The organism is Faecalibacterium sp. I4-1-79, assembly GCF_023347235.1.
In the GTDB taxonomy this organism is placed as follows: Bacteria; Bacillota; Clostridia; order Oscillospirales; family Ruminococcaceae; genus Faecalibacterium; species Faecalibacterium tardum.
In genome coordinates, this window is sequence record NZ_CP094467.1 from 2,575,534 (window position 1) to 2,800,472 (window position 224,939).

At 56.7% G+C, this 224,939-nt stretch carries 215 protein-coding genes, 8 tRNA genes, 2 pseudogenes, 1 riboswitch and 2 other annotated features (2 of these 228 only partly in view); of the genes and pseudogenes, 82 read left to right on the forward strand and 143 right to left on the reverse strand.

The features are described 5' to 3' along the window. On the reverse strand, positions 1–120 hold the 5' end (the start) of the coding sequence (locus MTP36_RS12645) for an FtsW/RodA/SpoVE family cell cycle protein (RefSeq protein ID WP_249254436.1). Its footprint begins 963 nt before the window's first position; only the first 120 of its 1,083 coding nucleotides appear in the window; the start codon lies at positions 118–120; its stop codon lies off the left edge, out of view. A 149-nt stretch (positions 121–269) separates the two neighbouring features. Here MTP36_RS12645 and MTP36_RS12650 point away from each other — a divergent pair, with 149 nt between their 5' ends. Beyond that, positions 270–2,153: a peptidoglycan D,D-transpeptidase FtsI family protein gene (locus MTP36_RS12650; protein WP_249251170.1), complete on the forward strand. Its 1,884-nt coding sequence runs from the start codon at positions 270–272 to the stop codon at positions 2,151–2,153. Positions 2,154–2,530: 377 nt separating this feature from the next. On the opposite strand, the gene MTP36_RS12655 is transcribed toward MTP36_RS12650, so the two are convergent. Further along, positions 2,531–3,124 carry a xanthine phosphoribosyltransferase gene (locus MTP36_RS12655; RefSeq protein ID WP_249251171.1) on the reverse strand — a complete coding sequence of 198 codons (594 nt, stop codon included), beginning with the start codon at positions 3,122–3,124 and terminating at the stop codon, positions 2,531–2,533. Positions 3,125–3,490: 366 nt separating this feature from the next. On the opposite strand from MTP36_RS12655, the gene MTP36_RS12660 reads away from it, so the two are divergent. Further along, positions 3,491–4,360, forward strand: coding sequence for a patatin-like phospholipase family protein (locus MTP36_RS12660; protein ID WP_249251172.1), 870 nt, complete (start codon positions 3,491–3,493; stop codon positions 4,358–4,360). A 127-nt stretch (positions 4,361–4,487) separates the two neighbouring features. Here the strand turns inward: MTP36_RS12660 and rplL are convergent, their stop codons facing one another. The 8 genes from rplL to MTP36_RS12700 all read right to left on the reverse strand — a co-directional run bounded on the left by rplL (position 4,488) and on the right by MTP36_RS12700 (position 8,225). After that, a complete protein-coding gene (rplL, locus tag MTP36_RS12665; RefSeq protein WP_055187009.1) occupies positions 4,488–4,862 on the reverse strand; it encodes a 50S ribosomal protein L7/L12 in 375 nt (124 codons plus the stop codon). A gap of 70 nt (positions 4,863–4,932) precedes the next feature. Beyond that, on the reverse strand, positions 4,933–5,448 hold the full coding sequence (gene rplJ, locus MTP36_RS12670; RefSeq protein ID WP_055187010.1) for a 50S ribosomal protein L10: 516 nt from the start codon (positions 5,446–5,448) through the stop codon (positions 4,933–4,935). A 277-nt stretch (positions 5,449–5,725) separates the two neighbouring features. Further along, entirely contained in the window at positions 5,726–6,418 is a 693-nt protein-coding gene (rplA, locus tag MTP36_RS12675; RefSeq protein ID WP_005920494.1) for a 50S ribosomal protein L1, read from the reverse strand. 57 nt (positions 6,419–6,475) lie between these two features. Next, positions 6,476–6,901 (reverse strand): 50S ribosomal protein L11, encoded by a 426-nt coding sequence (gene rplK / locus MTP36_RS12680; RefSeq protein ID WP_005920496.1) that lies wholly within the window; start codon positions 6,899–6,901, stop codon positions 6,476–6,478. A gap of 136 nt (positions 6,902–7,037) precedes the next feature. After that, on the reverse strand, positions 7,038–7,589 hold the full coding sequence (gene nusG / locus MTP36_RS12685) for a transcription termination/antitermination protein NusG (RefSeq protein ID WP_005920497.1): 552 nt from the start codon (positions 7,587–7,589) through the stop codon (positions 7,038–7,040). 30 nt (positions 7,590–7,619) lie between these two features. Further along, positions 7,620–7,871: a preprotein translocase subunit SecE gene (secE, locus tag MTP36_RS12690; protein ID WP_005920499.1), complete on the reverse strand. Its 252-nt coding sequence runs from the start codon at positions 7,869–7,871 to the stop codon at positions 7,620–7,622. Positions 7,872–7,888: 17 nt separating this feature from the next. After that, entirely contained in the window at positions 7,889–8,038 is a 150-nt protein-coding gene (rpmG, locus tag MTP36_RS12695) for a 50S ribosomal protein L33 (RefSeq protein WP_005920501.1), read from the reverse strand. Beyond that, positions 8,028–8,225 carry a hypothetical protein gene (locus tag MTP36_RS12700; RefSeq protein WP_249251173.1) on the reverse strand — a complete coding sequence of 66 codons (198 nt, stop codon included), beginning with the start codon at positions 8,223–8,225 and terminating at the stop codon, positions 8,028–8,030. The genes rpmG and MTP36_RS12700 overlap by 11 nt, the downstream gene beginning before the upstream one ends. Before the next feature lie 121 nt (positions 8,226–8,346). On the opposite strand from MTP36_RS12700, the gene MTP36_RS12705 reads away from it, so the two are divergent. From MTP36_RS12705 to dusB, 5 genes are all read left to right on the forward strand, one after another. Continuing rightward, entirely contained in the window at positions 8,347–9,441 is a 1,095-nt protein-coding gene (locus tag MTP36_RS12705) for a D-alanine--D-alanine ligase family protein (protein WP_055187012.1), read from the forward strand. After that, complete coding sequence (murI, locus tag MTP36_RS12710; protein ID WP_249251174.1) at positions 9,434–10,258, forward strand: glutamate racemase; 825 nt, start codon at positions 9,434–9,436, stop codon at positions 10,256–10,258. Before MTP36_RS12705 ends, murI begins: the two co-directional genes overlap by 8 nt. A 14-nt stretch (positions 10,259–10,272) precedes the next feature. Next, the gene (locus tag MTP36_RS12715; RefSeq protein ID WP_236131825.1) at positions 10,273–10,749 is read left to right on the forward strand and encodes a DUF1934 domain-containing protein; all 477 of its coding nucleotides are present in this window, start codon (positions 10,273–10,275) and stop codon (positions 10,747–10,749) included. Between the two features lie 35 nt (positions 10,750–10,784). After that, positions 10,785–12,608 carry an arginine--tRNA ligase gene (argS, locus tag MTP36_RS12720; RefSeq protein WP_249251175.1) on the forward strand — a complete coding sequence of 608 codons (1,824 nt, stop codon included), beginning with the start codon at positions 10,785–10,787 and terminating at the stop codon, positions 12,606–12,608. Positions 12,609–12,943: 335 nt separating this feature from the next. Continuing rightward, the gene (dusB, locus tag MTP36_RS12725; protein ID WP_112090436.1) at positions 12,944–13,963 is read left to right on the forward strand and encodes a tRNA dihydrouridine synthase DusB; all 1,020 of its coding nucleotides are present in this window, start codon (positions 12,944–12,946) and stop codon (positions 13,961–13,963) included. Between the two features lie 647 nt (positions 13,964–14,610). Here dusB and yfbR read toward each other — a convergent pair. Next, positions 14,611–15,198: a 5'-deoxynucleotidase gene (yfbR, locus tag MTP36_RS12730; protein ID WP_249251176.1), complete on the reverse strand. Its 588-nt coding sequence runs from the start codon at positions 15,196–15,198 to the stop codon at positions 14,611–14,613. A gap of 138 nt (positions 15,199–15,336) precedes the next feature. On the opposite strand from yfbR, the gene MTP36_RS12735 reads away from it, so the two are divergent. The 5 genes from MTP36_RS12735 to MTP36_RS12755 all read left to right on the forward strand — a co-directional run bounded on the left by MTP36_RS12735 (position 15,337) and on the right by MTP36_RS12755 (position 21,987). Then, a complete protein-coding gene (locus MTP36_RS12735; protein WP_249251177.1) occupies positions 15,337–17,739 on the forward strand; it encodes a YfhO family protein in 2,403 nt (800 codons plus the stop codon). Positions 17,740–18,164: 425 nt separating this feature from the next. Beyond that, entirely contained in the window at positions 18,165–19,265 is a 1,101-nt protein-coding gene (locus MTP36_RS12740) for an ABC transporter substrate-binding protein (RefSeq protein ID WP_249251178.1), read from the forward strand. Between the two features lie 162 nt (positions 19,266–19,427). Next, on the forward strand, positions 19,428–20,372 hold the full coding sequence (locus tag MTP36_RS12745) for an ABC transporter permease (RefSeq protein ID WP_055186384.1): 945 nt from the start codon (positions 19,428–19,430) through the stop codon (positions 20,370–20,372). Between the two features lie 7 nt (positions 20,373–20,379). After that, the gene (locus tag MTP36_RS12750) at positions 20,380–21,192 is read left to right on the forward strand and encodes an ABC transporter ATP-binding protein (protein WP_330220887.1); all 813 of its coding nucleotides are present in this window, start codon (positions 20,380–20,382) and stop codon (positions 21,190–21,192) included. 24 nt (positions 21,193–21,216) lie between these two features. Further along, positions 21,217–21,987, forward strand: coding sequence for an HAD family hydrolase (locus MTP36_RS12755; protein ID WP_249251180.1), 771 nt, complete (start codon positions 21,217–21,219; stop codon positions 21,985–21,987). A gap of 94 nt (positions 21,988–22,081) precedes the next feature. Here MTP36_RS12755 and MTP36_RS12760 read toward each other — a convergent pair whose 3' ends face one another. After that, on the reverse strand, positions 22,082–22,741 hold the full coding sequence (locus MTP36_RS12760) for a GntR family transcriptional regulator (protein WP_055186383.1): 660 nt from the start codon (positions 22,739–22,741) through the stop codon (positions 22,082–22,084). 372 nt (positions 22,742–23,113) lie between these two features. Here MTP36_RS12760 and MTP36_RS12765 point away from each other — a divergent pair, with 372 nt between their 5' ends. Together MTP36_RS12765 and asnB are read left to right on the forward strand one after the other, a co-directional pair. Beyond that, positions 23,114–23,599: a Fur family transcriptional regulator gene (locus MTP36_RS12765; protein WP_249251181.1), complete on the forward strand. Its 486-nt coding sequence runs from the start codon at positions 23,114–23,116 to the stop codon at positions 23,597–23,599. Between the two features lie 13 nt (positions 23,600–23,612). Continuing rightward, positions 23,613–23,875: a binding site (T-box leader), on the forward strand. Positions 23,876–23,936: 61 nt separating this feature from the next. Continuing rightward, on the forward strand, positions 23,937–25,523 hold the full coding sequence (gene asnB, locus MTP36_RS12770) for an asparagine synthase B (RefSeq protein ID WP_249251182.1): 1,587 nt from the start codon (positions 23,937–23,939) through the stop codon (positions 25,521–25,523). Positions 25,524–25,683: 160 nt separating this feature from the next. Here asnB and MTP36_RS12775 read toward each other — a convergent pair whose 3' ends face one another. After that, a complete protein-coding gene (locus MTP36_RS12775; RefSeq protein WP_249251183.1) occupies positions 25,684–27,768 on the reverse strand; it encodes an elongation factor G in 2,085 nt (694 codons plus the stop codon). A gap of 657 nt (positions 27,769–28,425) precedes the next feature. Here MTP36_RS12775 and MTP36_RS12780 point away from each other — a divergent pair. From MTP36_RS12780 to argF, 3 genes are all read left to right on the forward strand, one after another. Next, entirely contained in the window at positions 28,426–28,905 is a 480-nt protein-coding gene (locus tag MTP36_RS12780; protein WP_112091154.1) for a deoxycytidylate deaminase, read from the forward strand. A 195-nt stretch (positions 28,906–29,100) separates the two neighbouring features. Beyond that, a complete protein-coding gene (locus MTP36_RS12785; protein WP_179859753.1) occupies positions 29,101–29,238 on the forward strand; it encodes a hypothetical protein in 138 nt (45 codons plus the stop codon). Positions 29,239–29,462: 224 nt separating this feature from the next. Continuing rightward, on the forward strand, positions 29,463–30,458 hold the full coding sequence (gene argF / locus MTP36_RS12790) for an ornithine carbamoyltransferase (RefSeq protein WP_117929603.1): 996 nt from the start codon (positions 29,463–29,465) through the stop codon (positions 30,456–30,458). 70 nt (positions 30,459–30,528) lie between these two features. Here argF and MTP36_RS12795 read toward each other — a convergent pair whose 3' ends face one another. Next, complete coding sequence (locus MTP36_RS12795; protein WP_055186378.1) at positions 30,529–31,098, reverse strand: biotin transporter BioY; 570 nt, start codon at positions 31,096–31,098, stop codon at positions 30,529–30,531. Between the two features lie 294 nt (positions 31,099–31,392). Between MTP36_RS12795 and MTP36_RS12800 the strand changes: the two genes are divergently transcribed. The 3 genes from MTP36_RS12800 (at position 31,393) to MTP36_RS12810 (ending at position 34,028) form a co-directional block, all read left to right on the forward strand. Continuing rightward, entirely contained in the window at positions 31,393–31,965 is a 573-nt protein-coding gene (locus tag MTP36_RS12800; protein ID WP_249251184.1) for a hypothetical protein, read from the forward strand. Between the two features lie 418 nt (positions 31,966–32,383). Further along, complete coding sequence (locus MTP36_RS12805) at positions 32,384–32,878, forward strand: RNA polymerase sigma factor (protein WP_055186376.1); 495 nt, start codon at positions 32,384–32,386, stop codon at positions 32,876–32,878. Beyond that, positions 32,865–34,028 (forward strand): DUF4349 domain-containing protein, encoded by a 1,164-nt coding sequence (locus MTP36_RS12810; protein ID WP_249251185.1) that lies wholly within the window; start codon positions 32,865–32,867, stop codon positions 34,026–34,028. The genes MTP36_RS12805 and MTP36_RS12810 overlap by 14 nt, the downstream gene beginning before the upstream one ends. 144 nt (positions 34,029–34,172) lie before the next feature. Here the strand turns inward: MTP36_RS12810 and MTP36_RS12815 are convergent, their stop codons facing one another. The 3 genes from MTP36_RS12815 to MTP36_RS12825 all read right to left on the reverse strand — a co-directional run bounded on the left by MTP36_RS12815 (position 34,173) and on the right by MTP36_RS12825 (position 36,665). Continuing rightward, a complete protein-coding gene (locus MTP36_RS12815; protein WP_249251186.1) occupies positions 34,173–35,027 on the reverse strand; it encodes an SDR family oxidoreductase in 855 nt (284 codons plus the stop codon). Positions 35,028–35,581: 554 nt separating this feature from the next. Beyond that, positions 35,582–35,658 (reverse strand) — tRNA-Met (locus MTP36_RS12820). 116 nt (positions 35,659–35,774) lie between these two features. Continuing rightward, positions 35,775–36,665 (reverse strand): AraC family transcriptional regulator, encoded by an 891-nt coding sequence (locus MTP36_RS12825; protein WP_249251187.1) that lies wholly within the window; start codon positions 36,663–36,665, stop codon positions 35,775–35,777. 249 nt (positions 36,666–36,914) lie between these two features. Between MTP36_RS12825 and MTP36_RS12830 the strand changes: the two genes are divergently transcribed. From MTP36_RS12830 to MTP36_RS12860, 7 genes are all read left to right on the forward strand, one after another. After that, positions 36,915–37,490, forward strand: coding sequence for a YcxB family protein (locus MTP36_RS12830; protein ID WP_249251188.1), 576 nt, complete (start codon positions 36,915–36,917; stop codon positions 37,488–37,490). Between the two features lie 85 nt (positions 37,491–37,575). Then, positions 37,576–38,610, forward strand: a complete 1,035-nt coding sequence (dctP, locus tag MTP36_RS12835; RefSeq protein WP_249251189.1) for a TRAP transporter substrate-binding protein DctP — start codon at positions 37,576–37,578, stop codon at positions 38,608–38,610. A gap of 101 nt (positions 38,611–38,711) precedes the next feature. Next, positions 38,712–38,873: a hypothetical protein gene (locus MTP36_RS12840; RefSeq protein WP_249251190.1), complete on the forward strand. Its 162-nt coding sequence runs from the start codon at positions 38,712–38,714 to the stop codon at positions 38,871–38,873. 6 nt (positions 38,874–38,879) lie between these two features. Next, a complete protein-coding gene (locus tag MTP36_RS12845) occupies positions 38,880–39,200 on the forward strand; it encodes a TRAP transporter small permease (protein WP_249251191.1) in 321 nt (106 codons plus the stop codon). Beyond that, positions 39,200–40,519, forward strand: coding sequence for a TRAP transporter large permease (locus tag MTP36_RS12850; RefSeq protein ID WP_081028459.1), 1,320 nt, complete (start codon positions 39,200–39,202; stop codon positions 40,517–40,519). Before MTP36_RS12845 ends, MTP36_RS12850 begins: the two co-directional genes overlap by 1 nt. A 116-nt stretch (positions 40,520–40,635) precedes the next feature. Beyond that, positions 40,636–43,131, forward strand: coding sequence for a glycoside hydrolase family 31 protein (locus MTP36_RS12855; RefSeq protein ID WP_249251192.1), 2,496 nt, complete (start codon positions 40,636–40,638; stop codon positions 43,129–43,131). Between the two features lie 21 nt (positions 43,132–43,152). Further along, complete coding sequence (locus MTP36_RS12860; RefSeq protein ID WP_249251193.1) at positions 43,153–45,669, forward strand: glycoside hydrolase family 31 protein; 2,517 nt, start codon at positions 43,153–43,155, stop codon at positions 45,667–45,669. Between the two features lie 90 nt (positions 45,670–45,759). Here MTP36_RS12860 and MTP36_RS12865 read toward each other — a convergent pair whose 3' ends face one another. Next, positions 45,760–47,136, reverse strand: coding sequence for an MATE family efflux transporter (locus MTP36_RS12865; RefSeq protein WP_249251194.1), 1,377 nt, complete (start codon positions 47,134–47,136; stop codon positions 45,760–45,762). 37 nt (positions 47,137–47,173) lie between these two features. Then, positions 47,174–47,467 (reverse strand): hypothetical protein, encoded by a 294-nt coding sequence (locus MTP36_RS12870; RefSeq protein ID WP_249251195.1) that lies wholly within the window; start codon positions 47,465–47,467, stop codon positions 47,174–47,176. Between the two features lie 21 nt (positions 47,468–47,488). Here MTP36_RS12870 and MTP36_RS12875 point away from each other — a divergent pair, with 21 nt between their 5' ends. From MTP36_RS12875 to MTP36_RS12890, 4 genes are read left to right on the forward strand one after another with little or no spacing between them, the layout of a single operon-like run. Then, positions 47,489–48,079 (forward strand): RNA polymerase sigma factor, encoded by a 591-nt coding sequence (locus MTP36_RS12875; RefSeq protein ID WP_249251196.1) that lies wholly within the window; start codon positions 47,489–47,491, stop codon positions 48,077–48,079. Then, a complete protein-coding gene (locus MTP36_RS12880) occupies positions 48,076–48,807 on the forward strand; it encodes a hypothetical protein (RefSeq protein WP_249251197.1) in 732 nt (243 codons plus the stop codon). Before MTP36_RS12875 ends, MTP36_RS12880 begins: the two co-directional genes overlap by 4 nt. A gap of 12 nt (positions 48,808–48,819) precedes the next feature. Next, the gene (locus tag MTP36_RS12885; protein WP_112090847.1) at positions 48,820–49,701 is read left to right on the forward strand and encodes an ABC transporter ATP-binding protein; all 882 of its coding nucleotides are present in this window, start codon (positions 48,820–48,822) and stop codon (positions 49,699–49,701) included. A gap of 41 nt (positions 49,702–49,742) precedes the next feature. Next, positions 49,743–50,951: a hypothetical protein gene (locus MTP36_RS12890; protein WP_249251198.1), complete on the forward strand. Its 1,209-nt coding sequence runs from the start codon at positions 49,743–49,745 to the stop codon at positions 50,949–50,951. A gap of 569 nt (positions 50,952–51,520) precedes the next feature. On the opposite strand, the gene MTP36_RS12895 is transcribed toward MTP36_RS12890, so the two are convergent. From MTP36_RS12895 to MTP36_RS12925, 7 genes are all read right to left on the reverse strand, one after another. Next, positions 51,521–52,567, reverse strand: a complete 1,047-nt coding sequence (locus MTP36_RS12895) for a PDDEXK nuclease domain-containing protein (protein ID WP_249251199.1) — start codon at positions 52,565–52,567, stop codon at positions 51,521–51,523. Next, positions 52,567–53,835, reverse strand: coding sequence for a site-specific integrase (locus MTP36_RS12900; RefSeq protein WP_207697800.1), 1,269 nt, complete (start codon positions 53,833–53,835; stop codon positions 52,567–52,569). The genes MTP36_RS12895 and MTP36_RS12900 overlap by 1 nt, the downstream gene beginning before the upstream one ends. 92 nt (positions 53,836–53,927) lie before the next feature. Further along, positions 53,928–54,296: an excisionase gene (locus MTP36_RS16095; protein WP_442900210.1), complete on the reverse strand. Its 369-nt coding sequence runs from the start codon at positions 54,294–54,296 to the stop codon at positions 53,928–53,930. Between the two features lie 131 nt (positions 54,297–54,427). Beyond that, complete coding sequence (locus MTP36_RS12910; RefSeq protein ID WP_249254437.1) at positions 54,428–55,720, reverse strand: virulence-associated E family protein; 1,293 nt, start codon at positions 55,718–55,720, stop codon at positions 54,428–54,430. Continuing rightward, entirely contained in the window at positions 55,704–56,300 is a 597-nt protein-coding gene (locus MTP36_RS12915; protein ID WP_249251200.1) for a CHC2 zinc finger domain-containing protein, read from the reverse strand. Before MTP36_RS12915 ends, MTP36_RS12910 begins: the two co-directional genes overlap by 17 nt. Before the next feature lie 82 nt (positions 56,301–56,382). Further along, positions 56,383–57,990, reverse strand: coding sequence for a relaxase/mobilization nuclease domain-containing protein (locus MTP36_RS12920; protein WP_249251201.1), 1,608 nt, complete (start codon positions 57,988–57,990; stop codon positions 56,383–56,385). Beyond that, positions 57,962–58,357: a plasmid mobilization protein gene (locus tag MTP36_RS12925; RefSeq protein ID WP_249251202.1), complete on the reverse strand. Its 396-nt coding sequence runs from the start codon at positions 58,355–58,357 to the stop codon at positions 57,962–57,964. Before MTP36_RS12925 ends, MTP36_RS12920 begins: the two co-directional genes overlap by 29 nt. 781 nt (positions 58,358–59,138) lie before the next feature. On the opposite strand from MTP36_RS12925, the gene MTP36_RS12930 reads away from it, so the two are divergent. After that, a complete protein-coding gene (locus MTP36_RS12930; RefSeq protein ID WP_249251203.1) occupies positions 59,139–59,810 on the forward strand; it encodes a restriction endonuclease subunit S in 672 nt (223 codons plus the stop codon). A gap of 460 nt (positions 59,811–60,270) precedes the next feature. Here MTP36_RS12930 and MTP36_RS12935 read toward each other — a convergent pair whose 3' ends face one another. From MTP36_RS12935 to MTP36_RS12960, 6 genes are read right to left on the reverse strand one after another with little or no spacing between them, the layout of a single operon-like run. Further along, complete coding sequence (locus MTP36_RS12935; protein WP_118286031.1) at positions 60,271–61,635, reverse strand: sensor histidine kinase; 1,365 nt, start codon at positions 61,633–61,635, stop codon at positions 60,271–60,273. Further along, positions 61,626–62,288, reverse strand: a complete 663-nt coding sequence (locus MTP36_RS12940; protein ID WP_249251204.1) for a response regulator transcription factor — start codon at positions 62,286–62,288, stop codon at positions 61,626–61,628. The genes MTP36_RS12935 and MTP36_RS12940 overlap by 10 nt, the downstream gene beginning before the upstream one ends. Before the next feature lie 38 nt (positions 62,289–62,326). Next, entirely contained in the window at positions 62,327–62,704 is a 378-nt protein-coding gene (locus MTP36_RS12945; RefSeq protein WP_242983280.1) for a NisI/SpaI family lantibiotic immunity lipoprotein, read from the reverse strand. Continuing rightward, complete coding sequence (locus MTP36_RS12950) at positions 62,697–63,440, reverse strand: lantibiotic immunity ABC transporter MutG family permease subunit (RefSeq protein WP_249251205.1); 744 nt, start codon at positions 63,438–63,440, stop codon at positions 62,697–62,699. The genes MTP36_RS12945 and MTP36_RS12950 overlap by 8 nt, the downstream gene beginning before the upstream one ends. Positions 63,441–63,442: 2 nt before the next feature. Continuing rightward, a complete protein-coding gene (locus tag MTP36_RS12955; protein ID WP_008705323.1) occupies positions 63,443–64,189 on the reverse strand; it encodes a lantibiotic immunity ABC transporter MutE/EpiE family permease subunit in 747 nt (248 codons plus the stop codon). Continuing rightward, complete coding sequence (locus tag MTP36_RS12960; RefSeq protein WP_249251206.1) at positions 64,190–64,894, reverse strand: lantibiotic protection ABC transporter ATP-binding protein; 705 nt, start codon at positions 64,892–64,894, stop codon at positions 64,190–64,192. It abuts the gene before it with no gap. 331 nt (positions 64,895–65,225) lie between these two features. On the opposite strand from MTP36_RS12960, the gene MTP36_RS12965 reads away from it, so the two are divergent. Beyond that, positions 65,226–65,462: a helix-turn-helix domain-containing protein gene (locus tag MTP36_RS12965; RefSeq protein ID WP_118064609.1), complete on the forward strand. Its 237-nt coding sequence runs from the start codon at positions 65,226–65,228 to the stop codon at positions 65,460–65,462. A 297-nt stretch (positions 65,463–65,759) separates the two neighbouring features. Here MTP36_RS12965 and MTP36_RS12970 read toward each other — a convergent pair whose 3' ends face one another. Then, complete coding sequence (locus MTP36_RS12970; protein ID WP_173680961.1) at positions 65,760–65,966, reverse strand: transposon-transfer assisting family protein; 207 nt, start codon at positions 65,964–65,966, stop codon at positions 65,760–65,762. Continuing rightward, a complete protein-coding gene (locus MTP36_RS12975) occupies positions 65,966–66,292 on the reverse strand; it encodes a hypothetical protein (RefSeq protein ID WP_442900211.1) in 327 nt (108 codons plus the stop codon). Before MTP36_RS12975 ends, MTP36_RS12970 begins: the two co-directional genes overlap by 1 nt. Before the next feature lie 114 nt (positions 66,293–66,406). On the opposite strand from MTP36_RS12975, the pseudogene MTP36_RS12980 reads away from it, so the two are divergent. Together MTP36_RS12980 and MTP36_RS12985 are read left to right on the forward strand one after the other, a co-directional pair. After that, positions 66,407–67,093 (forward strand): annotated as a pseudogene (locus MTP36_RS12980) (ABC transporter ATP-binding protein); the annotation flags it as partial. Positions 67,094–67,104: 11 nt separating this feature from the next. Beyond that, a pseudogene (locus MTP36_RS12985) lies at positions 67,105–67,476 on the forward strand (metal-dependent transcriptional regulator). 1,046 nt (positions 67,477–68,522) lie between these two features. Here the strand turns inward: MTP36_RS12985 and MTP36_RS12990 are convergent. The 4 genes from MTP36_RS12990 to MTP36_RS13005 form a co-directional block, all read right to left on the reverse strand. Beyond that, positions 68,523–69,755, reverse strand: coding sequence for a tyrosine-type recombinase/integrase (locus MTP36_RS12990; RefSeq protein WP_249251207.1), 1,233 nt, complete (start codon positions 69,753–69,755; stop codon positions 68,523–68,525). Between the two features lie 106 nt (positions 69,756–69,861). After that, positions 69,862–70,056, reverse strand: a complete 195-nt coding sequence (locus MTP36_RS12995; protein ID WP_249251208.1) for an excisionase — start codon at positions 70,054–70,056, stop codon at positions 69,862–69,864. A gap of 84 nt (positions 70,057–70,140) precedes the next feature. Beyond that, entirely contained in the window at positions 70,141–71,481 is a 1,341-nt protein-coding gene (locus tag MTP36_RS13000; protein WP_249251209.1) for a hypothetical protein, read from the reverse strand. 249 nt (positions 71,482–71,730) lie between these two features. Then, positions 71,731–73,053, reverse strand: a complete 1,323-nt coding sequence (locus MTP36_RS13005; RefSeq protein ID WP_249251210.1) for a DNA primase family protein — start codon at positions 73,051–73,053, stop codon at positions 71,731–71,733. 904 nt (positions 73,054–73,957) lie between these two features. Between MTP36_RS13005 and MTP36_RS13010 the strand changes: the two genes are divergently transcribed. Next, positions 73,958–74,566, forward strand: a complete 609-nt coding sequence (locus MTP36_RS13010) for a TetR/AcrR family transcriptional regulator (RefSeq protein ID WP_249251211.1) — start codon at positions 73,958–73,960, stop codon at positions 74,564–74,566. A 3-nt stretch (positions 74,567–74,569) separates the two neighbouring features. Then, complete coding sequence (locus MTP36_RS13015) at positions 74,570–75,535, forward strand: NAD(P)-dependent alcohol dehydrogenase (RefSeq protein WP_256466520.1); 966 nt, start codon at positions 74,570–74,572, stop codon at positions 75,533–75,535. Positions 75,536–75,773: 238 nt separating this feature from the next. On the opposite strand, the gene lysS is transcribed toward MTP36_RS13015, so the two are convergent. The 10 genes from lysS to MTP36_RS13065 form a co-directional block, all read right to left on the reverse strand. Beyond that, a complete protein-coding gene (gene lysS / locus MTP36_RS13020) occupies positions 75,774–77,285 on the reverse strand; it encodes a lysine--tRNA ligase (RefSeq protein ID WP_249251213.1) in 1,512 nt (503 codons plus the stop codon). Between the two features lie 12 nt (positions 77,286–77,297). Continuing rightward, positions 77,298–77,783 (reverse strand): transcription elongation factor GreA, encoded by a 486-nt coding sequence (gene greA / locus MTP36_RS13025; RefSeq protein WP_055186361.1) that lies wholly within the window; start codon positions 77,781–77,783, stop codon positions 77,298–77,300. A 260-nt stretch (positions 77,784–78,043) separates the two neighbouring features. Continuing rightward, complete coding sequence (locus tag MTP36_RS13030) at positions 78,044–78,682, reverse strand: GDSL-type esterase/lipase family protein (protein WP_097779270.1); 639 nt, start codon at positions 78,680–78,682, stop codon at positions 78,044–78,046. A 7-nt stretch (positions 78,683–78,689) separates the two neighbouring features. Next, entirely contained in the window at positions 78,690–79,619 is a 930-nt protein-coding gene (locus MTP36_RS13035; RefSeq protein ID WP_249251214.1) for an ROK family protein, read from the reverse strand. Positions 79,620–79,637: 18 nt separating this feature from the next. Next, a complete protein-coding gene (locus tag MTP36_RS13040) occupies positions 79,638–80,342 on the reverse strand; it encodes an N-acetylmannosamine-6-phosphate 2-epimerase (RefSeq protein ID WP_249251218.1) in 705 nt (234 codons plus the stop codon). A 4-nt stretch (positions 80,343–80,346) separates the two neighbouring features. Next, complete coding sequence (locus MTP36_RS13045; RefSeq protein ID WP_249251220.1) at positions 80,347–80,796, reverse strand: YhcH/YjgK/YiaL family protein; 450 nt, start codon at positions 80,794–80,796, stop codon at positions 80,347–80,349. A 73-nt stretch (positions 80,797–80,869) separates the two neighbouring features. After that, positions 80,870–81,799: a dihydrodipicolinate synthase family protein gene (locus MTP36_RS13050; protein WP_249251225.1), complete on the reverse strand. Its 930-nt coding sequence runs from the start codon at positions 81,797–81,799 to the stop codon at positions 80,870–80,872. A gap of 27 nt (positions 81,800–81,826) precedes the next feature. Continuing rightward, positions 81,827–82,798, reverse strand: coding sequence for a carbohydrate ABC transporter permease (locus MTP36_RS13055; RefSeq protein ID WP_249251226.1), 972 nt, complete (start codon positions 82,796–82,798; stop codon positions 81,827–81,829). Between the two features lie 14 nt (positions 82,799–82,812). Continuing rightward, positions 82,813–83,709, reverse strand: a complete 897-nt coding sequence (locus tag MTP36_RS13060; protein WP_249251227.1) for a carbohydrate ABC transporter permease — start codon at positions 83,707–83,709, stop codon at positions 82,813–82,815. A gap of 131 nt (positions 83,710–83,840) precedes the next feature. Then, positions 83,841–85,196, reverse strand: coding sequence for an extracellular solute-binding protein (locus MTP36_RS13065; protein WP_249251229.1), 1,356 nt, complete (start codon positions 85,194–85,196; stop codon positions 83,841–83,843). Between the two features lie 486 nt (positions 85,197–85,682). Between MTP36_RS13065 and MTP36_RS13070 the strand changes: the two genes are divergently transcribed. Continuing rightward, a complete protein-coding gene (locus tag MTP36_RS13070) occupies positions 85,683–86,528 on the forward strand; it encodes a MurR/RpiR family transcriptional regulator (RefSeq protein ID WP_249251230.1) in 846 nt (281 codons plus the stop codon). Positions 86,529–86,707: 179 nt separating this feature from the next. On the opposite strand, the gene tnpA is transcribed toward MTP36_RS13070, so the two are convergent. Further along, a complete protein-coding gene (tnpA, locus tag MTP36_RS13075) occupies positions 86,708–87,214 on the reverse strand; it encodes an IS200/IS605 family transposase (protein WP_249251157.1) in 507 nt (168 codons plus the stop codon). Between the two features lie 204 nt (positions 87,215–87,418). Then, positions 87,419–88,123 carry a Bax inhibitor-1/YccA family protein gene (locus MTP36_RS13080; protein ID WP_097779264.1) on the reverse strand — a complete coding sequence of 235 codons (705 nt, stop codon included), beginning with the start codon at positions 88,121–88,123 and terminating at the stop codon, positions 87,419–87,421. A 109-nt stretch (positions 88,124–88,232) separates the two neighbouring features. On the opposite strand from MTP36_RS13080, the gene hemW reads away from it, so the two are divergent. Continuing rightward, the gene (gene hemW, locus MTP36_RS13085) at positions 88,233–89,315 is read left to right on the forward strand and encodes a radical SAM family heme chaperone HemW (protein ID WP_249251232.1); all 1,083 of its coding nucleotides are present in this window, start codon (positions 88,233–88,235) and stop codon (positions 89,313–89,315) included. Positions 89,316–89,456: 141 nt separating this feature from the next. On the opposite strand, the gene MTP36_RS13090 is transcribed toward hemW, so the two are convergent. The 3 genes from MTP36_RS13090 to MTP36_RS13100 form a co-directional block, all read right to left on the reverse strand. Further along, positions 89,457–90,980, reverse strand: coding sequence for a recombinase family protein (locus MTP36_RS13090; RefSeq protein WP_249251234.1), 1,524 nt, complete (start codon positions 90,978–90,980; stop codon positions 89,457–89,459). Positions 90,981–90,996: 16 nt separating this feature from the next. Continuing rightward, a complete protein-coding gene (locus MTP36_RS13095) occupies positions 90,997–91,269 on the reverse strand; it encodes a type II toxin-antitoxin system RelB/DinJ family antitoxin (protein WP_117505255.1) in 273 nt (90 codons plus the stop codon). Between the two features lie 155 nt (positions 91,270–91,424). Next, positions 91,425–91,688, reverse strand: a complete 264-nt coding sequence (locus MTP36_RS13100; RefSeq protein ID WP_117535048.1) for a hypothetical protein — start codon at positions 91,686–91,688, stop codon at positions 91,425–91,427. Between the two features lie 177 nt (positions 91,689–91,865). Between MTP36_RS13100 and MTP36_RS13105 the strand changes: the two genes are divergently transcribed. Then, a complete protein-coding gene (locus MTP36_RS13105) occupies positions 91,866–92,771 on the forward strand; it encodes a peptidoglycan-binding domain-containing protein (protein WP_249251236.1) in 906 nt (301 codons plus the stop codon). A gap of 144 nt (positions 92,772–92,915) precedes the next feature. Here MTP36_RS13105 and MTP36_RS13110 read toward each other — a convergent pair whose 3' ends face one another. Then, the gene (locus tag MTP36_RS13110; RefSeq protein ID WP_207657950.1) at positions 92,916–93,668 is read right to left on the reverse strand and encodes a hypothetical protein; all 753 of its coding nucleotides are present in this window, start codon (positions 93,666–93,668) and stop codon (positions 92,916–92,918) included. 171 nt (positions 93,669–93,839) lie between these two features. Here MTP36_RS13110 and MTP36_RS13115 point away from each other — a divergent pair, with 171 nt between their 5' ends. Next, positions 93,840–94,388, forward strand: a complete 549-nt coding sequence (locus MTP36_RS13115) for a sigma-70 family RNA polymerase sigma factor (protein WP_117534687.1) — start codon at positions 93,840–93,842, stop codon at positions 94,386–94,388. Between the two features lie 58 nt (positions 94,389–94,446). On the opposite strand, the gene MTP36_RS13120 is transcribed toward MTP36_RS13115, so the two are convergent. The 3 genes from MTP36_RS13120 to MTP36_RS13130 are packed head-to-tail and all read right to left on the reverse strand — an operon-like array spanning position 94,447 to position 96,315. Further along, positions 94,447–95,112, reverse strand: a complete 666-nt coding sequence (locus MTP36_RS13120; protein ID WP_242915081.1) for a sigma-70 family RNA polymerase sigma factor — start codon at positions 95,110–95,112, stop codon at positions 94,447–94,449. Next, positions 95,096–95,926: a helix-turn-helix domain-containing protein gene (locus tag MTP36_RS13125; RefSeq protein WP_249251240.1), complete on the reverse strand. Its 831-nt coding sequence runs from the start codon at positions 95,924–95,926 to the stop codon at positions 95,096–95,098. Before MTP36_RS13125 ends, MTP36_RS13120 begins: the two co-directional genes overlap by 17 nt. 56 nt (positions 95,927–95,982) lie before the next feature. Continuing rightward, positions 95,983–96,315 (reverse strand): hypothetical protein, encoded by a 333-nt coding sequence (locus MTP36_RS13130; RefSeq protein WP_249251242.1) that lies wholly within the window; start codon positions 96,313–96,315, stop codon positions 95,983–95,985. A gap of 294 nt (positions 96,316–96,609) precedes the next feature. On the opposite strand from MTP36_RS13130, the gene MTP36_RS13135 reads away from it, so the two are divergent. Both MTP36_RS13135 and MTP36_RS13140 read left to right on the forward strand, forming a co-directional pair. Next, positions 96,610–97,875: a plasmid recombination protein gene (locus tag MTP36_RS13135; RefSeq protein WP_249251244.1), complete on the forward strand. Its 1,266-nt coding sequence runs from the start codon at positions 96,610–96,612 to the stop codon at positions 97,873–97,875. A gap of 17 nt (positions 97,876–97,892) precedes the next feature. Beyond that, the gene (locus MTP36_RS13140; protein ID WP_223387700.1) at positions 97,893–98,069 is read left to right on the forward strand and encodes a hypothetical protein; all 177 of its coding nucleotides are present in this window, start codon (positions 97,893–97,895) and stop codon (positions 98,067–98,069) included. A gap of 98 nt (positions 98,070–98,167) precedes the next feature. Here the strand turns inward: MTP36_RS13140 and MTP36_RS13145 are convergent, their stop codons facing one another. Next, complete coding sequence (locus MTP36_RS13145; RefSeq protein WP_249251247.1) at positions 98,168–98,419, reverse strand: DUF6061 family protein; 252 nt, start codon at positions 98,417–98,419, stop codon at positions 98,168–98,170. Between the two features lie 152 nt (positions 98,420–98,571). Further along, positions 98,572–98,656 (reverse strand) — tRNA-Tyr (locus tag MTP36_RS13150). A 195-nt stretch (positions 98,657–98,851) separates the two neighbouring features. Here MTP36_RS13150 and MTP36_RS13155 point away from each other — a divergent pair. Beyond that, positions 98,852–99,523, forward strand: a complete 672-nt coding sequence (locus tag MTP36_RS13155; protein ID WP_249251249.1) for a sugar transferase — start codon at positions 98,852–98,854, stop codon at positions 99,521–99,523. Between the two features lie 46 nt (positions 99,524–99,569). Here the strand turns inward: MTP36_RS13155 and ilvD are convergent, their stop codons facing one another. The 4 genes from ilvD to ilvB form a co-directional block, all read right to left on the reverse strand. Then, complete coding sequence (gene ilvD, locus MTP36_RS13160; protein WP_249251252.1) at positions 99,570–101,228, reverse strand: dihydroxy-acid dehydratase; 1,659 nt, start codon at positions 101,226–101,228, stop codon at positions 99,570–99,572. 204 nt (positions 101,229–101,432) lie between these two features. Continuing rightward, positions 101,433–102,452 (reverse strand): ketol-acid reductoisomerase, encoded by a 1,020-nt coding sequence (gene ilvC, locus MTP36_RS13165; protein ID WP_005920728.1) that lies wholly within the window; start codon positions 102,450–102,452, stop codon positions 101,433–101,435. A gap of 103 nt (positions 102,453–102,555) precedes the next feature. Next, positions 102,556–103,119 carry an acetolactate synthase small subunit gene (gene ilvN, locus MTP36_RS13170; protein ID WP_005920730.1) on the reverse strand — a complete coding sequence of 188 codons (564 nt, stop codon included), beginning with the start codon at positions 103,117–103,119 and terminating at the stop codon, positions 102,556–102,558. A 15-nt stretch (positions 103,120–103,134) separates the two neighbouring features. Beyond that, entirely contained in the window at positions 103,135–104,799 is a 1,665-nt protein-coding gene (gene ilvB / locus MTP36_RS13175) for a biosynthetic-type acetolactate synthase large subunit (protein WP_112121381.1), read from the reverse strand. Between the two features lie 87 nt (positions 104,800–104,886). Beyond that, positions 104,887–105,144: a binding site (T-box leader), on the reverse strand. 181 nt (positions 105,145–105,325) lie between these two features. On the opposite strand from ilvB, the gene MTP36_RS13180 reads away from it, so the two are divergent. Further along, complete coding sequence (locus tag MTP36_RS13180; RefSeq protein WP_129872699.1) at positions 105,326–106,543, forward strand: ATP-binding protein; 1,218 nt, start codon at positions 105,326–105,328, stop codon at positions 106,541–106,543. Between the two features lie 92 nt (positions 106,544–106,635). On the opposite strand, the gene MTP36_RS13185 is transcribed toward MTP36_RS13180, so the two are convergent. From MTP36_RS13185 to MTP36_RS13245, 13 genes are all read right to left on the reverse strand, one after another. Continuing rightward, the gene (locus MTP36_RS13185; RefSeq protein ID WP_117553830.1) at positions 106,636–107,010 is read right to left on the reverse strand and encodes a RidA family protein; all 375 of its coding nucleotides are present in this window, start codon (positions 107,008–107,010) and stop codon (positions 106,636–106,638) included. A 316-nt stretch (positions 107,011–107,326) separates the two neighbouring features. Next, complete coding sequence (gene ilvA / locus MTP36_RS13190) at positions 107,327–108,532, reverse strand: threonine ammonia-lyase (RefSeq protein WP_249240646.1); 1,206 nt, start codon at positions 108,530–108,532, stop codon at positions 107,327–107,329. A gap of 144 nt (positions 108,533–108,676) precedes the next feature. After that, positions 108,677–109,633 carry a TPM domain-containing protein gene (locus MTP36_RS13195; protein WP_249251254.1) on the reverse strand — a complete coding sequence of 319 codons (957 nt, stop codon included), beginning with the start codon at positions 109,631–109,633 and terminating at the stop codon, positions 108,677–108,679. Next, on the reverse strand, positions 109,630–110,349 hold the full coding sequence (locus tag MTP36_RS13200) for a LemA (RefSeq protein ID WP_249251255.1): 720 nt from the start codon (positions 110,347–110,349) through the stop codon (positions 109,630–109,632). The genes MTP36_RS13195 and MTP36_RS13200 overlap by 4 nt, the downstream gene beginning before the upstream one ends. Before the next feature lies 1 nt (position 110,350). After that, positions 110,351–111,502: a toxic anion resistance protein gene (locus tag MTP36_RS13205; protein ID WP_249251256.1), complete on the reverse strand. Its 1,152-nt coding sequence runs from the start codon at positions 111,500–111,502 to the stop codon at positions 110,351–110,353. Positions 111,503–111,544: 42 nt separating this feature from the next. Then, positions 111,545–112,174, reverse strand: coding sequence for a 5-bromo-4-chloroindolyl phosphate hydrolysis family protein (locus tag MTP36_RS13210; RefSeq protein ID WP_015537494.1), 630 nt, complete (start codon positions 112,172–112,174; stop codon positions 111,545–111,547). Between the two features lie 103 nt (positions 112,175–112,277). Beyond that, on the reverse strand, positions 112,278–112,766 hold the full coding sequence (locus tag MTP36_RS13215; RefSeq protein WP_249251258.1) for a DNA-deoxyinosine glycosylase: 489 nt from the start codon (positions 112,764–112,766) through the stop codon (positions 112,278–112,280). Further along, positions 112,763–113,656 carry an HAD family hydrolase gene (locus MTP36_RS13220; RefSeq protein ID WP_249251260.1) on the reverse strand — a complete coding sequence of 298 codons (894 nt, stop codon included), beginning with the start codon at positions 113,654–113,656 and terminating at the stop codon, positions 112,763–112,765. Before MTP36_RS13220 ends, MTP36_RS13215 begins: the two co-directional genes overlap by 4 nt. A 138-nt stretch (positions 113,657–113,794) precedes the next feature. Beyond that, positions 113,795–114,682 (reverse strand): putative manganese transporter, encoded by an 888-nt coding sequence (locus MTP36_RS13225; RefSeq protein ID WP_249251262.1) that lies wholly within the window; start codon positions 114,680–114,682, stop codon positions 113,795–113,797. Positions 114,683–115,385: 703 nt separating this feature from the next. Then, a complete protein-coding gene (locus MTP36_RS13230; RefSeq protein WP_097783186.1) occupies positions 115,386–116,156 on the reverse strand; it encodes a tRNA threonylcarbamoyladenosine dehydratase in 771 nt (256 codons plus the stop codon). Positions 116,157–116,166: 10 nt separating this feature from the next. Further along, the gene (gene mnmA / locus MTP36_RS13235; protein WP_249251267.1) at positions 116,167–117,270 is read right to left on the reverse strand and encodes a tRNA 2-thiouridine(34) synthase MnmA; all 1,104 of its coding nucleotides are present in this window, start codon (positions 117,268–117,270) and stop codon (positions 116,167–116,169) included. Positions 117,271–117,338: 68 nt separating this feature from the next. Further along, positions 117,339–118,673, reverse strand: coding sequence for a CCA tRNA nucleotidyltransferase (locus MTP36_RS13240; protein WP_249251268.1), 1,335 nt, complete (start codon positions 118,671–118,673; stop codon positions 117,339–117,341). Further along, a complete protein-coding gene (locus tag MTP36_RS13245) occupies positions 118,670–119,608 on the reverse strand; it encodes a ribonuclease Z (RefSeq protein WP_249251270.1) in 939 nt (312 codons plus the stop codon). Before MTP36_RS13245 ends, MTP36_RS13240 begins: the two co-directional genes overlap by 4 nt. Before the next feature lie 113 nt (positions 119,609–119,721). Between MTP36_RS13245 and MTP36_RS13250 the strand changes: the two genes are divergently transcribed. After that, complete coding sequence (locus tag MTP36_RS13250; RefSeq protein WP_249251273.1) at positions 119,722–119,904, forward strand: hypothetical protein; 183 nt, start codon at positions 119,722–119,724, stop codon at positions 119,902–119,904. 392 nt (positions 119,905–120,296) lie between these two features. On the opposite strand, the gene pyrB is transcribed toward MTP36_RS13250, so the two are convergent. Both pyrB and MTP36_RS13260 read right to left on the reverse strand, forming a co-directional pair. Beyond that, complete coding sequence (pyrB, locus tag MTP36_RS13255; protein ID WP_249251276.1) at positions 120,297–121,253, reverse strand: aspartate carbamoyltransferase; 957 nt, start codon at positions 121,251–121,253, stop codon at positions 120,297–120,299. Next, the gene (locus tag MTP36_RS13260; RefSeq protein ID WP_431733004.1) at positions 121,244–122,554 is read right to left on the reverse strand and encodes an adenylosuccinate synthase; all 1,311 of its coding nucleotides are present in this window, start codon (positions 122,552–122,554) and stop codon (positions 121,244–121,246) included. Before MTP36_RS13260 ends, pyrB begins: the two co-directional genes overlap by 10 nt. 252 nt (positions 122,555–122,806) lie before the next feature. Here MTP36_RS13260 and MTP36_RS13265 point away from each other — a divergent pair, with 252 nt between their 5' ends. Then, complete coding sequence (locus tag MTP36_RS13265; protein WP_249251278.1) at positions 122,807–123,718, forward strand: LysR family transcriptional regulator; 912 nt, start codon at positions 122,807–122,809, stop codon at positions 123,716–123,718. A gap of 53 nt (positions 123,719–123,771) precedes the next feature. Here MTP36_RS13265 and MTP36_RS13270 read toward each other — a convergent pair whose 3' ends face one another. Continuing rightward, entirely contained in the window at positions 123,772–124,563 is a 792-nt protein-coding gene (locus MTP36_RS13270) for a YoaK family protein (protein ID WP_249251280.1), read from the reverse strand. 182 nt (positions 124,564–124,745) lie between these two features. Here MTP36_RS13270 and MTP36_RS13275 point away from each other — a divergent pair, with 182 nt between their 5' ends. Further along, positions 124,746–125,156, forward strand: a complete 411-nt coding sequence (locus MTP36_RS13275) for a NifB/NifX family molybdenum-iron cluster-binding protein (RefSeq protein ID WP_055186765.1) — start codon at positions 124,746–124,748, stop codon at positions 125,154–125,156. 140 nt (positions 125,157–125,296) lie between these two features. On the opposite strand, the gene MTP36_RS13280 is transcribed toward MTP36_RS13275, so the two are convergent. The 4 genes from MTP36_RS13280 to MTP36_RS13295 form a co-directional block, all read right to left on the reverse strand. Then, complete coding sequence (locus MTP36_RS13280) at positions 125,297–126,178, reverse strand: aldose epimerase family protein (RefSeq protein WP_249251282.1); 882 nt, start codon at positions 126,176–126,178, stop codon at positions 125,297–125,299. A gap of 43 nt (positions 126,179–126,221) precedes the next feature. Further along, on the reverse strand, positions 126,222–126,374 hold the full coding sequence (locus MTP36_RS13285; RefSeq protein ID WP_199680603.1) for a hypothetical protein: 153 nt from the start codon (positions 126,372–126,374) through the stop codon (positions 126,222–126,224). Positions 126,375–126,453: 79 nt separating this feature from the next. Beyond that, the gene (locus MTP36_RS13290; RefSeq protein ID WP_118658762.1) at positions 126,454–127,944 is read right to left on the reverse strand and encodes a UxaA family hydrolase; all 1,491 of its coding nucleotides are present in this window, start codon (positions 127,942–127,944) and stop codon (positions 126,454–126,456) included. Between the two features lie 84 nt (positions 127,945–128,028). After that, positions 128,029–129,543: a tagaturonate reductase gene (locus tag MTP36_RS13295; RefSeq protein WP_208936304.1), complete on the reverse strand. Its 1,515-nt coding sequence runs from the start codon at positions 129,541–129,543 to the stop codon at positions 128,029–128,031. Positions 129,544–129,863: 320 nt separating this feature from the next. On the opposite strand from MTP36_RS13295, the gene uxaC reads away from it, so the two are divergent. From uxaC to MTP36_RS13315, 4 genes are all read left to right on the forward strand, one after another. Continuing rightward, positions 129,864–131,297, forward strand: a complete 1,434-nt coding sequence (uxaC, locus tag MTP36_RS13300; protein WP_055186762.1) for a glucuronate isomerase — start codon at positions 129,864–129,866, stop codon at positions 131,295–131,297. A gap of 246 nt (positions 131,298–131,543) precedes the next feature. Beyond that, positions 131,544–132,428, forward strand: a complete 885-nt coding sequence (locus MTP36_RS13305) for a YitT family protein (RefSeq protein ID WP_055186761.1) — start codon at positions 131,544–131,546, stop codon at positions 132,426–132,428. 183 nt (positions 132,429–132,611) lie between these two features. Further along, complete coding sequence (locus MTP36_RS13310; protein WP_249251284.1) at positions 132,612–134,270, forward strand: glutamine--tRNA ligase/YqeY domain fusion protein; 1,659 nt, start codon at positions 132,612–132,614, stop codon at positions 134,268–134,270. A 27-nt stretch (positions 134,271–134,297) separates the two neighbouring features. Next, a complete protein-coding gene (locus MTP36_RS13315) occupies positions 134,298–134,687 on the forward strand; it encodes an FMN-binding protein (protein ID WP_055186760.1) in 390 nt (129 codons plus the stop codon). Between the two features lie 657 nt (positions 134,688–135,344). Here MTP36_RS13315 and MTP36_RS13320 read toward each other — a convergent pair. Both MTP36_RS13320 and MTP36_RS13325 read right to left on the reverse strand, forming a co-directional pair. Further along, complete coding sequence (locus tag MTP36_RS13320) at positions 135,345–136,337, reverse strand: D-2-hydroxyacid dehydrogenase (RefSeq protein WP_249251286.1); 993 nt, start codon at positions 136,335–136,337, stop codon at positions 135,345–135,347. A gap of 140 nt (positions 136,338–136,477) precedes the next feature. Beyond that, entirely contained in the window at positions 136,478–136,825 is a 348-nt protein-coding gene (locus MTP36_RS13325; protein ID WP_249251288.1) for an Hpt domain-containing protein, read from the reverse strand. Positions 136,826–137,182: 357 nt separating this feature from the next. Between MTP36_RS13325 and MTP36_RS13330 the strand changes: the two genes are divergently transcribed. From MTP36_RS13330 to MTP36_RS13340, 3 genes are all read left to right on the forward strand, one after another. Then, positions 137,183–137,255, forward strand: a tRNA-Pro gene (locus MTP36_RS13330). A 230-nt stretch (positions 137,256–137,485) separates the two neighbouring features. Then, entirely contained in the window at positions 137,486–138,175 is a 690-nt protein-coding gene (locus tag MTP36_RS13335; RefSeq protein ID WP_249251289.1) for a methionine synthase, read from the forward strand. Then, on the forward strand, positions 138,162–140,585 hold the full coding sequence (locus MTP36_RS13340) for a homocysteine S-methyltransferase family protein (protein ID WP_249251291.1): 2,424 nt from the start codon (positions 138,162–138,164) through the stop codon (positions 140,583–140,585). Before MTP36_RS13335 ends, MTP36_RS13340 begins: the two co-directional genes overlap by 14 nt. A gap of 725 nt (positions 140,586–141,310) precedes the next feature. Here the strand turns inward: MTP36_RS13340 and MTP36_RS13345 are convergent. From MTP36_RS13345 to MTP36_RS13375, 8 genes are all read right to left on the reverse strand, one after another. Continuing rightward, positions 141,311–141,556: a hypothetical protein gene (locus MTP36_RS13345; RefSeq protein ID WP_249251293.1), complete on the reverse strand. Its 246-nt coding sequence runs from the start codon at positions 141,554–141,556 to the stop codon at positions 141,311–141,313. A gap of 112 nt (positions 141,557–141,668) precedes the next feature. Further along, positions 141,669–141,794: a hypothetical protein gene (locus MTP36_RS15985; protein WP_256466525.1), complete on the reverse strand. Its 126-nt coding sequence runs from the start codon at positions 141,792–141,794 to the stop codon at positions 141,669–141,671. Between the two features lie 290 nt (positions 141,795–142,084). Next, entirely contained in the window at positions 142,085–142,258 is a 174-nt protein-coding gene (locus MTP36_RS13350; protein ID WP_249251294.1) for a hypothetical protein, read from the reverse strand. Then, positions 142,233–144,944 carry an AAA domain-containing protein gene (locus MTP36_RS13355; RefSeq protein WP_249251297.1) on the reverse strand — a complete coding sequence of 904 codons (2,712 nt, stop codon included), beginning with the start codon at positions 144,942–144,944 and terminating at the stop codon, positions 142,233–142,235. Before MTP36_RS13355 ends, MTP36_RS13350 begins: the two co-directional genes overlap by 26 nt. A 124-nt stretch (positions 144,945–145,068) precedes the next feature. Further along, complete coding sequence (locus MTP36_RS13360) at positions 145,069–146,607, reverse strand: recombinase family protein (protein ID WP_249251299.1); 1,539 nt, start codon at positions 146,605–146,607, stop codon at positions 145,069–145,071. 278 nt (positions 146,608–146,885) lie between these two features. After that, positions 146,886–147,071 carry a hypothetical protein gene (locus tag MTP36_RS13365; RefSeq protein ID WP_118596638.1) on the reverse strand — a complete coding sequence of 62 codons (186 nt, stop codon included), beginning with the start codon at positions 147,069–147,071 and terminating at the stop codon, positions 146,886–146,888. A gap of 32 nt (positions 147,072–147,103) precedes the next feature. Beyond that, positions 147,104–147,760, reverse strand: coding sequence for a hypothetical protein (locus MTP36_RS13370; protein ID WP_004851532.1), 657 nt, complete (start codon positions 147,758–147,760; stop codon positions 147,104–147,106). 438 nt (positions 147,761–148,198) lie between these two features. Continuing rightward, positions 148,199–148,275: transfer RNA gene (locus MTP36_RS13375), tRNA-Val, on the reverse strand. A gap of 128 nt (positions 148,276–148,403) precedes the next feature. Here MTP36_RS13375 and MTP36_RS13380 point away from each other — a divergent pair. Next, positions 148,404–148,712 carry a FeoB-associated Cys-rich membrane protein gene (locus MTP36_RS13380; protein ID WP_249251301.1) on the forward strand — a complete coding sequence of 103 codons (309 nt, stop codon included), beginning with the start codon at positions 148,404–148,406 and terminating at the stop codon, positions 148,710–148,712. Between the two features lie 106 nt (positions 148,713–148,818). On the opposite strand, the gene MTP36_RS13385 is transcribed toward MTP36_RS13380, so the two are convergent. Beyond that, positions 148,819–149,112: a hypothetical protein gene (locus MTP36_RS13385; protein ID WP_055186265.1), complete on the reverse strand. Its 294-nt coding sequence runs from the start codon at positions 149,110–149,112 to the stop codon at positions 148,819–148,821. Continuing rightward, positions 149,109–149,372 (reverse strand): XRE family transcriptional regulator, encoded by a 264-nt coding sequence (locus MTP36_RS13390; RefSeq protein WP_249241334.1) that lies wholly within the window; start codon positions 149,370–149,372, stop codon positions 149,109–149,111. Before MTP36_RS13390 ends, MTP36_RS13385 begins: the two co-directional genes overlap by 4 nt. A 192-nt stretch (positions 149,373–149,564) precedes the next feature. Between MTP36_RS13390 and MTP36_RS13395 the strand changes: the two genes are divergently transcribed. From MTP36_RS13395 to MTP36_RS13410, 4 genes are read left to right on the forward strand one after another with little or no spacing between them, the layout of a single operon-like run. Then, positions 149,565–150,185, forward strand: coding sequence for a LexA family protein (locus MTP36_RS13395; RefSeq protein ID WP_055186264.1), 621 nt, complete (start codon positions 149,565–149,567; stop codon positions 150,183–150,185). Between the two features lie 24 nt (positions 150,186–150,209). Then, the gene (locus MTP36_RS13400) at positions 150,210–150,425 is read left to right on the forward strand and encodes a hypothetical protein (RefSeq protein ID WP_055186263.1); all 216 of its coding nucleotides are present in this window, start codon (positions 150,210–150,212) and stop codon (positions 150,423–150,425) included. A gap of 14 nt (positions 150,426–150,439) precedes the next feature. Then, positions 150,440–151,138, forward strand: a complete 699-nt coding sequence (tsaA, locus tag MTP36_RS13405; RefSeq protein ID WP_112090831.1) for a tRNA (N6-threonylcarbamoyladenosine(37)-N6)-methyltransferase TrmO — start codon at positions 150,440–150,442, stop codon at positions 151,136–151,138. Positions 151,139–151,150: 12 nt separating this feature from the next. After that, positions 151,151–152,041 (forward strand): LysR family transcriptional regulator, encoded by an 891-nt coding sequence (locus MTP36_RS13410; RefSeq protein WP_249251303.1) that lies wholly within the window; start codon positions 151,151–151,153, stop codon positions 152,039–152,041. Positions 152,042–152,177: 136 nt separating this feature from the next. On the opposite strand, the gene MTP36_RS13415 is transcribed toward MTP36_RS13410, so the two are convergent. Further along, positions 152,178–153,293 carry an ABC transporter ATP-binding protein gene (locus MTP36_RS13415; RefSeq protein WP_249251305.1) on the reverse strand — a complete coding sequence of 372 codons (1,116 nt, stop codon included), beginning with the start codon at positions 153,291–153,293 and terminating at the stop codon, positions 152,178–152,180. 125 nt (positions 153,294–153,418) lie between these two features. On the opposite strand from MTP36_RS13415, the gene MTP36_RS13420 reads away from it, so the two are divergent. Beyond that, positions 153,419–154,264 (forward strand): helix-turn-helix domain-containing protein, encoded by an 846-nt coding sequence (locus tag MTP36_RS13420; RefSeq protein WP_055186259.1) that lies wholly within the window; start codon positions 153,419–153,421, stop codon positions 154,262–154,264. Here the strand turns inward: MTP36_RS13420 and MTP36_RS13425 are convergent. Next, complete coding sequence (locus tag MTP36_RS13425) at positions 154,261–155,562, reverse strand: MATE family efflux transporter (protein WP_249251307.1); 1,302 nt, start codon at positions 155,560–155,562, stop codon at positions 154,261–154,263. The two genes, MTP36_RS13420 and MTP36_RS13425, sit on opposite strands and share 4 nt — an antisense overlap. A 186-nt stretch (positions 155,563–155,748) precedes the next feature. Here MTP36_RS13425 and MTP36_RS13430 point away from each other — a divergent pair, with 186 nt between their 5' ends. Together MTP36_RS13430 and MTP36_RS13435 are read left to right on the forward strand one after the other, a co-directional pair. Beyond that, complete coding sequence (locus MTP36_RS13430) at positions 155,749–156,732, forward strand: carbohydrate kinase family protein (RefSeq protein WP_249251308.1); 984 nt, start codon at positions 155,749–155,751, stop codon at positions 156,730–156,732. 85 nt (positions 156,733–156,817) lie between these two features. Further along, a complete protein-coding gene (locus MTP36_RS13435; RefSeq protein ID WP_249251310.1) occupies positions 156,818–157,354 on the forward strand; it encodes a phosphatase PAP2 family protein in 537 nt (178 codons plus the stop codon). 45 nt (positions 157,355–157,399) lie between these two features. On the opposite strand, the gene MTP36_RS13440 is transcribed toward MTP36_RS13435, so the two are convergent. The 3 genes from MTP36_RS13440 to rlmD all read right to left on the reverse strand — a co-directional run bounded on the left by MTP36_RS13440 (position 157,400) and on the right by rlmD (position 160,263). Then, entirely contained in the window at positions 157,400–157,915 is a 516-nt protein-coding gene (locus MTP36_RS13440; RefSeq protein ID WP_249251313.1) for a hypothetical protein, read from the reverse strand. 56 nt (positions 157,916–157,971) lie between these two features. After that, positions 157,972–159,003 carry a GGDEF domain-containing protein gene (locus tag MTP36_RS13445; RefSeq protein WP_249251314.1) on the reverse strand — a complete coding sequence of 344 codons (1,032 nt, stop codon included), beginning with the start codon at positions 159,001–159,003 and terminating at the stop codon, positions 157,972–157,974. A 90-nt stretch (positions 159,004–159,093) separates the two neighbouring features. Next, the gene (gene rlmD / locus MTP36_RS13450) at positions 159,094–160,263 is read right to left on the reverse strand and encodes a 23S rRNA (uracil(1939)-C(5))-methyltransferase RlmD (protein WP_249251316.1); all 1,170 of its coding nucleotides are present in this window, start codon (positions 160,261–160,263) and stop codon (positions 159,094–159,096) included. Positions 160,264–160,443: 180 nt separating this feature from the next. Here rlmD and MTP36_RS13455 point away from each other — a divergent pair, with 180 nt between their 5' ends. Further along, the gene (locus tag MTP36_RS13455) at positions 160,444–161,364 is read left to right on the forward strand and encodes an ROK family protein (protein ID WP_249251319.1); all 921 of its coding nucleotides are present in this window, start codon (positions 160,444–160,446) and stop codon (positions 161,362–161,364) included. 153 nt (positions 161,365–161,517) lie between these two features. Here MTP36_RS13455 and MTP36_RS13460 read toward each other — a convergent pair whose 3' ends face one another. Further along, complete coding sequence (locus MTP36_RS13460; RefSeq protein ID WP_249251322.1) at positions 161,518–162,789, reverse strand: bifunctional folylpolyglutamate synthase/dihydrofolate synthase; 1,272 nt, start codon at positions 162,787–162,789, stop codon at positions 161,518–161,520. A gap of 506 nt (positions 162,790–163,295) precedes the next feature. Next, positions 163,296–163,808: a folate family ECF transporter S component gene (locus MTP36_RS13465; protein ID WP_005923065.1), complete on the reverse strand. Its 513-nt coding sequence runs from the start codon at positions 163,806–163,808 to the stop codon at positions 163,296–163,298. 149 nt (positions 163,809–163,957) lie between these two features. Beyond that, positions 163,958–164,054, reverse strand: a riboswitch (THF riboswitch). A 202-nt stretch (positions 164,055–164,256) separates the two neighbouring features. Here MTP36_RS13465 and MTP36_RS13470 point away from each other — a divergent pair. From MTP36_RS13470 to MTP36_RS13480, 3 genes are all read left to right on the forward strand, one after another. After that, complete coding sequence (locus MTP36_RS13470) at positions 164,257–165,951, forward strand: M3 family oligoendopeptidase (protein ID WP_249251330.1); 1,695 nt, start codon at positions 164,257–164,259, stop codon at positions 165,949–165,951. Positions 165,952–166,077: 126 nt separating this feature from the next. After that, positions 166,078–166,746 (forward strand): hypothetical protein, encoded by a 669-nt coding sequence (locus MTP36_RS13475; RefSeq protein ID WP_249251333.1) that lies wholly within the window; start codon positions 166,078–166,080, stop codon positions 166,744–166,746. Between the two features lie 126 nt (positions 166,747–166,872). Then, positions 166,873–166,948, forward strand: a tRNA-Thr gene (locus tag MTP36_RS13480). Positions 166,949–167,048: 100 nt separating this feature from the next. Here the strand turns inward: MTP36_RS13480 and MTP36_RS13485 are convergent. Genes MTP36_RS13485 through MTP36_RS13500 form a run of 4 tightly spaced genes read right to left on the reverse strand, consistent with a single transcriptional unit; the run spans position 167,049 to position 169,650 of the window. Continuing rightward, positions 167,049–167,900, reverse strand: a complete 852-nt coding sequence (locus MTP36_RS13485; RefSeq protein ID WP_249251335.1) for a hypothetical protein — start codon at positions 167,898–167,900, stop codon at positions 167,049–167,051. Then, positions 167,884–168,609 carry a hypothetical protein gene (locus tag MTP36_RS13490; RefSeq protein WP_249251337.1) on the reverse strand — a complete coding sequence of 242 codons (726 nt, stop codon included), beginning with the start codon at positions 168,607–168,609 and terminating at the stop codon, positions 167,884–167,886. The genes MTP36_RS13485 and MTP36_RS13490 overlap by 17 nt, the downstream gene beginning before the upstream one ends. Before the next feature lie 11 nt (positions 168,610–168,620). Continuing rightward, on the reverse strand, positions 168,621–169,142 hold the full coding sequence (locus tag MTP36_RS13495; protein ID WP_055186237.1) for a hypothetical protein: 522 nt from the start codon (positions 169,140–169,142) through the stop codon (positions 168,621–168,623). Continuing rightward, positions 169,129–169,650 (reverse strand): RNA polymerase sigma factor, encoded by a 522-nt coding sequence (locus MTP36_RS13500; RefSeq protein WP_249254438.1) that lies wholly within the window; start codon positions 169,648–169,650, stop codon positions 169,129–169,131. The genes MTP36_RS13495 and MTP36_RS13500 overlap by 14 nt, the downstream gene beginning before the upstream one ends. A 196-nt stretch (positions 169,651–169,846) precedes the next feature. Here MTP36_RS13500 and MTP36_RS13505 point away from each other — a divergent pair, with 196 nt between their 5' ends. After that, positions 169,847–170,809, forward strand: a complete 963-nt coding sequence (locus MTP36_RS13505; protein ID WP_249251339.1) for a biotin--[acetyl-CoA-carboxylase] ligase — start codon at positions 169,847–169,849, stop codon at positions 170,807–170,809. Between the two features lie 383 nt (positions 170,810–171,192). Here MTP36_RS13505 and MTP36_RS13510 read toward each other — a convergent pair whose 3' ends face one another. From MTP36_RS13510 to rsxC, 6 genes are read right to left on the reverse strand one after another with little or no spacing between them, the layout of a single operon-like run. Next, positions 171,193–172,092: an RnfABCDGE type electron transport complex subunit B gene (locus MTP36_RS13510; protein ID WP_118658443.1), complete on the reverse strand. Its 900-nt coding sequence runs from the start codon at positions 172,090–172,092 to the stop codon at positions 171,193–171,195. Positions 172,093–172,107: 15 nt separating this feature from the next. Then, positions 172,108–172,740, reverse strand: coding sequence for an electron transport complex protein RnfA (locus MTP36_RS13515; RefSeq protein ID WP_112090889.1), 633 nt, complete (start codon positions 172,738–172,740; stop codon positions 172,108–172,110). 1 nt (position 172,741) lies between these two features. Next, the gene (gene rsxE, locus MTP36_RS13520; RefSeq protein ID WP_055186231.1) at positions 172,742–173,407 is read right to left on the reverse strand and encodes an electron transport complex subunit RsxE; all 666 of its coding nucleotides are present in this window, start codon (positions 173,405–173,407) and stop codon (positions 172,742–172,744) included. Positions 173,408–173,424: 17 nt separating this feature from the next. After that, positions 173,425–173,979, reverse strand: coding sequence for an FMN-binding protein (locus tag MTP36_RS13525; protein WP_005923037.1), 555 nt, complete (start codon positions 173,977–173,979; stop codon positions 173,425–173,427). Continuing rightward, positions 173,976–174,935, reverse strand: coding sequence for an RnfABCDGE type electron transport complex subunit D (locus MTP36_RS13530; protein ID WP_097779195.1), 960 nt, complete (start codon positions 174,933–174,935; stop codon positions 173,976–173,978). Before MTP36_RS13530 ends, MTP36_RS13525 begins: the two co-directional genes overlap by 4 nt. Continuing rightward, entirely contained in the window at positions 174,935–176,251 is a 1,317-nt protein-coding gene (gene rsxC, locus MTP36_RS13535) for an electron transport complex subunit RsxC (protein WP_243111104.1), read from the reverse strand. Before rsxC ends, MTP36_RS13530 begins: the two co-directional genes overlap by 1 nt. A gap of 477 nt (positions 176,252–176,728) precedes the next feature. Here rsxC and MTP36_RS15990 point away from each other — a divergent pair, with 477 nt between their 5' ends. Continuing rightward, positions 176,729–176,854, forward strand: coding sequence for a hypothetical protein (locus MTP36_RS15990; RefSeq protein WP_256466526.1), 126 nt, complete (start codon positions 176,729–176,731; stop codon positions 176,852–176,854). Between the two features lie 86 nt (positions 176,855–176,940). Here the strand turns inward: MTP36_RS15990 and MTP36_RS13540 are convergent, their stop codons facing one another. From MTP36_RS13540 to MTP36_RS13600, 13 genes are all read right to left on the reverse strand, one after another. After that, positions 176,941–177,483 (reverse strand): hypothetical protein, encoded by a 543-nt coding sequence (locus MTP36_RS13540; protein WP_249251340.1) that lies wholly within the window; start codon positions 177,481–177,483, stop codon positions 176,941–176,943. 146 nt (positions 177,484–177,629) lie between these two features. Next, positions 177,630–178,223, reverse strand: a complete 594-nt coding sequence (locus MTP36_RS13545; RefSeq protein WP_249251342.1) for a hypothetical protein — start codon at positions 178,221–178,223, stop codon at positions 177,630–177,632. Between the two features lie 301 nt (positions 178,224–178,524). After that, positions 178,525–179,070 carry a hypothetical protein gene (locus MTP36_RS13550; RefSeq protein ID WP_249251343.1) on the reverse strand — a complete coding sequence of 182 codons (546 nt, stop codon included), beginning with the start codon at positions 179,068–179,070 and terminating at the stop codon, positions 178,525–178,527. A 119-nt stretch (positions 179,071–179,189) separates the two neighbouring features. Next, positions 179,190–179,693 carry a hypothetical protein gene (locus tag MTP36_RS13555; protein ID WP_249251344.1) on the reverse strand — a complete coding sequence of 168 codons (504 nt, stop codon included), beginning with the start codon at positions 179,691–179,693 and terminating at the stop codon, positions 179,190–179,192. Between the two features lie 188 nt (positions 179,694–179,881). Then, positions 179,882–180,418, reverse strand: a complete 537-nt coding sequence (locus MTP36_RS13560; protein WP_055186226.1) for a DUF5662 family protein — start codon at positions 180,416–180,418, stop codon at positions 179,882–179,884. Between the two features lie 4 nt (positions 180,419–180,422). Continuing rightward, positions 180,423–182,300 carry a glycosyltransferase family 2 protein gene (locus tag MTP36_RS13565; RefSeq protein WP_249251346.1) on the reverse strand — a complete coding sequence of 626 codons (1,878 nt, stop codon included), beginning with the start codon at positions 182,298–182,300 and terminating at the stop codon, positions 180,423–180,425. 1 nt (position 182,301) lies between these two features. Continuing rightward, on the reverse strand, positions 182,302–183,045 hold the full coding sequence (locus MTP36_RS13570; RefSeq protein ID WP_097782992.1) for an ABC transporter ATP-binding protein: 744 nt from the start codon (positions 183,043–183,045) through the stop codon (positions 182,302–182,304). A 12-nt stretch (positions 183,046–183,057) separates the two neighbouring features. Next, complete coding sequence (locus tag MTP36_RS13575) at positions 183,058–183,867, reverse strand: ABC transporter permease (RefSeq protein ID WP_249251348.1); 810 nt, start codon at positions 183,865–183,867, stop codon at positions 183,058–183,060. Positions 183,868–183,873: 6 nt separating this feature from the next. Continuing rightward, complete coding sequence (gene rfbC, locus MTP36_RS13580) at positions 183,874–184,440, reverse strand: dTDP-4-dehydrorhamnose 3,5-epimerase (RefSeq protein WP_005923016.1); 567 nt, start codon at positions 184,438–184,440, stop codon at positions 183,874–183,876. A 69-nt stretch (positions 184,441–184,509) separates the two neighbouring features. Then, positions 184,510–185,841: a D-alanyl-D-alanine carboxypeptidase family protein gene (locus tag MTP36_RS13585; RefSeq protein ID WP_249251350.1), complete on the reverse strand. Its 1,332-nt coding sequence runs from the start codon at positions 185,839–185,841 to the stop codon at positions 184,510–184,512. An 81-nt stretch (positions 185,842–185,922) separates the two neighbouring features. Further along, on the reverse strand, positions 185,923–186,516 hold the full coding sequence (locus MTP36_RS13590) for a dipicolinate synthase subunit B (RefSeq protein WP_249251351.1): 594 nt from the start codon (positions 186,514–186,516) through the stop codon (positions 185,923–185,925). Further along, the gene (locus MTP36_RS13595) at positions 186,513–187,307 is read right to left on the reverse strand and encodes an NAD(P)-dependent oxidoreductase (RefSeq protein ID WP_249251352.1); all 795 of its coding nucleotides are present in this window, start codon (positions 187,305–187,307) and stop codon (positions 186,513–186,515) included. The genes MTP36_RS13590 and MTP36_RS13595 overlap by 4 nt, the downstream gene beginning before the upstream one ends. 149 nt (positions 187,308–187,456) lie before the next feature. Continuing rightward, positions 187,457–187,681 (reverse strand): DUF896 domain-containing protein, encoded by a 225-nt coding sequence (locus MTP36_RS13600; RefSeq protein ID WP_097785386.1) that lies wholly within the window; start codon positions 187,679–187,681, stop codon positions 187,457–187,459. A gap of 65 nt (positions 187,682–187,746) precedes the next feature. Between MTP36_RS13600 and MTP36_RS13605 the strand changes: the two genes are divergently transcribed. Continuing rightward, positions 187,747–188,376: an epoxyqueuosine reductase QueH gene (locus MTP36_RS13605; RefSeq protein WP_249251355.1), complete on the forward strand. Its 630-nt coding sequence runs from the start codon at positions 187,747–187,749 to the stop codon at positions 188,374–188,376. Between the two features lie 556 nt (positions 188,377–188,932). On the opposite strand, the gene MTP36_RS13610 is transcribed toward MTP36_RS13605, so the two are convergent. The 5 genes from MTP36_RS13610 to MTP36_RS13630 all read right to left on the reverse strand — a co-directional run bounded on the left by MTP36_RS13610 (position 188,933) and on the right by MTP36_RS13630 (position 194,657). Further along, positions 188,933–190,072, reverse strand: a complete 1,140-nt coding sequence (locus tag MTP36_RS13610) for an MFS transporter (protein WP_249251357.1) — start codon at positions 190,070–190,072, stop codon at positions 188,933–188,935. 143 nt (positions 190,073–190,215) lie between these two features. Further along, positions 190,216–191,379, reverse strand: a complete 1,164-nt coding sequence (locus tag MTP36_RS13615; RefSeq protein ID WP_249251358.1) for a hypothetical protein — start codon at positions 191,377–191,379, stop codon at positions 190,216–190,218. A gap of 51 nt (positions 191,380–191,430) precedes the next feature. Next, on the reverse strand, positions 191,431–191,673 hold the full coding sequence (locus MTP36_RS13620; RefSeq protein WP_005922973.1) for an acyl carrier protein: 243 nt from the start codon (positions 191,671–191,673) through the stop codon (positions 191,431–191,433). Between the two features lie 27 nt (positions 191,674–191,700). Then, positions 191,701–193,167: a class I adenylate-forming enzyme family protein gene (locus tag MTP36_RS13625; protein ID WP_249251360.1), complete on the reverse strand. Its 1,467-nt coding sequence runs from the start codon at positions 193,165–193,167 to the stop codon at positions 191,701–191,703. A gap of 38 nt (positions 193,168–193,205) precedes the next feature. Next, positions 193,206–194,657, reverse strand: coding sequence for a class I adenylate-forming enzyme family protein (locus MTP36_RS13630; protein WP_249251363.1), 1,452 nt, complete (start codon positions 194,655–194,657; stop codon positions 193,206–193,208). Positions 194,658–195,059: 402 nt separating this feature from the next. Between MTP36_RS13630 and MTP36_RS13635 the strand changes: the two genes are divergently transcribed. The 8 genes from MTP36_RS13635 to cysS all read left to right on the forward strand — a co-directional run bounded on the left by MTP36_RS13635 (position 195,060) and on the right by cysS (position 205,749). Further along, positions 195,060–196,175: an acyltransferase family protein gene (locus MTP36_RS13635; protein WP_249251365.1), complete on the forward strand. Its 1,116-nt coding sequence runs from the start codon at positions 195,060–195,062 to the stop codon at positions 196,173–196,175. Between the two features lie 65 nt (positions 196,176–196,240). Further along, positions 196,241–197,035, forward strand: coding sequence for a hypothetical protein (locus tag MTP36_RS13640; RefSeq protein WP_249251367.1), 795 nt, complete (start codon positions 196,241–196,243; stop codon positions 197,033–197,035). A gap of 34 nt (positions 197,036–197,069) precedes the next feature. Then, positions 197,070–198,674, forward strand: a complete 1,605-nt coding sequence (locus MTP36_RS13645; protein ID WP_249251370.1) for a glycosyltransferase family 4 protein — start codon at positions 197,070–197,072, stop codon at positions 198,672–198,674. A gap of 187 nt (positions 198,675–198,861) precedes the next feature. After that, complete coding sequence (locus MTP36_RS13650; RefSeq protein ID WP_249251372.1) at positions 198,862–199,899, forward strand: lysylphosphatidylglycerol synthase transmembrane domain-containing protein; 1,038 nt, start codon at positions 198,862–198,864, stop codon at positions 199,897–199,899. A gap of 4 nt (positions 199,900–199,903) precedes the next feature. Beyond that, positions 199,904–200,362 (forward strand): hypothetical protein, encoded by a 459-nt coding sequence (locus MTP36_RS13655; protein WP_249251374.1) that lies wholly within the window; start codon positions 199,904–199,906, stop codon positions 200,360–200,362. Between the two features lie 579 nt (positions 200,363–200,941). Beyond that, the gene (gene pflB, locus MTP36_RS13660; protein ID WP_249251376.1) at positions 200,942–203,194 is read left to right on the forward strand and encodes a formate C-acetyltransferase; all 2,253 of its coding nucleotides are present in this window, start codon (positions 200,942–200,944) and stop codon (positions 203,192–203,194) included. Continuing rightward, the gene (gene pflA / locus MTP36_RS13665; RefSeq protein ID WP_249251378.1) at positions 203,181–203,933 is read left to right on the forward strand and encodes a pyruvate formate-lyase-activating protein; all 753 of its coding nucleotides are present in this window, start codon (positions 203,181–203,183) and stop codon (positions 203,931–203,933) included. The genes pflB and pflA overlap by 14 nt, the downstream gene beginning before the upstream one ends. Positions 203,934–204,351: 418 nt before the next feature. After that, positions 204,352–205,749, forward strand: coding sequence for a cysteine--tRNA ligase (gene cysS, locus MTP36_RS13670; RefSeq protein ID WP_005922944.1), 1,398 nt, complete (start codon positions 204,352–204,354; stop codon positions 205,747–205,749). Between the two features lie 196 nt (positions 205,750–205,945). Here cysS and MTP36_RS13675 read toward each other — a convergent pair whose 3' ends face one another. The 5 genes from MTP36_RS13675 to MTP36_RS13695 all read right to left on the reverse strand — a co-directional run bounded on the left by MTP36_RS13675 (position 205,946) and on the right by MTP36_RS13695 (position 208,370). Continuing rightward, on the reverse strand, positions 205,946–207,163 hold the full coding sequence (locus tag MTP36_RS13675; RefSeq protein ID WP_055186841.1) for an iron-containing alcohol dehydrogenase: 1,218 nt from the start codon (positions 207,161–207,163) through the stop codon (positions 205,946–205,948). Positions 207,164–207,388: 225 nt separating this feature from the next. Beyond that, positions 207,389–207,464, reverse strand: a tRNA-Thr gene (locus MTP36_RS13680). A gap of 3 nt (positions 207,465–207,467) precedes the next feature. After that, positions 207,468–207,544, reverse strand: a tRNA-Asp gene (locus MTP36_RS13685). A gap of 212 nt (positions 207,545–207,756) precedes the next feature. Beyond that, positions 207,757–207,832: transfer RNA gene (locus MTP36_RS13690), tRNA-Trp, on the reverse strand. Positions 207,833–207,899: 67 nt separating this feature from the next. Continuing rightward, positions 207,900–208,370 carry an RrF2 family transcriptional regulator gene (locus MTP36_RS13695; RefSeq protein WP_055186842.1) on the reverse strand — a complete coding sequence of 157 codons (471 nt, stop codon included), beginning with the start codon at positions 208,368–208,370 and terminating at the stop codon, positions 207,900–207,902. A gap of 132 nt (positions 208,371–208,502) precedes the next feature. Here MTP36_RS13695 and MTP36_RS13700 point away from each other — a divergent pair, with 132 nt between their 5' ends. From MTP36_RS13700 to nifU, 4 genes are all read left to right on the forward strand, one after another. Continuing rightward, positions 208,503–208,826 (forward strand): rhodanese-like domain-containing protein, encoded by a 324-nt coding sequence (locus MTP36_RS13700; RefSeq protein WP_055186843.1) that lies wholly within the window; start codon positions 208,503–208,505, stop codon positions 208,824–208,826. A 51-nt stretch (positions 208,827–208,877) separates the two neighbouring features. Beyond that, positions 208,878–209,318: a hypothetical protein gene (locus tag MTP36_RS13705; protein ID WP_055186844.1), complete on the forward strand. Its 441-nt coding sequence runs from the start codon at positions 208,878–208,880 to the stop codon at positions 209,316–209,318. Positions 209,319–209,451: 133 nt separating this feature from the next. After that, positions 209,452–210,669, forward strand: a complete 1,218-nt coding sequence (locus tag MTP36_RS13710) for a cysteine desulfurase family protein (RefSeq protein WP_117554861.1) — start codon at positions 209,452–209,454, stop codon at positions 210,667–210,669. A 2-nt stretch (positions 210,670–210,671) separates the two neighbouring features. After that, on the forward strand, positions 210,672–211,115 hold the full coding sequence (gene nifU, locus MTP36_RS13715; RefSeq protein ID WP_015537288.1) for a Fe-S cluster assembly scaffold protein NifU: 444 nt from the start codon (positions 210,672–210,674) through the stop codon (positions 211,113–211,115). A gap of 136 nt (positions 211,116–211,251) precedes the next feature. Here the strand turns inward: nifU and MTP36_RS13720 are convergent, their stop codons facing one another. From MTP36_RS13720 to uidA, 8 genes are all read right to left on the reverse strand, one after another. Further along, positions 211,252–212,790: an ATP-binding protein gene (locus MTP36_RS13720; RefSeq protein WP_249251381.1), complete on the reverse strand. Its 1,539-nt coding sequence runs from the start codon at positions 212,788–212,790 to the stop codon at positions 211,252–211,254. 17 nt (positions 212,791–212,807) lie between these two features. After that, positions 212,808–214,238, reverse strand: a complete 1,431-nt coding sequence (locus MTP36_RS13725) for a vWA domain-containing protein (RefSeq protein WP_330220862.1) — start codon at positions 214,236–214,238, stop codon at positions 212,808–212,810. Between the two features lie 14 nt (positions 214,239–214,252). Then, positions 214,253–215,353: a leucine-rich repeat protein gene (locus tag MTP36_RS13730; RefSeq protein ID WP_249251386.1), complete on the reverse strand. Its 1,101-nt coding sequence runs from the start codon at positions 215,351–215,353 to the stop codon at positions 214,253–214,255. 154 nt (positions 215,354–215,507) lie between these two features. Further along, the gene (locus MTP36_RS13735; protein ID WP_249251388.1) at positions 215,508–217,067 is read right to left on the reverse strand and encodes a recombinase family protein; all 1,560 of its coding nucleotides are present in this window, start codon (positions 217,065–217,067) and stop codon (positions 215,508–215,510) included. Between the two features lie 648 nt (positions 217,068–217,715). Then, a complete protein-coding gene (locus MTP36_RS13740) occupies positions 217,716–220,730 on the reverse strand; it encodes a glycoside hydrolase family 2 TIM barrel-domain containing protein (protein WP_249251390.1) in 3,015 nt (1,004 codons plus the stop codon). 95 nt (positions 220,731–220,825) lie between these two features. Further along, complete coding sequence (locus MTP36_RS13745) at positions 220,826–222,514, reverse strand: DUF2264 domain-containing protein (protein ID WP_097774995.1); 1,689 nt, start codon at positions 222,512–222,514, stop codon at positions 220,826–220,828. Then, positions 222,514–223,674: a glycoside hydrolase family 88 protein gene (locus MTP36_RS13750; RefSeq protein ID WP_154255878.1), complete on the reverse strand. Its 1,161-nt coding sequence runs from the start codon at positions 223,672–223,674 to the stop codon at positions 222,514–222,516. Before MTP36_RS13750 ends, MTP36_RS13745 begins: the two co-directional genes overlap by 1 nt. A gap of 5 nt (positions 223,675–223,679) precedes the next feature. Then, positions 223,680–224,939, reverse strand: partial view of a beta-glucuronidase gene (gene uidA, locus MTP36_RS13755; RefSeq protein ID WP_249251392.1) — the 3' portion only. Its footprint extends 537 nt past the window's final position; the window shows 1,260 of its 1,797 coding nt (coding positions 538–1,797); the start codon falls outside the window, past its right edge; the stop codon is at positions 223,680–223,682.

A 224,939-nucleotide genomic window follows, 5' to 3' on the forward strand; every position in this document is an offset into this window, starting at 1 on the left:
CCGCACATAGGCAAAGGCGTCCTGCCGCCGGTACAGTGCCACCGCGCTGCTGGCGCTGCACAGCATCACCAGCCCAAAGGCTACCAGCGTGAGCACCAGCACCAGAAAGGGCAGGTCCATGGGCGGCAGCGGCCGCAGCATCCCTTTGCGGGCAGCAGTTCTGTGCAATCCCGGTCACCTCCGTTTCTGTTATTGTACGCGGGTGCGGGGGCGGTTAGTCATACGCGCCGCCGTCGGGCGCATAAACTGCCCGCAAAGGGGGTGCTGCCATGCGCGGCTCAAAACCCACGGACGCCCTGCGCACTTTGCCGGAGCGGGCGTTCCGTCTGCGGGCACGGCTTATTGCGGTGGGACTGTGCGCCGTCTGCTTTGCAGGGCTCATCGGGCGGTTGTTCTGGCTGCAATTATGCACCGGCGGCTGGTACACCCAGCGGGCGCTGGGGCAGCAGCTGCGGGACACCGTTGTGCCCGCCGACCGTGGCAAGATATACAGCGCCGACGGCGCGCTGCTTGCCGCCAACAGCAGCTGCTGGACCCTGCGTGCCAGCCCCCGGGAGATGCCGGAGGATAAGCTTGCCCTTGCCGCCAAGGGGCTTGCCGAGATCCTGGAGCTGGACGAGGCAAAATTGCTGGAAAAGTTCAGCGACCGACGTTCCAACGACTGCCTTTTGCGCTACCGGGTGGAGCGGGAAACCGCCGATGCCGTGCGGGATTTCTGCGTGGAGAACGACATTACCGGCGTGCGCATCAATCAGGACTCCAAGCGCTGGTACCCGCAGGGGGAGCTGCTGGCCTCGGTGCTGGGGTTCACCAATGTAGACAACGCCGGGGTCAGCGGGCTGGAGCTGAAATACAACGACACCCTTACCGGGCAGAACGGGGTGGTGCTGACCGCCGTGAACGCTTGGGGCTACACGCTGGCGCAGAGCTACGAGACCGAGCTTGCCCCCGTGGAGGGCAGCGGGCTGCGGCTGACCATCGATGCAAATATTCAACATTATCTTGAAAATGCGTTGAATTATGCGGTGCAGGAGCACCATGTAGCTGCCCGCAGCGTGGGCATCGTGATGGAGGTGAACACCGGGGCAGTGCTGGCCATGGCTACCACCCCGGCCTATGACCCCAACCAGCCCCGGGTCATCGCCGATAAGGCCGCACGCACCGCCGTGGATACCCTTTCCGGCAAAGAGCGCGCCGCCGCCCTGCAGCTGGCGCAGCAGACCCAGTGGCGCAACAAGGCAGTGAGCGACTTATACGAGCCGGGTAGCGTGTTTAAGCTCATCACCTGCGCGGCGGCGCTGGACGCCGGTGCCATCACCCGGCACTCCACCTTTTACTGTGGGGACTCTATCTCGGTGGCGGGCACGCGGTTCCACTGCGCCAATCACAAGCGCCACGGCAGCCAGACCGTGACCCAAGCGCTGGAAAACTCCTGTAACCAGAGCTTTATCCAGATCGGGGCGCGGCTGGGCAAGCAGGCCTTCTGCGATTATTTTGCCGCCTTTGGTCTGCGGGAACCCACCGGCATCGACCTGCCCGCCGAGCCGAAAAAGAGCCTGTACTACACCGCCGACCGTATGGGGCCGGTGGAGCTGGCTTCCTGTGCCTTCGGGCAGAGCAGCAAGATCTCGTATCTGGAAATGGCTGCCGCCGTCTGCGCGGTGGTGAACGGCGGCAAGCTGATGCAGCCGTATCTGGTCTCGGACATTCTTGCGCCGGACGGCAGCATTTTGCAGCACAACGCCCCTGTGTGCAAACGGCAGGTGATCCAGCCCGCCACCTCTGCCACCATGCGGGAGATGATGGAGGCAGTTGTGCTGTACGGCGGCGGGCGCAACGCGCAGATCGCGGGCTACCGGGTGGGCGGCAAAAGCGGCACCAGCCAAAAGCTGGACAGCGCCGACGAGAAGGCCCGCATTGCCAGCTTTGTGGCAGTGGCCCCCATCGATGACCCGCAGTTTTTGTGTCTGGTCTGTCTGGATGAGCCCCACAGCTGGACCACCGCCGGCGGCAGTCTCTCGGCACCGGTCTGTGCCGAGGTGCTGGAGCAGACGCTGGTATACAAAGGCGTCCCCCGGGCAGCAGACAGCGGCAGCGCAGACGCGCAAGCCGCCGCCCTGCCCGCCGATGGGGACAGCTTTGACGGGGCATGACGATTTGGAATGCGCGCCGCGTTCGCTTTGCGCATAAACGGCGGAAGAATGATTTTTAATTTGCAATTCTGGAAAATCTGCGGATTTTCCAGAATTGCCTTTTCACGGGAGGGGTCGTGGTAGCAAACGGTAGTTGCAGCGCCGCTTTCTGCGAAAGCGCGGCGCTGCGGGGTCACCCCTTCCGTCATCGCCTGCGGCGATGCCACCTTCCCCAAGGGGACGGCTTCAGCACTGCCAGAAATTTCCTCATTGCACCTAACGCTTTAGCAACGAACGTAACGGCTTGGCTCTCCCTTCGGGAGAGCTGGCGCGGGAGCGCCTGAGAGGGTTAAAAAATAACGGAACGTCCGCAGACATTCCGTTACGCTGAAATTCTATTAGTTCTGGTTCGGCTGGGGACGGAAGGTGATCTCGCCGGTGGTGCTGTCCATGGCGTCCACGATGGCAAGGCTCTCCAGCTGGATGCCCTTGCTGCGGATCAGCTCGCCGCCCTGCTGGAAGCCCTTTTCCACGGCGATGCCGATGCCCTCTACGGTGGCACCGGCTTCCTCGGCCAGTTCCAGCAGACCCATCAGGGCGCAGCCGTTGGCCAGAAAATCGTCGATGATCAGCACATGATCCTCCGGGGTGAGGAACTTTTTGGAGACGATGACGTTGTAGATCTTTTTGTGGGTGAAGGACTGGATCTGGGTCTTGTAGTTGTCGTAGTCCAGATTGATGCTCATGGATTTTTTGGCAAACACCACCGGCACGTTCAGCTCGCTGGCTACCACAGCCGCAATGCCAATGCCGCTGGCCTCGATGGTCAGCACCTTATTGATAGGCTTGCCCGCAAACAGGCGCTTCCACTCCCGTGCCATCTCGCGGAACAACGGAATGTCCATCTGGTGGTTGATAAAGCTGTCCACCTTAAGCACGTTGCCCTCGCGCACAATGCCGTCCCTGCGGATACGATCTTCCAGCATCTTCATAAAATATATCCTCCAACCCTTGCAGGCGCGTTTTCTGCCTCCGGCTCGCCCGCCGCGAAAAGTGCCCGCCTGTTTTCCATTCCCGGGCGCGCGCCACACGCACCCATGATATAATGTTTCACCTAGTATACCGGAAGCATCCCGCTTTGACAAGGGGTTTTCATGCCAAAATTCGTAAAAATACGACACCAAACCTCTTCGTTTTTTCTAAAAGTATGACCTTGTCCAAAAATACCGAAACTTCGTGAGGTTGTCGGGTCATTTTTGGTTTATCCTCCCTTGTTCTTTCGCGGTTTTCGAGTATACTATTCTTAATAGGAGAAGGGTCATATCCGGGATTTTTGACCGGACGAGGAGGAAAATGGTATGAAAACAGGACTTGTGCTGGAAGGCGGCGCTATGCGCGGAATGTTCACCGCTGGCGTACTGGATGTGCTGATGGAGCACAACATCCAGCTGGACGGTGCCATTGGCGTGTCGGCGGGGGCAGTGTTCGGCTGCAACTACAAGTCGCACCAAATCGGGCGCACCATCCGCTACAACACGGAATACTGCACCGACAAGCGCTACGCCAGCTTTGGCAACCTGCTGCGCACCGGCAACCTGTACAGCGAGCAGTTCTGCTACCATACCGTGCCGGAAAAGCTGGACCCTTTTGACACCAAGGCTTTCCGGGAGAACCCCATGGACTTTTTTGTGGTGTGCACCGATGTGCGCACCGGTGAGCCTATCTACCACAAGTGCCGCACCGGCGACGCCGAGGATATCCAGTGGATGCAGGCTTCGGCATCCATGCCGCTGGCGGCCAAGATTGTGAAGATCGGCCACTATCAGCTGCTGGACGGCGGTGTGGCAGATTCCATTCCTGTGCGCTTTTTCGAGTCTATCGGCTACAAGCGCAACCTGATCATCCTGACCCAGCCCAAGGGTTTTGTAAAGCAGAAAAACAAGATGCTGCCCCTTATCCGGGCAAGGTATGTGCGCTATCCCGCTTTTGTGGAGGCCGTGGCAGACCGGCACCAGCGCTACAATGAGACGCTGGCCTATATTTCCATGCTGGAGCAGTCCGGGCGGGCATTCGTCATCCACCCGCCCATCCCGCTGGAAATTCCCTCTATGGAGCGTGATCCCGCCCAGCTGCGCCGCGTATACGAGACCGGTCGTGCCGTGGCACAGATCCAGATCGACAAGATTGCAGCCTATGTGGAGGAGTCCAAGGCTGCACCGGAAGAATAACACGAAAGGCTGCTGCACAGGTTTGTGCAGCAGCCTTTTTTTCACGGAGAGATACAAAAAAGAGGTCTGCACCTCGCGGTGCAGACCTCTTGATGTTCAAGAAAGAACGGTAAGAGAAGGGGTTAAATTACTTAACCTCAACCTTAGCGCCAGCCTCTTCCAGCTTCTTCTTGATGTCGTCAGCCTCAGCCTGGGAGACCTTCTCCTTGACAGCCTTGGGAGCGCCATCAACGATAGCCTTAGCCTCCTTCAGGCCCAGACCGGTGATCTCCTTAACGGCCTTGATGACCTGCATCTTGGTAGCGCCAGCCTCAGCCAGGATGACGTCGAACTCGGTCTTCTCTTCCTCAGCGGCAGCAGCAGCGCCAGCAGCAGCGGGAGCAGCAGCAGCAACAGCAGAAACACCGAACTCCTCGCAATAGGTGTCGATCAGTTCCTTCAGCTCCAGAACGGTCAGGCCCTTGACGGACTCGATGATGGCAGTAATCTTCTCAGAAGCCATGGTAATAACCCTCCAATATCAATGGTTTTTGTTTGTTTCAGTTTTTTGTTAAGCGGCGGTCACGCGGCCATTAGGCAGCGGGCTCCTCCTGCTTGTCGGCATAAGCCTGCATTGCAACGGCCAGACCAGACAGAGTGCTGGTGAGGGCGCCTGCAAACATGGACAGCATACCTTCGCGGTTGGGCAGCTTTGCGATAGCGTTGGTCTCGGCGGCGTTCATAGCCTTGCCTTCCATGAAGCCAGCCTTCACGACGAACTTCTTGGACTTATCGCCATCCTGATACTTGCACAGGATGCGGGCAGCAGCCATGGGGTCAGCCTCGTGAGCAAAAGCGACAGCGGTGTCGCCCTTGAAGTTCTCAGCCAGACCCTCCAGAGCGGTACCCTTAACTGCCAGACGCAGCATGGTGTTCTTCACGACCATGTAATCAACGCCTGCCTCACGCAGCTCCTTACGGAGCTTGGTGTCGTTCTCGACGTTAATGCCGCCGTAAGCGACGACGCAGCCGGAAACCGCACTCTCAAACTTTGCCTTCAGATCAGCGACGTAAGCCTGCTTTTCAGAAAGAATCTTTGCACTGGGCATTCGGTTTCACCTCGTTTCAAAAACTTGTATCGAAAGCCGGAGCAATGAAAAAAGCCTCTCTCCCGCGCACTGCGCCGAGAGAGAGGCATAAAGCAACTTTACGCACGTTTCTCGGCAGGCGGTAAAACTTTACACTGGACTCCAGCGCCTGCTGTCTTAAAAACAGCATGATTATAATACCGCAAACGTGCGGCGTTGTCAAGTGCTTTTTTGAATTTTCTGGCAAAATTTTTCTGCCACCCGTAAACAGGCAGCAGAAAAATATCAGAAATTCAAATTAGACACCGTACTTCAGGGTGTTCAGACGGATGCCAGGGCCCATAGTGGTGGCGATGGTAGCGCTCTTGAAGTAGGTACCCTTTGCTGCAGCGGGCTTTGCCTTGGCAATAGCCTCCATCACAGTGTCCAGGTTGGTGTACAGCTTCTCTGCACCGAAAGAAGCCTTGCCCACGGGCACATGGATGATGTTCTGCTTGTCCAGACGGTACTCGATCTTACCAGCCTTAGCCTCGCTGACAGCCTTGCCCAGATCAGGAGCCACAGTGCCGGCCTTGGGGTTGGGCATCAGGCCACGGGGGCCCAGAACCTTACCCAGACGGCCAACGCGGCCCATCATATCGGGGGTGGTCACGACGACGTCAAAATCCATGAAGCCGCCGGCGATCTTTGCGATCAGCTCGTCATCGCCAACGATATCAGCGCCAGCAGCCTCAGCAGCAGCTGCTGCGGGGCCCTTAGCAATAGCGCAGACGCGGACGGTCTTGCCGGTGCCGTTGGGCAGAACGACAGCGCCGCGGACCTGCTGGTCAGCGTGACGGCCATCAACGCCCAGACGGACGTGCAGCTCGACGGTCTCATCGAACTTGGCGGAAGCGGTCTTGCAAGCCAGCTCCAGAGCCTCGTTCACATCGTATGCCTTAGTAGAATCGACCAGCTTTGCAGCGTCGACATAGTGCTTGCCATGTTTCATTGTATATCCTCCTGTGTGGTCATGCGGGCAGTGTTATGCCCTCCCACTGTTTATGTCTCAGCCCTCGACGGTGACGCCCATGGAACGGCAGGTGCCGCGAACCATGCTGCAGGCAGCTTCCAGAGAAGCAGCGTTCAGGTCGGGCATCTTGGTCTTGGCGATCTCCTCCACCTGAGCGGCGGTCAGAGAAGCAACCTTTTCCTTGTTGGGCTTGCCGGAAGCGGTGTTGATGCCAGCGGCCTTCTTGATCAGAACAGCTGCCGGAGGAGTCTTGGTGATGAAGCTGAAGGAGCGGTCAGCGTACACGGTGATGACGACGGGGATCACATAACCCATCTGGTTCTTGGTACGCTCGTTGAACTCCTTGGTGAACGCCATGATGTTGACGCCCTTCTGACCCAGAGCAGGGCCAACAGGGGGAGCCGGAGTCGCCTTGCCGGCCTCGATCTGCAGCTTAATGTAGCCAGTAACTTTCTGTGCCATGATAAATGCACCTCCAAAAATCTGTGGTGAGTTGCGGCGCAGTGTCTCTGCGCCTCCCACGAGCGCGTGCACGCTGCACACGCTCTATAAGAACCGCACTGCGGTCTTACCTTGGTAAACGGAACTTGCCGGTTGGTTACGGCAGCTCGACCTGACCGATCTCCACCTCTGCGGGGGTCTCGCGGCCGAACATATTGACCTTGAGCTTCACCTTGAAGTTCTCGGTATCAATGGCCTCCACAAGGCCCATAAAGCCTTCCAGAGGACCGGCGGTGATCTGCACGGTATCGCCGACAGCAAAATCGACGCTGAGCGGTGCAGCCTTTTCCACGCCCATCTTCTCCACTTCCTCAGCGGTCAGCGGAACGGGCTTGGAGGCAGGGCCGACAAAGCCGGTGCAGCCGCGCGTATTGCGCACGACATACCAGGTATCGTCGTTCATCACCATTTTGACCAGAACGTAGCCGGGGAACAGCTTGTGCTCCACCATCTTCTGCTTGCCGTTCTTGTCGATCTCAGGAACCATCTCGACGGGAACCTTGATGTCGCAGATCAGCTCCTGCAGGTGGCGGTTCTCCACCATGGTCTGCAGGTCGTTGGCGACCTTGTTCTCGTAACCGGAATAGGTATGCACAACATACCAAAGAGCCTCAGTGGACTCATCTACCAGCTTGGTTGATTCTTCCATTTTGGTTGACCCTCCGTTTCAAGATGATTCTCAGGCGCCGATGATCAGGCCCAGAATACCACCAAAGATGGCATCCAGCAGGATCATCACAACCGCTGCAATAGCGACGGTCACGAGCACGACGATGGTGTTGGTCTTGACGTCCTGCTTGGACGGCCAGACCACCTTCTTCAGCTCGCTCTTGGTATCGCGGAAGAACTTTGCGACCCGTGCGCAGAAGCCCTTGACAGCGGCTTTAGCTTTGGCCACAAAGCCCGGCTTTTTCTCGGTTTTGTCTGCCATTATGCTCCGCCTTTCTTTTACTTGGTTTCGCGATGAACGGTGTGCTTCTTGCAGAAACGGCAATACTTCTTCATCTCGAGACGATCGGGGTTGTTCTTCTTGTTCTTCGTGGTGTTGTAGTTGCGCTGCTTGCACTCGGTGCAGGCCAGAGTGATTTTAACGGTCATTTGTTGACACCTCCATTATAACGGTTGTTTTGAACCTCCCTCGGGTGCGGGTGGCAGCTGTAAAAACAGGCGCACTTAATAACCCCGCAAAAGAGGTGATATCATTGTACCACGCGTTTTTCAATCCGTCAAGCAGAAAAAAGCGATTTTGAGAAACTTTTTTGCAGCCGGCGTCTTTTTGTCCCAAGGCAGCTTTTTTGCATTCTGCTTGCATCGCGGGCGTAGATATTGTATAATGAATCGAAACGGCATTTTACCGGTTTGAAGCCGCCCCTTTACCGGGGCTTTATAAATAGGAGTGAGATATCATGCAGTCTGCAAATAAAATGTGCGTGGCTCTGTTGTTTGGCGGTATGTCCAGCGAACATGAGGTCAGCTGTGTCTCTGTGGGCAACTTTGTCCGCAACATCGACCGCAGCAAATACGAGGTGCTCACCGTGGGCATCACCAAGGAGGGCCGCTGGCTCTACACCGAGGCCACGGCGGAGCAGATGGCCGACGGCAGCTGGGAAGAGCTGCCCGGCAATATGCCCTGCGTGATCAGCCCGGACCGCGCCGACCACGGCATGATCCTGTTCACCCCGGACGGCCGGGTGGAAAAGATGCACCTTGACGTGGTGATCCCGGTGCTGCACGGCCTGTGGGGCGAGGACGGCACGGTGCAGGGCCTGCTGGAGCTGGCAGGCATCGCCTATGTGGGCTGCGGCGTGCTGGCAAGCTCTGTGTGCATGGATAAGGCTGTAGCCAACGCCCTGTTCGAGGCCAACGGTGTGCCCCATACCAAGTGGGTAGCCGCCAACCGCTGGGAGATCGAGAAGGATCTGGAGGGCGTTTGCGCCGGTGTGGAGCAAAAGCTGGGCTGGCCGGTGTTCGTCAAGCCTGCCAACGCAGGCTCCAGCGTGGGCATCTCCAAGGTGTCCAGTCAGGAGGAGCTGAAGGCCGCCATCGCCCTTGCGCTGGAAAACGACCGCAAGGTGGTGTTTGAGGCCTTTGTGGACGGACAGGAAGTGGAGTGCGCCGTCATCGGCTCCGATCCCGCTGTTGCCACCCGTCCCGGTGAAATCCTTGCCGGTGCAGAGTTCTACACCTATGATGATAAGTACAAGAACGGCGTGAGCCAGACCGTCATCCCGGCACATCTGCCGGAGGCCAAGCTGGACGAGGTAAAGACCTATGCCGCCATGGCCTACACCGCACTGAACTGCGAGGGTCTGGCACGGTGCGATTTCTTTGTGGAAAAGAACACCGGCCGGGTGCTCATCAACGAGATCAACACCTTCCCCGGCTTTACCGCCATCAGCATGTACCCCAAGCTCATGGAGCACGAGGGTCTGCCGGTGCCGCAGCTCATCGACCGTCTGATCGCACTGGCGGTGGAAAGGACGGAAAAGCAGCATGGATAATCGCCCCATCGGTGTGTTCGACAGCGGTCTGGGCGGTCTGACCGGCGTGCGGGAGCTGCGCAAGCGCCTGCCCCATGAGGATATCATCTACTTCGGCGATACCGGCCGGGTGCCCTACGGCAGCCGCAGCCCGGAGACCATTCTGCAGTACGCCCGGCAGGATGTGGCCTTTCTGCTTTCCAAAAACGTCAAGTGCATCATGGCGGCCTGCGGCACGGTGAGCAGCACCTACCCGGCTGCGGAAGCAGCCCAGCTGCCGGTGCCCTACCTTGGCGTAGTGGATGCCGCCGCCCGGGAAGCAGCCTTTGTCACCCGCAACCGCCGCATCGGCGTCATTGGCACAGCCGCCACCATCCGCTCCCACAGCTACGAAAAGCTGCTGCGGCAGCTGGTGCCCGGGGTGGAGATCACTGCCCGCGCCTGCCCGCTGTTTGTACCGCTGGTGGAGGCCGGGTATGTGGATCACAGCGAGGCCGGAAAGCAGCAGATCACGAAGCTGGTCATTGCCCAATACCTGACCGAGGTGCGCGAAGCCGGGGTGGATACCCTGATCTTGGGCTGCACCCACTACCCGCTGCTGAAAAGCATGATCGGGGAGTTTATGGGGCCGGGCGTCACGCTGGTGGACCCCGCCATGACCGCCGCCCACCATCTGGAGCGGATGCTTGCCGAACGCGGGCTGCGCGCCAGCCATGAAAGCGGGCAGGCACACTTTTACGTCAGCGATGTGCCGGACAGCTTTGTGCAGACGGCAGACCTGTTTCTGGGCGAGTACAAGGGCGGCCCGGTGGAGCAGATCGCCATTGATAAATATTGATAAGGAAATACAACGTGAGCAAGCCACTGAAGGAAGACTATATCATCCGCATCAAAAGCCGCATTGAGCAGCGGCTGGACGAACCGGCTGCGGAGGAAGAAAAAGAAGAATTTGTGGAGCTGATGACCCGGGGCAGCTTTGTGCTGAAGGGCGGCAGCTACTATGTGACCTACCGCGAGACCGAGACCACCGGCTACGAGGGCTGCACCACCACCCTGAAGATCGCCGCAGACGGCAGCCGGGTGGCGATGCTGCGGTTCGGCAAGGGCGGCGGGGCTGGTACCCAGCTGCTGATCGAAAAAGGCCGCCGCAACCTGTGCCACTACGAGACCGGCTTCGGCTCTATGACCCTGGGCGTGACTGCGGACGAGATCGACTGTCAGCTGACCGAAAAGGGCGGCACCGCCAGGTTTGCCTACCTGCTGGATGCCGACAGCGCCGAGCTGGTGAGCCGCAACCGGCTGGAAGTTACCGTGACCCATGTGAATTGATGAAGTTCCCTGAGACTGTGAAAGGAATCCGACCCATGACTGATTTTGAAAAGACCTACCAGACCTACCAGAACTACAACCCCCGGCAGGCTGCACTGGACGAGGCACGCGCTCTGCTGACCGCAGCCGCCAAGGCTGCTATGGCAGACGGCACCCTGCCAGAGGCAGAACTGCCCGCCTTTATCGTGGAGATCCCCGCCGACGTGAAAAACGGCGATATCGCCTCCAACCTCGCCATGGCCGGTGCACGCACCTGGCGCAAGGCTCCCAAGATGATCGCAGACGCCCTGCTGGCACATCTGCCTTCCATCGAAAACAGTGTGTTCTCCAAGGTGGAGGTTGCCGGTCCCGGCTTCATCAACCTGTTCCTAGCCCAGAGCTTCTGGGCAGGTGTGGTGCTGGGTGCCTGCGCCAACAAGGAGTATGGCCGCACCGACCACGGCAAGGGCGCAAAGTACAATGTGGAGTTCGTTTCTGCCAACCCCACCGGCCCCATGCACATGGGCAACGCCCGCGGCGGCGCACTGGGCGACTGTCTGGCCGCTGTGCTGGACTGGTCCGGCTACGATGTGACCCGCGAGTTCTATATCAACGACGCCGGCAACCAGATCCAGAAGTTCGGCAAAAGTCTGGCGGTGCGCTACCTGCAGCAGTTCTGCGGCGAGGAAGCCTATCCCCTGCCCAAGGAGTGCTATCAGGGCGGCGATATCAAGGTGCTGGCCGGTGAGTTTGCCGAGCTGAACGGCGACAAGTACGTTGCCGCCTGCTCTGGGCTGAGCGAGGAGGCTCTGTTTGAGAGCGAGGCCTTTGCCGCCCTGAAGGACGCATTGGTGGCCTACGCCCTGCCCAAGAACATCGCCGCGCTGAAGCGCGATCTTGGCAAGTACCGCATTGATTATGATGTCTGGTTCCACGAGAGCACCCTGCACGAGTCCGGCGCAGTGCTGGCTGTGGTGGACAAGCTGCTGGAGCTGGGTGCCTGCTACAAGGCCGAGGACGGCGCCATCATGTACCGCAGCGCCCAGTACGCGGCCAAGTACGGCACCGTGAACAAGAAAAAGACCGAGGACGGCACCGAGGAAGAGGCGAAGGACGAGGTGCTCGTCCGCGCCAACGGCATCCCCACCTATTTTGCCGCCGATATCGCCTACCACTACAACAAGCTGGCCACCCGCGGCTTTGCCAAGGCCATTGACGTGTGGGGCGCAGACCACCACGGCCATGTGGCCCGCATGAAGGGTGCCATGGATGCAATCGGCCTGAATGGCGAGGATCTGGATGTTGTGCTGATGCAGATGGTCAACCTGATGCGGGACGGCCAGCCTGTCCGTATGTCCAAGCGCACCGGCAATGCCATCACCCTGACCGACCTGCTGGAAGAGGTGCCCATCGACAGCGCACGCTTCCTGTTCAATATGCACGACGCAGGCAGCGGCATCGACTTTGATCTGGATCAGGCCGTCAAGACCGACAACGATAACCCGGTGTACTATGTGCAGTACGCCCATGCCCGCATCTGCTCCATCCTGAAGAAGATGGAGAGCGAGGGTGTGCAGTTTGCCGGTGCGGAGCACATCGACGCCACCCTGCTCACCGAGCCCTCCGAGATGGATCTGATCCGTATGCTGGCTGCCTTCCCGCAGGAGATCGTGATGGCTGCCGAGAAATACGACCCCAGCCGCATCAACCGCTTTGTCATCGACCTTGCAAGCGCCTTCCACCGCTTCTACGGCAACTGCCGCATTCAGGGCGCAGACCCCGCCGTGCAGCAGGCACGCCTTGCCCTGTGCATCGGCGTGAAGAACGCCATCTTCAACGTGCTTACCATGTTCAAGATCAACGTGCCCGAGAAGATGTAACATAAAACCACAGGGGCTGTTGCACAGCATTTGGCGCAACAGCCCCTTTTTACGGTGTATGGAGAGAAAGCAGCTGTCGCTTCCGTCACGACCCCTCCCGTGAAAATGCGTTTGTCGCGCTCCGCAGAGCTTGTCGGGGCAAAGCCCCTCCATCTGCTAACGCAGACCGCTCTGCCGCTTAAAAGCCCCACTGGGGCTTTCATTGCTGCGCTGCGCTCCGCAAACGCGGTCGCTCCAAACGCGAAATTAAAAATAATTTTTCCGCTGAATATGTGCAAAGCAACGCGGAGCGCATTCCAAATCGTCTACCCCCAAAACAGATACAAGGAGAACCCATGGAACCTTTGAAGATCGGCAATATCACCCTGCCCCACCGGGCGGTGTTCGGCCCTATGGCAGGCTTTACGGATGCCCCCTGCCGCCGCCTGATGGCGCAGCACGGCGCGGGCTTTACGGTCAGCGAGATGGTGTCCAGCCGGGCGCTGGTGTACGGCGACCACAAGACCGTCAGCCTGCTGAAGGCAGAGCCTAACGGCGCACCCTACGGGGTGCAGATCTTTGGCGAGGTGCCGGAGATCATGGGCGAAGCCACCGCCGCCATCGAGCAGTACGAATTTGACTTTGTGGATATCAACATGGGCTGCCCTGCCCCCAAGATCGTTTCCGGTGGGGCGGGCAGCAAGCTGATGCTGGACCCCGACCGCTGCGGGCGCATCGTGGAGCAGGTGGTGGCGCACACTAAGCGCCCCGTCACCGTAAAAATGCGCAAGGGCTGGGATGCCGACCACATTACCGCCGTGGAGTGCGCCAAAGCCTGCGAGCAGGCGGGCGCGGCGTTGGTGGCAGTGCACGCCCGCACCCGGGAGCAGATGTACACCCCGGGCATCGACCCGGAGATCATCGCCCGGGTAAAGGATGCAGTAAAGGTGCCTGTGCTGGGCAACGGCGATATCCACTGCGCCGAGGACGCGCTGCGCATGGTGCGGCAGACGCACTGCGACGGCGTGATGATCGCCCGGGGCGCACTGGGCGACCCGTGGCTGTTTGAGCGGGTGAACGCCGCGCTGGAGGGTCTGCCCGCCCCCAAGGAGCCGAACCTGCAGGCGCGGATGAACGCGCTGCGCCGTCAGGTGGAGGAGATGGTGGAGCAGAAGGGCGAGTTTGTGGCTATGCCGCAGGCGCGTGCCCAGACCATGCACTACATGAAGGGGCTGAAGGGCGCTGCCGCCCTGCGCCGCTACTGCTGCACCCTGACCCACTTGGAAGATCTGGACGAACTGATCGCTGCCGTGTTTGAAGAGCAGCGCAAAGCCGGGCTGGACCCCGACGATGTGCGGGAAGTACCGTTTCCGTAAGCCCGTAGCTCGAACAACGATTTAAAATGCGCTCCGCTTTGCTATGCGCATCATCAGCGGAAAAAATATTTTAAATAGAGCAATGCCGGAGCGTCTGCGGACGCTCCGGCATTGCATTTTCACGGGAAGGGTCGTAGAGAGAAACGGCATTTGCAGCGCCGCTTCCTACGGAAGCGCAGCGCTTGCGGCGGGCATCCTTGCTCCCCGGGGAGCTGTCGCGCAGCGACTGAGGGGCTATAAATGGAGAAGCGAAAAAAGCGTTAAAGCGATAGCGCCGACTGGCGCAGCGCTAGCTTTTTTGTGCTTCGACTTCTTCTTTAGGATTGTCAAGGGCGAGCAGCCCTTGACGACGGGTTGCGGCACCCAGCATCCGCTTCGTGCCTTGGGCGACACTCGCGTCTTGCTGGCCGCTGCCCCAACAACTGCTCTCTGTTTCCGCCGCTGGCGGTGGTCGCAGTTGTTGCATTGCGGGGTGGGTGGAGTCCAGAGGTAGGGAGGGGGGAGTCGGAACACCCCTCCCTGCCTCTGGCCCAGCGGAGCGTCCCTGCGCGCTTGCGGCAAGCAATTACTTTCCCCGCGGAGCATGGCAGCTCTTTTTTAGTTTTTGCCACCAAAAGAGAACATTCCCCCGGCGGCAAGCCGTATGGTTACTGCTTCGTCAGCTCGTCCAGATTCTGAGTATAGCAGGGCAGGCAGTGCTCCAGAAACCAGTCGGCCTCCGGGCATTGCATGGCTTGCAGCGCGGCGCGCTGCTGCGTGAGTGCGGCGTCAAATTCGTGGTTGCCGCTGCGCTGCTCCTCGGTGCATTTGATCAGCGCACTCAGCCGGTCGGCAGCCTTGAGCAGACGATGCTCCTCTGCGGTGAGTGCCGTGCCATCCATGCAGGGGGTCAGCTCTGCAGCCAGCTCTGTGGGTAAAAGCGCCGCCATGGAGCGCACGCTCTCGGTCTCCAGCGCCTTGTAGGCGTCCCGCAGCGCTGGGGAGTGGTACTTGACCGGCGTTGGCATATCCCCGGTGATGATCTCCGGCGCGTCGTGGTACAGCGCCGCCACTGCCACCACCTCGGGGCGGCAGGGCGTGCCGGTGTAGTGCTTGGCAATGAGGCACAGCAGGTGCGCCAGCAGTGCGGTGTCACAGGTGTGCTCGCTGAGGGATTCCGCCCGGGTGGAGTGCATCAGGCTCCATCGGGTAATATACTTCATGCGCGCCAGTAAGGCACTGAAGGGATACAGCATGGCAATACGCCTCCTTTTCTTCACCATACCCGCCGGGCGCTTGGTTGTCAAGCCCTTTTTTCTTGCGCGCCGCCGTGCTATACTACAAGGTGACATCAAATCCACTTCCGCGCCGGTGCGCGGAGAAAGAGGAACACTATGGAAAAGTTTATAAAACCACGGCTGCTCACACCAAGGGAGCAGAGCCATAAAAAATTCTGGCAGGCGGTAGGGCTGTGCGCCCTGACGGCGGCCATCTTCTTTTTGCCGTTCTACATCCTTGACGGCGGCTTTTTCCACTATGCAGGCGATTTTAACAGCCAGCAGATCAGCTTTTACCGGTATATGAACGGCTTTGTCAAGGGTGCGGGCTACCCGGACAGCGCCTTTGCCGGTGCGCCGCGCAATACCTTTTCGTGGGCGACCGACCTTGGCAGCGGAGTGATGAACGCCTACTCCTTCTACCTGTACGGCTCGCCGTTTTTTTGGCTGTCGGTGCTGCTGCCGCAAAGCTGGCTGCCCTATATGATGGTGCCGCTGCTGGTGCTCAAGTTCGGCGTGGCGGGCGGCGGTGCGTATCTGTACCTGCGTCGCTACGTCAAAAACGAGAACTACGCGGTGCTGGGTGCCTGCCTGTACGCGCTTTCCGGCTTTGCGGTGTACAACGTGTTCTTTAACCACTTTGTGGATGTGGTGGCACTGTTCCCCTATCTGCTCTGGGCACTGGACGAGGCCATTTATGAGGATCGTCACGGCCTGTTCGCCTTCTGGGTGGCGGTAAACCTGCTCAACAACTATTTCTTCTTTGTGGGACAGGTAATTTTCCTGTGCATCTACTTCGTGTGCAAACTGACCACCAAGGACTTCCGGCTGACCGGGCGCAAGTTCGGGCATCTGTTGTGGGAGAGCGTGCTGGGCGTTGCCATGGGCTGTCTGCTGTTGTTCCCGGCGGTGCTCAGCCTGCTGCAGAACCCGCGCACCATCGATCTTTCCTCCGGCTGGGGCTTTTTGACCTACGCCAAGGTGCAGCAGTATCTGGCCATCCTGCTCAGCTGGATCCTGCCGCCGGACTCCCCCTACCTCACCTCGGTCTGGTCGGAGGGCGTCATCAAGTGGACGAGCATGACGGCCTATCTGCCGCTGTGCAGTCTGGCCGGTGCCATGGCCTACTGGCGCAGCCGGAAGGCCGACAGTAAAAAGCGCATCGTGGCGGTGTGCGCCGTGTGCGCGCTGGTGCCGGTGCTGAACAGCGCCTTCTACGCGCTCAATTCCAGCTACTACGCCCGCTGGTACTATATGCCCACCCTCATCCTTGCCGCCATGACCGTGAACGCGCTGGAGGACCCGGACATCGATCTGGACGCACCTGCCCGGGGCATCGGCTGGATCATGCTGGCTACGCTGGTCTTTGCCGTAGTGCCCGTGCGGGACGATACCACCGAGACATGGTCTTTCGGCGTGCTGAAGAACCCGGGGCAGTTCTTTGTCGTGCTGGGCTTTGGTCTGCTGGGGCTTATGCTGTACCGCGTTCTTTGCAGCAAGTGGCGGCAGGACAGCCGCTTTGCCCAGCGCATGACGGCGGCGGTGCTGGTGTTTGCCTGCGCATTCACCATGGTGCACATCGGCATTGGCAAGTTTGGCCAGTGGCACACCGACAGCGACCTTGTGGAGCAGGACACGAACGCCCTGCTGCTGAAAAATGACCTGCCGGAGGGCGACTATCGCATCGACACCTACAAGATCCACGATAACATCGGGATGTGGCTGGATAAGAGCTGCCTGCAATACTTCGGCAGCACGGCGGCTCCCAGCATCCTCAGCTTCTACCCGGGGCTGGGGGTCAAGCGGGACGTGCGCAGCGAGCCGGAGATCACAAACTACGCTTTGCGCGGCCTGCTGAGCGTGGAGTACCTCATTACCACCCCGGAAAAGCGCGAAAGCTTTGAGGACGAGGCAGACGCAGGCTGGACCTATCTTGCCGATGTGGACGGCTACACGCTGTACCACAACGATAACTACGTTCCCATGGGCTTTACCTACGACTACTATGTGACCGATGCCACCTACCAGACTTCGATCAAGACCCTGCGTTCCAACCTGCTGATGCGGGCGCTGGTGCTGGAGGACGAGGACGTAAAGGCATACGGTCAGTACCTGACCGAACTTTCGGAGGACATGCTAAATGATCTGCACTACGACAGCTACACGCAGGACTGCGCCGACCGCCGCGCCCACAGCTGCTCTGTGTTCCAGATGAACAATGCAGGCTTCCATGCCGAGATCACGTTGGACAAGCCAAACCTCGTCTTTTTCTCCGTGCCCTACGATGACGGCTTTACCGCCTATGTCAACGGCGAAAAGACCGATATCCTGCAAGTGGACGAGGGACTGATGGCGGTGCTCTGCCCGGCGGGCGCAAGCAGCATCGACTTTGTGTATCAGGCCGCCGGGCTTTCCGCAAGCCGGGTGGTGACCGCAGTGGCCATTCCTGTGTGGGTGGTGTACGTTGCCTGCTTTGTGCGCCGCAAGCGCCGCAGCACCGGTGCCCCGGCAGAAGAATGACTTTGACCGGGCCAAAAAACAAAAATTTAAAAATCCCTCTTGACTTTACGAAGATAAAGTGTATAATGCAATCAAACCGATGAGGCGGAAGAGAACCTGCACAGCGCATCTGCAGTGAGCCCGGACAGTGCAAACGGGCGAAAGCGGGGCAGAGTTTCGTGGGCCGCCGAGGGCCGGGCAAACGGGCACAAACCCCAGTAGCTTTGGACGGAAGTCTCCGTTACAGGACAGGGGAGTGTTGGCTCTCCGTGAGTGGCTCTGCTGTATTGGATGCAGAGCAAGCAAGGTGGCACCGCAGAATCGTATTTACCGATCCTGTCCTTGTGGATAACACACAGGGACAGGGTCGTTTTGTTTTAAGACCCGTCCCGCAAAGGGAGCGGGTCTTTTGATTTGCCGCCCGCTCCGGGAAAGGAGTTACCACTATGAAAAACCTGAACATGATCTCCCGCCGCAGCTTCCTGAAGGCCGCTCTGGCCGCCTCCGCTGTTTCTGCTATGGCACTGACCGGCTGCGGCAGCGCTGCTTCCAGCACCGCCTCCAGTGCAGCGGTCTCCTCCTCCGCAGCTGCTTCCGGCAGCGCCACTGCCGCTGGCGAGACCTTCAAGGTGGGCATCGTCAACTATGTGGATCACGCCTCCCTCAACCAGATCGTGGAATCTGTGGAGAGCCGTCTGGACGCCATCGGCAAAGAGAAGGGTGTCACCTTTGACTATACCGATTACTACGCCAACGCACAGGCCGACCAGTCCAACCTGAACCAGATCGGCGCAGACCTTGTGGCTGACGGCGTAGACGTGATCGTGGCCGTGGCCACCCCCACCGCCGCTACCATGCTGGCCGCTGTGGAGGACACCGACATCCCGGTGGTCTACTCCGCTGTGACCGATCCCGCCGCCGCAGGCTTTGACGGTGAGGAGAATATCACCGGCACCTCCGATGCCCTGAACACCGACGCCATCATGAACCTGATCGTGGCGGCAAACCCCGGCATCGATACCATCGGTCTGCTGTATGACCTGAGTCAGGATGCCTCCACCCAGGCCATTGCAGACGCCAAGGCCTTCTGCGAGAAGAACGGCATCAAGGTGGTGGAAAAGAACGGCACCACCACCGCCGAGGTGCAGATGGCTGCCGAGGCACTGGTCGCCGCCGGGGTCAAGGCCGTGTTCACCCCCACCGACAACACCATCATGACCGCCGAGCTGTCCATCTACGAGAGCTTCATCGAGGCCGGTGTGCAGCACTACACCGGTGCCGACAGCTTTGCGCTGAACGGCGCACTGGTGGGCTACGGTGTGGACTACGTCCAGCTGGGCGAAGCCACCGCCGATATGGTCAGCCAGCTGCTGTGCGACAGCAAGACCCCCGCAGACCTGCCCTACCAGACCTTTGATAACGGCATCGTTACCATCAACACCGAGACCGCCGAGGCGCTGGGGCTGGATCTGGCAGCCCTGAAGGAAGCCTTCAAGCCCTACTGCACCGAGATCACCGAGGTGACCACCGCCGAGAGCTTCTCCTGAACCCCGCTCCGTCAAAACCTGACGGCTTTTCTGGCTCTCCCGCAAGGGAGAGCTTTTGGCGGTTCTGGGGAAAGTGGTTTTCCTCTCCCGTGAAAATACGTTTGTCGCACTCCGCAGAGCAATGCGGCACGCATTCAAAATAACATAAAAGGAGCATACACCATGCTGGCGAGTATCTTTTCCCTCAACGTCTTGCAGACAGCGCTGGAGCTGGGCTGCATCTACGGACTGGTGGCGTTGGCACTGTTTCTGAGCTACTCCATCCTGAATATTGCCGACCTTTCCACCGACGGCTGCTTTACGCTGGGCTGCGCGGTAGCCTGTCAAGTGGCGTTGACCGGCCACCCCATCCTTGCGCTGGCGGCAGCTATGGCCGCGGGGGTGTGCTCCGGCTTTGTCACCGCCTTTTTGCAGACAAGGCTCGGGGTGGAAAGCATCATGGCCGGTATCATCGTCAACACCGGCCTGTACACCATCAATCTGGCGGTGATGGGCTTTTCTTCCACCATGTCACTGGTCAAGACCCCTACCATCTTCTCCATGGCAAAAAGCGCACTGGGCTTTCTGGGCAGCTGGTATAAGCTGGCGCTGGCGGCTGTCATTATTGCCGTAGCCTGCGCGGCGATGCTGGGCTTTCTGGGCACGCGGCTGGGGCTTTCCATCCGCGCCACCGGCGATAACGCCGCCATGGTGCGGGCTTCCAGCATCAACCCTGCCTTTACCATCACGGTGGGTCTGTGCGTTTCCGGTGCGCTGTGTGCGCTGTCCGGCGGGCTGCTGGCGCAGTACCAGAAAAGCTGCGATATCAACGTGGGCACCGGCATGGTGACCATTGCACTGGCTTCCCTGATCATCGGCGAGACGCTGGTGGGCAAGCGTACCATGCTGCGCCGCATTCTGGGCGTGGTGTTCGGCAGCTGCCTGTACCGTTTTATCGTAGCGGTGGCGCTGCGGTTCAATGTGCCCGCCGCCGCCATGAAGCTGGTTTCCGCCATCATTGTGGCAGTGGCCATCTCCATGCCCGCCATCCGGGAGCACTTCGCCTTTGAAAAGCGCCGGCACGCCGCCCGCGCCCGCCGCACCGTGACCAACAGGGAGGGACAGTAACATGGAAATGCTGCAGCTGAACGACCTGCACAAGACCTTTAACCCCGGCACCGTCAACGAAAAGGTGGCGCTTGCCGGAGTGAGCCTGCAGATGGAAGCCGGAGATTTTGCCACCATCGTGGGCTCCAACGGCGCGGGCAAATCCACTCTGTTCAACGCCATTACCGGCGGCTTTATCGCCGACGAGGGCAGCATTCTGCTGGGCGGGCAGGACATCACCTTTGCGCCGGAGCACCAGCGCAGCAAGGTCATCGGGCATCTGTTCCAGGACCCGCTCAAGGGCACCGCGCCCAACATGACCATCGAGGAAAATCTGGCGCTGGCTTACCTGCGGGCAGGCACTGCGCCCAACGCCATCTTCTCCCGCATTTCCCGCAAGGACAAGGCGCTTTTCCGCGAAAAGCTGGCTTTGCTGGACATGGGTCTGGAGGACCGCATGAAGCAGCCGGTGGGGCTGCTCTCCGGCGGTCAGCGGCAGGCGCTTACCCTGCTCATGGCTACCCTTGTCACCCCAAAGCTGCTGCTGCTGGACGAGCACACCGCCGCGCTGGACCCCGCCACCGCCGAAAAGGTGCTGGCGCTGACCAAGAGTATCGTGGCCGAGAAAAAGATCACCTGCCTGATGGTGACCCACAATATGCATCAGGCGCTGGAGCTGGGCAACCGCACCCTGATGATGGACGCCGGGCGCATCGTGTTTGACGTAAAGGGCGCAGCGCGCAGCAAGATGACCGTGGACGATCTGCTGGAAAAGTTCCGCGAGAACGCCGGCAAAAATCTGGATAATGACCGCATCCTGCTGAGCAAGATGGAGAAATAAAAATATTTTTACCAGAGGTGTCGTATGATAAAAATTGCTTTTTTTGATGTAGACGGAACCTTGCTCAAGCTGGGCAGCAAGGAGCCATCCCCAAAAACTGTGCAGGCTTTACAGCAGCTGCAAGCAAACGGGGTCTTGTTGTGCATGGCGACCGGCAGAGGCTATCTCTCCATCCCGCATTTTGAAGGTGTCGATTTTGATATCTGGCTGACCTTCAACGGCTCCTATGTCCGCAGCAAGGATACTGTGCTCTTCAAAAATCCGCTGGACGCTGACGACAAACACAAGATTCTGCAAAACCTGAAGCAGATGCACCGGGCAGCTGCTATCAGCAATGAGCACTTTATCGTAACAAACGGGACAGACCCCGATCTGGCACAATACTTTTCCTTTGGCAGCGAAAAGCTGGTGATTTCCGAGCATTTTGATGCGCTGTGCGAGGAGGAGATCTATCAGATCATGTGCTCCTGCAACAGCGCCGAATACACACAGATCTTACAGGGGACGCACGCCACACAGATCACCGCATGGTGGGACAAGGCAGTAGATATTATTCCGCTCTCCTGCGGCAAGGGAAACGCTGTAAGGGCGGTCTTGGCGCATTATGGATTTTCAAAGTCCGAAGCCGTTGCCTTTGGGGACGGACGGAACGACATTGAAATGCTGGAAGCAGTCGGTACAGGCGTTGCTATGGGAAACGCGCTCGAAGAGGTCAAGGCCAGAGCTGCCGTCCGCTGCCGCTCTGTGGAAGAGGACGGGGTCTATCATTACTGCCTTGAAAACCACCTTATCTGAGGGAGACTCCCTTCTATGCTGTGTTCCTTCTCGTAAAAGCGAAAAAGGTCTGCTGCACCGGCACGGTGCAGCAGACCTTTTAATTTTTATTCTTTTACCACAGGCGGATGACCTTGATGACGCCCTCGGCTTTATCGCGGGCCAGCTCCAGATGGTGCTGCAGCGCCATGGCTGCGCCGTCCCAGTCCCCTGCCAGAGCAGCATCCAGAATCTGCAGATGCTCCTCACAGGTCTGCTCCTGATTGATCATGCTCACCTTGCCGGTCATGATGCGGAACCGGGTGTTCAGGCCGGTAATACGGTCGTAGGCAGAGCGCAGATACTTGTTGGGCAGGGTGCTCATCAGCAGCTCGTGGAAGTCGTCGTCCGACTTGCAGAAATCCTCGATGCGCTCGCTGTGGTGCATCAGCTCGGCGTAGGCCTCCAGCTGCTCCCGGGGGATGGCATTGCCGTAAGTACGCAGGGCGTAGGGCTCCACCAGCAGACGCATTTCAAACATGCTGTGCACGTCCTCTTCGGTGATGCCGGAGACCATCAGACCCTTTTTGGGCAGAATGGTGATCAGCCCCTCCTGCTCCAGACGCCCCAGTGCATCCCGCATGGGGGTGCGGCTGATGTTGCCCATCTCGGCGCAGAGCTTCTGCTCGTTCAGAAACTCGTTGGGGCGGTACTCGCAGTTCAGGATCTTGGTTTTGAGGTACTGGTACGCCTGCAGCTTCAGGCTGAGCTTTGCCTGTGCTTCCTGCTCTTTCATAAGCACACTCTCCTATTCTTCTTTGTCTTCTTCTCCAAAAACGTTCCAAAACGTCCGAACCGGCAGCGCAAACCCACCGCTGCCGGTTTCTTCTTCATGTTCAGCCAGCTTGTATCCCGGCTGCAATCCAACCACTTTATCTAATACATTATTTCACATCAGGGCATTTTTTACAAGACTTTTTACTTAACTTTGGCGTGTTTTCCGTTTTATACAAAGATTACGCCTTGATTTTGCTACTTTTTACAATGTTTTTTGTGCTTGTCGCCAAACAGACCCACTTTCCGCCCGCTTCTTTTGCATCCAAGGGCAAACTGTGCTACAATAGAGCCAAAAAACAACACATCTACACCGGAAAGGACCGAAACTCTCATGGCACGAAGCGATGGCTACAACACCCGCACCCGGCAGCTCATCTTAGATTACCTCATCAACAACCGCCAGCACGCGGTAAGCGCCTCCAACATTCTGGAGCATCTGGAGGCACAGGGCGCAAGCCCCAACCCCACCACCGTGTACCGCTATCTGGATAAGCTGGCGGGCGAGCAGCGCATTATGAAATATGTGGCCGACAAAGGCGAGCGGGCGGTGTTCCAGTATGTGGACGAGGGACGCCACTGCCGGGAGCATCTGCACCTCAAGTGCGTGCAGTGCGGGCGCATCTATCATCTGGACTGCCATTTTATGGACGAGGTGCGCGCCCACCTGATGGCAGAGCACGGCTTTACCCTGCAATGCGAGGGCAGTGTGCTGTACGGGCTGTGCCGTCATTGCGCGCAGAACGCGGCACCGTCCACAGCAGAAGAACAGCCTGCAAAAAAATGCGCCTGCTGTGTTGACACGGACAAAAACCCGTGATACAATGCAGACAATAAAAGCGTTGACCGGGAAAAGTAAGGTTTCAGGTTTTTCTTGCAGAGAGCGCGGGACGGTGGAAACCGCGCAGAAAACGAAGCCCGAAGAACACCCGTGAGCCGCTCCCTGAACCTGCGTGTGCAGCAGTAGGGGCAGACGTGCGCCGCTCGTTATCGCGGCAGTGCTTTCAACGGGGAGAGCGCACAAAAGTGACCGGCGTATTGCGTATGCCGGTAATTTAGGTGGCACCACGGATACGGCAGCATATTCGTCCTAGGACTATGGGATGAATGGCTGCCGTATTTTTATTTTTATCGTTTTTACAAGAGGGGTAAGAAGTATGTGTTGTGTTATGGGTTATACGGGGCACGACCTGAGTGCCGAAAAATTCAAAGAGTATCTGCTGCGCACCGTGGACCGCGGGCCGGACGACCAGCGGGTGGTGGAGGGTCCCTACGGCCTGATGGGCTTTGGGCGGCTTGCCATCATGGGACTGACCCCGGAGGGGATGCAGCCCTTTTACCGGGGCGCCGACTGCGTGGTGTGCAACGGCGAACTGTACGGTTTCCGGTTCGAAAAAGAGATCTTAAAGCGCCGGGGCTATAAGTTCTGCTCTGACTGCGACTGCGAGATCCTGCTGCCGCTGTACTACGAGTACGGGCTGGATATGTTCCGCCACATGGACGCGGAGTTTGCACTTATTCTGTATGATTCCCGCAAGGATCGGCTCATCGCCGCCCGCGACCCCATCGGCATCCGTCCGCTGTTCTACGGCTACTCCAAGTCCAGCCACAAGATCGCCTTTTCCTCCGAGATGCGCAACCTCATCGGCTGGTGCGATGATATCCGTCCCTTCCCCATTGGCAGCTACTACTGCGACGGCCGCTTTGTGCGCTACGAGGACATTGCGGACGTGCCCGCCCCCATGCAGGACGATATGCCCACCATCCTGAAGAACATCCGCGAGAAGCTGATCGCCGGTGTGGAAAAGCGGCTGGATGCCGATGCACCCGTGGGCTTTCTGCTTTCCGGCGGGCTCGACTCCTCCTTGGTGTGCTCCATTGCCGCCAAAAAGCTGGGCAAGCCCATCCGCACCTTTGCCATCGGCATGGACACCGATGCCATCGACCTGAAATACGCCCGGCAGACTGCGGACTATCTTGGCAGCGAGCACCACGAGATTATCATCAACCGCGAGATGGTGCTCAGCAGCTTGGAAGAGGTCATCCGGCTGCTGGGCACATGGGATATCACCACCATCCGCGCCAGCATGGGTATGTACCTGCTGTGCAAGGCCATTCACGAGCAGACCGATGTACGTGTGCTGCTGACCGGCGAGATCTCGGACGAGCTGTTCGGCTACAAATACACCGACTACGCCCCCACCGCCGATGCTTTCCAGCAGGAGAGCCAGAAGCGCATCCGGGAGCTGTACATGTACGATGTGCTGCGGGCAGACCGCTGCATCTCCTCCAACAGCATCGAGGCGCGGGTGCCCTTTGGCGACTTGGATTTTGTGCGCTACGTCATGGCCATCGACCCGGAAAAGAAGCTGAACCGCTACGGCAAGGGCAAGTACCTGCTGCGCAAGGCCTTTGAGGGCGACTGGCTGCCGCCGGAGATCCTGTGGCGTGAAAAGGCCGCCTTCTCGGACGCCGTAGGCCACAGCATGGTGGACGACATCAAAGAGTACGCCGAAAGCCTGTACACCGAGGAGGAGTTCCAGATGCGCCGGGCAAACTACTCGGCACACTGCATGCCCTTTACCAAGGAGAGTTTGCTGTACCGGGAGATCTTCGAGAAATACTACTACGACCAGAGCCGCACCATCGTGGGCTTCTGGATGCCCAACAAAGCATGGCCGGGCTGCAACGTCAACGATCCCTCTGCCCGCGTGCTGGCAAACTACGGTGCCTCCGGCGTGTAACGCCAGAGCATTTTTCAGCAGAAAACTTTTTATGATTTCGGAACACCGGAGCATCTGCGGACGCTCCGGTGTTCCATTTTTACGCAAAAAAGCCCCCGCCGACAGAGGGAAAAAAGTGTCGGCGGGGGCTCAGGAAAATGTCAAATCAGGGGTTCAGGGCTCAGTCGTCTGCGGCCTCGTCCAGATTACCCAGCTTCTTGGCCTGCTCCACAACGGCAGGCACCAACATCTCGGGCAGAGTCTCGTAACGGGCGAACTCGGTGGTGAACCAGCCGCGGCCCTGCGTGGTCTGACGGATAAAGGTGGTAAAGTTTGCAAGCTCTGCCAGCGGCACCTCGGCAATGATGGTCTGCAAGCCGTCCTCGTCCGGCTCCATGCCCAGCACACGGCCGCGGCGCTTGGTCACATCGCCCATGATATCGCCGGTGTTGTCGTTGGGCACATGGGCTTTCAGGGTGTGGATGGGCTCCAGAATGACGGGGCCGGCCTCCGGCATAGCGGCTTTATAGGCCAACTTTGCAGCCATGATAAAGGCCATTTCAGAGCTATCCACCGGGTGGTAGCTGCCGTCCAGCAGGGTGGCCTTCAGGCCGACCACGGGGTAACCGGCCAACACGCCCTTTTCGGCAGCCAGACGCACGCCCTTTTCCACGGCGGGGAAGAAGTTCTTGGGCACGCTGCCGCCGAACACCTTCTCCTCGAACACCACCTGCTCGCTGTCGCAGGGCTCGAAGTTGATGATAACATCACCGAACTGGCCGTGACCGCCGGTCTGCTTCTTATGGCGCCCCTGCTTCTGGCAGGCCTTGCGGATGGACTCGCGGTAGGCGATGCGGGGAGCTTCCAGACCGATCTCCACGCCGAACTTGTTCTTCAGCTTGGCCTTGACCACGTCCAGATGCTGCTCACCCAAGCCGCCGATGACCTGCTGATGGGTCTCGGCGTTATTGATGTAGCACAGGGTGGGATCTTCTTCCATCAGGCGTGCCAGTGCGCTGGAGATCTTGCCCTCGTCGCCCTTCTTGGCCACGGTAACAGCCATAAACAGGCTGGGCTTGGGGAACACAGGCGCGGGCAGCTTGACCACGCGGTCTGCATCGCACAGGGTATCGCCGGTCTTTGCGCTCACCAGCTTTGCCACTGCGCCGATATCACCGGCACCGATGCCGTCGTTCTCGATCTGCTTCTTGCCAATGATGGTCAGGGGTTTAGTGATCTTTTCCACCTCGCCGGTGCGGGCGTTGGTCAGCGGTTCGCCTGCGGTCACCTTGCCGCTGATAACACGCAGATAGCTCAGCTTGCCCACGAACGGGTCAGCCACGGTCTTAAAGACGTAGGCGGCAGTGGGTTCGTCCTCGGTGCAGTGCAGCTCCACCGGCTCGCCGTTGGCGTCCTCGGCCAGCGTGCTGGCCTCGTGCTCCGGGCTGGGCAGCAGCTTGTGCATATTGAACAGCAGCATATCCAGTGCCTGCATATTCACGGCGCTGCCGCAGAACACGGGGGTGATCAGGCCATCCTTAACGCCCTTTCGCATACCCTCCACGATCTCCTCGGTGGTAAAGGGCTCGCCGCCGAAGAACTTTTCCATCAGCTCATCGTCGGTTTCCGCAATGGCCTCGCTCATGGCCTCGATCAGGCCCTGGAAACGGTGACCGATGTCCGGCAGGTCCACCTGGATCTGCTTGCCGCCCTCGTACTTGAAGGCCTTCTGGCTGAACAGGTTGATGTACACGGGGGTGCCGTCGTCCAGCTTTGCGGGCACGACACAGGGGCAGACGGTGGAGCCGAAGCGGATCTTCATATCCTCAAGGATCTTGAAGTAGTTGGCGTTTTCCAGATCGCACTTGGAGACGAACACCATGGTGGCCTTGCCGTTCTTGCGCGCCAGCTGGAACGCCTTTTCTGCGCCCACAGTAACGCCGCTGCGGCCGGACACGCACACCAGCACGCTCTCGGCGGCGCGGATGCCCTCGTACTCGCCTGCTTCAAAGTCGAACAGACCCGGTGCATCGATCAGGTTGTACTTGATGCCCTCGTACTCCACCGGCACAACGGACGCCGACAGGCTGGCCTTGCGCTTTGCTTCCTCGGGATCAAAGTCCGAAATCGTGGTACCGTCCTCAACCCGGCCCATACGCTCGGCAGCGCCCGAAAAATAGACCAGTGCTTCGGTCAGCGTGGTCTTGCCGCTGCCGGCATGGCCGGCAATCAGAATATTGCGGATGTTGTTGCTTGCGTATTTCATATCGGTTTTTCCCTCATTTCCGCCGCACGGAGCATTCTCTCCGTTTTTGTGGCATATTTTACAAAGATAATACCACACTTGAAATGATTTTTAAATATATCGTTTCAAATTTTAGCAAAAACGCCTGCCAAACTTCCGGGCACTGTTTTGTGCAAGTTGACATTGGGGTGTAAAACAGACGGGCAGAAAAAGCAGAACTCCCGGCAGCGCGTACAGGCGCAGAACCGGGAGTTTTCGTTGCAAATATGCGGGTTTTATGGTATGCTGTAAGTGCCGCTTCGGCGGTAAGGGCGCTGATTGCATAATCGGTGGTCTAGCTCCTTCCGGCTGCGCGCCAGAGGGGACGAAAAACTTTTTGCTTCCCCTGACGCGAAAGCGGAAAGGGGGGATGCTTCATGACGTTTGAACAGGTCGTGCTGCTGCTCACGCTGCTTGGCGGAGCAATCTACATTACCTTCGAGATCACATGGACGATTTCCAACGGCAAAAAGAAATGACCGCTCATGCCCTCAGAAAGCAAGCGGTCATTCTTTACGACTGATTAGCCGGATGAGGAGCTGACCATTGCAGTCAGCGCTCTTTCTATTCGTAGTATAGTCTATTTTTCCGGGTTTGTCAAGCCGCAGACCCGTTGGAAAAGGCAGGAGGTTTTACGCGATGAAACGCGAGGATTATATCAACTGGGACGAATATTTTATGGGTATTGCGCTGCTTACCGCCATGCGCTCCAAGGACCCCAACAGTCAGGTGGGCGCGTGCATCGTAAGCCCGGAAAACAAGATCCTTTCCCTAGGCTACAACGGGATGCCCATGGGCTGCAGCGATGACGAGATGCCTTGGGAGCGGGAGGGCGCCCCCCTGCAGACCAAGTATATGTACGTCTGCCACGCCGAGCTGAACGCCATTCTCAACAGCGCCCACAACAACCTGAAGGGTGCCCGGGTGTATGTGACTCTGTTCCCCTGCAACGAGTGCACCAAGGCCATCATCCAGTCCGGCATTGCCGAGGTGGTGTACTACGGCGACAAGTACCACGACAGCGATTCCAGCATTGCGGCGCGGTTCATGTTCGAGCACGCCGGTGTCCGGCTGACCCCCTATAAGCCCACCGGACGCCGGGCAGAGCTGGAGTTGTAAGCATAACCTTTTTATTGCAATTCGCAATAATTTATGTTATTCTACCCATAAGACGCTGATTGCATCATTGGTGGTCATGCTTTCTGTCCCGTATCGCTGATTCTTCCTGTACATGGAACGAAGCAGAGGTTCAGGGAGGGAAACTTTTTTGAAGAAAACTTCCCTGCGCCTTGAAGGCGAAGGGAGGGATATCGTTTGAATCTGACAGAAGTTTTGAATCTTCTCATGGTCATTCTCACCCTGTTGGGACTGATTTTGGAAGTAGTCCGTCTGACCGTCGAGGTCATGGATAAGAACTCGCAGAAGAAAAATGACGACAACAAAAAAGATTGACCGCCTCCAGAGTTCCAGCCTGAGCGGTCAATCTTTTGACTAATACGGGACGGAAAGCTGACCTGTGCAGTCAGCGTCCTTCTGTTTATAGTATAACCTTTGCCGTGTTCTTTGTCAAGGCAGGCACGAATGTTCCCTCTTGACCTTCCCGATGCAACGTATTATAATAGAATCACAGCTTGAATAAATATTCAGCGGTTATTGCATAGAGAGGGAAATATACAATGGAACTGAAAAATCGCAGCTTTTTGAAGCTATTGGACTACACCCCCGCCGAGATCGGGCAGCTGCTGGAGCTGGCCGCTGACCTGAAAGCCAAAAAGAAGGCCGGTATCCGTCACGACCAGCTGCGGGGCAAAAATATTGCCCTGATCTTTGAAAAGACCTCCACCCGCACCCGCTGCAGCTTTGAGGTAGCCGCCCACGATCTGGGCATGGAAGTGACCTATCTGGACCCCTCCGGCAGCCAGATCGGCAAAAAGGAGTCCATCGCCGATACCGCCCGGGTGCTGGGACGGATGTTTGACGGCATCGAGTACCGTGGCTACGGTCAGCAGATCGTGGAAGAGCTGGCGCACTACGCCGGCGTGCCGGTGTGGAACGGCCTGACCAACGAGTTCCACCCCACCCAGATCTTGGCCGATTTCCTTACCATTCAGGAACATTTCGGTCATTTGAAGGGCATCCACTTTGTTTACTTTGGGGACGCCCGCTACAACATGGGCAACAGCCTGATGGTGGGCTGTGCCAAGATGGGCCTGCACTTTACCGCCTGCGCACCCAAAAAGTACCAGCCGGACCCCGCGCTGGTGGAGCAGTGTCAGGCCATTGCAGCCCAGACCGGTGCCACCCTCTCCTTTGAAGAGGACCCCGTCAAGGCCGCAAAGGGCGCAGACGTGCTGTACACCGATGTGTGGGTGTCCATGGGCGAGCCGGTTGAGGTGTGGGCAGAGCGCATCCACGATCTGGCCCCCTACCAGATCAATCAGGATCTGATGAATATTGCAGGCCCGGATGCAGTATTTATGCATTGCCTGCCCGCCTACCACGACCACAAGACCACCGTGGGCAAGGAGATGGGCGAGCGCTTTGGCCGCGATGCCATGGAGGTGACCGACGAGGTGTTCGAAGGCCCCCAGAGCATCGTGTTTGACGAAGCCGAGAACCGGATGCACACCATCAAGGCGGTCATGGCAGCCACCTTGGGATATCAGGAATAAAGAGATAAGCCCGGAAGGCTCGCAGACCTTCCGGGCTTATTCTATCTAAAAATAATTTTCCGCTCAGCAATCATTCCGAAACTGCATTCTGCAGTTTCAGCACGCCTGCCTGCGTCAGGCGCTTACGCAGCAGCGCACCCACGATGCAGGACACCACGATCTTGCCCAGATCCAGCGCAATAAAGGGGTAGACGCAGACGGTCAACGCGTAGCCCAGCTCGCACTGCATCTGGAACACGAACCATGCCGTGCCCAGCACATAGCAGGCGGCATCGCCCAGCACCAGACCCACAGCGGAAACCACCGGGTTGCCCTTGCTTTTTTCAATGAACATGCCGCCGATGAAGGCCAGCAGCAGATAGCCCACCAGATAGCCGCCGGTAGGGCCTGCCAGCTTGGCAAGGCCGGCACCATAGCCGGAGAACACCGGAATGCCGATGGCGCCCAGCGCCAGATAGATGACCACGCTCAGGGTACCGAACTTCGGCCCCAGCAGCCATGCGGTCAGGCAGATAACAAAGTTTGCCAGCGAGATGGGCACGGCTCCGATGGGCACGGTCAGCGGGCCCAGCACGCACAGCACGGCAGCCATCACAGCGGTGACAGCCATCTGATAGGTAGTCAGTTTTTTGTCTTTCATAGTCAGTTTTCCCCTCTGTTTTTTCGTTTTGCAAGGCATCTGTGCCCGAGTATACCGCACCGGTGCGCCGCAGGTCAACGGAAAAGTTTGCAAAGGGTTTACAATCAGAATTTTGATTGTAATACTGTGGAAAGTATGTTAAAATAAAAATGACCGCCCACAGTCTCGCAAACACTGAGCGGTCATTCTTATTGACTACTTAGCCGAAGGAAACTGACCCTTGCAGCCAGCACCCTTTCTATTTGCAGTATAGCCCATTTTGCACGAAATGTCAAGAAAAACACGGAGGTTCCCATGGGTGGAGGTCATGTATCGCGGCCGGATTTCGGGATGCCGCAGCCGGATGCGGCGTACCCGCTGACCGAGTTCTATCTGCTGGCGCAGCAGGCGTTGGAAAAAAGCGGCAGCTTTATGCTGCCCGCCCTGTACGCAGGACTGCAAGCCCCTGCCCGGCGCATCTACCGGGAGGAGGCCGCCGACTATTTACAGCTTGCGGCAGCTCCGGCAGAGGGCCTGACCCGGCTGCTCTCCCCTGCCCGGATGCAGCTTTTATACAGCAGCTTGCAGGTGCAGCAGGACGGCACCCCTGCCGCCCTACTGCTGACCGAGGAGTGCACCCGCCTGACCGTGGCGGTGCAGCTGCTGCCGCCCTTTGTTTGGGAGGACCCGCTGCCGCCGCTGCCGGATGTTCCGGCGGCGCTCACCCTGCAGCTGACCATGCAGGATGTAATGGCCATTGACACCGCCCCCGCCGCACTGGCGCACAAGCTGGTGCACAGCGCCGACGGTAAATGCTGGCTGCACCACCCCAAGGCCGAGACCTTTCTCTCCGAGCGGCTGGCGCTGCTGCAAAGGGTCTATAAATAATGAAGGAACCGCCGTACATCCCCGTGTGCAGCAATTCCTTGTCCATGAGACGATTTAAATAGCCTCCGCGTTGCTCTGGCCATATTCAGCGGAAAGACTATTATTTATATTCGTGTTTGTCGCACTCTGCGGAGTGCGACAAACACATTCTTAGTTTTTTACGCGGGGTCTTCTCTTTTACTTTTTTGCAATTCCGTGGTATACTGACCGGTAAACCGGCAGGATATCCAACCTCTGTCGGAGAACGTGGACGTGCCTTGCGGTCCGGTGCGTCCGGCACACAAAAAATGGAAGGAACCGGGTTTTGTTCTGCAATAATCGGGGATGCTGAGCCGTATATTGAGTGAACGTCCCCGTGAGAACCACAAACATTCCATCGAGAAGCCCGCTTCCGGGCATCCAAGGAGAGTTTATAACAATGGGACAGCTGACCAGAAACGAAGTATTTACCTTGGCGGTGCAGCGTTACAGCGACACCGTCTACCGCACTGCGGTGCATAATTGCCGCTGCACAGCCGATGCTGAGGATGTGGTGCAGGATGTGTTTGAAAAACTGCTGCACTACAACGGCATCTTTGAGAGTGAGGAGCATCTCAAAGCATGGCTGCTGCGGGTGGCCATCAACCGCTGCCGGGACCTGACCCGCGCCGCCCACCAAAAGGACACCGAACTGGACGAGAACCTGCCCGCCCCCGATGTCCTTGCGGAGGACGGCAGCGTGCTGGATGCCATCCGCACCCTGCCGGAAAACTACCGCAACGCCATCTATCTGCACTACTACGAAGGATACACTGCGGCAGAGATCGGGCGGATGATGGCGGTGCCCACAAACACGGTACTAAGCTGGCTGCGGCGCGCACGGGCACAGTTACATACGATGCTGAAGGAGGAGATCGAAGATGAGGTGGTATGAATATAAGATGGAGGTCGATGACCTGACTGCCCCGGACGATCTGAAGGCAAAACTGCTGGCCATGACCGACACCCTGACTGCGGAGGAAAAGGCCGAGCCCATGATGGCTGCCCCCGCCCCGCAGACCGCTGCACCCGCAGCACCCCTGAACACCGAAACCAAGAAGAAAAAGCCCATCCACTTCCCGGTAAAGCAGCTGGGCACGCTGGCTGCCTGTCTGGCTGTGTGCGTGCTGGGTTACAGCACCCTGCATCTGGGCATCGGGATGGGCAGCGCCAAAAGCAGCGCGCCCGCCCTGTACGCAGCCGAAGGCGCTGCCGACAGCTCCGCTGCTTCTGTGGCAGCGGGCGGGTTTGATCTCCAGCACGCCGCGCTGGACAGCACCCCCGAGGCGGTGAATTACAGTCTGGAGGCAGACGACCGCTCTCTGGAAACGGAGTACAGCGGCACCGGCAGCGCCGAGGCTGCTGCCCCTGCGGTGGACAGTGCCAAGATCATCTACACCGCCAACCTGACGCTGGAAAGCAAGGACTACGAAACAGCCCGCAGTGCACTGGACAGCGCTCTTGCCGAGGCGGGCGGCTATCTGGAATCCAGCAGCGAGTACACGCGCACCGGTTCCAGCCGCTCTGTAAGCCTGACCTACCGGGTGCCGCAGGCCAACTACCAGAGTTTTTTGGATGCTGTGGCCGCTGCCGGTAATGTGACCTATCGCAGCCAGCAGGCCGATGATGTGACTACCCAGTATATGGACGTGTCCGCGCGGCTTTCTAATCTGCAGGCACAGCGCACCCGCTTACAGCAATTGCAGGAACAAGCCAAAACTCTTTCAGATCTGTTGCAGATCGAGGACTCCCTCACCGAGGTGCAGTCCCAGATCGAAAGCTGGCAGAGCCAGCTGGACTGGTACAGCGATCAGGTGCAACAGTGCACCGTGTATATCGACCTGAATGAAGTGCAGACCTACACCCCTGCGGACGAAGGCTTTTTCTCCCGCATCGGCTCCGCCTTTACCGCTGGCTGGGGCAACTTTGTAAACGGCTTGCAGCAGCTGGTAGTGGCGCTGGCCTCCGTCTGGCCGCTGGCAGTGCTGGCGTGCGCCGCCGTTGCCGTGGCGCTTGTCTGGCGCAAAAAGCACCCGAAGAAGTAACTCCCGTAGAAATCCATTTTCCGCAAAAAGGCTTCCTCCCGGCTGGGGGAAGCCTTTTTGCAGCCCCGTTGAAAAAACCACCCCTGTCCCGCCGGGCTTCTACGCCGGGAGACAGGGGTTGTTCTGTATATTTTACAGTACTTATTATACGCCGGAATAAGCCGAGAAGCCGCCGTCCACCGGCAGGCAGATGCCGGTGATGAAACCGGCTGCCTCATTGTTCAACAGGAACAACAGTGCGCCCACAAGGTCTTTTTCGCTGTCGCCGAAATGTCCCATGGGGGTGGCGGCAAGGATCTTTTTGGTGCGCTCGGTAGGGGTGCCGTCCTCGTTGAAGAGCAGCTTTGCGTTCTGCTCGCTGGCAAAGAAGCCCGGGGCGATGGCGTTGACCCGGATGCCCACCTTACTGAAATGCACCGCCAGCCACTGAGTAAAGTTGGTCACAGCAGCCTTGGAGCCGGAGTAGGCAGGGATCTTGGTCAGGGGCAGGTAGGCGTTCATGCTGGAAATGTTCAGGATGTTGCAGCCCTCGCGGCCTACCATCTGACGGGCAAAGGCCTGCGTGGGCAGCAACGTGCCAATGAAGTTCAGGTTGAACACCATCTCCACGCCGCTCTCGTCCAGATCAAAAAAGGTAACGGTGTCACTTTCCAGATCGGCCATCTCAAAATATTCCTTGTCCGTGTTGGCGCGGGCGTTGTTGCCGCCGGCACCGTTCACAAGGATATCGCAGGGGCCAAGGTCTGCCAGCACATCCTCGGCTACCTGCAGGCAGTTGGCCTTGTTCATCACGTTGCAGGTGTAGCCCTTGGCGGTGCCGCCCTCGGCCTCGATCTCGTCTGCAAGCTCCTTGAGCTTATCCATGTTGCGGCCCAGCAGCGCCACCTTTGCGCCTGCCCGGGCCAGCGCCTTGGCAAAAATGGAGCACAGCGTGCCGCTTGCGCCGGTGACAACGGCTACCTTGCCGGTGAGATCGGTGTTCAGTACATTCTTTTCCATAACATCCTCCTGTTACAGCTGTATTCATTGGCTAGAGTATAACAGAAAAAGACGGTCTTTGCCAGAACGTTCTTATTATAAAATGGGAAAGTTTTACGCTTTTTGCCGGGCAACAAGCACGATATCTTCTGGATGCAGTGCAGACGGAATCGCGCAAAATCGCAAAAATGACCGTTTTTATCTTGAAGATCTTCTAACTCTTTCTGCGGCAAAGCCAGTATGATAAACGCATGACAAACACATCCTACTTCGGCTCCGCTGCCCGCAGCGGGCTACACTGTTCAAGCGCAGCGGCCTGCGCCTATGACCCACAGAGTTTTGAACAATGTGGGCATTCAGACCCGGAAACGCCGCATTCCGTACCCACAATGTTCAACCCGCACGATGTGAACATTTGACGTAGAATAGTTTCTTTTTACACACTGATCAAATATAAAAAGTTATAATAATATTCTACACTGTTCACGCTGCACAATGTGCAACAGCGGCGGTGCTTCCCACTTTGATGTGAACACAAAAAAGCAGGTTGAATTCATAGAATTCAACCTGCTTGGTGGTTGCGGGGGCCGGATTTGAACCAACGACCTTCGGGTTATGAGCCCGACGAGCTACCAGACTGCTCCACCCCGCGATATTTACTTTTTGCTTTTCAGCGGTTCTCGCTGACTGCTCAAGTATAATACCACAGGCCGGACAGAATGTCAACCCTTTTTGCGAAAAAATTTTCGTATCCTCTTGCCACAGCTTTTAATGCGTGATCGTCCGGTGCTGTGCACGGTATTCGGCGGGGGTAATGCCGTACAGGCGGCGGAAGGTTTTCAGGAAGCTGCTGTAATCCGGGAAGCCGCTCTCGGTGCAGGCGTTCAGGACGGAAACGCCCTCCTCCAGCGCCTTGCGGCAGTGCTGCATCCGCAGATAGGTCAGGTAGTTGTGGATGCTCTCCATGGTGCACTCCTTGAACGCGCGGGAAAGGTGCTCCCGGCTGGCGTAAAGTTCCTGCGCCAGCTGCGCGGTGGTAAGGGTCGGGTCCTGATAATGCGCCTGCAGGTAGGCCACCGCGCGCGCAACCAGTACACTGGTGCTGCTGGGGGCAGCGGTCTGTCCGCTGCCGGTGGCCTGCGTGATGAGCAGCAGCATCTCAGCGACCTGCGCCTCAAAAACGATATCCCGGATGGAGTCCGACAGTTCCTGACTTTGCGCCATGCGGATGAAAAGCCCCTTGAAGTCCCACTTGCGGCAGGCCTCGCTGTCCAGCACGGTGAGCTCGTGCATCCAGTCTGCATTTTTCAGGTTCACGCGGCGACGGGTGGCCTGCCAGAGGGCATCGTCGATCTGGATGACCAGACGATCCGACTGGGCATCGTCGATATTGAAGTTGCCGGAGTGGTAGACCTGAGAGGGAAAGTAGACCAGCTCCCCCACATGGACCAGATACACGCTGCCGTCCACCGAGTAGCGCACCGTGCTGCCGCCGATGGGGAGCACCAGCTCGTGATACGGGTGGGAGTGCACCACAGACTGCTTGTTTTCCCAGTTCGTGTACCATGCGACCAGAAGCCGGGTGTTGCTCAGCCCCATCCGCGCCTGCGCTTCCGTAAGGACATTATCTATATAATGTGTGACCCGTTCGATGCCCATAGCCGCTCCTGCTCCTTGTTAAAAAAATAAGAATCATTCTTTTACGTCCTTTTTTGACCTAGTATATCAGTACATATCACATTTTGCAACATTTAAATCACAAAATCTGCGGAAAATCCATGTGTTTTTTAGTATGATAAGGGTGCAAGGAGACGAGATTGACCAAATACACAAAAATGTTGCAACGTTTTTGTGCTTATCGACAAATGTGTCGGTCGCATTTCGTGACCGCCTGAAAGGAGTCCGTCCATGCAGACCTCAAAGAATCATTTTGAAGCCAAAGTGGTCTTTAACGATGAGACCATCCGCCGGATGTTCCGCACAGAGTTCTACACCTACGAAGGGATGCGGCACCTGCTGTGGCTTGCAGCGGCCTTTGTGCTGGTGATGGCGGCGCTGTTCACTGCCATCCCTACCGTGATCAAGGTACTCTGCCTGCTGGTGGGCTGTGCCATGTTCGCCATGCCGGACTTTTTGAGCCGGGTGGCGGCAGAAGGCGTCATCATGCAGCGGGGCGGTGCGGAAACTACCGTGAGCTGCCGGGTCAACGATGGCGGCGTGGACGTGGAAAACGGTGCGCACATCCCCTTTGCAAAGATCGACCGGCTGGTGGAGGATGACCAGTATTTCTACATTTTCCAGAGCCGTCAGATGGCCGTGATGATCCCCAAGGGAAGCCTGCTGCCGGCAAACCCGGAGCGGTTTGCAAAGGTGCTTGCCAAGGAGACCGGCAAGGACTGGCAGCGCTCCAAGAGCCTGTGGGGGCTCAACCTGAAAGACCTGATCCAGATGGGAAAGGACCGCTTTCAGCGCAGCGCGTCCTGAGCGCTGCCCGCAATTATGCTGTTTCACAGCCGGTTGGCTGTGATCGTGGGACACGATAAAAACAAGATAAGGAAGGAAAGACACTATGAAAATCACTCGCAGACAGTTCGTACAGGCCATGGCAGTTGCTGGTGCATCTGCCCTGCTCACCGCTTGCGGCGGTTCCTCCGGCAGCACTGCCGGTTCCGGCGCAGCTGCTGCCACCGGCGGCAACTTCAACCTGAAGCTGGGCCACAATCTGGCCGAGGATCACGCTGTGCACATCCAGCTGACCAGCTTTGCAGAGCAGGTCAAGGAAAAGACCGGCGGCAGCATCAACATCCAGATCATCCCCAACGGCACCCTGGGCAGCGAGGCTGACATGATCTCCCAGATCCAGGCAGGCGCACTGGATATGGCAAAGGTTTCCGCTTCCACGCTGGGCAACTTCAGCGAGAAGTACAACGCCTTCTCCGTGCCTTATGTGTTCAACGATCAGGCACACTACTACAGCTACATGGACAGCGACTCTGCAAAGGCAGTCTTTGAGTCCACCGACGATCAGGGCTTCCGCGGCCTGACCTGGCTGGATTCCGGCGCACGCTCCTTCTACACCAAGGCTACTGCCATCCGCACCCCGGCTGACCTGAAGGGTCTGAAGATCCGCACCATGGACAGCCAGATGGCCATCGACATGATGAACTGCCTGGGCGGCTCCGCTACCGTTATGGGTTACAGCGATATCTACACCGGTATGCAGCAGGGCGTCATCGACGGTGCCGAGAACAATGTCACCGCACTGCGCGACCACGGCGACGTGACCAAGTACTACTGCTTCGACGAGCACACCCGCATCCCCGATATGGTGATCATCGCTTCCAGCGTGTGGAACAAGTTCTCCGACGAGCAGAAGTCCATCGTGGCCGAGTGCGCTGCTACCGCTACCGAGGAGTACAAGGACGCCTGGAAGAAGTTCGAGGACGAGGTGCTGGACAAGGCTGTGAACCAGAACGGCGTTGAGCTGGTCAAGGATGTGGATATCGCCGCATTCCAGGCCGCTGTGCAGCCCATCTACGACAACCTCAAGACCTCTAACCCCACCACCTACGCGGTCGTGGAAGAGATCCGCGCAATGGCCTAAACGCCAACGCATTGCTTTCCATTCTTATCTCCCAAGCTGCGGGCGGCGCACGATGCTGCCCGCAGCTGCGCGGGAGGGAATGAGTTCAAGGAGATGATCTTGTGAAAAAACTGGATAAAATTCTGGATAATGTCATGCGTTTCCTCATGGCAGTGGCAATGTTCGCCCTGCTGGCAGGCGGCACTTGGCAGATCTTTACCCGCTGGATCCTGCGCAACCCCTCCACTGTGACGGACGAGTTTCTGCGCTACGTCCTGATCTAGGCATCCATGATCGGTTCTGCCTACTGCTTCTACAAGGATAAGCATCTGGCACTGGATCTGGTCAAGGGCCGCGCAAAGGGTGCGTTCAACGTCGTGCTCAGCGTGTTCATCGAGGCCGCTATCGTGTTCTTTGTGGGCTACGTCTTTGTTTACGGCGGCTGGAAGCTGACTGCAAACGCCACCAACGTTTCCTCGGTCATGCGCATCCCCTTCAAGTTCCTGTATTCCATCCTGCCGATCTCCGGCGTGTTCATCATTCTGGCTCGCGCGCTGAAGTATGTACAGCTCTTCGCGGAGCGTAAGGAAAAGAAAGGAGAAAACGCATAATGGTTGCACAGGCTACGTTACTGCTGTTCGGTTCCTTCTTTGTCATGCTGCTGGCCGGTGTGCCCATCTCGGCAGGCATCGGCATTGCATCCATCTTCACGGCACTGTTCAGCATGGATCCCGCAATTTTTGCCCTGACCGCCGCACAGCGCTGCTTCTCGGGCATTGACTCCTTCTCTCTGCTGGCACTGCCCTTCTTCTCTCTGGGCGGCAACATCATGAACAAGGGCGGCATTGCAAAGCGCCTTGTCCGTCTGGCACGTCTGGCTGTGGGCAAGATGCCCGGCTATCTGGCTGCCACCAACGTTCTGGCTAATATGTTCTTCGGTGCCGTTTCCGGTTCCTCCGTGGCAGCTACTTCTGCCATGGGTTCCATCATGGCTCCGCTGGAGCTGGATGAGGGCTACGACCCCAACTACTCCGCAGCCGTCAACATCTGCTCTGCCCCCACCGGCATCCTGATCCCCCCGTCCGGCCCGCTGATCCTTTACTCCATCACCGCCGGCGGCGTCTCTGTGGCTGCTCTGTTCATGGGCGGCTACCTGCCCGGCATCCTGATGGGTCTGTGCGTGGCTGGTCTGGCTGTGTTCATTGCCGTCAAGAAGGGCTATAAGTCCTCCGCCGTCAAGGACCCCGACCCCGCCGTCAAGATCATCATTGATGCAGTGCCCTCTCTGCTGGCCGTCATCATTGTCATGGGCGGCATTCTGGCAGGCTTCTTCACCGCTACCGAGGCTGGTGTGGTGCTTTGCCTGTACTGCGGCCTGCTGTCCATCCTGTACAAGGAGATGACCTTCAAGAGTTTCTACAATCTGCTGGCAGACACCATGGAGAGCAGCGCTACCATCCTGTTCCTGATCGCCGCTTCCTCCATCATGTCCTACGTCATGAGCTACTCCGGTATCCCTGCCGCTATCAGCAACGCACTGATGAGCGTTTCCAGCAACCGCTACGTCATCCTGCTGATCATGAACGTGTTCCTGCTGGTCATGGGTATGTTCCTGGATCTGACCCCGGCTGTCTTGATCTTCACCCCCATCTTCCTGCCCATCACCCGCAGCATCGGCATGAGCGATGTGCAGTTCGGCATCATGCTCATCATGAACCTTGGCATCGGCTCGGTCACCCCGCCGGTCGGTTCCTGCCTGTTCGTGGGCTGCGGTGTCGGCAAGGTCAAGATCGAAGGCGTTACCAAGTACATTGTGCCGCTGTTCGCCGCCATGGTCGTGGCACTGTTCCTTGTCACCTTCATCCCTGCCATTGCGCTGTGCGTCCCGTACCTGTGCGGTCTGGTGCCCAGCCTTGGCTGGACGTTCTAAGCCCTGACTGTTCCGGGTAAAGCAACGAATACGTTGCCTCCATTTCTCTGAAGATATCCTGCATCTGAGGGGGAATGGAGGCATTTTTTATCAAAAACTTGAGAGGAGTAAAAACTATGGAGATCTGCTCCCGTTTTACCGGCATGGAGCGCAAAGACGGCGCTTTCCTGCTGCATACTGATAACGCTGATATCAAGGTCTGCTTTGTGACCGATGAGATCGTCCGCGTCCGCGCAAGCTTTGACCATGAGCTGGCAGAGGAGTCCTACGTCCTGATGACCACCGCATGGGAGGATCGGATGGACGAGCTGTTCAAGGGTGAGCGCACCCGTGTGGAACCCTTTGCCGCCGAGGTCACCGAGGATGACAGCACCCTCACCTTTGCCACCGGCAAGGTGACGCTGGTGGTGGACAAGGACCCCATCAACTTCAAGCTGCTGGCTGCCGATGGCTCCGAGCTGTACAGCACCCTGCCCGGCAACCCCTTCGTTAAGGACGCCAACAACCGCGTGGTGGCTTACAGCCGGATGAAGGAGGACGACTGCTTCTACGGCTTTGGCGAAAAGACCGGCCTGCTGGATAAGAACAAGACCTTCCAGCGGGAGCGCGCCACCGACGCCATGGGCTACGATGCCGAGAAGATGGATACCCTCTACAAGCACATCCCCTTCTACATCCGTCTGGATCGTGACACCCACAAGGCTGTGGGCGTGTTCTACCACAACTTCTACGAGTCCGTGTTCAACATGGGCTGCGAAAAGAGCAACTACTGGCCCCGCTACACCTATTTTCAGGCAGACGGCGGCGATCTGGACTGCTTCCTGATCGGCGGCGACACCATTGCCCGCATCGTGGACAACTACACCCTGCTGACCGGCCGTCCGGCACTGCTGCCCAAGCGTGCACTGGGCTATCAGGGCTCCAGCATGTACTACCCCGAGCTGGAAAAGGACAGCGATGACGCTGTGCTGGGCTTTATCGACACCATCAAGGAAGAGGGCTTCCCCATCGATGGCTTCCACCTGTCCAGCGGCTATACCAGCCAGAACAACAAGCGCTGTGTCTTTACATGGAACACCGACCGTTTCAAGGACCCCAGCGCCTACTTCCACGCCATGAACGAAAAGCACGCCCAGAACGTGCCCAACGTCAAGCCGGGTGTCCTGCTGTGCAACCCCCGTTTCGACGAGTTCAACGCAGATGACGTATTCGTGAAGGACAGCAAGAACCCCGAGACCTACGGTGTCGGCAAATGGTGGGGCGGCGACGGCGCATTCTGGGACTTCACCAAGCCCGAAGGCCGTGCAGCCTGGAAAAAGTACCTCACCGAGTCCATCATCGCCGTGGGCACCGATTCCGTCTGGAACGACAACTGCGAGTACGACAGCCTGATGGACAAGGACTGCACCTGCGATTTTGACGGCAAGGGCGGCACCATCGGCCAGCTGAAGCCCCTTATGAGCACCCTGATGTGCAAGGTGGGTGCCGATGCCGTGGTGGAGCACAACGCCAAGGCACGCCCCTACATGGTCTGCCGCAGCGGCAGCGCCGGTATCCAGCGCTACGCCCAGACCTGGTGCGGCGACAACTACACCAGCTGGAAGAGCCTGAAGTACAATATCCCCATCATCACCGGCATGGGTCTGTCCGGCCAGCCCAACGAAGGCGCGGACATCGGCGGCTTTGCCGGCCCCGCACCCACCGAGGAACTGTTCGTGCGCTGGGTGCAGAACGGCATCTTCCAGGCCCGCTTCTCCATCCACTCCGCCTCCAACGATAACACCGTCACCGAGCCGTGGATGTTCCGGGAGTCTGCAGACACCATCCGGGACGCCATCCTGCTGCGTTACCGCTTTACCCCCTATCTTTACAGCGCCGAGTACGAGGCCAGCCAGACCGGTGCGCCCATCATGCGCGCTTTGGTCTACGACTTCCAGAACGATCCCAAGGCATGGGAGGAAAGCTTCGAGTTCCTGTTCGGTCGGGATATTCTGGTGGCCAACGTTCTGGAAGAGGGCGCCAAGACCCGCACTGTCTATCTGCCCGCAGGCTGCAAGTGGTACGACTGGAACGATAAGTTCCGCTGCTACGAGGGCGGCCAGACCATCGAGGTGCCGGTCACCATGGCTACCATCCCCATGTTCGTCCGCGAGGGCGCAGTCATCGCCATGGCAGACAACCAGCTGATGACCATGGAGGGCGACCACACCACCGCCCTGCACCTCATCGTAGCACCCAAGGGCACCACCACCACGACCCTGTACGATGACGACGGCATCACCAACGATTTCAAGAGCGGCGTGTACCGCAAGACCACCATCACCACTACCGCAGGCGAGCGGGTGACCATGAACTTTGCCTCCGAGGGCAGCTACAAGGACACCGTGGAGACCATCAAGGTGGAGATGATCGCCAAGGAGAAGAGCCCCTTCTGGGTCACGCTGGATGGCCGCAAGATCGAGCACTTCCTCAACCGCCGCAAGTTCGACGCCGCTGCCGAGGGCTGGTATTACAGCCAGAGCAAAAAGGCTGTCGAGGTCAAATACGCAAACCCCGCCAAGGATCACGAGTTGACTGTTTCGTTTGAGCAGTTCGACCTGATCGGTATGTAACACTGTACGGAGGAACCTCTTATGCTGCTGCGTAGTTTTGAATCCTTTGAAAAGACCGAAAACGGCTACCTCATCCACGGCGATGCCGCTGATGTGAAGCTGATTTTCATGACAGACGATATCATCCGCATCCGGGTGCACTTCGACAAGGGCACCCCCATGGAGGAGGAGTCCTACACGCTGGTGACCACCGCGTGGGAGGACCGGATGGACACCCTGCTCAAGGACGAGCGCACCCGCATCACCGCGCTGGATGTCCCCTGCGCCGAGGATGATAAGACCCTGACCTTTGAGACCGCACACCTGACTTTGAAGCTGTTCAAAAAGCCCTTCCACTTTGAGCTGTTCGATAAGTCCGGCAAGCTGATCTATCAGGATCTGCGGGAGCGCGCCTTTGAGAAGGATCAGATCGGCCGTCTGAGCCACTTCTCCAAAGTGGACCGGGAATACGACCACTTCTACGGCTTTGGCGAAAAGACCGGCCATCTGGACAAAAAGGGGCGCCGCCTGCGGATGTCCCCCAAGGATGCCATCGGCCACGACCCCGAGACCGGCGACCCGATGTATAAGCACATCCCCTTCTATATCCGGGTGAATGAACACGACCTGCGCCCTGTCGGCCTGTTCTACCACAACTCCTACGACTGCGTGTTCGACCTTGGCGAGGAGCTGTCCGGCTACTGGGAGCGCTACTGCTACTACCAGACCGACGGCGGCGACATCGACCTGTTCCTGCTGGCCGGTGAGACCCTGCCCGAGATCCTGAACGAGTACACCCTGCTGACCGGCCGCAGCGCCCTGCCCACCAAGCAGTCTCTGGGCTACTGCGCCTCCACCATGTACTACGCTGAGCTGGAAAAGAACTGCGACGAGGAGATCTACAAGGTCATCGACAAGCACGAAAAAGAGGGCATCCTCATCGACAACTTCTGGCTGGCCTCCGGCTATTCCAGCGGCGAAAAGGACAACCTGCGCTATGTGTTCAACTGGAACCACAAGCGCTTCCCGGATCCGGAAAAGTTCTTTGAGAACATGAACGCCCGGGGCATCAACGTCATCCCCAACCTGAAGCCCGGCATCCTGAAGCACCACCCCTACATCGACCTGTTTGAAAAGAACGATGTCTTTATCAAGACCCCGGACGGCAAGGCTCCGTACTATGGCCGCTGGTGGGGCGGCGAGGGACGCTTCTTCGACTTCACCGGCCCCAATGGCCGCAACACCTGGAAGCAGCTGCTGGAGGAGAACATCCTCAAAAAGGGCACCAAGACCGTCTGGAACGACAACTGCGAGATGGACGGCGTGGAGGATCGCGACGCCCAGTGCGACTTTGAGGGCAAAAAGGGCACCATGGCAGAGCTGAAGATTCTGCATTCCAACCTGATGGCCTACACCGCCAAGCAGGCGCTGGCAGATGTGTACCCCGGCGAGCGCCCCTACATCATCAACCGTGCAGGCTACGCCGGTATCCAGCGCTACGCACAGGTGTGGGGCGGCGATAACCTGACCGACTGGCGCACCGTCAAGTTCAACATTGCCACCATTCTGGGCATGGGTCTGTCCGGCTGCTCCAACATGGGCTGTGATATCGGCGGATTTGCGGGCCCCGCACCCGAAGCAGAACTGCTGCTCCGCTGGCTGCAGAACGGCATCTTCCAGCCCCGTTTCTGCCTGAACTCCGCCAACAACGATAACACCGTTACTCAGCCGTGGATGTACGAGGAGAACCTGCCCTACATCCGTGCAGCTTACCAGCTGCGCTACCGTCTGATGCCCACTTTGTACTCCCTGATGTACGAGTCCAACCAGAACGGTATGCCGGCATGGCGTCCGCTGTTCCTGGAGTTCCCGGACGACCCCAAGTGCTACACCGACAAGAACCTGACCTTTATGTTCGGCAAGAGCATTCTGGTGGCGAACGTGGTGGAAAAGGGTGCCACTACCCGCACCGTCTACCTGCCCGCAGGCTGCACCTGGTACGATATGAACGATAATCTGCGCGCATACGAGGGCGGCCAGACCATCGAGGTCCCGGTCACGCTGGCAAGCATCCCCATGTTCCTGCGCGGCTCTGCCGTTGTGGTGACCACCGAGGACGTCAAGCACATCCTCAAGGACACCATGCACCAGATCGACCTGCTGGTCGCTGCCGAGACCGACACCAGCTTTGTGCTGTACGATGACGACGGCCACACCGAGGACTACAAAAACGGCGTTTACGCCAAGACCACCATCACCGTCAAGGCCAGCGACCGCACCGACATCCGCTTTGCCACCGAGGGCAGCTACGAATCCCCCGTGGAGCGCATGACCCTGAAGCTGGTCAGCAAGAAAAAGGGTGCGCTCTGGGCCAGCGTGGATGGGCAGCAGCTTCCCCAGTACATCGTCCGCGACGGCTGGGAGGCCGCAGAGTCCGGCTGGTACTATAACCTGCCTGACCGCACCATCTGGGTCAAGTTTGCAAAGCCTGCCAAGAAGGACTTTACGGTGACTGTCTCCACCGAAAAGTTTGACCTGATCGGTATGGCAGAGGACTAAAAAGCCATTTCTAATCTTCTTTAATTCTTCTTCAAAAACACGATGACCCGTGGGGGAGCTCCCCACGGGTCATCGTGCTTTTTATAGGTTTCAGGCTTCAGTCTGCGTCTCCCGCCGGAGGATGCGGCAGACCATGAACAGGCAGTAGAACATTGCCAAACCCCACGCAAAGGGATTGGAAAGGCAGATGCCCAGATACCCAAGGCTGGTCTTTACTGCCAGCACGCCGCCAAGGCTGCGGCCAATGAGCTCGCCCACGCCGGAAACGATGGCCAGCACGCTGTAACCAAGCCCCTGCAAGGTGTTGCGGAAGATCATCAGCAGGCCGTGGAAGCAGAACAGCATACTCATGACGCTGAGGTACTGGATAGCTCCCGCCGTGACGGCAGGGTCGGCATCGCCCAGCACCAGCCCCACCGCGTAGGGCTTGATGAAAAAAATCACGCCCCATGCCACGGCGCAGTAGAGCAGCTGCACCATGCAGCCGTCCTTGATGCCCTGCCGGATGCGGTCGGTGCGGCGGGCGCCGTGGTTCTGCCCCACATAGGTAGCCATGGCCATACCTATGCTCTCCATGGGCAGGGTGAACATCTGACGGATCTTTTCGCCTGCGGTCTGGGCTGCCACTGCGGTGCTGCCCAGCAGATTGATGGCGTCCTGCATGATGACTGCACCGATGGCCGAGACCGAGTATTCAAACCCCATGGGAAGGCCGATGTAGGCCAGCCGCCTGCAGTGCCTTGCCGAAAGCAGGGTGCGCAGCTGCCGGAAGGAAAGCCCCTCCAACTTTGCCGTGCGGGCAAAGAACCAGTAGGCGCACAGCCCGCCGCTGAGCAGCTGGCTGAGCACGGTGGCAATGGCGGCACCGTCCACCCCCATGCCCAGCGGCACGATGAAGAGATAGTCCAGCAGAATGTTCACCACGCTGGCGACCAGCAGGAAGTAAAAGGGGTGCCGGGAATCCCCCAGTGCTCGCAGCACGCTGGAAGCGTAGTTGTATAGCACCGTAGCCGGGATGCCCAGAAAGATGAGCCGGATGTAGAGCACCGCATCGGTGTACAGCTCCTCCGGCGTATGGATGAGCCGGAGCAGCGGCCCCGCCATCAGGGTGGTAAGCACCGTAAACACCACGCTCAGCACCAGACAGAGCAGTGCGCCGTTCAGCAGGTATTTTTGCAGCCCGTCCTTATCCTTTGCGCCAAAGGTCTCTGCCGCCGGGATGCCAAAGCCCACGCAGGCTCCCTGCACAAAGCCCAGAATAAGAAAGTTGAGGGAGTAGGTGGTGCCCACCGCGCCCAGTGCATCGGTGCCCAGACACCTTCCCACAATGACGGTATCCGCAAAGCTGTACAGCTGCTGGAATAAGGTTCCCAGCACCAGCGGCAAGGCGAACCGCAGGATCTGGAACAGCGGCTTGCCCACAGTAAGGTCGGTGGTGCCGGAGCGCTTTTGAGAAGTAGCTGCCATAAAGAAAACTCCTTATTATGGTATTTTCTTCATTCTATCATGGACAGCCGCTTTTCCCAAAGTGGTTTTGTGACAGGAAGCTATCTTTTTGTGATGGAAGCGCGGAAGCCTCCGTTTTTACAGTTGCTTCTTCTGCGGTGGAAAGTTCCGGCTGTTTGTTTGCAGAACCATGAATCCACTTTTTGATGCAGCCCTTTGCAGGTCTACGCCCATCCACCACACAGCCGTTTTTACTGCCAAAAAGAGAGGGCTGGACGGTGCCAGCCCTCTTGACAAGGAAAAACACAAGGCTCTTTATTATAATAAAGCTATAAGAACAGAATAAAGACAATTATTTGAGATTTTTGAAAAAATGGAAATCATTTTGATGATATGGGACGTTTTAATAGACGGGAAGGGGGTGAACCGTATCCAGACAGAATTATTGCTGCGGAAAGCGCAGAGCGGAGATACGGGTGCGCTGGACACTCTGATTGCAGCGTACTATCCACAAATTCTGAACTATTGCCGTTGGCATACAGCGGACGAGCAGCAGGCGCAGGATGCAGCACAGGAAACCTTTTTGAAAGCGGTGCGCTGGCTGGATTCCTGTGGTGGATTTCAGGGGGCATTCCGTCCCTTTCTGTACAAAATCGCAAAAAACATTTGCATCGATCTGAACCGTACCATGGAGCGGTCGGAGGTATCGCTGGAAAGCTTGCCGGGCGAACCCGCCTATCAGGAAAGCGGCTTTGCTGCGGCAGAGGAGAAAGCAAGCCTGCGAGCGCTGACGGCCCAGTTGGAGCCGGAACAGCGGGAACTGGTATTGCTGCGGTTCGCACAACAGCTTAAATTGCGGGAGATCGCGCAGATCACAGGTCTGCCCCTGCGCACGGTGCAGTCCCGCCTGCGTGCCGCATTGAAAACCTTGAAAATGCAATTGGAAAAGGAGGACTGGAGATGAATCGAGCCTTTGAAAAAGAACTGTCCAGAGCACTGGCGACAGAGCTTGACACAGCCGCACCGAAAACGCTGCTGCGCCGCTGCCGGGCGGAACATGTCGTAAAACAACGGAGTGGTTGGCGCGATTTGCTGCACTGCCAGTTCAAATTGCTGGGCTGGAAGGTCTGGGCGCTGGAAGCAATGGCGGCACTGGCGTTGTACAGTGTGGGCCGGGAACTTGCCCTGTGGGAGAAGGCATGGACATTACGCAATGCACTGTTTGGTCTGAGCACACTTGCCATGCTGACAGCCCTGCTCGGTCTGCCGTTTTTATACCGGGCAAGTCAATATAAGATGCTTGAACTGGAACATGCCACATATGCAGGAATCGGTCGTCCACTGGTGATGCGGTTTTTGCTGCTGCTGGCGGGGGAAACAATCCTGCTGGGAGTGCTGGTACTCAATGTGCGGGCAGCCGTGCCATGGAGCATCGGGCAACTGCTGGCGGTGCTGACCGTGCCATTTCTGACTGCAAACAATGAGCTGCTTCTGCTGCTGCGCTGGGTGCGCCCGGAATGGATGATGACCGGGGCTGTACCGCTGTTTGCAGGGCAGCTGTGTTTGCTGCGGTTCGTGCAATTATCGGAACTGCCGAAAGGTCTGCCACTGGCGGCGGGCGTGCTGGTGCTCTGTATGGTGTTGCAGTGCATCCGGCTTGCCGCCCGGTCAGAATATATTGCAGAAGGCTGAAAGGAGCAAGCCATGGAACTGAAAATTCAGAATATTACAAAGCGATACCGGGATAAAACGGCGGTGGATGATGTGTCCATCACGCTCACGCCGGGTGTGTGGGGACTGCTGGGGGCGAATGGTGCAGGCAAAACAACCTTAATGCGGATGCTGGCGGGCATTCTGCGGCCCAGCAGTGGCCGGATTTTGTGCGATGGGGTGGAGATTGGGACGCTTGGTGCGGCCTACCGGGAAAAGCTGGGATATCTGCCGCAGGAATTCGGGTTTTACCCGGAATTCACGGTGCAGGACTATCTGGAATATATGGCGGCGCTCAAGGGTCTGCCGCGCACAGAGGCTGCCCGGCAGATCGACGCACTGCTGGAGCGGGTAAGCCTCACTGAGGTGCGCCGCAAAAAGATCATAAAGCTTTCCGGCGGTATGAAGCGCCGGGTTGGCATCGCACAGGCACTGCTCAACGACCCGGAAATTCTGATTTTAGATGAACCTACGGCAGGGCTGGACCCCGGAGAACGGGTGCGCTTCCGCAATCTGCTGTCGGAGTTTGCGCAGGAACGAATCGTTCTCATTTCAACGCATATCGTTTCGGATGTGGAATACATTGCGGCCGAAAATGCCGTGATGAAGGCTGGCAAAATCATTGCACAGGACACCACCGAAGGGCTGGTAAAGCAGATCGAAGCCAAAGTCTGGCAGGGGAATATCCCGATGGAACAGCTTGCCCGGTGGGAATACCGGCTGCGGGTGGTGAACCTGCGCAACGAGCCGGACGGAACGGTAACATTGCGGTATCTGGCGGATGCACCGCAGCTGCCGGACAGCGTCCCGGCACAGCCCCGGCTGGAAGATCTGTATCTGTGGCTTTTCCCGGAGGAAATGGAGGAAGCAAAATGAACCTGTATCGTTTGGAATTGAAACGTGTGTGCAAAACCCGTATGACAGCGATTCTGCTGGCCATTGCACTGGTGCTGGCCGTGGTCATGGCATATCTGCCGGTGACCTTTATCGGCTGGACGGAACTGGATGCCAGCGGAAACGAAGTGCGTTACACGGGTCTGAAAGCAATCCGGAAACGGCAGGAGCAGCAGGTATCAGGTACCATCACGCCGGATGTCATGCAGGAAGCACTGGAAGCCTATCAGCGGGTGTACCGGCAGTATGATGCAAGTTCCATCAACGACATCCCAACCGAAGTGTTTTATAAAGAACTTGCCCGGTATCAGCCTCTTGTGAACAACGCAAAGGAAGCCTTTGCCGACTCGAAAACCGGCATGGCACCGGGCGTGATGGGGCTGACCGCAGAGGATATGCAGAACTTTTACAGCCAGCTCCCCAAACGGCTGGAATCGGTGATCTGGCTGGAACAAAGCGGAAAGCCCGGCTATGCGCAGGCGCAGGCCATTGCACAGAAAAAGTTCGATGCTGTACAAAAACCGTTTACCTATTCATTTGGGGTCAGTCCAGACGCAATGGATTACCAGACCCTGTTGAGCTTGCTGCTCACCCTGCTGTGCGCGGTGATTGCGGCCCCGGTGTTTGCATCGGATGCACAGACCGGGGCGCAGGACATCCAACTGTGCACAAAAAACGGCGGTCTGCGGCTAGCAGCGGCAAAGCTAGCGGCGGCGTTTAGTATCACAGGGGCGGCGTATCTGCTCTGCGGCGTGGTGTGGATCCTGGTCACGAATGCTCTATTTGGCTGGGAAAGTACCCAAACTTCCGTGCAATGGCTGTTTTCTGTGACCAGCCTGCTGCCGTATACCGTTGGCCAGATGGAGTGGGTCATGCTGGGGGCAAACTTCCTGATCTTCTTTGCGGAGGTGGCCTTTGTGCTGATGGCATCCGTATGGGCCAAGAACAACCTGACCGCTTTGTCTGTGGCGCTGATCAGTGTGGTGGCACCGCTGATCGTTTATATGGTCGTGCCGGGCTCCTTTGGAGAATGGCTGTCCACCCTGATTCCGGCAGGGGGCATTGGGCTTTCCAACGCATTACTGTATAAAATGATCAGCTTTGATTTTCTCTATGCAGGCGGGCATGCCTTTTTTCAGGCAGATGTACTGCTGGCATCGGCACCGATCAAGATCGTTCTGCTCGTTGGATTGGCAGCATGGGGGTATCTGCGAAAGACCAAGGTGGCTTAAAAGGAAACGCTACTGAAAAAAGTTCATCGGATGCATAGAAAACTGCATCGGATGAACTTTTGTGTCTTAAGCTCCCTGCCATGAATCATAGTTGTGAATGTACATTTGATGCGTGGTCCAACATTCTTTCCACAACTTTCTCGTATTATCTTTCAATAATAAGCACAAAGGCAGGCACACCATGTTTCCATAGTGTACCTGCCTTTTTCGCCTTTACGGGTTCAGTGTATCTACTACACCAATCCGTCTATTCACTTCTTACACCACACCGCTTTGTAAGGCTCCTTTTCGGGAAAACGTCCCAAAATTGGTGTAGTTGTGGTGTAGTACCGCAGATGTCGTTTGAAATTCGTTTTAAATTTCATCGCATCTGCGCTTTATTTTTGCGTTTTACTGCTCAATCGGCTTCATCGTGGGGAGCTTGACTGGTGGTGATTTATAGCTGTTTACAAGTGTTCATAAGCCTTTGTTTGTGCAAGATAAAAAGGTCTTATTTTTCGCAACTCTACGCAACTGTTTACAGCTATTCTCAAATTGGTGGTAAGTCAGTGGTAAGGCTGGTGGTAAACTTATTCGTTTTCGTGAGAGTGCCAACGCTTCAAGACTTCTTCCACCTGTCCAATAAGCTGCTCCTTGTTCGGCATATACAAGACATACCGGGATGCAAAAATCTGATTCGACAAACCGCCCAGCGCATACTCGGCTGCTACGCTGTCCTTGTCGGTGCAGAGGATGATGCCGATAGGAGGATTATCTTCCGGGTCGTTGACCTCTGCGGCGTAGTAGTTCAGATACATATTGATTTGTCCGGCAGCTTCGGGCGTAAGCTTGGTGGTTTTCAACTCGATCAGCACATAGGCATGCAAAATCTTATTGTAGAACACCATATCCACATAGTAGTGGGTGTTGTTCACTGTGACACGCTGCTGTGTGCCGACAAACATAAAGCCCCGGCCAAGTTCCAGCAAGAAATCTTCGATTTGTCGCACCAGTGCTGCTTCCAAATCGCTTTCAAGGAACGGCTTTTCTTCCGGCAGTCCCAAAAACTCGAATACATACGGGTCCTTGATGATGTCCTCCGGCTTTGTGTAGTCCACACCTTTTTCAGCCAATGCTAAAACTTGTTCCTTGTTGGCATCCCCACGAGACAAGAGCAGCCGTTCAAACAGGGAACTTTCAACCTGACGTTTCATTTCACGGACAGACCAGCCAGAATTGACCGCTTCTTTTTCGTAGAAGCTGCGCTTCTCCTTATCGGAAATGGATAACAGCTCACAGTAGTGCGACCAACTCAATTTTCCAGACACTGTCTGGAAAATTGGATAGCTGAGATAGAACTGCCGCATATTGTAAACATTCGAGCGCGAAAAGCCCTTGCCAAGCTCCTTTGTCAACGCCCTGGAAAGCTGCGATAAGGTCTTTTCACCATATGCAGCACGGATGCTGTCATTTTGTTCACAACGAACAACGATCTCACCAATCTTCCAATAAGTTGACAGCAGTTCCTGATTGACCTGCTGTGCTACATTTTTACGGGAAACTTCCAGCAGAGAACGAATCTCGCTCACTGCCGGGGCAAGAACCTGCGCTGCGAGGGTTACAGATTTATTTTCCATCAGTCATTTTCCTCCTTTCCTTCAAATGTCGTGGTTGCAGATAAGAACTCTGCAAACTTGTCGATTTCCTTTTTCTTGAGATTTTTTGTGGCCTCAGTGTAGATGTTCATGGTAGTGGTAATATCGGCGTGGCCCAGTACGTCTTGAATGACCTTCATGTTGATTCCGGCCTCGCAAAGCCGGGTAGCGCAGGTGTGCCGCAAGGAATGGCAACTAAACTTCGGAAGCAGGACAAGGTTCTTCGGCTTAATTGTACCGCTTTCGCATTTTGCCAGCTGTTCCTCGTTGCAGTCGCGGATGATACGGTCAATGCCTTTATTGATGGTGCTGTGATGCTGGCACTCGCCAAAACGGTTTACAAAAATAAAATCCGTATAGCCATCAATCGTCACCTTGCAGGAAATTCCAGTTTTCTTCTGATACTCTCGCTCTTGTACAAAAGCAGCCTTGACTGCCGGAGTCATAGGCACAATTCGATTTCCAGCTTCCGTTTTGGGTGTATTGATTCCGTACAGACAACCTTTCTCCCGGTGGCTGTAATAAATCAACGTGTGATTTACACTGATTTCACCCGTATCAAGGTTGATGTCCTCCCAGCGCAAACCCGTTGCCTCACCAGCACGGAGACCACATTCCACCATCACAGTAATGATGGGAAGCCAGTGATTGTACTTCTCACTGTTTTTCAAGAAGTCCATCAACAGCTTCTGCTGGCCTGCGGTCAGAGCCTTGCGGCGTTCGCTGTCCAGATTGTGCGTCTGCTTCAACTCTTTCAACGCATTATCGGATGGATTGATGCGGAGATACTCGTCCTCAACCGCAAAATCCAGCACCTGATGCAGCACTGTATGGATGTTCTCCACCGTTGCCACTTTCAGACGCTGCGAATCCACAAGGCCATTGTAAAACCGCCGCACATCCGACTTTTTCAGGCTTCCGACCTTCCGCTTTCCAAACTCCGGGAATACGTACATCTTGTACATATACTCGTAATTGACCAGTGTGTTGGCTTTCAGCCCCTTTTTCAGTTGCAGCCACTGCTCGTGAATGTCATTGATGGTCGCGTTCCGCGCTTCCGAACGAATGCCATCACTGCGGTCACGCTGAATCTCTGCTTCTTTCTCACGAAGTTCTTCCAGACTTTTGGCGTACACATTGTTGCGCTTGCCGTTTTCACTGCGCCAGCGGTACTCATACGTTCCGTTACTGCGCTGATATTCACCTTCCTTTAGAACACGCTTCTTTGAGTCTTTTCTTCTTTCTGCCATCGTTATGTCCTCCATTGTTGGCAGAAAGCAACCTACAGCTTAATCATACCATACCGCCGAGGTGCTTTCAACTGCCGACTTCATTTTTATTGTCAAATCGAAAATAATCGGTCAAGGTGTTCATCCAGCCTGCGGCGTTTCAGCAGCCGCTTCGTACCATTCCAGAGAACAAAGGTACAGTCCTTGGAATCGCTCATTTCGCGCAGTTTGTTGATACCAATGCCGGAATAGGCTGCGGCTTCTTCCAGCGTCAGATTGCTTTTCTCCCAAATCGGAACTTGTCGGGACTTGGTCCCTCCATCTTGCTGCGCAAGACCGTTCCGTCGCTTAAAGTCCCCACCGGGGACTTCATTGCTTCGCAAACGCGAACTTCTTTCATAGGCAAAACCTCCGTATTTTTGTTTGTAACCAGCAGACTGTAACCGCCACAGAAAACTTTTTCTACGGTGGTATGCTGGCAATTTTCTGTATTTATTTTTCTTATCGGTTACAGGTTACATGGTTACAGATAGGAAAATCACGTGGAATGATGCTGCTTTTTGGCAGATACAGGGTGTAACCAAACCTGTAACCAACTGTGTAAAATGGCCCTTCAAAACGGAAATCCCATCTGCTGAGCTTCTTCGTCTGTAAGTTCTACAAAACCGTCTGCCTCCACTTTTGCAGCGGTTACACGTTCCCATCCTTTCTGCACGCCATACTTCGGGTAGCGTTTGGCTGCTTTATGGGCTGTCCACCCCTTGATTTCGCCATTCACAATTCCTGCAGTCATGATCTCACAGATAGCACGGGTTTCCCACTCCGCAGGAAGATTCAGATTGCCCAGTGCCTCAGCGTAGAGCTGTTTGGAACATACCCGGTCACCCGTGTAATCCTCCAGAAACGCATAAATCATGCCCGCCTGTGTATCTTCCTGCATAAAATCTTTCTGGCAAATCTGCAAGGCTTCCTGCATGGCAGGGCTGAATGTCAGCTTATAATCACCGCTGTTGTAAATCGTCATGGCTTCTGCCCAAAGCTGGTCAATATAGGCACGGGATTCCGCTTCGTTATCCAGAATATGTACTTCAGCCTGTGTTGCATCCACCGGGATGGGGATAAAGCGGCGGTTTCCCGTGCGGTCACGGGGCAGGAAGTCCTGTCGATTGGTCGTTCCTGCAAAGACACATTGCCGCAAACGATCTGCCGGGTGTGTTTCATACGGGATTTTGTAGGTTTCTTTCTGCTTGCTGAGAAAGCTCTTGATTTCCTCGATGCTTTTGGCATTGGCAGTCGCAATCATTTCCGACATTTCCATGATCCAGTGGCCTTGCAGCTTGCGGAACACATTATCATCGTCCATTCGCCGCAAATCATCCGAGAACCATTCATCTTTGATAGCAAGCAGCCGGAAGAAAGAGGATTTTCCTGCACCCTGCCCACCGACCAAGCAAAGCATCATTTCGAACTTGCAGCCGGGATGAAACACCCGTTTGATAGCTCCCAACAGAAAAATCTTCAAGGCTTCTGCGGTAAGCTCATCTTCTGCCGCACCGAGAAAGCGATGCAAAGCGTGGCTTATCCGCTCTGTGCCATCCCACTTCAAGTCATTCAAGTAGTCCCGGATAGGGTGATAATGATTTTCGTTGGCAACAATGCGAATTGCTGCAGACACCCGTTTTTCGCTGTACAGGCCATATTTTTCCATTCGGCGCAGAATGTACATCATATCGGTGTCGGTCAGTGTAGGGCCAGAACGCTGCCAGCCCATCGGCTTTACAATATCAATGCGTTCACTCAGCAGATTCAGCCGGATGGAATCTGCAAGAATCGGGTCGTTCTGCAAAACGGTCACACAGTTTTGAATTGTGTTCTGAACACCACCTTTTTCAGCCTGCGAGAGCATTTTGCGGATGTTGGAAATGGTCGATCTCGTATTTTCGGATTCGTTGGGCAATCTGTTGAACCTCCTTCCGATGCTCGGTGAGAAAATGTCGATTCTCTATCAGATATTGGATGTAATCAGTATAATGCATGCTGGCAACAAAGCAGAGATGCAGTTCTTCCTCTGCTGACTTCGGCGCAAATCGTTTGCGCCAGTCACCCAGAATCGCGCTGCACTCGTACAATGTTTGGATTGGGTTTTGACCTTTATATTCCACAATTTTCGGATACTGTAGTGGAAAAACAGGATTCCCCGAAAGTCCAAAATCTGCGACCAGCTTTTCCGCCGCCCGTCGCAGGGACAGTTGAAACAACTTTGCGGTAAAGTCAATAACATCACCATCCGCTCCACAGCCAAAACAGTGAAACCGGGAATCTACTTTCATGCTGGGGTTACGGTCTGTATGGAATGGACAGCAAATCATGCTGCTGCGGTTGGGCTGAAAGTCATAGGTTTCTGCGGCCTGCCGAGTAGTGATATTCCGTTTTACGATTTCAAATAAATTGTTGTTCTTGAAAATTAACCTCCTTCTTATTTTCAAAAGTCCCTATCGGATGTGAAAGCCACCTGTGGGCTTACGCATCCGGCAGGGTTCCGGGGTGCGGGGTGGAAGACCCTGCTGATTACAGGCTCATATCGTAGCTACGCTTCTTGGCTCGCGGCTGCTGTTCACGCTGCTGCACTTTTGCCGTTTCAAAGATACTATACACATTGGCAAGTACCGTCTGTATTTCTGTATTGCGTTCCTTAAAATAGTGGTATGTTTCATACCGTGCATCCTTTGTGCACATCAGAAGTTCTTTTTCTGCCCGGAGATCTTTCATCGAAGGGAATTTTTCGTCTAGGAAATCCCGCTTTAGAAATTGACGCGCTTCCTCGTATTTTGCAATTTCATCGAAGTGGGTTTGCCGAAAAATTTTCTTGTTAGGTGCTTTCAGAAATTCGCTATAAACAGATTTTGTAGAAAAATACTGACCCAAATGATGAATCTGCTCGTTGACCTTTTTCAGCTTGACTTCCGTGAGTTTCGCATCACTTCGAGCCGTCGTCATTTTTCGGTCAATACTCTCGGCAGCTTCATAAAGTTTTTCGTATGAATCATATCCGTGCTCTTGCACATAGAGAACGGTCTGCGCCATCTTCTGTAAATTTGAGATTTTGACTTTCTGGGCATAGGCATAGCTCTGCTGGGCTTTTACGCAATCCTGCAAATTTACAACCAGCCGGAGATTCGACTTGATGTACAGCGCATCCATAGGATCATTGACACGACACTGCTGCTTTTCTTTCTCGGCTGCGTTGCACTGAAAAAGCAGTAAAAGATGCTCACGGTCAAAACTGGTTCCCAGCGTTCTGGCAGAGATAAATTTCTCCCTGTCTGCTGGAAGGTAGCTGAATCGCCCTCGATGGTCTTTCACCAAAATGCCGTATTCCAGCTTTAAGAGGTTTTGGAAATCCATAAAAGATGCAGATCGTTTTGCTATATCGGTAATGGCATTTCGGATTTTTTCCTTCTCCGTTTCAAAAGTCGTCTTTGCTGGTGTGAACCCATCGCCAAGAAGTTCCAGATTGGTAAGGTCCAGGTTGATCTGTCCGCACCGTTTAGCGTAATATTCCTGCTCTGAAACTTTAGAGAGAGAGGGGGAAAGCAAATCGATCTGATTCAAGTTTTCCCTCATGCAAATATCCATCAGAGATTTCTGTAAATGTTTCAAGTAGTCTTTTGTCAGATGGTGCTTGTACCCTACCTTGCAGTCAATGGGTCGCTCCATAAAGGACTGCTTAGGTACATCCAGCTTTCGCAAACTGTTGATTACGATATGGACATGAATATTTCCGCTGCCATTGTGCCCGTCCATGTGCGTACAGACCAATGCCTGATGCCCCGGAAAATTTGCTTTTGCGTATTCCAGTCCAAGCTCCTGTGCCCGTTTCCCCGTCAAGCAATTTTCTGTGCTGTCCCGTGGGTCAAAGCTGATGATGTAATGATGGCTTTTGATTTCATTCTTATTTTTGTTCTTCTGATATTCGCGGTTCAGCTGCTGGCAGGCCGCATCAAAGGAATAGGGTTCACAGTTCAGGCCGTCCAGATAAAACTCATCCCGCATAATACGATTTCCGTTTTGGTCAAGGATCGGAGTTTTCCGAAGTTCGTCATGCTTGAAAATCAGATATTCCAGCGCAGCACCATAGTTGGAGCTCTTACTTGCGATGTGCTTTAAGATTGCCATAATTCTTTCCTGCCATTTCTGCGACTTGCTCCCGCATTTCAAAAATACAGGAAATTGCATGGTTGATTTTTTCGAGCATAGCGCGCGACTGGATACCGCCGCTGTTGAAGAACGCCGCGATCTGGTTCAGATTATTCCCGATGGCGGCAAACTCCCGTGTGATGGCTTCAATTTCGTCCGGGTGGACATAGAACACATACGAGGTATTCACGCGGCCTTTCATCAGCATCTGCGCTGTAAATTCAGAGAGGGTCATTCCGGCATCTTCTGCCTGCCGGTGTAAAAGTTCATGTACTACTTCTGTAACTCGTGCGGAGATTACTTTTGTCTTTACGATAGATTTCACTTTTTTCTTCGTTCTTGGCATGGGGTCTCCTTTCCAAAATCAAGAATTTGATTTTCCCGGCAGTGCATCTGCACTCCGGCTGTGACCTGCTGCAGCAGGCCACCAATGGGCAAAATCATGTGATTTTGCACGATGTGAGGGTATGGGGAGCGCAATCCCCATCAAGATGCCGCCGTGGAGAAACTGCCCGTAGGAGCGATTTCGTATACAAAGGCGAATCTTGCTCTTAACCACTGTCCACTCTGTCCCAGCCCGTTCCTGCCCGATTTTCTCCGGCGTATTTTCCGGTAAGACGCGCAGAATGCACATTCAGTACCAGAGGTATCCTGCTGGGGTGGCTCATGCGATTTTCAAGGTGCGATGTGACTTTGTAAGGAATCGGGGAATTTCATCAGTGATACCGTAGTGAATTGGCTTACTTTTGAAAACACTTCCTATACCCTATACAAACTTTAAGGGGTGTTTTTAAACCGGGTCTTTTGAAAATTCAAAGAAAATTCATTTTTCCAACGTTCCCCTCTACCTATAACATTCTAAAATGGGCGTTTGGCATACAGATTTTCAAATTTTGTTGAACTACCTAATTTTAGAACATGGATTTTGTTTATTTTCCACTCATAAAACTAGCGGAAAGCCGTTTCACAAAAGATTTTGAAGGCCCCTACACTAATAGGAATCCGCGGGGCTGTTTTGGAATACAGTTTTGAAAATTTTTCAATTTAAGAAAAAAGAAAAACGGCAAAGCAGATAAAATCCACTTTACCGTTTTGTGTCGATAACGCGATACGCGTAAATTACTGTCTTGGGCTTTTCCAATAATTTGCCTTATGAGAAGATCGGCAAAAATGAGCCTGTCTGCATTGCAGATGAAGTGCCTTTTGACATCCCGGAGAGTTGGGAGTGGTGTCGAATAGGAGAATTGTTTTTTCTTCAAGCAGGAAAAAATATCTCATCTTCATCCATAAGTGAAAAGCCATTTGCAAATGCCGTTCCATGCTATGGTGGAAATGGTATACGAGGATATGTTAAGGAGTCAAATCACAGGGGTGATTATCCTATTATTGGTCGGCAAGGTGCGTTATGTGGCAATATTAACAGGGCAACAGGTGATTTCTACGCAACCGAACACGCGGTATGTGTCACAACATTTTCAAACACAAATGTTTCATGGGCCTGTATATTTCTCAAAGCACTTAATCTCAACCAATACGCTACAGCAACTGCACAGCCCGGACTTGCTGTTGGAACTATAAATAGAGTATTGATTCCTGTTCCGCCCGTTACAGAGCAAAAGCGAATCACTGAGAAATTATATCTGCTTGAACCATTATTAGCTTCCTATGAAAACGCGCACGATTTAATCGTTAATCAGCAACATGATTTTCCCGAACAACTAAAAAAATCAATTCTTCAAGAAGCTGTACACGGCAAGCTTGTTCCGCAAGACCCTGCCGATGAGCCTGCCTCTATCTGATTTTTTGCCGGAAATGAGAATCCGCGAAAATCGACAAAAATCGCCCGGCAGGTCGTAAACCTACCGGGCGACGATTTGAAGCGTTTTGTTGTTTTCTTACATGGTATAGTTCATACTCATAGCCGGAATATTCCCGTGGCGGGGCAAGGCTTTTTTTAAGCGGTAGAAGTGGATTAGATTATAATGATAGTAAAACAGCATGGCGGCGTCCTCCCGTGGGCCGCCATGCCTTTAACTGCTGGGAATGACAGAAAGAAAGCAGCGGCCTTGATTTCTCAAAACCGCCACCAGTGAATATAAATTAAGCGTGAAAATGGGTCTGCCCAGCAGCGGTTTTTTTCTTTTCTGCCGCTGGGCAGATGTTTTTTCTTTAGATCCATGATAAGAGGAATTTTTGAAGATTCCATAAAGATTTGAAAAATGGACGGACATAAAAGACGTCCATTACACTATCGGAAAATCAGCAAGGAAGTTTCATAGTAACCTTTGCGCCGCCGGTTTCTTTTGAATTTTCTAAAATAAGCTGACCATTATGTTGTTCCATAATCGAATTTGTAATATATAGACCCATACCAAAGTGTAACTTTGAATTGCGGCTTTGATCGCCCATATAGAACCGTTCCTGTGCGTGGCATAATGCCTCTTTAGAAAACCCCGTTCCCTCGTCTGTGACTGAAATTTCCACGAAACCGTTGTTACTCTGAACATCCACATAAAGCGTTCCGCCTTGCGGGGAGTAGTCCAGCCCATTACTGATAACATTCATAATAGCACGTTCTATCAGCACCCTATCAAATTTCAGCATTTGAGGGAGTGAAACAGTATTCATTTGCAGCCGGATTTCTTTTGTCCGGCATAGTGATTCCATATAACCGAACAAGTGCTGCATGAACGCTGGCAAGTCTATACTTTCAATATGGAGCTGATAACCAACCGCCGCCCGTGATATATCAATCAGGGTTTGAATATATGACTGCATCTGGCCGGAGCTTTCCACGACGTAACCAGCGTATAATCGTTGCTCATCATCAAGATTTGTTTCTGTGAGTAAATCAGCATTTCCTTGAATAACCGTCAGAGGCGTTTTCAAATCATGGGCAAGCGCGGCGATTTGCTCTTTCTGTGTCTGTTCGGTTTTCCATTGCCGTTCTAACGAAATTTTCAGATTATCTTTCATATCTGAAAAAGATGCAAGGACATCTTCAAACTCTTTGATTTTGGCGTGTCCTACTTCAAAATCAAGGTTTTGCTTTGAAACCTCCGCAGTTGCTTCAAAAAGCGGGGTCAGTTGTGTACGCAGGTTCTTAGCAAATCTGGCGGTCAGTATGATAATGACCAGCAGCGAATTTACAGCCATCAGGATAAACGCAAGCGTGTCAGGAGATGGAAAATATTCCGGTAGCCATGACACTGTAAATTGAGAACCAATATAATACCTTAAAACGCAAAATTCGTTTTCCCGGACAACAAGTGCAAACTGCCTCCCCGTAGCATATTCAATATATTCTCCCTTTGCGTACAGCAGGGCAATTTCTTTTTCATCATCGTCCATATTGCTGTAAAGCTCATTAAAGTTCTTGTCCAGAATTAAGTAGCCGCATCCCTGTGGAATCACAACCTTTGTAATATCCGGGGCAATCGTCAGCGTTGGAATGATCTCTTTTACCTGCAATTCACTTAGATTTGCTCTTGTAGCTAATCCAGCATTTACAGCAAGTCCCTCCAAACCAGAAGGGACAATAATTGCCGCTACCAGCATGACAATGAGGGAGATAGCAAACTGGCGAAACAATATTTTCAATGTAGGTTTCTTTTTCACTCCCATTTATATCCTATCCCCCATACGGTGCTGATCGGACTTATTTTGAAATGCTCCAATTTCGCACGAATATTTTTTATATGCGTTGAGATCGTAGCGTTATCGCCTATTCCATCAAACCCGAAAACGGCTTCATAGATTTGTTCTTTTGCAAAAACCTGTCCCCGGTTTTTCGCAAGGTATTCACAGATTGAATACTCGCTTTTGGTAAGGGGAACCGGCTGTTCTGAAACATACAGTACCTTTGCGGAAAGGTCAAATCTTATATCAGGCTCAAATGAAAGTGTGCTGTGATGCTCCCTTTTTTCTCTGCGTAAATGTGCCGCGACACGGGCGCGAAGCTCCTGAATACGAAAAGGTTTCGTAATATAATCGTCCGCACCGATGCCCAATCCAAACAATATATCTTCCTCTAATGTCTTTGCGGTCAGAAAGAGAATCGGGCAGTCTACCATATTCCTGATCTGTTTGCAAAACTCAAACCCGTCTGTGCCAGGCATCATCACATCCAAAAGAATGAGGTCATAGAAATGCAGCTTTTTGATGTCTACATCATCCGCATTTTGACAGACTGTTATCAAATATCCATCTTTCCCCAAACTGTTCTTAATCAATTCCAAGATAGAAACTTCATCGTCAACTACAAGTAAGTGGGTCAAAAAATCACCTCCCGCCCCATTATACCACATTGTCGAGGTTACTCATCATTATTTTTAATGTCAGCTTTCCGATATTCATTGTTGATATTTACAGCTACGGCATTGCTTATATCCACATCCACAATACTGTAAACGTAGCCGTAACTGAAATCTTCCCCCGCCACATTTTTGAAGCGTTTCGATACCTGCCCGATTTCTTCTTGCAGTTCTGACATTTCAAGACATTCATCCGTTATGGTATATGTCAGGCCGTTATATGAAATTTCATCATAGTTTGCGGCGTTCAGCTCATAATACGGCAGAGATTCATTTAACGCCTTATTTTTATCGGCGGTATCGCGGAGCGCACCGCAGGCCGATAAGCATATAAGACTTACAAGCACAATTACCACGGCAAACAGGCACTTTTTATTCACTGTTTTTACCTCCCTCCCAACCATGAAACCAAACCAAACTGGCAATCAGCAGACAAACAGTGCAGCATACAGAAATAATCATACCGCTGAAAAAATCGGTTTTTACCTGTGCATACAGTTGGGGGCTATCCCATGCAAGCACAGTGTAATCCATAGCACGAACGCCCCAGGCCCAGGGAATATATTTCCATGTAGCGTCACCAAGCCCTGTTATCATAAGGGCAGCTATTAAACTCCCTGCAATTCCCAATCCCATAGATGCACCTTTTCCGAAGCTCATTCCAACAAACAAATGAATCAGGTAAATGGGAAGCATGGTAATCAACAATAGAATCCCTGCTTTCAGGTAAAGGCTTGCCGGAGCACCCCTATATAGTGCAGCGAATGTTCCTAACGCTAAAAATGTTGCGCCAAAAGCACAGATCATCAGAAAACCAAGTTTACCAATATACGTTGCCATGCGAGATGGGATTGTTCCCAACAAAAGCTGATAATGCCCGGCCTGATTTTCGATCTGAACAACCAGGCCCACAATAATGCCGATCAGAAACGGGAACGCAACGGCCAGCACTTCCAGATAGGCACTGATTTTGGTTGCCAGTTCCCATCTGGATATATGATAGTAACCCGCAAAAATCGCCGCACATATAATCGGAATCATGCTGTGCATATAGAGCAAAATGCTATGTTTACACTTCTGATATTCTGCTTTCCAGCAGCGAACCACAGATACCATAGTTACCCCACCTCCTTTTTCTCAAACCATCTTGCAGTTAAAAATGACAGCGCCGCAAACCAGGCCAGCGAAATGACCAATACAAGTATAATCATCCAAAATGCCATTGCCGTACTCTGATCTGCAACCGGCTCACCATTAGGCAAAATACCTAACACGGAAATCATAAGATGCGGCACCCAACTATACGGGCAGATCATCCACAAAGAGGTTGTAGCCGTGAAAATCCCTAAAACGCTTCCAAGTCCGGCATTAAGAATAACCGTGACAAAGATACCAACTTTTTTTGATAACCATAAGCACAGCGGAACTTCCCATAGGCTTGCAATGACAATACAAGCTGTTCCGGCCGCAGCCTGCCAAATTCCGATTGTCAGGGGAATTTCGTTGATAACTAATATTGCAAAACCGCCCAACAGATTTAGCGCCAGGAAAATGAAATTCCCCACACAGGAGTAAATACCGGCCACTCCAATTTTTGCTTTCCAGACTTTGTTCTGCGAAACAGGCAATGAAGCAACGGCACGATATTTTAGTTTGCCATTATCCCGCTGTTCAATCAAGGCACAGGTGAGCGTAAGGAATCCAGGATAAAGCAGGATATACCACCAATTATAAGAATTGAGCTGGAACCAAAGAGGGGCAAAAAAGTTCATAAGCGCCGTTACAAACGGGGCCAGAACGATCAGCGTTTTTGTGAAAGTTCTCTTATGCTTTAGGTTCTCTGCCTGAATATATGCCATCTCCATTTAATATCTCTCCTTACCATTTCTGCGAATAACATCCATAAAGAGTTGTTCCAAATCTTCACCGGCGCGAAGCTCTCCCTCATATCCAAGGACGCCGCCAGCAATGATACCCACATGATCTACAATCTGCTGGACTTCTGACAGAATATGGCTGGACAAAATAACTGTAATCCCTTTGCAGGGAAAAGAGCGAATTAACTCTCGAAGTTCCTCAATCCCTAAAGGGTCAAGGCCGTTAGTCGGTTCATCCAGAATCAAAAGCTGGGGACTGTTCAGCAATGCAATAGCAATACCAAGCCGCTGCTTCATACCAAGAGAAAACTGCCCGGCCCGTTTCTTGCCGGTATTCGTGAGCCGGACAATTTGCAATACCTCGTTAATTCGTGCATCGTCCAGGCCGAGCAATGTAGTTCTGACTTTGAGATTTTCGTATGCAGTCAGATTTTCGTAAAGCGGGGGCATCTCAATCAAAGCACCGATATGCTCCAGATCATTCCGCTTCCACGGGTGGCCGTCAAACTCGATGCTTCCCGATGTGGGGCGCAAAATGCCGGTGAGCATTTTTAAGATCGTGGATTTGCCAGCCCCGTTCGGCCCCAGCAGACCATAAACCGAGTTGCGCCGGATGTTCAGTGACACATTGTTTACCGCCATTTGCCCCTTGAAATTTTTGCAGAGGTCAGTCGTTTTCAAAATCATATCCATATAATCAAGTCCTTTCTTTGATTTTACGGATAGCATACCGGGCAATTTTGAAGATTTCATAAAGATTCCCGAAAACAGAATATGAACAATACACCGTAACCGTGGAGCATATCGCAACAAAGCACCAACCTACGCATTTAGGGCCTTAAAAAGCCCTATATTTCAAGGTTTTTCCCGCATAGTCGGCGGGGTATGTGAGTGTTTTATCCTATCCCCGCCATAGTGCCGCTCTAAATGCGTAGAATTTACCAACAGAAAATCGCCGGTTTCTCTGGCTCCATACTCCCAGATATGGTATCATGGAAAAAATCAATCTGACGGGGGTATCAGGATGGACGGACAAGAAAAGCTGCTGGACTATGAAACAATCAAAGCCGCCGTTGCCGGTGAGAAGTGGGCCACAGAAAAGGTGCTGGCCCACTATGCGGACTACATCGACGAGCTTTCCACGGTGGAGATCAGGCAGCCGGGCGGCAAAGTGAAAAAAGTCATTGACGAGGATATGCGGCAGCACATTTCCTTAAAACTGCTGGAAGCGTTGCCGAGCTTCCCGCTGGAACAAGAATAACGATCAAGAGGGCTGCACCCTCTTACGCCGCTTTGCGGCTATCACCTGCACACCCCCGAAACAGATACACCCGCTGCGCGTCTGTACCTGTTTCGGGGGCTAATAATGACTGTAACCTACGCCTTTCGGGGCTGATAACCGCCAGTTTCAAGGCTTCTCCCGCACGTTTGCAGAGGTGGGCGAATACTTTATCCTATCCCCGTCAATACTGGGTTCTAAATGCGTAGGAACAGGCAAAAAGAAAAGACGCCGGACGCAAGCGGCCACATGGCCGCCGCGCCCGGCGTCTGCTGTTATTTATTCGTTCTCGTCTGTGAAATAGAATTTCTGGCTGTCATAGTCAGAATCCGTCATACGTTTCAGCTTGGAAAGGGTCTGCTGGGCCAGCGTCCACATATCCCCGTCCATGCCCGGCATGGCTGCGGTGATCTTGCCTATCGTCCTGCGTCGGTCTGCGTTGTGGTACATACAGATCAAATTTTCTTCTTCCACGGTAAAGTGCATCATTCCTCATACCTCCAATTCATTTTTCTTGGTTCTGGCCGCCGCCTTTTTCGGGCTGGTGCCTGTTTGCTGTCGGCAAGCTGCTTGCGGATAGATGGCCGGGGCTTGCGAATACTCACATCACGGCGCTCATCTTTGTTAATCATGGCATATACCCCGTGTCGGTCTTTTATGCTGGTAAAGCACAGGGACTTATAGGGCAGCATGGCAAAGAGCCGGTCATTGTCCTTGGTGGAAGCCAGTGCGTCAAAGTGCGGTGAGATCTCCACCATAAAATGTGTCTTGTTGGGGCTGTTGGGCGCGGACAGATCTTTCAGCTTATCCACGATGCGTCGGGCCTCGGTTTCAATCCGGCTGTCATGCAAAGCCGTAACGTGGGCTTTGGCTGTCCGTTCTCGGATAGGTCAGCAGCTTCTTTTCATACAGCGTTTGGGCATAGTCGGGTCAGTTTTACCATTGCCGAAAAAACGACTACGGCCATTGTCGGCCCTTCCGGGGCAGGAAAGACAACGATGTGCAACCTGATTGCCCGTTTTTGGGATGTGAATGCCGGGAAGATTACCATAGGCGGTACGGATGTACGAGATTTCAAGCTGGACAGCCTGATGAAGAATATCTCGATGGTGTTCCAGAGCGTATACCTATTTGCAGATACGATTGAGAACAATATCAAGTTTGGCTGCCCGGATGCTACCCATGAACAAGTGGTTGAAGCGGCGAAAAAGGCTTGCTACCATAACTTTATTTCTGCCCTACCGGATGGCTATGACACCGTGATTGGCGAGGGAGGCGGTACTTTGTCCGGCGGCGAGAAACAGCGGATTTCCATCGCCCGCGCCATGCTGAAGGACGCACCTATCATCATTTTGGACGAGGCAACAAGCAGCGTTGACCCGGAGAATGAGGATGAATTGCAGCGGGCTATCGAGGCATTGACCCATGACAAGACCATCATCATGATTGCCCACCGTCTGAAAACCGTCCGCAACGCCGATCAGATCCTTGTACTGGACAACGCTCATATCGTCCAGCGCGGCACTCATGCGGAGCTGATCCAGCAAAAGGGCCTGTATGCCGATTTTGTATCGGCCAGACAGGAGGCCATCGGCTGGAAGCTGGCTCAGTAAAGGAGGTTCAGATGAAACTTCATGCGTCCGGGGAGGACTACATGGAAACCATCCTTGTTCTCCAAAAGAAACTCGGTATGGTGCGCTCCGTAGATGTAGCCCGGCACATGGAGGTGTCAAAACCCAGCGTGTGACATTCAGTGGCTACCTTGCGGGACGGCGGCTTTCTCACTATGGACGAAGATCACTTTCTCCATCTGACCGATGTAGGCCGCGAGGTTGCCGAAAAAATCTTCGAGCGACACTGCTTCTTTACCGAGCAGCTTATCGCCGCAGGCGTTGACCCCAGGACTGCGGAGGCTGACGCCTGCCGGATTGAACACATCATCAGCGATGAGAGCTTTTCACGGCTGAAAGAGGCAGCCAAACAGGAACAAACCTAAACCAAATAAGACAAGCGATCCTGCCCCGCAAGACGAGGAAAGAAAAAAACCGTTGCAGGGCAGGCAGCTTCGTGCGCCCATAATGGATTTTCAAGGACTGCGGCGGTTTTGAGTACATCAAGGCCGCCGTTCCTTATGCCCCCAACAAAGGAGTGACGACTACACGCTGACACGGCGGCTTTAGGAGGGAGCCGCCGTGAAGCAAAGACAGCTTCGACATAATTCGGCAGGAATTTACCTGTCAAAAAAGCCTGACCGTCAATCGGCCCCCATCTGCTTATGAACAGGCACTATCGTGGCTGGTCTATAAGCGTCATAAGTCCTCTTTTAGCAGCGCCAGCCGCCGTTCTTCGGATGCTGGCGCTTTTGCTTGTCGTTTTTTCGGGAATTTCCCCGAAAGGTGTCGCTCACCGCCTTCATTTCGGTTCACCCGTCAACCCGTGAATCGAAATGGAGGTACATAATGCAGAAGATCAATCTTCGGGAACTGTATACAGACAACCTCCTGCATTATAGAATCCCGAAAACTTCCAGATAATCAATATTATCGGAAGTTTTATGCCGCAATGACCTTTAAGGTTAAACCTCTCCAATTATTACTATACCACGACTTGATTCGGTGGGCAACAAGACATATCAGTATTTTTTCGAAATGCTCTTAATATCTTCCAAGCATGAAAAGCACCCCTGCCAATCTATGTGTCATCGCACATTTCATTGGCAGGGGTGCTTGTGTTTATTGTAGGCTGCTTTCCGTTTTACTGATGCAAATTATCAAATTTGGTGGTAAGTTGGTGGTAAATCCACGTTGTTCCAGTATCGAGCGCCACAATTTCAAACGAAACAAAGCCATTTTTTGCGTTTTACTGCTCAATCGGCTTCATCGTGGGGACAGGTCAAGGAACACGCATGAAAGGCTTTATATTCCATTATAAGCCTACTCATGCGGCTTCCTTTTTGCCCCGTCCGTACGTTACCCTACGAAACTCTCCACAAGTTACCGAGGATTTGGTGTAAAAGTGGTGTAGTGGTTGGTGTAGTACGGCTCAGATGGAAATGCCCAGCTTACCGTTCAATTTTTCAAAGGAATGGGTCTTGGCTTCCTTGGTGGCTTCTGCGTAAATCTCCATAGTCGTTTTGATGTCCCGGTGTCCCATGATGTCCTGAATAATCTTCAGGTTGGTTTCATTTTCACACAACCGAGTGCAGAACGTATGCCGGAGATTGTGGCAGGAGAAAGGCGGCAGCAGTTCGGGTTCGCGCTTCTGCTTTTCCGCTTTTTCCAGTTCGGCTTCGTTGTAGGCAACGCTGATGCGCTTGATAGCACGGTTGACGGTCTGCGGATTCTGCGGCTGACCGAAGCGGTTCAGGAACACAAAGTCCGAGATGCCGTCGATTTCGTACTCACACACCAGTTCCAGCTCCTGCTGGTTGGCTCGTTCCTGCTCCAACACTTTCCGAACTTCGGGCAATATGGGAATTGCCCGTTTGCCTGCGGCAGTTTTGGGCGTGGACATGGTGAAGTAGCAGCCACCGACTTCATGGTCATGGTAGACCAAATTGTGCTGAATGGTAATAAACCCGCTCTCAAAGTCGATGTCACTCCAGCACAGACCCACCGTTTCCGAAATACGGCATCCCGTACCCAGCATGAAGGCGAATATCGGGAGCCAGTGCTGGAACTTCGGCGTTTTCTTGATGAAGGTCAGGAACGCCTGCTGCTGCGGCAGGGTCAGGGCGTGACGCTTGGGCGTTTCGTACTGGTGGGCGGCTTTGATTGCCGTCAGGACACCATCCGTGGGATTCACACGGATGTACTCATCGTCCACCGCCACCGCAAAGACCTGATGCAGAACATTCTGGATGGTTTCCAGCGTGTTCAGTGCCATCTTGCCGTTGCGAACGATGCCGTTATAATAGCTGCGGATATCCGATTTGCGGATGTCCTTGAGCTTCATCATGCCGATCTCATCCCGGACGAACCGATTGTACATATAAACGTAATTGGCGAAGGTATGCTCTTTCAAGCCCACTTTGTTCTTACGCCACAGTTCAAACAGGTCGTTCAGGGTCAGATTGCACTCCGGCATACGGATGCCTTCTGCCAAGTCGTGCTGGATTTTCTCTTCCTTTTCCCGCAGCCCCTCCAAGGTTGCATCATAGATGGTGTGGCGTTTGCCATTTTTCGCCGTCCAACGGTACATATACAGCCCGTCACTCTTGCGATAGGTCTCGCCATCCTTCAAAACACGGCCTTTATTATCTTTTCTTCTCTGCATATAAATCTCCTTTTCGCTCACAAGATGATGAAAAGGAGCCTTACACCACGAGTATACCATGGTGCAAGACTCCCTGCAACATCAAACGGTCAATTTTCACACCGCATCAGATCGAGAATGCCTTATCCAGATATTCGTCCAGCTTACGGCGTTTGATAAGCCGTTTGGTTCCGTTCCAAAGGACGAACTTGCATTCATCGCTATCGGTCATCGACCGCAGTTTATTGACACCGATCCCGGAGTATGCCGCCGCTTCCTCCAAGGTCAGATTGCTCTTTTGCCAGATAGGAACTTCTTTCACTTGCACCTCCACTTCCTTGTAACCGGGTGTCTGTGACCGGGCAGGAAATTTCCAGTCCTGCCCCAGACTGTTCCCGATGGGGTGTCAAATCTCCGAATACTCTCCCTTTGTTCGAGGTTGTGCGGTGGGCTTGTGCGTCTGCTCTGCCTGCAAGCGGTTCAGCAGTTGCAGAACAGAATCCCGTGCTTTTTCCTTGATCTGCTCCTTGCCTTTCTGCCGGACTTCCGGCTTCAGCAGGGCTTCCTGCAAACGGGCAGAGGCGGTCTGCATCGTCTTGAGGAACTTGTTCAGAATACCGTCCAGATGCTTGGCAGTGTACTCCCGTGTAGCCTGTGGTGCTTTGCGCTCCGGCGATAACACCCACTTTTTCGTGTCCTCGATCATCCGCATATCTTCCTTCCGGGTCTCAGTGCGCACTACGTCCGTCACGACCTCCACTGCCTTGTCGTAGGCCGCAGCCGAAACATCTTCCAGCAAGGTCTCCATATCCGAAACTTTCAGGGTCAGCTCGTCCAGCCTGTCCTGCTGGGCGGCAAGCTGCTCCTTTTGCTTGGCAAGGATAAAATCCTGCTTTTCCAGATACTTGCGGTTGCCGTACTCTGCTTCTTCCTCCAGATCCAGCCCATGCCGTTTTGCAATCTCGAACAGCATCTTCCGGCAGGCTGCATCAAAGGTGATCTTGCGGTTATTTCGGCGACTGAGAGACTTGTTTGGGTCAGGCAGGTCGAAGCCCAACGCTTCCAGTGCCTTTTCCTGTTGGGGAGCTAACTCGCCATACTTGTTCTCACAGTCGAACACATGACGCTCGTGGATATGAGGTGTGCTTTCGTCCAGATGCAGCGCCCAGTCCAGCACATGAACATGGTCGCCATACTTGGCTTTGAACTCCTCGATGAACTCCGTGACGATGTTCAGCAAGTCCTCTGCCGAAGCGTGTTCGTCCAGCGTCCCAAGCTGGTAGATAGTCTCCTCCGGGCAGGTCTTGCGGCTGGATAGCAGGTCAGGAATGGAGCGGTTGCGTTCGGTGTGCCGGATCTTGGCGTTGCGCTCGTTCTGCCTTTCGATGAACTCCGAATAGTGGCTCTCGTAGAATTGCCGTTCCACATCCGAGAAGGTTGCTGCCAGATCATTCGGGTTTTGTGGGTCGAGAGCCGAACGGAAGCCATGGAAGCAGTCCCAGTAGATGTTGACCTTGGCTCGTTCGGGGTCGATGTGCTCGCTGTTGGTGAGGTTGAAACTTCGGTCATTGTGTTTGGGGTTATAGGTGCCGTGGGTTCCGGCTCGTCCGTTGTGTCGTGTTAATTTCAGATAAACATCCCTCCATTTCAACATCTTGGCGGGGTGGGTGCGCAGCAGCTTTGCTGCTGAATCTGCCGCAGGCAGTGCGCCAGATAATACCCAGTAGGATATGACGCAAGGCATCATATCACTGGGGCAAAGGACTGCGTCCTCTGCACTCTTGCTCCGGGCAAGCTGTCCAGAAAACAGCTCGTCCGGTTTTTCAGAGGGTCATTTTGACCCTCTGATTTTGGCAAACTGTCAACCTGACACTTTGCCAATACCCCCCTATATGGCGCGTTTTTGGACAATCGCTGCGTACGTGCGTACAAAGAAAAGGCATCTGCCGCGTACGCACGTACGCAGCAAAACGCCCAAGTTCTCCTTTATAGGGGGTCATGCCCGCCAGCTATTGGTGGTAAGGTCGGGCTGCACAAGGGCTTCGATGCCCACAAAGCCCCGGACACGCCGCCCGGACGAGTTGACGATGTTGTTGGTGGATTCCAGATTATACCTGCGCTGGTTGGCGATCAGTGCATCGCTGAACCCTCTGGCCTTGATCGCATTCAGGCTGTTCTCCTCACACCACATCCGGTAGACCTCATACAGCTCTTTCGAGCTGGTGCAGGCATCCGCCTTCAGGCGGATGTAGCCCTCGGATTCGAGGAAATCGAACACATTGTTGTTGTCCCGCTTCACCAGTTCCCGGTTGCGCTTGGCACGGTCGCTCTCGGTGAACTGGAAGCCATTCTTCACCAGCCGCTGCAAGCCCTCAAACGCCCACAGCAGGATGCCCTCGACCTCTGCCGCCATCTTCTCGGCAATGTCCGGGTCGTCCACACGGGAGAGGGGCTTGTCCTTGGTGGTCAGGATGAGCTGACGGCGGTAGAAACCGTCCGAGCGATCATACAGAGCCTGCAGATCGCCGTTGCTGAACGCCAGCAGACGGGCGTACATCCAACCCTGATAGCTCTGCTTGCCCTTGCGCTCCAAGTCCATCTGCCCCTGCGCGGTCACGATTGACTTGACATAGTTGGTCTGGCGCAGGGCTTCCATCCGCATATCGTCGTCCACGCAGAGCAGGGTGTGCTCCAGATCGGCACGGGCAAAGCGGTTCTCCGAGATCTTGCCGATGCTCCCATCCTTCATATTTGTACCAAATAGTTTAGACAGCACCACGCCGATCTGCGACTTACCCTCGCCGCCGCTGCCCTTGATGACCATCATGCGCTGCCCCTTGTTGCTGGGAATCAGGCAATAGCCGATGAACTCCTGCACTGTGGGAATGTCCTCCGGGTAGAGCAGGTCGGACAGAAACCGCAGCCAATGGACGGGCTGGGCGGCTTTCGGGTCATATTTGACCGGGAGCCGGTTGCGGACGATCTCCGGCTTGCCTTCCTGAAAGGTGCCGTCCAGATACAGGGTGCCGTTTGCCAGCGCAATGCGGTCGGTGACGGGTGGGAAGTCCTCCACCTGCGCTGCCAGCTTCAGCACGTCCACGACATTGCTGACTCGTTTGGCGATATTTGCGCCGATATGGTCTCGCAGCATATCGAAAATTTCACAGCGCAGGTTCATGGTGTCTGTGACCCTGCCTTCCGGGGTGAAAAATGCGCCATTCACATAGATGAGCTGGTGGGTGCTGAGAAAATCGTCACAGAAGATAGATTCGTTGAAGAATCCTTTCTTGATCCATGCGGGGGTAAAGTTGTTTCCCATAGGCACACGTCCTTTCTTCGGTGCTGCGGCTTTTCCATGTGGTCAATTTGGTCACATGGATTTTCTCTGCCGCAACAGGTGGATAAACGTCCGTTTTGGGGGTTACGGCTTTTCAATGTGGACAATTTGTCCACATTGATTTCTCATGCCACAATAGATGGATAAACGTCCGTTTTACCTCATGTAGACAAAATGTCCACATGAGGTGAATTGCCGTTCTCCCTGCATGGATTTCCTGCCCCCTTCCGGCGGCGTTTTCCGGCTCTCCTTTTCAGGGTCTTCGCCGTGTATCCCATGCAGACGGTCATGCGGTTTTCAAGGTGCAACAGGCAAAACGGCAACAAAAAAGCCGTCACAAAACAGACCAGCCCTGCCTTCACTTTTTCTGGAAGGCCATGCTAGTCGGTTATGTAACGGCTGAAAGCCAAGATGTTCAGCCCCGTAGGGTCTGAACAAATATGTAAAAATATGTTATATTCAATTGTTGGGATAGATTACCACAAAAATCGAGCCGTGTCAACAAAAAGTTTTGAGAAAACGTCATTTTCGGCAGCTTGCAAGAAAACGCAAGAGGAATTTTGGTAAAAAGATAGAGGACTGGACGGTGCCAGCCCTCTTGACAAGGATTTTTCTATAAAAGGCTAAAATATCCCGGATTGTGCATCGGGTCGGCAATATCCGTAGCGATTACACTGTAAATGTCAATTTATTTGCAATCAACCATTTTGCGTATATTGATATTTGCTACGCTTTTTGTATGATAAACGTGTAATAAATATACTCTGACAGATGGAGGTATGTATGCAGAGGAACAAAGATGTACGGGGAGATTTTGCTGTATCTACCTGTTCGATGGCAGATTTAACTTGCAGCACGCTCTTTTGAGTTGAAGGAACCGCTCTTTATGGATATAATATTGGCAAAAGGGAGAGCGATTTCAGTGAAAGAAACAAGAATTGACTTAAGAACACGAAAAGTATACGATGCACTGATAGAAGCATTTGTAAAACTGCTTGCAGAAAAACAGTTTGAGGATATTACCGTAAAGGAATTGTGTGATTGCGCCCGCACGAGGACAGCAACTTTCTATAATCACTTTTCGGATAAATATGATTTTTTCGCCTTCATGGTTAAAGAGAAACTCAGTTCTTTCATGCTGAGTTCGGACACGATCAATGAGGACGATACATTTGAAAAATACTGCATTTCCATATTAAATAATTCTTTGGATTTTATTGAAGAACATAAACAGATGGCACAGCATATTATGACAGATAGCCTTCTGAGTATTATGATGAATTCTATTTCAAAAGAATTTACAGATCAATTCAGAATCCGTATGGAAAGAGAGCATCTCAGAGATGTTGACCCAGAAATCATAACCCAAATGCTGATTGGTGCGATGTCGCGGTCTGCGCGTTGGTGGATGAATCGTATGTCTGTAACATCAAGGGATGAAATCGTTTCTCAATTTTCGTTGTTCCTGCGTGGCTTTATAAAATCGAGGAGGTAAAGAATGCACAGCATAATATGCAAGGAATCTGGAAACCCTGACGGAATACAGATCATCGAGACATCAATTCCGAGGCCGAGGAAAAATCAGGTTCGGGTCAAAGTTATGGCTTGCGCGTTATCGGTGTCAGACTTTAATCCGTTTTTTGAAAAGGCAGAAACAGGAAAAGTTTCTTTTTTTACAAAAATATTAACCCAGAATAAGCCGTTTGGCGGGGATGTTTCGGGCATCATAACAGAAACAGGAAAAAGCGTAACATCACTTAAAGTTGGGGATGAAGTTTATACATCAATTGGTGTAAGCGGTGGATGCTCAGAATATGTGACTGTGAATGCCGACAGGGTGTTCCGAAAGCCATGTAATTTATCTTTCGAGGAAGCTGCGGCAATTCCAACAGCAGGAATCGTAGCAATGGAGGCTTGTAAAAAAGCTGAAGTGTCGAAAGGAAAAAAGGTTCTGATTTATGGAGCGTCCGGCGGTGTCGGTCAATTTGCACTTCAGATTGCAAAAGCAATGGGAGCGACAGTTACAGCGGTATGCAGTACACGAAACGTGGAACGTGCATACGCAATGGGTGCAGATGAGGTAATCGATTACAAAAAAGAAGACATTGCTGACCGTGGGACGCAGTTTGATGCGATTCTTGGTGTCAACGGCAGTGTGCCGCTTGCAACTTACAAAAAGATGCTCAAAATGGGAGGCACCTATGTAGCAATCGGCGGAAAACAGGCAACAGCGGGTTTGATTTCGCCTATCTATGCGTTGGGCAGTGGAAAGAGGATGACATTTGTTTTGTATGCATTGGCAGTAAACCATGGGCACTTGAATGCACTGAAGGACTTGGCAGAGAAAAATAAAATCAAGCCGTATGTAGAAGCCATTTATCGACCCGCTGACCTGAAAGAAACGTTTGTACAAATCAGCAAAAACCATGCTCAGGGAAAATTTGTTGTAAAAATGGATTTTTGACAGAAAACCGAAAAATCCGGCAGGTACACCATCGTGGGATGGCATACCTGCCGGATTCTGTTTTGCGGGCTGGTGCAGCTACTACACCAATCCGCCTATTCGATTCTTACACCACACCGCTTTGTAAGGCTCCTTTTCGGGAAAACGTCCCAAAATTGGTGTAGTTGTGGTGTAGTACCGCAGATATCGACCGAATTTCGTTTTAAAATTCATCGCATCTGCGTTTTAATTTCGCATTTCACTGCTCAATCGGCTTCATCGTGGGGAACAGCAGCACATCACGGATAGATGCACTATCGGTGAGCAGCATCACCAGACGATCCACGCCGAAGCCCAGACCGCCCGTGGGGGGCAGACCGTACTCCAGTGCGTTGATGTAGTCGTAGTCTACCTGTGCCTTGCACTCGGGCTCCAGCGCCTTGCGCTCGGCCACCTGACGCTCGAAGCGGCCCTTCTGGTCGATAGGATCGTTCAGCTCGCTGAAGGCGTTGCCGTACTCGGTGCAGTCGATGAAATACTCAAAACGCTCAGTGAAAGCGGGATCATCCGGCTTGCGCTTGGCCAGCGGGCTGATCTCCACAGGGTAATCGTAGATGAAGGTGGGCTGGATCAGCTTGTCCTCCACAAAGGCATCGAAGAACTCGGCCAGAATGGCGCCCTTGGTAGGCACCTCGGGCAGTTCCACGTTGTGCGCCTTGGCGGCAGCGATGGCATCTGCATCGGTCTGCCAGTCGTTGAAGTCCACGCCGGAATACTTCTTCACGGCCTCCACCATGGTCAGGCGCTCCCAGTGGCTCATGTCGATCTGCTTGCCCTGATACGGGATGACCAGACTGCCGCAGATCTTGAGGGCAAGGCGCTTGTACAGCTCCTCCACCAGATCCATCATGCCGTGGAAATCCGTAAAGGCCTGATACAGCTCAATGGTGGTGAACTCCGGGTTGTGCTTGGGGTCCATGCCCTCGTTGCGGAAGATGCGGCCCACCTCGTACACGCGATCCATGCCGCCCACGATCAGACGCTTGAGGTACAGCTCGGTCTCGATGCGCAGCACCATGTCCATGTTCAGGGTGTTGTGGTGGGTGTAGAAGGGGCGTGCGGAAGCGCCGATCTCAAACGGGGTCAGGATGGGGGTATCCACCTCCAAAAAGCCCTTCTCGTCCAGATAGGCGCGGATCTCCTTCAGGATGCGGCTGCGCTTGATGAAGGTGTCCTTCACCTCCGGGTTTGCGATCAGATCCACATAGCGCTGACGGTAACGCATCTCGGTATCGGTCAGGCCGTGGAACTTCTCGGGCAGAGGGCGCAGGCTCTTTGCCAGCAGGGTCAGCTCAGTGGCGCGCACGCTCAGCTCGCCGGTCTTGGTGCGGAACACCTCGCCCTTCACGCCGATGATGTCGCCCACGTCCAGCTTTTTAAAGGCGGCGTAGGCCTCGTCACCCAGCTCGTCGCGGCGGACGTAAAGCTGGATATCGCCCTTGTCATCGCGCAGGTGGGCAAAGCTTGCCTTGCCCATAACGCGCTTGGACATCATACGGCCTGCCAGTGCCACCAGCTTGCCGCTGTCGGTCTCATTGGGCAGCTCCTTAAATTCTTCCTTCAGGTCGGCGGAATACGCGTCCTGCGGGAACTTGGTCAGGGTAAAGGGGTCGTTGCCGGCGGCCTGCAGGTCGGCCAGCTTCTGGCGGCGCACCTGTACCTGCTCGCTCTCGGACAGACCCGCAGCGGGGTTTTTCTTTTGCTCTTCCATGGTTACTCCTACTTAGTTTGCAGAATGGGTGATGGCCAGCACGGTGTACTCCACGGTCTGGCCGGTGGGCAGCAGCACTTCGACCTTTTCGCCCACAGCCTTGCCCATCAGGGCGTGGCCCACGGGGCTCTCATCGCTGATCTTACCGTTGAAGGCATCGGCCTCGGTGCGGCCCACGATATCGTATTCCTCGGCTTCGTCCTCGCCGGTCTCGCGGATGGTGACGTGGGTACCAACGGAGACGTTATCCACGCTCAGCTCGCTCTCGTCGATTATAACTGCGTTCTTGATGGTCTGCTCCAGCTCGGTGATGCGGTTCTCCACCAGACCCTGCGTATTCTTGGCCTCGTCGTACTCGCTGTTCTCAGACAGGTCGCCGTGGCTGCGGGCTTCCTTGATCTCTTCAGCCAGCTCCTTGCGGCGGACGGTTTTGAGGTATTCCAGTTCCTCCTGCATTGCCTTCAGACCGGCAGCGGACATCTTGATCTCTTGTGCCATTTGAGAATCTCTCCTTGTTATTAGCTGTATTTCTTTCGCGCAGCCACAAAGCCGCACAGGAATGCCATTTTGACTACACTATTATAATAGCAAGCCGGTGCCTTGTCAACAAAAAAGGCGGCAGTATGGCAGAAAAAAGCGGCTCTTACCGCGCGCCTTTTCCATGCTGTCCCGGCAAGCGAGCTTTCTCCCCTGCCTGTATGAAAATGCGATCCCGGAAAGTCCGCAGACCTTCCGGGATCGCTCTGGCCTCTTTTTACTCAGATAAGCTTTGGCACCTCTGCGGTCAGCAGCTCTGCCAGCCGGGCGTGCCCCTTGCAGGTCAGGTGCATGAAGTCCACCTCGTTGAACTCGCACTCGGCGGCGTCCATAAAGTGCACGCCCTGCCGCTCGGCTACGATGCGCAGCTGCTCGGCGACCCCGCGGGATTTCTCCACGCAGCCTGCGCCCATGACGGCATCGTGGAAGCCATCCTTGATGCAGGGCGGCGCCACCACCAGAATGTTAGGCGCCTTGCCGCCCCAGCAGTCCACGCTTTTCACCTTGAGCAGCAGCCGCTCCATGCCCGCGCCGATGCAGGCAGCGTTTGCACCAAAGCGCTCCTTGACGTCGTTCGTGCCCAGCATGATGATGAGCAGGTCGATGACTTCGTGGCTCTTGAGCAGGGCGTAAGCCACGCTCAGTGCATCCATGGACTCATGCAGTGGGTCCACGAACACGGTAGTGCGACCGGAAAGTCCCTCCTCGGTGACCAGATACTCTTCGCCCAGCGCCTTTTGCAGGCGGCAGGTCCAGCGCTCGTCCTCGTTGAAGCGGATGCCGTGGTCGGCACAGTCGTTGGGGTCGGCGCAGTAGCCGTGGGTGTTGGAATCACCCAGACAGAGAATATGCTTTTTCATAACCAAATCACTCCTTTTCCATCGTCTGCCGGAAGTAGTATACAGCGCCCACCATCCCGGCGTCATTGTGCAGCTGCGCGGCACGAATTTCCAGCCCCTCGGCAAAGGCGGGCATGACTGCAGCCTTTACCTTGGCGGCAATGGGCTCGATGAGCAGCTTCTGCTGGGCAGACACGCCGCCGCCGATCAAGATCAGCTGCGGGTTGAAGATATGCACCATGCCTGCAAGCCCCTGCGCGATCTCGTCCGTCCATGCGTCCAGCAGCGCCAGCACGGTCTCGTTGCCCGCCTCAGCGGCGGCAAAGATGACGCGGCCATCCCTCCATGCCGGGTCTTTCTCCTGCGCGGCGCGCACCAGTGCGGTGGTGGCGGCGTAGCGCTCCCAGCAGCCCTTTGCGCCGCAGGTGCAGTCCACGCCGTCCAGCGCGTGGGTGCGGTAGTGGCCAAGCTCGCCGCCCAGACCCCGCGCGCCTTCCAGCAGACGGCCTCCGGTCAGGATGCCGCCGCCCACGCCGGTGCCCAGCGTCACGCCGATGACGTCCGTATAGCCCTTTGCACCGCCGACCCACACCTCGCCCAGCGTCATGCAGTTGGCGTCGTTGGCTACCGTGACCGGCAGACCGAAGGTCTTTTCCAGCTCTGCCTTGATGGGTGCGCCGATGTAGTTGGGCAGGTTGCCGCAGGTGCCCGCCACGATGCCCTTGCGGCTGTCGATCTGCCCGGTGGCAGACACGCCGATGCCCGCAAGGCTTTCCGCCGGGACGCTCTGCGCGGCAAGGAATGCCTGTGCAGCTTTCAGCACGGTGGTCAGGATGGGGGTGCGGTAGCCGTCAAAACTTACGCTCTCCTCGGCTTTCGCCAGCACCGCGCCGGCTTCGTCCACAATGCCCAGCTTGACGGCTGTGCCGCCGATGTCAATACCAAGATAGTGTTTCATAGCCGCCACTCCCCCGTATTATTTCTTTGCGGCGTTGATGGCACCGATAAAGCGTGCGGTGATCTCTGCCGGGCGGGTAATGGCACCGCCCACCACCAGTGCAAAGGCACCGGCTTCCAGCGCCTTGACCGCCTGCTCCGGGTAGTGGATGTGACCCTCGGCAATGATCTTTGCCGGGCACTCTGCGGACAGCTTGCGGATGAAGTCAAAGTCGATATCGTCAATGCCGGTGGTCTCGGGGGTGTAGCCGCGCATGGTAGTGCCCACAAAGTCGGCACCTGCCTCGGCGCAGAGCATGGCGTTTTCAAAGTTATCGCAATCGGCCATCACCAGCTGCTCGGGGTACTTTGCCTTGATGGCGCGGATGAACTGCGCGGAGGTAGAGCCGTCCGGGCGCAGCGCACCGGTGCCCTGCACGGCAAGGATATCCACGCCGCAGGCCACCAGCTCATCCACTTCCTTCATGGTGACGGTGATGTACATGGGCGTGCCGGGGTAGTCCTTTTTGATGATGCCGATGACCGGCAGATCCACCACCTGTTTGATCTGGGTAATGTCCCGCACGGTGTTGGCGCGGATGCCCACAGCGCCGCTCATGGCGGCAGCCTTGGCCATCAGGGGCATGACGCCGCCCTCCTTGGTGTACAGCGGCTCGTGCTCCAGTGCCTGACAGGACACGATAAGCCCACCCTTGATCTGTGCAAACAGCTTTTCCTTATCCATGGTCTTACTCCTCCATTCTGATCTTGACAACGGCCTTGCGCACGCTGACACAGCCGTGCTGTACAAGGCCGGGTTTATGCAGCTCCTCCGGGAAGAACAGTACAAAGCGTCCCTCGCCCAGTGCACCGGTCACTACACTGGCGCTGGCCTGAAAGCCGCAGTCCCCGGTAAATTCTCCGATCTCCGCGCCGGGCACAGTGGTGTAGCCCCAGCCCTCGCTGCCGGTAAGGTCTACCTGTAAATCAGCATAAAGCTTGTGGTACTCCGGGTGGTAGCCCGCGTCCGGGTGCAGGGTGGCATCCATCAGGTTGATGAACACCTTATCGCCGTCCACCTCGGTGCGTCCCAGCGGCAGGGCGGCAAGGTCGTGGGTAAGCAGATAGTCAATGGCGGTATCCAAGTTGGGGTGCAGTCCCCTGTACCGGCCAAGATGCTGCAGGGTATCGCAGATCATTCGCGTTTCCTCCAATAAAAGAAGCGCCCGTCTCCCCTCTGAAAAAGAGACGGAGAGGGGCGCTTTTATTTTGTTACAGCTTTGCGATGGCAGCTTCGATCATGGCCTGTGCCTCGGCAACGATGGGCTCATCCTCGGGGATCAGGCCGGGCATCGGGGCGCGCACACTGCCCAGCTCCAGACCGTACATCCGGCGCAAAATCTCCTTTTGCACCGCATACAGGTTGCCGTGGGCAGAGCACATCTTGTAGATGATGCGGTTGGCCTCGTACTGGATGGCGCGTGCCTTTGTGATCTCGCCCTTTTCCAGATGGGCGTTCATAGCCAGATACAGCTCCGGCATTACGGCATAAGTGCCGCCGATGCCGCCATCTGCGCCGATGACGCGGCCGGAAACGAACTGCTCGTCCGGGCCGTTGAACACCACAAAGTTGCCCTCGCCGCGGGCGGCAATACCGGCATCCTTGAACATCTGGATGTCCTGCGTGGGCATGGAGCTGTTCTTCACGGCCACCACGTTGGGGTTCTTCAGCATCTCGTTCAGCAGGCTCATGGTCAGCGCCGTGCCTGCCAGCTGCGGGATATTGTAGATGACGAACTCGGTGTTGGGAGCCTCAGCGGACATATCGTTCCAGTACTTGGCAATGGCGTATTCCGGCAGGTGGAAGTAGATGGGCGGGATGGAGGCAATGGCGTCCACGCCCACGCTCTCGGCGTGACGTGCCAGCTCCATGCTGTCGGCGGTGTTGTTGCAGCCGACGTGGGCGATCACGGTCAGCTTGCCCTTGGCTTCGCTCATCACGGCCTCCAGAACGGTCTTGCGCTCATCGACGTGCTGGTAAATGCACTCGCCGGAGGAACCGCCCACATACACGCCCTTGACGCCCTTGGCGATCAGGTGGCGGGTCAGCGCCTTGACGCCCTCCACCGAAATGTTGCCCTCTGCGTCATAGCAGGCGTAAAAGGCAGGGATGACACCCTGATATTTTTTGATATCTTTCATGGGTCTATATCCTTCTTTCTGTAAATTTTAGCCCTTGACCGCACCCATTGCGATGCCCTTGGTGAAGTACTTCTGGAAGATGAGGAAGATGATGATGATCGGCACTGCGGCCAGTGCGGCACCGGCCATGATCAGGCCGAAGTCGGTGCTGTTCTCTGCCTGCAGTTTTGCAATGCCCAGCGAGATGGTCAGGTTGCTGGTGCTGGACAGCATGATCAACTGCATGAAGTAATCGTTCCAGCTGTTGATGAAGGTAAAGATGGCCAGTGCGCCGATACCGGGCTTGACCATGGGCAGCACGATCTTGACAAAGGTGCGCGCCTCGCTGGCACCGTCGATACGAGCAGCCTCCAGCATTTCGGTGGGGATGCCCTCACTGAACTGCTTCATCAGGAACACGCCGAACGGCCAACCCACGATGGGGAAAATGACCGCCCAGATGGTGTTGTACAGGTTCAGTGCGCTCATCTCACGCAGCAGGGGGATCAGGATGACCTGCTTGGGCAGTGCCATGGCGCAGACAATGAGGGTGAACAGCAGCTTGCGGCCCACAAAGCGCTTTTTTGCCAGCGCATAACCGGCCATGGCGGCGGTCAGGCAGGTAAGGATCATGGACATAACGGCCATGAACACGGTGTTGATCATCCAGCGGATGGCGGCGGGTGCCATGGGGCCTACTGAGAAGTAGACAGGCTCGCCGTTGGCGCTGAACTTGGAGCCGAAGGGCACAGCCAGCTGCCACAGCGGGGCACGTTTCCCGGCAAACAGTTTCTGGTAGTTGGTCAGCACCCACTGGCTGGGCCACCACTCGGGGGTAGTGGCATTGATGGCGGCACCGGTCTTGAAGGAGCCGGTGATGATCCAGTACAGCGGGAAGGCGAACAGCACCGCCATGATGCTGATGAGGATGATGGCCAGAATGGTGTAGGCGCTCATCTTTTTCAGTTTACTGGGATGGCGCTTCAACGGTTTTTGCTTTTTTGCAGCAGTTGCACTCATTGTTCCGCACCTCCTTAATTATCCTTGTTGCCCATCTTGAACTGGACAGCAGACAGAATGGCGATGATCACCGCCAGCACCACGCCCATGGCGTTGCCGTAGCCGTACTTATACTGCTTGAAGGCGGTGTAGTAGATGTAGTACATAATGGTATCGGTCTTGTGGTTGGGGCCGCCGGAGGTCAGCAGCTGGATCAGTGCAAAGCACTGGAAGGAGTTGATGGTGGTGATGACCAGAATGTACAGGGTGGTGGGCATAATGGCCGGCCACTTGATCTTCCAGAAGCACTGGAAGTCGTTAGCGCCGTCCACCTCGGCGGCTTCCACGATGGACTGATCCACGTTGCCCAGTGCCGAAACGTACAGCACGATGGGCTGGCCCACGGAGGTAGTGAGCAAAATCAGGATGATACAGCCCAGTGCGAACCGCTCGTCACCCAGCCAGTTGATGTTTTTGTCCAGAATACCAAGGCTCTTGCCCAGATAGTTGAAGATGCCGTAGTAGTTGTTGTACATCCACTTCCACACCACGGTAACGGCGACAGAGCCGGTGACCACGGGCAGGTAGAACACGCAGCGGAAAAGGCTGGTGGCCCACTCCGGCAGATCTACGATGGCGGAGGACACCCACAGCGAGAAGATGCAGGTGATGGGCACCGACACAATGACGATGACGAAGGTGTTCTTTAATGCGCCGAGGAAGATGGGGTCGGCAAACAGGGTCTTGTAGTTTGCCATACCCACAAAGATATCCGCGCGGTTCATGGTGGAGTCAAAGAAGCTGGTCACCACGCAGAGGATCATGGGGTAGATGACGAAGCCCAGAAAGAAGATCAGGCTGGGCAGCAGGAAGCAGTAGGAGGCGAAGGTTTCGCGCCGTACCAGCGCACTGCTGCGTTTGGGCTCTTTCATTGCCGTCTTTGCAGCCAAGAGGATCACCAGACCTTTCGTTTGAGAGTGTTTTTTCCGTAAAAAGGCCCCTCCCTCACCCGGAGGAAGGGGCCTTGCGGTTCAGCTGTGATGCAGTTCAGAAAAAGTAGCGTTTATGCCTCGGCAGCAGCGGCTGCGTTTGCGTTGTCCACGAAGGTCTTGACGGCAGTCTCGACGGCCTCGCCGGAGCCCACGCGCTGCAGCATGTTCCACCACTCGGTACGGGCAGTGGTCCAGCCCGGGGTGATCTGGTAGTAGTCGCCCAGATAGCCCATGAACTTGCTGTACTCGCTCATGACCTCGTTGCCGGCGTAGATATCGCCCACGCTGGTGCGGACGGGGAAGTAGGTGGAAGCCAGCACGCTGTCCTTGACCTGAGCGGGGTCGGCAGCAATAAAGTCGATGAAGGTCTTTGCAGCCTTGATCTTGGCCTCGTCGCCGTTATCAAAGATGCCGAAGCCCCAGATGCCGCCGCACAGCTTCGGGTCGCCGCTTTCGGTGGGGAATGCCATGGGGAAGATCTCGTCGCCGCTGATGGTCTGGCCTGCGGCAGCGGTGTCAGCGTTCAGCTGCTGTGCAATGTTCCAGCAGAAAGCCATCTGCAGGGTGCCGTTGCGGAACAGGGTGATCTCTTCGCCGCCGTTGATAGAGGGATCAAAGTTGACGCCCTTTGCATCGTACAGAGCCTGAATGGCCTTGATGTTCTCGGCAGAGTCGGCGGTGTACTTGGTGTGGGCTGCATCGGTAAAGGTGCCGCCGTACATATTGTTGATGATGGCGCGGGTGCCCTGATCACCGCCCTGACCGCTGCAGTAGATGGCTGCCACGTTCTCGTAGCCGCCCTTGTACAGTGCGTCCACGGTGTTCAGGAAGCCCTCGGTGCTCCAGGTGTGCTTGTCGGTATCAATGTACTGGTCAGCGCCCACTTCCTTGACCTTGGTCATGTTCACGGCCATGCAGTGTGCGGTCATGCACAGGGGATACTCGTAGTAGTCGCCCTTCTCGTTGTGGCAGGCGGACTCCACAGAAGCGTAGATGTCCTTCTTGGCATCGTCGGTCCACAGATCGTTCAGCGGAGCCATAACGCCCTTGGCACCCCAGTTGGCCACCAGACGCTCGGGGCCTTCCATGACCAGATCGGGTGCGCTGCCGCCCTCGATGGCGGTGTTCACCTGATCGTCGCCGTTGGTGTAATCCAAATACTCCACGGTCACCTTGATGTCGGGGTACTTTGCGTTGAAGCTGGAGATCAGGTTCTGGACGGTCTCGTCATTGCCCCAGCCGCCGATGGGGTATGTCCACAGCTTGATGCTTGCGCCGGTGCCGGCTGCACTTGCAGCAGCAGAGGAAGCAGTGGAGGAAGCAGCAGTGCTGGTGGAGGAGGAACCGCCGCAGGCGGCCAGTGCACCGGCAGCGCCCAGAATACCGGCAGCCTTCAGGAAGGAACGGCGGGAAATGCAGTTTTTCATGGTAGATTCTCCTTGTTCATCTTCTTCGACCCATCGGGGGATCGTACTCCGTTTTGCGCGTAGCGGCTGCTCGTGTCCGCAGCCGTTGTTTGTAACCTAATTATAGAAAATTATTTTCATTTTGTCCATTCATTCTTTTCATAAATTTTCATTTTTAAACCCAGCAGCCTGCACAAAATTGTGGGATATCAGAAAAAGCACAATATTTTCATCCACTTCACTTGTCAAAATAGTTACAAAACGGTACACTTTCCCCCGTTGCTTTGAAAATTGCTTTCAGTTTCAAAATTGCAAAAATGAAAAGCATTTTCACGATTTGAATCGTTTTTTCCAAAAAAACTGTGCCCTCTGCACAGAACCGGCGGGTAAAATGTGGTCATTACGCCTCTTGCACAGCGGCGCAGTTTCTCTTATACTTTTATATAAGAAGGTAAGCACGAACACGGCACCGGCACCCGCCGGCGGCCCAAGTCAGGAGAGGGAAGAATGTCTACAAATTTTTGGGAGCTGCTGCAGCAGCATCAGGGCGACCTGACAAAATCCGGCCGCACGGTGGCGGAATATCTGGTGCAGCACGCTGCGGAGGCACAGTATCTGTCCATATCATCGCTGGCCAGAGAGTGTCAGGTGGCCGAGGCCACGGTGTTCCGGTTCTGCCGGGCGCTGGGCTTTGAGGGCTACCACGAAATGCGTATTGCGCTGGCGCAGGCCAATGCCACCGGCGTGCTGGTAAATCAGCAGGAGCCCGCCCCAGACGCCGACACCGCCACCCTGTGTGAGCACGCCTCGGCGCTGTTCATGACCGCCATCAACGGCACCCAGAACGCCCTTTCGCCGCAGGCGGTGGAGCAGGCGGTGGCGCTGCTGCACAGCGCCCGGCAGGTATTCTGCATGGGACAGGGCGGCAGCATGGCCGCCGCCAAAGAGATCTGCGCCCGGTTCGCCTGCATCACCAACAAGTTCCGTGCCACCGCCGACAGCCACATGCAGGTCATGGCTGCCAGCCTGATGACCGAGCAGGACGTGGTGCTGTTCGTCTCTTACTCTGGCGCTACCCGGGACCTGATGGAGACCCTGCGCACCGCCAAGGCCAACGGCGCAAAGATCATCCTGATCACCCACTACGAGGACTCCCCCGGCGCAAAGCTGGCAGACGTCGTGCTGCTGTGCGGCGCACAGGAAAGCCCGCTGGACTCCGGCAGCATCCCCATCAAGGTGGCGGTGCTGTATGTGGCCGAAGTGCTGGTGCTGCGGTATATTCTGGACGATAAGCCCGGCAGCACCGAAGCGCAGGAGCGCACCACCGAGGCGCTGGCCGTAAAGCTGCTTTGAGCATCGACCTAAAATAGCAGGGATAACGGAGCATCCGCGGATGCTCCGTTATCCCTTTTTACACAATCATAACCCCGCGTGAAAACGCGGGGTTTGCAGAACGGCCCCATAGGGGCCATAATACCAGCCGCGCCTAAAGGCGCACAATGAGCGACGTCAACCGCACACTGACGTCGCTTTTACTTTCTCATACTATCTGTAGGCACTTCTGGCGAATCGTCGTCATCGAAATCAGCTACATTCTTGAATGGATCTTCGTATTCCTTGAAGCTCAACTGGTCGCACGTCTGATCGTTGAACTCTTGTTCCTGAATGTATTTGCGGATCTTGGCTTCATTTCCACCTACTGTATTTACGTAATATCCTTTCGCCCAGAACACTCTCCTTCCGTATTTGTATTTTAGGTTTGCATGTCGCTCGAATATCATGAGCGTACTCTTCCCTTTGAGATACCCCATGAAATCTGCTACGGCAAGTTTGGGCGGTATCGACACAAGCATATGGATATGGTCTGGCATCGCGTGTGCTTCTATTATCTCTACATGCTTGTAATCGCATAGTGTCCTTAGTATTTTTCCAATATCTTTTCTTAGCTTTCCGTATATCACTTTCCTGCGATATTTCGGTACTAGCACTATGTGATATTTGCAATTCCAGCTCGTATGTGATAAACTTTTCTCGTCCATATGGATGAACCTCCTTTTGCTTTAGTATGCGGTTGGCGTTACCCGCTTCTAATTATAGCAAAAGGAGGTTCTTTTTCTACCGTTTCAACGCTACGGCTCTATTCTTCCACAAGCATAGCTTGTGGTTTTCTATATGAAAAAAATCGGTCAGACCCGTAGGTCTGACCGATTTTCAGTTTATCAATATTTTTCAGCGCTATACGCTTAGTCGCGGCGGCGGCTGTTGAGACCCAGCAGACGCACCACATACAGGAAGATGTTGATGAAGTCCAGATACAGCGTCAGTGCGCCATAGATGGAAGCCTTTTCCGCCAACTCGCTGTCCCCTGCGTAGTAGGAGTACATCTGGCTCAGCTTCTGGGTGTCGTAGGCGGTCAGCAGCATAAACACCACCAGACCGATGCCGGAATACAGCACCGTGCCCATAAAGCCCATGCCGAACAGCAGGCCGACGAAACCGGTGATAAGCAGCGCAAACAGTGCCATCATCAGTTTGGGGCCCCAGCCGGACAGGTCTTTGTGGGTGGTGGTGCCGTAAACTGCCATCAAGCCGAAATACAGCGAGGTGGCAAGGAAGGCCAGCACCAGCGTGCCCACTTCAAAAGCAAGGAAATAATAGCTCAGCACCATGCCGTTGAGCAGGGCGTAGCCTAAAAACACGCCTCTTGCCGCGCCCACGGACATATTCTGTACCCGGGCGCTCAGCACGAACACCAGCGCCAGCTCGGCAATGGTGAACAGCAGGTACAGCGAATTGACCACATAGAACAGCGGGGTGGTAGCGGTGACAAAGGCCGCTGCAAAAGTGACCAGCAGTCCCAGCGCCATCCAGCGGTAGGTGCGGGTCATATAATCAGCCGAGGTCATTGTAGGCTCTGCATAGCCACGGTTGTAATTGTTGTAACTCATCTGGGTTCCTCCAGTCTATTCTGCCGGAGCATTTTTCTCTTGCTCCGGTCTACGGAATATAGTATACTGCATAGAAATGAACGTTTCATGAAAAAGGCTGTGATATTGTATGTCCCTTGGACTTTATCTGCATATTCCCTACTGTTTTTCCAAATGCCGGTACTGCGATTTTTATTCCCACCCCGGGGAGCGGGGCGTACCGGACGCCTATGTGGACGCGCTGCTGCGGGAGCTGCACCGCTTTGCGCCGGATGCGCCCCTGCGGCCGGACACCCTCTATTTCGGCGGCGGCACGCCCAGCCTGCTCACCCCGGCGCAGGCCAAGCGGCTTATCCGGGCAGCAGACCCCGTGCCCGGTGCAGAGATCACCTTGGAGGCAAACCCCGAGACCGTCACCGAGGAGAGCCTGCGGGGCTTCCGGGCGGCGGGGGTGAACCGCATCTCCTTCGGGGTGCAGTCCGCCCGGGACACCCAGCTGCGCACCCTTGGTCGTCCCCACAGCGCCAAGCAGGCGCGGGCAGCCTTTGCCGCTGCCCGGCGTGCCGGGTTCGAGAACATCAGCGGCGACATCATGCTGGCATTGCCCCACTATACGCAGGCCGAATTTGACGAGACACTGGAGCTGATCGAAAAAGGCGGTGCCACCCACATCTCGGCTTACCTTTTAAAGATCGAGCCGGACTCTGCCTTCGGCAAGCACCCGCCAGAGGGTCTGCCCACCGGCGATGAAGCTGCTGATTTCTACCTTTATGCCGTGGAGCAGCTGGAACACCACGGCTACCGCCAGTACGAGATTTCCAACTTTGCAAAGCCGGGCTATGAAGGCCGTCACAACCTCATCTACTGGGACTGCGGCGATTATCTTGGCCTTGGCCCTGCGGCGCACTCCTGCATGGGCGGCAAGCGGTTCTGCTACGCGCCGGACACCGCCGCCTTTCTGCAGGACGCCGCCGCACCCATCATGGACGGCAGCTGCGGCGCAGAGGACTACCTGATCTTACAGCTGCGGCTGCGCAAGGGACTTGACCTCGAAGCCTACAAAACCCTGTACGGCAAGCAGTTTTCCACCGCACAGCTGGCCTTTGTGCAAAACTGTGTCCGCGCCGGGTACGCCACCTTTGATGGCCGCATCCTCGCCCTGACCCCCGCCGGACTTATTGTGCAAAACAGTATTCTTGCACAGCTGCTCTGACAGACGGATGAAGTGAAAACAACAAGGCAAAGTATCGTAAAGCAAAACCGCAGCGTATTTTGATACGTTGCGGTTTTTTGGTGGGCGCGGGTGGATTGCGCGAGTCTGTTCGAATCCACCCGCTCTATGAGTTTAGCCTTGTTACAAAGCAAAAGCCTCAGCGCACTTGAATACGTTGAGGCTTTTTGGTGGAGCGAAGCAACCCAAATCCGAACCATTGCCCTCTGAGGCATCTTTGGCGGCGATTTCATCGAAAGTGATGGTTTTTGTGCCGTCTTTGTAGTTGAATGTAATCAAAACTTTTTCATCGTAGAGATAAACAGCATTCACGAATGTATTGATAAGCGTTTCCCGGTGGCTTTTCACGTTCGGGTCGAGCTTGCGGAACCGGGTCAGCCAGAAACGGACCTGATTTTCACTCAACCGAGGCCGAGCGATTTTTTCTTCGGCAATCCGAATCTCAAGTTCTTTCTGCTGGGCTTCCAGCTTTTCCAAACGCGATTTGGTGGAGTTGGTCAGCACACCTGCTTGGATGGCGTTCAGCATATTTTCAATGCCGTTCTCTACCTCGCGCATCTGCTTTTCCAGCAAAGGGAGTGTGGTGTTTTCCTGTTCCTGCAACTCCATCACTTCTGCAACGATGGCATCAATCACGGCATCGTCCTGAATCAGCTTCATGGTTTCAGCTACGACCAAATCTTCCAGCCATTCCTTACGGACGGTCTTTTTCTTGCAGGTCTTGAAACGCTTCGCGGTGGCGCACTTATAATAATGATGAACGACCTTGTTTCTACCCGTGCCGCACTCGCCGAACATCATCGCGCCGCACATTCCGCAGAACAGCTTGGTGGTGAGCAGATAATCGTCCTCGGCTTTGTGACGGGCAGGAGCGCGGCTGTTCTTTTTGATTTTCAGCTGCACTTCTTCAAACAAGTCCTTGTCCACGATGGCCGGGATGCTGTCGGGCATCACAATGTCCTTAAAGTGGTTTTCTCCGATGTAACGTTTGTTCGTCAGCAGCGTCTGAACACTGTTGTAGGTGAACTTCTGGTTGCGGTTGGTAGTCACACCACTGTCATTCAGCCAGTTCATCAGTTCTTTCATGGTCGCGCCCTCATTGTACCGCTGGAAGGCTTCTACCACAAAGGGAGCTTTCAGCGGGTCGATTTGAAAGAACTTCTCTTCGTCCACCTTGAAGCCAATGGGAATCGTGCCGCCGTTGTACTTCCCCTTTAGAACATTCTCGGTCATGCCGCGTACGACCTTTTCAGACAGCTCTGCCGAGTAGTATTCAGCCATGCCGGTGAGCATACTCTTGACCATGATACCCGCAGGGCTGTCAGAGATAGGCTCGGTGGCAGATACCAGCTTGACATGGTTGCGTTCCAGCAGGTATTCGTAGTGTGCCGAATCGTAACGATTTCGGGCGAAACGGTCAAGTTTCCAGACCAGCACGATGTCAAACAGCCGTTTCTCGCTGTCCTTGATCATCTGCTGGAAGTCCGGGCGGTTGTCGGTTTTGGCAGAGAGCGCACGGTCGATGTAGTGCTTGATGACCGTGATACCGTTCTTTTCGGCGTAGGCGGTGCATTCCCGAATCTGCCCTTCGATGGATTCCTCGCGCTGGTTGTCGCTGGAATAGCGGGCGTAAATCACAGCGGTCATGGCTGCACCTCCTTATTCATTCTCCGCAGACGGTGTCACCGTTCTGCACTTCCTTGATACCAGCCTGTAAAGCGGTATGGAGCTGTTCATCCGTCATGGTGTCTGCATTCAGCGCAGTCGGGGCTTTCGGCAAGGACAGTGGAAACGGAATGCCGCCCGTCAGCGTAATCTGACGCAGGTACATATCAATGGCGGTCGCCATTGGAATGCCGAGCTGCTTCAGCACATCCTCGGCTTGCTGTTTGACGATAGGACTGACCCGGACATTCAGCATTTGTGTTTTTTCCATGGGTATCACCTCACGATTATTGTAATGCTTTTTGCATTACAAATCAACAGCTCCATTTACGACAAAGAAAAATCTACGAATTGCACAAGAATAAGCCAAAAGTCTCGGCAATATTCACGATATTTCAACTCGTAAGATATGAATGTGGCGTCCATTCAGAACGAGGGAATACAGTTTTGCAAGATCCCTGCCATCTGGCATTTAGGGAGAACCAGTTTTTCCCACAGAGGCTTGAATATTTTCTGAACCGGCAGCATATTCCGGTTTGCAAGAGCTATCCGATAAAAGTATCTGTGCTCTTTGCTATAGCTCAGATAAGGCATCAACATCGATTCACCTTGATGTTCTCGCTCAGAGGGCCATTCTTCGGTAATGCGGAGCAGTTCGCCGTTCAGATAATCTTCTGCGTCCTGTAACATTGCATGAATGTCTGTATCCATCACCGACTTGACGGCATTGGTTTGAGTGGCCGACCCAGATATCTTAAATTATCTCTCTATGTTTACAAAACATCTGTGATTCTCTCTTTCTATTACGTAAGGACGCAAATGAGGGGCCCCATAAACGTCCTACTAAAAAAAAAGGAGATTATTACTATGTTACTCAAAAATGGAAGTACCGGAAACTATGTTATGTACCTGCAGTATGGACTGCATATCATGTGCTGCCCTCCGGGTAGTTTTGACAGCAAATTTGGCTCTGGTACTGAAAATGCTGTTAAGAAGTATCAGGGCAAAAAAGGTCTTACCCAAGATGGCATTATTGGCGATGGTACATGGAATGCACTGGTAAGCGACATTAAAACTATCCAGCAGCTCCTGAAGAACAAAGGTTATTACGCCAGTACGGTGGATGGCCTTGCAGGTTCAGGCACTTATAACGCTGTTATCAGTTTTCAGAAAGCATCCGGCTTGACTGCCGATGGTATGGTCGGCAGTGCCACCCTGAACGCATTGAACGCTTCTTCGGGCGGTACAAGTGGTCAATCTCATTCAATCACTCTGCCTACTGATAGAAACTATCTTTGGGCACAGAAGAATTCGGAGATTGTTAAGCTTGTTGGAAATAGCGGTTGCTCGCTTGTTGCTGTGTTGAATACCGCTAATATCTATGGTCCTCGTGAATTCACCCCTAACGAAGTCCTGACTGCCTGTGGAAATTGGGGTGCAAACGGTCTGAATACTTGGGCTCTTCCCAGCGAGTGCAATGGTAAAATCGACACGAGCAAATACACTCATGGCGGTAAGGTGCAGGCGACTGTATTCAGTGCAGTCAAAGCAAGTATTGACAATAACCCTCCCATCATTATTCGACTCAACAGTAGCAATGGCAAAAAGACGCATTTTGTCACAGCGATTGCTTATACTGGCGATTGCTCCTCTGCAAGTAGCATTTCCGTCATTGATCCTGCTGGTGGTGTCATTCGAACTCTTGAGGAAGCGGGAACTGCACGCAATGAAACCGTATACGGCGATTATATCGCAACCGCTCGTCGCTCCTAAATATCTCTACTCTCTTCATCAACAATAAGTTGTAAAGCATCATTTTTTAGCATATATCCCCCCCAAAGTCTTTTCTCAACTCTCGAAAAGGCTTCGGGGGGGATTTTTCAATGCCTATTATATGCAACACTTTTCACTATCTGCTTATCCAAGCTCAGGCGAGTGATATTTATTTACTCTCCACACATACCCAACTTTTACCAACTGCATTTCATATTCGACTTTATTCATGTCATCATATGAATACTCATCATGTACCTCATACGTTTCATTGGGATTATAGTATGCAATCATTACAAAATTCACTTGTGCTTCCGTTTTATTTTTCAAATAGTATCGCACTGAGCAGAAATCATCCGGATAATATTCTCCCACATATCCCGTAAAATATGGAATTTGTGCCAAATCATAGTCATCACAAACGGCGAGTTTTCCATTATAATTCGCAAACTTTTTCTCAATTGAATCTTGTGACAAGAAATCATTTGTAAAAATAGATTTCATATATTCTTCAAACTCTTTATAAGAATTTTGATAGACCTCATAATCATGTCCGTTCAGTTTTACATATGTCGGCGCATTTTGCGTCATAGGCACAAAAGTCGGAGCATCTTCAATTTTAAAATTCAGTCCTTTTAAGTTACTTGATTGTCCCCAAAGTGCATAGTCCATTTTCTGCGCTTTTTCAAAAACAGTATATTGATCTTGATCTAAAAATACCGAGGTCGAATCAACTAACGTCTGGGAAAAATCTTGCAAATCATTTTTTTCTTCAGAATTGCATGAACTTGACGATGTATCCTGTGACGAAACTGCTGTGGACATTGATGATGCTGTTGTATCATTCATTCCACATCCCACCAAATTCACCACAATACAACCCAGAATCACTATCATTTTTACACTTTTTGCACAATTCATATGTTCTCCTTTTTTACAAGTTTATCAACATATTGTTTAGTTTCTATTGCTTTCTTGTAAACTTTTTATATTAGCTCACAAAAATCTATTTTTTCGTTTACAAATCTTAACATTTTTTCTCTTTCCTCTTAAAAGGAGGAAAGAAAATTGAATTATACGCTTTTTGACCTTTTTCTAAATGCATATAACGGCAACTCCTTTGCACAGCTACAAATCGTCCAACGTTTTCAGCCATTACTGAAAAAATATGCAGCTCTTCTTAAGTATGAGGATGCCTATTCAGATTTACAATTATATCTTCTCGAATTACTGCATTCCGGAAAATTGACCAAACTTCAAAGAAAAGATGACGGCACATTAGTGAAATATATTGAATCCTCTATCCGGCATCAATACATTTCGCTTAACAGCCGAAAAAACGCCGTAGATAACTCTGTCATCGCAAGCGTTGATGAAATTGATTTCGATCAGATGTCTTTGTCCTCAAACGATGAATATCCTGAACTATTGATTTCCGATTTACATTCTGTTCTTCAACCTTCTGAACTGACCTTATTATCTCAATTTGTTTTTAAAGGAATGAGCATCGCAGATATAGCAGAAAAATCTGGTGTCAGTAGACAAGCTATCAACCGTAAAAAGCTTTCTATATTAAAAAAATTAGAATGTGCATTCTTCCCTAAAACTTCCAAATAAATTCTCATTCATTTTGATTTCATTCTTTAGTGTATAAAAGCTATTTTCTTCGCTTCCTTTAATCGAACCACCACGGCAGTTCCAACCACAAATTATCCATGGCCTGTTCCTCGGTCTTTTTAGCACGGCTCTTTGTCAGGTGGAAGTATATCGCTGTACCGATCAGGGGATGCTCCTCACCGTCTGTGAACCCATAGCGGTACAGCAGATAGGTCTGCTCCCGGTCGGTCAGGCGTTGCAGACCGTTGTACAGCTCCCGGCGCGATTCCTGCTCCTCCATAATATTCTGCGGCTGCATGGCGTAAGGGTCGGCTATAGCTTCGATGCGCCGCAGTTGTTCCTCTCCCGGCAGAACATCGTCCAGCGAAACGCGCTGGTAGTAGACGCCGTCCTTGTCCTCCGTTACCATCCGCTGCTCAAAAGCGGCAAAGGCATCCCGTACCATGTCCATCATGGCGTTGCGGATGGCAGGAGCCGCATAGGTCAGGAACTTCATGCCGCGCGCTGCATCGAACTTCGGCACAGCTTTCCATAAGCCCAGATTGCCCGCCTGTTTCAAATCGTCCGTGTCAAGGTTCAGGCCAGCCTGTGCCAAATTCATGCTGCGAAAAAGGTCATTCGCCACCTTGCCAATAAAGGACTTGTTGTTGTCGATCAGGCTGTCCAGCGCGGCAGCATCGCCTTTCTGTGCCAGCGCACAAAGCCGTTCATTCGTCTGCTTCATGGGCGTTTTCCTGCTCTGCGGCAGACTGCAAGATTCCCAGCAGACCGTTCCGCAGATGTTCCAGTGCTTCCGGCGTGGCTCCTTCCATGCCCGAAACACTGTCCAACATTGCATCTGTCAACTGCTCTGCCGTAATCGTTGGGTGCTGCACATCCTGCCCTTTGGTCAATTCAGTGAACATCTTCTCTGCCACTTTCTTGCTCATGGCTTCCTGTTCGGCGTAATGGCTCCCGATCCCCTTTTTGATTTCCTTGACCGCCGCCATGAAGTACATTTCAATGTCATCAAGATCGCCTTGATACACCGGCTTTCTCCGAAGGCTGATGTCCTTTGCGGCTTTGGCTGCTTCCGGGGTCTTGACCTTTGTGCGCAGCAGGGTGCTCAATGTCGTGAGCATGGCGTTCTGTGCTGCGATGCCGGAAGCAAAGGTATCATCAAAATACTGCGATATGCGGTAAGTAAGCTCTGCGAAGCGAGCGTTTTCCAGCAGCAGGTTGACCACCTCTGTATTGACACGTCCTGTGTAGAGGTTCTTTGCAGCTTCTACGGACAAGCCTAACTCGGCAATGTCGTAGTTCTTGCGGTCGGGAATGTTGGTTTCTCCCAGCAGAAAATCCGTGGACACGTTGAACAGCCTTGCAATTTTCAGCACCTGCTCATGGGTCAGGGTTCCCTTTGCACCGCTGATAAAGCGGCTGATGGTGCTCTTGGAGCAGCCGATTTCCTTGGCAAGCTCCGGTTGGCTTATGTTGTGCTCTTTCATCAAGTCCGCAAGACGGACGTTGGATGGTGCGGGCAGATATTCCTGTGCCACGTGGTCGGCCCTCCTTTTGGCGTTTTTTCTCATTATAATACGCTTTGCCGTTTTGTTCAATATACGGTTTCCTCTCTGCCCTTGCTGTTGCAACTCTGCAACCAGTAAGGGCTTTTTTCTTTTTCCGTTGCAGTTCTGCCGCTTTTGCGCCTTTCCTGCAAAATTTTCCGTATATTCAGGCAGGAAGCAAAAAACACCAGAGTTCCCACTTTGGGGTCTCTGGTGCAGTACATAATATCGCTTTGCCCGGTGGCCGCAGGGTGCGGGGCTTTGTGGGCATCGAACCGCTTGTCCACCCCTGTCCGTAAAAAGTGCATTTTTTCACGGAAGAAGTTCGTACAACCTGTACGGTCTGTACTTGTACGCACCCGTACGGCAAGCAGAAGCAAATTAAAACGTGTTATCGTTTGTATTTTGGATTTCTGTACGTCGTACGAACCGTACAGGTTATTTGAAGTCCGTACGCAATTTTTTCAGATGCGTACGGAGCAATCAAGTTCGCATTGTGCGAACTTGATTGTAATTCTCCCGCAGGAGACGTTCCCCCTCGGAGAGTCCTCGAAGAGCCCACTACACTTTGCAGCCCATAGGGATGAAAGTGTCATAGTGTGTTATTACACTTCCGGGGAAGTGCATTTCCGTCCCCGTCACCTTCCTCTGAACCCCGAAAGGAGGGATGCCCTTTGGCAAGAAACGATGGCGTTGACCGCACCAGTGTCCGAAATCTCGCCGTTTCGGACAAGGCCGTTGGCAACACCCAGCAGCACAATGAGCGTGAAAAGGACAGCTATCGAAACCCCGACATTATCCCCCAGCGCACCTCATGGAACGTCCACTTCAAAAAGCCAACCGCCAGCTACACCGACCTATTCGCCCAACTGGAAGCCGCCGAAACCATCTCCACGCGCGGCTTGAAGCCGGATGCTACCCACTACTGTGAACTTGTCTTTGATGTCAACTCGGCCTATTTTGACAATCACGGTGGCTACGAGTTCGCCAAGCAGTTCTATGAGGATGCCTACAAAGCCGCCGTACAAATCGTAGGCAGTGAGCAATATATCCTCTCGGCAGTCATGCACGCAGATGAGATCAACCGTGCCATGACCGAAGCACTGGGCCGGGAGGTCTACCACTACCATCTCCACGTGGTCTATGTGCCTGTGGTGGAAAAGCAGATCCTCTGGTCGAAACGCTGCAAGGACAAGGCACTGGTCGGCACCGTCAAGGAGACCGTCATGCAGGTCAGCCGAAGCAAGAAGTGGGCTTCCAAGCCCCTGCTGGACGATGCTGGAAAGCCTGTCCTGCAAAAGAGCGGCAAGCCAGTCCTGAAGAAGTCGTACAGTGTCCTGCAAGACGATTTCTTCAACTATATGCGCAATGCCGGGTACACGGATGTAGAGCGCGGTGAGCGTGGCAGCACTGAAGAACACCTGACCGTCACCCAATTCAAAGTCCAGCGGGAGCAGGAGCGTCTGGACAGCCTGACTTCTCAAATCGACCAGAAAGAACAGTCGCTTGCCCGAACCAGCACCGCTCTCTCCAAAAAGGAGAAGGAACTTGCCGCTGTGCAGAAAAAGGCCACGCTCACGAAAGAAGCCCTCATTCATGCGCACGATCTTGATTATATCGGCAAGCGCACCTTCCTCGGCAACTATTCACTGACCGAAGAAGAATTCTCCAAGCTGAAAAAACAGGCCGACCACGGCTATATGATGGATGTAGAGAACCGCCACTTGAAAGAAGAACTTTCCACCGCCAAGAAGGAAGCTGCTCATTGGGGTCAAAAGTATCATGAGCTCTGGTATGAAGTGAAGCCCTATCTGGACGCGCTCCACCGTGCGCCTGAACTGGTGCGCAGCTTTCTGGAAAAGATTCTCGCCCTCAAGCAGGAGCGCACCATGAATGTGCCGCAGAAAAACCGCAAGCGTGGGCAGGATATGGAACTTTGAGTTTCGGAGGATACCATTTGAACAAAAAGAAGAAGTCGAACAAATCCGGCTACCCGGATGAAGCAATCAAGACCCTTGCGCGTTGCTTTTATCCCTCCATGGTTGAGTTTTTCAACAGTGAGGAAGGCCAGCGTGAATATGAGGAATGGCTGAAAGAGCAGGAAGCTCTACAAGCCTTGCCTGTTGCAGCATAAAAACAGCAGGACGCTCCCGGTAAAGGGAACGCCCTGCCTTATATAGATGTATCTCACCGAGGTGTGTCCAGTTGAGCACACCTCTTATTTTTTTGTCCTTAATCTTCTAACCTATGGCTCCCGGCCACATTCTTCAAATATTCCTCCGGGTCACCGTTCAGAATCAAATCTGCATAGCCCAGCGGATCATTGTAGATGAGGTAGTCCAGTTCCGTCTGCTGTGCCATAGTCACATTCAGTGCATCCTCGACCCCGGTACAGTCAATGGAGATTTTTCTCCCGTCCCGGAGCAGCAGCTCCACGCAGCCAGTGTCTATATTAAACTTGCAGGCTCTTTCATCGTACTTCATAATCATACCCTCCAAATCTTGTTATTGGCTTACGGTTTATGACAAGGTATCGGGGTTTTGCGCCGTCCACGGGAGCCTTCGTTGTTGTACCCGAAGAAAACGAAAAATCCGAACCCTTCTCCAATCGGAAATAGGTTCGGATTTTTCTTGTTTGGTGGGCGCGGGTGGATTCGAACCACCGAAGCTGAAAGCAGCAGATTTACAGTCTGTCCCCATTGGCCACTCGGGAACACGCCCATATTCTTTTGTTGTGCATCCGTTCGCCGGACGACTTGTTTATTTTAGCATGAGAAAGGGGTTTTGTCAACTACCTTTTTTACTTTTTTTCAGCAGGCTTACAGTCCCCTGCCCGCCGCGCTCTATCCGGTTGAATTGCGTCCTGTTTTATGTTAAAATAATGTAAAGATTTTACAGGCAGGAGTGGGTCATCGCATGGAGTCAACAATCAACGATGCACCGCAAATTTCTATCGACCGGGAAAAGACGCTGCGCGGCCACCGGCGTTACTGGGTGCTGCGGCGTGCACAGGACATCGTATTCTCCCTGCTGGCGCTGATCTTGCTTGCGCCGCTGGCACTGCTGATCAGCCTTGCCATCGTGCTGGACAGCCCCGGAGACGGAGTTATTTTCCGGCAGCGGCGGGTAGGACGGGACGGCAAGCTGTTCTGGCTGTATAAGTTTCGCACCATGTGCCCGGACGCCGAGGAGCAGCTGAATGAGCTGCTGAGCCAGAACCAGATGGATGGCCCGGTGTTCAAGATCAAGGGGGATCCCCGTATTACCCGGGTGGGACGTTTTCTGCGCAAGACCAGTCTGGACGAGCTACCCCAGCTGCTCAACGTGCTGCGGGGCGATATGAGCATCGTGGGACCGCGCCCCGCACTACCCCGGGAGGTAGAGCTGTACAGCGACTACCAGCGCCAGCGGCTGTACGTCACCCCCGGGCTGAGCTGCTACTGGCAGATCGCACCCCACCGTAACGAGATGAGCTTTGACGAGTGGGTGGCGCTGGATCTGAAATACATCCAAGAGCGCAGCTTCTGGGTGGACTGGAAGATCATCATCCTCACCGTCCGCGCCATGCTCATGAAATACGGAGAGTGACAAAAGCGCCTGTTGTGCATTCGCACAACAGGCGCTTTCGTTACGTTTATTTCAGCACCGCACCCAGATTTGCACTGGTGACCATGCGGGCGTAGCGGCTCAGCCAGCCGGTCTTGATGTTGGGCTCCGGCGCAACGTACTTTGCCTTGCGCTCGGCCAGCACTGCATCGCTGACCTCCAGCGTGATGGAGGCGTTGGGGATGTCGATGGTGATGGTATCCCCTTCCTCGATCAGGCCGATGGGGCCGCCGGAGGCCGCCTCCGGGCTGACGTGGCCGATGGCGGCACCACGGGATGCGCCGGAGAAGCGGCCGTCGGTGATGAGCGCTACCGTCTTATCCAGCTTCATGCCTGCCAGCGCAGAGGTGGGGTTGAGCATCTCCCGCATGCCCGGGCCGCCCTTGGGGCCTTCGTAGCGGATGACCACCACATCGCCCGGGACGATCTTGCCCGCGTAGATAGCGGCAATGGCCTCTTCCTCGCTGTTGAACACCCGCGCCGGGCCGGAATGCTGCTGCATCTCCGGGGCGACAGCGCTGCGCTTGACAACGCAGCCGTCCGGGGCAATGTTGCCCCACAGGATCTGCAGACCGCCGGTCTCAGAGTAGGGGTTCTCGATGGGACGAATGGCCTTTTCGTTCAGGATATGGGCACCCTTGATGTTCTCGCCAAGGGTCTTGCCGGTGACGGTGGGCACATCCAGATCCAGCAGGCCCTTCTTTGCCAGCTCTGCCTGTACTGCCGGGATACCGCCCGCCGCGTACAGATCCGGCATGTGGGTGGGGCCTGCCGGTGCCAGATGGCACAGGTTGGGGGTCTTGGCGCTGATCTCATTGAACAGCTTCAGGTCGATGGGCACACCGGCCTCGTAGGCGATAGCCAGCAGGTGCAGCACCGTGTTGGTGGAGCAGCCCAGCGCCATATCGCAGGTCAGCGCGTTGCGGATGGAGCGCTCGTTGATGATCTGGCGCGCGGTGATGCCCTTGCGCACCATCTCCATCACGGCCATACCGGCGTGCTTTGCCAGCTGCAGGCGCTTGGAGTACACAGCCGGGATGGTGCCGTTGCCGGGCAGGGCAATGCCGATGGCCTCGCACAGGCAGTTCATGCTGTTGGCGGTGTACATACCGGAGCAGCTGCCGCAGCTGGGGCAGCAGTTGCAGGTGCAGTCCTCCAGCTGCTCGTCGGTGATCATTCCGGCCTTATAGGCACCCACGGCCTCGAACATCTTGGAAAGGCTCACTTCCTCGCCGCCGTAAGTACCGGCCAGCATGGGACCGCCGGAGCAGACCACAGCGGGCACATCCATGCGCACCGCTGCCATCACCATGCCGGGCACGATCTTATCGCAGTTGGGCACCAGCACAAGGCCGTCCAGCTGGTGTGCCATCAGCATGGTCTCCACGCTGTCGCAGATCAGCTCACGAGAGGCCAGAGAGTACTTCATGCCCACATGACCCATGGCGATGCCATCGCATACACCGATGGCGGGGATCAGGATGGGGGTACCACCGGCCATCTGCACACCGGCCTTGACAGCCTCGGCGATCTTATCCAGATTCATGTGGCCGGGCACGATCTCGCTGTGGGCGCTCACCACGCCGATGAGGGGGCGCTCCAGCTCCTCCGGGGTGTAGCCCAGCGCATAAAACAGGCTGCGGTTGGGCGCGCGCTCCGAGCCCTTCGTCACGTTGTCACTTCTCATGGTTTGTTCCTCTTTTCCTTATAACAAAAGACCCCCTCCCAAAGGAGGGAGCCTTTCTTAGTTTTAAAAGCAGCTTTTGGCTGAACTCCTTCCGTCATCGCTTGCGCGATGCCACCTCCCTCACGGAGGGAGGCTTCACGCTGCGGTCAGACAAAAGGCTCCCTCTTTGAGAGGGCTGTCGCCGCAGGCGACTGGGGGAGTTCATTACTTCTTCAGCCAGCTCATCATGCTGCGCAGCTCAGCACCCACCTTCTCGATGGGCAGCTCAGCCTCCATGCGGCGCTTGGCAAGGAAGTGCACCTTGCGGCCGCCCTTGGGGCTCATCTCGGTCAGGAACTCGGAAGCAAAGGTACCGTCCTGGATCTCGGTCAGAACCTTCTTCATCTCCTTGCGGGTCTCCTCGGTGATCAGGCGCTTGCCGGTGCGGTAGTCACCGTACTCAGCGGTGTTGGAGATGGAGTAGCGCATCTTGGAGAAGCCGCCCTCATTGATCAGGTCAACGATCAGCTTCATCTCATGGCAGGTCTCAAAGTAGGCCATCTCGGGCTCGTAGCCAGCCTCCACCAGCGTATCGAAGCCGGCGTGGATCAGCTCGGAAACACCGCCGCACAGCACGGCCTGCTCGCCGAACAGATCGGTCTCGGTCTCCTCCTTGAAGGTGGTCTGCAGGATGCCTGCACGGCCTGCGCCGATGCCGGAAGCATAAGCCAGAGCAATATCCTTGGCCTTACCGGTGTAGTCCTGCTCCACGCAGATCAGAGAGGGGCAGCCCTCGCCCTCGGTGTACAGGCGGCGCACGATGTGGCCGGGGCCCTTGGGGGCGATCATGATGACGTCCACGTTCTTGGGAGCGGTGATGGTCTTGAAGTGGATGTTGAAGCCGTGTGCAAAGGCCAGTGCCTTGCCCTCGGTCATGTAGGGAGCCACCTGCGTGTTGTAGATATCGGCGCACAGCTCGTCGGGCACCAGCATCATAACAACGTCACCGGCCTTGGCAGCCTCTTCTACTTCCATGACCTTGAAGTTGTCATGGGTGGCAGCGAACTCAGAAGCCTTTGCCCAGTGAGCAGAGCCCTTGCGCAGGCCCACCACAACGTTGACGCCGCTCTCGGCCAGATTCTCAGAGTGTGCATGACCCTGACTGCCGAAGCCGATAACAGCGACGGTCTTGCCGTCCAGCACGCCGAGGTTGCAGTCGGAATCGTAGTATTTCTTGATAGCCATAATCGTTAGTCTCCTTTTACTTTTTCTGATTGGTTTATCTTCCGGTCTTGTATGCTCTGTTCTATCTTTCTTTCGCTCACCCTGAGCGGAAAAGCAATGTGATTTATGCCCGTCTTGCGCCCGGCGGGGGCAGCTGGACGGAGCGCACCTCCTGCGGCGGCTTCTGGATATGCTGGTGCATCCCGCCGCGCTCCAGTGCAGTAACGCCGGTGCGGCACTGCTCAAGGATGTTGTAACCCTCGAACATTTTCAAAAATGCGTCCAGCTTGTCCGGCCGGCCGATGAGTTCAAACACCATGCTGTCCGGGGAAAGATCAATGATCTTTGCCTTGTAGATGCAGGCGATCTCCCGCAGCTCGGTGCGGTTGTGCACGTCCGATTCCACCTTGAGCAGCAGCAGCTCCCGCTCCAGCGCTTTTTCGCTGTCCAGCACGAACACCTGCCGGGTGACTTCCAGCCGCTCGGTCTGCAATACCAGCTGCTGCAAGGCCTTTTCATCGCTGGTAATGGTCACCGTGATGCGGCTGACTGCCGGGTCGTTGGTGGCGGACACCGTAAGGCTGTCGATATTGAAGCCGCGGCGGCAGAACAGGCTGGACACCCGGGCCAGAACGCCGCTCTGGTTGTCCACCAGCAGGCTGATGACCCTGCGCTGATCAGATTCCATGATGCTGTGTCCTCCTTATTCCATGATGATGTCGTTGATATCGCCGCCGCCGGGGATCATGGGCAGCACCTTTTCGTCCTTGTCAATGATGCACTCGATCCAAGTGGGGCCTTTCTGCTGCAGGGCATCTGCAAAGGCTTCCTGAAACTCCGGCAGATTGGTGCAGCGGTAGCCCTTCAGGCCAAAGCCGTCTGCCAGCTTGACAAAATCTGTCTTGCGGTGGGGGTCGGTCTGGCTGTAACGCTTGCCGTAAAAGCTGGTCTGCCACTGGCGCACCATGCCCAGCACCGAGTTGTTGAAGATGACCGTGATGATGGGCAGCTCGTAGCTGACGGCGGTGCAGGCTTCGTTCAGGTTCATGTGGAAGGAGGCGTCACCGGTAAACATCACCACACGCTGCTGGCGTCCCAGTGCCATCTGGGCACCAATGGCGGCACCGTAGCCAAAGCCCATGGTGCCAAGGCCGCCGCTGGTGATAAAGCCACGGCTCTTGGTGTGGCGCAGGTACTGCGCCGCCCACATCTGGTGCTGACCCACATCGGTAACATACACGGCGTCGGGGCCGCACTGGTTGCACACCTCGCCGATGACCTGATGGGGCATCAGCCGGGTGGGGTCGGACACGGGGTGGTAATCCTGCGCCTGCCAGCTCTGGATCATCTTCATCCATTCCGGGTGCTTGGCGGGCTTGATCTGGGGCAGCATGGCGTTCAGCACATAGGCTGCATCGCCCACGATGGAAAGATCCACATCCACGTTCTTGCCCAGCTCGCTGGCGTCAATATCGATCTGGATGATGGTGGCGTTTTTGGCAAAGGTCTTGGGGTTCAGCGCCACGCGGTCGGAAAAGCGGGTACCCACCGCGATGAGCACATCGCACTCTGCCACCGCCCGGTTGGAGGTGTAGCAGCCGTGCATCCCCAGCATGCCCAGATTCATCGGGTCACCATAGGGCACAACGCCTGCGGCCATCAGGGTGTAGGTGGCGGGGATCTCCGCCTTGTGCAGCAGATCCCGCAACGGCTGGCAGCTGGCTGCACTGCGCACGCCGCCGCCAAAGTACACCAGCGGACGCTGTGCGGCGTTGATGAGGTCTGCCGCCCAGTGCACCTGCTCTTCATTATAGGTAGTCACGGTGCGGATGGGCTCCGGCTGCTTGGGGGTGAACTCGCACACTGCTGCGGTCACGTCCTTGGGGATATCCACCAGCACCGGGCCCTTGCGGCCGCTCTGCGCAATGCGGAAAGCTGCCCGCATGGTGTCAGCCAAGTCCTCTACCCGGCGCACCGTGAAGTTATGCTTTGTGATGGGCACCGTGATGCCCTCAATGTAAGCTTCCTGAAAGCCGTCCTTGCCAATGCTGCTGGTGGGCACATTGCCGGTAAAGGCCACCATGGGCACCGAGTCCATATAGGCGGTTGCAATGCCGGTGACCAGATTGGTGGCACCCGGGCCGCTGGTAGCCAGCACCACGCCGGTGCGGCCGGTGGCGCGGGCGTAGCCGTCCGCTGCATGGGCTGCGCCCTGCTCGTGGGCGGTAAGCACATGGGTGATGCGGTCGGCATTCTTATACAGCTCGTCGTAAAGGTTCAGCACAGCGCCGCCGGGGTAGCCAAAAAGAGTGTCCACTCCCTGCTCGCACAGGACCTCTACAAAGATCTGAGAACCATTCAACTGCATGGTGTTGCTCCTATTCCTGTTCCACTTCTTATCCATTCCCCCGGGGAGAGCTTTTGAAAAAGAAAAAGCCCTTGTCCCCTGCTTCTTTCAAGAGACAAAGACCTTGTAACATCAAGCTCTCTGCGGTACCACTCTCGTTGGCGTGCTGTGCACACCCTCTCACGGGCTTCCAGCAAAGCCCTGCACGGTAACGGCTGCAACCGGCGCTGCTTACAAGGGTTTTGCACCCGTTGGGCAGGCTGCTCCGGGATGATTTTCCGCACGAAACGCTGACTGCCTTGCACCAGACGGCAGCTCTCTGAACAGTGGGGATCGTGTGGTACTTTTTCCCATCTGCGCATTTGTTGATGTAAATTATACTATAAACCGGGCTTTTGTCAATCGACAATTTGTAACCTGAATCAGCCCAAAGATGAAGCATTTTTAACACCCCTTGCATCCCCGCCCGAACCGCTGTATACTTTTGATATCCGCGTACCTGCGTTTTGTAGGGTATGTGCCAATGGAGAGGAAAAGGGATCGACCTATGAAATTAAGAGAATGGAATGCCCATCTGCATGGGCTTGTTGTGTTCCGCGCCCTGCTGAACGACCCTGTTGTGGCAAAGCTTTTAGACCTGACCGACCGCATGGAGGCAGGCTGCTCCTCCTACGGCCCGGTGTGCGATGCCGTAGCCGCCTTTGAGGCCGCTTTGTTCGAGTACACCACCAACTGGGGCAGCTACCTGAGTAATGCTGTGCTGGAGGCCGAGACCATCTGCGTGCGGCAGGCCGCTGCCGGGCAGCTGGACGCGCTGCTGCAAAGCGCCCTGGACAGCGAGCTACAGTTTTTGCAGCAGCTGTGCGGGCTGACGCTGGACGAGCTGTTCCAGACCGCCTACTCGGAGCAGGCGCAGCGGCCGGAACTGGCGTTTCTGCCCCGGTGGCAGACCTGTGAGCTTGACCTTGCCGCCGCCTACGCCCAGCGCATGAGCGAGGTGGGCAAAAAGGGCTACGGCATGTTTGCAAAGCACCATGTATTCACGGTGGAAAACGGCCAGCTTGTGCCGGTAAAGTACCCCGACCCGCAGCGCCTTTCGGAGCTGCCCGGCTACGAGAAGGAGCGGGAAAAGGTGATTGCCAACACAAAGGCACTACTGGCCGGGATGCCCGCCAACAATGTGCTGCTGTACGGCGACGCCGGTACCGGCAAATCCAGCGCGGTAAAGGCCATTGCCAACGAGTTTGCGCCCGAGGGACTGCGGCTGGTAGAGGTAAAAAAGAACCAGCTGTACCAGATCCCCGACCTGATGGACAAGCTGGCGGCAAACCCGCTCAAGTTCATCCTGTTCATCGACGACCTGAGCTTTACCGCCAACGACGACAACTTTGCCGCCCTGAAGGCTATTCTGGAAGGCAGCGTAGGCGGACGCGCCCAGAACATTGCGGTGTATGCCACCTCCAACCGCCGCCACCTCATCAAGGAGACCCTCTCGGACCGCACCGGCGACGACATCCATGAAGCCGACACCCGGCAGGAGCTGATGAGTCTTTCCGCCCGGTTCGGCCTTACGGTCACCTTCCAGCGGCCGGAAAAGGCACGGTTCGAGACCATTCTGGAAGAGCTGGCAAAGCAGCACAACATCCAGATGCCCACCGAGCAGCTGCTGCTCAAGGCCGAGGCTTTCGCCCTGCGCGCCGGCGGCCGCAGCCCCCGGGTGGCCAAGCAATTCATCGAGCAATGCGAGGCCGGTGTGCAGAAGTAAAAATCGGTTTTCCGAATATGATGCCAAAAAGCGGGACACCAAAGCATCCGCAGATGCTCCGGTGTCCCGCTTTTCCTATCTTATTTATTCGCTCAGTCCCGCACAGCGATGCACTCGATCTCCAGCTTTGCGCCCTTGGGGATGGCTGCCACCTGCACGCAGCTGCGGGCGGGGAACGGCTCGGCAAAAGCCTTGGCGTACTCTGCGTTCACTGCGGCAAAATCGTTGATGTCGGCCAGAAAGATCACCGTCTTGACCACGTTGTTCATAGAAAGCCCTGCCTCGGCCAGAATCGCCTTCAGATTGGCAAGGCTCTGTGCGGCCTGCTGCTCCACGGTATCAGCCATGGTGCCGGTGGCTGGGTCTACCGGGAGCTGCCCGGAAACAAACACCATATTGCCCAGATCCAGTGCCTGACTGTAAGGGCCGATGGCGGCAGGTGCGTTGGTAGTAGATACGACTTTCATAGTAGCAGTTCTCCTTTGTTATAAAATCACAATTTAGAATGGCCTCCGCTTCGCTCTGGCCATAAATAGCGGAATCATTCTTTTTTATTTTGCGTTTGTCGTGCCCTGCGGGGCACGACAAACGCATTTTTCACCGAAGAGATCGGCACATGAAGCGGCATCTCAATCGCTGCCGTTTCGACCATGGCCTTTCTCGTGAAAAGGCAATCCAGAAAAGCCCGCAGGCTTTTCTGGATTGCAAATATAAAAATAAAATTTCCGCTGAATATAGCCAGAGCGAACGCGTCGGCTATTCCAAATCGTCCAATTATCTTTATTATACTCTTTCGCTGACCAGCTGGAAGCCGGCCTTGGTCAGCTCGGTGCGGATCTGCTCGATCTGAGCGGCATCGCGGGTCTCCAGCGTCAGCTTGAGGAAGCAGCTGGAGATGGGCATATTGGGGTCGGAGCCGTCATGCTGCACCGACACCACATTGCTGCCGCAGCGGGATACCACCTCGGCCACCTTTTTCAGCTGGCCGGGCTTGTCCTCCAGTGCAATGGTCAGGTTTGCCTTGCGCCCGCTCATGACAAGACCACGGGTGATGACGCGGTTCAGGATGTTCACATCAATGTTGCCGCCGGAGATGACGCAGGCCACCTTTTTGCCCTCCACCGGCAGCTTGTGGAACAGTACTGCTGCCACCGGCACAGCGCCTGCCCCCTCAGCCACCAGCTTCTGGTTCTCCATCAGGGAGAGGATGGCCGCCGCCGTCTCATCCTCAGTCACGGTAACGATATCGTCCACATACTGCTCGCACAGCTGATAGGTCAGCTCGCCCGGGGTCTTGACCTGAATGCCGTCCGCAAAGGTGGAAGCAGCTTTCAGAGTCTGGTACTTGTGCTCGTGCAGGCTGCGGTACATACTGGGGGCGCCCTCGGCCTGTACGCCGTACACCTTGACCTCCGGCCGCAGGGTCTTGATGGCAAAGGCGATGCCGGAGATCAGTCCGCCGCCGCCCACCGGCACCACCACAGCGTCCACATCCGGCAGCTGGTCAAGGATCTCCAAGCCGATGGTTCCCTGCCCGGCAATGACCTGCTCGTCATCGTAGGGGTGGATAAAGGTCATGTCGTACTCTTTTTGCAGCTGCACGGCCTTGTCGTGGGCTTCGTCGTAGGTGCCGGGCACAAGGCAGACCTCTGCGCCCAGATTTTTGGTGTTCTCCACCTTCATCAGGGGCGCGCCGTCCGGCATACAGACGATGCTGCGGATGCCGCGCCGGGTAGCCGCCAGCGCCACGCCCTGCGCATGGTTGCCTGCAGAGCAGGCAATGACGCCCTTGGCGCTCTCCTCCTCGGAAAGCTGGCTGATTTTATAGTAAGCGCCCCGCACCTTAAAGCTGCCAGTGGCCTGCAGGTTCTCGGTCTTGAGGTACAGCTGGCAGTCCTTGGACAGCTTAGGGGCTTCGATGAGGTCGGTCTTGCGGGCAACGTCCTTCAACACAAAGGCGGCGTGGTAGATCTTATCCAGAGTCAGCATGACAGATACTTCCTTTATTTTTCGTGATGTCCTCCAGTATAAGTTACAAAAATTGTTTTGTCAAATGAATTCCATTCACGATAAACGGCATAAAAAAGAGAAAGGCAGTGGTAAAGCGCCACCGCCTTTCTCTTTTTATTCTCATTATCGCCCACGGCCACCGCCGCCGCCGTGGCTGGAACCACCGCCCATGCCACCGAAGCCGCCGCCAAAGCTGCCGCCGCCGAAACCGCCGCGTCCGGCACCGCCCCCGAAGGAGCCGCCGCCCATGCCGCCAAAGCCGCCGCGCGGAGGCCGGGGGCCACGGGAGCCGCCGTAGAAGCCGCCCGGCGGGGGAGGCGGCGGGCCGCGCCGTCCGCGCCGTCTGTAGGGAGGCCGCGGCCCACCGAAGCACCACAGCCAGCCGCAGGGGCTGGCAAAAACATAGGCCATCGACCGGATAATGACGATGAGCAGCACAACGCTGACCACAAGGGTCAGGATGTCGGTCAGGGTGCTGCCGCCGCTGCTCTGCCCGCCCTGATAGCCGGGCTGCACGGTGCTGCCGTTCCCGGTACTGCCGGAAAGGCTGACGCCGTAGATATCCGCGATGGTGTTTGCCACGTTCCGGGCACAGGTGGTCACCGCGCCGTCATAATCCTTTGCGGCAAACTGATCTTCCATGGTCTGGGCAATGGCGCTGGACTGCTTTGCCAGCGTGGTGTTGCGGAAGCCGTCGCCGTAGGTCAGGTAGTAGTCACCGTCCGCATACTGCGCCGACTCCATCACCAGTAAAATCAGCACGCCGTTGTTCTGGGAGGAGGAACCGATGCCCCATGCGTTGAAAGCCTGTGTGGCGTAATCCTCTGTGGAATCATTGCCCGTGTATTCTACTGTCAGTACACCGATGGTGGCTCCTTTGCAGTTGGCCTGCAGCTGGTTGTTCAGGTCGATGATGGTCTGCTCTGTGCTGCTGTTAAGGACGTTGGCCTCATCCACCACACACTGGTCCTTGGGCAGCTCCGGCAGGTCGGCTTTCGCTGCATAGGCCGGGCTGAGGGCAGACAGACACACCACCCACACCAGCACCAGTGCGCTGATGCGTTTTGCAAAGTTTTTCATGCGAAGGGTTCAACCTCCTTCACGCCGGACAAAACTCCCAGTACACTGGCCGGGAAGCCGCCGACTTCCTTCTGATATTCATACACCGCTGTATTATACTGCAAGGTGCCAATGATGGTGGCTGCGCTGTTGAACTGGCCGTACTGCCCCTGCACCGCGCCCATCTTCATGGGGTCTGCGGCCTGCTCCTGCAATTTTGCATACAGCTGGTCGATGGCGGTGCCCAAAGTCTCGTTGTCCTCATAGAGGGCATGGAGCCGGGTCTTGCCTGCCTTCACGCCGTCCAGGTCGTTGCTGAACGCCGTTAGTGCATCCTGTGCAGTCAATACTTCAGCATTATCTGCCCCCAGCGTATTGCTGGCGGTGGTGATAATGTTCGCCGCCGTGTTCTCCCGGGTGGTCAGCTCCTCGCTCAGGTTATAGCCGTTGTCAGCGGCGACCCCTGCGGTGAACCACTGGCGGGCGGTGTTGTATTTGCCGCGCAGCTTGGCGCTGCCAAAGCCGAAAAAGGCGGCCAGCATTACCACTACGCTTAAAGCCAGCGCCGCCGCCCGGGTGGAAAGCGCAGCGGGCAGCTTTGCTTCCAGTGCGGCCAGCTTCTGCTGGCGGGGCGTCAGCGTTACGGCCTGCTCCGGCTTTGCTTTTTCGCGGTAGCTGCCCGCGTCAAAACCGCCGGGAGCGGTTTGTTTGTTCTGAGAAAAATCAGCGTTTGCCATTTCAGCTCCGGATCTCCATCATTTTGGTTTTCAGCTCGTCCTCGATGCGGGTCAGCTCCTGCTCGGCGGCAACGCGCTTTGCACGGCCCTCGCTCTGGATCTTGTTCAGCTCGTCCAGCGTCTCGATCAGGCTCTTGTTGGTCTGCTGCAAGGTCTCGATATCCACGATGCCGCGCTGGCTCTCCTTGGCGGTCTCGATGGTGCCCAGCTTCAGCGCCTCGGCGTTCTTCTTCAGCAGGTCGTTGGTCATGTTGGTCACAGCGCGCTCAGCCTGCATGGCCTGCTGGCTGTGTGCCAGACCCAGTGCCAGCACCATCTGGTTCTTCCACAGCGGGATGGTGTTCACGATGGTGGACTGGATCTTTTCCGCCATCATGGTATTGTTGTTTTGCAGCAGACGGATCTGGGGGCCCATCTGCAAGCTGATGTTGCGGGTCAGCTCCAGATCATACAGCTTTTTCTCAAAGCGCTCGCACTGATCGGCAAGGTCGCGGGCGGCCTGTGCGTCCTCCGGCAGACCGGAGACCTTGGCCTTATCCATGGCCTGCTGCAATTCGTTGGCACGCACGTCAGCCAGCTTTTTCTTGCCGGCAAGAATATACATGCTCAGCTCCTTGAAGTAGGCCATGTTCAGCTCGTACATCTTGTCCAGCATGGCGATGTCCTTGAGCAGCTGCACCTGATGTGCCTCCAGCATGGACTGGATCTTTTCCACGTTAGTCTCGGTCTTGTCGTACTTGGTCTTGAGGGCATCCAGCTGGCTGGTTTTCTTTTTGAAGAAGCCCATAATGCCCTTCTGCTGCTCCTCGTTGGCGTCAAAGCTCTTCAACTCGCCGATGAGGTCGGTGATCATATCGCCCACCTCGCCCAGATCCTTGGTGGACACCTTGGAGAGAGCGGCTTCAGAAAAATCGCCGATCTTCTTCTGGCAGGCAGAGCCGTACTGCAGCACCTGCTGGCTGTTGGTGATATCGATCTTCTGGGCAAACTGATCCACCATGGTCTGCTCCTCGGGGGTCAGGTTCACCTGTGCTTCCGGGGCAGGGGCAGCGGCGGGCTTTTCCTCCTGCGGCACAGCGGCGGGGGTGGGGTCCAGCGTCAGGGTGGGCACTGCGGGGGCATCCAGATCAAAGTTCAGGGTATTGTCAGCCATAAGTGATTCCTTCCTTTCAAAATCCAGAGGGGTATTCCAGTTTTACTTGCTCAGACCCTGCCCTTTCAGCATATTCTGCAAAACGGTCAGGTCTGCGGACAGGTCCATGCTCTCTGCCGCGTACAGGGCATCCAGCTGGTTTTCAAAAGCCGTGGCAATGGAGGCGGCGTTGTGCTCCACCTCGGCGCGGATGGCGGCGGCGTTCTCGCCCCGCACACCCTGCTTTGCAAGCTTTGCGTACTGCTGCAAAACGTTTACGGCGTCCGGCAGATAGTAGTTGGCAAACCGGCGCACCTGCTTTGCCTTGGCGGGGTTTGCTTCCACCGCTTCCACGATGGAGCGTCCTGCCTTTTCCATGCGGGTCATAGCGGCGGACAGCTGCGGGTCGGGCAAAGCCTCGTTCAGTGCGTGCAGGGTGTCCAGCTTCTGCTGGATATCGGTCAGCATCTGGTCCACATCCTCCACACCGGTGTGGAAAGGTACCTCGTGCTCCACCACCCGGGGCGGGCAGGTCTTTTTTGCCACGCCAAAGGCCACGGCGGCACCGCCCAGCGCCACCAGCAGCGCCCATAATTTGTATACCGGCAGCACCGCGCACAGTACCACGAACACCAGCGCCATGGCGTAAAAAGGCAGCACGCTGGGCTTTTGGGTGCGGATGATCTTGCTCATGGTCATTTCTCCTTGTCCGGGGCAGTGCGCCCCTTATGATATCCATAATACAACGTCCGCAAAAAAACGCAAGTATCCCGCAAAAGAATTTACAGCCTTGTCATCATTTTACGATCCAGTCCGCCAGTGCAGCGCCCCAAAGCTCCTCCAGCCGGGCGGGGCTGCAGGCGGCGTTGGCTGGACTTGTACTTGGCAGACGGACAGCCGGGATGCCGGTAAGCGGCTGCTGATATTTTGTATAGATACGGTAGGCTGTGGCACCGTTGCAGAACACCGCCCGGATGGGCGCTTTGCGCAGCAGCCCGGCGATATCGTTGGGCACCACATCCCGGATGGAGGCATCCGATGCGCCGGTGATGGTGCAGCTTTCCAGCGTATCCCACAGCGCCAGCCCGTGGCGCAAAAGCAGCTGCTTTTTGGCGGCGATATCCTCCCGCGCGGGCAGCGGCTCTCCGGTCAGCGCCGCCAGCAGCGGCCAGAACCGATTTTGCGGATGGCCGTAGTAAAAGGCCATCTCCCGGCTTTTGGGGCTGGGCCATGTGCCCAAGATCAGCGCCCGGCTGCGTTCATCGTACACCGGTGCAAAGCTCATAAACTGCCGCCTGCACTTTCAATATTGCCCCATGCAGAACCAAAGTCCCTGCCAGAGGGCTCCGCGCGGGGGCCGTCGAACCACAGCTCCTCGATCAGCGCCGCCACGCCGTCCTCCCGCACATCCCCGATGATCCGGTCGGCAGCGGCCTTGGCGTCCGGGGTGCCGTTTGCCATGCAGGCACTCAGGCCTGCGGCTTTCAGCATCCCCACATCGTTGGCAGAATCGCCCACAGCCACGGCATCCGCCAGCGTAAGCCCCATCTGTGCACACAGGTCGGCAAGCCCTACGCCCTTATCCATGCCGCCGCGCACGATATCATAGTAGCAGTAGCCGTCCGCGTTCTGCGCGCCCACCTGCATCCAGTGCAGGCCAAGGTAGCCGTATTTTTCGTGGAAGCGCTCCACTTCCTGCGGCGGCATGGCGGCAAAGGCAGCGTGGGGCATATCCACCAGATGCCTGTCCTGATCCTCGCCGTCCACGCAGTCCAGCCCGGGGCTGTTCATCATCTGATAGCCGGTGTGCAGATACTCGTACTCGCAGTAGGCGTAATAGGCATCCCGGAAGTTGAATTGCAGCGGGTAGTTATAATCCTCGCAAAAATCCACCAGCACATACATCTCCTCGCTGGTAAGCGGATGCTCGGCTATTACGTTGCCCTGCCTGTCCACCACGCAGGCACCGTTGCAGGTAATGGCGTAGTCGTACCGGATGCCGCCCAACTGGTTTTTGTCCCGGATGCCGGGGTATGCGCGGCCGGTGCTGAGCACGAATTTGCCCCCGGCGGCTTGCAGCTTTTTTACCGCCTTTACCACCGCCGGGCGGGGCTTAGCTTCGCCAAAGGGCACCAGCGTGTTATCGTAATCGCTCGCCAGAATCTTATATTGCATGGTCATCTCTCCTGTGTGCATCGTTTTTCTCCCAGTATAACACATTTTAAAGTCCAGCGGGAGAGGGAGAAAAGAAAAATGGGACAGCAGAATACCCGCAGGCATTCCACTGTCCCGAAATCCAAAATACTTTTATCTTCAGGCAAACACCGCCACGACCACCTGCATCGCCACGCCCACAAAGGCACCGGCGGCCCATGTCAGGCCGGTGATAAAGAGGTTCTGCTTCCACGAGGGGTTGGCGCGCCACAGCACAGCCAAGCCCACACCCGCACCGGTGCACAGCCCCGCCACAAGGCTGGAAAAGCGCAGCGCACCCTCCACATACAGCTGGGTCAGCAGCACGCTGGCGGCGCAGTTGGGGATCAGCCCCACCAGAGCCGCCACCACCGGCTGGAAAAAGCCCATATCGCCCAGCATCTCGGCGAACACATCCTCGCCCACGCCCTCTACGATCATGCCAAACACCAGACCGAAGGCGAAGATGAACACAAAGATCTCCAGCGTGTGGCGCAGCGCCGCCTGCCAGATGGGCTTTTCGTTGCCCTCGGCATCGCTGTGTTCCTCGTGGCAGTCCACCTCGTCCGCGTGGCCGGTGTAGCCGCCCCGCAGACCCTTGGGCAACATGCCCCGTAGGACAAAATCCAGCACAAAGCCCACCACAATGGCGTACAACACCTTGATGACCATCAGGACGGCCAGCTTATCCCAGTAAGCGGGCATGGAGACCAGCAGCGGGATCGCTTCGTCACTGGTGGCAAGGTACACCGCCATCAGCGTGCCCAGCGTGATGACCCGGGAGGCGTAGAAGTTGGATGCAATAGCGGAGAAGCCGCACTGCGGCACACAGCCCAGCACTGCACCCGGCACAGCACCCCAGCGCCCGCCGCCCGCCAGCAGCGCCTCGATGCGCTCGCCGTGGCGGTGCTCGATATACTCGATCAGCAGATAGGCCAGAAACAGAAAGGGCAGCATCTTGGCGGTATCCACCAAGGTTTCGCCCAAAACATCCAGAAACAGTTCCATAAATAATCGCTCCAAAGACCCGCAGGGGGGCGTCTCTCAACAATTTGCAATCAGTTTGCATTTTCGTGCAGGGTAGATTATACACGATATCCTTCCCAATTGCAATACCAAATTGCAAATTGGTTGCAATTTTATGTTATGGAACGTTGCAGCGCGTAAAAATACGATTTTGAATGGTCTCCGCGTCTTACGGGTTGCGGTGCCCTACATTTACAGCGTTGCTTCCGGTGAAATTTTCTGCTTGCCGCAAGCGTGCAAAGACGCTCCGCTGGGCCAGAGGCAGGGAGGGGTGTTCCGACTCCCCCCTCCCTACCTCTGGACTCCACCCACCCCGCAACGGGCCAAGGGCTACTCGCCCTTGACAATCCTAAAGCAGAGGTCGAAGCACAAAAAAGCTAGCGCTGCGCCAGTCGGCGCTATCGCTTTAACGCTTTTTTCGCTTCTCCATCTATAACCCCTCAGTCGCTGCGCGACAGCTCCCCCAAGGGGGAGCGAGCGCCCGCCCGCAGCGCCGCGCTTTCATAGAAAGCGGCGCTGCAACTGCCGTTTTTCTCCACGACCCCACCTGTGAAAATGGGGTTCAGAAACGCCCGCAGGCGTTTCTGAACCCCGAAATAAAAAATACTATTTCCTTAGCTTATGCGCAGAGCAACGCGGAGCGCATTCCAAATCGTCCCACGCAGCAAGGAAGCTGCGGTCTGTTTTACCCCTTCAGCGGTACAAAGCCCACAAGGTCTTTGACGACCTCGCCGCCGATGATCAGACCGGCCACCGAGGGCACAAAGGCGTTGGAGCCCGGCACGGTGCGCCGCGCAGTGCACTTGCGCTGAGTGCCCGGGGGACAGATGCAGTGGTCCTTGCAGCTGATGGAATCATCCTCGATGGGAGTCATGACAGGCTCCTTGGAGTAGACCACCTTCAGGTGCTTGATCTTGCGCTTGCGGCACTCGGTACGCATCACCTTGGCAAGCGGGCAGACCGAGGTCTTGTAGATATCGGTCACCTCAAAGCGGGTGGGGTCCATCTTGTTGCCTGCACCCATGGAGCAGATGATGGGCGTGCCCGCCTCCTTGCACTTCATCACCAGCGCCAGCTTACCGGTAACGGTGTCGATGGCGTCCACCACATAGTCGTACTGGGTAAAATCGAAATCGTCCTGCGTCTCCGGGCCAAAGAAGCACCGGTGGGTGGTCACCTTGATGTTGGGGTCGATATCGTGGATGCGCTGTTCTGCCACATCCACCTTATACTGCCCTACCGTGCTGCGGGTGGCGATGATCTGACGGTTGAGGTTGGTCAGGCAGACCTTATCGTCATCGATCAGATCCAGTGCGCCCACGCCGCTGCGTGCCAGCGCCTCCACTGTGTAGCCGCCCACGCCGCCGATGCCAAACACTGCCACCCGGGCGTGGTGCAGCTTTTCCATAGCCTCTGCACCCAGCAGCAGCTGGGTGCGGGAATACTGATCCTGCATTTTGTTCTCCTTACTTTTCTACGCGGGTGATGGTGCCGCCGCCCAGCACCACATCGCCCTGATACAGCACGGCAGCCTGCCCCGGGGTGGGGGCACGCTGAGGCTGGTCGAATTCCAGCCGGAAGCCGTTTTCTGCGGGGTAAACGGTGGCCTGCTGCTCGGCCTGATGATACCGGGTGCGGGCGGTGACCCGCAGCGGCCCGGTCAGCGCCGGGATAGCGATCCAGTTCACATCCTCTGCGTAAACGATGCGGTCAAACAGTTCACTTTCCGGCCCGACCGTAACGGTATTGGTCTGCATATCCTTGCCGCAGACGTACACCGGCGCACCCAGCGCGAGGCCAAGCCCCTTGCGCTGCCCCAGCGTGTAGCGCACTGCGCCGCAGTGGGTGCCCACCACCTTGCCGCTCCGATCCAGAAAATCTCCGGCGGGGTAGTGCTTGCCGGTAAACTGCTCCATAAAGCGGGCATAGTCGCCGTCCGGCACAAAGCAGATATCCTGACTGTCGTGCTTCTGGGCGTTGATAAAGCTGTGCTCCTGCGCGATCTTTCGCACCTCGGTCTTGTGCAGTGCACCCAGCGGCAGACGGATATGCGCCAGCTGCTCCTGCGTGAGGTTATACAGCACATAGCTTTGATCCTTGCCCTCGTCCAGCCCCTTTTTCAGCAGCCAGCGGCCGGTGGCTGCATCCTGCTCCACCCGGGCGTAGTGGCCGGTGACCACATACTCCATGCCGTGTTCCTCCGCCCAGTCCAGCAGGTGGCGGAACTTCATATATTTATTGCAGTCGATGCAGGGGTTCGGGGTGCCGCCCGCCTCGTAGACGCGGATAAATTTTTCAATGATCTGTGCCCGGAAGTCGGCGGTGAAATCCAGCACCTGATACGGCATATCCAGCGCAAAGGCCACCTCGGCGGCGTCCTCGATATCCTTTTCCGAGCAGCAGGTCTGGTAACCGGACTGTCCCAGCGTTTCGTTGTGGGTAAGCCGCATGGTGATGCCGGTGCAGTCGTAGCCCGCCTGCTGCATCAGGCAGGCCGCCACCGAGCTATCCACGCCGCCGCTCATGGCAATGAGGGCGCGGGGACGGTTTGCAGGGTTCTGAGTGGTCATAGGTTCTCCTTTTATGGGTTCAACATACTAAAGCAGTAGTATAATACTACCGCAGCATAAACCGCTTGTCAAGACGCTATCATTTTCTGCGCCGCAGCCAGCAGCGCCGGTTTTTCGTTGGGATATTCTGCGCGGATGACGCCGTCCAGCAGCGTTTCCAGCACCCGGCGCAGCGCAGGCCCTGCCGGGATGCCTGCCGCCATCAGGTCGCGTCCGTTCACCGCCAGCTGGCTCACCCGGCAGCATACGCCGTCGGCTTCCAGCTGCCGCGCCCGCTGCGCTGCAAGGGCGCAATCCGGGGCATTCTGCGGGTGCAGCGCCGCGCACAGCGCACACAGCCGCTCCACGGTACGCAGCCCATATCGGCCCAAAAGCTGCCGAAGGTGGATATCACTGGCGCGTTCCGGGGCGTGTGCGGGAGTTTCTCCGAGGACCGTCCGCTGGGGTGGGACCCTGCTGCCGCAGGCAGTAGGGCGGGCGATGGAATGGCCCGATTCGTGTCCGAGGAGAAAGCTCCCGCACACGCCCTCCCCTGCCGTTTCCCGCACTAATACCGCGGTCTCCTCGATACAGGCGTTGGAGCAGCGCAACCGTTTGAGCACACGGCGGGTATCGGCCTCGCCCAGAGCGCCCAGCAGCGCCGCCCAGCGCACCGGCAGATTTTCCTCCCCTGCCGGGCAGGCATCCAGCACCGGCTTTGCGGCTTCAAGCGCCGCTGGGGTCAGCTCCGGCAGTACCACCGCCAGCACGGCGGGCTCCAGATATGCCCCCGGCTGCGGGGCTGCCAGCAGCTTTGCCAGTTCCTCCTGAATGCGCTCGGCAGAGATGCAGTCCAAGTGCGGTGCCAGCTGCCGCGCCGCCCGGGCGGTAGCTGCATCCAGTGCAAAGCCGAACCTTGCGGCAAAGCGGTACAGCCGCAGGATACGCAGTGCATCCTCGGTAAACCGCTGTTGCGGCTCACCCACCGCCCGCAGCAGACCGTTTTGCAGGTCTTTTTGCCCGCCAAAGGGGTCTACCAGCCCCTCGGCTGCATTATACGCCATGGCGTTGATGGTAAAATCCCGCCGGGCAAGATCCTCCCGCACGTCCGGTACGAACTGCACCGCGTCCGGGTGACGGCCATCGGTATAGCTGCCCTCGGTGCGAAAGGTAGTGGTCTCGTACAGCTGCCCGCCGTATTTGATGGTGACCGTGCCGTGCTGCAACCCGGTGGGGATGCACTGCTCTGTCCCGAACAGTTCCATTACCTGCTGCGGCAGGGCACTGGTGCACAGATCCCAGTCGTGGGCGGTGCGTCCCAAAAGGCTGTCCCGCACGCAGCCGCCCACGGCGTAGGCTGCGTAGCCCGCTGCGTGCAGGGTGTCCAGCAGGGCAGCTGCCCCGGGGTCAAGTGTCAGCTTCATTCCTCGTTCTCCTCGTAATGCAGGGTGATGCGTTTGCCGTCAAAGCCGCATTCTGCCGCCGGAAAGATGCTTTGCGCCTGTGCAAGCTGCTGTTCCGGGTCGGTGATCATGGGGGAATAGTGCACCAGCCACAGCCGCTTTACACTAGCCTTTGCTGCCAGCGCCGCGCTTTGACCAAAGGTGCTGTGCCCCCACTGCGCGGCCTGCTCCTGCTGCTCCGGCAGGGCATAGGTGGCATCGCAGAGCAGAAGGTCTGCCCCCTGCGCCGCCTGTTCCAGCGCCGGGCAGGGCGCACTGTCGCCGGAAAAAACGAACCGCAGCCCCTTGCGGGGCGCGCCCAGCACCTCGGCGGGCTGCACCATACGCTCTGCCAGCGGAACAGCCTGTCCCCGCTGCAAAAGCCGCCACTGGGTCACCGGTACGCCCAGCGCCCGCGCCTTTTCCGGGTCGAACCTGCCCGCCCGGGGCAAGTCCAGCCGGTAGCCCAGACTGCGCACCCGGTGCTTTGTTGCCACCGGCAGCAGCGTTGCCCCGGCAGGCCATCCATCCGAAAGAGCATCCAGCGCCACAGGCTGTCCGGCGCGGCAGATAAGCGGCTTTACCGCGTAGGGCAGCGGCCCGGTCAGGGCATATACCGCCCGCCAGACCTCCAAAAGCCCCTCCGGACCCAGCAGCACCAGCGGACGGGTACGCCCCTGCGCCCCAAGAGTCTGCAAAAGCCCGGGCAGACCAAAGATATGGTCTCCGTGGTAGTGGGTCAGACAGATGGCATCCGCGCGCATCAGGTTCACCCCGGCGCGGCGGGCAGCGGTCTGGGTGCCCTCGCCGCAGTCCAGCAGCAGGCTGTGCCCGCCGCACTCTGCCACCGCGGCGGTCAGGGCGCGCTCCGGCAGCGGCATGGTGGCAGCCGTGCCCAGCAGTGTAATGGTCAGCATAAGCAGTTCCTCCGTGGTTCTTCCCTGTTATCTTACCACAAACCCCGCTTGTGCACAATTCTTTCTGCCACGGCATAAGCTGGGCAAAGCCTTGAAAAGGGAGGGCGCAGCCTATGCAGCGTGACCGCAGAAAACGCTATTCCCCTGCCCGGCGTCCGGTACTTTTGCGCCGGGTGCTTTTGGTGCTGTGCATTCTGGCGGTGCTGTGGCTGGGGTACAGCTGCATGATGCCGCAGCTGCTTTTTTCTGCCCGGGGCACCATGATCTTTATGCCGGACCCGCCGCTGCGGGGGTAGCGGGACGATTTGGAATGCGCGCCGCTTCCGGGTTGCGGCACCCAGCATCCGCTTCGTGCCTTGAACGGCACTCGCGTCTTACTGGCCGCTGCCCCAACAGCTCCTCCCTGTTTCCGCCACTGGCGGCGGTCGTCGTTGTTGCACTTTGCGCATATTCAGCGGAAGAATTATTTAAAATTCGCAATTCTGGAAAATCTGCGGAGCTTGTCGGGGCAAAACCCCTCCATCTGCTAACGCAGACCGCTCTACCACTTAAAAGCCCCACTGGGGCTTTCATTGCTGCGCAAACGCGGATTTTCCAGAATTGCCTTTTCACGGGAGGGAGCGTAAAGGCGAGAGACGCAAAAACAGGGCTGCTGCACATTGCTTTGTGCAGCAGCCCTGTTTCCAACTTATATACTTTCCAGCACCTTTTTCCCGGTCAGCGGGTCGGGGATGCCCAGCAGCGCCAGTATAATTGCCATGCGGATATACACACCGTTATGCACCTGATCGAAATAAGCGGCGCGGGGGTCGTTGTCCACGTCCGGCTTGATCTCGTCGATGCGGGGGAGCGGGTGCAGCACCGGCATGGTGGGCGGTGCCACCTGCAGCAGCTTTTCGTCCAGCGCATAGCAGCCTTTCAACCGCAGATAGTCCTCCTCGTTGAAAAAGCGCTCCTTCTGGATGCGGGTCATGTACAGCACATCCAGACCGGGCAACTCGGCTTCAAGGTCAGCGGTCTCTTTATAGTTCTGGTGCAGCGGAGTCAGGGTCTCGTCCTTGACGTACTGCGGGATGCGCAGCTCCTCGGGTGAGATGAACACGAACCGGTTGCCCTCGAACTGGCTCAGCGCGGCGGTGAGGGAGTGCACCGTCCGGCCGAACTTGAGGTCGCCGCAGAAGCCGATGGTCAAATGATCCAGCCGCCCCTTGCGCTGGCGGATGGTCATCAGGTCGATCATGGTCTGGGAGGGGTGGGCGTGGCCGCCATCGCCTGCATTGATGACGGGCACACGCGCATACATGGACGCCCGCAGCGGTGCGCCCTCCTTGGGGTGGCGCATGGCAATGACGTCTGCATAGTTGCTTACCACGCGGGCGGTATCGGCCACCGTTTCGCCCTTGGTGGCGCTGGAAAGCTGGGCCCCTGCAAAGCCCAGCGTCTTGCCGCCCAGCCGCAGCATGGCCGACTCGAAGGAAAGCCGGGTGCGGGTGCTGGGCTCGTAGAATAAGGTGGCCAGAATGCGGCCATCGCACAGGTGGGCGTAGGGCGCGGGGTCGGCCTCCATCCGGTCGGCAAGGTCGAGCAGTGCCAGCTGCTCAGCCAGAGAAAAGCTGCCGGGCTCAATAAAATGTCTCACAGCCATTCTCCCTTCAGCACAAATTTTTCGCGCTCGGCACCGGTGGAAACAAACTGGATCTCGTGCCCCAGCTGCTTTTCCAAAAATTCCACATAGGCCTTGGCTTCCTTGGGCAGTTCCGCCCAGCTGTGGCAGCCAGAGATATCCTTGTTCCAGCCGGGCAGCAGGGTGACCACCGGCTGCACACGGTCAAGGTCGGACAGGGTGTCGAAGCGGGGGACTTCCACGCCGTCCAGCTTGTAACCGGTGATGACCGGGATCTGCTTCATGCTGCTCAGCACGTCCAGCTTGGTCAGTGCGATCTTATCCGCGCCCTGACATTGCAGGCCGTAGCGGCTGGCAACGCAGTCAAAGGGACCCACCCGGCGGGGACGTCCGGTGGCTGCGCCGTACTCGCCGCCGGCCTTGCGCAGCTTTTCGTTCCACGCCTCGTCCATTGCATTCTCTGCTGCAAAGGGGCCTGCGCCCACACAGGTGGAGTAGGCTTTCAGCACACCCACCACATGGTCCAGCTTGCAGTTGGGGATGCCCGCACCCAGCGGCGCGTAGGCCGCCAGCGTATTGGAGCTGGAAGTGAACGGGAAGATGCCGTAGTCGATATCCCGCATTGCGCCCAGCTGCGCTTCCAGTACGATGCGCTTGCCGCTGTCGTGCGCCTGCTGCAAGAAAGCGCCCACATCACAGATGAAGGGCGCAAAGTACGCCGCCTGCTGCCTGCACCAGTTCAGCAGGGCATCGTAGCTCATGGGCTCCTGATGATAGCAGCCCGCCAGCTCCATGTTTTTGGCGTCCAGGATCATGTGCAGACGGTTCTGGGTGCGCTCCTCGTCCAGATGCAAAAGGTCACCCAGACGCAGGGTCTTTTTGCGGTACTTGTCGCTGTAAGCGTAAGCAATGCCGCGCCGGGTAGAGCCGAACGCGCCGCCCTTCTTGGCAAGGCGGTCCTCTTCCAGCCCGTCCTGTACCTTATGCCACGGCATGGAGATGGTAGCCTTATCGGAGAGTTTCAGGTTCTCCGGCTCCACCTTCACTCCGCGCGCCTCGATGGCCTCCATCTCCCCGGCCAGATGCTCAAGGTCGATTACCATACCGGTGCCCAGCACGCAGGTCACCTCCGGGTGCAGGATGCCGGAGGGCAGCAGATTCAGGATGAACTTGCCCTTCTCGGTCACAACGGTATGACCGGCATTGTTGCCGCCCTGATAGCGCGCAACGATATCGGCATTTTCGGCCAGCAGGTCGATGACGCGGCCCTTGCCCTCATCGCCCCAGTTGATTCCAGTAACAGCGGTCAGCATAAACTTCATTTACCTTCTTTTCATTCTTGTTTCCTGTTCGCGGTGTTTATTATACGAGCGTGCAGAGAATATGTAAAAAGTATCCTGTGTATAGCAGCAATATGTTTTTTACATTGCAAAGGCTGCTGTCCGCATCCGGCACAGTCAAGCCGTAAAAAGCGCTTGCAATTCCGGCGCGCCGTGCTATGATACAAGAAGAGCATAAAGCCGCTTCTGCCGCAGGCCGCGCCGGAAGCCCGACAGGAAAGAGGGGCCGCACTCATGTATGTGGACTGGGAATACTACAAAATCTTTTACTATGTGGCAAAGTATCAGAACTTTACCCGCGCGGCGCGGGTGCTGGGCAACAACCAGCCCAACATCACCCACGCCATGAACCGGCTGGAAAGCCAGCTGAACTGCGTGCTGTTCATCCGCTCCAACCGGGGCGTCACCTTAACACCGGAGGGAGAGCTGCTGTATTCCCGCATTGCCTCGGCAGCGGTGCAGATACAGGATGCAGAAGAAGAGCTGAGCGCCACCGCCACGCTGGAGCACGGTGCCATCAGCATCAGCACTACCGAGACCGCTTTGAACATCTACCTGTCGGAAAAGCTGCGCGCTTTCCATACCGAGTACCCGGGCATCCGGCTGCGCATCTCCAACCACTCCACCCCGCAGGCGGTGCAGGCGGTACGCAACGGCGAGGTGGATTTTGCCATCGTGACCACCCCCGCAGAGGTGGAAAACGGGCTGAAAATGGTAGAGCTGATGCCCTTTTATGAGGTGCTTGTGGGCGGAAAGACCTTTACGGCGCTGGCCAGCCAGACCCTGAGCCTGAAGGAACTGGCCGGTTATCCCCTGATCTGCCTGAACGAGGAGAGCATGACCCGCAGCTTTTACCGGCAATTCTTTCTGGAACATGACGCGGTGCTGAAGCCGGACACCGAGGCCGCCACCACCGACCAGATGCTCACGCTGGTCAAAAGCGAGTTGGGACTGGCCTTTATGCCGGAGCCCATGGCAGCACCCCTGCTGGCCAGCGGAGAGCTGGTGCAGCTGCACTTGCAGGAGATCATCCCCTCCCGCTCCATCTGCCTTGTGTACGACCATCACCGCCCGCTGAACACCGCCGCCCGCAAGTTTCAGCAGCTGCTGACCAAGGCCGGGGCACGGAGCTCGGAACGCAAATAAACCAAACAGCAAGGGGCTGCTGCACCAATGATGGTACAGCAGCCCCTTTTCTGTTATTTCCGGGCGCTCTGTTTCAGCTCCCGCTGTTCTTCCTGCAATTCCTGCTTCAGGGTGCGGTCGATTTCCCGGGTCTCCTGCCGGATGACGGTCAGGTCTTTTTCGATGACCGGGTTCTCTTCCAGCTCTTCCCGGATGAACATCAGCGCAAAGCTGACCAGCAAAAAGCAGCAGGAGATCCAGATGGCTCTGCCGCCCAGCTGCGCCGCGCTCTTGCTGCCCAGCCCTGCCCCCAGCGCGAACAGGAATATGATGCCGAAGTAGCGCACCATCCTATCCTTTGCGTGGGGCTCATGGGAGTTGCGCCAGATGCAAAAGGCCTCCACGCCGCTGCGCAGGTCGCCGATGCACATGGTACTGGCAAAGGCGTAGCCGTTCACCTTGCGGAAAGCCTGCACCTGCATGGCGCAGGAAAAAGAAACGATGGCGTTAGCCAGCAGGTTCTGCGATTGGGGCAGAAAGCCCACCGCAAACAGCAACAGCACCTCGCCCAGCACCACCAGCTGCCGCCAGTGCAGCCGCTGCATCGCCTGAAAGTGCTCCCGCAATTTTTCCGCAGCCAGCACCCCCAGCGCAAAGGCGCACAACGGCACCAGATAGTGCAGCACCTTATCCCACCGGCCATCCATGATATTGGCGCTCAGCAGCACGATATTGCCGGTCTGGGCATTGGCAAACACCTTGCCCCGGAACAGATAGGTGTAGGCATCCTGCAAGCCGCCGGACAGCGAAAGGAACACCGCTGTAAGAAAGGACTCGGACATTTGTCCGCGATGCTTTGTTTTCATACTTGTACCCTCTTTTCGGGCTCTATTATAATACATTTTGCATCAGTTTCTGATATCATTTTTACATACCGGCTATGTTTTCCGCCCCAAAAGGCACAAAAAGCGCGGGTGTCCTTCCCTATTTCACCGCAATCTGTTAGAATAGGGATAGAAAATTTCGTACACAGGAAGGAGTTTTTAGTATGAAGATCGCAATCCCTTATGAAAACGGTCAGGTGTTCCAGCACTTCGGCCACTCTGCGCAGTTCAAGCTGTACACTGTCGAGGAAGGCCGCATCACCGGTGCCGAGGTGGTCTCCACCGACGGGCAGGGGCACGGTGCACTGGTGGGCTTTCTGGTGCGCAACGGCGTAAATGTGTTGCTGTGCGGCGGCATTGGCGGCGGTGCACAGATGGCACTGGCACAGGCCGGTATCCGGCTGTGCGGCGGCATTACCGGCGATGCCGACAGCGCTGCGGCGGCTTATCTTGCCGGCACGCTGGTCTTTGACCCCAACGCCCGCTGCACCCACCACGACCACGAGGAGGGCCACAGCTGCGGCTCTCACGCCTGCCACGCCGACAAGGGCGGCTGTGCTGGCAACTGCCACTAAAGGCCGCTCCCCTTTCCGGGCGGGACGATTTGAAATGCCCTCCGCTTGCGCTCTGGGCATTTTCACAGGAAGAAGTAAGCAAAAAACGGGCAGCCCGCAGGCTGCCCGATTTTGCGAAAAAAAGTTATTCAGAGAACTTCTCAGACCTTCTCGATGGTAAAGCTCCACTCGCTGGTCATGGCCTCGTCCGGCTCCAGAACCTCGTGCTTGCCTTCCTCGTTCACGCTGTTGGCCCAGCCGTTCCAAGGCTCCATGCAGACAAAGCTCTCGGCATCCTGCTGCCACAGCACACCGTTTTCAAAGGTCTCGTCAGCGTCCACGGTCACCTTGTGGCCGTTGCCCTTGTCGGTAAAGGTCATGGGGAACTGCACACCGGTCAGCAGACGGATGGTGTTGTCTGCACCCTCCTTGCGGGTGAGGGTGATCTTTTCCGGGGCGGCAGGCTGCTCGCCCTTGGCGTTCTCAGAGCAGGTGGCGCACTTGATGTCAAACTCCACATTCTCCAACTTGGAGGCGGTAAAGTAGGGGTGGTAGCCAAAGCTGAAGGGCATATCGGTGTTGCCCTCGTTGATAACGGTCAGGCTGACCAGTGCCTTGTTGCCCTCCAGATTATAGTTGAGCAGCAGAGTGAAATCGAAGGGATAGAGGAACTTGGTCAGCGGGGTGGACTCCAGTGCCAGCGTCACGCCGTCCGGGCCAACGCTGTCCACTTCCCATGCGCACAGGTCGGCAAAGCCGTGGGTCTCCATGGGGTAAGCCTTGCCGTCAAAGATGTGCACGCCGTTATCCGGGTTGCCGCAGCTGGGGAACAGCACCGGCACGCCAAAGCGGGGACGGTTGCACTCGGAGAAATTGGGGCGGCGGGTCCAGACGAACTCTTCACCGTCCAGCGTAAAGCTGGTGATCATACCGCCGCGCTCCGGGGTGATGGTGAGGGCGGTCTTTGCCTCGGGGTCGGTGATGACGTACTGCTCGTAGCAGGCGCCGTTCTCGGTGATGTACCGGGTGGTGATCTGATTCATAAGTAAAAGCCTCCTATTATTGCCGCCGGGTCGCCCCGGCGGGTCATTCCTTGTGCTCGGTCTGCCGTGCATCCAGCTTTTTGAAGTAGTAATCAATGCCGTAGCGGATAAAATACTTGATCAGCCGCACCGCACCGTAGAGCAGCGCTGCATAGATCAGCAGAGAAAACAATACTGCGCCATTTGCACCAATCATATAAAACACTTCCTTTCCGTTTTCATGCACAAAAAGGCCGCCGTACCGCTTTTTGCCGTACAGCAGCCCTTTTTTTCAGTTACAGAACCACGCCGTCCTTGAAGATGGAGATCTCGCGGAAGCCGTGCTTTTCCGCCTTGGTCTGCTCGCCGCTGGCCACGCGGATGACCAGATCCAGCAGATCCTTTGCAGCCTCGTCGATGGTCTTTTCACCATCCGCGATGACACCGGTGTTGAAATCGATCCAGCCGCCCTTCTTCTCTGCCAGCGGGGTGTTGGTGGAGATCTTCAGGGTGGGAGCCGGAGCGGAGAACGGGGTGCCGCGGCCGGTGGAGAACAAGATCAGGTGTGCGCCTGCTGCCGTCATGGCGGTGGCAGAGACCAGATCATTGCCCGGGCCGTACAGCATATTCAGACCCTTGGTCACCACGGGGTCGCCGTAGCCGATGACGTCCATGATGGGAGCAGTACCGCCCTTCTGCACGCAGCCGCAGCTCTTATCCTCCAGCGTAGTGATGCCGCCGGCCTTGTTGCCCGGAGAGGGATTATCGTACACCACCTCGTTGTGGCTGATGAAGTAATCCTTGAAGCCGTTGATCATGTGCTCGGCCTTGACGAACACTTCCTTATTGATGCAGCGGTCCATCAGGAAGCCCTCTGCACCGAACATCTCGGGCACCTCGGTCAGCACGGTAGAGCCGCCGCGCTGGCCCATCATGTCGGAGAAGCGGCCAATGGTGGGGTTGGCGGTGATGCCGGACAGGCCGTCCGAGCCGCCGCACTTCATGCCCACCACCAGCTCAGACACGGGGATGGGCTGGCGCTTGAACTGCCCGGCGTAGGCAGCCAGCTCCTTCAGGATATCACGGGCGGCGGCAAACTCGTCCTCCACGTCCTGACAGGTCAGGAATTTGACGCGGTCGTGGTCGTACTCGCCCAGCTCCTCCACGAACTGATCGTGCTGCAGGTTCTCGCAGCCCAGATGCAGCACCAGAACGGCGGCGGCATTGGGGTGGCGCACCAGCGCAGCCAGCAGCTTGCGGGTCTGTGCGTGGTCGTGACCGGTCTGGCTGCAGCCGAAGGGATGGGTGAAGGTGTACAGACCCTCGATGGAGCCGGTGACCAGATCCTGATTGTCGGCTACCATCTTCTTGGCGATATCGTTCACACAGCCCACGGTGGGGATGATCCAGATCTCGTTGCGGATGGCGGCGCGGCCATCCTTGCGGCGGAAGCCCATAAAGGTCTCCGGCTCGACCTTAGGCAGCGGAGCCAGATCCGGGGCGGGGTTATAGCTGTACTCCACCTCGCCGGACAGGTTGGTGTGCACGTTATGGGTGTGCATCCAGGTACCGGGGGCGGCGTCTGCGGTGGCGTGACCGATGGGGAAGCCGTACTTGATGACGTTCTCGCCGTTCTTAATGGGCTTGACTGCCATCTTGTGACCCTGCGGGATATCCTCCAGTGCGGTGACGGCAAGGCCGTCCACCTCCACCAGCGTGCCCTTGGCAATGGGGTGCAGGGCAACGACCACATTGTCGATGGGGCTGATATGAATTGCCTGCGGCATAGTTGTTCTCCTTATCGTATCGCACAAAAGGGCTGCTGCCCAAAGCAGCAGCCCTTTGTTGTGCGGGTAGGTTGATTTTTCAGCTTACAGGCAGCTCTTGTAAGCAGCCTCGGCACCCTGCGTGCGGATCATTTCCAGATCTGCCAGCACAGCGGCTTCCAGACCCTCGATCTTGGTCAGATCCTGATCCCACATCTGGGTGTTGGTCAGCACAGCGTGCACCAGCTGCGCAGCGGTGTCGTCCTTGTGTGCATAGTAGAAGTCCAGAGCCCATGCGTCGTCCTGGATCTTGTAGGTGTTGCCTGCGGGGCGCTTGCAGATCAGACCGTCAGCGGTGCGCTCCTGAATATCGTTGGAGTAGAAGGCGATGTAAGCTGCCAGAGACATGGTCAGGCACTTGGGCAGCTGCTTCTGCTCCTCGATGTAAGCGAGGAAGGAAGGCATGTTGCGAGCCTTCCACTTGGAGGTGGAGTTCAGAGAGATGCTCATCAGCTCGTGGTTGACGAAGGGGTTGTTGAAGCGATCCTCAACAGCAGAGGCAAAGTCCTCCAGATCCTTCTTGTCCAGCGGCAGGGTGGGGATGATCTCCTCGTGCAGCATCTTGTTCATAAAGCCGCGCACGGTGTCGTTGTGCATGCAGTCGCGGACGATATCAAAGCCTGCCAGATAAGCGCCCAGCACAAAGCCGGTGTGTGCGCCGTTCAGGATGCGGACCTTGCGCTTCTTGTAGGGGGTAACGTCAGGCACGACCATGACGTTGACGCCGGCCTTCTTGAACGGCAGCTTGTCCTCCAGACCTGCGGGGCCCTCGATGACCCACACGCCGAACACTTCGCCCACGTCCAGAACAGCATCGTGGTAGCCGTTGGCCTCTTCCAGAGCGGCCAGCTCCTGCGGGTCACGGATGCGGCCCGGAACGATGCGGTCCACCAGAGTGGAGCAGAAGGTGTTGGCAGTGTTCATCCAGTCGATGAAGGCGGGCTCCAGATCCCAATCCTTAGCATAGTTGTTGCAGCACTTCTGCAGCTCCTTGCCGTTGTTGTCGATCAGCTCGCAGCTCAGGATGACCAGACCCTTATCGGCAGCGCCGTTGAAAGCCTTGTAGCGCTCGAACAGCACACGGGTCAGCTTTGCGGGGAAGCTGTTGGGGGGAACCTGATCGAACTGGCTGTCGCCCTTGGTGTAGGCAATGCCGGCCTCAGTGGTGTTGGATACAACAGTTTCCAGATCCTCAGAGCGAGCCAGAGCCAGAACCTCGTCCCACTTGCCATCGATGTAGGGGCACACGCAGTCGGACACGCAGGAGATCACCCGCTTTGCGTCCACCTTCTGGCCCTTTTCGCTGCCGCGCAGGTACAGGGTGTACAGACCCTCCTGCTCGTTGATCCAGTCTGCCATCTGGGGGAAGTTGCCGATGGGCTGCACCAGCTTGACCTTGCCGTTATAGCCGGCCTTCTCGTTTGCAATATCGTAGAAATAGTCCACGAAAGCACGCAGGAAGTTGCCCTCGCCGAACTGCATCACCTTAACGGGAGCATCCTTCAGGATGTAGCCGTTGTAGCCAGTGCCTTCCAGAACCTTGTAGTTCAAAGTTTCCATCTTATTGATCTCCTTTATAAACTTGCTTTGCATGGCAGGCTCTCGTTTTCCCTGCCATCTTCTGCTCCTATTTTATGCTGTTGTATACAAAGAAGTCAAGTGTTTTGTGCAATGTTTTTAGTCCAAAAATGGCCATTCAGCGCATTTCCAGCGGTTTATACAATTCTGAGGGTGAAATTTTGGCAGTTTTTCAGTTGTATACATCGGCGTTTTCCGGTATACTAAGAATAAGGCAGCCTGCCCGTCCAAAGCAGGTGCATTTCATGCCCGTTTTTGTCTAAATTTTAACAAACTCATCAGAGAAAAGGAGTTAAAATCCCATGAAAGCATTTATGGATAAGGACTTCATGCTCCAGTCTGCTACCGCACGGCATCTGTATCACGACTATGCAGCTGCTATGCCCATCTGCGACTATCACTGCCACATTCCTCCCCGCGAGATCTACGAGAACCGCCGCTTTGAGAACATCACTCAGGTGTGGCTGGGCGGCCGCAACCCGGACGGCAGCTACTTCGGCGATCATTATAAGTGGCGCGTGATGCGTTCCAACGGCGTGCCCGAGGAGTACATCACCGGTGACAAGCCCGACCGCGAGCGCTTCCAGAAGTTTGCCGAGGCTCTGCCCATGGCCATTGGCAACCCCATGTACCACTGGACCAATCTGGAGCTGCACGTTTTCTTCGGCTACGACGGCGTGCTGAACGGCGACACCGCTGAGGAAGTGTGGAACCTGTGCAACGACAAGCTGCAGCACGATCCCAAGCTGACCGTCCGCGGCCTGATCGAGCAGAGCAACGTGGCCTTCATCGGCACCACCGATGACCCCATCGATGACCTGTACTGGCACAAGAAGATCAAGGAAGATCCCACCATCAAGTTCACCGTGGCTCCTTCCTTCCGTCCTGACAAGGCCGTCAACATCAGCAAGCCCGGCTTTGCTGAGTACATGGGCAAGCTGGCTGCCGTTGTGGGCAAGGAAAAGCTGGCCTGCATCGACTGCGTGACCGATGCCCTGACCAAGCGCATCGAGTTCTTTGCCGAGATGGGCTGCCGCGCTTCTGACCACGGTCTGGACTACGTTCCCTACCGTGAGGCAACCAAGGACGAGGTGAACGCCATCTACCAGAAGGTGATGAACGGCGAGAGCTGCACCGTGGAAGAGGCCGAGAAGTACCAGACCTACATCCTGATCCATCTGGGCAAGCAGTACCATCGTCTGGGCATTGCCATGCAGTTCCACTACAACTGCCTGCGCGGCATGAACCGCAAGATGAACAGCCTGCTGGGCCCCGACACCGGCTTTGACATGATCAACACCGCCACCTGCGGCGGCCAGATCGCACAGCTGCTCAGCGCCCTGAACGACACCGATGAGTGCCCCAAGACCATCATTTACAGCCTGAACCCCGCCGACGATGCACAGATCGGCACCATTCTGGGCTGCTTCCAGAACAGCGAGATTCCGGGCAAGATCCAGCACGGCTCCGCATGGTGGTTCAATGACCACAAGATCGGCATGGAGGATCAGATGATCCGTCTGGCAAGCCTTGGCCTGCTGGGCAACTTTGTGGGTATGCTGACCGACAGCCGCAGCTTCCTGAGCTACACCCGCCACGATTACTTCCGCCGCATCCTGTGCAACATCATCGGCCAGTGGGTCGAGGACGGCGAGTATCCCAACGACGAGAAGGCTCTGGAGAAGATCGTCAAGGGCATCTGCTTCGACAACGCAAAGCGTTACTTCAACCTGTAAGCGCTTTCTCCTTTTCCTGAACTGAATCTCCGCGCCGCCCGCAGACAATGCCGTCTGCGGGCGGCGCTTTGTTTTGCCCTTTTACGTCTAAAATGCACCGGATATGCCTGTTTTTTCACCTTTCATCGGTTGTTTTCCGTCTTTTTCTACAACTTCTCCTTTATCCCTTGACTTCCCCGTATAAGGAGAGTATATTTTTGCATGGCATTCAGGCCAAATTACTGTATTTTTTGATGGAGGAAACCCATGAATGGTTTAAAAGAAGCCTTCAGCCGCGAAAATCTGCTGAAGAATCTAAATTTCTTTGCCCTGCTGAACCTCGGCCTTGTGCTTACGGCAGTGGGCATCGTATATTTTAAAAATCCCAACCACTTCGCCTTCGGCGGCACCTCCGGCCTGTCCATCCTGCTGGCAGACCTGTTCCCCCACATCAATGTGGGCGGCTTTATGTGGATCATCAACCTGGTGCTGGTGGTGCTGGGCTTTCTCTTTTTGGGCATCAAATGCATGGGCTGGACGATCTACTCTTCCTTTGCACTCTCCTTTTTCGTGTCCTGCTGCGAGTGGCTGTACCCCTCCGGCGTGTCCCTGAGCGGCGATGCCATGCTGGATCTGGTGTTCGCGGTGTTTTTGCCCGCGCTGGGTGCTGCCATCGTGTTTGATATCGGCGCTTCCACAGGCGGCACCGACATCGTGGCGCTGATCCTTGCCAAGTACACCTCCATGGAGATCGGCAAGGCGCTGATGGTCAGCGATATCCTCATTGTGCTGGCCGCCGCCGTACGGTTCGGCATGGGCACCGGCCTGTACTGTATCCTTGGCCTCATTGGCAAATCCTTCGTGGTGGACGGTGCCATTGAAAACATCCGCCTGCGCAAGGTGTGCACCATTATGACTGCGAACCCGCAGCCCATTCTGGACTTTATCATCCACGACATGAACCGCTCTGCCACTGTGGAAAAGGCCTACGGTGCCTACACCCACCACGAGCTCAGCGTACTGGTGACCGTGCTGACCCGCCGTCAGGCCTTGCAGCTGCGCAACTTTCTGCGGGAGAACGACCCCCACAGCTTTATCACCATCGTCAACTCCAGCGAGATCATCGGCAAGGGCTTCCGCTCCTTCAACTAAGACCGCTTCGTATCCTTTTTTCATCCATTTTTCGCTAAAGGCTTCCCCCGACCGGGGGAAGTCTTTATTCAGAGGATCGCCCCATGCCACGCAACTCCGTACTTGAAGAAAAACGCAAAATAGTGTATTATATAGTATTATGAGTAAAAGGGGGCACACTGTGCCCTGACAGGGGGAACCTATATGGCTGATAAAAACTTTCTGACAGATATCATCGATGCCGACCTTGCCGAGGGCAAGGTGCAGCAGATCCACACCCGCTTCCCGCCGGAGCCCAACGGCTATCTGCACATCGGCAGCGCCAAGGCCATCTATATCAACTGGTCCATTGCCAACCAGTACGGCGGCAAATTCAACCTGCGTCTGGACGACACCAACCCCGCCCGCGAAGGTGAGGAGTACGTCAACAGCATCATCGAGGATCTGCACTGGCTGGGTGCCGACCCCAACGGCGGCATCTTCTACGGCAGCGATTACTTTGACAAGTGCTATGAGTACGCCGAAAAGCTGATCACCGAGGGCAAAGCTTATGTGGATGACCTGACCCGCGAGGAAATGCGCGAGTACCGCGGCTCCGATGCCGGCAAGCACTCCCGCCCGTCCCCGTGGCGCGACCGCAGCCCGGAGGAAAACCTCGACCTGTTCCGCCGGATGCGTGCCGGTGAGTTCAAGGAGGGCGAAAAGACCCTGCGTGCCAAGATCGATCTGGCAAGCCCCAACATGAATATGCGTGACCCGGCCATCTACCGCATCAAGTACGCCGAGCATCACCGTCAGGGTAACAAGTGGTGCATCTACCCCATGTACGACTTCGCCCACCCCATTCAGGACGCTATCGAGGGCATCACCCACAGCATGTGCAGTCTGGAATTCGAGAACCACCGCCCGCTGTACAACTGGGTCATCGAGAACATTTTTGGTGCCGAGTTCCCCAAGCAGCGCGAGTTTGCCCGCCTGAACATGACCAACACGGTCATGAGCAAGCGCTACCTGCGTGAGCTGGTGGAGATGGGCATCGTGGACGGCTGGGACGATCCCCGTATGCCTACCCTGTGCGGTCTGCGCCGCCGCGGCTACACCCCCACTTCCATCTTCACCTTTGTACGGGAGGCCGGCATCTCCAAGTCTGACAACCTGATCGATATGCGTCAGCTGGAAGCCTGCATCCGCAGCGAGCTGGACCTGACCGCACAGCGCCGCATTGCCGTGCTGGAACCGGTCAAGCTGGTGGTGGACAACTACCCTGCCGACAAGACCGAGTACTTTGACGTGGCCAACAACCCCAACCGCGAAGCCAACGATACCACCACCCGCAAGGTAGCCTTTACCCGCGAGCTGTGGATCGACGCCGAGGACTTTGCCGAGGTGCCGCCTCCCAAGTTCAAGCGCCTGACCGTGGACGGCGAGGTGCGTCTGATGGGTGCCTATATCGTCAAGTGCACCGGCGTGGACAAGAACGCCGACGGCAGCATTGCTGCCATCCACTGTACCGCCGACCTTGAGACCGGCAACGGCAACCCCGCCGATGGCCGCAAGGTCAAGGGCACCATCCACTGGGTAAGCGCCGCACACTGCGTGGATGCCGAGGTGCGCCTGTACGACAAACTGTTCACCGAAGCCAACATGAACGGCATTCCCGAGGGCAGCGACTACAAGGACTACCTGAACCCGGAAAGCGTCACCGTGCGCACCGGCTGCAAGCTGGAAGAAAGCCTGAAGGACGCAAAGCCCGGTGAGAAGTTCCAGTTCGTGCGCACCGGCTTCTTTACCCCGGACAGCAAGAACCCCGGCGTGTACAACCGGGTGGTCACCCTGCGCGACAGCTTCAAGCCCGCAAAATAATCACCCCCAAGGAGAAGATACCATACCATGACCGCAAAAATGACCCGTAATATCCTGCTCATGTTGGCAGCCACCGTGCTGATGGGCATTGTGCTGAACCTGTATATCCACAACACCGGCACCGTACCCGCCGCCGACAACGCCGCCCCCCTGACCGATGGCAGCTACACCTCCTCTGCACAGGGTTGCTTGAGCGAGGTGACCGTCACGGTCACCGTGACCGGCGGCAAGGTGACCGCCGTACAGGTGGACGCCTCTGCTGAGACCCCGGACTTGGGCGGCAAGGCCGCCGAGACGCTGGCAGCGCAGCTGACACAGACCGGCTCCACCACCGGTGTAGACGCCATCACCGGCTCCACCATGACCAGCGAGGCCATCTTTACCGCCATGGACGCCTGCCTTGCGCAGGCGCAGTGATGCTGTAAACCACAAGAACAAAAACTGCCGCACAGTTGTGCGGCAGTTTTTTGTTTCTGTTCCTTCGTGCTGAACGATTTAGAATGCGCTCCGCGTTTGCTCTGCGCATGTTCAGCGGAAATGCTATTTATAATTTCGTAGTGCCGGAGCGTCTGCGGACGCTCCGGTACTACATTTTCACGGCTGGGGGTCGTAAGGGCAAGCTGCATATTGCGTTTCCCTACAAGCACTGTGCCGCAGGTCGTTTTTCATTGCAGAACATGTCGGGTTATGCTATACTTGGTCTGCCGCACTAAAAACGGCAGGTGCTGTCTGCACAAAAGGTGGTCTAGCTTCCTCCGGCAAGCTTCCGGGGGCTGTGAAACCTTATTGTCTGGTTCCCCCGGACGCAAACGCGAAAGGGGGGATGCCACATGACACTGGATAACGTTCTGCAGCTGTTCGTCATTATTGGCGGCACAGTCGGGATCACGTTCAAGATTTCGTGGGCGATCTTTCAGGAGATCCATAACAATAAGAAATGACCGCCCCAGCTTTCCAATCCTGAGCGGTCATTCTTATTGACGTACTTAGCTAAAGGAAGCTGACCATTGCAGGCAGCACCTTTTCTATTTGTAGTATAACGCTCCCACGCCGTTTTGTCAAGCAGCGCCGGTTTTACAGGGTGCTTTGCAGCCGTGCGCCGCTGGCGTACTGGGTGCGGCGGTCCATCTGGTTATCCATCGGCTGACCGGCGGCATAGCGCTTGAGGTTATGTGCAAAGATATCCACGATGTTGTCCAGCGTCTTGGGCAGGCTGAAGCCGCCGGTGACATGGGGTGTGATGATCACGTTCGGCTCTGCCCACAGGGGATGCTCCGGCGGCAGCGGCTCGGGGTCGGTCACGTCCAGTCCTGCGCCGGAAAGCCGCCCGCTGTGCACGGCGGCTGCCAAGGCTTCGCCGTCCACGGCAGTGCCGCGCCCCACATTGAGCAAGATGGCACCGGGCTTGCAGAGCGCCAGCCGCTCTGCGCCAAACAGATGCAGCGTTTCCGGCGTGCCGGGCAGGCTCAGCGCCACAAGGTCAGCCTGCGGCAGCTCTGCGTCCAATTCGCTCTGCGCCACCACCCGGGTGCAGTAGTCCGGGCATGGGGTATCCGGGTGCACGGTGCGGCGCACGCCCACCACCTTGGCACCCAGCGCATACGCCCGCCGGGCAAAGTTCGAGCCGATATCGCCCATGCCCACGCACAGCACCCGGCTGCCCGCAATGCTACCCACAGAGTGGCCGGTGGGTGCCCAGCGGTGCTCCCGCTGGTTGTCCCGGTAGGTGGGCAGCTCCTTGAGCAGGCTGAGCCACATTGCCAGCATACACTCGCTGATGGCCAGACCGTAAGCGCCGGTGGCATTGGTCACGATGCAGCCCTCCGGCAGCACCCCCGGCTCCAGATAGTTATTGGGGCCGGCTGTGTTGGACTGGAACCACTCCAGATGATCGTTCTGCCGGATCAGCGGCACCGGCAGGTTGCCCAGCACCGCATCAGCCCACAGGGCATCCTCCGCCGTGGCGGTATCCGGGGTGGTAAAGCGATATGCAAAGCCCTGCACCGCCTCAATGCGGGCCCTCTGCTCTGCACTGATGGGCAGGCAGACAAGGATATGTTTGGACATAATGGGGCTCCTTTCCTCTTTTTTGTCTATCATACCGCAAACTGTGCGGCGACACAAGAGGGTGGTTCTGTGCTTTCAGACGCATCCCGTAAAAGAACAATGCCGGGCAGCCCGAAAGCCGCCCGGCACCGCATTAATTTTCAGTCCAGTGCACGGATGGCGTCCACCGTGCAACGGTACTGCTCTGCCACCTTTGCAAACTGCTCCTGCGTGCCCTCCAGCTGCCCGGCGCGCAGGGTCTCGGTCAGGGTATAGGTAGGCGCGTACAGATTGGAAAAGCCCAGATTCTGGCAGACGCCCTTGAGGGTATGCGCTCCGCGGAACGCCCCCTTCACGTCTCCCCTGCGCAGCGCTTCCTCCAGGATCTGAAAGCTGTCGTCCTGCAAGAACATCCGCACAAATTTGCAGATCATGGCTTCGTTATACAGCCGCCCCAGCACCTCCTGATAGTCTGCGCCCATCTTTTTATAGCATTCCTGTATCGTCATCGCTTACGCCGTGCCTTTCTTTTTTGCTATCGTCTGCTTTCCCACCGCCGCATCTTACTACGCTTCACGGCGATATAGTGTTATGATAGCACCTTCCCAGCCAGTTTGCAACTAGAGCGCAACAAGTTTTGCACTCTGTATAGTTTTTGTGTTCTCTTTTTGGCAGTTGCGCCAAAGCCACGCCCAGCTCTTTAAAAAGCGCCTGCTGCCGTGCCCTTTTCCGCTGCTGCCAGCCGCCGCTTCTGCCGGCTGAAAAAAAGCAGACCGTGCAGCGCCGTCAGCTGCGGATTCTGTATTGACGAACCGCACAAAAAACGATATACTATATTCTGGCGGTGCAGCCGTGCCGCCAGATGTCGGGGTGTTGCGCAGTTGGTAGCGCGCCTGCTTTGGGAGCAGGAGGCCGCGAGTTCGAGTCTCGCCACTCCGATACTGCAAACGCACGTTGATTCGATAAGAGTCAACGTGCGTTTTTATTTCGCCGGTAAACTTGACGGGGAAAATCCGAATGTGTGCAAAAACCGCGCACACTGCAAGGCCGCTTTTAAAAACCAGAGCAGCCTTTTTTCTATTTCCTCCCCTTTTGCGGGATTGATAAAAGCCCACAAGTGCGGTATACTGAATAGTACTTTATTTAAGAGAAGTAAGGAGGTGCGGCCCATGGCGATCGGTGTGCCCCGCCCACTGGCGATAGAAAAGCCGCAGGCCGTAGATCTTGTACAGGCGGCGCGGTATTTCGGTGCGCACGGCGAGCCGGACGCTGCCACGCTGGCACTGCTGCAAAAGTGCGCGGTGCCGCTGTTGGCGGCGGCGATGCCCCGGGCGGTGTGGCTGCTGGCAGACACCCCTGCCCTGACCGAGGCCGGTCTTCTGCCCGGCGAGGATGTGCACAAGCACCTGACCGGCTGCGGGCAGGCCATTCTGCTGGCGGTGACGCTGGGCCCCGGGGTGGATGCCCAGATCCGCCGGGCGGGCGTGGGCGATATTGCCGCCGGGGTAGCCTCCGATGCCTTGGGCAGCGCACTGGCCGAGCAGGCCGCCGATGCCGCCGAGGCACAGCTGCGCCAGTGGGCGGCGACCGAGGGAAAGTATCTGACCGGGCGCTTTTCGCCCGGCTACGGCGATTGGAACATCGCGGTGCAGCCGCTGGTGGCAGCGGCGCTGGACACGGTGCGCAAGGCCGGGCTGTGCGTCACCGACACCAACCTGATGACCCCGCGCAAGAGCGTGACCGCCCTGCTGGGGGTCAGCGACCACCCGGTAAAAGGACAACTGGCCGGGTGCGGCCATTGCGTGCTGCGCACCCGCTGCGAATACAGAAAGAGGGGAAAGACCTGTGCAAGTGAATGAACTTTTCAGACAGAGCAATACCATCCTGCTGGACGGCGGCATGGGCACCATGCTGCAAGCTGCCGGGCTCAAGCTGGGCGCACGCCCGGAAGAGCTGAACATCACCGACCCGGCGCTCATCGAGGGCATCCATGGGCAGTACGCTGCGGCGGGCAGCCGCATCGTCAACGCCAACACCTTCGGCGCTTCTGCCCACAAGCTGGCAGGTAGTGCTTACACGCTGGAGCAGGTCATCACCGCAGGCATTGAAAACTGCAAGCGCGCCTGTGCGCCCTACGGTGCGCTGACCGCGCTGGACGTGGGCCCGCTGGGCGAGCTGCTGGAACCCAGCGGAACGCTGGCCTTTGAGGATGCTGTGGCCGAGTATACCCGCATCGTCAAGGCGGGCGAAGCCGCCGGGGCAGACCTGATCTTTTTTGAGACCTACACCGACCTGTACGAGCTGAAAGCCGCTCTGCTGGCTGCCAAAGAGAATACCCATCTGCCCATTCTGGCCAGCATGAGCTTTGAAGCGGGCGGGCGCACCTTTACCGGCTGCACTGTGGAAAGTTTTGCCGCCACCGCCCGGGGCTTGGGCGCAGACGCCGTGGGCATCAACTGCTCACTGGGTCCCAAGGAGATCTTCCCCATGGCAAAGCGGCTGGCAGAAGCCGTGCCCGGCAACTTCCCGGTGTTCGTCAAGCCCAACGCCGGTCTGCCCCGGGCGGACGGCAGCGGCTACGACATCACCCCGCAGCTGTTCGCCTTGCAGATAAAGCCCTACCGGGAGCTGCACCTGTTTGCCGCCGGCGGCTGCTGCGGCACCACCCCGGAGTTCATCAAGCTGCTCAACGGCACCTTTGCAGGCTGCACCCCGGGACGTCCCGCGCACCGGATGCCCTCAGTGCTGTGCACCCCGGTGGACACGGTCACGGTAGACGGCATCACGGTGGTGGGCGAGCGCATCAACCCCACCGGCAAAAAGCGCTTCCAGCAGGCACTGCGGGAGGGCGACATGAACTATGTGCTGGAACAGGCCGTCAGTCAGGCAGAGGCTGGGGCTCAGATCCTGGACGTGAACGTGGGCGCGCCCGGCGTAGACGAGCCGGTGCTGATGGAACAGGTGGTCAAGGCTCTGCAAAGCGTGACCAGCCTGCCCCTGCAGCTGGACTCCTCCAATGTGGAGGCGCTGGCGCGGGGTCTGCGGGTATACAACGGCAAGCCCATCGTCAACTCCACCAACGGTGAGCCGGAAAAGCTTGCCGCCATCCTGCCGCTGTGCAAGAAGTACGGCGCTGCCATCGTGGGGCTGGCCATCGACGAAAAAGGCATCCAGCCCAAGGCCGCAGACCGCGTAGCCATTGCCCGCCGCATCACCGAGGCAGCGCTGGCGGCGGGAATCCCCCGGGAGGATATCTACATCGACTGCCTTACCCTGACCGCCAGCGCCCAGCAGGAGGATGTACTGGCCACGGTGCAGGCACTGGAAGCCTGCAAAAAGGAGCTGGGAGTGCGCACCGTGCTGGGCGTGTCCAACATCAGCTTTGGTCTGCCATGCCGCACCTACCTGAACACCACCTTCCTGACCATGGCCATGTACGCCGGGCTGGACCTTGCCATCATGAACCCTTCCAGCGAGGAGATGATGGCGGCGGTGTACGCCTACAACGTACTGACCAACCGGGACAAGCAGAGCACAAAGTACATCGAGCGCTTTGCCGACCGTGTGCCCGCCAGCACTGCGCTGGCACAGGCTGCAAAGGCCGTGCCTGCCGCCAGTGCCGCCGAAGCAGAACTTACCGGCCCATACGCCGCCCTGATGAAAGCGGTGGAAAAGGGCTTGAAAGGTGACGCCGCCGCCCATACCCGCGCCCTGCTGGCAGAAAAGCAGCCGCTGGAGGTGGTGGACGAAGCGTTGATCCCCGCCTTGGACATCGTGGGCACTAAATACGAAAAAGGCACCCTGTTCCTGCCGCAGCTGCTGCAGGCCGCCAGCGCCGCTCAGAGCGCCTTTGAGGAGATCAAGACCGCCATTGCCCAAAAGGGCGAGGGCAGCGCCAGCAAAGGTCGCATCGTCCTTGCCACCGTCAAGGGCGATGTGCACGACATTGGCAAAAACATCGTCCGGGTCATTCTGGAAAACTACGGCTTTGAGGTGCTGGACCTTGGCCGGGATGTGCCGGTGGAGACGGTGGTGGATACGGTGCGGGAAAAGGACGTGCATCTGGTAGGTCTTTCGGCCCTGATGACCACCACCCTGAAAAGCATGGAAGAGACCATCGCCGCCCTGCACGCCGCTAAGCTCGACTGCAAGATCATGGTGGGCGGTGCCGTGCTGACCCCGGAATACGCCGAGAAGATCGGCGCGGACTGGTACGCCAAGGACGCCAAGCGCAGCGCCGACATCGCCAAGGAGTTCTTTGGGGTGTAACGCGGAAAAATTATAGATTCAGACTGCTGAAGGGTGCGGACTTTTCAGCAGTCTTTTTTTATGGGCAGGGCGTTTATCGCAATTTTCAAAAACAGTGCCTGTCAAAACGGCATATTTGCGATATGCAGTTTGCGGATGTTGCCCAGGCATTACAAACGCAAACTGCAATATTTGCAAACTGTTCAAAATTACCACAAAAAATTGCCACGATTGTCTGGCATAATAAGGGTGCACTCAGGGAGAACGGAACGGACCTCCCCCATAACCTCCGAAAGGTTCTCCCCGCAAAAGCCCATGCAGGCACATTTTCCTGCGGGTGCGGCCGCAGCAGCGGCGCACAGCAGGCCCATAAAAAACTGTCTCCCGTTTCTATGCGAGGCAATAGCCAGAACGGCGGACAGACTACCAAATCCCTCCTGACCAAGCCGCAATGTTCAGGGGTTCCTATACAGCAGGCAGTGTCGCTTTCCTCCTCCTTTCCACGACACTGCCTGCTTTTTGTTTGCGCATTTTTCCGTGAAATACAGGCAGTCTCAAGGTCGGAATGTTGCCCTGCCGCCCGCTCCCCCGCATACAAAAACCGCCCCGGCTTCCTGTTACGGAAACCGGGGCGATTCATTTGCTTTATTTGTGCTTTTTCAAGCGCTCACGCAAAACCTTGCGGGGGTTCTCGATCGCAGCCTGAGCAGCGGTCAGGGCGTTCACAGCAATGACGTATTTTTCTTTTACCACGATGTACTCTCTTGATTTTCGCTCATGATTTTTCTGGATCTTCCGCGCGTAGTATCTGCAAAGGTTTCCTCTTCGCTGAATCGCAGCCAATAGGGATCTTCCATCCGGCAGGCATTGGTACGCTTAACAATTTCCCACGCATTGTAGTCCGGAAGGCCCATCATTTTCAGAATACCCTTGCAGTCCATCCGGTTTTTCGGAAAGATACGCTTCTTGGCCCAAACAACCACATCCACCAATGGAACTTTGCGTTTATCTCCGCTGAAAAGATTCAGTGGCAGATTATACTGCAGAACGCCCTCATTTGCGCAAAGATACTGTCCATCTTCGCTCAGGTGGGCGATTTCCTTTTTACCCTAAAAGCACTCTTGCCCTGCGCTGTACTTCTTTTTCGATCATCTTCAAGCGATTTGGCGGCAGATTATAACGTGTCGCTCTGCGGTCAAAGGTGTAGCGCACAGCGATTTCTCCTTTCATCCATGATCTTTTTCTTTATTATACGGCATCAGAATCCGAATGAAAAGCACCACCGTCATTCTGCACAAAATTCAATGATAAAATTTTATACCAAAAAATTCACAAAAATCGGGTTTACGGAGCCATTTTGCCGTTCCTCTCCGAATTTTGCTACAGATCTGCTACAAACTTGCTACAAACGACTGAAAAGGGGGCCTCCTACACGTTTCATTATCAATATGCAGAAGTGAATTTGTTTCACTTTTGTATATCAGAAAGCATGTAGATACAAGAAAAAGCCGTTTACCTTTTCAGGTAAACGGCCTTACGTTTGGTGGAGCATTGTCCACAGCACTCGAACCTAAAACCTCTTCACGGGTGACCGTTTTGGCATCGTCCGTGAAGTTGAAATTGAGCACGACCCGGTCATCAAAGACGTAGACCGAGTTGACAAAGGTATCAATGATCTGCCGCTGGTGTTTCACATTCTTTTAAAGCAGCACGAATCTTCTCCTTCTCATTACTGCCATCTGTACGAAGCCGCAGCAACGGGATGCCGCATTTTTCGAGGATTCGATTCTTTTTTTCATCCCGTATGGATTGTTGGCTTCCTGGCCGATGAAAACTTGTTCCATCCACTTCGATTGCCAAAATAGGCAGCTTATCCATTTTATAAAACATCAGAAAGTCAACATGAGTTGACAAATTCCGGGCATACCGAGTCTCTTCCTTCGTCAACTGGCTGTAATCTCTGATTAATGTTGCGAGCGAAACATGTACAGCGCAGCCAATGGAGGAAAACAATTTATCTGATAAAATCTCTTGAATCACAGAGTACATAAGGTTCTCCGAGTCATACTCAGATATTCGTTTGCGTTTTCTCAAATATGCTTTGCGCTGTTCAGCATATCCTTGATATAACAAATCAAACACGGAGTAGACCTGACTTTGAATAACGGCAAAGTTGTTGTATTCGATGTACCGTGTCAAATCACCGTAGTTTGTACGGTCATTGCGAGGGTCTTGTGATGTGACAACGGTAAGCGAGTGGATTGCCCGAGAAACTGCCACGTTTAGCATATGTGGGTCATCCACAAAATCCGTAATTATATTGTCAACGGAGGTCAAAATAATAGCATCCTGTTCACGTCCTTGGAATTTATGGACTGTATCTACTTCATAGTAGCCTCCAAGTTGTTTCCGAATGGCAGCGGCCTGATCTCGATATGGCGTGATAATCCCGATGCTTTGATAATTCTGCCGACGGAGCTGCGGGAGAATTTCTTGCTGAATGACATCAATCTGACGTTGGTTGATGTGCCCACGTGCGTGGTTTCCGGCGGCTGTTCGATACATAGTCAACACATCTGGTTCATCATTGTCCTCCGTCATTATAATCAGTTGACCAGCATAGAATTTCTGGTTGCAGAAGTTGATGATCTTAGGATGACAGCGATAATGTTCCCGAAGCAGCGTGACCGGGGCAGTTGGCCATGTCTCCAATGCAGAAGAGAGCAGGCTGTGTGTGGAAAAGTGATAGCGTTCAGCCAGAGAATAGGTCCGCCATATCGTTTCACTTCGTTGAATATCTGCCTCAGACAAGACATTGGGCAATTGATTCAAGTCCCCTACAATCACAATGTTTCGTGCACAGGAAAATGCCAGAACAGCCGTAGTTAAATCGACTTGGGATGCTTCATCTATGATGAGGTAATCGTAAACATAGTCTAAACTTAGTGTCCCCTTTATCGAATACGTTGTGCTGAGAATCACAGGGTACTCATGCGTAAATTCGCCTGAATTTCGGCGAAAGTCATTGCTTTCAAATCGTCTGCGGTTGGTTTTCCATTCATATTTCGCTGCCAGTTCTGCCTTGAATAGTTGAAATGATTTTTGCGTCAATTCATTCATTTTCTCGTCAAAAGCATATTGCCGCAGCTTGAGTGTAAGTTTCTGCCTTTCGTTTTCCAACTCCCGTCTTTTGGTAAGATAGAACTGGTTCTGCAAATAAGGAATTACCAACTCGGGCGTGTTTACAAATAGTTTGATTGCATCACGATTAAACCGAAATATAATGGACAGTTTTTGTAAAAGACCCAGCCGCTTTTTCTGCTCTATAAAATGTTCAAATTCCAGCCAGAGCTCCAATATTTTTTGAGATGAGAAGCAATCTAAATTGACTATTGGCTCTTCGTGATAGGTAGAATAATATTCCTTAAAATAGTGCTCTTCCGGATTCAACTGTAAAAGCTCCTGCTCAATTCTCGCAATACGATTTTTTGCAGTGAGCATTAGATTTAATTCTTGTGAAAGTGCTGTAATTTCTTGTTCCAACTGCTGCCGTTCGTCCAGCGGCAGTTCCCACTCCTCCATATTCGGATAAATACCTGACTGATCTGCAAGAAATTTCTGTTTGTTTGACAGACTTCCCAAAAATGCTGTTAAGAACGAAATGCCTTTCTTTTCTAGCTTTTCTGCAATATTATGCGTTGCTGAATTGTTGTTGGAAACAACTGCAACGGTTTTCTTGTCTCGAACAACATTTGCAATAATATTTAGAATCGTTTGCGTCTTACCTGTTCCGGGAGGGCCTTGAATAATGCTGATTTTGGACGAGAGAGCCTGCTCTACTGCCGTTTTTTGGCTTTGATTAAGTCCAAAGGGATAAATTATCGTTGAGGGACTCTCCGACATGGTTTGGCTCTTCTGTGGGTCAAGATAATTCGCTAGCACAGTGTCATCACTGACCTTGGAAATTTTACTATACTGCAAACGTAAAATATTGAGTCCGTTTTCTGTTACTAAACTAACGGCTTCAGCTGTTTCTGTAAAATAGCGGAAGACTTCTTTATTTTTGGTATCTGCCAAACAGTTTGGCTGAAGTTCCACATCATCTTTTGGAAAAGACAGTGGAAGTTTTCCGTCAAAAAGAATTCGATAATACGCTCCAAAATCTAAAATCGCTTGAACTGTATTAAGTTTCTTCCCCTTTGCGATTACAATAACACTGTCTGGGTCAATTGTTTTTTGCAGTGAAAGCACCTTGACATTTCTGTCTTGAAAACGATAGGTCTTATTGGGGGTGCTAACATAGATTACTTCACACATTCCATTGCAGAATCGGAAGCTTGCAACACAATCTGTCTGGTCCTTGCCTTTGATAAGGATCATTTGATTTCGGGTATCTGTGTCCATATGGCATCGCTATCCTTCATTTATATACACTCGTTGAACGAAGCGTTATATATTCCCTACATGTTAAATCAGATGGCTGGCGGTCACCTATTTTTTACGCTTAACTTCCTTTGCTGCCTAAATTCCTGAATAAAACGAAAAGGCCACTGGACAAATACCAGTGACCTACGTTTGGTGGAGCATTGTCCACAGCACTCGAACCCAACACTTCCTCACGGGTGACCGTTTTGGCATCATCCGTGAAGTTGAAATTGAGCACGACCCGGTCGTCAAAAACGTAGACCGAGTTGACAAAGGTATCAATGATCTGCCGCTGGTGTTCCATGTCCCTCATGTCACCCTTGCGGAATTTTTCAAACCAGAATCGCATCCATTCGCGGGTCAGGACTGGCTTTTTCAGCTCTTCTTCCAGAATGCTGGTGTTCAGGGCTTCCTTCCGGGCTTCCAGTTCGTCCAACCGCTGCTTGGTGGTCGGGGTCAGGATGCCCTGTTCAATGGCTTCCAGAAGGTTTGCGAGCCGTTTCTCCGTATCCCGGAGCTGGTCTTTCAGGACAGGCAGCCGGGTGTTCTCCTGCTGCTGGGCATCCATAATCAAATCTATCAGCCGTTCGATGATTTCATCGCTGAAGATCACCTTAATGGCGGTGTCCACCACGAACCGTTCCAGCGGTTCCTTGCGGATGGCTTTCAGGTCGCAGTGCGCCTTGCCGTGGCGTTTGGCGTTGCCGCACTTGTAGTAATAGTAGGTGTTTCCCATGTGGCTGGTGCCGCTTTCGCCGCCCATCAGGGTGCCGCACTTGCCACAGAACAGCTTAGTGGTCAGCAGATAGCTCACATCCTCTTTTGCAGGCCGACCATGGGCGATCCTGTTCTGCTCGAAACGCTGCTGCACCCGGTCGAACAAGTCCTTGTCAACAATGGCCGGAATGCCGCCCGGCGTCACAATGTCCTTGTAGCGGTATTCGCCGATGTAGCGGCGGTTGCGGAAGATCTGGAAGAAGCTGTTCTTCACGAACGGCTTCCCGGTGCGGGTACGCAGGCCGCGCTCGTTCAGGGAGGCGGCAATCTTCTCAGCCGGTTCGCCGTCGGCATACCGGGTGAAGATCTCTTGCACGATGGGAGCCGTTTCCGGGTCGATATGGTACAGCCTGTCCTCCTTGCCGATGGTGAAGCCCAGCGGCACCACACCGCCGTTGTACTTGCACTGGAGGGCGTTTTCGCGCTCACCGCGCGCCACTTTCAGGGCGAGTTCGGCGGAATAGTATTCCGCCATGCCAATCAGCATACTCTCCACCATAATGCCTTCAGGCCCCTGCGAGATGGGTTCCATGGCAGACACCAGATGGACACCGTTCTTTTCCAGCTGGTACTTGTAGTTCACGGCATCGAACCGATTCCGGGCAAAGCGGTCGAGTTTCCAGACCAGAACCACATCGAAGATTTTCTTTGCGCTGTCCTTAATCATCCGCTGGAAGTCCGGGCGGTCATCCGTCTTGGCAGAGTAGGCACGGTCGATGTAGGTGCCGACCACGGTGATGCCGTTCTTCTCGGCGTAGTCCTTGCAGTCGCGCAGTTGTCCTTCAATGGACGCTTCACGCTGGCTGTCGGATGAATAGCGGGCGTAAATCACGGCGGTCATAGTTGCACCTCCTTGGCAGCGTGTTCGGGTTGCCTTTATAGTATCGGGGCAAGCGCAGCTTGTCAACAATCTGCGAACAGATTGAAATGTGAAAATTGCGAAACGCAGCGAAAAAGCTGAGAGCAAGAATCGTCCCGTGGCCACAAATTTTCAATTCTTGAAAATTTCTTGTCCATCCGGGACTTCACTTCTTCAACTCATGTGAGTTTCCGAAGTGCTCTTGTTGGGGCGTGCCTGCCCCAAACCCTGCTGGAACGAGTACGGCAAACTGGAATTTCTCACTTTTTCATCTTAGGAGCAATAAGCAGCACCACTGTCACAAGAAAATATATACCATACAGTAACCAAGTAATTGTATTGTTCCAAGGGAAACTCTTTTCTGGATGGTTCAATGCAAACACTATAAATACAATAGCTACAATCAACATTATCACACCGATAATCCTTGATATACTCTTTTTCATGTAAAGCACCTCTTCGTCAAACTTGAAGTTGTTTATCCAAAATGAAATGGAATAACCATATCAAGTAAAACTGCAAGAACTATACTAATCGTTCCCATTAGCGCAGAACTCCTCAATGTGTCTCTCCTCAAAACAATAAGTCCAATAATAAAGACTATCACTTCCAAAACAGATTTTGCATTAAAATACCAGCATCCATATACAAAGCACATATTGAACAATACTGCCAAAATCAGCGCTGATAGTATAAATGCCAGTTTGCTTTTCCCCTTTGCATACCAACAGACAAAAGCCAATAATGGAGAAACAGCTGTAAATCCAAACCAAATCATCGCATAACTTCTTGGGAAAAATCCTGCAATATAGTTTGAATACAAATAGTAGCTTGCAACCATACCAACAAAGAATACAAAAACATTGATGCTTGCTCTTATTGCAGAATTGCTATAAATAGAAATACACAGTGCAATCAATATCCAGATTGCAAAACGCCCAAGAAAATTACCAATATCTAAAACTCCATTTATTGCCATAAGCACACCTGGAAGTTCAGTTTGACGAAAATCCAGATATTTTGAGAAAGTTCCCAAAGCTATTCCGAGAAACAATATCGCTATGGTATTTATAAGTTTTCTATTATTGGATATTGGATTTTCTGCATTCCTTATATCATTCAAAAAATTTATCATAATTACCCTCACAAATTCCGATTTACTGGGCTAAGCCGAGTATACCACACTCCACCATGAAAGAACACCCCGATATAGTGAAATTTTACCATTTTTCTGCGTACGTGCGTACACGCTCCGCAGGGATTCTAAGGGGCTTGACCCCTTGGCACACAGACTTTGGCACAAAGTCTAGTGTGTTACACCTTGTCAGAGGTGTACAGGCTCCCGGTACGCACGTACGCAGCGACTACTCCCAAACGTGCCATACAGGGGGACGACCAAGTTCGCACAAAGCGAACTTGATTCCTCAAAGCAAAAGGCAGGATACCACCGTCATAGTGATACCCTGCCTTTGCTCGTTTAACGCTCTGTGTAGTCCTTCCGCAGAACTTCCGATAAACAAAAAACGTACCCGAACCCTTTCTCGTAAAGAATCGGGTTCGAGTACGAGCTGTATGGTGGAGAATTAGGGACTCGAACCCCAGACCCCCTGCGTGTGATGCAGGTGCTCTAACCAGCTGAGCTAATCCTCCATATTCGCTTGTGTTGTGCGCTCCGAACTGGAACGTGATTATTATAGCACGGCATTTGCCGAAATGCAAGCCCTAATTTAAAATTATTTTACTTTTTTCGAAACACTTTCTCTGGCTGCAAAAATGGTGTGCCGACCACCGGGCGTGCAACATTACCGCCGGGCAGCCGCACCGGCTGCACCCTGCACAAAAATGTGCGGCAGGCTGTTGCTCTTTGCCTGCAAATCGTGTATACTTGGGGCAGAAAGCTGCATAAGAGAAATCGAGGGATGAATATGACACTTCGCGGGATCATCACGCTGGTAATATTGGCTGTGCTGTTTGCGCTGGCTGTGGTCTGGATCTCCAGACAGGGCGGCTGGAAGGGTGAGGGCTGCAACGGCAACTGTGCCTCCTGCCACAGCCATTGCGAGGACCCGGACGCCAAAAAGAAATAACCCAAAACAGGGCTGCTGCACGAAATACGGTGCAGCAGCCCTAGTTTATGTTTGTACGCCAAAAACGTCTGCGGACATTTCCGGGGCACTTTTCACGGTTATTTGCTCAGAACGCACCGCGCTGGGCGGCGTAGACAGCGATGGTGCTCAAAAGATCCTGCAACGCCTTCTGGTAGGTGGTGCGGCCGATGTGCAGCTGCTCTAAGATCTCGTCCTCCGGGCGCTGCTCAAAAAAACGCATCCGCAGCAGGTCTGCCCGCATGGGGTCATGCACCTGATAATAGTCGATGCCCTCATCAATGGCGCTTTGCCAGCGGCGGTTTTCCGGCGTGCGCGCCCAGTGGCGCTCGCCGTACTTGCGCAGGGCGTTCCGGGTCAGGTCTCGCTGTTCCGGTGTCACTGGCGCTTCCCCCTTTTGGGCAGCTCCAGCACCGCACTGCGCGAAAAGCGGTTCTCGGCATCGAAAAAGCAGGCGTCCCGCTCGGCCATCGTCAGGCCCAGCATGGTGGAAAGCCGCTCGGCTTCGTCCAGTTTGAACTGAGTCTCACCCAGCAGCTTGTGCCGCAGGGTGTTGCTGCTGATGTGCAGCACACTGGCCACATATTGCAGCTTGTAGCCGCTGTCTTGGATGTAGGTGTAGATCAGGTTCGTGTTTGCCATGGCTTCTCTCCTTTTTTGTAGTTCACCGTGTTTGCAACAATCATTGGTTGTATTATACTCCGTTGTTGATTTTCTGTCAACCTGTAATTCCCAAAACGCTCTGTAATTGTTGATTTTCAGGAAATTTTCTGCTATACTCAAAGCAGAAAACCGCGTTCCACACCACAACCCATAGTTTTCAGGAGAACTGTCATGTCCGATCTATCTACCCGTGTCCGTCTGCGCCGGGAGCAGCTTGGCCTTTCGCAGCAGGAGCTTGCCCGGCGCATGGGCTACCGCTCCCGTTCTTCCATCACCAAGCTGGAAAAAGGCATCAACGATCTGCCCCAGTCCAAGGTGGAGGAGCTGGCGCAGGCGCTGGAGACCACCCCCGCCGCCCTGCTGGGACTGGACGCGCCCTGCGCCTGCCCCTTGGGCTTTGAGCCGCTTCCTGCCATGGTGCAGGTGCCGCTGATCGGCTCCATCGCCTGCGGCACCCCCATCACCGCCGAGCAGAACATTGAATGCTATATCGGGGTGCCCGCCGCGTGGCATGCAGATTTTGCCCTGACCTGCCACGGCGACAGCATGTCGCCCACAATATGCAACGGAGACATCGTCTGCATCCGCTGCCAGCCCGAGGTGGAGCAGGGCGAGATCGCCGCTGTGCGGGTGGGCGAGGAAGCCACCCTCAAGCACTTCCACCGGCAGGGCGATGCCGTGATGCTGCTGGCGGATAATGCCGCCGTCTGCCCGCCCATGTTCTACGCCGGCGAGCAGCTTTCGGAGCTGCACATCGAGGGCAAGGCCGTGGGGCTTTGCCGCGGATTATAAGATAAGGAAAGAAAGGAGCAGCCTGTGTTCGGCAAAAAGAAAGTATCCTCCTACGACCCCGCCGCCCAGAAGCCGGTGCTGCGGTGCAGCATCTGCACCGGGGAGCAGGTGGCCGGATTTCAGGATCTGCACACCGGCCATTTTACCGAGGTGCAGCTGATCCGCAGCCCGCAGGAATTGCAGGCCTTCCGCAGCCGGTACGGCATCCCCGCCGACTGCCCCATTGAAAAGATCTATTGAGCAAGGAGTTCATCATGCAGCAGGCACCCGAAGCCATGACCCTGAAGGTCATTGCCCATATCCATACCGCCTTTCCCACCAAGTTCGGCATCCCGCGCCAGAGCGGGCTGGTAGAGGAGCTGCGGGGCGAGATCATCTTTACCCCGGAATACCGCAATCCCGACGCCCTGCGCGGGCTGGAGGATTTCAGCCACATCTGGCTGGTGTGGCAGTTTTCCGGCGCAGTGCGGGAAAGTTGGTCTCCTACCGTGCGCCCGCCGCGCCTTGGCGGCAACACCCGTGTGGGCGTTTTCGCCACCCGGTCGCCCTTCCGGCCGAACCCGTTGGGGCTTTCCAGCGTTAAGCTGGAAGCCATTGAGCAGCGCCCGGATGTGGGGCCGGTGCTCATCGTGCGCGGTGCCGACCTGATGGATGGCACCCCCATCTACGATATCAAGCCTTACATTCCCTACGCGGACTGTCACCCGGACGCCGCCGAGGGCTTTACCGGGCAGACCCGCACCCACCATCTGGAAGTCTCCTGCCCAGAGGCGTTGTGGCAGACCGTACCGGAGGCCGACCGCGCCGCTTTGCAGGGCGTGCTTGCCAGTGACCCCCGCCCCTCCTACCAGCACGACCCGCAGCGGGTGTACGGTATGGAGTTTGCCGGGCTGGAAGTGCATTTTACCGTGGACGGTGCTCAGCTCACCGTGCGGGACATCACCCTGTTATAAAAGGAGCCGTTCATGGAACTGCGGACTGTCAACACCTTTCTGCACATCGCTGAGCTGCACAGCTTTTCCCGCACTGCGCGGCAGCTGGGCTACTCGCAGTCGGCGGTGTCCTCCCAAATTGCACAGTTGGAAGCCGAGCTGGGCACCCCGCTGTTTGACCGCGTGGGCAAGACGGTGCGTCTGACCGATGCCGGGCAGACCTTTTTAGGCTACGCCCGCACCCTGCTGGAAACTGCCCAGCAGGCGCAGGCCGCCTTGCAGCCCGCCCAGCAGGTGCGGGGCAGCCTGCGCATCGCGCTGGCAGATTCCGTATGCAGCACCTTTTTGCCGGGGCTGTTGCAGCGCTACCATGCCCGCTGCCCGCAGGTGGAGCTGGTGCTGCACACAGCCAGCTCGGACGAGATGCTGCAATTACTGAGCACCAATCAGGTAGATCTTGTCTATACGCTGGACCAGCCTCTTTTGCAGCCTGCGCTGGTGCTGGCTGCGGATGTGCCGGAGCCGGTGTGTTTCATTGCACCGCCGCAGCATCCGCTGGCGCAGGAAAGCGTGCTCCCGCTGGACATTCTGCCACGGCAGGAGTTTCTGCTCACCGAGCGGGGCATGAGCTACCGGGACGCGCTGGACCAGTGCATGGCGGCGCACGGTCTTGCCATCCATCCCTATCTGGAGCTGGGCAGCGCCGCGCTGCTGTGCCAGATGGTAGAACAGGGCATGGGGCTTTCCTTTTTGCCGGAGTACATCGTGCGCAGCGCACTGGCGGAGGGCCGTCTGGCGCGGCTGAACGTGCCGGACTGCACCGTCATGATGCACCGGCAGCTGTTTTATCACCGGGATAAATGGGTGACCCCCCAGATGAACGTATTCATCGAGCTGGTGCGGCAGGGTACACAGATAAAATGATTGGGAATGCCAGAGCGTCTACAGACGCTCCGGCATTCCATTTTCACGAGATAGTTCACAAACGAAAGACCGCCGAAGGTTTCCCTTCGGCGGTCTTTCGTATGATAGGAGGATCAAAAATGATCTTTGCTAAGTCTTAGTTCAGGATGGTCTGCTCGGTCTCGATATCGAACAGGTGCACCTTATGGGGATCGAATGCAACGCGGACGGTGTCTCCGTTGCGAGCCTTGGAGGTGGGAGCAACACGAGCAGTCATCTTGTTGCCCTTGTACTCCAGATACAGGTAGATCTCAGCGCCCATCATTTCGGAAACATCGACCTGAGTATCCAGCTGGCAGTCGGTGTGCTTTGCCATAAACTCGGGCTCGTCATCGATATCCTCGGGACGGATGCCCATCTTGATCTTCTTGCCAACGTAGGAATCCAGCTTGCCGTCGGCGGTCTTTTCCTTGGGCAGGGGGATCACGTCGCCGCCCAGGTCAACACCGTACAACTCGCCCTTCTTGATCAGGGTGCCGTCCAGAAAGTTCATCTGAGGGCTGCCGATAAAGCCTGCAACGAACATATTGCAGGGCATATCGTACAGGTTCTGCGGGGTATCGACCTGCTGGATGATGCCATCCTTCATAACCACGATACGGTCGCCCATGGTCATAGCCTCGGTCTGGTCGTGGGTAACGTAGATGAAGGTGGTAGCCAGCTTCTTGTGCAGCTTGATGATCTCGGTGCGCATGGAGGTACGCAGCTTAGCATCCAGGTTGGACAGAGGCTCGTCCAGCAGGAAGACTGCCGGGTTACGAACCATTGCACGGCCCAGAGCAACACGCTGACGCTGACCACCGGACAGAGCCTTGGGCTTGCGATCCAGCAGGTGCTCGATCTCCAGGATCTTAGCAGCCTCGTGCACGCGCTTGTCGATCTCGTCCTTCGGGGTCTTGCGCAGCTCCAGACCGAAAGCGATGTTCTTGTAAACGGTCATGTGGGGGTACAGAGCGTAGCTTTGGAACACCATGGCGATATCACGATCCTTCGGGGGAACGTCATTGATCAGACGGCCGCCGATGTACATCTCGCCCTTGGAGATTTCCTCCAGACCGGCGATCATACGCAGGGTGGTGGACTTGCCGCAGCCAGAGGGGCCGACGAAGATGATGAACTCCTTATCCTGGATCTCCAGGTTGAAGTCGGTAACAGACGGGGCAGTTGCGCCCGGATAGATCTTGTAGATGTGCTGGCAGCTAATGGAAGCCATAATCGTTATCCTCCGTAAAATATTTGATGTTTCACGCCCTTGACGGCGTGTTGTTTCGTTGGTACTATAATAACAGATAATTTTGTGATATAAAATAGCATTTTATTGATTAGAGGTGTCAGATATTGCTGTTTGACTGGAACACCATCGCCGCACCGGCTGCACTGCTGGACGTGCAGCTTTCCGCGCCCCGCACCCTGACCGGCGAGGGGCTGTGGGTCTGCCTTGTTTCCAGCGGCAGATGCACGGCTTCCCTGCCCGGGGCATCGGCTGCGCCCGCCGGTGCTGTGCTGGTGCTGCCGCCGCAGTCCGCTGCGGCGGGGCACCTGATTTTGAGCCGCGCCCCGCTCACCCTGACCCCGGAGGACAACTGCCATCTGCTGTGCGTCCAGCTGACCGGGCAGGCCAGTGCGCAGTTTTTAAACGGCCTGCGGGAGCTGCCCTACCTTGCCAAGGGCGAGACCTGCCCCGCCGCCGCCGAGCTGATGGGGCGGCTTGCCGAGGAAAAGCCCACCCACAGCCGCGCCCGCAGCCAGCTGGTCTTTGCCCTGCTGTGCGAGCTGGCGGATGCCGACAGCGCCGCGCCCGCCCTGCCGCCGCTGGTGCAGGCCGCCATTGAGGATATCCGCGCCAACTATGCCGGGCTGTACGGCGTGGAGGAGCTCAGCGAGCGGCTGGGCGTCTCCAAAAGCCATCTGGTGCGCACCTTTACCGCCGCCGTGGGCGTGCCGCCGGGCAAATACCTGACCACCGTGCGCATCGAGGCTGCGCAGCGTCTGCTGCTGCACCGGGAGTACACATTGGACGTAGTGGCCAGCCTGTGCGGCTTTTCCGGGGCGAACTACCTGTGCCGGGTATTCAAAAAAGAAACCGGTCAATCCCCTGCACAATGGCGGGCACTGACCGGTCGCGCCGCACAGGCCGGGCTTACGCCCGAGGAGACCATGCGGGAGCAGGAGATGTATATTTAAGCCGTCTCGGCCTTTTTTCTGCGCAGCAGAAACAGGGTCAGCAACGCGGTGAGCAGTTCCGAGGCCGGGAAGGCCGCCCATACACCCGACATCCCGAACACCGCGCTGAGCACCAGCGAGCAGACCACGATGGCTACCATACCCCGGCAGATGGAGGTAACGGAAGCCTCCACCGGGCGGTTCACGGCGCTCAGATAGCCCGCCGCCATAATGTTGAAGCCCGCAAAGAAGTAGCCCACAAAGTACATCCGCATGCCGGTGTGGGCGTACTGCGCCATCTGCACCGAGTTTTCGCTGTTGAACCAGCTTACAAAGGTATCGGTCAGGCCGAACACTGCAGCGTACAGCACCGCAGCCAGCACCAGCACGGTGCCACTGCCCAGCAGCAGCAGCTTCCGCGCCCCGGCGCGGTCGTTCTGGCCGTAGCAGCAGCTCACCAGCGGCTGTGCGCCCTGCGCCACGCCGTTGAAGATGGCCGTAGCCACCAGTGCAAAGTTTGCCACCACGCCGTAGGCTGCTACGCCCACATTGCCTGCCAGACCCAGCAGCAGAAAGTTGAACACCGTGGTGGTCACGCCGGAGGAAAGCTCGCCCACAAAGCCAGAGATGCCCAGCTGACAGCTCTGCCCCAGCAGTCTTGCCGAGGGCATCTGCCGCACGAATTGCAGGGTGTTCTCCTTTTTAAAGAAGTGGCGGCTGCAAATGGCGATGCTGATAATGGGCGAAACCGCCGTTGCCAGCGCCGCACCGGCCAGCCCCAAACCCATGGGGAACATGAAGATATAGTCGAACACCACGTTGAACAGACTGCCGCTCAAGGTCGCCACCATGGCAAGGGAGGGGTCTCCGTCGTTGCGGACAAAGGCCGACACGATGTAGTTGCACATAAAAAACGGGGTGAACAGCAGAAAAATGCGGGCGTAGGGGATGCCCAGCGCCACGATGCCGACATCACCGCCCATGAGCCGCAGCAGCGCCCCGGGCGCAAAGACACCCGCCAGCATCCACGGGATAGACGCCAGTACGGCGCACAGGATGGCGTTGGAGAAATACCGCTGTCCCCGGGCATCGTTCTGCGCCTTGGCAATGGCGTAGCGGGTCGCCGAACCCAGCGCGATCATGGAGCCAATGGCAAAAATAAAGTTATAAATGGGCAGGCAGAGGTTGAGCAGGGTAACGCCGTCTGTACCGGCGGCCTGTGCAATAAAATAGGTGTCGGCCAGAATATAGCACGAGGTTCCCAGCAGACCGAAAATATTCTGCGAGACATATTTAAAGAACTGTTTTGTCAGATCCATACACTTTTCCCTTTTTTCCCTGTTTTTGCATACGTCTGGAAATTGTAGCATATCTGCCGCTGCAAGTCAACCGCAAAACCCGCCCATTATCGTATAAAAGAAGCAGTTGCGCACAGCGCCCTGCGGGTGTATACTGAACACTGCCGCACCGTGCGGCACACCTGTATGCAGAAAGGAAGAAGCCCTATGTCCGACAGGATCTTATTTTCCATCGGCGAAGCGCTGATTGATATGATCCCCTCCCGGGTGGGGTGCAGCTTTGACGAAGTCCCCGCCTTCAGCCCCCGGGTGGGCGGCGCTCCGGCCAATGTCTGCGCCGCCGTTGCCCGGCTGGGCGGGCGCAGTGCGCTGCTGAGTCAGCTGGGCGACGACCCCTTTGGCCACAAGATCGCCCGGGCGCTGGCCGGATGCGGCGTAGAACTTTCCCATCTGGAATTTACCGACAAAGCCAGCACCGCGCTGGCCTTCGTCAGCTTAGCGGAAAACGGCGAGCGCACTTTCAGCTTCTGCCGCAAACCCTCCGCAGACCTGCTGTATACCCCGGAGCAGATCGACCCGGGCTGGTTCTCGCAGGCATTTGCCCTGCATTTTTGCAGCGTCTCACTGGTGGACAGTCCCATGCGCTACGCCCATCTGGCTGCCATCACTGCCGCACGGGAGGCGGGAGCCATCCTCAGCTTTGACCCCAACCTCCACTTCCCCCTCTGGCCGGATCGGGAGCAGCTGCGCCAGACCGTGTGGCAGTTTCTCCCCCTGACCCATATCCTGAAGCTTTCGGACGAGGAGCTGCCCTTTCTCACCGGCACGGAGGATATTGAAGCCGCACTGCCCGCGCTCTTTACCGGAGATGTGCAGCTGGTGCTGTACACCTGCGGCAGCAAGAGTGTCCGCGCCTATACCCGCACCGCCAGCGCCCGCGCCCGCAGCCCAAAGGTGACGGCGGTGGACACCACCGGCGCGGGGGACGGCTTTATCGGCTCGTTTCTGTGGCAGCTGCAGCGGGACGGCGTGACCGCCGCCGAGCTGCCAAAACTTTCCCGCAAGCGCCTGACCGAGTATCTGGCCTTTTCCAGCCGCTTCTGTGCTATCAGCGTGCAGCGCCACGGCGCGCTCGACAGCTACCCCACCTTGGCACAGATGGAAACGGTATTCCCCCCGCTCCAAGAGTAATTTACAGTACATTTTGTATTTTTCAACATTTATATGCTATATTGTATAAAAAGTCCGCTCTTTCACCACCCAAAAGGAGGAACCCATGCCCTTTGAGTTTGCTTTTCTGGACTGGCTGTACCAGTTCCGCAACCCGGTAATGAACGCAATTTCCATCTTTTTTGATTACGCCGGTGCTCACGGCGAGATCTGGATCGCCTTCACCCTGCTGCTTCTGCTCTTCCGGCGCACCCGCAAAGCGGGCTTTGCCATGGCAGTGGCGCTGGTGCTGTACATGGCGGCGGGGCACTTCTTCCTCAAGCCGCTGTTCGCCCGCCCCCGCCCCTGCGATATCAACACTTCCATTACCATGCTGGTGGCGCGTCCGCATGGGCACTCCTTCCCCTCCGGGCACACCGCTTCCGGGGTGGCGGCTGCCTACGCGCTCTGGCTGCAAAACCGGAAGTTGGGCGCGCCCGCGCTGGTGCTGGCAGCCTTTATCGCCTTTACCCGGCTGTACCTCTATGTGCACTTCCCCACCGATGTCCTCGGCGGCGCAGTGCTGGGCATCGCGCTGGGCACTGCGGCCTCCGCATTTGCAAACTATATGGCGAATCGCAAAAAGAAACAACAAATCGTATAAGAAAAGGTCGCTGCACGCATTCTGTGCAGCGACCTTTTTGCTCTATTATTCCTCCGGGAGCTGGCATTTCCGGTTCTGTGCCGGGTTCCAGCACACCAGCTCCAGCCGGCTGTCCGCAGGCAGGGCGGCGTCCGGCTTTGCCGTCTGCCAGCAGCGCTTGAGCACCGCAGCGGCTCCGGCATCCTCTGCGCCGGGCAGCTCGGTGCACAGCACCGTGCCCTGCCAGCCGTTTTCCGTGTACAGGCTCAGCGCGCCCGCCTTGCCGTCCAGAATGGCGGTGATATCCTGTTGCAGCTGCGCGTAGCCCTCGGCGGTGGCGGCGTACTCGCCGTGCCACTTTTCAAAAAATACCGAGAACTCCCCGCACAGCTCAATGAGCAGATCCTCTGTGCCGGTAGGGCTTTGCACCACCAGTGCCAGATCCTGCTCTTCCATGTAGTCAAAGTCCGGGTCGTCCCATGTGTGCACGGTGACCTGCTGTCGGCTGAGCAGCATCAGCAGCTCTCCCTGCTTTTCAGCAGTGTCAAAATCGCCCTGCGGGCTGTTCCAATCTGTGTTCATCGGTGTTCCTCCGTTTTTCTGTTGTACGGGCGGGGTTTTCCCGCTGTATGATCTGTTCAATCCTTCTCCCCGCTGTCTGCGGGCTTCGCCGCTGCGGCGCTGGCCTTCTGTTCCTTTTTAGCGCAGTAGAGCGCGCGATCGGCGCGGTCCTTCACTGCGACCACGTCCTCCCCGGAAAAGGCGGCAGAGCCAAGGGAGACCGTCGGCAAAATGGTAAGCGTCTTGCGCCGTTCTGCCAGCAAGCGCTGCAACGCCGCTGCACAACGGGCTTCGCTTGCCTCGTCTTTCAGCAGCACGCAAAATTCATCGCCGCCGATACGGTAGCAATAGCCGCAGCGGGCGTAGGCTTTTTTGATGCAGTCCGCGATCTCGGCAAGGCAGACGTCCCCCTGTAAATGGCCGTAGCGGTCGTTGATCTGCTTGAAGTCATCCACATCGAACACCACCAGCACCCCGCCGCTGCGGCGCATCTCGGCGGTGCGGTTCAGGTAGCTGTTCTGGTCCAAAAGTCCGGTCAGCGCGTCCAGCTGGTTCCACATCTCGCTGCAATAGATATAATACAGCACCGACAGCAACGTGACGCACAGCCATGTGACGTGCAGCGCCGGCAGCGCGATCTGGATCACGGTCTCCGCGCCCAGAAACAGGGTCAGCGGGTAGATCAGCGTGCGGCTGCGGTTCTGAAAGACCGCCGCCGTGCGCACCGTAGCCACCATAAGGTACAGCATGGAGGCATAATACATGATGACATAAATGAAGAAGTACCCACCCCGGGCGTAGAGGTTTTCCGCACTCACCGAGAACACCGGCCCATAGGGCAGCGTTGCCGCCAGAAAAAGCAGATACGCGCCCTCGCAGCACACTGCCGCCTTGAACCCGCGCCGGATGATGGTTTTTTTGTCCAGCACATACACAAGGCACAGCGCCACCGCCGGTGTCAGCCCGAAGCCCAGATAGTTAGACAAAATATTCAGCCAGCGGTAGCCCGGCGGTGCGCCGTCCACCACGATGGTGATGACTTCCAGCACCGAGATGCACGCAATGAGCGCATAGGCCAGAAAGAACCCGCGCTTCTGCTTTTTATTCAAAGATTCGCTCAGCTTTGTAAGAAAGCACATAAAGCCAAGCACGAAAAGATCAATGGTCGTTAAAATAAAAAAATATCTATCCATTGCAAATTATCTCACTCTGCGCGCTGATGCCTTTGATAAGGCGCAGACAACCTCGATATGCTCCGTATGTGGGAACATATCCACCGGGGTAAAGCCCTCGGCCTTATAGCCCAGCTTTGTCAGGGTGGCAAGGTCGCGGGCGAGGGTGACGGGATTACAGCTGACGTAGACCACCCGCTTCGGAGCCATACGCGCCACGCTGGCAAGAAATTCCGGGGTGGAGCCTTCGCGCGGGGGGTCCATAAAGATCACATCTGCCTTCTCCCCTGCTGCGGCGGCTTCGCGGATCCAGCGGGTGGCGTCGGCGGCAAAGAAGCGGGCGTTCTTTACGCCGTTGTGTCTTGCATTGCCAATGGCATCCTGCACGGCGTCCCGGTTCAGCTCCACGCCCACCACCTGCTTTGCATGGTCGGCGGCGGTCAGGCCGATGGTGCCGATGCCGCAGTAGGCGTCCAGCACCACCTCCTTGCCGGTCAGCTTTGCAGCTTCCACCGCAAGGCCGTACAGCACTTCGGTCTGGGTGTGGTTGATTTGATAAAAGCTGCGCGGGCTGATGGCGTAGGTCTTGCCGCAGAGGGTGTCCAGAATGAACCCCTTGCCGTACAGCACCTTTTCCGCCTCGCCCAGCACCACGCTGGTCTTGCGGCTGTTCACGTTCTGCACCACGGTGGTCACGGTCACGCCGCGCTGCGCGGTTTCCGCCAGCAGCGCCTTTACAAAGTTCTTTGCGCCCGGCAGCACCGGTTGCGCCGTCACCAGCACTACCATCACCTGCCCGGTGGCTACGCCCCGCCGCAGCAGGCAGTGGCGCACAAGGCCGGTGCCCTTGTCCTCGTCGTAGGGCTGGTAGCGGCAGGCGTTGGCGGCAGCCCGCACCGCCTGCATGGTCTTGTCCAGCACCTCGTCCTGCAGCAGACAGCTTTCCACCGGCAGCACCTTATGGCTGTTTGCCGCGTAGATGCCGGAGGTCAGTTTTCCACCCCAGCCGGGAGCGAAGGTGGAGATCACCTTATTGCGATAGTGGTAGGGCTGCTCCATGCCCCGGATGGGGTGCACCGGGCCGTATTTGCCCACAAGAGCACGCACTTTTTCTTCCTTCTGTTTCAGCTGCGCGGCATAATCCAGCCCCAGCAGGGGGCAGCCGCCGCAGTTTTTGGCACGCAGTTTGCAATCCATGGCAGTTTCTTCCTTTATATAACAGATACTCTCTTTTCAGGATATCACAGGGCGGGGTGGATTGCAACTGCAAGGCGGGGCGATTTTTACAGTTTTCTTTTTTACCGCCGGGGCTTTACTTTCCCGCGATGATTTGCCATAATAGGGACAGAAAACGACCGTTTACGGGAGGGCAACAAGATGAAGATCATGGTTTTTGATGTAGGCGGCACCGAGATCAAATACTCGGTCATGGACGAGCAGATGCACCGCACGGACAGCGGCGCGGTGCCCACGCCGCAGGATACGCAGGCGCAGTTTCTGGATGCAGTCTACCGGCTGTATGCGCCCCATAAGGACGAGGTAACCGGCATTGCCATGGCGCTGCCGGGCTTTGTGGATAACCGCACCGGCTATGTGTCCAACGGCGGGGCGCTGCTGTACAACACCGCCACCCCGGTGGGGCAGCTGCTGGCAGAAAAGTGCGGCTGTCCTGTCATACTGGAAAACGACGGCAAGGCCGCCGCCATGGCAGAGCTGGCAAACGGCGCGCTGAAAGGCTGCTGCAACGCTGCGGTGTTCATCATCGGCACCGGCGTGGGCGGCGGCATTATTGCCAACGGGCAGCTGGTGCGCGGGGTGCACTTTACCGCCGGGGAGTACAGCTTTGTCAACACCAACGCCGAGGCGTGGGACGCCCCGGACCAGAACATGGCCTGCCAGTGCAGCACCAGCAACCTGCTTAAATGGTACCGCGCCCGCAAGGCGCTGCCGGAGGACGCCCCGCTGAACGGACGCAGCTTTTTTGCCGCCGCCAACGCCGGAGAGCCGGAAGCCTTAGAGGTGCTGCGGCGGTTCTGCCACGCGGTGGCGGTGCAGATCTACAACCTGACCGTTCTGCTGGATGTGGAAAAGGTGGCCATCGGCGGCGGCATCAGCAAGCAGCCCCTGCTGCTGGAAAGCCTGCGCAGCGCCTACGATGGGCTGTACGCCTCCCGGGCGGGACAGGCCTACATGGAGGGCTTGCCCCGCTGCCAGATCGTGCCCTGCGCCTTCAGCAGTGAGGCCAATCAGGTAGGCGTCGCCGCTGCATATTTTGAAGCTATGCAGAAAAAATGTTGATTTTCAGCCGGTTTCATGGTACTATATCTGCCGTGCGCTGCAAATGGCAAAAAAGCAGCTGCGGGTCTAATATTTTCTTTATAAAAATGCAGAGCCGGACAGCCCGCGGGCTGTCCGGCTCTGCTTGTATTCAAAAATATTTTTTCTGCATCGTTACGCATTCAGGCGGGCAAACGCCTGCCGGACATCGCCGGAGAAATACAGCGTACCCAGTGCGCACACCGGGCCTTCGCCGCCCAGTTCTTCTGCGCGTGCCACACCGGCCTCGATGCTGTCCGCAGCCTCGGCAGTGCAGCCGTAGGCACGGATATGCTCCGCCAGCGTCTGCGCCGGCATGGCGCGGGGGTTGTGCGCCGTCACGGTCACGAACCGCTCGGCCAGCGGTGCCAGCAGCGCCAGCATCTCGTCCACATCCTTGTCTGCCATAATGCTGACCAGAAAGACGAATTTCTGCCCGGGGAAGCGGTCTTTCAGGCTCTGCACCGTGGCGCGCATCCCGTGGGCATTGTGACTGCCGTCCAGCACAAAGGCAGGGCTGTGGCGCAGCAGCTCAAAGCGCCCGGGCCAGCTTACCTGCTCCAGTCCGGTGCGGATGGCGCTTTCCGGGATGTTCCAGCCCTGCTGCCGCAGCACCCGCAGGGCGGTGATAGCCAGTGCGGCGTTGCGGGGCTGATAGCTGCCGATGAGCGGCAGCCGCACCCCGTCCAGCCCGTCAAAGCTGAAGGTAACTGCATCCAGATCCCCGCCGGTGATTTGCAGCTTTGCAAAATCCACCTCAGTAAAGGGGGCGCTGTGCTCTGCCGCCACCCGGCGCAGCACGGCGTCTGCCTCCGGTGCGCCGCCGTAGCTCACCACCGGACAGCCCGGCTTGATGATGCCCGCCTTGGCAGCGGCGATATCTGCCAGCGTGGGGCCCAGCTCCTTGACGTGGTCCATGCCCAGTGCGGTGATCACCGCGCAGGCAGGCTTTTCGATAACATTGGTGGAATCCAGCGTGCCGCCAAGCCCCACCTCCAGCACCACGATATCGCACTGCTGCTGCGCAAAATAGAGCATCCCCAGTGCGGTGATGATCTCGAACTCGGTGGGCACATCCTCCATGGCATCGGCGGCAGGCTTTACCTGCTCCACCAGCTTTACCAGCGCCTCGTCCGGGATCTGCTGCCCGTTGATCTGGATGCGCTCGTTGAACCGGTTGATGAAGGGCGAGGTATACAGTCCCACCCGGTAACCGGCGGCTTGCAGGCAGGAAGCCAGCATTGCCGCCGTGCTGCCCTTGCCGTTGGTCCCCGCCACATGGACGAATTGCAGCTTTTTGTGCGGGTCGCCCAGTGCAGCCAGAAGGGTGCGGGTGCGGGTAAGCCCGGGCTTATGCCCCGCCCACTGCACCGCATGGATGTATTCCATTGCCTGTTCGTAGTTCATAGATACTGCCTCGATTCAAGATCACGATTTAGAATGCGCTCCGCTTCGCTCTGCGCAAAAATAGCGGAAAGAAGATTTTTAATTTGGGGTTCTGAAAAGCCTGCGGGCTTTTCAGAACCCCTTTTTCACAGGAGGGGTCGTAACGGGAAACGGCATTTGCAGCACCGCTTTCTGCGAAAGCGCGGCGCTGCGGGCGAGCGCTTGCTCCCCCTCGGGGGAGCTGTCGCGTAGCGACTGAGGGTTTTTTAATGGAGAAGCGAAAAAAGCGTTAAAGCGATAGCGCCGACTGGCGCAGCGCTAGCTTTTTTGTGCTTCGACTTCTTCTTTAGGATTGTTAAGGGCGTGTAGCCCTTGACCCGTTGCGGGGTGGGTGGAGTTCAGAGGTAGGGAGGGGGGAGTCGGAACACCCCTCCCTGCCTCTGGCCCAGCGGAGCGTCCCTGCACACTGACGGCAAGCAGAAAGTTACCCCTCGGAGCGTAGTGCATCTCCCGGCTGAGAGAATCTCTTACTTCTTTGCCAGCTTCATCAGGCTGCGGTTTTCCAGCAGGATGCGCAGCAGCACAACGTTCACGGCGCTCAGGATGAGGGCATTGGGGATGCGCACCGCCAGCGTTGCCCACGGGTAGCCGTAAAACAGACGCAGCGCCAGCGAGGTGATGACCATAGAGCCCACAAAATGCCCCAGCAGCACGCTGGCTGCAAGCCGCAAATTTGTGGAAAGGCTGCTCAGCTTCTGCCACGCAAAGCCCGCCACTAAGCCGATGGCACCCGCACCCAGCGTGATGAGCGGGTTGATGGCGTAGCCCGCCAGCACACCGCCGATGATATCGGCCACTGCGCCCACCGCAAAGCCTGCGCCGGGGCCAAACACCACCGCCGCCAGCAGCACCGGCAGGCTGCCCAGATTGAACCGGACGAAGCCGGTGGAGATGCTGAGCACACGGCTGAACACAATGCTCATAGCCACCAGCAAAGCCAGCATGGTCAGGGTACGCACCGAAGTTTTTTTGTCGTTCATTGTAGTTGTCCTCCTTAAAAAGGAACAGCAGGCAGGACGCAAAAACGCCCTCCCCTGTGACAGACCGCACAAAGGAGGGCGTGAATTCCAACAACATTCACTTCCGGGCAAAAACCGCAGACGGCTCTCGCCTGCACCCAAGTCCATGCAGCAGCGGGATGCAGACCCTGCACCGCGGTCAATACCTTCGTCCGCAGCACAACTCCCCGTTGATGCGGCACTTAACGCGCAGGGTCTTACTCTGTTGATGATGCCATTATAATCCTTTTTTTACCGCACTGCAAGCGCTCAAACAGACATCTTTGCCAAAGGGTCGTTTTTATTTTTGGCAGTGTTGTATAAACGTAGGACTTTTACCCGCCTGCCTCCCTCTTTTCTTTTGGTGCAGAACGTGGTAAGATGAACACAAGATACCAAAGGGGAAACTGCCCCGGAAAGGAAATTTTCCATGAAATTCAGCGAAATGACCTATACCCGCCCGGACATCAACGCCCTGCTGGCACGGTGCAAGCAGCTGGCCGCCAAGGCCGCCGATGCGCAGGACGGCGACGCCCTCATTCAGGTGTACTACGAGCAGAGCCGCGCCTTTGCGGACTACACCACCGCCTCCCAGCTGGCCAACATCCACTACACCTGCGACACCCGCGATGCCTACTGGAAGGCTGAGCAGGACTTTTTTGATGCCAACGGCCCCGCTGTGACCAACGCCAGTGTGGAGATCAGCCGGGCATTTCTGGCAAACCCCTATGTGGATGCCCTTACCGAGCACTTTGGCACCACCTGCGTAGCCGGTATGAAGAACGCTGTGCTGGGCATGGACGACCGCACCGTGGAATTGCAGCAGGAGTTCAACGCGCTGGTCAGCCAGTACCAGCAGATCTACGGCGGCGCACTGGTGGAGCTGGACGGCAAGCAGCTGACCATCCCCCAGCTGGGCCCCTACAAGGAGGATCTGGACCCCGCCGTGCGCCGCGCCGCCTACGAAGCCGAGGCCGGGTACTTTGACGCCCACCGGGACGAGCTGGACGCATTGTACACCAAGATCGTCAAGAACCTGAATCAGCAGGCCAAGGTGCTGGGCTACAAGGATTACAGCGAGCTTTCCTATGTGCGCATGAACCGCATCGGCTACGGACAGGCCGAGATTCAGGCGTTCCGGGATCAGGTTGCCCGGGACGTTGTGCCCGAGCTGCAAAAAGTGATGGCCATGCGCGCCAAGCGCACCGGCATCACCCACCCCACCTTTACCGACCTGCCCATCATCTTCAAGGACGGCAATCCCAAGCCCATCCCGGGCTATCAGGCACGCATGGACGCCGCCCGCACCATGTACCACGAGCTGAGCCCCGAGACTGCCGAGTTCATCGACTTTATGCAGGACAACGAGCTGTTCGACGTGGAAAGCCGCCCCGGCAAGATGTCCGGCGGCTACATGACCAGCCTGCCCAGCTACAAAGCACCCTTCATCTTTGCCAACTGGAACGACACCTCCGGCGATGTGGACGTGCTGACCCACGAGTGCGGCCACGCCTTTGAGGGCTATGTGGCCGAGCGCGACCCCAACGTGCCTGCCGATCTGGAATGCCCCGCCATGGAAAGCGCCGAGATACACTCCATGGCCATGGAGTTCCTCACCGCGCCGTGGCACCACCTGCTGTTCGGCAAGGACACCGAGAAGTACGCCCTGCTGCACGCCGAGGACAGCTTTGTGTTCCTTGCCTACGGCTGCGCCGTGGACGAGTTCCAGCATATCATGTATCAGAACCCCGACCTGACCCCCGACCAGCGCAACGCCGAGTGGCTCAAGCTGGAAAAGAAGTACCGCCCGTGGATCGATTTTGACAACCTGCCCTTCTATGGCCGCGGTGCCGGTTGGCAGCGCCAGCTGCACATCTACGAGTGCCCCTTCTACTATATCGACTACTGCCTGTCCACCATGGCAGCCTTGCAGTTCTTCCTGCTGAGCCTTGACGACCACAAGGACGCATGGGAGCGCTACCTCAAACTGGTGCGCCGCGCCGGTCTTGCCAGCTACACCGAGCTGCTGCAGACCGCCGGGCTGAAGGTACCCTTTGAGGAAGGCAGCATCAAGGGCATTGCCCAGCAGATGACCCGCTGGCTGGAAGAGCATCAGGTGGGCTAAAGACAAGCGAAAGGCGTTTCGTGACTGCGGCAGGGCGTTTCGTGTCAGTTTTCTTGCTTTTCCGCCGGGCTGCGGTATACTGAAACCAGCATCATCCCCTTCGAGAATGGAAAGGAGTACCGACTTATGAGATCTTCCCGTTTGTTCCGGCGCGTCATCGCCGGTCTGTGCGCTGCCGCCATGCTGTGCAGCGGCATGGCCGCTTCGGCTGCTGCGCCCGCACTGCCCGCCGCCCCCGCTGCGGTGGAAGCCACCAACGCCGCCCCCAGCGATGCCGAACTCAAGACCGCTTTTTCCAAGTTCACCATCACCTACGACGAGGAGGCCGGCGGCTGGGATTTTTCCTCTCCGCAGGAGCAGGCCAGCATGGATAAAAAGTCCTGCGGGCTGTACCCCTATATGTTCTTGCAGGACGATAGCATTGCCTTTAATATGATCCTGACCTATGTGGGCAGCAAAAAGCTGGACATCAAAACGGTCAACGTATCTGCTGATGACGAGCTGTACACCTTTACCTGTGACGAGGAGTACGGCGGCGGCTACGATCAGGATCTGGGCTGCTGGTTCGATCTGGAGCTATTCCAGCTGAGTGACGAGGAGGTCAGCCTGCTGAGCGAGTGGTTGAACGCCAAGAGCGTCACCGCCGTATTCGTTGGCCGGGACGGCACCACCCAGAGCTATGCCCTGACCAAGGAGAACCGCACCGCCATTCAGGAGATGGTCACCGCCTACAACCTGATGCTCTCCTCCACCGTGGAGCAGTGTGAGCCCATCCTGACCAGTCTGGCAAAGTAACTGCATTTCCAGAGTCCCCGGAGCGTCTGCGGATGCTCCGGGTTCTTTTTTGCGAAATTTCAATTTTTTTGCAAAAAATGCTTGCCAAACCAGCAAAGCTGTGCTATACTAATTGAGCTGTGATGTGCTGCTATAGCTCAGTTGGTAGAGCGCATCCTTGGTAAGGATGAGGTCTCCAGTTCGAATCTGGATAGCAGCTCCAGCTTAACCGCCCCGAAGTCTTAGGACTTCGGGGCGGTTTTCGTTTTCCTTTCAGCCGCATTGCAAAGAAATACCGCCGCACAGCTGTGCGGCGGTATTTTTCATTCTTCCTCGTCGGGGATATTCTCTGCATCCAGCAGATACTCGGTCTCGGTCTGCTGTTCCATCTGCTGCTCTGTCCAGTCCAGCTGCACAGCGCCGCTCAGGTCCAGCGAATAGTCCTCGGTATACAGCAGACTACCGGTGTTCAGGCTGCTTTCCGCCGGGCTGCGGGCATCCCATGCAAAGTGCAGATTTTCCGGCGGCACGGTGCACTGCTTTGCCAGTGCGGTCAAAGTGTAGCAATCCCGGGCAAAGGCAGCGGCGCTGTCGTAAGGGCCGAACAGCTCCACGGTCAAGGTCAGGTAGACATCCCCGGCGGGCAGGGCGGCGGCCTGCTGCAAGGTTTCGGTCTGCGGGCCGCTCAGGAACATTCTGCCGCTGATATCCCGGATGGCAATATCCTGCGCATCCTGCTTGCAGGCGGTGTACAATTCGTCAATGGCCTGCGTACTCAGCCGGTTCATGACTTGCTGTTTTTCGGGTGTCAGCTCGTCAAACATCACGGGCAGCATCGCCATGCAAAAGCAGCCCGCCATCAGCACCAGACAGACCAGCACGGACACAAAATCGTACTTCCAGCGGCCGGGGCGGGCGGCAAAGAAGAGCACCTCGCATCCCAGCAGAACCAGCGCCACCGCCGGGGCAATTTTCAGGGTCAGCTGCACATCAAAGCCCGGCACGAAGAAATACAGCAGGAAGAACACGCCCGCCGCAATGAGACACGCGCCCAAGGTCAGGCTGCCCACCCGGCGCAGGGGCTTTTCAGCGGGTCGTTTTTCTGCCGGTTTCTGCTCCGGCGCGGGCGCACTGCCCGGCTGTGCCGTCAAAGGGGTCTTATTCTGCTCGGTCATCGTCATCCTCCGCAGGGGTTTCGTTCTGTTCTGCGTCGGTCACCGGCTCCCCCAGCAGTGCCGAAAGCTCCGGCATGGCAAAATGGGCGTCCGTGTCCGCGGTGTCCGCGGCATCCTCTGCATCCTCTGCCTGCGGCGCAGCCGTGTAGGCGTGGAAGTCCTCGGGTTCCTCCTCGGGGGGCTGCTTGCCCTTTTTGTTTTTCGGGCCGCGCACCAGCCACATACCGCACACGATCAGCGCCACGCAGACCACGATCTGCGGCAGGGCATCCAGCATCAGGTAGATGGCGCGGAAAACCGGGTTATCCTGTCCCCAGCGCCACATCACATCGCCCAGCACCCGCATGATGATATTGTTGTAGAACACGATGGCGCCCAGCGCGATGAGCCCCCAGCCCACCAGCTTGTGGCTTTCGCCCATGAACTGGGTCATGCGGGCATCGTGCCAATTAAAGTGCACCAGATAATCGTCCTCCGGGGCTTTTTCTGCCGCCAGCTGCGCGCGGAGGTTCAAGGTATCGAAAAAGCTGTACATATACACAACGATGCAGCCGACTACCAGTGCGTCCAGCCCCGTGGTGCTGCCTAGGATAATGAACAGGCAGAACATGGTGATGAGCGAGAGCCCCCGCTTCATATAGCCCTGATACATCTGCCCCGCACCGGGGATGCAGGCAAACAGCAGGGTCAGGATCCCGTTTTTCTTCATAATCAGTTCCCTCATTTCTCAGTGGTGTCTGCACTGCGGTGCAAAAGCGCATCCAGTGCATCGGATAGTTTTTCGGTCAGCTGTTTTTTATCCTCTATGGGCTTGCCCAGCGGAGCGGTGGATTGCTGCGGCGCTTTGTCATTCACCGGCTTGCCCAGCAGCTCCGGTTCGGTCTGCTGGGTGGTCTGCGGCAGCCATGTATTCAGCTGCTGCCCGGTGTGCAAGATCTGTTCCAGCGTACCGGTGCGCCACAGCGTCAGCGCCAGCACGGCGGCTACGGTGGCCACAGCGGCGCGTCCCCATGTGTTCTGCATCAGCCGTATCCAGATGGTGCCCATCACCGCGCCCCGGGCGGAGCGCGGCGGCTGCTCCAGCACATCGTCGGTCAGCAGAGCGGTGTAGCGGTCCATGCAGCGGTCGCAGTAGGCAAGGTGCTCGGCGGCTTCCAGCCGCTGCGTTTCGTCCAATTGTCCACCGACCAGTGCCTGTAAGCCTTCCTCGCTCAGACAGCCTTTTACGTCAAACAGTTCCATGTACGCTCCTCCTTTCACAGGGTATGCGGTCGTTTTGCAAGATCTGCTGCGCCAGCATCTTTTTGGCGCGGTAGACCTGCGCTTCCACCGTTTTGGGCGGTCGGCCGCACAGTCTTGCAGCTTCGGCCATGGTGTGCTGCTCCAGCAGCACCAGACGGCAGGGCGTACAGTAGGGCTCGCGCAGGTTTAAGATCATCCCGGTAAGCTCCTCCTCGCCCAGCGCATCCAGCACCTGCTGTTCCGGCTGCATACCGGGCGGCGCGCCCTCCAGTGCCAGCACCTCGTCGCCGGGGGTGTTCATCTTGCGCACCCATGCGCTGCGCAGATAGTCTTTGGCTTTGTTGGCCGCGATCCGCGCCAGCCATTGCTTTTCAAAGCCGGGCGGGCAGCGGTCGATGGCCCGCCACGCCGCCAGAAAGGTCTCCTGCGTCAGATCCTGCGCTTCCTGTACATCCGGTACCAGCTGGTGGCAGACCGTGTACACGAGCGCCTGATATTTCTGCACCATCGTGCTGAATTCCTGTGTTGTCAACGCGCTGCACGGCCTCCTTTCCGGTCTTGGATGCGCTGCTCTGCGCCGCCCTTCTGTCTTTAATACGAGAGAGCGGCGGCAGTTCCTGCAAAAAACTAAAATATTTTCAAACTTTTTCTTCTTCCACAGATATGGTACAATAGCAGTATAGCACACAGGGAGGATTTTCGCCATGGCTTCTACCACCCGTCAGGCGCTTTTACAGGCGCTGAGCGCCGCCGAGGGCGCGTATATTTCCGGCCAGCAGCTGGCGCAGCAACTGGGCGTCAGCCGCGCTGCCGTGCACAAGGCGGCGGCGGCGCTTACCGCGCAGGGCTATGCGCTGGAAGCCGTCTCCCGCCGGGGGTACCGCCTGCTGGGCGGCGACCCCTTCTGCACCGAGGCGGTAGGCCCCTACCCCGCCCCGGTGCAGCTGTACGACACGCTGGAAAGCACCAACCGCACCGCAAAGCTGCTGGCGCTGGAAGGCGCTGCCCACGGCACGCTGGTGCTGGCGGGCGGGCAGACCGCCGGGCGCGGGCGTCTGGGACGCAGCTTTGCCAGCCCGGCGGGCAAGGGAGTGTACTGCTCGGTAGTGCTGCGCCCACCGCTGCCTGCCGCCAACGCCCAGACCGCCACCATCGGCGCAGCAGTGGCGGTGTGCCGGGCGGTGCAGGCGCTGTGCGGGGTAGAGCTTGCCATCAAGTGGGTGAACGACCTGTACTATAAGGGCAAAAAGGTGTGCGGCATTTTGACCGAAGCCGGCACCGACCTTGAAAGCGGCCAGCTGGAATGGCTGGTGGTGGGCATCGGGCTGAACCTGACCGCCACGGCAGAGGACTTTCCCCCGGAGCTGACCGCCAAAGCAGGCAGCTTATACCCCGGCGGCCCTGCCCCGGTAAGCCGTGCGGCGCTGGCGGGTGCCATCGGGCGGGAGCTGTTGGCGCTCTGCCCGGGCTTTGCCTGTCTGGACGAGTACCGCGCCCGCTGCTTTGTGCCCGGCCATTGGGTGACCGTGTGCACCGGCACCGAGACCTATGCCGCGCAGGCGCTTTCCATTGACGATGCCGGGCGGCTGGTGGTGCAGCGGGAGGGCGGGCGCACCGAGGCGCTGCGCTGCGGCGAGGTGACCATCCGCCCCACCAAGACGGAATAAACGGGAAAGAGAACGATTTGAATGCCCTCCGCGTTGCTCTGGGCATGATTTAAGGAAAATTTATTTTAGATTTCGGCAGAACGGAACGCCTGCGGGCGTTCCGTTCTGCCATTTTCACGAGAAGGGTCGTAATGGTAAACTGCATTTGCAGCGCCGCTTCCTTCGGAAGCGCGGCGCTGCGGAGTGCGTTACCGTTTGCCTTCTCGGCCCCTCCTGTGAAAAAAGCGTTTGGAGCGCTCCGCAGAGCGCGACAAACGCGAAATTAAAAATAATTATTCCGCTGAAGATGCCCAAAGCGCAAGCGGAGGGCACTCCCAATCATTTTCATTCAGGATACAAAAAGCCCGCCGGGCATTGCAGCACGGCGGGCTTTGGTTTACAGTTTACTCTGCCTTGGTCTCGGGCTTTGCCTCAGCCTTGGTCTCCGGCTTTGCTGCGGGAGCAGCAGCGGGAGCGGCGGGCTTCACCACGGGCTTCGGGGGATTGGGGTCGTCCTTCAGCGGGAACAGGATGATGTGCTTGGGGCACTTCTGGGCGCACATACCGCAGCCCTTGCACTTGTCGTAATCAACGCGTGCCACGCCGTCCACAACATGGATGGCGTCGAACTTACAGGTGCGCTCGCACATGCCGCAGGCAATGCAGGAAGTGGTGCACAGCTTGTTGGCCACAGCACCCTTATCCTTGTTGGAGCACATGACCACCGGCTTGCGGGGGCCGGCAGCGTCGATCATGATCACCTGCTTGGGGCAGATGTTGGCACAGGCACCACAGCCGGTGCACTTGTCCTTGTCCACCTTTGCCACACCGTCTACGATGTGGATGGCGTCGAACTTACACACCTTGGTGCAGTCGCCCAGACCAATGCAGGCGAAGGAGCAGGTCTTGGGGCCGCCGTACAGAGCTGCCGCAGCAGCACAGGTCTGGATGCCCTTGTAGTCGTAGGCGGGCTTGCAGTGCTCGGAGCTGCCCTGACACTGCACAACAGCCTTCTTCTCTACGGCGCTTGCCTCGCCGCCCATGATCTTGGCAATAGCAGCGGCAGCCTTGGGGCCGCCGGGTGCGCACTTGTCGCAGGGCACGCCGTCCAGAACAACAGCCTTTGCGTAGTCGGAACAGCCGGCGTAGCCGCAGCCGCCGCAGTTTGCGCCGGCCAGACAGGCAGAAACTTCCTCAATGCGGGGGTCTTCCTCCACCGCCATGAACTTTGCGGCAGCCACCAGAACGATGGCACCCACAGCGCCCACGATGGTGCACAGGATAACAGCAGATACAATATTCATAGTCCTGTTCCTCCCTTACAGCGTAACATTGAACAGGTTTTCGACGATGCCGCCGAAGCCCATGAAGGACAGGCTGGTGATTGCAGCTGCGATCAGGGTGATGGGCAGGCCCTTGAAGGGTGCCGGGGGATCGCAGGCTTCCACGCGCTTACGCACGCCGCTGAACATGACCATGGCCAGCATAAAGCCGCAGCCTGCGCCGATGGCGCAGATCAGAGCCTCGATGTAGGCGTAGCCGAAGCCGTGTGCAGCCACATCTGCGCCGTAGTCGCCCACGACCAGAATGGTAACGGCCAGCACGCAGCAGTTGGTGGTGATCAGGGGCAGATAAACGCCCAGCGAGTTATACAGTGCAACGATGTACTTCTTGAGGAAGATCTCGATGAACTGCACCAGCACGGCGATGACCAGAATGAACACGATGGTCTGCAGGTAGCTCAGACCAGCCGGGTCCAGAATGAAGATCTGGATGGGGAAGGTAACGGCCGTTGCCATGAACATGACGAAGATGACAGCACCGGACATACCAACAGCGGAATCCAGCTTTTTGGAAACGCCCAGGAACGGGCAGATACCGTAGAACTTCACCAGCACATAGTTGTTGACAAGGATCATGCTGAAGAAGATCGCAGCGAGTTTGACGAGCATCTTATTCCGCCTCCTTCTTCAGATTGTCAAGATCACAGCAGCTCTTGCGCTCGATGCGGGCGTCCAGCTTGCCTTCCAGCCACACACAGCCGGCCATCAACAGGCCAAAGCAGAAGAATGCACCGGGAGCCTGCGTCATGATGGACACCTTGGCAACGCCTTCCGGAATGATCTGGAAGCCCAGCCAGGTGCCGCTGCCCAGGATCTCACGGATGGAGGCCATCAGGGTAGCGGTGAGGGTGTAGCCGAGGCCCATGCCCACGCCGTCCAGTGCGGAATCCACCACATTGTTCTTGCAGGCGAACATCTCGGCACGGCCCAGAATGATACAGTTGACAACGATCAGGGGCAAAAACACGCCCAGAGCGTTGTACAGGCTTTCCATGTAGGCCTGCATGAACATCTGCACGATGGTCACAAAGCCTGCAATGATAACGATGTAGCAGGGCAGATGCACCTTGCCGGGGATGACTTTCCGCAGCAGGGAGATCATGATATTGGAGCACACCAGCACGAAGGTGAAGGCGGCGCCCATGCCCAGTGCGCTGGAAACTGCCGTGGTAACGGCCAGAATGGAGCAGGTGCCCAGAACCAGACGCAGAACAGGGTTTTCTTTGATGATGCCGTTGGTAAGGATGCTTACCTTGGACTTATTTTCTTGTGCCATTTCTTACCAACCTCCTTTTATGCCAGCTCGTTGAAGCAGTTGATACAATCATTGATGGCAGCAAACAGAGCGGTGGACGAAATGGTTGCGCCACTGTACGCATCGAAATCCTGATTCATCACAATGTTCTTGGTGCCGTCCATGCCGTTGAACTGTGCCAGGAAGTCATCGGTGGACACATTGGAGCCGATGCCCTTGGTCTGGGTAGAAGCATCCACCCAGATACCGGTCTCGGCACCGTTGGCGTCGAAGCCCATGATGACGGTCAGGATGCCGCCGTCAAAGCCCTTTTCTTCGGCCTTGATGGCAATGCCGCCATCGGGAGCCTTTACCACGCCGGTAACGTTGGCGGTGGTGTAGTCGGTCACTTCCTCCAGCGTAGCTGCGTCCGAAACAGAGGGCATCACGCTGACATAAGCAGCCAGCGTGGTGCGGCGGGTGTTCTCCTTGATAACGGGAGCGGTCATGCCGTTCACCAGAGCCAGCAGCAGGCTGACGATCAGAGAGATGACGGTCAGCACAACAATGGGCTTACCGGTGGTTTCCCAGCTGGAATTTGCAGTCTTACTCATTTGCCAGCACCCTCCTTCGCTTTCTTTGCAGGCTTCACATAGCCATACGGGGTCTGACGAGTCAGATCATTGATGTACGGGACCCACAGGTTCATGAACAGCAGTGCGAAGGACACGCCCTCGGTGTAGCTGCCCCAGTAGCGGATGGCAAAGGTAACAATGCCAAGGCAAACGCCGTATACCAGCTTACCCTTCAGGGTAAAGGGGCTGGTAACGTAGTCGGTAGCCATGAACACAGCGCCGAACAGCAGGCCGCCGCTCAGCACGGCAACCAGTGCGCTGTGCAGATCTCTGGTAGCGATCAGGTAGAACACGAACACGCTGCCAACGTAGGAAGCCGGGATGGCGATGCTGATGGTCTTGGTAGCCACCAGATAGATCAGACCCAGCACGATAGCCAGTGCACAGGTCTCGCCCAGCACACCGCCGTGGATGCCCATGAACAGGTCCAGCAGGCTCAGCTTGGAGGGATCTGCCACAGCCAGCGGGGTAGCCTTGGACAGCTGATCCACCGCTGCATCCGGGAACACCCACTTATTCATGGAGCCGGCAAAGCTGACAAACAGCACGATACGGCCCACCAGAGCGGGGTTTGCAAAGTTCATGCCAATGCCGCCGAACAGCTGCTTGACAACGATGATAGCCACCAGATCGCCGATGATCAGCTGACCGATGGGCATACCCACGGGCACGTTCATGGCCAGAATGATGCCGGTGACCACAGCGGACAGGTCGCTGATGGGGTTTGCACGCTTCAGCAGCTTGCAGTACAGCCACTCAAAGGCCACACAGGCCACCACGGAAACGGCGGTGACCAGCAGGGCGCGCACGCCGAAAATGATCGCAGAGGCAACCACGCAGGGGCACAGTGCAACGATCACGTTAGCCATCAGGCTTTGGGTGGTCTCGTCACTGCGGACGTGCGGGGAAGCCGAAACAATAAGCTTCGTATCCATTACTTATTGCCTCCTTTTTTGATTTCGCCAAGATAGAAGGCCTTGGCCAGACTCATCATCTGGGTAACCGGGCGCTTTGCCGGGCAGACGAAGGAGCAGCTGCCGCAGTTGAAGCAGTAGTCAGCGTGCAGCTTGCCCAGCTCCTGCACATCGCGGGCGGCGTAGGCCTGATTGACCTCCACGGGCTCCAGACCCATGGGGCAGTACTCCACGCAGCGGCCGCAGCGGATGCAGGGGTTGACCTGTGCGGGCTGTGCAGCTGCCTTGCTCAGCAGGATCAGACCGGAAGTGGTCTTGGTGGTGGGGTAGGAAAGGTTCTCCACAGCGGGGCCCATCATGGCACCGCCGGCAACCACCTTGCCCAGCTCGCCCTTAACGCCCACATAGTCCAGAATGTCCTGATAAGCGGTGCCCACGGGCACAACGACGTTCTGGGGCTTTGCGCAGGCATCGCCGTCCACGGTGATGGTACGCTGGACCACCGGCATACCGGTAGCCAGATACTTGCCCAGCGTGGAAACGCTGGTCACGTTCATCACGATAGCGCCTGCATCGGCGGGCAGACCGCCGTGGGGCACCTCGCGGCCGAGGCACTTCTCGATCAAAATCAGCTCTGCGCCGGTGCCGTAGACACTGGGCAGGGGCTTTACCTCGATAGCGCTGTCGTCCTTGGTCTTTTTGCACAGCAGGTCGATACACTCGGGCTTGTTGTTCTCAATACCAATGATGCACTTGGGAATGCCGGTGTACTTCAGCACAGCCTTGATGCCGCGGATGATATCATCGCTGCACTCCAGCATCTCCTGCGTGTCGCTGGTCAGCCACACCTCGCACTCGGAGGCGTTGATCAGTAAAGTATCCACCGACTGCTTGGGCTGCAGCTTCACATCGGTGGGGAAGCCTGCGCCGCCCAGACCGACCAGACCGCACTCGCGCACGGCAGCAAGGAAGCTTGCCTTATCGGTAACTTCCGGTGCCTTGACAGCCGGGTCTACGGTCTGCTTGCCATCGGTATTGATGACAACAGAATCGCACATACGGCCATTGGACAGACGGAAGGGCTCCACTGCAGCTACCGTACCGGAAACGCTGGAGTGGATGTTTGCGGAGACAAAGCCGCCCGCCTCACCGATCTTGGTGCCGACGAACACTTCATCGCCTTTTTTCACCAGTGCCTTGGCGGGTGCGCCAATGTGCTGGCTCATAAGGATGCGTACCTGCGCGGGCAGAGGCATCGGGATAGGTTTGCTTGCAGCAGTTGCCTTGTCATGCGGCGTATGCGCGCCAAGCGCCGCACGTTTCAGCTTGTTCAACATGGATTTCAAATCCCCCATTCTGCTTGAATTGCCATCCCCTCGCCCATGCAGGCGCACTGGTACAGGGACAGCAGCTGCTTAACACACTTATTGTATCATTTTGGCGCGGGAAGTCAACGACATCACGGCTCAAATGATGAATTTTCCTGAACTTTCTTATTCGTTTTCGCAAATTAGTTTTAACTAACTACCGTATTTTTCTTTTTGTTCTCCCCTACGGAAATCAATTTTCCTTTAAAGGCTTCCCCCGGAAGGGACAGATTCTCCCCGCGCCGGGGAGAAATGTCACCGCAGGTGACAAAGAGGGGAACAGCTGTCACCGCAGGTGACTGATGAGGGCGCAGGGCAGCAGCATTTTGCCTTAAATCTCCCCTTCTGCCGTTTGCCTTTGCTGCGGGAATATGCTATACTATACCTAACATGACAGGCGGAACGTCCCCCGCTCCGCTCCCGAACTTCACAAGGAGGCACCAAACCATGAAAGTTCTCAAAGCTCTGCTCGCCGTCCTCACCACACTGGCTGTCGCCCTGACCGCCATTCTGCTGTTCTGGCAGGATAAAAGCGCTCCGCGCTATATCAAGATCTACGAAAACGAGCAGTAATTATTTCTTGCAAAAACAGCACCCCGGCCAAGCGGTAAAATCGCCCGGCCGGGGTGTTTTTGCGTTGTCGCTTTATTATTACAGTCTTACTTTGTACCAACAAAAACGATTGCAAAGGTCAGATCTTCCTTCGTAATTACGGTCACAGCGCACATATTACCCTCTTGGGTTGCCAGCGGATAATAATTTCCGTTCTTATCTGTTCCTGCAAAGTAATTTCTGCCATTTGCTTTTACATTATCAAAGGCCGCAACATTCACTTTCAGCATTTTGCCTTTGCTGACGCCACTCGGCAGTTCCTTAGATACTTCATCGTATTTCTGCTTTGCCGCATCCAAAGCTGCTTTGTTTTCAGCCGTCTTGTTCTGGTCGTATGCTCTCCATGCAAACTGCCAGTTGGTGTAAGCATTTGCATACTCCGTCAGCTTCACAGAGTATTCTTCGTCAAAAGGAACTTCTTTTTTGCCAGCTGCAACACGCGCTTCGTTCAGCGCTGCCGCGATTTCTTTTCCTTTATTGATATCCGGCTGGGTCAGCGGCTCTGCCGGTGTACCGCCGCAAGCGGTGAGCATGGTCAGTGCCAGCACCGCAGCCAGCGTAAGCGCAACCAGTTTTTTGATACATTTCATAGGTTTTGCCCTCCTGTAAATAATAAAATACCCCGGCAGACCATGCAGTCTGCCATAAAAGCAGTGTAAACCCGCAGGCGGCGGCTGTCAATGCACGAACCACACAAAAACGCCGCCGACTTTCCGTCAGCGGCGTTTGCGCATATTCAGTAGGTCATCACGACCACCATAATGGGGTATTTATCCTTTGTTTTTTCGTCGGTGTTCTGCACAACGCCCACGCCCACAAGGGTAGCTTCCTTACTCTTGACCAGTGCATTGTTGCGTTCTGCGCTCACGCCCTCTGTCTTGTCTGCCCACGTTTTGAACCATTTCGCATCCGGGTAAGCGCCCTGCAGTGCGCCAAAACCGATCGATGCTTTTTCGCCCACCTTCTTGTTGCGGACTTTTGCACAGGCATCAATATAATCCGTGTTGGTACTCGGATTCTTGCCGTACTTGCCATTGACGCCATCCAGCTGCACCTGTGCCATCTCCTTGGCGAACGCACAGGCCTGCTCGTTCAGTTCCAGCGGGGTGTTATTGCCGTAGTCCTTGCGCACTGTGTTCAGTGCTTCCACCACTGCGGCCTTCTTCTGCGCCTCGGTCTTTTCGTCGGTGGGGTCTTTACCGGTCTCACTGCTGCCCGGCTTATCCGGCGCATCCGGCGCGGAAGGGCCGGAGGGCCCGCAGGCTGCTAAAAGCAGCAGCGCCATTGCAGCTGCAAGAGCCGCTGCCGTCCATCGTTTCCAAAGCTTCATCTGTGGTCCCTCGCTTTCTTCTTATGGGAGCGCGTTGCTCTCCAGTTTCATCTTACCCTCTGCTGCGGTGCGCTGTCAATGGGCAGATGCGCCAAACTTTGCCGGAAAGTTTCGGCAAAGCGTGCAAAAGCAGGAACATTTTAAAATAGCTTCCGCGTGCGTTCCAGCCATATTCAGTGGAAAATTTATTTTTTATTCGCAATTCTGGAAAATCCGCGAATTTTCCAGAATTGCCTTTTCACAGGGTTCTGCACGCAAAAAGGCTGCCGCACAGCCTGTGTGCGGCAGCCCGGGGTGCGCATCAAATTTTGCTCGGAGTAGTCTTAGTGTAGGTGAGCAGGATCAGGATATAGTTCTCATCGCCGATCTTGTGCGTAGCTGCGCCGATCTCGACCTTATTGTCACCGGGGTCGAACGCGCCGGTGCCGGGGCGCACAAACCGGTAGAGGCCCGCGGCCTCCATCATCCGCTGCGTCTTCAGGAATTCGCCCACCACGCCGCTGCTCTTGATCTGAACGTTAACGATCGGGTTGAACATGCAGGGCGTTTTTTCGAGGTCGATCCCGGCTGCCTTTATAACAGCAGGATCCAGCAGCAGATCTTCGGCATCCTTGCCGTTGTTTGCCTCCTGCGCGGCGGCCGTATCGGCGGCTGCCAACAGCGCTGCTGCCATTTCATCTGCCTTTTTGGTGTGGGTCACAGTTTCGTTTACGTCTGTTAAATTATCGATCGTTATTTTCAGCAGCTCGTCCTGCACGGCGTAGCTATTGCCGCCGCCGCAGCCTGCCATCGTTAATGCCAGTGCAGCAGCCAGCACGGCGGCTGCCAATTTTTTGAACAGTTTCATCGTTTCCTCCTTGCCGCAGCCTGCAATAAGTCTGCCGGGGCAGCTGCTGCAGGCCGCATCTTGTAAATATACCGTTCCGGTCTTGGGCATCCGTAAGGGCTGTCACAGCCCGGACGCTCTTATTTCATGAGCATAAGCACCCAGTTCTCGCCGTCAAGCGTGCCGATGGCAAGACCAAACTCATATTTGCTTCCGATGTGAGGATCGCCGATTGCAAGATCAGCATCCCGCCGAAGCTGCTCTGCAAGACTAAAAGGCTTAAGCTGATTCATGGTATTGCTGATGTAACTCGGAATGTACACCAAGGAGACCTTATAAGCATCCTTTTCCGGGTCAATGCCGAACTTTTGCAGGAACGTCCCATCATCCAGCAGCTCCTGCAGATCCGGCCAATCTGCGCCTTCGTCCAAAGCAGCGATCTCGTTATTATACTCTGTCAGCAGTTTTGCCGCCAAGGCATCCAGGTCCTTGCTGTTCGTGGCCTGCTTGCCCATCATAACAGCATCATCCGAGACAGCATTCTTGACCTGCTGGGCAAGGTCTGTCTTGGCACCACAGCCCACCATCATCAGTGCCAGAGCCGCCACCAGTACGGCAGCTGCCAGTTTCTTGAACCATTTCATGCTTCATGCCTCCTTCTTTGTCAGACATTATCCTATGCGGCCCGGACATTTCCCAAGCCTGCTTTATTTCATTGTACCGTTACTTTTGCATTTTTGTCAATGCACAGATGCTCTAAAGTTTTTCCAAAAAATTTCAGCAACTCGCGCAAAAAAGGCTGCCGCACAGTCTGTGCAGCAGCCTTTCGGGCTTAGTAATCGTTTTCGCAGCCAAGCAGGAATTTCATGTAGGCAAAGGTGCGCTCCCGTCCGAGATCCCGCACCATGCACAGCAGCTTTTCCAGCAGCGCCCGGGTCTCCGGGTGCATCAGGTAGTGATCCTTGCTGCGCTGGTAGTACTCCCACGCGGAGGCATCAGTGTACTTATCGCCCAGATAGATCTGGCTTGCCGCCACCCGGTCGCACACCATCTCGCAGACGTACCGCAGGGGGATCTTCATGCCGGTCAGGCCGGTCTTGGTGGTGCTGTAATCGATCCAGTATTCCAGATGATGCTTGTTGCGCCCCTTGTGGTGCAGCCACGCCGAGGTGTAGCCCTTGGCTGCGCGCTCGGCCTCGTTGGGGCTATGGTCACCCTGATAATAGATGCACCCGGGGATGAACTCGGTGGGGCTGTACTTGCTCAGGTCGTGGGCAAGGCCCTGCTCATACAGTCCGCATTCAAAGCAGTATTTCATCACCAGCAGCTTGTGCCGGGTGATGGTCTCGAAATGGCCCTTGATGTTCATGCTGTTATTCCCTCCACTGCACCGTAATGCGTCCCTCTTTCAGCCCGCGCAGATCATCGCTTTCAGAAAAATCCTCCCGGTCCATGGTCAGGTTGGGGTTGTAGTAGGGGTCATGCAGGATGTTCGCCTTGCCGTGCACCTCGTACAGACGCTGCTGCTCGGCGGCAAAGCGCCGTGCCTTTACCGGGTCTTTCTCGTCCCCGCCGCGGCTCTTGCTCTCGTAGTGGGTCAGCTGGGCGTAGGGCGTCCACGCAATGCGATAGCCCGCATCCCGCACCCGCAGACAGAAGTCCACATCGTTGAAGGCCACCGCAAAGGCTTCGTCCAGCCCTTTTACCTCGTCCCACACACTGGTCTTTACCAGCAGACAGGCACCGGTCACAGCGGAAAAGTCCTGCACCGTGGCGGTGCGGAACATATAGCCGCTGCCGCCGGCCTTTTTGTACTTGTGGCTGTGTCCCGCGTAGCCCCCCAGCCCGGTGATGACGCCCGCGTGCTGGATGGTCTCGTCCGGGTAAAAGAGCATGGCACCGCACACGGCCGCCCCGCCGGGGTGGGCGCATTGGCGCAGAAGTTCAGTGAGCCAGTCGCTGCTGCGCACCTCCACATCGTTGTTCAGCAGCAGCAGATACTCGCCGGTGGCGTACTTGCGGCCAAAGTTGTTGATGCCGGAAAAGTTGAAGCCCTTTTTCGGGTAGGTGACCACCCGCAGACCGTCATAGCGCTGCTGCGCCTTTTTATAGTAGGCAAAGGTGGCGGGGTCGGTGGAATTGTTCTCCACCACGATGACCTCAAAGTGCTCCCATGCGGTCTTTGTCCAGATGCTGTGCAGGCATTTTTCCAAGTCCTCGGTGTGGTCCTTGTTGGGGATAAGGATGCTTACCTTCGGTTCGCCCACGATGTCCCACTTCACCCGGTAGGTGCTGGGGAACAGGCCGTCCTCCACCGTGCCGGTGCGCCCGGTGCGGGTCAGGTGGTCTGCCAGCGCCTTTTTGGCTGCTGCCGCAACGTATGGCTTGGCGTCTGCACCGCCGGAGGTAGACCCCGCGTGCACCCGCCAGTAGTAGAGCACCTGCGGCACATGGGCAGCACCGCCGGTCTTTTCCAACAGCCGCAGGAACAGATCATGATCCTGACTGCCGTCGCATTCCGGGCGTTCGCCGCCCAGCTGCTCCCACAGCGCTTTTTGGAACACCGCCAGATGGCAGATGTAGTTGCAGCACAGCAGGTAGTCCGGGGCGTAGTCCGGCTTGAAGTGCGCCACCATAGGGCGGCGGATGCTCTTGGTGAACAGTGCTTCATCGCTGTACAGAAAACCGTCCGGCTCGCCGCGCTGCCGCAGCTGTAAGATGGCCTTGCCCATGGTGTACAGGGCATGAGGTGCCAGAATGTCGTCGTGGTCAGCCAGCGCCAGATACTCCCCTGTCGCCAGCTGCGCGGCGGCGTTGGTGTTGGCCGCAATGCCCTGATTTTCGATCTTTTTGTATACGATCTGTTGATTCTTTTGCTGATATTCCTTTACGATCCGCTCCACGTCCCCGTGGGCGGCGTCCGAAGCATCGGCAAGGCAGAGCTGCCCGTTGGGCGCGGTCTGCCCCACGAAGGAATCCAGAAATTCCCGCAGGTACTTTTCCGGGGTATTATACAGCGGGGTCAGCACCGAGATGGTGGGCAGGCCGCAGTCTGCCGCCGTTTTTCCCGCCATCTCTGCGCGCTGGGCTTCCAGCACCTTTTTGGCGGGCAGGTAGCGCGCACGCTTGCCGAAGCAGCGGCGCTTGACAAAGCCCGCGCCGCGTTTGACCATGGTGGACAGACCCTCGTCCTTTGTCAGCTGCACGGCGTAGCCGACCAGCTCCTTGGCGCGTTTCAACCGTACATTCATATCAGACCTCGCCGCGCTGGGTCGCCTTGTAGGCGGCGCAGACTGTTGCGGTATCCCCGTTCATTTTCAGGTGGCCGTGGCTCAGCCATGCCACCTTGGTGCACATCCGCTCGATCTGCTCGATGGAGTGGGACACCAGAATGACCGTAGTGCCGCCCGCCATCAGCTCCTGCATCCGCTTTTCGCACTTTTGCTGGAACAGGAAATCGCCCACCGACAGCACCTCGTCCGCGATGAGGATATCAGGCTTGGTGATAGTGGCAATGGCAAAGCCGATGCGCGCCACCATGCCGGAGGAGTAGTTTTTCAGCGGCACATCCAGAAAGTTTTCCAGCTCGCTGAATTCCACGATCTCGTCAAATTTTTCGTCCAGATACTTGGGCGAGAAGCCCAGCACCGTGCCGTTGAGGTAGATGTTCTCGCGGGCGGTCAGATCCATATCAAAGCCCGCGCCCAGCTCAATGAGCGGGGCGATGGTGCCGTTTACGGTCACCTTGCCCTTGCTGGGCTTGTACACCCCGGCAATGGTCTTGAGCAGGGTGGATTTGCCCGAGCCGTTCAAGCCCACAAGGCCGTAAAAATCGCCGGGCATAATGTCCAGACTGACGTCCTTCAGGGCGTAAAACTCGTCGTATTGCAGCCGCCCCTGCACCATAGCCAGAAAGTACTCCTTCAGGCTCTCATGCTTTTCCTTGGAAAGGTTGAAGCACATGGAAACATTGTCCACTTTGATGATCGGTTCCATTGTTCTCCCTCCTTAAATGTGCAGCACAAAGCGGTCCTGCGTTTTGCGGAACACCTGCAGCCCCACCACCATGGACACTACGGCGCATACACCGCAGACAAGGAACATATTCCAATCCAGCGGGATGCCCCACATCACCGTGCGGCGGAAGCCCGTGATATACCAGTACATGGGGTTCAGCTTGATGATCTGCTGCATATTGAAGCCGCCGATGGAAAAGGTCATCTGGGTGGGGTCGTAGAAGATGGCGGAGAAATACAGCAGCGCGGTGACGAACACGCTCCAGATATGCATGATATCCCGGAAGAACACCGTAGCCGCCGCTAAGAACATACTGACCCCGAGGCTGAAGAAGAACAACGTCACCAGCGGGTACAGCGCCTCAAAAATGGTCAGGTGGAAAGGCGCACCGGTAAAGATCATGACCAGCAGCAGTGCCACAAAGCTGAAGATGCAGTTCACCATGGCAAAGCAGCACTTTTCCAGCGGGAAGATATACTTGGGGATATACACCTTTTTCAGCAGCGGGGCGGCGCTGAGCACGCTGCTCATGCTGGTGGAGGTAGCCTCGTTGAAGAAGTTGAACAGCAGCTGACCGCACATCAGAAAGACGGCAAAGTTGTCGATGCCGCTGCCCCGCATATCCATCAGGCTGCTGAACACCGCCCAGTACACAAGGCACATCAGCAGCGGGTTCAGCACGCTCCACACCACGCCCAGCACGCTGCGGCGGTACTTCAGCTTGAAATCACGGCTTACAAGGTTCCACAGCAGATAGCGGTAGCGCCAGAAGCCGTTCCACATTGCTTTGAGTTTTGCCACGGGCGATCACCACTTTTCAAAATACTCGAACTTCTGGGCGGCAAAGGGCTCGTGCAGCTTGTCCTTTGCGCTGGTCTTGTGCTCGCAGCCGCAGTCCGGCCACTGCACGTTGACGGTGGGGTCGTCGTAGGGGATGCCGCCCTCGCTGGTGGGGTCGTACACATCGGTGCACTTATAGCAGAACTCTGCCACATCGCTCAGCACCAGAAAACCGTGGGCAAAGCCCTCCGGGATATAGAACATCTTCTTGTTGTCCTCGGAAAGGGTCACGCCCACCCACTTGCCAAAGGTAGCGCTGTGGGGGCGGCAGTCCACGGCTACGTCATACACCTCGCCCTTGGTCACGCGCACCAGCTTGCCCTGGGTGTGGTTCTTCTGGAAGTGCAGCCCGCGCAGCACGCCCCGGGTGGAGCGGCTCTGGTTGTCCTGCACAAATTCCTTGTCGATGCCAGCCTCTGCAAACTGATCCTTCTGGTAGGTCTCCATAAAATAACCGCGGTCGTCGCCGAACACCTGCGGCTCAATGACCACCACGCCGGGGATCTCGGTCTGCGTAAAAATAAACTTACCCATGATATTGTACCTCTCTTTTTTTCTGAAAGCTTTTTCTTTATCTGGAAAAGTCTGGTTTAAAACAGGCTTTTACGCTTTGTTGCGGCGCTTTGCCGTTTTGCGGCGTTTTTTCAGGCGTGCATGCAGCCGTAGCACCAGCACCGTGACCACCGCCGCACCCACGGTGCAGCCCACTGAGATGCCCGCCAGCAGCCATGCGCTGCTGCCCGGCTCCACGTCTCTGGCGGCTTCCAGCGTTGTGCCGGTGCTCTGCTCCAGCAGCTCCGCCAGACCGGTGATCTCGGCTTTTACCCGCACGCTGGTGCTCTCCTGCTTTGTGCCGCCGTTCAGGGTGTACACCGCATACACGGCAGGCTCTGCGCCCAGCAGATACTGTTCCGGCAGTTCCAAGTCCACGGTCACATCCTGTGCGGATAAGCCCTCGGCCAGCAGCAGCTTCACCCCGGGGTCGGCCACAGTAACGGTGCCAAGGCTCTGCCCACCGCCTGCCACTGCCAGCTGTGCGGTGACCGTGCCGCCGGGCAGCTGGGTGTAGTTTTTATAGGTAGCAAAGGCGTAGTCCAGCAGGGTGCGCATATCGTTATATTTATCAGTGCTCAACTGGCTTTGCATGGTCACACAGATCAGCCGTACCCCATCCTGCTCTGCCAGGCAGACATAGCTGTACCGGGCGGTGTTGGTGTAGCCCAGCTTAGAGCCCAGCACGCTGTCGATGTGGTAGCGGCTGGAACCGATGCGGATCTTATCCTGCTGGGAGAAGTAACGGGTCACCGGCTGGATGTTGGTGGGCTGCATGGTGTACATCTGGTTGCGGGTGAACACCTCCTCAAACCCGGGCTGCTGCAGCGCCCAGCGCAGGATCTGCGCCATATCGTAGCAGCTGGTGTAGTGGTCCTCACCGCTGATGCCGTGGGGGTTTGAAAAGTGGGTGTGGGCAAGGCCAAGCTCCTCCACCTGTGCATTCATAGCCGCCACGCCGTCCGCGATGGTGCCGCCGCCGAAATATTCCGCCAGCAGGTTGGCGCCATCGTTGGCGCTGGCCATCTGGGTGGCGTACAGCGCATCCACCAAGGGGACTTCTTCCCCCTCCAGCAGGGCGATATGGCTGGAATCCGTGCCCGCCAGCGAGTAGACATCCTCGTGGGTCACGGTCAGCTTTACGTCATCCCAGTCTCCCTGCGCCTTTTCGCAGGCAAGGCCAAGGGTCATCACCTTGGTAATGGAGGCCGGGTGCAGCTCCTCGTCCATATTCTGCTGCGCCAGCACAAGGCCGGTATCCGCATCCACGATGCAGTATGCCCGGGTATTGGCCAGCGCCGGGCCGGCTGCTGCCGCGCCGGGCACCAGTACAGCACCTATCAAAAGCAGCACAGTGCACAGTGCTGCGGTAAATTTTTTCATCTGGTATACTCCGCTTGTCAGTTTTGTGCCAGTAAGGCATCATTTGGAGTATACCACATTTTTTCCCCGCTGAAAAGAGATTTACGCATTCCTTTGCCCCAGCAGCACCGGCTGCAGCTGCTCGCCCCGCAAAGCGGCTTCCACGGCGGCGGGCAGCAGGGCAAGGTCCGCCTTCAGGCTCTGGGGCTTGGCAAAGGGGTCGTCCTGCCCGTAGGGCACAAAGTAATAGTGCTTGCGCTGGCATAGCCGTGCCATGTTTTCCCCGGAAGCGCCAAGGCCGTCGTTGGTGGAAACTGCCAGCACCACCGGGCTGCCCACCCGCAGCAGGCTTTTGGCAGCAAGGGTCACCGGCGTATCCGAAAGCCCCGCCGCCAGCCGCGCCAGCGTTGCGCCGGTGCAGGGGGCGACCACCAGCGCCTGCGCCAGCCGCCGGGGGCCCAGCGGCTCCACCGCCTGCAAGGTGTCCAGCACCGGTTGCCCGGTAACGGCCTGCAACCGCTGCCGCCAGCTTTCCCCCGTGCCAAACCGGGTATCCAGCTGTGCGGCAAAGCTCATAACGGGCAGCAGCGTCCAGCCCTGTGCCGTCAGCGCCTGCGCCGCGCCCAAGGCATCCTCCAGCGTACAAAAGCTGCCGCATACCGCAAAGGCAAGACAGCCCTTTTTCTCTGTGGTCATACCTTTCCCTCCCGCTCCTGCAAAATAGTCTGCACCGTGCGTGCCAGCGCCTCCCCTGCCGTTTCCGGTGCCCAGACTGTCGGCAGGCTCAGCGCGTGCAGTGCCGTGTGCCCCAGCCGCCGGGCGGCAGCAAAGTCTGTGCCGCCGGGCTTTGAGGCCAGATCCACGATCAGACACCCCTTCGGCAGCGCCGCCAGCACTTGCGCCGTCAGCACCGGCGCGGGGATGGTGTTCACCACCGTATCAAAGGCGGCAGCTGCTGCGGCAAGCTCTGTCAGCGGCACCGCCCGCAGCCCAAGCTCCTCCGCCATCGCTCGCTGCACCGGGCGGCGTGCCGCCACGGTCACCCGCGCGCCCAACGCCGCCAGACGCACCGCCAGCGCCCGCCCCACCGGGCCAAAACCCAGCACCAGCACCGCCGCGCCCCACAGGGTACGGCTGCGCCGTTCCAGCAGAATGCCGATGCAGCCCTCAGCGGTGGGGATGGCGTTATACACGGTCAGCTCCGGGCGGGCAAAGTAGTCCACCAGCTCCACCCCCGCCGCCCGGGCGATGGTCCTTGCGCTGTCCGTCACCTTACCGCCCAGCGCCAGTGCCCCGGGCTTTGCCGCGCCCAGCAACTGCGCCAGCGGCAGACCGGGCTGTTCCAGCGGGAGCGGCAGCAGGATGTAGTCTGCCTGCGGCAGCTGCTGCACGCCGCCTACCATATACCCTGCCCGCGCCAGTGCACGCCCTGCCGCCGCCTGCCGGGCATCACTGCCCACCACCGCAAACCGCTTTGTCTGCTTCATGCCGTCATCTCCCCTTTTCCGCTGTGCGCCATCCTATGCGGGCGGGCAGAAATGCGTGCGGGGAAGCCTTGCGGCACCGCCTGCAAAAACGGGGTACAGAAACGCCCGCAGGCGTTTCTGTACCCCGAAATCAAACGATTCTTCCGCTCTCAGCTGCGCTCCCCGGTCAGGTCGGTGCGGCGGGTCACCTTGTGGATGGTGCCGTCCGGCTCCTGAATGGACGTGCGCTCCAGCTGGCTGCGCAGGCTGGCCTTGATGTCGGCCAGATACTCCTGCCGCAGCGCCTGCTGCTCGGCTTTTTCGGCCTCGGTCAGGCCGGTGGTCTTGCTCTTTTTGGCCAGCGCATTGATGCGGGCGATTTTTTCTTCCGTCATGGGGGAACCTCCTGTATTTCATCGTAAAATATGCTATAATGTAGGCAAGACCATTATAGCAAAGGATGATACCAATGGCAACACAACGCAACTATGCCCAGCAGATGGACGCCGTGCTGGCGGGGCTTGGCGATACCCGCCCGCGGCTTTTGCTCCACGCCTGCTGCGGCCCCTGTTCCAGTGCTGTGCTGGAACAGCTGTGCCGGTATTTTGAGATCACGGTGCTGTACTATAACCCCAACACATGGCCAGCGGCAGAGTACTACCGCCGGGGCGAGGAGCTGCAAAAGTTTGTAGCAGCCGCCCACCCGCTGGGGGTGACCGTGGTGGAGGACAGTTACGACCCGCAGCAGTTCTACACCGCCGTAGCCGGGCTGGAAAACGAGCCGGAGCGCGGCAGCCGCTGCACCGTCTGCTACCGGCTGCGGATGCGCCGCGCGGCGCAGTACGCCCGGGACAACGGCTTTGACTGGTTCACCACCACCCTGTCCATCAGCCCCCACAAGGACGCCGTACGCATCAACGCCATCGGGCAGGAGCTGGAGGCAGAGTTCGGAGTAAAGCACCTGCCCTCGGACTTCAAAAAGCACAACGGCTACCTGCGCAGCCTGCAGCTTTCGGAGCAGTACGGCCTGTACCGGCAGGACTACTGCGGCTGCGAGTTCAGCGCCAAAGCAAGAGGCATTGAAGGATAACGCAAAACGATTTGAAATATCCTCCGCTGCGCTTTGGATATTATCAGCGGAACTATTATTTATAATTTGTCCCCCGGGAAAATCTGCGGATTTTCCCGGGGGACTTTTTCACGAGTGGGGATTGGAACGAACTCCCTCAGTCAAAACCTGACGGTTTTGACAGCTCCCTCTGGGAGGGAGCCTTTGGCATGGCGGCACTGTTTCTGGCTGAAGCGCAAAGCTTGCGGGCGTACCCGCTCCCCCTCGGGGGAGCTGTCGCGCAGCGACTGAGGGGCTTTTAATGGAGAAGCGAAAAAAGCGTTAAAGCGATAGCGCCGACTGGCGCAGCGCTAGCTTTTTTGTGCTTCGACTTCTTCTTTAGGTTTGTTAAGGGCGTGCAGCCCTTGACCCGTTGCGGGGTGGGTGGAGTCCAGAGGTAGGGAGGGGGGAGTCGGAACACCCCTCCCTGCCTCTGGCCCAGCGGAGCGTCCCTGCGCGCTAAAGGCAAGCTGGAACTTCCCCTGCGGAGCATCTTCTAAATCGTCCCCGCTCCCGGCATTGCCGCGCCAGCGGCACATCATTCCTCCGGCAGCTTTGCCACCAGCAGGGTAAAGACCACCAGCCCCACGCAGGGCACGATGTTGGAAGCCATACCGGCGGCAAGCCCCGCACGCTCGGCCACGATACCGATGACCCACGGCATCAGGATGGCACCGCTGGAGGCTACAGGCAGCATGATGCCCATGCTGGTCACGCTGGTCATGCGTCCCGCGCTGGCCACGGCGGTGGGGTTCAGCCCGGACATGGAGATGGCAAAGGCGAACAGCAGCGCAATGGCTGCGCCCTGCGTGTGCGCCATGACCAGCAGCACATAGAACACAGTGCACAGCACGCTCATGCCCACCATGGCCTTGCGGGGATTTTTTAAGGGGAACACAAAGGCGATGAGCAGCCGTCCCACCAGCGTAGCGCCCCACATCACGGTGACGGTGTAGGCCGCCAGCGTGCCCGCAATGATGCCGCTGCCTTTGAAGTAGGTCACCATCCAGCCGTTGACGCTCTGCTCGGCAGCGTTCTGAAAAAACAGCAGACCGGTCAGCAGCCAGAAGCGGGCAGAGCGCAGAAAGCTCCAGTCGATGGCTTGCTTCTCGGCACTGCTTTTGCTCTTTCCGCCGCGCAGCGGGGTAAAGACGTATACCAGCCAGAGCAAAAGACCCATGGCCGCCAGCAGAAAGACCGCCAGCTCGGTGCTTACCCGGGCTGCTGCCGCAATGAGGAAGGGGCACAGTAATGCGCCGCATGCGTAGCAGCTGTGCATCAGGTTCATGCCCCGGGTGCGGTCGGCGGAATGATCGCTGACCAGAATGGTGCAGGTATTGATCACGCTGCCCTTAGCGATGCCCACCACAAAAAAGGCCGCTGCCAGCAGCGCCACTGCGCCGGTCAGCCCCATGACGGCGTAGCCCACCGCATAGCCGATGGTCAGCAGCAGCACACTGCGTTTCATGCCCAGCGCACTGGGCAGCATGCCCATCAGCAGCCCCGCCAGCAGGTTGCCCACGCTCATCAGGGAGAGCAGTGTACCGGTCATGCCGTAGGCAAAGCCGTAGCGCTCCTGCAGCAGGCTGACCACCACACCTGCGCTGATGGCGCAGATGCCGCTGAAGAAAAAGGTCGCAAAGCCCGCATTGCGCAGGCGCGTGTTCTGTTGTTCCATGGTGTTCCTCTCCTTGCGGAAATATCCTTTCTCTATTTAACCATATTTTCGCATCTTTGCAACCGGATTTTCTTACAAAAAGCAGCAAAAGGGCTGCCGCACAAAACGTGCGGCAGCCCTTTTGCTTTTATAATATGTATTTCTCAGTCCAGATCTTCCGCTTCCAGCACCGCAACACCTTCGTTTTCAAAGGTCTTGCGGAGGATATCGGCCAGACCCGGGTTGGGTGCCTTGTTGTGGATGCACAGGATGATCTTTCCGTTCAGGCTGGCGGCTTCCACACCCACGGATGCGCCATCCGGCGGCACCCAGACACCAAAATCTGTGGTGTACTGTGCCAGCTCCGGGGTGGCGGGCATCAGCGGGTTGCCCAGATAGCTGAGCCAGAAATCCGAAATGATGCCGCCAATGTACTCGCCCATCTGGAACACCCGCTGCTTGATGCGCAGGGGGGCTTTTTGCTGGTCCACCTTGTACACCCAGCCCATCTGCTCGGTCATGCGGCGGCGCTTGGACTGCGGCTGCAGATCCCGCTTGATATCTGCATCGATGTCAGATACAAGATCCGCAAGACGGGTCTTTGCCTGCAGCTGCACTGTATGCTCAAAGCTGCATACGCAGTTGTACAGCGCATGCGGCACACCGGCCACATCGCGGGTATCAGAAGAGTAGGAATACTGGATCTTCTCCTTGCCCAGATACTCCCGCATGGCCATGCACAGCAGACTCATCAGGGCGCTTACCGGCTTTGCGTTGTTTTCCAGTGCTTTTTCCACAAGGCTCTGCTTGCTCAGGCACACCCGGGTGCGGCGCAGCGCACCCTCGTAGGTCTGCACCACGTCCCGCCGGATGGCATCGCTCCCGCACTCCACGGGTGGATACTCTGCCAGCATGGCCTGCATATCGTAGGGCGGGTCGCACACGATCTGCTGCACCGCAAAGGATGTGCCGTAACGCAGGTTGCAGTACTGCTCCAGAATGCTGGTGAACAGGGGCGATACCCCGTGGCCGTCCAGTAGGAAGTGGTGCCAGTCAAAATAAACGGTATCCCCTTCGCAGCTGATGCAGAACAGATAGCCGTTCGTCTGTTCCGGGATATTGCGCATGGTGCTGCCGTGGTACACAAGGCAGGGCTCCGTGTTGGGCTCCAGCCACATCTCCCGCTTTTCCTGCACCAGACGCTGGGTATAATAAGGCGCACTTGCCAAGGCCGCTGTCAGTGCCCGCTGCAAAAGGGCGTTGTCCACCGCATCCCGCAGCGAGAACTGGTACCGGCACTGGACTTTTTCCCGACGAAAAAAATACATGACACCCTGAAAGTTATATTCCGTCGAGCGCTGTTGTGTTTCCATTGGTTTTTACCCCACGTTTGCTGCCAGATAATCCACCAGATCACCCATGGTGACAAAGTTGCGCAGCTCCTTTTCCGGGATGCGCAGACCAAAGGTCTCCTCAAGATCTGCCACAATGGTCAGGATCTCCATAGAGGACAGATCCAGATCGTCCATCAGGACGCTGCTTTCGGTCACATCCTCCGGCGATACCTCTGCGACGTCCTCCAGAATAGCCGTGATCTGAGAAATGATTTCTGCACGTTCCATCGTATTATGCTTCCTTTCTGTTGCGTTTTACTTGCGCACCAGCTTGCCTGCGCCGTTGCGGGGCAGCGGTGTTTCGCTGAACTCCATCACGCCGATGCGCTTGTACAGCGGGACGGTGCGGTTCATCTGGGCAACAAAGTCACGCACGGTCTGCTGGTGCTCCTTTTCACAGTATACCACAACACCTATCTTTTTGCCCAGTTCTTTTACGATACATTCCTGTACGGCGGGACATTTTTCTACCATGCCCTCCAGCTCCTCGGGGCTGATGTTCTCGCCGCTGTCCAGAATGATCAGGTTCTTCTTGCGTCCGGTGATGTAATAGTAACCGTCCTCGTCCACCCGGGCAAGGTCGCCGGTATGTACCCAGCCGTCCTTGTCGATGACCTCTGCGGTGCCCTCCGGGTCCTTATAGTAGCCCATCATCACGCAGTCGCCGCGCATGCACAGCTCGCCGTCCGGCTCGATCTTGTAGTCCATGTACTCGCTGCCCTGACCCACGGCACCAATATGCTTTTCGTCCTGTGCAAAGTTGATGATACCCGCGCCGCAGGTCTCGGTAGCGCCGTAGCACTGGATGACGAACATCCCGTTGTGCACCATATCCAGCAGTACCTGCGGGTCAAACATGGCAGAGGAGCCGATAGGCACCCACAGATCGCCCAGACGGTCGCGGTGGCCGCGCATCACGTCCTTGTGCAGGGCGTTCATGATCATCGGCACCACAGACATGATCTGGCTGGGCATCTTCTGGATATCGCGGTAGAAGTTGCGGATATCGTTGCCCAGGTTCAGCGGCCAGCCCATAACGGTGGTGGAGAACAGGTCGATGAAAGCGCCCAGATGGAACATAGGCAGCACCATGTAGTGGCCGGGCAGGGGCTTTGTCAGATCGATCTTGTCTGCCAGCTGTGCAGAGATGGCCCACAGCACATGACCTGCGCTGAACAGGTTGCGCTCGCTCATCATAACACCCTTGCTCAGGCCGGTGGTGCCGGAGGTGAACATCAGCACCATCAGGTCATCGTGACCGATGGGGTGCAGCTCGGCTGCCGGCTCATAGCTGCGGAAGCCGTCCATGGGACGCAGCAGGCTGCCATAGGCGGCTTCCAGCTGTGCCTTGTTGCCGTAGTCCTCGCCGTCGGTCAGGATGGCGGCGGGTTCTACCAGCTCCAGTTCGTAGGACAGCTCCGCCCAGCTCTTGCGCTGGTTCATCGGCACCAGCACGCAGCCTGCCATGATCGCGCCAAAGGTGTTTACCACATATTCGTAGCTGTTCTTGCTCAGCAGACAGATCTTTTTGCCCTTCACATCCGGGATGGTGCTCTGCAGGCAGGTGACCGTCCGGCGGACATCCTGTGCCAGCTCCTTAAAAAGGACGGTGGTCACCGTGTCGGTCTCCTCGGTGTAGTAACGGAAGGCCACGCGCTCGGGAAATTTCTTTTCCATGCCCTGCGTAATGGCACCGTACATCGTGCTCACGAATTTTTCCATTGTAGGCTCCATCCTGTTTTGTTCTGTTTGTTTTATCCTCAGCGTACCAGCTTGCCCGTGGCATTGCGGGGCAGCGGAGTTTCGCTGAACTCCACCACACCGATGCGCTTATACAGCGGCAGGGTACGGTTCATCTCGGTGATATGCTCCTGCACAGTCTGCTGCTTGTCCTGCGGGCAGTACACCACAGCGCCGATCTTTTTGCCCATTTCCTTCACGACACATTCCTGCACGGCGGGGCATTTTTCCACAAGACCCTCCAACTCCTCGGGGCTGATGTTCTCGCCGCTGTCCAGAATGATCAGGTTCTTCTTGCGGCCAGTCAGGTACATATAGCTGTCCTCTTCCAGCCGGGCGATGTCGCCGGTGTGGAACCAGTCGTCCTTGTCGATGACCTCAGCCGTGGCCTCGGGGTCCTTATAGTAGCCCAGCATGATGGGGGTGCCGCGCATGCACAGCTCGCCATCGTCCAGCTTATACTCGCAGCTGTTGTCCACATGGCCCACGCTGGTCAGGTGCTTTTCCTCCTGGGAGGAGTTCCAGGCACCATCGCCGCAGGTCTCGGTCATGCCGTACATCTGGGCAATAAAGAAGCCCTTGTCCATCAGGTCCTTGAGCATCTGGGGGTCGAACATGGCTGCGCCGCAGGTCAGGACGCACAGGCCATTCAGGCGGTCGCGGCGGCCCTTCATCACATCCTTATACAGGCTCTTCAGCAGCACCGGCACCACAGCCATCACCTCGCTGTGCATCGCGCCGATATCGCGGTAGAAATACTTGAGGTCGTTGCACAGGTTGATGCAGTGGCCGGTAATGCTCCAGGATACCAGGCTGGTCATGGCCGAGATGTGGAACATGGGCAGCGCGGACAGTGAGCAGAACTTATCGGTGTCCCAGCCGGTCGCCTTGCGCACATCATCAAACGGATTCAGGAAGGCGGGCATGGCCGCAAACAGGTTCTTCTGGCTCAGCATAACGCCCTTGCTGCGGCCGGTGGTGCCGGAGGTAAACATGATAAAGGCCATCGCGGCAAGATCTTCCACTTCCTTTACATCCTGTGCGGGGGCAAAGGCGGTAAAGGCATCCATCGGCTCCAGCTTTGCACTGTAGGCATCCGCCAGGGCAGGCTCCCACTGCAGATACTCACCGTCCTGCAGCACACAGACCGGCTCCACCAGATCCAGCTCGTACTGGATCTCGTCCCAGTTCTTGCCCATATTCAGCGGCACTGCCACACCGCCCGCCAGCACAGTGCCGTACATACAGATGACGTAGTGGTAGCTGTTGCGGGCCAGGATCGCGACCCGCTGCCCCTTGACATCCCCTGCCTTACTGCGCAGGAAGCTGACGAACCTGCGCAGATCCTGAGCATACTGGCGGTAGTACACCTCCGTTACGCCCCGTTTTGCCTCGTCATAATACCGGATTGCCACGCGGTCCGCATAGATCGTTTCCATATTACAAAGTGACTGATACAGCGATGTGACCATAATTTTACCCTCCCGAAGCATTTTGTCCTGCCCAGTGTCCGGCTCCGTCCTTCGGGGCGCAGCCCGGGCGCTCAACTGTGCCCAGTATACAATATCTTCCAGTGCAATGCAATACTTCTGCAACATTTAATTTCCAGCATTGACAATTTTTACTTGCATATCTTTTGGTGCGGTTCGGCCAAATTCTACCTTTCGTTGCAATCTGTCCGTTCCTGTGCTACAATTTTTAGCGCAAAATACCAGTTCCGGTATGATGCGGACTGCAAAACAAAATTGACAGTCTCTATAAAAAGCATTATACTAGCCATATATCATGACAATGCTGTATAAAAATCGATCGTTTGCGCCGTATCCGGCTTTTTTCTTGAGGGGTATTGGTCCGGCGCAGGGAAGGAATCTTTCATGGAAACAACCAAGCCCCGCACTGTCAGCTCCATCGGGATGTTTGATATGCTCAAGGGCGCAGGGATGCTGGCCATCGTGCTGGGGCACACTGCGGAGCTTTATCCGCTTCAGTTGTCGAACGGCCTGTCGCTGACCGCCTTTTTGGTCTTTGTCTACCGCGAAACGCTGATGGCGGCCTTTTTCATCGCCAGCGGCTACGGCTTCCGCAAGCGCTCCATCGGCAAGTGCATCCACCAGCAGCTCAAAAGCCTGCTCAAGCCCTTTTGCTACACCGCGTTCTTCACCACGGTGCTGCATTTTATCATTCATTATAAGACTTTTCACTACCTGCCCGGCTCCCTGAGCGAGAGCATCAAGGTGGCGGGCGGTTTTCTGCTGGGTCTGCCCCATACGGCTACCTACTTCGGGCAGGAGTTCTTTTCCTGCGGGCCCATGTGGTATCTGCTGGCGCTGCTGATGGGCTGGATCGCGCTGGACGTTATCCTGAACATCTTTCCGGAGCGGTACATCCCGTGGGCGGTGGGCGGCTGCGCCCTGCTGGGCTGGGGTGCCAGCCTTGTATGGGAGCTGCCCTTCTGCCTGATTCAAGGCGCGGTGATCACGCCGTACCTGTACCTTGGTTACCTTGCCAAGCGTCAGCACTGGCTGGATCAGCCCTTGTCCCGCCGGATGTCCTGCATCCTGTGGGCTGCCGTTCTGCTGGTCCCGGTGGCTGCCTTTGCCACCGGCATCACCGACTGTGTATCCATGGCAGAGTGGACCTTAGGCCCCATCAGCATCCTGCTGGACGGCCTTGCCGGCCTGCTGTTCGTCCGGCTGTTTTTGCGGCTGAACCGGCACCGGAATGCGCTGGTAAGCTTTTTTGAGGCCATTGGCCGCCGCTCCCTGTACATCTTCTGCATACATACCGTAGAGCTTACCGCTATTCCGTGGTATCTGTTCGCGGCGAAATACGCCGACCGCCCTGTTTTGGGCATCTGCCTGCAATATGTCCTTTCGCTGGGCTCCATCTGGCTTGTCTGTGCCCTGCTGCAACGGCGGCGGGATCTGGTCATCAAGCTGTTCCCCGCCCGGCGGCACACCCCGCAGGTACACTACACCCCACGGCACTGATATTCTGAATGTTCCGGCTGCGGCGGCGCAGCCGATCTTAGGATAAGGAAGAGGAGGATCCCGTTATGAACCACGATGCCCCCGTGACCCCTGCTGCCCTGCAGGCGCACATTGCCGAGCTGGAGCAGCAGCTCAAGCTTTCGGACGAGGGTGTTTCCCAGCTGGCGCAGCGGTGTCTGGAGCTGGAGCAGCAGCTGCTGACCTGCCAGACCGAGCTTTCCAGGCACAGCGCCGAGGCCGAAAACATCACTCTTACCCTGCCGCAGCTGTTCTACGACACCGGCAGCGGCTTTTCGCCCCGGGAATGCCTGATTGCCACCGAGGATGTCTACAACGAGCTGACCCATGAGGTGTCGGTCACCTTTATTCTGCCGGAGGACGCCCGCGCCGTCCGGCTGGACCCTGGCGAACTGGCCTGCTGCATCACTGACCTTGCCATTTCGGACGAACGCATCAGCTTTCAGCCGGTCAACGGCCTTGTATTGCAGGAGGACAGCCTGCTGTTCTTAGATGTAGACCCCAACCTTGCACTGCACTGCACCACCGGCTTTGGTGCCGGCATGAAGTTTGCGGTGAACTATCACTACTACCCGCTGGGACGTTTTCTGCACGAGCAGCCCGGCAAATCTCTGCTGCGGGCGCTGAACGACCTGAAGCTGAAAAACGCCACCGCCGCGCAGGAAGCAGCCGAGGTATTGCAGGCCAGCCGCGCCGAGTGTATGCGGCTGAACCAGCAGCTGCTGACCCTGCAGGGCATCCAGCACGAATATCAGGTCTCGCTGGAAAATATGCGCGCCAGCAGCAGCTGGCGGCTGACCGCCCCGCTGCGCAAGCTGCTGACCCTGCTGCGCGGCCACTGAGCCCGCCCGATATTCTGCCCGGAGGAGTTGGATCATGTACACCAGTTACAGTACCCTGCAGCGCAAGCAATTGTCCAAGCAGGTCTATACCGATACCCAGAGCACCTATCTTCTGGTCTACGCGCCGGGGCGTCACAAGGCGCTGGAAACGGCGCTGCAAAACCAGCTGCACCGCAAGTTCCGTCTGGTGACCCGGCTGGAGGGCGAGCTGACCCCCGCTGTGGCCGGGGTGCTGCTGGTAAGCGAGGATGTGGAGTGCACCCCCACCGCCCTGACCTATTTTGCCGCCGCCCTGCGGGAGGGCGCAGACCTTGCGGTCTGCGACGCCGCCTTTGGCTTTGACGGCGCTACCGCCCTGTACCTGAGCACTCAGCACCTGCCGGGCAGCCGCTGCGCCATGGTGTCCCGCGCATTGCTGGACGAGGTACGCGCCGCCGCCCGGGGCAGGGACAGCGTTACCGAGCTGCTGCGTCTGGCCCATGCCATGGCGCAGCACAGCTGCCGCATCCCGCAGGCACTGCTGCACTTCCGCCGGGAGCTGTGCGCCGACGACGTGTTCTCCGCCAAGGGACGCCGTGCGCTGATCCTGAGCCACGAGCTGACCATGACCGGCGCGCCCATCGTGCTGGTAAGCGCCGTGCCGGTGCTGCGCAACCTTGGCTTTGAGGTGGTGGTGCTGGGGCCGGCGGACGAAGGCTCGCTGCCGCTGTTTCTGGATGCCGGGGCCGCTGTGGTCACCCGCCCGGACTGCGTTACTTCCAGCGCCCTGTGGGGGCTGGCCACCAGCGCAGACCTTGTGCTGGCCAACACAGTGGTGGAAGCGCCGGTGGTAAACACCCTGAACGGCTCCTTTGTGCCAGTGCTGTGGTGGCTGCACGATGCCTTTGCGGGCTACCCCTTCATCTCTCACAGCATCCCAAAGGCGCTGGGCAAAAATATCCACGTCTGCGCCGTAGGCTCCCACGCCACCGCCGCCATGCACTCCGTCCGACCGGATTTTGAAATCGAGCAGCTGATCTACGGTCTGCCGGACTACGCCGCCGAGCAGTTTCCTCGCTATGACATCAGCTTTGCCGGAGGGCGTCCCCTCTTTGTAACGGTAGGCTCGCTGGAGCACCGCAAGGGTCCGGATATCTTCTGCAATGCCATCCGGCTGCTGCCCTCTGCGGTGCGGGAAAAAGCCGTTTTCCTCTTTGTGGGCAAAGCCGCCGACAAGGGAATGTACAACGCCGTGGACAGTCTGGTGCGGGACTATCCCCAGACCGTTTTCTACCGCAAGCGGCTGGAGCGCCCGGAGGTCAAATCCCTGATGGAGCAGTGCAACTGCGTGGTGTGTGCCTCTCGCGACGACCCCATGCCCACCTTCGTCACCGAGGGTCTGATCTTCGGCAAGCCCTCTATCGTATCGGAGCACACCGGCACCGCCGGGCTTGTGACCGAAGGCGTGGACGGTTTCCTCTACAAGGACGACGACCCGCAGCAGCTGGCCGATAAGCTGACTTGGGCCATTGAGCACCCGGAAGCGCTGGCCGCCATGCACGACAGCTGCCGCCGCCTGTACGAGCAGCAGTTCTCCAACGAATCCTATGTAGCCACCCTGACAAGGCTGGTAAAAGAGCTGACGGACGGGGAAGAATAACGAAAAAACAATGCCGGACAGCTGCACGCTGCCCGGCATTGCTTTTTCACAATCTTTGCATTTTATCAAATCCCCCAAATTGCAAAACAAAGTTCCGCTTCCGTTCACAAAGGGCGGCGGGAGATGTGCTATACTGGTCACAGAATTTCCGGTTAAAAGCATCCATACCGAAAGGAGTTTTGTTTCCATGAGCCAAGCCGCCGCGCAGCAGCCCTCCCGCAAAAAGACTGTGATCTCTCTGCTGGTGCTGCTGGCACTTACCTGCATCATCGTGTTCATTTTTAAGGATCACTGGGTCGAGATCACCACGGCGCTGGCGCAGCTGTCGGTGTGGCAGGTGCTGGCGGTTCTGGCGGTCGGCATCAGCTACCCCCTGCTGGAAGGGTGCGTGGCGTGGGTCATCGTGCGCAGCCGTCTGCCGCAGTTCAAGCTGTGGCAAGGGTTAGATGTGGGCTGGTGCGGCACCTTTGGCAACGTGGTCACGCTGGGTGCCGGTGCGGTACCGGTGCAGCTGTACTACCTGCACAAGGCCGGGCTGTCACTGGGTCCCGGCGCAGGGCTGATGACGCTGGAATACGTTTTCCATAAGACCACCGTGCTGCTGTACGCCACCGTGATGCTGCTGTTACAGCATCGCTGGCTTTCCGCCAACACCACCGGTGTCATGCGCTATCTGCCCATGGCATACGCTGTGGTAGCGGTGATTATTGTGGCGCTGGTGCTGCTGTGTGTTTCGCCGCTGGTGCAGAGCCTCGCCCGCTGGCTGCTGGGCTTTCTGCCCAAGACCGAAAAGTGGCAGCAGCGCCGCGCCGACTGGCTGGAACAGCTGGAGGTGCTGGGCACCGAGAGCCGCCGCCTGCTGGCAGATAAGCCCCGCTGCCTGAAGATTTTTGCCCTGCAGGCGCTCAAGCTGTTCGGGCTGTTCTGCCTGCCCTACCTGTGCATCCGTTTCATGGGGCTTTCCCCGCTGGGCTTCTGGCAAGTGCAGCTGCTCACCAGCCTGATGCTCTTCGTCTCCAACGCCCTGCCCAATGTAGCCGGGATGGGCTCGATCGAAACCGCCTTTCTGCTGGTGTTCGGCAGCTTTCTGGAGCAGGGCGAGGCGATGAGCGTGCTGATGCTCTACCGCATCGCCAGCTATTATGTAGTATTTGCCGCCAGTGCCGTGGGCTTCTTCATCGCCCAGCGGCATCTTGTCCAAATGGAGCCGCCAAAGGAGGGGTGAGCAGATGAAAAGCTTCCACATTCCCCGCACCGCTTTATTTTTTATCCTGTTTGCACTGGCAGCTTTTGCGGTGCTATACCATCCCATCGACCTGAAAGCACTGGTACGCGCCAGCTCGCAGGGCACGCTCCGCACCGAGGAAGTGGCGCATTTTGGCAGCACAAACGACATGGACTATCACCTCCTCTCCATGGACAGCGAAGCGTTCCAACAAACGGCAGAATTGCTTTCCACCGTCTCCTGCCGCAAAAAGTTGAATCAGAACTATTCTTCCTACACCCACGATACCTTTCCGGTGCAGTCAGTCACTGTCAGCTTTTATGACGATGCCGAAAATCAGAAGTTTCTGTTGACGGTATATTCTGACGGCGTGTGCATCCTGAACAGCGCCTATGTCAGCGTAAAATACCCCGGCGGCGGCGCAGCGCAGCTGTATGAACAGCTGGCGGGGATGGGGCAGTAAAAACAAAAATCGGGGCACTCAGGTGGTCAAGCTGAGTGTCCCGTTTTTGTTTTCTTTGCGTCGGCTGTGGTACCAAACACAGCCGGTGCCGCGCCGGAAGCAGCAGAGCAAACCGTGCTGTCGCTTCCCGTAGAAAAGAGAAAGGAATGGAGGAATGGAGCGGAGCGCTTGCAGACGCTCCTTTTTTCTGGTGCAACGTGGTTAGAATTAGCTAACCACCGCTGCGAGAACAGGATACCACAGTCAGTTAGTCTTGTCAACCCTTAATTTGCAAATTTTTTCGCAAAGTTGCTGCGCCGCCGGGGTTTCGGCGTTTTTTCTACATTCTGCCCAAAGAACAGCCTTTCCGCTGGAAGAAAACCCACTTGTTTTCTATTGCTTTTTAAAACGGTTCTTGCTATTATAGTAACGCAAGATTTTGTGGGCAGGTTTTTATTTTTGTCTACACCTTGTAGTAAGGGCTGCCGCAGACGGCAGCGCAAGACCGTTTCGCCCCCAGAAAACCGCCCAGACAGAGCGGTTTTTCAAAGGCTCATTAGTTAGAAAACGCTAACTGCGTAATGGAGCAAGGAGGTTCCAATGATCCAGTTTGAACAGTGGGAAGGCTTTGAAGGCCGCATCTGGAAGGAAGAGGTCAATGTGCGTGACTTCATCCAGAAGAACTACACCCCCTATGACGGCGATGAAAGCTTTCTGGCCGGCCCCACCGAGGCTACCGATAAGCTTTGGGGTGCTTTGCAGCAGCTGCAAAAGGCCGAGCGCGCCAAGGGCGGCGTGCTGGATATGGAGACCGAGGTGGTCAGCAGCCTGACCTCCTACGGCCCCGGCTATATTGACGAAAGCCTGAAGGATCTGGAGCAGATCGTTGGCTTACAGACCGACAAGCCCCTCAAGCGCGCCTTTATGCCCTACGGCGGCATCAAGATGGCAGAGCAGGCCTGCACCACCTACGGCTACCAGCCCTCTGCCGAGCTGCACAAGATCTTTACCGACTACACCCGCACCCACAATCAGGCCGTGTTCGATGCCTACACCCCCGAGATGAAGAAGGCACGCCACACCCACATCATCACCGGTCTGCCGGACACCTATGGCCGCGGCCGCATCGTGGGCGACTACCGCCGCGTTGCCCTGTACGGCATTGACGCCCTGATCCAGTTCAAGCAGGAGGATCTTGCTAACTGCGGCGACGGCACCATGACCGATGACGTCATCCGTCTGCGCGAGGAGATCGCCCGCCAGATCAGCGCCCTGAAGGGCATGAAGAAGATGGCCGAGGCCTACGGCTACGACATCTCCCAGCCCGCCAAGGACGCCAAGGAAGCCTGCCAGTGGCTGTACTTCGGCTATCTGGCCGCCATCAAGACCCAGAACGGCGCCGCCATGAGCGTGGGCCGCATCTCCACCTTCCTTGACATTTATATCCAGCGCGATCTGGACAAGGGCGTCCTGACCGAAAGTCAGGCACAGGAGCTTATCGACCACATGGTCATGAAGTTCCGCATGGTCAAGTTTGCCCGCATCCCCAGCTACAACCAGCTGTTCTCCGGCGACCCCGTGTGGGCAACGCTGGAGGTGGGCGGCATCGGCATGGACGGCCGCAGCATGGTCACCAAGAACTGCTACCGCTTCCTGCACACGCTGGAGAACATGGGCCCCGCACCGGAGCCCAACCTGACCGTGCTGTACTCCTCTGCCCTGCCCGAGGCCTTTAAGAAATACGCCGCCAAGGTGTCCGTCAACACCAGCAGCGTCCAGTACGAGAACGACGATGTGATGAAGCCCGTCTGGGGCGACGATTACTCCATCTGCTGCTGCGTGTCTGCCACCCAGACCGGCAAGGAGATGCAGTTCTTCGGCGCACGCGCCAACCTTGCCAAGTGCCTGCTGTACGCCATCAACGGCGGCGTGGACGAGAAGAGCCACGAGCAGTGCGGCCCCAACTATGCCCCCATCACCAGCGAGTACCTGACCTATGACGAGGTTCTGCCCAAGTATGTGCAGATGCTGGACTGGCTGGCCGGGCTGTACGTCAACGTGCTGAACCTCATCCAGTATATGCACGACAAGTACTACTACGAGGAAGCCGAGATGGCACTCATCGACACCGATGTGCGCCGCACCTTTGCCACCGGCATTGCAGGCTTCTCCCACGTGATCGACTCCCTGAGCGCCATCAAGTACGCCAAGGTGAAGGTGGTGCGCGATGAAAACGGTCTTGCCACCGGCTTTGAGATCGAGGGCGACTTCCCCAAGTACGGCAACGATGACGACCGTGCCGACGAGATCGGCGTGTGGCTGCTCAAGACCTTCCTTGAGATGATCAAGAAGCGCCACACCTACCGCAACTCCGAGGCTACCACCTCCATCCTGACCATCACCTCCAACGTGGTGTACGGCAAGTACACCGGCGCTCTGCCGGATGGCCGCGCCGCCTTTACCCCGTTTGCACCCGGCGCTACCCCCAGCTACGGTGCAGAGCAGAACGGCCTGCTGGCCTCGCTGAACTCTGTGGCAAAGCTGCCCTACCACTGGGCACTGGACGGCATCTCCAACACCCAGACCATCAACCCCGAGGCACTGGGTCACAGCGAGGGCGAGCGCGTGGAGAATCTGGTGCAGGTGCTGGACGGCTACTTTGATCAGGGCGCACACCACCTGAACGTGAACGTCTTTGGCAAGGAGAAGCTGCTGGACGCCATGGAGCACCCCGAAAAGGAAGAGTACGCCAACTTTACCATCCGCGTTTCCGGCTACGCCGTCAAGTTCATCGACCTGACCCGTGAGCAGCAGCTGGACGTGCTGGCCCGTACCTGCCATGGCGCTCTGTAAGACCCTTGGGTACGTCCACTCGCTGGAATCCTTCGGCTCGGTGGACGGCCCCGGCGTGCGCTTCGTGGTGTTTTTGCAGGGGTGTGCCCTGCGGTGCAAGTACTGCCACAACCCCGAAACATGGGCAGAGGGCGGCGAGGCGTGGACGGCAGAAGCGCTGTTCCAGCGGGTATACCGCTACCGCAACTACTGGGGCAAAAAGGGCGGCATCACGGTCAGCGGCGGCGAGCCGCTGCGGCAGCTGGACTTTTTGACCGAGTTCTTCACGCTGGCGCGTGCCAAGGGCGTGCACACGGCGCTGGACACCGCCGGGCAGCCCTTCCGCCCGGACGACCCGGCGTATCTTGCCGCATTTGACCGTCTGATGGCTAACACCAGTCTGGTGATCTTAGACCTCAAGGAGATCGACCCGGAGCGCCACCGGCAGCTTACCGGCAAGGACAACGCCAACATTCTTGCCATGGCGCGGCACATCTCCGACCTCGGCATCCCGCTGTGGATCCGGCACGTCCTCGTGCCCGGTCTGACCGACGACGAGGAGGGGCTGCGCCAAACGGCTGACTTTATCCGCAGCCTGAAAACGGTGCAGCGGGTGGAGGTGCTGCCCTACCACACCTTAGGGCTGTTCAAGTGGCAGAAACTGGGCATTCCCTACCCCCTGCCGGACGCTGTACCGCCCACGGCAGAGCAGGTAAAGCGGGCAGAAGAACTGCTGGAAGTAAGCCGCTATCCCAGGTAAAGAGGAAAGCATCTTTTTGATTTGAAATTCAGCCAAGCCTACAGGCTTGGCTGAATTTCATTTTCACAGGTTTGTTCTGCCTTGACTTCCCTGTGCGGCACCGCTATAATAAAGGGGTAAAAGGATAAATGCGTTTATCCGGGCAGAGTAGCGCCGCACACCGTCTGCGCAGAGAGAACAGGCCACTGGCTGGAAGCCTGTTCGCAGACCGCCGCGCAAAGTGCGCCCGGACAGCACGCGGCGGGAACCCCGTGGGGAAGTATCGCCGTGCGGTGCGCCGCCGTTACCGGCTTTGAGCGACAAACAGAAGTGGAACCGCGATTTTGATTTAAAACCGCCTTCGGAGTTGTGCCTTGTGCACTGCTCCGGGGGCGTTTTGTTTTGCGGCTTCTGTTTGGAACAAAAAGGAGAATTGACCATGCAGATCTTCAACACCCTGACCCGACAGAAGGAAGAATTTGTGCCGCAGGTGCCCGGCGAGTACCGCATCTACGTCTGCGGCCCTACTGTGTACAACTATATCCACATCGGCAACGCACGCCCGCTGATCGTGTTCGACACCCTGCGCCGCTATCTGGAATACCGGGGCAACAAGGTGATCTACGTTTCCAACATCACCGATATCGATGACAAGCTCATCAAGAAGGGACAGGAAGAGGGCACCTCCATGAAGGAGGTGGCACAGCGCTTTGAGGCCGAGTACCTGAAGGATGCCGCTGGGCTGAACTGCGAAAAGCCCACCGTGCAGCCCCGCGCTACCGAGCACATCCCGCAAATCCTCGATATCGTCAAGGATCTGATCGACTCCGGCCACGCCTACGTTGCCAAAAACGGCGATGTGTACTTCCGGGTGAAGAGCGACCCCGGCTACGGCAAGCTGAGCCACCTGAATCTGGACGATTTGGAAAGCGGCAACCGCGAGCTGCGCAGCCGCATGGAGGACGACCTGAAGGAGGACCCCGCCGACTTTGCCGTCTGGAAGGCAGCAAAGCCCGGTGAGCCCGCATGGGAAAGCCCCTACGGCATGGGCCGCCCGGGCTGGCACATCGAGTGCAGCGCCATGAGCCGCACCCATCTGGGCAAGACCATCGACCTGCACTGCGGCGGTCAGGATCTGATCTTCCCCCACCACGAAAACGAGATCGCCCAGAGCGAGTGCGCCAACGGCTGTGAGTTTGCCCGCTACTGGATGCACAACGGCTTCATCAACGTGGACAACCAGAAAATGTCCAAGAGCCTGCACAACTTCTTTACCGTGCGGGATGTGGCAAACCTCTACGGCTACGAGCCCATCCGCTACTTCATGCTGACCGCCGGCTACCGGATGCCCCTGAACTACACCGTAGACCTCATCGAGAGCTGCAAGAACAGTCTGGAGCGCCTGTACACCTGCCGCGAGAATCTGGACTTTGCCCTGAGCAAAACCGACTTCGGCACCGACGAGACCCTGAAGGAAAAGGCCGCCGAGGCACGCACTAAGTTCTGCACCGCCATGGACGACGACCTGAACACCCCGGATGCGCTGGCTGCCGTGTTTGATCTGGTCAAGGAGATCAACACTCTGTCCGCTGCTTCCAGCAAGGCTGCACTGGAGACCGCTGCCGCCGCCTTTGACGAGATCACCGGCGTGCTGGGTCTGCTGTACAACCGCAAGAAGGACGAGGTGCCCGCCGAGGTGACCGAGCTGGTGGAGAAGCGTGCTGCCGCCAAAAAGGCCAAGGACTGGGCCACCGCCGATGCCATCCGCGCACAGCTGACCGAACTGGGCTGGGCTGTGAAGGACACCGCACAGGGTCCCCAGCTGAGCAAGCTGTAAGGCCTGCCGCTAAGGAAAACTATTTTAAAATTTGGGACACCGGAGCGTCTGCGAACGCTCCGGTGTCCCTTTTTCACGGGAGGGGCGCACGCGGCGGGCATTTCAAATCGTCTGGCATAACCAGCAAAAGCCCCGCAGGGCGGTATGCTCTGCGGGGCTTTTGACGCTAGGGGAGGTGTACTAAGGAAAGGACGGATCAGAAATCCACCTCAGTATCGTAGTAGCAGCACTTGAGCAGCTTCTCCATCTCCTCCTGACTGGGCTGGCGGGGGTTGGAGCCGGTGCAGGCGTCGGCGATGGCGTTCTTGGCGATCTCGGGCAGACGCTCGAGGAACACTTCCTCCGGCACAAAGCCCTGCTCGGTGGGGTAGGAGTCCGGACCGTAGTGCTGGATGCAGTGGGGGATGTTCAGCGCATCGTTCATGCCGCGCAGGTACTCGATAAGCAGCTTGACCTTTTCGTCATCGTTTGCGCCGCCCAGCTTCATCTCGTCTGCGATGACGCCGTAGCGCTTCTTGGCCTCGGGGTCCTTGGCGTTGAAGGCGATGACCTTGGGCAGGTACATGGCGTTGGCCGCGCCGTGGATGATGTGTGCGCCGTAGTCTGCAAAGGCAGCGCCGGTCTTGTGTGCCATGGAGTGCACGATGCCCAGCAGTGCGTTGGAGAAGGCCATACCGGCAAGGCACTGGGCGTTGTGCATGGAGTCGCGCTTGGACATATCGCCGTTGTAGCTGTCCACCAGATCGCCTTGGATCATGCGGATGGCGAAGATAGCCAGCGGATCGGTGTAGTCGCAGTGTGCGGTGGAAACATAAGCCTCCACAGCGTGAGTCATGGCGTCCATACCGGTGTGGGCAACCAGCTTCTTGGGCATGGTCTCAGCCAGATCGGGGTCAACGATGGCCACGTCCGGGGTGATTTCAAAGTCTGCGATGGGGTACTTGATGCCCTTCTGGTAGTCGGTGATAATGGAGAAAGCGGTCACCTCGGTGGCAGTGCCGGAGGTGGAGGAAATGGCGCAGAAGTGTGCCTTGCGGCGCAGCGGCGGGATGCCGAACACCTTGCACATCTCCTCAAAGGTGATCTCGGGGTACTCGTACTTGATCCACATGGCCTTGGCTGCATCGATGGGAGAGCCGCCGCCCATGGCGATGATCCAGTCGGGCTCAAACTTCAGCATGGCCTCGGCGCCGCGCATGACGGTCTCCACGGAAGGATCGGGTTCGATACCCTCGAACAGCTCCACTTCCATGCCGGCTTCCTTCAGGTACTCCACCGCACGATCCAAAAAGCCGAAGCGTTTCATGGAGCCGCCGCCGACGCAGATCATTGCCTTTTTGCCGGTAAAGGACTTCAGTGCCTCCAGAGCGCCCTTGCCATGGTACAGATCACGGGGCAAAGTAAAACGAGCCATAATACAAAACCTCCAAAAATAGTACGGCACACACAGCGCTGTGCCGTATTTTTATTTATTATGTTAATTATATAACAATTCGGAGGCAGCTTCAATTGACGTAGCGGAAGAAAAAGTCGTTCTATTTTGGGCGGTTTCCACAAGCAGTAGGATGCAACAAGCCCTCTGCCCTGAAAAAGCGCAAAAAAACACCCCGAAGTCCTAAAACTTCGAGGTGCTTGCCTTTGGAGCTGCTATCCAGATTCGAACTGGAGACCTCATCCTTACCAAGGATGCGCTCTACCAACTGAGCTATAGCAGCAAATGGCGACCCGGATCGGGCTCGAACCGACGACCCCCAGCGTGACAGGCTGGTGCTCTAACCAACTGAGCTACCGGGCCATGATCGCTCAAGTTCGTGCGGCATCTTACCGCGGGAACGTGCTCTATTATATCGGAAAGTCGGTCTGTTGTCAAGCACAAATTTGCGGAAAATGCAATTTTTTGCAAAAGGGGGTGGAGGAACGAACTCCCTCAGTCAAAACCTGACGGTTTTGACTGAGGGAGTTTTACCAAAAAACAAAACGCACAAGTTCCGAAGAACCTGTGCGTCATGGCAGGGGTAGTAAGTTTCGAACTCACGGCACGCGGTTTTGGAGACCGCTGCTCTACCAGCTGAGCTATACCCCTATATACATTCGCTGAATGCTTGATTATTATAGCCGATGCAAAGGGGAATGTCAAGCCTTATTTTTACTTATTTCTCATTTTTCGTGCCGCCGCAGCTGCAGCAGCTCTCCTGCGCGGCGGAATCCAGCGCAGGCAGCTGGCTTGCCAGCTGCTCCAGCGTAACGCTGTCGATATACTGGTTGATCACCTCATCCAGCCCCGCCCAGAACGGCAGAGTGAAGCACTGCTCGGACATAGGGCACTCATTGGTCACGCTGCCAAGGCACGGAATGGGCGCCACGCTGCCCTCGATGGCGCGCAGGATCTCGCCGGCGGTGTAGTCGGCAGCATCCTTAGTCAGGCGGTAGCCGCCCTGACTGCCCCGCTCGCTCTTGACCAGCCCTACCCGCGCCAGCGGGGTGACGATCTGCTCCAGATATTTCAGGCTCAGGTTCTGCCGCTCGCTGATCTCCTTCAGGCTGACGGTGGTGCCCGGCGCATAGCGCGCCAGCTCCGCCATCAGGCGCAGGGCGTAGCGGCTCTTGGTGGAAAATTTCATGGTAGTCCTCTCCTTGCTGTATTTCATAGTATAGCACGTTACTCGGATTTTGCAAAGGACAAACCTCTTGTGCAAACAAAAAAGGTCTGCTATCATAGGATGGAACAGAACCTATCTTTGAGGAGTGAGAGTATGACAGAGAAGATCACCGCAGCAGACGCTATCCGTCTGCTGGATTCCGGCAAGGCTGTCGCCGTAGATGTGCGCGAGCCGGACGAATACGCCGTGGGGCACATCCCCGGGGCAAAGCTGCTGCCGCTGGGGCAGGTCATCGACCGTGCCGCCGAGGTGCTGCCGGACAAAAACGCCCTGTGGCTGGTGTACTGCCGCACCGGCCGCCGCAGCGCCGATGCCGTGCAAAAGCTGGAAAGCCTTGGCTACACCAACCTGCGGGACCTTGGCGGCATTTTAAGCTGGCCCTACGAGATCGAGGGTGATTTTGAGGGGCATTTCTAAGGTTATATACTTTATAAAAAGCAAAAACCATACCAGAAAGGAAACCATGCCATGTCGTTCCATGCAAAAGAGTTCGCGGGCAGCCACTGCGGCTGCCGTTACCAGCAGGATTACCGCCCTACCTTAGGGCGGGACGGCAAAAAGGAATCCGGCACGCTGGAGGTCATCAAGTTCTACTACGATGGCGCTATCCGCTTTGAGCAGCACTGCTACGGCGAGGCTGCCACCTTTGTGTTCGGCGTGTGGGCGTCCGGCATGGATGAGGACGGCACGCTGCACTGGGTGCTGCCGGACCGCCGCAAGAGCTACTACGACGAAAGCTATCTGCCCAAAAAGCTGGACCGGGTGGACGAAGCCGGAAACTTGTACTTTGACGGCGGCATCTTTCCGTGGAAGCTGGCGGACGACTTTGCCGAGGATAAGCGCTGGGGCTACCCCAAGTGGAAGGTGTTACTGGGAAAACTGACCGGAAAGGGCAAAAAAGGTGACTGAATCACGAAAATCCAGTATTCATATTGACATACTAGGGAATGATATGGTATAACTTATCCGTTGAAAGGATTCCGCATCTGCACAGGGCATTTAAGGCTCCCGCAGACGCGTTCAATAAGAAAGGATCATTCCTATGGAAAACATGGAAAAAGTGGTTTATCTGGATAATGCTGCCACCACTCCCTGTGCTCCCGAGGCACTGGAAATGATGGTCAAAGCCCTGAGCGGTGCCTGCGGCAACCCCAGCAGCCATTACAGCATCGGCTACGAGGCAAAGGAATTTGTAGATACCGGCCGCGCACAGGTGGCAAAGGCCATCAATGCAAGTCCGGCTGAGCTCTTCTTTACCAGCTGCGGCTCCGAGGCCGACAACTGGGCGGTGAAGGGCACTGCCTTTACCAAGGCACGCCAGAACAAAAAGCACCTCATCACCAGCGCTTTTGAGCACCACGCCATCATGCACAGCATGGCTGCGCTGGAGCGCATGGGCTTTGAAGTGACCTATATCAAGCCCACCGCCGAGGGCTACATCCGCCCCGAGGACGTGGAGGCTGCCATCCGTCCCGACACCGCACTGGTCAGCATCATGATGGCCAACAACGAGATCGGCACCATCCAGCCCATCAAGGAGATCGCCGAGATTGCCCACAAGCATGGCGTGTGGATGCACACCGATGCGGTGCAGGCTGTGGGTGCCATCCCCGTGGATGTGAAGGAGCTGGGCGTGGATATGCTGTCCATGAGCGCCCACAAGTTCAATGGCCCCAAGGGCATGGGTGCACTGTACTGCCGTAAGGGCGTATGGCCCCAGAACTTGATCGATGGCGGCAGTCAGGAGGCCCGCCACCGTGCAGGCACCGAGAACGTGGCCGGCATTGCTGCCATGGGCAAGGCACTGGAGATCGCCACGGCGCATCTGGATGAGCGCATGGCCCACGAGAGCGAGCTGCGCGATTACGTCATCGACCGCATCCTCAAGAACATCCCGGAAGCCCGCCTGAACGGCGGCCGCAGTCCCCGTCTGCCCAACAATGTGAACATCAGCTTCCCGGGTCTGGAGGGCGAGACCATTCTGCTGGATCTGGATATGCACGGCATCTGCGCCTCTACCGGCTCTGCCTGCAACTCCGACAGTCTGGACCCCAGCCACGTCCTGCTGAGCATCGGCGTGCCTGAGGAGATCGGCCACGGCTCCATGCGGTTCACCTTTGGCCCGCAGAACACCATGGAAGAAGCAAAATATCTGTGTGACGTGCTGGAGGAGGTCATCCCCCGCCGCCGCGCTATGAGTTGTATGTGGCTGCAGGGTCAGAACAAGGCCCGCCAGTTCAGCCTGAAGGGAGAACAGTAATTATGGCAAGTATGTATAGTGCCAAGGTCATGGAGCATTTCGCAAATCCGCACAACGTAGGTGAGCTGCCCGATGCAAACGGCGTGGGTGAAGTGGGCAACCCCAAGTGCGGCGATATCATGCGCATGTACCTGAAAATTGAGAACAATGTGATCGTGGACGTCAAGTTCCTCACCTTTGGCTGCGGCGCAGCCATTGCCACCAGCAGCATGGCCACCGACCTGATCAAGGGCAAGACCGTGGACGAGGCACTGAAGCTGACCAACAAGGCCGTTGTGGAGGCTCTGGAAGGTCTGCCCCCGGTCAAGGTGCACTGCTCTGTTCTGGCCGAGCAGGCTGTCAAGGCTGCCCTGTCCGACTACTACCGCCGTCAGGGCATTGATCCGGAACCCATCGTGGGCAAGCTGGAAGAGGATTGCGAGCACTGCGAGAGCTGCGGCAACTGATTCTGACAGTATCCTAAGCAAAAAAGGACACCGCTTCGTGCGGTGTCCTTTTTTGCGTCCCCACTTGTGAGAAAAGGGGTTCAGAAACGCCCGCAGGTGTTTCTGAACCCCAAAAAATCAAATCGTTTTCCGTGCCTTACACCCCGCCGTGGCGGCGCTGCTCGGCGGCAAGCTCCTGCTGCAAAGCGGCCTTGCGGTGATCCAGCAGCAGATCCTTGTTGTACTTGAAGTACCGTTCGCAGCCGTTTTCGGTGAGGAACTGGTGGGAAGCGGGGTTCACCGTAAGCTCGGTGACGAATACCACCATCTCCTGACTTTCCGCAAAGGCCTGCTCCATAAAGTCGAAAGCGGCTTCCAGCGCAGCGGCGGCGGTCTTTTGGGTGGTCTCGCGCTGGTCTGCCAGCGCACGGAACTGACCGCGCAGCAGGTCGAAGGCCTCCTGCGTACCGGCGGCGTTGGCGCGGCGCAGCTCCCCTTCCCACTGGTGCAGCGCGGCCTGCACCTGCAGACGGTTGGTCAGCTCTGCCTTGCCCAGCAGCCCGGCATCGCGCTTTTGCTGGGTCTCGGCTTCGTAGTCCTTGATCTGCTGACTGAACAACTCTGCGGAGCCGTCTGGGATATCCTCCGGCAGGGTAGCCAGCGCCTTTTTGGTCTCCCGCAAAAAGGCGTAGCAGGCATCGGCCACGGCGTCTGCCTGCAAGGAAGCGGTAAAGCGGGTGTCCAGCCCCGCCAGCAGCAGGCTGACAAGGCTGAGCCGCTCGTCAAAGGGGGCCTGCAGCAGCCGTGCGAACACGGCGGGCTTTGCCTGCCCGGCAAGAATTTCCTCCACGCCGTAGTCGTCCCGGTACTTGTAGTACAGATCCAGATAAGCCGAGAAGTCCTCGGCGATCTTCGGGTGCTGGATATACTCCCGGATCAGTTCCTCATCTGCCTGCAAGCCCAGCGTTTCGTAGGTGTCCAGCAGGTTGGAAAGATCCTCCCAGCCGCGGGCGGTGACGAACTGGGTGCCGTCCACGTCCGCGTTGATCTGGTAGAAGTTCTGGGGATGCAGCTCCAGATAGCTCAGGATGGCGCTGTGGATATGCGCAGCGCGGGCGTAGTCCTTCCACACCGGCAGGTCGGGCTCGATGTCCATGCGGCGCACGCGGTCAAGGGTAACGATGTCAAAATCCCGGACGGATTTGTTGTACTCCGGCGGGTTGCCTGCCGCCACGATGACCCAGCCCGCAGGCACGGCCTGATTGCCAAAGGTCTTGCACTGCAAAAATTGCAGCATGGTAGGCGCAAGCGTCTCAGACACGCAGTTGATCTCGTCGATGAACAGAATGCCCTCCGAAAGGCCGGTGGTCTCCATTTTGGCATAGATGCTGGCAATGATCTCGCTCATGGTGTATTCGGTCACCGACACGTCCTTATCGCCGTAGTGGCGCTGCCGGATAAAGGGCAGACCCACGGCGCTCTGGCGGGTGTGGTGAGTGATGGTGTAGGCCACCAGTGCCACCCCGCACTCCCGGGCCACCTGCTCCATCACCTGCGTTTTGCCAATGCCCGGAGGGCCCATCAGCAGGATGGGGCGCTGCCGGATGGCTGGAATGGCGTATTCGCCCAGCGCATCCTTGGCAAGGTAAGCTTTTACGGTATGCTCGATCTCTTCTTTGGCACGTTTGATATTCATAATGGTTCCCCCTCTTGTCAGGAGTTGTTCAGTTCGCGGTACAGGTCGTCCTCCTCGGCCAGAGCGTCCGCAAGGGCGCTGGCGGGGCGGGCTGCCGCACCGGTAAATTCTTCTTCGTCCAGTACCACTTTCATCGCCCACGGCGGCACATTGGCATCATCGAACCGCTCCCCCAAAAACAGGAAGGCGGTATCGTAGCCGGGACGCCGCGCCGGGTAGGTGCCCATGCCGTCGGTGAAGTACAAAAGGCCGCGCAGGTTCGAAAACTTCTTTTCGGCGCAAAGCTGGTTTACATATTCAAAGGCCGGGCGGAAGTCCGTTCCGCCGCCGCCCCGCAGCTCAAAGTGGTTCATGGCGTGGATGAGTTCGTCCTCGTTGCGGATGAGGATATCCTGCCGCACGGCGTTGTCGGCCTGAATCAGGTGCAGGTTCATGCGGTGGAAAAAGTTTTCCCGCCCTTTGAGCAGGGTGTAGGTCTCGGCCAGAAAGGCGCGCACCAGCTCGCCGGAGGTGGAGTAACTGGTATCAATGACCAATGCCAGCTCCTCGATCTTTTTGCTCTCCCGGCTTTCCAGCGGCTCGATCAGGGGCAGGTTGCCGTACACCGAAAGGCCATAGGTGTAAAAGTTCAGATCAAACTCGTCCGGGTCCAGCTTTACCTCCTCGCGCAGGACGCAGAACCGGCGCAGAAAGTCCTTGTAGCTGCGGCGGCTGCGGTTGGCGGCTTTCACCTGCTGCTTCAAGGCATCGGTGCCCTCGCCCGCCTCTTTATCCCGCAGGTCCAGCTCGGTCTGCATCCGCTCCCCAATCTTCTGCCACGTTTTCTGCGGCAGAGGGGTGGGCATCTGCTGGGGCTGCTCCGGGGCATCCTTCGGCCACAGGCGGTGGTCATCGGTGACGAATTCCCGCTCCAGCTGCCGCAGCACGCCGGGCGTCTGTCGGGTGAGCCAGCGGTACACCGGCGCTGCCGCCACTACCTTTTCCTCAGCGGTGATCTGCCGGTAGGCGTTCTGCCGCACATAGGTCAGCGGACGCGTCACGCTTTTGCGCTGTAAGCTGTCAATGACGTTTTCCACCGCGATATCACACGCAAGGCTCCACAGCTGCGGCTCGCGGCGGCCTTTCAGCCACAAATGCCGGAATATGCAGTGGAAGATGGTGTGCAGATACAACCGGTTGAGATATTTCGGGTTCTCCTGATAGAGCTGCAACAGGCGCTGCGGCTGGTAATACAGGGTCTGTCCGTCCGTAGCCAGCACCCGGCAGCGCTCGTCCGGGGCGGGGGTCAGGGCGCTGAGTGCCATATCCAGAAACCGGAAGTCCAGATACAGCCCGCTGCGCACCACCGCCAGCACCTCGCCGCCCATGCGTGCCTGCCACTCCTCGTGGGTCTCCGGCCGCTGGGACTGGAAGGGCTTGCGGGGGTCGAAAAATTTTTCCTTTGGCAACGTGTGGTCACCTCTCAAAAATCAAAATCGTACCGCTGCTTTTTGGGCTGGGGGGCATATTTTTTGTGCTCCGCATCTGCCAGCAGGGCGGCAGCGGCGGCGTTCTCTGCCTTGGCGGCAAGGGCGGCAGCGGACGCAAAAGCGGCTTTATCCAGCACGTCCAGCGCCAGCAGGGCGCGGATGCTGTCGGTATCCTGCGCCTTTAAAAGGCGGGCGAACACCCGGTCGGTGTTGGCTGCCAGAAACGCCCGGTAGTGCCCGGCGGCAGCTTCGGTCAGCTGCCACGGATACCGCAGGCGGGCAAAGCAGAGCATGGCCATAATGGCGGCGTCATCGGCGTCGTGCCCCTGCGGGAAGATAGCGTCATATTCTGCCGGGAGGAATTTACTGTCGAGAAAACACTGTCTGTAATGGTATCCCTGCCCGGAAAAGGTGTGCAGCAGGATGTGGGCGGGGGTCTCCTCGATATCCTCCCAGTAGGCGGGGTACCACAGCGCCGCCAGCGGCGCGGGGGCATCGGCGGGCCAGAACTGCGCCTGCACCGCCTCGGTGATGTTGTTTACCAGCGCAAACAGCCCGGTGGGCTGCTCCGGTGCGGCCTGCACCCGCAGGGTCTCCAGCGCAAAGCAATTCAGAAACACATCGCTGCCCACGGTAAGTCCCCCGCTGCCCACCGTGAGCAGACGCAGGCTGCGGCAGTTGTAAAAGGCGCAGCTGCCAATGACCTGTACACTGTCCGGCAGAGTGGCTTCCTCCAGAAAGCTGCCACACACCGGGTGCAGTTCCTCTTCGTCCGCTGCCGGGGCGTCAAGGTCAAAATCGTACCGGCGGGCGGGCTTTTGCCCCACCGCCTGCCCAAACGCCCGGGTCAGCCGCACCGTGCCGTCTGCGCTTACTGCGTAGCGGCACAGGGCATCCGGCGCAGGCAGGCTGCGGGGCTTTTCGGAAAAGCAGTAGTCGCCCAGCTCGGTCAGGGCAAGGCTGCCGCCCTCCGGGGCGGGCACGCTGCCCGGCAGCACCACGCAGGGTGCTGTGCCATACACCCGCACCAGCCGTCCCGTCTGTGCCGAAAGGGGCAAGATATCCAATATCAGTTCGTTTGCCTGTTCCACCATGCTGCGACCTCGTTTTTCTGCATTCATTCAGCTTTCAGTATACCGCGAACAGGGGGTGATTGTCCAGTGCAGAGAAAGATTTGAACGGTTCTGTGCTGACGGGCTGCGGGACCCGGCAGCGCTGCCAGTATTCCCCTTTTTGTCACAGCCTTGTTCAAGTCCTCTGTTCTTCCGGTGCTGCCGAAGGGAAATTGCCGTATAAAACAAAAAAGACAGCCATCAAAAGCTGTCTTTTTTGTGGTGCAGTAAAGCAATCCAAATCCGAACCATTTCCCTTTGATGCGGCTTCTGCCGCTTCCCCAAAGGTGACGGTCTGTGTTCCTTCTTTATAGTTGAAGGTTATCAAAACCTTATCATCATACAGGTAAATCGCATTGATGAAGGTATCCACTAGTGCCTGCCGCTGGTCTTTCAGGCTCATGTCCAGCTTACGGAACCGCAGCAGCCAAAACCTGATAAATTCTTCGGTCACTTTCGGCTTCGCCAGCTTTTCTTCCGCAATGCGTGCTTCAAGCTCACGCTTGGTTTCTTCCAGCTGCTCCAACCGCTCCTTGGTGGAGCTGGTCAGGATACCGGCCTGAATCGCATTGAGCATATTCTGGATACCGGATTCTGCATCCCGGAGCTGCTTTTTATAAAGGGGAATGTTGGTATTCTCCTTGTTTTGCAGTTCCATCACCTTGGCGATGATGGATTCCATAGCGGCATCGTCTTTCACAAGCTGCATGGTCTGGTTGACCACCAGATCTTCCAGCCACTGTTTGCGGACGGTCTTTTTCTTGCAGCCCTTGTGCTTTTTGGCAGTGGCACATTTATAGTAGCGGTGGACTTCACCCGTCCGGCTTGTGCCGCTTTCGCCAAACATCAACGCCCCACAGTAGCCGCAGAACAGCTTGGTGGTGAGCAGGTAGTCATCCTCTGCCTTTCTACGGGCAGGGGCTTTTTTGTTTTTGGCGATCTTTTCCTGCACATCGTTGAAAAGCTCTGCGGACACAATGGAGGGAATCGCATCGGGAATCAAAACATCACGATATTTCAGCTCCCCGATGTAGCGGCGATTGTTCAGCATATGCTGAATGGTGTTGAAGGTCATCAGCCCGCCACGCTGGTTCTTGACGCCCTTTTCGTTCAGCCAATCCCGAATTTCCCGCATGGTCTGGCCATCGTTGTACCGCTGGAAGGTTTCTGCCACAAAGGGAGCAGTCAACGGGTCGATTTCAAAGCGGTGGTCTGCGTTGATGATGTAGCCAAAGGGAATGGCACCGCCAGTGAACTTTCCCTTCAGTGCGTTTTCGGTCATGCCACGAATGACCTTTTCAGACAGGTCAGCGGAATAATACTCGGCATAACCTTCCAGCACCGATTCCAGAATGATGCCCTCCGGTCCCTCGGAGATGATCTCGGTGGCAGACATGAGCTTGACACCGTTCTTCTTCAGCTGGGTCTTGTACCGGGCACTGTCGTAGCGGTTCCGGGCAAAACGATCCAACTTCCAGACCAGCACGATGTCAAACAGCTTCTTGTCACTGTCCTTAATCATCTGCTGAAACTCCGGGCGGTTGTCCGTCTTGGCAGAGATAGCACGGTCAATGTAGTGCTTGACGATGGTGATGCCGTTCTTTTCCGCATAGGCAGTGCATTCACGAATCTGGCCTTCAATGGATTCTTCGCGCTGGTTGTCCGATGAATAGCGGGCATAGATCACGGCGGTCATGGCAGGCACCTCACTTTACACATCATTGAACGGTGGAGTGTTCTTTTAAAGCAATGTTTCGTATAATGGATATACCACATTTTACAGATGATTGCAAGCTTTTTATACGCTTTTCACGAGATTCAGTAAAAAACATGAACTCCTATGAAAGCAAAATATTCACATTCCATGGTTCTATGAAGGTGCCCGGAGCAATTGTGTCATTTTGACACAATTCCTTATTTCTCCATAAACCATAAAAATTCAACTTTTTAATGCAGCAGCTACAACGTTGGATTGCATATCGCAAATATACTATTTGAATATTGCGCTGATTTTTGTCTTGTTACGGTTTCGCAATAGTCAAAACCACCGGCTAAGCCGGTGGCTTGAGTAAGCCCTAGAAGGGCATCCTACTGGCAAAGCCCCTCAAGGGGCCTCGAGCAAGCGTCTTTCATCTGCATTACCTGCCCTACCGCTCTAACGAGCTATGTTGCAAAGTGCATCTTCTAAGATAACAATTTCTTTGTCATCTCGCTTTGCTCGAATCTTATAGCTAAAGCATTTTCTACTCCACCAGCGGAGCTGGTGGTTGTCGCTCGCTTAAGCTACTCAAGACCAAAGTGGTGGGTATCACGATGATACCCACCACTTTAGCCAAGTAAATTTTTATTTTTGAATCGTAAAACGGAACGAGGTTCCCTTCTCCACCGCAAAGCAGGCGTCTGCATGGGGCTTTGCGCCCCAGCTGTTGTCGCCGCCCACGCCGCGCTGGAAAGCAGCGCAGCGGACGACCGTCTTATTGTCGTCCCGGGGCAGCTCGTAAAGGTGGCGGGCGTTTTCCAGTTCATGGGGCGTGTAGGGCAGCGCCGAGAAGGTCATGCCGTCCCCTGCAAAGCCGATGCCTATATTCAATCCGCTGCCGGTGACAGTTGCACTGTACACGCCGGTGCGGCTGCCGCACTCCTGCGGGTAGACCGGGGTGTTCTGGGCAAAATCCTGCCGGACGTTGTAGTTCCACGCACCCATCTTGCCGCCTGCAGTGCGGTCGGCGGTGGTCTCCCGGGGGCCAAGACCCAGATAGGAGACTTCCGTCAGCTCCCGACGCAGCGGGAAGAGCAGACCGAACTCCGGCAGCTCAGTGCGCGTGCCCTGCCATGTCATGGTGATATCACAGCGGCCTGCGCCGTCAATGGCAAAATCAATGGGCAGCGTCTGCCCATCTGGCAGGGTGTAGTTTGCGCGGGCGATGACGAAATCGCCCTTTGTTTCAGCGGTCAGGTTATCGCAGCGGGCGTAGAGACCGGCGGTTTTCCAGAAGGCAAATGTAAACGGCTCTGCACAGCCCTCGTCGTTGTTGGTGGGCGCACGCCAGAAATTGGGGCGCACGGTATCGTCCAGCAGCTGCACGCCGTTATAGCGGATGGACACCAGCCCCTTGCCTCGGCCAAAGATGTACTCGAAGCCCTCGCCCTTTACGCCGACGTTGCAGTCCATCTCCACCAGCTGCGGGGCGGGCAGGGTCAGCCGGGCGACGGCGTAGTTGTGCCATACCTGCCCCAAAGCGGCTTCATAGCCCGCCGGGATGCCGGGCAGTGCAGCCCGCTGGATGGCGGTAACGGTCATGCAGGCAAGCCCAGCCTCCGGTAAGGCAAAGGGAAACGGGATGTGCTCCGTCCCGCCCGGCTTGCAGTCTGCCCGCAGCACCGCCCGGCGCTCCGGCTTGCCGTTGACCGAGGACGCAAACACAAGGTCGTAGGCGTTCAGGTCGGTAAAGAGATTCCGGTTTTCAATCACGGCTTCCGTGTCGGTCAGGGTGATCTTCAGCGGTGCGTAGGCCGCCTTGACGGCGTCCATTTTGGGGGTGTTACGGCGGTCGGGCAGCACAAGGCCGTCCACGCAGAATTCCCGGTCGGTGGGGCGGTCGCCGAAGTCGCCGCCATAGGCAAAGCCGGGCTTGCCGTCCGGGCTTGTCACTGCAATGCCGTGGTCCATGTACTCCCAGATAAACCCGCCCTGATACAGGGGCTCTTCGTAGGCATACTCGGTGTAGTCGGTGATGCCGCCGCAGCTGTTACCCATGGCGTGGCTGTACTCGCACATGATAAAGGGCTTTTCCGGGTGCTCTGCCAGAAACTTTTTGATGTCTGCCACCGGGGTGTACATCTGGCTTTCCATATCGGAGGTGGCGGGGTACTCCCGGTTCCAGAAAATGCCCTCGTAGTGCACAAGGCGGCTGGGGTCGGTGTTGCGGAAATACTCGCTCATCTCCCACAGGGTCTTGCCGCCGTGGCTCTCGTTGCCGCAAGACCAAATGAGGATGGCCGGGTGGTTTTTGTCCCGTTCCAGCATGGCTTCGGCGCGGGCAAGCACATTTTCCCGCCACTCCGGGCGGGCACCGGGCAGCGTCCACTCGTCCGAGCCGTCCGCACCCAGCTTCTGCCATGTGCCGTGGGTCTCCAGATTGGTCTCCCCGATGACATACAGGCCGTATTCATCGCAGAGGGACAGGAAATAGGGGTCGTTGGGGTAGTGGCTGGTGCGCACGGCGTTGACGTTGTGGGCCTTCAGGTTCTTTACATCCCACAGCATCTCTTCCCGGCTGACGGTGCGGCCGGTGCGGCAGCTCCACTCGTGGCGGTTGACACCCTTGAACACGATACGCTTGCCGTTCAAAAGCATCTGGCGTTCTTTCAGCTCAAACTTACGCAAGCCGACTTTCAATCCGGTGCGCTCCACGAGAGCACCCTCGTTCAGCAGGGCAATTTCTGCTTCGTACAGGTTCGGCTGCTCGGCGCTCCACAGGGTGGGATGCTCCACCGTAAAGGTGAAGGAGACATCCTGCACGTCCTCTTCCACGTCCGGGTCGGCCTCGCCCTTGCCGAACACCACACCGCTGTCGTATTCGGCAGGTTCGCCCACCTCAGCAGACTGCTCCTCGCCATCAAACACCACCGAGATGGTGCCCGCGCCGCTGACCTTGCAATCAAAGGTGACAGTGGCACTGGAAAAGTCCGGGGCAAAATCCTGCTTCATAAAGACATCCTCGAGGTGAATTTCCGGCTTTGTGAACAGCTCCACAGAGCGGAACAAGCCGCTCATGCGCCAGAAATCCTGATCCTCCAGCCAGCTGCCGGAGGAGAAACGGTACACCTGTACCGTCAGGGTATTTTCGCCGGGGTGGACGGCGGCGGTCATGTCAAATTCAGCGGGAGTGAAGGTATCCTCGGTGTAGCCGATGTAAACGTCATTGCACCAGACGGCGGCAGCGCTGTCCGCGCCGTTCAGGCGCAGATAGCAGCTTGCCCAGCTTTCCGGCAGGGTGAAACTGCGCTGGTATTCCCCGATGGGGTTATAATCCTGCGGAATCTGACCGGGGTGCAGCTTTTCATGGCCGTCCCACGGGTACTGGGTGTTGACGTAATGGGGCGTGCCGTAGGGCTGGCCGGGCTTTTGCAGGCTCTGCATTTGGATGAAGCCGGGCACGGTCAGGGTGTCCCAGTCTGAGAAAGGCGCAGTCAGGTTTTCCGCATAGTGGAAAGCCCATTCGCCATCCAAGCTGACGGCCAGCGGCATTTCCGGGCTTGTCTGGTCTGCAAAATGAGCGTGGAAGGGCAAACGGTTCTGCTGGAAAATTTCCGGGTCGGCCAGAAGCGCCGATGTGATAGGATTATTTAAAGGCATAAATGTCACCTCGCAGCATTTTCTGCTCTCATTATAGCACAGAATATAAGAAAAACAGCCGCACAAAACGACTGTTTTTCTGGAAAGAAGCGGCATCAGTCTGCTTCGTCAAAGACCTCGGTGTCCAGTTCTGTGTGCCCCTTGGGGATGTGGTACTTCACAGCGGGCAGATGGACGTTGGGGAAATACAGGCTGGTGTTGGGGTCGCAGCCGATGACCACTGCCTCCCCCCTGCCGCGCACGGTGCAGCGCAGAGTGTCGCAATGGGCTTCGGCGGTATCATTTTCCACACTTTCGGCATAGCCCGGTGCAAAATTGGGCACGGCAAAACCGCAGTCGTAGGCTTCGCAGTCGAAACTGCTGTCAATCTCGTGATGGCGGCGGTGGCCGGTGGCAGTGGGGGTGATGGTGGTGGTGACCTCAATGCCGGGGAAGGGCGACCACTGCGCGGTCACAGCCCCGGCTTCAATTTTCCACGTTTTGCTCACCTTGCGCACAAACACGTTATCGTCCATGACAAAGGCCAGCATACTGTCCGGCGCGGCCTGATTGAGCACCTCCCGGCTGCGGGAGGCGCAGAAGCCAAAGCGGGTATCGTAGGCAAATTTTGCGTACTTTTCCGGGAACTGTCCGTGGCCGTGGCCCTCGTTGACACCGGCGGCGTATGCCGTTACCCGCCCCGCCCGGCGCTGCACCAGCATATTGGCGTAGGGCATGGGCTTGAGCCGCTCCAATGCGGGCATGGGCGCGGCTTCGGCTGACCAGAAGGGGTGGTCGTCCGGCAAAGCAAGCAGCAAAAAGCTCTTCATGCCCCAGTAGGGGCTGCCGGGGGCGTTGTACCGCTCGGCCATGTACATCTGCGGGTAGCAGTAGCCGATGGTCAGGATGCCATCCCGGTCGAACATTTTCTGCCCCAGCCACCAGTTGAAGTTGCGGACGATGAGCCCTTTCATCACCGGCAGGGGCAGCGGTTCCAGCCCTGCCCAGATGCAGGCCGCCCAGAAGCTGTTCTGGGCAAAGCGGTAGGTCAGGCTGCGGCCAAAGGGCAGGGCTGCGCCGTTGGCATCGAACCAATAGACGAACTGCTGCGCGAACAGCTGGGCGCGCTGGCGGTAGAGTGCAGCACGCCGGGGGTCGATGTCTGCGGCAAATTTAGAGTAGAGCAGCCCGTAATACTGGATGGCCCACGGGATGTAGTAATCCTTTTGCACGGAGGCGCCATCGGTGGACCAGCCGTCGCCGCTGTAATAGCTGTCGATCTTGCAAAGGCCGTCCTCCAGCAGTTCCGGGCTGTAAGGCATCCCCACGCTTCTCAGGGCAAGATTTACAAGGATGCGGAAAAACTGCCAGTTGCAATCCGGGATGGTGTGGGCATTGATCTGCCCCAGCCATGCAGCAAGGTTCTGTTTTTCGGTGCCAGAAAGCGGGGTCCACAGCTTTTCCGGTGCAGTCAGGATGCCGCAGGCAATGGCCGCCATCTCCACATAACACTGGTCATACTCCCCGGTGGTGCCCCAGTATTCGGGGTTTTCCGGGTCGGTGCCGGCGGCAAGTCCCTTGCGGTAGATTTTTTCAAATTCCGGGTCGGAACCGCCGCCCACCCAGAAGGGCACCAGCGCCCACAGCGGGCGGCTGAAGGCTTCCAGCTCAATGGCATTCTGGTTGTAGGTCACGCCCGTCTCGCCCAGATGCAGCCGGGCGCAGCCTGCGGAATAACAGGGCTTGAGCGGGTCGAGAAATTTGTGCATCAGTGCGGTAAAATCCGCTTTGGTCTGCAAGTTCATCACCAATACATCTCCCAGTCTTTGGTCAGGCGGGTCAGCGCCTCCATGTAGAAATAATCGCCCCAGCTCGTGCATTCATCCACGCCCTCCGGGGTGCAGGTGTTGTAGGGGCTCTTTTTGCTGTAAGTGCCGTGCAGCAGCTGGCCGGAGCCGAGGGTGCCGGGCTTTACCGCGTAGTTTGCGGCAAGGCTGGCCAGCATCTGCCGTGCCAGCGTGCGCCACTGGGCGGCTTCTGCTTCGTCCACATATTTTGCCGCTTCCAGCAGGCCGCAGGCCACGATGGCAGCGGAGGAGGAATCCCGGGGTTCGCCGCTTTCCGGGGCAAAAAGCATATCCCAGCAGGGGATCATATCCTCCGGCAGGCGGGAGAGGTAGAACGCCAGCGCCTTGCGGAACACATCCAAAAACTTTTCATCGTGGGTGTAGGTGTAGCCAATGGCGCTGCCGTACACGCCCCACGCCTGTCCCCGCGCCCAGAAGCTGTCGTCCTTATAGCCCTGACAGGTGCGGCCGCCCTTGGGGGTGCCGTCCGGGTTCATAAAGAAGGTGTGGTAGGTGCTGCCGTCCGGCCGGAAGGAGTTTGCCAGCGTGGTGGCGGTGTGGGCAGCGGCGATCTCGCGGTAGTGGTCCTTGCCGGTCACCTGCGCCGCCCAGTACAGCAGCGGCACGTTGAGCATACAGTCGATGATATAGCGGTAGTTGCCGGGGTCGTCCATAGTGCCCCATGCCTGCAAGAAGCGGCCGCTGGGCTGGTAGCGGGTCAGCAGCTGGTCGGCGGCGGCAATGGCGGCGTTTTTGCCCTTTTCGCTGCCCACCAGCTTCCATGCTGCCACGCAGGTGGGGCTGTACAAAAAACCCATATCGTGGTGATCCACTTCCACCTTGCGGGCAATGCGGTCCGCAAAGCTGTCCACCTGAATGAGGGCGGCGGTCTTGAATTTTTCCTCCCCGGTGGCTTCGTAGGCCAGCCAGATCTCCCCCGGCCAGAAGCCGCAGGTCCACTGGTTATTGGCGCAGCCGGGGTAGATATTGCCAACGCTGGAATGGTTCTGGCACTGGTAGGTGTAAAGGGGCAGATTGGTCTCCACCTGTTTGCAGGCATCGGCCAGTGCCTGCCGTGCCTCGGCGTCGGTCATGGCATGATTCTGGTAGGTTTTCATCTTGATTACTCCTTAAATCCAAAGTTTGGGATATCGTGCCAGCGCTGGCGCAGAAAGTGCATACCCAGCTTGGGGCGGCGGTCCCGGGTGAACAGCCCCTTTTTGTTGCCGTCCACCCGCATGGGGCCCTGCACGGTGTCGTAATCTGCAAAGTTCCAGACAAATTCTCCCACAAACCACGGGCGCTTGTCAAACTCTGCATCCAGACGGCGGTAAAATTCCACCTGAAACTCCTCGCTGAACATCTCGGCTCCGGCGGTGTGCAGACCTGCCACAGTGTCTGCACCGTACTCGCTCATCATCACGGGCTTGTGCTGCTCTGCCCAGAAATCCAACTCCTGATTCAAACCGTAGCAGGCAGCGTCCATGTCGCCGGAAAGGTTGTACCAGCCGTAGTAGCGGTTGATGCAGACGATATCCATGGTGCAGGTGGTGATATCTTTCGTATAGTCGTTCTGGCAGCAGACGAGGGTGACCGGGCGGTTCTGCGGGTCCAGCTGATGCGCCAGCTCATACAGCGGGTGCCAGTAATCGTAGGCATCCTGCGGGAAGTGCTCCAGATCCGGCTCGTTGCCAAGGCTCCACAGCACCACGCAGGGGTGGTTTTTGTCCCGATGGATCATCTCGGCAAGCACCTGCCGGTGATGCTCCGCAAGGGGATATTCCTTGTAAGGATTCACCGCCGCCCCGCCGCCGATGCCCACCGCCGGGGTCTCGTCCATCACCAGAATGCCCTCCCGGTCGCACAGGTCGTAGAATTCCTCGGCGTAGGGGTAGTGGCTGGTGCGCACGGCATTGGCGTTTGCCCAGTGGATCAGGTTCACGTCCTTCACGTTCAGTACCGGATCAAAGCCGCGTCCATGGGCGGTAAAGTCCTCGTGCTTGCAAAAGCCCTTGAAGTAAAGCGGCTTTCCGTTCAAAAGCACCTGTGTGCCCCGCACCTCAATGCTGCGCACGCCAAAGGTCTGATCGTAGACATCCGCCCCGCAGGTGATGTGCAGGGTGTACAGGTAGGGCGTGCCGGGTCTGGGCTCCCAGAGATGCACCTCCGGGATGGTGATCGTGCCTTCTGCACCTTCGGCGCTTGCAACGGCGTTGCCGTCAGCGTCCAGCACCGTGACATGGACAGGCGCGCTGCCGGTGGTTTTGACCGCGTACTGCACCGTGCCGTCCACGGCGGGCACCACGGTCACATCCTCGATATACTCTTTGGGGGTGGTATAGAGCCACACCGGGCGGTGGATGCCCGCATAGTTGAAAAAGTC

What these genes read in the sequence shown, in the direction of transcription:
- MTP36_RS12650 (WP_249251170.1), top strand. Translation starts at nt 270, where the DNA reads ATGCGCGGCTCAAAACCCACGGACGCCCTGCGCACTTTGCCGGAGCGG.
- MTP36_RS12655 (WP_249251171.1), bottom strand. Translation starts at nt 3,124, where the DNA reads ATGAAGATGCTGGAAGATCGTATCCGCAGGGACGGCATTGTGCGCGAG.
- MTP36_RS12660 (WP_249251172.1), top strand. Translation starts at nt 3,491, where the DNA reads ATGAAAACAGGACTTGTGCTGGAAGGCGGCGCTATGCGCGGAATGTTC.
- rplL (WP_055187009.1), bottom strand. Translation starts at nt 4,862, where the DNA reads ATGGCTTCTGAGAAGATTACTGCCATCATCGAGTCCGTCAAGGGCCTG.
- rplJ (WP_055187010.1), bottom strand. Translation starts at nt 5,448, where the DNA reads ATGCCCAGTGCAAAGATTCTTTCTGAAAAGCAGGCTTACGTCGCTGAT.
- rplA (WP_005920494.1), bottom strand. Translation starts at nt 6,418, where the DNA reads ATGAAACATGGCAAGCACTATGTCGACGCTGCAAAGCTGGTCGATTCT.
- rplK (WP_005920496.1), bottom strand. Translation starts at nt 6,901, where the DNA reads ATGGCACAGAAAGTTACTGGCTACATTAAGCTGCAGATCGAGGCCGGC.
- nusG (WP_005920497.1), bottom strand. Translation starts at nt 7,589, where the DNA reads ATGGAAGAATCAACCAAGCTGGTAGATGAGTCCACTGAGGCTCTTTGG.
- secE (WP_005920499.1), bottom strand. Translation starts at nt 7,871, where the DNA reads ATGGCAGACAAAACCGAGAAAAAGCCGGGCTTTGTGGCCAAAGCTAAA.
- rpmG (WP_005920501.1), bottom strand. Translation starts at nt 8,038, where the DNA reads ATGACCGTTAAAATCACTCTGGCCTGCACCGAGTGCAAGCAGCGCAAC.
- MTP36_RS12705 (WP_055187012.1), top strand. Translation starts at nt 8,347, where the DNA reads ATGCAGTCTGCAAATAAAATGTGCGTGGCTCTGTTGTTTGGCGGTATG.
- murI (WP_249251174.1), top strand. Translation starts at nt 9,434, where the DNA reads ATGGATAATCGCCCCATCGGTGTGTTCGACAGCGGTCTGGGCGGTCTG.
- argS (WP_249251175.1), top strand. Translation starts at nt 10,785, where the DNA reads ATGACTGATTTTGAAAAGACCTACCAGACCTACCAGAACTACAACCCC.
- dusB (WP_112090436.1), top strand. Translation starts at nt 12,944, where the DNA reads ATGGAACCTTTGAAGATCGGCAATATCACCCTGCCCCACCGGGCGGTG.
- yfbR (WP_249251176.1), bottom strand. Translation starts at nt 15,198, where the DNA reads ATGCTGTATCCCTTCAGTGCCTTACTGGCGCGCATGAAGTATATTACC.
- MTP36_RS12735 (WP_249251177.1), top strand. Translation starts at nt 15,337, where the DNA reads ATGGAAAAGTTTATAAAACCACGGCTGCTCACACCAAGGGAGCAGAGC.
- MTP36_RS12740 (WP_249251178.1), top strand. Translation starts at nt 18,165, where the DNA reads ATGAAAAACCTGAACATGATCTCCCGCCGCAGCTTCCTGAAGGCCGCT.
- MTP36_RS12745 (WP_055186384.1), top strand. Translation starts at nt 19,428, where the DNA reads ATGCTGGCGAGTATCTTTTCCCTCAACGTCTTGCAGACAGCGCTGGAG.
- MTP36_RS12750 (WP_330220887.1), top strand. Translation starts at nt 20,380, where the DNA reads ATGCTGCAGCTGAACGACCTGCACAAGACCTTTAACCCCGGCACCGTC.
- MTP36_RS12755 (WP_249251180.1), top strand. Translation starts at nt 21,217, where the DNA reads ATGATAAAAATTGCTTTTTTTGATGTAGACGGAACCTTGCTCAAGCTG.
- MTP36_RS12760 (WP_055186383.1), bottom strand. Translation starts at nt 22,741, where the DNA reads ATGAAAGAGCAGGAAGCACAGGCAAAGCTCAGCCTGAAGCTGCAGGCG.
- MTP36_RS12765 (WP_249251181.1), top strand. Translation starts at nt 23,114, where the DNA reads ATGGCACGAAGCGATGGCTACAACACCCGCACCCGGCAGCTCATCTTA.
- asnB (WP_249251182.1), top strand. Translation starts at nt 23,937, where the DNA reads ATGTGTTGTGTTATGGGTTATACGGGGCACGACCTGAGTGCCGAAAAA.
- MTP36_RS12775 (WP_249251183.1), bottom strand. Translation starts at nt 27,768, where the DNA reads ATGAAATACGCAAGCAACAACATCCGCAATATTCTGATTGCCGGCCAT.
- MTP36_RS12780 (WP_112091154.1), top strand. Translation starts at nt 28,426, where the DNA reads ATGAAACGCGAGGATTATATCAACTGGGACGAATATTTTATGGGTATT.
- argF (WP_117929603.1), top strand. Translation starts at nt 29,463, where the DNA reads ATGGAACTGAAAAATCGCAGCTTTTTGAAGCTATTGGACTACACCCCC.
- MTP36_RS12795 (WP_055186378.1), bottom strand. Translation starts at nt 31,098, where the DNA reads ATGAAAGACAAAAAACTGACTACCTATCAGATGGCTGTCACCGCTGTG.
- MTP36_RS12800 (WP_249251184.1), top strand. Translation starts at nt 31,393, where the DNA reads ATGGGTGGAGGTCATGTATCGCGGCCGGATTTCGGGATGCCGCAGCCG.
- MTP36_RS12805 (WP_055186376.1), top strand. Translation starts at nt 32,384, where the DNA reads ATGGGACAGCTGACCAGAAACGAAGTATTTACCTTGGCGGTGCAGCGT.
- MTP36_RS12810 (WP_249251185.1), top strand. Translation starts at nt 32,865, where the DNA reads ATGAGGTGGTATGAATATAAGATGGAGGTCGATGACCTGACTGCCCCG.
- MTP36_RS12815 (WP_249251186.1), bottom strand. Translation starts at nt 35,027, where the DNA reads ATGGAAAAGAATGTACTGAACACCGATCTCACCGGCAAGGTAGCCGTT.
- MTP36_RS12825 (WP_249251187.1), bottom strand. Translation starts at nt 36,665, where the DNA reads ATGGGCATCGAACGGGTCACACATTATATAGATAATGTCCTTACGGAA.
- MTP36_RS12830 (WP_249251188.1), top strand. Translation starts at nt 36,915, where the DNA reads ATGCAGACCTCAAAGAATCATTTTGAAGCCAAAGTGGTCTTTAACGAT.
- dctP (WP_249251189.1), top strand. Translation starts at nt 37,576, where the DNA reads ATGAAAATCACTCGCAGACAGTTCGTACAGGCCATGGCAGTTGCTGGT.
- MTP36_RS12845 (WP_249251191.1), top strand. Translation starts at nt 38,880, where the DNA reads ATGATCGGTTCTGCCTACTGCTTCTACAAGGATAAGCATCTGGCACTG.
- MTP36_RS12850 (WP_081028459.1), top strand. Translation starts at nt 39,200, where the DNA reads ATGGTTGCACAGGCTACGTTACTGCTGTTCGGTTCCTTCTTTGTCATG.
- MTP36_RS12855 (WP_249251192.1), top strand. Translation starts at nt 40,636, where the DNA reads ATGGAGATCTGCTCCCGTTTTACCGGCATGGAGCGCAAAGACGGCGCT.
- MTP36_RS12860 (WP_249251193.1), top strand. Translation starts at nt 43,153, where the DNA reads ATGCTGCTGCGTAGTTTTGAATCCTTTGAAAAGACCGAAAACGGCTAC.
- MTP36_RS12865 (WP_249251194.1), bottom strand. Translation starts at nt 47,136, where the DNA reads ATGGCAGCTACTTCTCAAAAGCGCTCCGGCACCACCGACCTTACTGTG.
- MTP36_RS12875 (WP_249251196.1), top strand. Translation starts at nt 47,489, where the DNA reads ATGGAAATCATTTTGATGATATGGGACGTTTTAATAGACGGGAAGGGG.
- MTP36_RS12880 (WP_249251197.1), top strand. Translation starts at nt 48,076, where the DNA reads ATGAATCGAGCCTTTGAAAAAGAACTGTCCAGAGCACTGGCGACAGAG.
- MTP36_RS12885 (WP_112090847.1), top strand. Translation starts at nt 48,820, where the DNA reads ATGGAACTGAAAATTCAGAATATTACAAAGCGATACCGGGATAAAACG.
- MTP36_RS12890 (WP_249251198.1), top strand. Translation starts at nt 49,743, where the DNA reads ATGACAGCGATTCTGCTGGCCATTGCACTGGTGCTGGCCGTGGTCATG.
- MTP36_RS12895 (WP_249251199.1), bottom strand. Translation starts at nt 52,567, where the DNA reads ATGGAAAATAAATCTGTAACCCTCGCAGCGCAGGTTCTTGCCCCGGCA.
- MTP36_RS12900 (WP_207697800.1), bottom strand. Translation starts at nt 53,835, where the DNA reads ATGGCAGAAAGAAGAAAAGACTCAAAGAAGCGTGTTCTAAAGGAAGGT.
- MTP36_RS12910 (WP_249254437.1), bottom strand. Translation starts at nt 55,720, where the DNA reads ATGCTCTCGCAGGCTGAAAAAGGTGGTGTTCAGAACACAATTCAAAAC.
- MTP36_RS12920 (WP_249251201.1), bottom strand. Translation starts at nt 57,990, where the DNA reads ATGGCAATCTTAAAGCACATCGCAAGTAAGAGCTCCAACTATGGTGCT.
- MTP36_RS12925 (WP_249251202.1), bottom strand. Translation starts at nt 58,357, where the DNA reads ATGCCAAGAACGAAGAAAAAAGTGAAATCTATCGTAAAGACAAAAGTA.
- MTP36_RS12935 (WP_118286031.1), bottom strand. Translation starts at nt 61,635, where the DNA reads ATGGGAGTGAAAAAGAAACCTACATTGAAAATATTGTTTCGCCAGTTT.
- MTP36_RS12950 (WP_249251205.1), bottom strand. Translation starts at nt 63,440, where the DNA reads ATGGTATCTGTGGTTCGCTGCTGGAAAGCAGAATATCAGAAGTGTAAA.
- MTP36_RS12955 (WP_008705323.1), bottom strand. Translation starts at nt 64,189, where the DNA reads ATGGAGATGGCATATATTCAGGCAGAGAACCTAAAGCATAAGAGAACT.
- MTP36_RS12960 (WP_249251206.1), bottom strand. Translation starts at nt 64,894, where the DNA reads ATGGATATGATTTTGAAAACGACTGACCTCTGCAAAAATTTCAAGGGG.
- MTP36_RS12965 (WP_118064609.1), top strand. Translation starts at nt 65,226, where the DNA reads ATGGACGGACAAGAAAAGCTGCTGGACTATGAAACAATCAAAGCCGCC.
- MTP36_RS12970 (WP_173680961.1), bottom strand. Translation starts at nt 65,966, where the DNA reads ATGCACTTTACCGTGGAAGAAGAAAATTTGATCTGTATGTACCACAAC.
- MTP36_RS12990 (WP_249251207.1), bottom strand. Translation starts at nt 69,755, where the DNA reads ATGCAGAGAAGAAAAGATAATAAAGGCCGTGTTTTGAAGGATGGCGAG.
- MTP36_RS13000 (WP_249251209.1), bottom strand. Translation starts at nt 71,481, where the DNA reads ATGATGCCTTGCGTCATATCCTACTGGGTATTATCTGGCGCACTGCCT.
- MTP36_RS13005 (WP_249251210.1), bottom strand. Translation starts at nt 73,053, where the DNA reads ATGGGAAACAACTTTACCCCCGCATGGATCAAGAAAGGATTCTTCAAC.
- MTP36_RS13010 (WP_249251211.1), top strand. Translation starts at nt 73,958, where the DNA reads ATGGATATAATATTGGCAAAAGGGAGAGCGATTTCAGTGAAAGAAACA.
- MTP36_RS13015 (WP_256466520.1), top strand. Translation starts at nt 74,570, where the DNA reads ATGCACAGCATAATATGCAAGGAATCTGGAAACCCTGACGGAATACAG.
- lysS (WP_249251213.1), bottom strand. Translation starts at nt 77,285, where the DNA reads ATGGAAGAGCAAAAGAAAAACCCCGCTGCGGGTCTGTCCGAGAGCGAG.
- greA (WP_055186361.1), bottom strand. Translation starts at nt 77,783, where the DNA reads ATGGCACAAGAGATCAAGATGTCCGCTGCCGGTCTGAAGGCAATGCAG.
- MTP36_RS13030 (WP_097779270.1), bottom strand. Translation starts at nt 78,682, where the DNA reads ATGAAAAAGCATATTCTCTGTCTGGGTGATTCCAACACCCACGGCTAC.
- MTP36_RS13035 (WP_249251214.1), bottom strand. Translation starts at nt 79,619, where the DNA reads ATGAAACACTATCTTGGTATTGACATCGGCGGCACAGCCGTCAAGCTG.
- MTP36_RS13040 (WP_249251218.1), bottom strand. Translation starts at nt 80,342, where the DNA reads ATGGATAAGGAAAAGCTGTTTGCACAGATCAAGGGTGGGCTTATCGTG.
- MTP36_RS13045 (WP_249251220.1), bottom strand. Translation starts at nt 80,796, where the DNA reads ATGATCTGCGATACCCTGCAGCATCTTGGCCGGTACAGGGGACTGCAC.
- MTP36_RS13050 (WP_249251225.1), bottom strand. Translation starts at nt 81,799, where the DNA reads ATGAAAGATATCAAAAAATATCAGGGTGTCATCCCTGCCTTTTACGCC.
- MTP36_RS13055 (WP_249251226.1), bottom strand. Translation starts at nt 82,798, where the DNA reads ATGAGTGCAACTGCTGCAAAAAAGCAAAAACCGTTGAAGCGCCATCCC.
- MTP36_RS13060 (WP_249251227.1), bottom strand. Translation starts at nt 83,709, where the DNA reads ATGAAAGAGCCCAAACGCAGCAGTGCGCTGGTACGGCGCGAAACCTTC.
- MTP36_RS13065 (WP_249251229.1), bottom strand. Translation starts at nt 85,196, where the DNA reads ATGAAAAACTGCATTTCCCGCCGTTCCTTCCTGAAGGCTGCCGGTATT.
- MTP36_RS13070 (WP_249251230.1), top strand. Translation starts at nt 85,683, where the DNA reads ATGTCTACAAATTTTTGGGAGCTGCTGCAGCAGCATCAGGGCGACCTG.
- tnpA (WP_249251157.1), bottom strand. Translation starts at nt 87,214, where the DNA reads ATGGACGAGAAAAGTTTATCACATACGAGCTGGAATTGCAAATATCAC.
- MTP36_RS13080 (WP_097779264.1), bottom strand. Translation starts at nt 88,123, where the DNA reads ATGAGTTACAACAATTACAACCGTGGCTATGCAGAGCCTACAATGACC.
- hemW (WP_249251232.1), top strand. Translation starts at nt 88,233, where the DNA reads ATGTCCCTTGGACTTTATCTGCATATTCCCTACTGTTTTTCCAAATGC.
- MTP36_RS13090 (WP_249251234.1), bottom strand. Translation starts at nt 90,980, where the DNA reads ATGACCGCTGTGATTTACGCCCGCTATTCCAGCGACAACCAGCGCGAG.
- MTP36_RS13095 (WP_117505255.1), bottom strand. Translation starts at nt 91,269, where the DNA reads ATGGAAAAAACACAAATGCTGAATGTCCGGGTCAGTCCTATCGTCAAA.
- MTP36_RS13100 (WP_117535048.1), bottom strand. Translation starts at nt 91,688, where the DNA reads ATGTTACAGGACGCAGAAGATTATCTGAACGGCGAACTGCTCCGCATT.
- MTP36_RS13105 (WP_249251236.1), top strand. Translation starts at nt 91,866, where the DNA reads ATGTTACTCAAAAATGGAAGTACCGGAAACTATGTTATGTACCTGCAG.
- MTP36_RS13110 (WP_207657950.1), bottom strand. Translation starts at nt 93,668, where the DNA reads ATGATAGTGATTCTGGGTTGTATTGTGGTGAATTTGGTGGGATGTGGA.
- MTP36_RS13120 (WP_242915081.1), bottom strand. Translation starts at nt 95,112, where the DNA reads ATGAAGCAGACGAATGAACGGCTTTGTGCGCTGGCACAGAAAGGCGAT.
- MTP36_RS13145 (WP_249251247.1), bottom strand. Translation starts at nt 98,419, where the DNA reads ATGAAGTACGATGAAAGAGCCTGCAAGTTTAATATAGACACTGGCTGC.
- MTP36_RS13155 (WP_249251249.1), top strand. Translation starts at nt 98,852, where the DNA reads ATGGAGTCAACAATCAACGATGCACCGCAAATTTCTATCGACCGGGAA.
- ilvD (WP_249251252.1), bottom strand. Translation starts at nt 101,228, where the DNA reads ATGAGAAGTGACAACGTGACGAAGGGCTCGGAGCGCGCGCCCAACCGC.
- ilvC (WP_005920728.1), bottom strand. Translation starts at nt 102,452, where the DNA reads ATGGCTATCAAGAAATACTACGATTCCGACTGCAACCTCGGCGTGCTG.
- ilvN (WP_005920730.1), bottom strand. Translation starts at nt 103,119, where the DNA reads ATGGAATCTGATCAGCGCAGGGTCATCAGCCTGCTGGTGGACAACCAG.
- ilvB (WP_112121381.1), bottom strand. Translation starts at nt 104,799, where the DNA reads ATGCAGTTGAATGGTTCTCAGATCTTTGTAGAGGTCCTGTGCGAGCAG.
- MTP36_RS13180 (WP_129872699.1), top strand. Translation starts at nt 105,326, where the DNA reads ATGAAATTAAGAGAATGGAATGCCCATCTGCATGGGCTTGTTGTGTTC.
- MTP36_RS13185 (WP_117553830.1), bottom strand. Translation starts at nt 107,010, where the DNA reads ATGAAAGTCGTATCTACTACCAACGCACCTGCCGCCATCGGCCCTTAC.
- ilvA (WP_249240646.1), bottom strand. Translation starts at nt 108,532, where the DNA reads ATGCTGACTCTGGATAAGATCTACCACGCCGCCTTTGTGTTGAAGGAC.
- MTP36_RS13195 (WP_249251254.1), bottom strand. Translation starts at nt 109,633, where the DNA reads ATGAAAAACTTTGCAAAACGCATCAGCGCACTGGTGCTGGTGTGGGTG.
- MTP36_RS13200 (WP_249251255.1), bottom strand. Translation starts at nt 110,349, where the DNA reads ATGGCAAACGCTGATTTTTCTCAGAACAAACAAACCGCTCCCGGCGGT.
- MTP36_RS13205 (WP_249251256.1), bottom strand. Translation starts at nt 111,502, where the DNA reads ATGGCTGACAATACCCTGAACTTTGATCTGGATGCCCCCGCAGTGCCC.
- MTP36_RS13210 (WP_015537494.1), bottom strand. Translation starts at nt 112,174, where the DNA reads ATGAGCAAGATCATCCGCACCCAAAAGCCCAGCGTGCTGCCTTTTTAC.
- MTP36_RS13215 (WP_249251258.1), bottom strand. Translation starts at nt 112,766, where the DNA reads ATGAGCTTTGCACCGGTGTACGATGAACGCAGCCGGGCGCTGATCTTG.
- MTP36_RS13220 (WP_249251260.1), bottom strand. Translation starts at nt 113,656, where the DNA reads ATGCAATATAAGATTCTGGCGAGCGATTACGATAACACGCTGGTGCCC.
- MTP36_RS13225 (WP_249251262.1), bottom strand. Translation starts at nt 114,682, where the DNA reads ATGGAACTGTTTCTGGATGTTTTGGGCGAAACCTTGGTGGATACCGCC.
- MTP36_RS13230 (WP_097783186.1), bottom strand. Translation starts at nt 116,156, where the DNA reads ATGCAGGATCAGTATTCCCGCACCCAGCTGCTGCTGGGTGCAGAGGCT.
- mnmA (WP_249251267.1), bottom strand. Translation starts at nt 117,270, where the DNA reads ATGACCACTCAGAACCCTGCAAACCGTCCCCGCGCCCTCATTGCCATG.
- MTP36_RS13240 (WP_249251268.1), bottom strand. Translation starts at nt 118,673, where the DNA reads ATGAAGCTGACACTTGACCCCGGGGCAGCTGCCCTGCTGGACACCCTG.
- MTP36_RS13245 (WP_249251270.1), bottom strand. Translation starts at nt 119,608, where the DNA reads ATGCTGACCATTACACTGCTGGGCACGGCTGCCACCATGCCGCTGCCG.
- MTP36_RS13250 (WP_249251273.1), top strand. Translation starts at nt 119,722, where the DNA reads ATGCAGCGTGACCGCAGAAAACGCTATTCCCCTGCCCGGCGTCCGGTA.
- pyrB (WP_249251276.1), bottom strand. Translation starts at nt 121,253, where the DNA reads ATGGCTGTGAGACATTTTATTGAGCCCGGCAGCTTTTCTCTGGCTGAG.
- MTP36_RS13260 (WP_431733004.1), bottom strand. Translation starts at nt 122,554, where the DNA reads ATGAAGTTTATGCTGACCGCTGTTACTGGAATCAACTGGGGCGATGAG.
- MTP36_RS13265 (WP_249251278.1), top strand. Translation starts at nt 122,807, where the DNA reads ATGTATGTGGACTGGGAATACTACAAAATCTTTTACTATGTGGCAAAG.
- MTP36_RS13270 (WP_249251280.1), bottom strand. Translation starts at nt 124,563, where the DNA reads ATGAAAACAAAGCATCGCGGACAAATGTCCGAGTCCTTTCTTACAGCG.
- MTP36_RS13275 (WP_055186765.1), top strand. Translation starts at nt 124,746, where the DNA reads ATGAAGATCGCAATCCCTTATGAAAACGGTCAGGTGTTCCAGCACTTC.
- MTP36_RS13280 (WP_249251282.1), bottom strand. Translation starts at nt 126,178, where the DNA reads ATGAATCAGATCACCACCCGGTACATCACCGAGAACGGCGCCTGCTAC.
- MTP36_RS13285 (WP_199680603.1), bottom strand. Translation starts at nt 126,374, where the DNA reads ATGATTGGTGCAAATGGCGCAGTATTGTTTTCTCTGCTGATCTATGCA.
- MTP36_RS13290 (WP_118658762.1), bottom strand. Translation starts at nt 127,944, where the DNA reads ATGCCGCAGGCAATTCATATCAGCCCCATCGACAATGTGGTCGTTGCC.
- MTP36_RS13295 (WP_208936304.1), bottom strand. Translation starts at nt 129,543, where the DNA reads ATGGAAACTTTGAACTACAAGGTTCTGGAAGGCACTGGCTACAACGGC.
- uxaC (WP_055186762.1), top strand. Translation starts at nt 129,864, where the DNA reads ATGAAAGCATTTATGGATAAGGACTTCATGCTCCAGTCTGCTACCGCA.
- MTP36_RS13305 (WP_055186761.1), top strand. Translation starts at nt 131,544, where the DNA reads ATGAATGGTTTAAAAGAAGCCTTCAGCCGCGAAAATCTGCTGAAGAAT.
- MTP36_RS13310 (WP_249251284.1), top strand. Translation starts at nt 132,612, where the DNA reads ATGGCTGATAAAAACTTTCTGACAGATATCATCGATGCCGACCTTGCC.
- MTP36_RS13315 (WP_055186760.1), top strand. Translation starts at nt 134,298, where the DNA reads ATGACCGCAAAAATGACCCGTAATATCCTGCTCATGTTGGCAGCCACC.
- MTP36_RS13320 (WP_249251286.1), bottom strand. Translation starts at nt 136,337, where the DNA reads ATGTCCAAACATATCCTTGTCTGCCTGCCCATCAGTGCAGAGCAGAGG.
- MTP36_RS13325 (WP_249251288.1), bottom strand. Translation starts at nt 136,825, where the DNA reads ATGACGATACAGGAATGCTATAAAAAGATGGGCGCAGACTATCAGGAG.
- MTP36_RS13335 (WP_249251289.1), top strand. Translation starts at nt 137,486, where the DNA reads ATGGCGATCGGTGTGCCCCGCCCACTGGCGATAGAAAAGCCGCAGGCC.
- MTP36_RS15985 (WP_256466525.1), bottom strand. Translation starts at nt 141,794, where the DNA reads ATGAAAGGAGAAATCGCTGTGCGCTACACCTTTGACCGCAGAGCGACA.
- MTP36_RS13355 (WP_249251297.1), bottom strand. Translation starts at nt 144,944, where the DNA reads ATGATCCTTATCAAAGGCAAGGACCAGACAGATTGTGTTGCAAGCTTC.
- MTP36_RS13360 (WP_249251299.1), bottom strand. Translation starts at nt 146,607, where the DNA reads ATGACCGCCGTGATTTACGCCCGCTATTCATCCGACAGCCAGCGTGAA.
- MTP36_RS13365 (WP_118596638.1), bottom strand. Translation starts at nt 147,071, where the DNA reads ATGAAAAAGAGTATATCAAGGATTATCGGTGTGATAATGTTGATTGTA.
- MTP36_RS13370 (WP_004851532.1), bottom strand. Translation starts at nt 147,760, where the DNA reads ATGATAAATTTTTTGAATGATATAAGGAATGCAGAAAATCCAATATCC.
- MTP36_RS13390 (WP_249241334.1), bottom strand. Translation starts at nt 149,372, where the DNA reads ATGGCAAACACGAACCTGATCTACACCTACATCCAAGACAGCGGCTAC.
- MTP36_RS13395 (WP_055186264.1), top strand. Translation starts at nt 149,565, where the DNA reads ATGTCCGATCTATCTACCCGTGTCCGTCTGCGCCGGGAGCAGCTTGGC.
- tsaA (WP_112090831.1), top strand. Translation starts at nt 150,440, where the DNA reads ATGCAGCAGGCACCCGAAGCCATGACCCTGAAGGTCATTGCCCATATC.
- MTP36_RS13410 (WP_249251303.1), top strand. Translation starts at nt 151,151, where the DNA reads ATGGAACTGCGGACTGTCAACACCTTTCTGCACATCGCTGAGCTGCAC.
- MTP36_RS13415 (WP_249251305.1), bottom strand. Translation starts at nt 153,293, where the DNA reads ATGGCTTCCATTAGCTGCCAGCACATCTACAAGATCTATCCGGGCGCA.
- MTP36_RS13425 (WP_249251307.1), bottom strand. Translation starts at nt 155,562, where the DNA reads ATGGATCTGACAAAACAGTTCTTTAAATATGTCTCGCAGAATATTTTC.
- MTP36_RS13430 (WP_249251308.1), top strand. Translation starts at nt 155,749, where the DNA reads ATGTCCGACAGGATCTTATTTTCCATCGGCGAAGCGCTGATTGATATG.
- MTP36_RS13435 (WP_249251310.1), top strand. Translation starts at nt 156,818, where the DNA reads ATGCCCTTTGAGTTTGCTTTTCTGGACTGGCTGTACCAGTTCCGCAAC.
- MTP36_RS13440 (WP_249251313.1), bottom strand. Translation starts at nt 157,915, where the DNA reads ATGAACACAGATTGGAACAGCCCGCAGGGCGATTTTGACACTGCTGAA.
- rlmD (WP_249251316.1), bottom strand. Translation starts at nt 160,263, where the DNA reads ATGGATTGCAAACTGCGTGCCAAAAACTGCGGCGGCTGCCCCCTGCTG.
- MTP36_RS13455 (WP_249251319.1), top strand. Translation starts at nt 160,444, where the DNA reads ATGAAGATCATGGTTTTTGATGTAGGCGGCACCGAGATCAAATACTCG.
- MTP36_RS13460 (WP_249251322.1), bottom strand. Translation starts at nt 162,789, where the DNA reads ATGAACTACGAACAGGCAATGGAATACATCCATGCGGTGCAGTGGGCG.
- MTP36_RS13465 (WP_005923065.1), bottom strand. Translation starts at nt 163,808, where the DNA reads ATGAACGACAAAAAAACTTCGGTGCGTACCCTGACCATGCTGGCTTTG.
- MTP36_RS13470 (WP_249251330.1), top strand. Translation starts at nt 164,257, where the DNA reads ATGAAATTCAGCGAAATGACCTATACCCGCCCGGACATCAACGCCCTG.
- MTP36_RS13475 (WP_249251333.1), top strand. Translation starts at nt 166,078, where the DNA reads ATGAGATCTTCCCGTTTGTTCCGGCGCGTCATCGCCGGTCTGTGCGCT.
- MTP36_RS13485 (WP_249251335.1), bottom strand. Translation starts at nt 167,900, where the DNA reads ATGACCGAGCAGAATAAGACCCCTTTGACGGCACAGCCGGGCAGTGCG.
- MTP36_RS13490 (WP_249251337.1), bottom strand. Translation starts at nt 168,609, where the DNA reads ATGAAGAAAAACGGGATCCTGACCCTGCTGTTTGCCTGCATCCCCGGT.
- MTP36_RS13495 (WP_055186237.1), bottom strand. Translation starts at nt 169,142, where the DNA reads ATGGAACTGTTTGACGTAAAAGGCTGTCTGAGCGAGGAAGGCTTACAG.
- MTP36_RS13500 (WP_249254438.1), bottom strand. Translation starts at nt 169,650, where the DNA reads ATGGTGCAGAAATATCAGGCGCTCGTGTACACGGTCTGCCACCAGCTG.
- MTP36_RS13505 (WP_249251339.1), top strand. Translation starts at nt 169,847, where the DNA reads ATGGCTTCTACCACCCGTCAGGCGCTTTTACAGGCGCTGAGCGCCGCC.
- MTP36_RS13510 (WP_118658443.1), bottom strand. Translation starts at nt 172,092, where the DNA reads ATGAATATTGTATCTGCTGTTATCCTGTGCACCATCGTGGGCGCTGTG.
- MTP36_RS13515 (WP_112090889.1), bottom strand. Translation starts at nt 172,740, where the DNA reads ATGCTCGTCAAACTCGCTGCGATCTTCTTCAGCATGATCCTTGTCAAC.
- rsxE (WP_055186231.1), bottom strand. Translation starts at nt 173,407, where the DNA reads ATGGCACAAGAAAATAAGTCCAAGGTAAGCATCCTTACCAACGGCATC.
- MTP36_RS13525 (WP_005923037.1), bottom strand. Translation starts at nt 173,979, where the DNA reads ATGAGTAAGACTGCAAATTCCAGCTGGGAAACCACCGGTAAGCCCATT.
- MTP36_RS13530 (WP_097779195.1), bottom strand. Translation starts at nt 174,935, where the DNA reads ATGGATACGAAGCTTATTGTTTCGGCTTCCCCGCACGTCCGCAGTGAC.
- rsxC (WP_243111104.1), bottom strand. Translation starts at nt 176,251, where the DNA reads ATGTTGAACAAGCTGAAACGTGCGGCGCTTGGCGCGCATACGCCGCAT.
- MTP36_RS15990 (WP_256466526.1), top strand. Translation starts at nt 176,729, where the DNA reads ATGAAAGTTCTCAAAGCTCTGCTCGCCGTCCTCACCACACTGGCTGTC.
- MTP36_RS13540 (WP_249251340.1), bottom strand. Translation starts at nt 177,483, where the DNA reads ATGAAATGTATCAAAAAACTGGTTGCGCTTACGCTGGCTGCGGTGCTG.
- MTP36_RS13545 (WP_249251342.1), bottom strand. Translation starts at nt 178,223, where the DNA reads ATGAAGCTTTGGAAACGATGGACGGCAGCGGCTCTTGCAGCTGCAATG.
- MTP36_RS13550 (WP_249251343.1), bottom strand. Translation starts at nt 179,070, where the DNA reads ATGAAACTGTTCAAAAAATTGGCAGCCGCCGTGCTGGCTGCTGCACTG.
- MTP36_RS13555 (WP_249251344.1), bottom strand. Translation starts at nt 179,693, where the DNA reads ATGAAATGGTTCAAGAAACTGGCAGCTGCCGTACTGGTGGCGGCTCTG.
- MTP36_RS13560 (WP_055186226.1), bottom strand. Translation starts at nt 180,418, where the DNA reads ATGAACATCAAGGGCCATTTCGAGACCATCACCCGGCACAAGCTGCTG.
- MTP36_RS13565 (WP_249251346.1), bottom strand. Translation starts at nt 182,300, where the DNA reads ATGAATGTACGGTTGAAACGCGCCAAGGAGCTGGTCGGCTACGCCGTG.
- MTP36_RS13570 (WP_097782992.1), bottom strand. Translation starts at nt 183,045, where the DNA reads ATGGAACCGATCATCAAAGTGGACAATGTTTCCATGTGCTTCAACCTT.
- rfbC (WP_005923016.1), bottom strand. Translation starts at nt 184,440, where the DNA reads ATGGGTAAGTTTATTTTTACGCAGACCGAGATCCCCGGCGTGGTGGTC.
- MTP36_RS13585 (WP_249251350.1), bottom strand. Translation starts at nt 185,841, where the DNA reads ATGAAAAAATTTACCGCAGCACTGTGCACTGTGCTGCTTTTGATAGGT.
- MTP36_RS13590 (WP_249251351.1), bottom strand. Translation starts at nt 186,516, where the DNA reads ATGACCACAGAGAAAAAGGGCTGTCTTGCCTTTGCGGTATGCGGCAGC.
- MTP36_RS13595 (WP_249251352.1), bottom strand. Translation starts at nt 187,307, where the DNA reads ATGAAGCAGACAAAGCGGTTTGCGGTGGTGGGCAGTGATGCCCGGCAG.
- MTP36_RS13600 (WP_097785386.1), bottom strand. Translation starts at nt 187,681, where the DNA reads ATGACGGAAGAAAAAATCGCCCGCATCAATGCGCTGGCCAAAAAGAGC.
- MTP36_RS13605 (WP_249251355.1), top strand. Translation starts at nt 187,747, where the DNA reads ATGATACCAATGGCAACACAACGCAACTATGCCCAGCAGATGGACGCC.
- MTP36_RS13610 (WP_249251357.1), bottom strand. Translation starts at nt 190,072, where the DNA reads ATGGAACAACAGAACACGCGCCTGCGCAATGCGGGCTTTGCGACCTTT.
- MTP36_RS13615 (WP_249251358.1), bottom strand. Translation starts at nt 191,379, where the DNA reads ATGTATTTTTTTCGTCGGGAAAAAGTCCAGTGCCGGTACCAGTTCTCG.
- MTP36_RS13620 (WP_005922973.1), bottom strand. Translation starts at nt 191,673, where the DNA reads ATGGAACGTGCAGAAATCATTTCTCAGATCACGGCTATTCTGGAGGAC.
- MTP36_RS13625 (WP_249251360.1), bottom strand. Translation starts at nt 193,167, where the DNA reads ATGGAAAAATTCGTGAGCACGATGTACGGTGCCATTACGCAGGGCATG.
- MTP36_RS13630 (WP_249251363.1), bottom strand. Translation starts at nt 194,657, where the DNA reads ATGGTCACATCGCTGTATCAGTCACTTTGTAATATGGAAACGATCTAT.
- MTP36_RS13635 (WP_249251365.1), top strand. Translation starts at nt 195,060, where the DNA reads ATGGAAACAACCAAGCCCCGCACTGTCAGCTCCATCGGGATGTTTGAT.
- MTP36_RS13640 (WP_249251367.1), top strand. Translation starts at nt 196,241, where the DNA reads ATGAACCACGATGCCCCCGTGACCCCTGCTGCCCTGCAGGCGCACATT.
- MTP36_RS13645 (WP_249251370.1), top strand. Translation starts at nt 197,070, where the DNA reads ATGTACACCAGTTACAGTACCCTGCAGCGCAAGCAATTGTCCAAGCAG.
- MTP36_RS13650 (WP_249251372.1), top strand. Translation starts at nt 198,862, where the DNA reads ATGAGCCAAGCCGCCGCGCAGCAGCCCTCCCGCAAAAAGACTGTGATC.
- MTP36_RS13655 (WP_249251374.1), top strand. Translation starts at nt 199,904, where the DNA reads ATGAAAAGCTTCCACATTCCCCGCACCGCTTTATTTTTTATCCTGTTT.
- pflB (WP_249251376.1), top strand. Translation starts at nt 200,942, where the DNA reads ATGATCCAGTTTGAACAGTGGGAAGGCTTTGAAGGCCGCATCTGGAAG.
- pflA (WP_249251378.1), top strand. Translation starts at nt 203,181, where the DNA reads ATGGCGCTCTGTAAGACCCTTGGGTACGTCCACTCGCTGGAATCCTTC.
- cysS (WP_005922944.1), top strand. Translation starts at nt 204,352, where the DNA reads ATGCAGATCTTCAACACCCTGACCCGACAGAAGGAAGAATTTGTGCCG.
- MTP36_RS13675 (WP_055186841.1), bottom strand. Translation starts at nt 207,163, where the DNA reads ATGGCTCGTTTTACTTTGCCCCGTGATCTGTACCATGGCAAGGGCGCT.
- MTP36_RS13695 (WP_055186842.1), bottom strand. Translation starts at nt 208,370, where the DNA reads ATGAAATTTTCCACCAAGAGCCGCTACGCCCTGCGCCTGATGGCGGAG.
- MTP36_RS13700 (WP_055186843.1), top strand. Translation starts at nt 208,503, where the DNA reads ATGACAGAGAAGATCACCGCAGCAGACGCTATCCGTCTGCTGGATTCC.
- MTP36_RS13705 (WP_055186844.1), top strand. Translation starts at nt 208,878, where the DNA reads ATGTCGTTCCATGCAAAAGAGTTCGCGGGCAGCCACTGCGGCTGCCGT.
- MTP36_RS13710 (WP_117554861.1), top strand. Translation starts at nt 209,452, where the DNA reads ATGGAAAACATGGAAAAAGTGGTTTATCTGGATAATGCTGCCACCACT.
- nifU (WP_015537288.1), top strand. Translation starts at nt 210,672, where the DNA reads ATGGCAAGTATGTATAGTGCCAAGGTCATGGAGCATTTCGCAAATCCG.
- MTP36_RS13720 (WP_249251381.1), bottom strand. Translation starts at nt 212,790, where the DNA reads ATGAATATCAAACGTGCCAAAGAAGAGATCGAGCATACCGTAAAAGCT.
- MTP36_RS13730 (WP_249251386.1), bottom strand. Translation starts at nt 215,353, where the DNA reads ATGGTGGAACAGGCAAACGAACTGATATTGGATATCTTGCCCCTTTCG.
- MTP36_RS13735 (WP_249251388.1), bottom strand. Translation starts at nt 217,067, where the DNA reads ATGACCGCCGTGATCTATGCCCGCTATTCATCGGACAACCAGCGCGAA.
- MTP36_RS13740 (WP_249251390.1), bottom strand. Translation starts at nt 220,730, where the DNA reads ATGCCTTTAAATAATCCTATCACATCGGCGCTTCTGGCCGACCCGGAA.
- MTP36_RS13745 (WP_097774995.1), bottom strand. Translation starts at nt 222,514, where the DNA reads ATGAACTTGCAGACCAAAGCGGATTTTACCGCACTGATGCACAAATTT.
- MTP36_RS13750 (WP_154255878.1), bottom strand. Translation starts at nt 223,674, where the DNA reads ATGAAAACCTACCAGAATCATGCCATGACCGACGCCGAGGCACGGCAG.